Raw genomic sequence first — 230686 nt, 5'->3', positions numbered from 1 at the left:
GATGAAAAGAGGTATAGATAATTTAGAGCTATCTGTTTCAGCCACTACAAGAAGACCGCGTCAGGGTGAAATTGATGGCATAAATTATTATTTCAAAGAAAAAGAAGTTTTTGAAAAGATGATTGAAAGCGAAGATTTTTTAGAGTTTGCCCGTGTTTATGATAATTATTACGGTACTCCTAAAAAAAATGTTATGGATAAGATCAGCAATGGAAAAGATGTTATTTTGGAAATTGACATCCAAGGAGCTAAACGGGTTAAAAGAAACTATGAGGATGGCATATTTATATTTATAATGCCGCCTTCTTTTAAAGAGCTAAAGAACAGGATTGTCAAAAGAGGGACTGAGACTCAAAAAGATATGAATAAGAGAATGACTTGTGCTTTTGAAGAAGTCCAACAAGCAAAATACTATGATTATATTGTTGTTAATGACAATTTAAACAGCGCTGTAGAAAAGATTTATTGCATAATTAAAGCGGAAAAGTGCAGATTAAGTAGATATCATATTGATTTATCAGAGTTCAAGGAGGAATTATAATGATAAGTCCTACAATAAATACATTACTTCAGAAGGTTGACAGCAAATATACACTTGTTGTTGCAGTGGCTAAAAGGGCCAGGCAGCTGGTAGACGGCCAGCCGAGCCTGGTGGATATCAACTCCATAAAGCCGGTAACCATTGCCATACAGGAGATTGCAGAAGGCAAGCTTGAATGCATCAGTGGAAAACAAAATAAGCAATCAGGTGAGAGTAATGCTAGAGAATAAAAACATAGTTTTAGGTGTGACCGGCGGTATTGCTGCTTATAAGTCTTGTGATTTAGTAAGCCGTTTAGTCAAGGCAGGGGCCAATGTAGATGTGATAATGACTGAAAACGCTATTAATTTCATCAACCCGTTAACCTTTCAGGCACTATCTTCCAATCAAGTGATCGTCGATATGTTTAAAGAACCTAAATATTGGGAGATTCAACATATATCTCTGGCAAAAAAAGCTGACGCTGTTGTTATTGCGCCTGCTACAGCCAATATCATAGGGAAAATAGCAAATGGCATAGCTGATGATATGCTGACCACTGTAGCAATGGCAACGACAGCACCTTTGGTATTTGCACCTGCTATGAACAGCAACATGTATGAAAATAAAATCCTGCAATCCAATATTGACCGTTTGAAAGAGATTGGTTACCATTTCATAGAGCCGGGAGAAGGCAGGCTTGCTTGCGGTGATATCGGAAAAGGCAAGATGGCTGAACCTTATGATATAGAGCTTTGTATAAATGAAATATTGAACACAAAGAAGGATCTCCAGGATAAAACAATTATTATTACTGCGGGTCCGACAAGGGAACCTATAGATCCGGTGAGGTTTATTTCCAATCATTCTACAGGGAAGATGGGCTATGCTATTGCGGAAAAAGCTGCAGAAAGAGGAGCCAAGGTATATCTGATATCAGGGCCTACCGCATTAAAAACTCCCAAGGGCGTCCGCCTGATTTCTGTAAATTCCGCGAAGGACATGCAGAGAAGGATTATGGAGCATTTCGACGAGGCTCAGATAATAATAAAAAGCGCTGCAGTGGCGGATTATGCTCCTGCTATAGCCCATGATCAGAAAATCAAAAAAAAGGACGAAAATCTAACCATAGAGCTGGTAAAAAATCCGGATATATTATATGAACTGGGTAAAATAAAAGGGGATAAAATATTGGTTGGCTTTGCAATGGAAACACAGAATCTTATAGAGAATGCAAAGGAAAAGGTATTGAAAAAAAATCTTGATTTCATAGTGGCTAATGATCTGTTTACGGAAGGGGCCGGCTTTGCGACCGATACAAATATTGTAAAAATAATTGACAGAGGCGGAAATGTAGAGAGCATACCGAAGATGTCAAAGCATCAATTGGCAGATCTGATATTGGATAAGGTGATGCATTTGCAGCAATTGGGAGACGGAAACCATTGAAAGTTTGATAATAATTAACAAAAATCAATAAAAAAATAAAATAATAAAGGCTTCCATTGGAATTATTTTAACAATCGAGGAAGCCTTTTTCGTAATTAATTAGGTCAAATTTATATTGAGCTAAAATTATACTTTCCTAGGATTATAAAAAATCCTTTCGTGTTTTTTCTTGAAAAATTCAGTGCCTTTCGGTGGTTAAAAATCCTGAGTTTTTTTAAGGGGGAGGTAGGGAGATATTTTGAATGAGATGAAGATTGCACAAATCATAGTAGATAATAAATGCAAAGAAACGGATAGGGTTTATAGCTACTTAATTCCCCAGGGTCTAAAAATTAGAGTTGGGCACAGGGTGATAGTGCCATTTGGAAGAGGAAATAAAAAAATTGCAGGTTATGTAGTAGGCTTAAAAAGCAATACTGATTTGGAAATGAGCAAGCTTAAGGCTATAGCGGGATTGCCCAGCGATGATATATTTTTGTCCGCAGATATGCTTAAGCTCATAAAATGGATGCGGGAAAAATACCTGTGCTATTATATTGAAGCCATTCATGGAGCATTGCCTGCTAATATAAGGATTAAAAACACATATATATATGAGTTGAACCAGAACAGCAAAAATATAGATTTGCTGAAGGAAGGCAATCCTCAAACACTTATGGATATTTTGGATTTTATGGAGGAAAACGGAGGAGGGGCTACAAAAGAAGAATTAAGAGATAATTTTAATGATAATCTTTTGGAGAATGCAGTCAAAAAGCTCATAAAGCTTGGGGTACTCAAGAAACATCAAAAAGTAAAGAGCCAAGAGAATATAATGTATGAAAAATTTGTCTACCCCGATACTGAAACCGCAGAAATTCCAGCCAATGCAAAAAAACAAAGGCTGCTGATGGATACAGTTAGTTCTAAACCAGGTATCAGCATTAAAGCTTTGCAAAAAGATTATGCAATCGGTAAAGCTACTATTGATAACCTGCTTAGCAAGGGCTTTATCAGAATCGAGGAAAAAGAGACCTACAGATTGGTACAGGAGAGAATTCAAGCAGAGAGCAAGAAAATCCTTACTAAGGAGCAATGTAGAGCCTTGGGAGAAATAGAAGAATGCTTCAAAAAAGGAAATCATATACTCCTTCATGGTGTTACCGGCAGCGGAAAAACAGAAATATATCTGCAATTGATAGAAGCTGAATTGAAAAAGGGCAAACAAGGCATTGTTCTTGTTCCTGAGATATCTCTGACTCCCCAAATGATCAGACGCTTTGTAAGCAGGTTCGGCGATACTGTAGCAGTGCTGCACAGCGGCCTTTCGAACGGTGAGAAATATGATGAATGGAGAAGAATTGCTGAGGGGAAAGCCAAGGTGGCCATCGGCGCGAGATCCGCAATATTTGCTCCTTTTGAAAAGCTTGGAATAATAATAATCGACGAAGAACATGAAAATACATATAAATCAGAGAACAGGCCCAAATATGATGCCAGGGAAGTTGCAATGAAAAGATGTGATATAGAAGGGGCTCATTTATTACTTGGCTCTGCTACGCCTTCCATTGAAAGCTATTTTAAGGCAACAAATAAGTTGAATAATATGGCTCTGGTGTCTATTAATACCAGAGTTAACAACAAAGTCATGCCGAATATAAAAATAGTGGATATGAGAGAGGAGTTAAAGTCAGGGAATAAGAGTATTTTCAGCCATAGCCTGGCGGAAGAAATAAAAATCGCATTAGGGCAGAAGGATCAAATAATACTGTTTTTAAACAGGAGAGGCTATTCCACCTTTGTTTCCTGCAGAAGCTGCGGGTTTGTGGCTAAATGTCCGAACTGTAATATTTCTCTGACTTATCATGCTAAGGGTAATTATCTTACTTGCCATTATTGCGGATATTCCCGCCCAAACCCTAAGGAATGTCCAAGCTGCAAAAGCAGCTATATTAAGTATTTCGGCATTGGAACTCAAAGGGTCGAAAGAGAATTTCAAAATACATTTGATAATGTAGATGTTTTAAGGATGGATGCAGATACAACGACCAGGAAGAATTCTCATAAATTAATACTCGATAAATTCAGGAATAAAGAAGCTTCTGTGCTGATCGGGACCCAGATGATAGGAAAAGGCCATGATTTTTCGGATGTCACATTGGTGGGCATTATCACCTCGGATACATATTTGAACCTGCCTGATTTTAGGGCGGGAGAAAAGACCTTTCAAATGGTCACACAATCTGCAGGAAGGGCAGGCAGGGGTGACAAGCCGGGTACGGTTATAATCCAGACATACTCACCAGAGCATTACAGCTTATTATACGCTAAAAATCATGACTATGTCGGATTTTATAAGGATGAAATAAAGATGAGGAAGGAGATGAATTATCCTCCGTTTTCTCATTTGGGACATATAGTAATAAGCGGCATAGGGGAAGATGCAGTAGTAAAGGCTGCCAAAGAAGCCGGCAAATTGCTGAATAAATTACGTGGTGATGATTGCAATATTGAAATATGGGGGCCTTCACCTGCTCCCCTTTCAAGAATAAATAACAGGCATAGGTGGCAATTGGTTTTAAAAGCGGTCAAAGAAGAAGAAGTGCTTAAAATATTTAGGGATTTTAACAACTCAGCATTTTTAAATTTAGAAGAGGTAAGCGTTAGTATGGATATTAACCCGCTAAATATGCTATAGTATTGCTAAGGATATTTGTAGGAGGAATATGATGGCTATTAGAGAGATAAGAAAAGACTCAGATGAAATATTAAGAAAAATTTCAAAAAAAGTAGATAATATAGATGATAGGATTATTACTCTTCTGGATGACATGGTTGAAACTATGAAGGCAGCCGAGGGAGTGGGCTTGGCAGCCCCCCAGGTGGGGATTCTGAGAAGAGTGGTTGTCATTGATGTTGGGGACGGTTTGATAGAACTCATAAACCCCGTAGTAGTCTATGAAAAAGGTGAGCAGTGCAAAGAAGAAGGCTGTTTGAGCATTCCAGGTAAATCAGGTATGGTAAAAAGACCCGAGAAGGTGATTGTCAGGGCTCAGAACAGAAAGGGAGAGACCTTTGAGATTACCGGGGAAGACTTATTAGCCGTTGCTCTTTGCCATGAGATAGATCATCTGAATGGGATATTATTTACGGATAAAGCTATAACGATAAAAGAACAAGGAAGAGAATGATATGAGAATAGTATTTATGGGCACACCCGATTTTGCGGTGCCCAGTTTAAAAGCATTATATGATAAGGGATATGATATATGCTCTGTGGTGGCACAGCCTGACAGGCCCAAAGGAAGAGGAAATAAGCTTGCAGCCCCTCCGGTAAAGGCAGCCGCATTGGAAATGGGGCTGGAGGTGCATCAGCCGCAAAAAATAAAAAGTCCTGAATTTGTAAAATTCCTTACAGATATTAAGCCTGATATAATAATTGTAGTGGCTTTTGGGCAGTTATTATCCAAAGAAATTCTTGATATACCTGCTTTCGGCTGCATCAATGTCCACGCTTCATTATTGCCGAGGCTCAGGGGAGCAGCTCCTATAAACTGGAGCATAATAAATGGAGATGAAGTCACCGGCATAACGACGATGTATATGGATATAGGCCTTGATACGGGCGATATGCTTGCAAGAAAAGAAGTCAGGATTGGGAAAGATACAAATGCAAAAGAGCTGCATGATGAACTCTCCATAGCCGGTGCAGAAGTTTTGCTTAAGACCATAGAGGATATATTATCCGGGTGTTCTATAAGGACGAAGCAGAATAACGAAGAAGCCACATATGCGCCGATTCTTACAAAAGATATGGGCAAGATTGATTGGTCATGGGATTGCAAGAAAATTTATGACCTGATAAGGGGAACATATCCCTGGCCAGGCGCTTTTTCTTATTATAATGATAAAATGTTTAAAATATATACTTCAAAACCTGTTGATGCTGAAAGGCTTAATACTGATTGGGGCAAAATTATTGAAGTAAACACAGATAGCATAGTCATCAGCTGCGGCAAAGGCTTTTTATCCATCTCTGAAATTCAGTTTGAAAACCAGAAGAGGATGAAAGTTGAGGACTACTTGAGAGGCCACAGTATAGAAAATAACATCTTTATTGGTTAGGAGGAATGTTTAATGTTTTACGGATACGGATATTACGATCCTACGTTTATATTGCTAATTCCGGCTATGGCTTTTGCCTTTTATGCCCAAACAAAGATTTCATCAACATTCAATAAGTTTCTGAGGATCAGAAACAGCAATGGCTATACAGGCTATGAAATCGCAAGAAGGATCCTGGATGCAAATGGTCTTTACAATGTTCCCATTGAACAGACCAGAGGACATTTGACAGATCACTATGATCCAAGGACTAAAGTGCTCAGATTATCCCAGGAGGTTTATAATGGGGCTTCGCTGGCTTCGGCGGGAGTGGCTGCCCATGAATGCGGCCATGCAATACAGCATAGCGAAAGTTATATGCCTCTCACTTTGAGAAATACGATTGCCCCAATTGCCTCCATAGGCTCACAGGCATCCTGGTTCTTGATCATAATAGCACTGGCATTAGGGATGATGAATTTATTTACCCTGGGGATATATCTTTTCAGTGCAGTGGTATTATTTCAAATAGTGACTTTGCCTGTTGAATATAATGCCAGCAAAAGAGCAATAATTGCATTAGAGGACTATGGACTTGTTGGAAGCGGCGAAGTCTATGGTGCGAAGAAGGTTCTATCCGCTGCAGCACTTACTTATGTAGCTGCTACGCTTACTGCTGTACTGCAATTATTAAGACTTTTGCTTATAAGAGGGAGAAGGGACTGATAGCATTGCTATCAGTTTTTTAGAACCTGTTTAGTATCTGCAGGTGGCTGAGATTTTGAACAGATTTTTAGTCAGACAAGGCAAATTTTCGCAGTAATACCGGTGGTATTCTGAGAGAATTTAACGCAGTATGGCGGAAAAACTGCCAAAAGATAAGGTACAAGAAGATGTTGAACAGTGTCTTAGATAAGGAGTGCATCATATGGATAAAAGCTGGGCCCGGGAAGAAGCCTATTTGATTTTGAGCAAGGTTATCAGCAGAGGGGCTTATTCAAACATTGAGATAAGAAAAAAATTGAACAGCTCCGGCTTGGAAAAGCTAGATAAGGCCCTGGTAACGGAAATAGTAAACGGTACATTGAGAAATATGATATATATCGATTGGGTGCTGAGCAAGTTTTCAAATATTAAAGAAGAAAAAATATCTGCCAATATAAAAAATATTCTAAGGTGCGGAGTCTATCAAATAATGTTTTTAGATAAAATTCCTGACTCGGCAGTTTGCAATGAGAGCGTGGAGTTAGCCAAAAAATATGGGAATATGGGATCATCCAAGTTTGTAAATGGCTTGCTGAGAAATATTGTGAGGAATAAAGAGACGATTGGATATCCGGATAAAGGTAAATTGGCAGAATACTTATCTGTTAAATATTCTCACCCAGTCTGGCTGGTAGAAAAATGGCTAAAGGACTTTGAAGATAAATTCACCGAAGAATTGATGAAAAGCAATAATGATGTGCCTCCCCTAACAATAAGGATTAATAAGCTTAAGACAAATAAGCAGGAGGTCATTGATGATCTTGAAGGTCACGGCATTGCATGTTCTGAGGGTTTATACAACGAAGAGGCTGTAAGCGTGAGAGGAACATCCTCTATTGAAAGCTTAGAAATTTTTAATAAGGGTTTTTTTTCAGTCCAGGATGAGAGCTCCATGCTGGTAAGCAAGGTCATGAATCCCAAACCCGATTCACTGATAATAGATGTTTGCAGTGCGCCCGGAGGAAAAGCTGCCCATATGGCTGAGTTGATGGATAATAAAGGCTTAATAATCGCAAGGGATATACATCAGCACAAACTGGATTTGATAAATAAGGCTTGCAGCAGGTTAGGCATAAATATTGTTAAAACTCAGTTGTTTGATGCACTGAGCATAGACAAGGCTTATATAGGAGCTGCTGACGGCGTTTTGGTGGATGCTCCTTGCAGCGGGCTCGGCTTGCTCAGGAGAAAGCCTGATCTGAGATGGAAGAAAAAGCCCGATGACTTAGACAGTCTTTCAAATATTCAATATGAAATACTTAAAAATGCTTCCCTATATGTAAAAAAAGGAGGAGCTTTGATATACAGCACTTGTACTCTGAATAAAAATGAAAATATTGAAATAGTAAAAAAATTTCTAGCCGCCAATGACGGTTTTTATTTAGATAATATAGAAAACCTGATACCTCAAAATTTATATGCCCCTGATGCTAAGGAAGGTTATTTAGAACTCTTCCCGCATATTCATAATACGGATGGCTTTTTTATTGCGAGGTTGATAAAAAGATGATGGAGTGGGAAACAATGGATAAATGTGACATAAAAAACTTCACTGTTAAAGAACTGGAAGAAATGATGATAAAAAACGGATACCCGAGATTCAGGGGAGTACAGATATTTAAATGGATATACAAAGATGTGGCAAACTTTAAGGATATGAAAAATTTGCCCGGCGATATCATTGAGTTTTTGGAGGAGAATTTTTATATCGGAAGGGCGATATTGATTAATAAGCAGCAATCCAAGGACGGTACAATAAAATATTTGCTTGGGCTTCATGATAAAAATGCGGTAGAATGTGTCTTGATGGAATATAAGCATGGTTATTCCATTTGCATATCAAGCCAGGTTGGCTGCAGGATGCAATGCAGCTTCTGTGCCTCAACAGAAGGCGGCTTAGTGAGAAGCCTGAGTGCCGGTGAAATGGTTGAACAAGTCATGGCAACTGCGCGGGAAAGGGAAATTGTGATTTCCAATATTGTGATCATGGGTATAGGTGAACCTTTTGATAATTATGATGAATTGATGAAATTCTTAAATATTATTAACAGTAAAGACGGAATAAATATAGGAATGAGACATATAACCATATCTACTTCCGGTTTAGTACCGAGGGTATATGGCTTTGCAGATGAAAATCTGCAGTGCACCTTGGCTGTATCATTGCATAGCGCTATAGATGAGGTTAGGAACATGCTGATGCCTATAAACAGGAAGTACAATATATCTGAGCTGATAAAAGCTTGTGATTACTATATAAGCAAAACTAATAGAAGGATAACGTTTGAGTACGCGCTGATAAAAGATGTAAATGACGGTGTGAATGATGCTGATGCTCTCGTCAAGCTGCTAAGGGGAAAGCTTTGCCATATAAATCTGATACCGATAAATCCGGTGTCCGGGAAAGCACATATCAGGTCAGGGCATGAGAGAGTGGAAAAATTCAAAAAAATAATAGAAGACAATGGACTTCAGGTTACGTTAAGAAGGGAATTAGGAACAGATATTCAGGGCGCATGCGGTCAATTAAGAAAAAATTATATTGCCCGATAAAATATTGCTGAGATTAATATACTATTGAGGCTTTATGCCATCGTATAATGGTATTATAATAAAATTAAAGGGTTTTTGCATATTGTGTCGAAAATAAATGTTTTAAGCAAATTTGTTAATAATCCTATTCCAACCAGAAATAGAGGTGTTTTAATGAGGTCATTTGGTGCTACTCATGTTGGTTTGGTCAGAAAAATAAATGAAGATTCTTTTTACTGCCAAGAAAAATACGAGTACAGCAAACCATACATTTGTATGATAGCAGATGGTATGGGCGGACATAATGCAGGTGAAGTGGCCAGCACAATGGCGGTTACTGAAGTGAAGGGCTTTTTAAAAAAAGCCATAAAGAATTCTGTTGGCTATGGAATAGAGGACTATGAGAATTTAGTAAGAGAAGCCTTTTTATTTGCTAACAAGTGCATTTATAATAGCTCTATGAAGAATAAAGAACGTTTAGGCATGGGGACTACGCTGACACTTGCCCTGATTGTAGAAAACAATTTGATAATAGGGCATGTGGGAGACAGCAGGATGTATATAATAAAAAACGGGTGCCTGTCAAAGGTTACAGAGGATCATTCTTACGTAGCAGAGTTAATAAAAAATGGAACCATCAAACCGGAAGAGGCGAACCATCATCCCCAGAAAAATCTGATAACCAGAGCTCTGGGAACCTCCAGGACCATAGAGGTCGATGTAAAAAAGGTTGTTATAGAAAATGGGGATTTCATTCTAATGTGTACCGATGGTTTATCAAATATGCTATCAGATGATGAAATATTGAGCACAGCAACCTCCGAAAGGGAAATTCAATCTGTTTGCCATGAACTTGTCGACAAGGCTAATCTCAATGGAGGCCTTGATAATGTAACAGTGATTGTTATTGAAGTTGAGCTTGGAGGTGAAGATAATGATAGGTAAGGTCCTTGGAGGCAGATATGAAATATTGGAGAAAATTGGCGGCGGAGGCATGGCTCTCGTCTATAAAGCTAAATGCCGCTTGTTGAATAGATTCGTAGCAGTTAAGATATTGAGATCCGAGTTTACGGGAGATGAAGAATTTGTAAAAAAATTCAAAAGAGAATCCCAATCAGCGGCCAGCTTATCTCATCCTAATATTGTAGGGATTTATGATGTGGGGATGGAAGACGACATATACTATATAGTCATGGAATATATAAAAGGCCAGACTTTAAAGGAATTGATAAAGTCTAAAGGGGCTTTGGGTGTTGAATATGCTACAAATATAGCGCTTCAGATTGCTGCGGCTTTGGAACATGCTCATATGAATCATATCGTTCATAGAGATATAAAATCACATAATATAATGATAAAGGATGATAATACTGTAAAGGTTACTGACTTTGGAATTGCCAGGGCCGTATCCTCCTGCACCATAACCAATACAGGCAATATAATAGGATCTGTGCATTATTTTTCACCGGAGCAGGCCCGAGGAGGGTATACTGATGAGAAATCAGATATTTATTCCTTGGGAGTAGTGATGTATGAACTGGTAACAGGAAGGCTTCCCTTCGAAGGAGAAACACCGATATCAGTGGCCCTGAAGCATATTCAGGAGGAAGCAGTAAACCCAAGGGAAATAAATAATAGGATTCCCAAAAGTCTTGAAGACATAATCATGAAAGCAATGGAGAAGGATGTGTCTAAAAGATACAGCAATGTAGGAGAAATTATTGCCGATCTTAAACAATCCCTTATCATGCCTAACGGTGATTTCGTAAAAAAGAAAAAGGATATAGATGAAAATACAAAAGTTATTGAGCCTATTAAGCATATTGATGTTGAGGAGAAGCTGACTGTCGAAAGTAAACCGGAGGAGAAAAAGGTTCAACCCAGGAGCAGTAAAAAAATCACTGTGATTGCAATCTTGTCAGGTCTATTTCTTGCTTTGCTTATTTTTGGCGGCTATTTAATAGTGAACAGCATATTTAATGTTAAGATAGCAAATGTACCGAATGTTATCGGAGATAGTGAGGAAGAAGCACGAAAAGAGTTAGAAGCCTTAGGCTTTGTCATGGAAGTAGTCGAAGAGAGGGTCTTCAATAAAGATGTTCCTGAAGGGCATATAGTGAGGCAGGATCCAAAGCCTGAAACATCAAACAAGGTTACGAATCCGGTCAGAGTTGTTTTGAGCAAAGGACCGAAAAAGGTTCCGGTGCCCGCTCTCGTCGGAAAGAATTATGATGAGGTGGATATATTGTTAGAAAGCGTTGGACTGGAAGAAGGAGAGCCTTCACAGGAATACAGCCCATATCCTAGCGGAATAGTTATAAGACAAAGTATTCTTGAAGGTACCGAGGTTGATGAGGGTACGAAGATAGATTATGTCATAAGCGGTGGACCGGAGAAGTTTTTTATGACGAATTTCATAGGTTCAAATATTGAAGACGTTAAAAAGCAGTTAATCGTATTAGATTTAATTTTGGGAAATGAAACTCCTGAATTCAACGATGATGTTCCTAAGGGCGTTGTTATAAACCAAACCCCGAAGGCCGGTACGGAAGTGAGCAAAAAAAGCGTGGTGGATTTCGTGGTGAGCAAAGGGCCTGAAGAGAAACCTATAAAAAAGTATCTGAATGTCGAATTACCGAAAAATTTGGATAGGATGAAAGTGACCATATTTAAAATTGAAGGGGATAAGAGCACCTTGATCTATGAAAATACCCATTCGGCTTCTGACAGTCCTTTGAGGATAGAAATAAGCGGTAAAGGTGAAGTTAAATTTGAAGTGTATATAAATAACAGTTTTCATGATAGCGCAGTATATAACTTCTAATGGAGGATGTCTATGATATCAGGCATTATTACAAAAGGCATTGGCGGCTTTTATTATGTGGATGCAGACGAGCATATATTTGAATGCAGGGCTCGAGGCAGATTCAGAAAAGACCATATAGTCCCGATGGTAGGAGACTGGGTGGATATTGAAGTCGATGACAGGACGAAGCAGGGCTATGTTATTAATATCCATGAAAGAAAGAATCAACTGCAAAGGCCGATGGTCGCTAATATCGACCAGGTTATAATTGTATTCGCCGCAAAAAAGCCTGATATAAATATCAGCTTGCTGCAAAAATTTATGGTATATGGAGAATATGTGGGGCTGAAGATTGTTGTTTGTATAAATAAAATTGATCTGGATGAAGAGAATGAAACAGAACCTATAAAGGCTATGTTAAGAAGTATTCCCTATGATTTTATTTGCACCAGCGCTAAGCATGGAATCGGAATTTCTGAACTGAAAGAAAAGTTGAGGGGCAATATATCTGTTTTTGCAGGGCCTTCAGGTGCCGGAAAATCTTCGCTGCTAAACTCTATCAATCCAGGGTTGTATTTAAAAATCGGTGATTTGAGTCATAAAACCGAAAGGGGCACTCATACAACCAGACATGCAGAGTTGATCAAGCTTGCTTTTGGAGGTATGGTCGTTGATACACCCGGCTTTACTGCCTTTGATTTAGTAGATATTGATGAAGCTGAGCTTCAGTACCTGTTCCCAGAATTCCAAGAGTATTTAAATTGCCGATTTCCATCCTGCAGGCATTATAAAGAACCTGAATGTGGGGTAAAACAGGCTGTTGATGAAGGAAACATCAATTCCATAAGATATGAACATTATATACAAATTCTGTGTGAATTAATGAAAAATAGGAGGTATTAAATTGATAAAAGTTGCGCCATCCATACTGTCTGCCGATTTTGCCAATATGTCTTTGGATGTTAAAACTGTTGAAGAGGCTGGAGCCGATATGCTTCATATCGATGTTATGGATGGTCATTTTGTCCCTAACATAACTATAGGAGCACCCGTTGTTAAAAGTCTGCGAAAAGTGACTGATCTGGTTTTTGATGTGCATTTGATGATTGACAATCCGGAACAGTATATAAAAGATTTTGTATTGGCCGGAGCTGAGATAATAACCGTACATGCTGAAGCATCAAAGCATTTGCACAGGCTGCTCCAGATGATAAGAAATGAGGGAGTGAAGGCTGGCTTAGCTTTAAATCCTGCAACACCGATTTCAGTTCTTGAGCATCTTTTGGATGATCTGGACATGGTATTGATTATGTCGGTCAACCCAGGCTTTGGAGGGCAAAAGTTTATTCCGGCCATTTACGATAAAATTTCCTTGACAAGTGAATATCTTAGTGAAAAGAATAGATATATACCCATCCAAGTGGACGGAGGAATTGGACTGGACAATATTAAAAAAGTGTGCGATTGCGGAGCTGAAATTATAGTTTCGGGCTCAGCAATATTTAATTCGGATAGTATAAAAGAGACAATTTGGCTCATGAAAAAGGCAGATGAGGCTGAATAATGAAGACCGCAATAATCTGTAATGGACAGGTCACAGATTATAAATATAGCATGGATATTATTAAAGATACGGATTATATAATATGTGCCGACGGCGGCACAAGACACGCATATAAAATGGGCATATGCCCGGATCTGATCATTGGAGATTTTGACTCCACAAATGACTTTTATCTAGAGCATTACAAGAAAATGGGAGTTAAGATACAGGAATATCCTAGGGATAAAGATAAAACAGATAGCCATATATGTATTCTGAAAGCCCTTGATTTTTCCAGTGAGATTGTGCTGTTAGGCGTAACCGGCAGCAGGCTGGATCATACTCTGGCCAATATTTCCTTGCTAAAGCTGGGACTGGATAAGAATATAAAGATGTATATTGCAGATAAGCAGAACGAAATTTACTTGATAAATGACAAAATAACTATAAGAGGCAAGCCCGGAGATCTATTTTCCCTTCTTCCGCTAACACCGCGGGTAGAAGGTATAAAGGTTTGCGGGGCCAGGTATGAATTGGATGAAGCTGTTATGGAGATTGGTGATCCATATGGAACGAGCAATGTATTTGATCAAGAAAGAGTAGAAATAAAAATAGAAAAAGGCTATTTATTGGTTATAAAATCAAAAGATTGAGTAACAATCGGACCTCTATACGAGTATTATATAAGTATAGAGGTTATTTTTTGGGGGAGTCAATATGGGATATTCCTATAAGAAATTTGCAGGCGTCATGTGCATTGTATTAGCAGGAACGATTTTGATCAGGGTATTGCCTTCTTGGGCCTGGTATACGGTTATTACAGCACTCATTGCCTCAATATGTTACTTAGTATATAATTCTCTTTTCGGGTAGATGAGGAGGGACAATGTTTTGAGCTATAAGAAAAAGAAAGTGATAGGACTCTTGATTTTTTCTATAGGCCTTGGAGTTTTGCTGGCTGTAACAATGCCCCTTATAGGTTGGATAATGCTTTCTGCTATCGCATTGATTTATGTCGGGATTTATCTGTATAAAAATTAAGAAAGGCTGCCATCCGATGCTTTGAACTGATGAAGCCTTTCTTGAAATGCATAGGAAAGTGCATATTGAGGAAATCTAGACTTTTCTATGCATTTTAAAAAGCGCGATGCCGCGCTTTTGTGCTATATAGCTCTATTCACTTTACCGGATCTTAAGCATCTTGTACAAACTTGAATCCTCTTTGGAACACCGTTTACCAAAGCCCTTACAGTTCTAATGTTAGGAAGCCAAACTCTTCTGCTGTGTCTGTTTGAGTGGCTTATTTGATTACCTGACAGCATACCCTTTCCACAAACTTCACATTGTCTTGCCATATATGCACACCTCCTTCGGCAGATTAACTTTCAAATAAAACACTATTATTTTAACACATATGTTATACTAAAGGCAATAATATGAATAAAATATTTACTTTGAAAGCCAGTTATTTGTTATTATATATAACGTGAAAAAGTTTTTACAGCAATCGTTATCAGTCAGCATAGCAGCTATGGAGAATATTTAATGCGTTGTATATAGCATATTATTTGTTGAAGAATATAATTATATAATATAAAATATACTTAAAAAGTGGGAGGCGATATAATGCCAGGTAAAATGAAAACAGATTTTGGTGAAATAAATATATCTGACGATGTTTTGGCGTCCTTAGCAGGATTAGCTACTACTGAATGCTATGGAATAGTCGGTATGGCTTCGAAAAGTGCTAAAGACGGCATAGTAGAGCTGCTGAAAAGAGAAAATTTAAGCAAGGGAGTTAAGGTTTCTTCTGATGGAGAGGAAATAATTATAGATTTATATATTATTGTTGAATTTGGGACTAGAATATCGGTTGTGGCAGACAACATTATCAGCAAAGTAAAATATTCTCTGGAAAACCTAACTGGCTTAAAAGTAAAAAGAGTCAATATTAATGTGCAGGGAGTTAGAGTATAGCTCTATTAAGGAGGTTCGAATTTTGTCAGATATACATATAGATTTAATTCAAGGCTTGCATCTTAGAAATATGATAATATCAGGTGCTAATAACCTTGAAAACAATAAGAGCTTGGTAAATTCACTGAATGTTTTTCCCGTGCCGGATGGAGACACTGGTACCAATATGTCCTTAACAATGAACTCGGCGGTAAAAGAAGTCAATAAGTCCAAAGAATTGGATGTCGCTGCTATAGCCGATTCCGTTGCCAACGGGTCTTTGATGGGCGCCAGAGGCAATTCAGGAGTAATATTGTCTCAAATATTCAGAGGCTTTGCAAAAGCTTTAAAAAATGTCAATGAGATAGATGCGCCAGCTTTAGCTAATGCGCTTATGGAGGGCTCAAATACGGCTTATAAGGCAGTTATGAAACCGACAGAAGGGACTATACTGACGGTTATAAGAGAAAGCGCAGAATACGGAATAAAAATAGCGAAAAATACGGCCAATGCTACTGATTTTCTTGGGAAAGTAATAGAAAAGGCTGATGAAACCTTAAACCGCACTCCTGATATGCTTCCTATATTGAAGCAGGCAGGTGTCGTTGATGCAGGAGGAAAGGGATTAATATATATTTTAAAGGGTATGCATCAGTATCTTATTTCAGAAGATATTATTCAGCTTTCAGAAGCTGCGGAAGAAGAACCGGAGCAGGCTGCTAAGCCTGTGTATGAGGACATTGTATATGGTTATTGCACTGAGTTCTTTATAAAGGGCAAGGCTCTGGATCCGGAAGAATTCAAGAAGAAAATTACTGAGATCGGAGATTCGATAGTAGTCGTAGGAGATGAAAATCTGATCAAGGTTCATATTCATACAAACAATCCAGGAGTTATAATTGAGAAGGCACTTCAACTCGGCTTTTTGTCGAAAATAAAAATTGATAACATGCGGGAACAGCATGAGGAGCTATTGATAAGTGAAGAAGAGAGAGCGGAAAATCAGGAAGTAAAGAAATATGGGGTAGTTGCTGTAGCAATGGGTTCCGGCATCTCAAGTATTTTTAAAGATCTTGGGGCAAATGAAATAATTGAAGGCGGACAAACAATGAACCCCAGTACGGAAGACATATTGAAAAGCGTTGATAGGATAAAGGCAGAAAATATAATTATATTGCCTAATAACGGCAATATAATATTGGCTGCAAACCAAGCTAAATCACTGTCAAATAAAAATATAATAGTGGCACCGACAAAATCTATCCCTCAAGGGATAAGCGCCTTGATGACATTGGATCAGGAAAAATCTCCTGAGGATAATGAAAAAAAGATATCTAAGGCTATAGGGGATGTAAAGACAGGCCTTATTACTTATGCGGTCAGAGACTCAAATTTTGATGGGGTGGATATTGAAGAAGGCAATTTCCTGGGCATAATGGAAGGAAAGATAGGTGCCGTTGGTGAAGAACTCATTGAAGTGATATATAAAGTTATGGACGGTATGGTAGATGAAGATGCTTCTTTGATAACACTGTACTATGGAAATGATATTGGAGAAGAGGATGCATCAAAGCTGGAGCAGGAATTGATGCAGCGCTATCCCGATTGCGATGTGGAAATGCATTATGGGGGACAGCCATTGTATTATTATATTTTATCGGTGGAATAAATATTTGATTAAAAAATGCGTAAATTGAAGAAGATTTACGCATTTTATATGATCGAAGACATATGACGAGGTGTCGAAATGAATGTATTAAATGAGAGCGTTCAAGTACTAAAGGGAATAGGAAGCTCTAAAGCAAGGATGCTGTCACGGCTGGGAATAAATAGGATTCAGGATTTGATATACTATTTTCCTAAGGGATACAAAGATAAGAGCATAATTACCCGCATAAAGGATGCGGCTCCCGGAGGTTATTTCAATATAACAGGAGCAGTAGAATCAAAAGCCTCTGAATCCAGAAGCAAGCGGGGGCTTTTGATAACAAAATTCCTTGTTTCGGATGGTACAGGCTCCCTTGCGATGGTATTCTACAATAACCGATTTGCTAAAAATATGTTTAAGCAAGGGGATATAGCCGTCTTTTCAGGGAGAACGAGCTTAATAAATAACATGATATCAATGGAGTGTCCGGAGTATGAAAAGTCTGTTGGGAATAATATAAATACTCTCAGGATAGTGCCGGAATACGGCCTTACTGAGGGTTTGAGCCAAAAAGAAATCAGAAAAGCTATTTATGGAGCTTTGGAGTTGGTGGATAATAAGATGGAAGAAGTGTTTCCGGCAGAATTCAGAAAAAGATTCAAGCTGTCGGAGATAAACTTTTCAATAAGGAATATCCATTTTCCTGATTCATTAAAAAGCCTTGAAATGGCTCAGCACAGATTAAAATTTCAGGAAGTGTTCTTTTTCCAATCATACCTTCTAAGGATGAGGAACAGAACGGCTATTGGAGAGGAAGGCATTGAGTTTAAGGCTAAAGAAGATGCCAGGGCCTTTGAATCAAAGCTTCCTTATTCACTTACTTCAGCTCAAAGGAGGGTACTGGAAGAAGTGCTGGCGGACATGGAAAAACCTTTAGCCATGAATAGGCTGATCCAGGGGGACGTGGGATCTGGCAAGACGGTTATTGCCTTCTTAGCATTGCTTAATTGTGTTAAAAGCGGCTACCAAGGAGTTTTGATGGCACCTACAGAGATTCTGGCAGCGCAGCATTTTGAAACCATAAGAGACTATATCAACCTCGGGGGCGAAAATATAAAAATAGAGCTCATAACGGGCAGTATGAGATCAGCCTGTAAAAAAGAAGCTTTAGAGAATATGAGGGAAGGAAAGATAGATATAATAATCGGTACACATGCCGTATTAAGTGAAGGTGTGGCATTTAATAAGCTGGGCTTGGTTATAACCGATGAACAACATAGATTTGGGGTAAGACAAAGAGCTATACTGCAGTCAAAAGGTTTAAATCCTGATATGCTGGTCATGAGCGCCACTCCCATACCCAGAACTCTTTCCCTTGTCCTCTATGGAGATCTTGATATTTCTGTGATAGACGAGCTTCCTCCAAACAGAAAAAAGATAGAAACCTATTTTATAAGCTCGGATAAGAGAGACAGGCTTTATAATTTTATAAAAAAGCTTATTGGAGAAGGCCGCCAAGCATATATAGTATGCCCTTTGGTAGAAGAGTCGGAAAAGCTGGAATTAAATTCAGCAAAGGAGTATTGTGAGAATATTAAAAAGAGCTATTTTAAGGAGTACAACATAGGATTGGTCTATGGTAAAATGAAGAACGAAGAAAAGGATAAGGCAATGTTCAGCTTTAAAAATGGTGAAACGCAGATCATCGTTTCGACCACTGTTATTGAGGTTGGAATAAATGTGCCTAATGCCACAATAATGCTGATAGAAAATGCTGAAAGATTTGGACTTGCCCAGCTTCACCAGCTTCGGGGAAGAGTTGGCAGGGGAGAACATCAATCTTATTGCATATTGATATCAGATTCAAACAGCGAGGTTGTCAGAGAAAGACTTAGCTTTATGACTAAAACTAATGACGGTTTTTTGATCGCAAAAAAAGATCTGGAGACAAGAGGCAGCGGTGAAATTCTGGGTACCAGGCAGCATGGTTTAGAAGAGTTTCGCCTGGTAGATTTATCAAAAGATTATGATATTATAAAGAACTCAAAGGAAGCCATAGAATATTTATATAAGGATAATGGGATTAAAGAAGCTATATACCATAAGTTGGTCAAATATTTAAACGATGAGTTTGATAAAATAATTGAAAAGATTGCATTGAATTGACTTTAACTAGCGCAATTACTTCATTTACAAATCGCTAAAAATAACCTATTAAATAAAATACTGGTGATAAATCACCAGTATAGGGAGAGGAGAAATTGAAGGAAGAGCTCTATGGGGAAATATAGTGTTTTACTAATATCCCTAGCTATAGATTTTGCATTATAATAATTTTTATACAGATAATAAAATCATATTTTGTCTAAAAATAGGCTTTGTGTTAAAATATAATTGTCGTTTAGTTAGGAGGTTTATCATTGAGAATAATAGCTGGGGAGCTGAAAGGAAGAAAACTGGATAGGATAGACACCGGTTCCATAAGGCCTACTTCGGACAGGGTAAGGGAAGCGTTGTTCAGTATCTTAGGAGATATGGTCATTGATTCCAGCTTTTTAGATTTATTTTCCGGCAGCGGCGGCGTCGGTATAGAAGCTTACAGCAGAGGCGCAAAGGAAGTTGTTTTTGTTGATGTCGATTCCGAGAGCGTGAAAGTATTGAAAAATAACCTTAAAAAGACCGATATAATAGGAGAGACTGAAGTAATATACAATGATTATGCTTTGGCTATTGACAAGCTTTCAAGTCAAGGAAGAAAATTTGACATCATATTTATTGATCCCCCTTATAAAGCAGGCATAGCCTTGGAAGCAGTAAAAAAAATTCAGGCGAGGGATTTGCTTAAGAAGGATGGAATCATTGTTATTGAACATGAATATAAGGAATCCATGCCTGAGAAGGAAGGCATATTTAGCATGTTTAAGGGAAAAAAATATGGTAACGTTGGTTTGTCATTATATGTTGCAAAAAAGGAGAATGGAGAGTAATAAATATGAAGATAGGAGTGTATCCCGGAAGTTTTGACCCTGTTACAAATGGACACTTGGATATAATAGAGAGAGCCTCTAAACTGTTTGATAAACTAATAGTGGGTGTGGGTGTCAACAATAATAAAAAATCATTGTTTTCTGTGGAAAAGAGATTGGAATTTATTGAGGTTAGCTGCAAGAGCATCCCTAATGTAGAAGTAGATTCTTTCGGCGGGTTGTTGATAGAATTTATGAGAGAAAAGAATGCCAATACGATAGTAAAGGGCTTAAGAGCTATATCGGATTTTGAATATGAATTTCAGATGGCATTGATGAACAGAAAGCTTAATCCCGAGATAGAAACAATTTTTATGATGACGAGCAGCAAATACTCATATCTAAGCTCAAGTCTCATTAAGGAGGTTGCTGGATTTGGAGGCTGTGTGAGAGGTTTGATACCGGAGGTTGTAGAAAAGGAATTACATAAAAAATTGTAAGTAGGGGGTTGTATTATGGAGGTTTTACTTTTATTAGATGCTTTGGAGGACATAATTGAAAAGGCATCAAATTTGCCCTTATCCTCAAAAGCAATGATTAATAAAGAAGAGCTGCTGGAGATAATAAAAGATATAAGGATCAAGCTTCCTGATGAAATGAAGCAGGCTCAATGGATTAAAGAAGAAAGACAAAAAATATTGATAGAAGCCAAAAAAGAAGCGGAAGGCATTAGAAAAGAGTGCGACGAGAGGCTTCAGAAGATAAAGGAAGAAAGACAAAGAATTCTTGCAGAAGCAGAAAAAGAATCAGAGATTTTAAGACAGGAAGCTGATCGAAGGATAAAGAGCATGATAGATGAAAGCGAAGTAACAAAACGCGCAAACGAGCAGGCAAAAGACATCATAAACGCTGCGCAGCAGGATGCGAAGAAAATCAGATTGGGTGCAAGAGCCTATGCGGATGATATATTGTCGGAACTGTCGCTAAGGATTGAAAAGGTATTATCTACTATCAGTGCTAACAGAGAAGAATTGAAAAATTATAAAAGCTGATTAAAAAATAAGCTGTCAATTCAGCTTATTTTTTAATCTGCTGGAAAACCCAATCATATATATTGTAAATGAGAGCAGAGCCATAAACAGCGATAGCAAGGAGACTGCCTTGATAGATAAAATTATTATATTATACCAGTTCAATGAACGATAGCATGAGTATAATGAATACGTGTTAAATACAGGTAGATTGCCTAACTTATTCAGAAAAAGAGTATATATGGCGGCTAAAACTCCTTGAAGAATTTTCATTAAAAAATATATAAAAAAATTTATATCGGTATCCTGTATTATGCCTGAAACCTGAGCATTGACAGAAAGTCCTCCAAAGCCTATAAAGAAGCTGATCATAATAGCTTTGACCAGGTCAGGCATGTAGGCTTGTGCGCATTCCTTTATCCCGTTAGTCAATTCTAAAAGCCCTGAAATCACAACCGGTATATAGTGATTGCTATCTATACTGATCAAAGGGATTAGATCAATAAGCCCGGATATGAGGGTTAATATGCCTGTAACCTTTATTATTTTTGATATTACAGAAAAAATAATTATATAGCCGCCCACCAGCAAGATTAGGCTTACTCCGTTCTTGACAGAATCTCCCATCAACTGGCCTATGCTTCTTTTGTCTGTTTTTCTGTAATTTATCAACTCTTTAAAGGGATTTGTAATATAAAGATCCTTTTTAGACATTTCATTTCTTTTATAAAATCTCATGATAAATCCACAGCTTATTGCAGATAAATAATGTGCAATCAATAATATAGCAGCGGCTTGCGGCTTTTTAAGGATGCCTACGGATACAGCACCTATTATAAATAGAGGCCCTGAAGTGCTGCATAGGCTTATCATTCTTTGAGCTTCCGTTTTGCTGCACTGATCACTCATTCTCAGGCTGGCGATGATCTTTGCTCCTACCGGATACCCGGAAGCAATGCTCATCACAAATGCAAAGGCTCCTTCTCCGGGCACATTGAATGCAACGCTCATCAGAGGCTTAAATATGCTGCCAATGAAGCTGACCACTCCTAAACCTATCAATATCTCCACACATATAAAAAAGGGCAAGAGGGCAGGGCAAACTACATTAAGCCATAGATTAAGCCCTTCCAGTGACGCTTTGAAGCTTTCTTCAGGAAATATCATTATGCTGAATATGATGAAAAGAAATATCAAAGCATTTATAAAAGTGGATAAATATTTTTTGATCATAAACTCACCTAAAATATTATACAAGATAATATATTATATTAACGGAAAATATAACTATACTCATTATTTTATACAAATGTTCAGGAGTTGATTTTGAATGACTGCAAAACCTAAAATCGGCCTGGCATTGGGCTCAGGAGCATCAAGAGGTCTGGCTCATATAGGCGTATTGAAGACCTTGGACAGATATGGCATTAAGCCGGATTATATTGCAGGATGCAGCATAGGTGCCTTGGTAGGGGCCTTGTACCTCTGTGATATTGATTTGGATCTATTGATAAAGCTGGCTAAAAATATGAAAGCTGACATATGGATGGACCCTGCAGTCTCAAAAAAAGGAATATTAGCCGGTAAAAAAGCCGAAGAATTCATAAAAATCTTAACACGAAATAAGAATATTGAAGAATTGGGAAAACCCATATGCATTGTGGCGACGGACTTAACGAATTCTAAAAGGCATGTTTTTACTCAAGGCCCTTTATGGAGGGCTGTCAGAGCCAGCATATCCATACCGGGAATATTTTGCCCGGTTGAAATGGACGATATGATCCTTGTAGATGGCGGAGTGATAGAGAGAGTGCCTGCGGCCCTGGCAAAGGAAATGGGGGCAGACATAGTAATTGCTGTTGATGTGGGCAAAGGCCCGAGCAATATAAAGCCTAGGAATTTGTTTGAGATAATTATGCAGAGCATAGAGACGATGGAAAATACAATAGTAGAGAACAAATTGGAAGATGATTATATCATCATTAACCCAGTAATTAAAAATATTAACCCATTGGATTTTACAAGGGTTGACCTATGCATAGAAGAGGGAGAAAAATCTGCATCAGAAGCCATGCCCCGAATAAATGAAGCCATAGAAAAATATTATGACTCCTCAATATACAAAGGAGAAGTTTTATAATCTTCACCGGCCTCTTTGCAGCTTTTATTCTTATATGCCAGGCTATATATATCCGTTGCCATCATATCCAGGCTGAACATTCTTTCCAAATGCTGAGATTGGGGCATAAAATCCGCTGCTTTGATTATTATTGGATATATGGATATTTTTTTTATCTCTTTCAGCAGTTCTCTCCCCTTTTTATTGAAAGCCAGCACTCTGATATAGATTGGTGCTTCAGATAACTTTGCATAGCTTACATCTTCTTTTTTTATGGTTAAAAGCATATGGCAGAGGGTTCTTTGCAAAGAGGTCCTTGTATAGCGCTTTGTCTTCAAAGCCGAAATAATATTCTCGAAATCCATAGAGGATCTGCCTGCTTTTTTTAACCTATATTCAATGCCTTCCTTGATTTCAGGCAAGGTCTTAATATATTCAAGGTTTGATTTCCTTAACTCATACAATAAAATATTGGAAAAGTCCTCCCAGAATACAGGCCCTTTTCCATAGTCCAGATTTTGCTGCATTATATTATATGAATATTCTGGCGTTGATGAGCGTATTGGGTCCGTCAGACCGCTTGCTCTCAATTCTTCTCTAATGGCTGTAGCACTGGAGATGGTACCTGTAAAAGCCGTATCATTATAGTTATTTCTGATTCTTTTTACTGTGACGGGCTTTATTGAACTATTTAAACATATCAGAGATTTAATATATTCTATACCAAGCACATTGTTTGGGTAAGACAATAGATCTCCAAAAGCTGCTTTGTATGCTTCTCCCACAGCTTTTGAATAAGTCATACCCCTTGCCATGCTATCCTTTATTTTATGTCTTATTTCTTTCGGTTCATTCATTAATACAACCGCAATTTCAGACAGCTTTTCTACATCACCATTTTCACTTCCAAAGCATAAGCAGTCTATTATGCCCAGTGAATTTAAAATTTTTATTGCACCAAAAGCAAATATTTCCGCAGTTTGACATGAATATACAACAGGAAGTTCTATTACCAAATCAATACCGCCTAAAACCGCCATTTTTGCTCTGGACCATTTATCAAAAATAGCAGGCTCCCCTCTTTGAAGAAAATTTCCACTCATAACAGCCACAGCGTATTCTGCGCTGCATATTTTTTTTGACAAATCTAAATGGTATTTATGGCCATTATGAAAAGGATTATATTCTGAAACTATACCCACAACTTTCATAGTATCTCTCCCGGGATAAAAAATCTATATATGGTAAAATACATATACATATTATCACAAAAATTGTATATTTAAAAATTATTATTGTCTAAAAGAAGGATATTATTGTTTTATATAGAAAAGAATATAGGCTAAGCATAATAAGTAGGAGGTTTTAAAATGAAAATATTTGTTGTCAACTGTGGTAGCTCTTCGCTGAAATATCAGTTGATTAATATGAAAAATGAAGAAGTCGAAGCAAAAGGCCTTGTAGAAAGGATAGGTATACCCGGTTCGGTATTGAAGCACCAACCTGCAAATGGAGAAAAAGTTGTAATTGAAGAAGATATGCCGACTCATAAAGAGGCTTTAAAGCATGTAATAGATGCCCTTATGGATAAGAATTACGGCGTTATAAAGAATATGAATGAAATAAATGCTGTTGGCCATAGAGTAGTACATGCAGGCGAGAAATTTGCCTTTTCAGTGGTTATAAATGACGAGGTTGTTAATGCTCTTAAAGATTGTATAGATTTAGCACCTTTGCATAATCCTCCGAACATCATCGGTATAGAAGCGTGCCGACAACTGATGCCTGGAGTCCCAATGGTGGGAGTATTTGATACTGCATTCCATCAGACTATGCCAAAGGAGGCATTTATTTATGCATTGCCCTATGAGCTATATGAGAAATATGGTGTGAGAAGATATGGTTTCCATGGCACATCTCATAAATATGTAGCTCAGAGAGCGGCATCAATGTTGAATAAAAATATTGAAGATCTCAAGATAGTGACTTGCCACCTTGGAAACGGTGCCAGCGTTGCTGCTGTAAAGCAAGGCAAATCTGTTGATACAAGCATGGGCTTTACTCCGTTAGAGGGCTTGGCGATGGGAACCAGATGCGGTGACATTGACCCTGCTATTGTTAAATTTGTCATGGAAAAAGAGAATTTGGATTTAGCAGGCATAGACAATCTAATGAATAAAAAATCAGGAGTTTTAGGAATATCCGGTGTCAGCAGTGACTTCAGGGATATTGAAGAAGCGGCTGAAAAAGGAAATATGAGAGCAGATCTTGCCCTTAAGGTTTTCGCTTATAAGGTAAGAAAATATATCGGAGCTTATGCTGCAGCTATGGGCGGAATGGATGCTATCGTATTTACTGCCGGACTGGGAGAAAATTCAGCGTCCATGAGAGCTGCTGTCTGTGAAGGGTTGGAATTTTTAGGCGTTGAAATTGATAATGAGAAAAATAATGTAAGAGGAAAAGAGGCCGATGTATCAAAAGCAGATTCTAAAGTAAAGGTCCTGCTGATACCTACCAATGAAGAGCTTATGATTGCAAGGGATACAAAAAGTCTTATAACTGAATAAAAATTTGTCTTAGCAGTTAATTGCTTAAATATAGTAATAAAGGGTATATATACTTTTTTATAGTGCTAAAATAATGGCAGGGGAACCTGCCATTATTTAAATGCTGAGGAAGCCTGCTTCCTCATGGATAAAGATTCTCTGGTAAAAGCTTGTTTATATTTGTAAAGCGTTTTTTCTTGACAAAACATGCTTTGATTTGTATAATAAAATTTGTCAATTAAGCTGAGGTGGTTCAATGGAACTAAATATAATGGATATTTTAAAAAATGAAGGTGTAAAAAAACAGTTTTCTTTTTTTGAAACAATGCAAGGCAACAGCATTGAATTTTATGGAGAAAAAATAAACATCGTTAAACCTGTAAAAATTGAGGGTCATGCAATTAATTATGAAGGCAAGATTCGGCTGGATATTAACATAAGCACTGAGATAGAGAGAACTTGCTCCAGATGTCTTGCTTATTATTATGAAAAGATTGACTTTGATGCTGATTATGTTTTTGTTAAAAGCTTTGAGAATTCAAAAGAAGATGCATACCTGCTTAAAGGGGATACAATATCATTGGATGAAATAGTGCTTGATGAAATTGCTTCCCAGATGACCATGAAACCACTTTGTAAACCAAACTGCAAAGGCCTGTGCCCAAAGTGCGGTAAAAATAAAAATATTGATGAATGCGGTTGTGTACTTGATGAAATTGATCCCAGGCTGCAAATATTGAGCAGCTTTCTTGAGAAAAATTAAGGAGGTGCTGAGATTGGGTTTACCGAAAAGAAGACACTCTAAATCCAGAAGAGATAAAAGAAGAGCTAACTGGAAGCTTGATATACCAGGACTTGTTGCATGTCCTCAATGCCACGAGCCAAAATTACCCCATAGAGTATGCAAATCCTGCGGGTATTATAAAAATAGAACGGTTATAGAAGTAGGAGAACAATAAATATAACAGCGGAGTACCCGCTGTTATATTTTTTTTAAATTTATTATTGCTTTTATATAATAATATGATGTATACTTGATATTAGTATCAGGTACTATACATAGATAGTATAAGGAGGTACCATATGAAGAAAGGGCTGGGAAAAAAGGAAAGACAAAGAGCTCTTCTATCTATAATTCAAAAGGATCCCTTTTTAACTGATGAAGAGCTGTCGGAAAATTTTTGCGTGAGCATTCAAACCGTTAGATTGGATCGACTTGAATTGGGAATACCTGAACTGAGGGAGAGAATCAAAAATGTTGCAGAGAAAAACCATCTTAAAGTAAAGTCGATAGCTGACAAGGAAATAGTCGGAGAGCTATTGGATTTAAATCTGGGGAAGAATGGCATGTCTATTCTGGAAACAGATTACTCTATGGCCTTTGAAAAGACAAATGTAGTTAGAGGAAGCCATATTTTCGCTCAGGCAGAATCTCTTGCAATTGCTGTGATCGATGCTAATGTTGCTTTGATCGGTGTAGCCAATATAAAATACAAGAACCCTGTTTTTGCCGGAGATAAGCTGATTGCAAAAGCTGAAGTGATGAGGATGAGAGGCAATAAGTATTTTGTTTGGGTATTCATAAAGGTGAAAAGCGTTGAGGTGTTCAGAGGAAAATTTATATTAGTATCTTTTAATGGCAAGGAGGAGTAACTGATGATGAAAATAGCTATAGATGCTATGGGCGGCGATAACGCACCTAAGGCTGTAGTGGAAGGATGCATTGATGCGGCGAATGAATATGAGATAGAAATATATCTGATAGGCAAAAAGAATGAGATCGAAAGATATTTAGATGGCGTGACAACTAAAAAAGGGAAAATACATATCCTTCATGCGGAAGAAGCAATAACTAATGAAGATGCACCGGTTCAGGGAATAAAGCAAAAAAAAGATTCATCGATGGTTGTAGGTCTGAAAATGGTAAAGGATGAGCAGTGCCACGCATTTTTGTCTGCCGGAAATACCGGAGCTTTTTTAGCAGGGTCCCTGTTAAAGGTTGGAAGGATAAAAGGTATAGACAGGCCTGCTTTGGCACCTTTGCTTCCAACGGTGAGAGGAGGATGCATGCTGATAGATGCAGGAGCTAATATGGACTGCAAGCCCAAGAACTTGCTTCAATTTGCTATAATGGGTTCAATATATATGGAGAAGGTCGAAGGCATATCATCCCCAAAAGTGGGCTTGCTTAATGTAGGTGCAGAGGAGACTAAAGGAAATGAGCTGACAAAGCAAAGCTTTGAACTATTAAAAAAAAGTAATTTGAATTTTATTGGAAACATAGAGGCGAGAGATATATATTCCGGTATTTGTGATGTTTGCGTGTGTGACGGCTTTGCAGGCAATGTGGTGCTTAAAAATACGGAGGGCCTTGCATCAACTATGATGAATTTGCTGAAAGAAGAATTGATGAAAACTACAATATCTAAATTTGGAGCATTGCTTCTGAAAAACAGCTTTAGAAGCTTTAAAAAACGCTTTGATTATAAAGAGTATGGAGGAGCTCCTTTTTTGGGAATCAACGGCATCATGATAAAAGCGCATGGGAGCTCCGATGGAAGAGCAATAAAAAATGCCATACGGCAAGCTAAATTATTATATGATAACAATTGCATTGAGAGAATAATAACGGATTTGAAAGACACAGGAGTGAATGATATTGAATAATGGTTCATGGGCAGCAGGTATTATCGGGACAGGGAGTTATGTACCTGAAACAGTGCTGAAAAACAGTTACTTTGAAGAAAGGCTTGATACTGATGATGAATGGATAGTATCAAGAACCGGTATCAAAGAAAGAAGGAGGGTTAAGCCTGACATAGCTACTTCAGATATTGCCACATATGCAGCCTTAAAGGCTATAGAGGATGCCAAGCTGAAGCCTGCGGAACTGGATATGATCATTGTGGCTACTGTAACTCCTGATATGGCCTTTCCCTCTACGGCGTGCATAGTACAAAAAAATATTGGTGCGGAAAATGCTGCTGCATTGGATATAAGCGCAGCATGCTCAGGCTTTATCTATGGTCTTAGTATTGCGTCCCAATTTATTAGATCCGGCAGTATGAAAAAAATTTTATTGATTGGGGCGGAAACATTGTCAAAGATAACCGATTATAACGATAGAAATACATGTGTGCTGTTCGGGGACGGAGCTGGGGCTGCTGTTATTTCCAGTGTTGAGGAAGGCTTTGGAATACTGTCTACTTATATGGGTTCCGACGGCAGGGGAGGAGATCTGCTGAAACTTCCTGCAGGAGGCTCCAGGCTTCCTGCCTCTGAAGAAACCATAGCAAATTCACTGCACTTTATAAAAATGGACGGTTCAGAGGTATTCAAGTTTGCCATTAAGATCATGGGGCAAGCAGCAGAAAAGGCTCTGAGCCTTTGCGGGATGAGGAAAGAGAATATCGATTACTTGATACCCCATCAGGCAAACATAAGGATAATTGAGTCTGCTACTAAAAGGTTGAAAATTTCTAAAGATAAAGTATTTATAAATGTAGAAAAATATGGCAATATGTCTGCGGCTTCTGTTGCTGTAGCGCTGGATGAAGCAAACAGAACAAATAAGCTAAACAAAGGCGCCATTGTAGTTCTCGTAGGTTTTGGCGGCGGATTGACTTGGGGATCTGCAGTTATTAAATGGTCCTGATATTGGAGGAGTGATTATGATAAGAACAAAGATTTGCGACTTATTAGGGATAAACTATCCGATATTTCAAGGCGGAATGGCCTGGGTAGCAACGGCAGAGCTTGCAGCGGCAGTTTCAAATGCAGGAGGACTTGGCATAATAGGGTCCGGCAATGCTCCGGCTGCCGTAGTTGAAAAGGAGATCAATAAAATAAAAGCTTTGACTGACAAGCCTTATGGAGTAAATGTAATGCTCCTGTCTCCTTTCGCCGAAGAAATAATCGAATTGGTATATAGAGAAAAGGTTCCTGTGATAACAACAGGAGCAGGCAATCCCGGGAAGTATATACCAAGCTTAAAAGAGCAAGGGATGAAGGTTATACCCGTTGTTCCCTCCGTCGCTTTAGCAAAGAAAATGGAAGCCGTTGGAGCGGATGCTGTAATAGCAGAAGGGACCGAAGCCGGAGGGCATATAGGAGAATTAACTACCATGGTTTTGGTGCCTCAAGTAGCGGATGCTGTGAAAATACCTGTAATTGCTGCAGGCGGTATAGGGGACGGAAGGGGAGTCATATCTGCGCTGAGCTTGGGTGCACAAGGTGTGCAGCTTGGAACTATATTTGTATGTTCTAAAGAATGCGTGGTTCATGAAAATTACAAAAATGCAATAATTAAAGCCGGAGACAGAGGAACTGTGGTAACGGGAAGAAGCACCGGACATCCGGTGAGAATAATAAAGAACAAGCTTTACAGAGAGTTTGAAAAGCTTGAAAGATCGGGAGCATCAGCAGCAGAGCTTGAAAGACTGGGTACAGGCAAGCTTAAGCTTGCCTGTGTAGATGGAGATGCAGATATGGGTTCTGTAATGGCAGGCCAAATCAGCGGCTTGATAAAGGAAATAAAGCCAGTCAAAGAAATAATAGATAGCATGATCAAAGAATGTGATATGGTGCTGGCAGGTTTAAATAATTCGATCAGAGGTGAAATGCTTGATTAAGGTGGCATGCATATTTCCGGGGCAAGGTGCTCAATATATGGGGATGGGTAAAGAAATCGCAGAAAATTATGAAGCGGCTATGAATATTTTTGACAGAGCAAGTGAGAAACTAGGTATTGATATGAAAAAGCTGTGCTTTAAAGGCGATGAAGAAGAGCTGAAGAAGACTGAAAATACGCAGCCTTCAATATTGACTACAAGCATTGCTTTGTTGGAAGTTTTAAAATTGAAGGGCATCAAACCTGCCATTGCCGCCGGGCTTAGCCTGGGAGAGTATTCCGCATTGGTAGCTTCAAACGCCATATCCTTCGAAGATGCGGTTGCAGTCGTAAGAAAACGCGGCCAATTCATGCAGGAAGCAGTGCCGGCAGGAGAAGGAACTATGGCGGCGATTATGGGTATGGATAAAGGCGAAGTGGTTCAATGCCTGAAGATGGCATCCGGTTATGGGGTTGTGGAGCCTGCAAATTTTAACTGCCCCGGTCAGGTTGTGATCGCCGGACATACTAAAGCTATAGAAAAGGCCTGCGGCATACTGAAGGAAAGGGGTGCAAGGAAGGTTGCTATTCTGCCTGTCAGCGCTCCATTTCACTCAAGCCTGTTAAAGGCAGCGGGAGAGAAGCTGTCGGAAGAATTGAGCAAGGTTGTATTTAATGAAATGGATATACCTGTGGTATCAAATGTAAATGCGCAGGTCATCAAGGATAAATATGAGATAAAGAAGCTTCTCATAGAGCAGGTGAGCACCTCAGTCCTATGGGAGGATAGCATAAGGAATATGATAGGAAAAGGCGTTGATGCTTTCATTGAGGTAGGCCCCGGAAAATCCTTATCGGCTTTTGTTAAAAAAATAGACAAGAGTGTTTGCGTATATAATGTTGAAGATTTAGAGTCTTTAGATAAGACTATAGAAAGTATCAGGGAGAGATTAGAATGTGTCTAAGAGGAAAGAACGCTATTATTACCGGAGCTTCTCGAGGCATTGGGAAAACAATAGCCTTATCCTTTGCAAAAGCCGGTGCCAACGTTGTTATAAACTATTCCGGCAATGAGAAGGCGGCCTGGGAAGCTGCAAATGAAGCTATGAGCTTTGGCGTAAGAGCAGAAGCCATTAAAGCAGATGTATCAAATCTTGAAGAAGTAGAAAATTTAGTGAAAAAAGTATTAAATGATTTTGACAGCATAGATATATTAGTGAATAATGCCGGAATAACCAAAGACAGCCTGCTTCTCAGGATGTCTGAGGATGATTTTGATAAGGTTTTGAGCATAAATCTGAAAGGCGCTTTTAATTTCACTAAAGAAGTCAGCAAAGTCATGGTAAAGCAAAGGCATGGAAAGATCATCAACATATCTTCGGTTGTAGGTATAATAGGTAATTCGGGACAATCCAATTATGCTGCAGCAAAAGCAGGTATGATAGGCTTTACAAAATCTATTGCCAAAGAACTTGGATCTAGAGGCATTACTGTAAATGCAATAGCTCCGGGTTTTATAGAAACCGACATGACGGCAGTGCTTTCAGATAAAATAAAAGAACAATTTCTTGCTTCAATACCATTGAAGAGGGCAGGTAGAGCTGAAGATGTTGCCAGTGCGGCAGTATTTCTGGCATCTGAATATTCGAATTATATCACTGGCCAAGTAATAAATATTGACGGTGGAATGGTTATGTAATATTATCATAATATAATCTCTGAAGGGAGGTGAGACTTATGATTTTTGAGAAAGTACAAGAAAAGATTGCTGAACAGCTCAGCATAGATTCTGAGGATATAACAATGGAGTCTTCCTTCATTGAAGATTTAGGGGCTGATTCACTTGATATAGTTGAATTGCTTATGGCTCTTGAAGAAGAATTTGATATAGAGATACCTGATGAGGAAGCAGAAAAGCTTGTTACAGTAGGCGATGTAGTTGACTACATAAAGAACAACCAATAATAAAGTTTGTCCCGAAATTCGGGACTTCTTTTTTTTGATAAGGAGAGGAAAGCATTGAATAAGAAAAGAGTTGTAATAACAGGTATAGGAGTAATTTCTCCAATAGGTATCGGTAAAGATAATTTTTTTACGAGCTTAAAAGAAGGACAATCCGGTGTTGATATAATAACCAAATTTGATACCGAAGGATTATCGGCAAAAATTGCTGCAGAAGTTAAAGCCTTTGATCCTGTAGAGTTTATTGATAAAAAGGAAGCTAAAAGAATGGACCGATACACACAATTTGCAGTTGCTGCTTCGAAAATGGCTGTTGATGATGCTTCCTTAGATTTAAATGCAATAGATGAGGATAGATTTGGAGTATGCATAGGCTCGGGCATAGGCGGTTTAGAAACGCTGGAAAACCAGTATAAGGTTATGATGGAGAAAGGACCAGGCAGGGTCAGTCCCTTTTTTATTCCCATGATGATATCTAATATCGGCGCAGGATATATATCCATGACCTTTAACGCCAAGGGTCCGAATATGACTGTTGTTACCGCTTGCGCATCGGCAACCAATGCCATTGGTGAAGCCTTCAAGATCATTCAGCGAGATGATGCCGATATCATGATTACAGGGGGAACCGAGGCCTCCATAACCCCTATGGCCATTGCAGGTTTTTGTTCCATGAAAGCTTTGTCCGAGAGAAATGAGGAGCCAAAACGAGCTTCAAGGCCTTTTGATAAGGACAGAGACGGATTTGTTATGGGGGAAGGTGCGGGAATACTCATCCTGGAGGATCTAGAGCATGCATTAAGAAGGGGCGCCAGAATATATGGGGAAGTAGCAGGCTATGGCTCTACAGCAGATGCATATCATATAACCGCACCTGCACCGGAAGGGGAAGGTGCATATAAGGCTATGAAAAAGGCTGTGCAGGATGCAGGAATAAACCCTGATAAAATCGATTATATAAACGCTCATGGCACATCAACAGAATTAAATGATAAATTTGAAACCATGGCAATAAAAAGGCTTATGGGGGATAATGCATATAAAGTGCTTATCAGCTCAACAAAATCCATGACCGGCCATCTATTGGGCGCTGCCGGAGGTGTAGAGGCCATAGTATGCCTGATGGCGATAAACGAAGGAGTAATTCCTCCTACAATAAATTATGAAGCAAAAGATGAAAATTGTGATTTGAATTATGTGCCTAATAAAGCCGTAACGGCTGAAATAAATTATGCCATGTCGAACTCCCTTGGCTTTGGAGGGCATAATGCTTCGGTTATATTGAAAAAATATGAATAGGTGCTATACTATAATCGGATAAATTATAATAGGTTTTGAAAGGACACGGGCAAATATTATGGATGATAAACGTTTAAGATCTCTTTGTGAGTTTGAAGATATCATAAAGTATAAGTTTTCAGATATAAAGCTTTTAAATACCGCTCTCACACACAGTTCTTATGTACACAGCCACGACAGCAATTATCAGTATAATGAGAGATTGGAATTCCTGGGAGATTCGGTCCTCTCCATGATAATAAGCTTTTATCTTTTTAATAATTTAAAAGATATGTCAGAAGGCCAAATGACTAGAATAAGAGCAAATATCGTATGCGAGAAATCTCTTTTTATTACTGCAAGGAATATAAAGATAGGTGAATATATCTTTCTTAGCAAGGGAGAAGAGAATACCGGCGGCAGGAAAAGGGCTTCCATATTGGCTGATGCAGTAGAAGCTTTAATAGCAGCAATTTATTTGGATGGAGGCATACAAAGAGCTGAAGTATTTGTGCTATCCTTTATGAAAGATATTATAGAATCATCCATAAAAAATAGGATTTTCAATGACTATAAATCCTTTCTTCAAGAACATGTACAAAAGAATAATTTGGGGACAATCGAATATAGGCTGTTGTCTGAAAAAGGTCCGGATCACTCTAAAGAGTTTCAGATAGCTTTATACTTGGACGATAAGCCTGTAGGCCAAGGGGTAGGAAAGAGTAAGAAGGATGCTCAGCAGTCTGCAGCAAAGGCTGCGATGAGTTCTCTGGGTATAAAGAATGAGTAAGAAGCATTATATAATCCCTATCTTTATACCTCACCGCGGATGCCCCCATGATTGTATTTTCTGCAATCAGAAAAAGATTACCGGTCAATTAAATGATATGACAGATAAGGATGCAGAGATGATCATTGAAAAATACCTTAAAACAATAGACTCTGATAAAGCAATCATAGAAGTAGCTTTTTTTGGCGGCAGCTTTACCGCCATACCGAGAGACGATCAAGATAAATTCTTATCTTTGGCAAATAGATATCTCAACGAAGGCAAGATTCATTCAATAAGGCTTTCCACCAGACCTGACTATATTAATAAAGATATTCTTGATAATTTAAAAAAATATGGAGCGAATATAGTAGAGCTTGGCATTCAATCTATGGACAGTGAAGTTTTGAGTACGGCCAAAAGAGGCCATACTGCTGAAGATGCCATAAATGCTATAAAGTTATTGAAGAAAGAAGGCTTTGTTGTAGGCGCCCAATTGATGATTGGATTGCCGTATGACACTGAGTACAAGGCTATAGAGACTGCAAGAAAAATTGTGGAATTGAAACCCCATATAGCCAGAATTTATCCCGCTTTGGTTATAAAGGATACCTATATGGAAGAAATGTATAAGCATGGCTCGTATGAGCCTTTGACTTTAGAAGAAGCAATAAATATTTCAAAAAAAATGCTCATTTATCTTGAAAAATCAGGTATAAGGGTTATCAGAATAGGACTTCAGCCTACGGATGATTTGAAAATGGGAGATAATGTAGTCGCAGGCCCCTATCACCCTTCAATGCGACAGCTTGTAGAAGCGGAAATATTTAAAGATATGATTGTTCATCTATTAAATCACGTTAAAGCAGATACCATGGATCAGATACAGATTTTTTGTAATCCCAAAGACCTTTCAACAGTTATGGGTCAGAAAAGAGCAAACTATGAATATGTAAAAAAATTATATAGGCATAAAGCGGTGACCTTTAAAGAGGATACCGGTCTTGATATTGGTTCCATAATGACGATAAGTGGCGAAAAAACAGTAATATTGTCCAAAAATACTTTCTATCATGGGTTGAAATTTTGAAGGAATTATCAACCAAATATAGAATATATAATCAATCGCAATATTTTCAATGTTTATTTACAGGGGGTATCTGATTATGGAAGTACTAAAGGTATCTGCTCAATCACAACCTAAATCTGTTGCAGGCGCTTTGGCGGCAGTGCTCAGAGAAAGAGCTACAGCTGAGGTTCAAGCCGTTGGAGCAGGAGCTGTAAATCAAGCAGTTAAGGCAATTGCAATTACTAGAGGCTTTGTAGCACCAAACGGCATTGATCTGGTTGTAATACCTGCCTTTTCTGAGATACAAATTGACGGTGAAGATAGGACAGCAATAAAGTTTATTATAGAACCGAGATAACCTATGAGCTATAAAAGCTAAAGCCTGTTGCAAAATTGCAATAGGCTTTAGCTTTTCAACCATTAGAACATATGTTAGAATAAGGATATTAATTTTACTTGTTATGATAGCTGATAAAAGATTGCTTTGAGAAGGAGTTTACAAAGTCTTAGCTTCGGAGCTCTGTAATCGTTATCAGCTATCACAACAGATTAATTTTACTGCAACGGAGTGTTGATATGTATCTTAAAGAACTAGAGATCAATGGTTTTAAATCCTTCTCAGATAGAATTCAGCTGAATTTGACTGAAGGCATAAACGCTATTGTTGGGCCGAATGGAAGCGGTAAAAGCAATATTGCGGATGCTATCAGGTGGGTAATCGGTGAACAAAGCGTAAAGATTCTGAGGGGAAGCAAGATGGAAGATGTTATCTTTGCAGGCAGCGATAAAAAGAAGGCTTCGGGTTTTGCGGAAGTAACCCTTGTACTGGATAATTCCTGCAGAGAGATAGACATGGATTTCAATGATATCAGTATAACCAGAAGGATGTATCGTTCCGGGGAAAGTGAATATTATATTAATAAAACCCAATGCAGGCTTAAGGATATAGTTGAAATGCTTATGGATACAGGAATGGGAAAAGAGGGCTATTCCATTATAGGACAAGGAAGAATAGATGATATTTTGAGCAACAGATCTGATGGAAGAAGAATTATTTTTGAAGAAGCTGCGGGCATAACTAAATATAAGCACAGAAAGGCAGAATCAGAAAAGAAGCTTGAACAAACGGAAAAAAATATTGTCCGGCTGGAAGATATCATAAATGAAATAAACAATCAATTGGAGCCATTGGGCCAGCAGGCTGAGGTAGCCAAGAAGTATATTAAGCTTATGGAGGAGCTGAAGGCTCTGGAAATAAATTTAATAGTAAATAGCATAGAAAAAAATAAGGACAAGCAAAGAGACTATATTGTTGAATTAGAGCAATTGGGAAAATCACAAGATGACAAAGAGGCAGAGATAAGCAAGCATAATCAAGATAAGGATGCGCTTAAGCTGTTGATCAAGGAGGTTGAGTCTAAAATTCAAACCATAAATGAAGAGATATATGGTTTGATGAACCTCAAAGAAAAATACCAAGGTGAAGGAAGGCTGCTGTCAGAAAAGACATCATTTATTAATGTTACATTGAAAAAGCTTAATAGGGATACAGATAGCCTGGGAATTCAAAAAGAAAATACTATACTTGAATTAGAAAAAAATAAAGCTATGCTTGAATCCATAAAGAAACAAGCAGAAGAATTGAGACAAGAGATAAGTTCAAAGGAGGAAGAATATAAAGGTAAATATTCTTCAATAGATGATTCGGAAAATAAAATTGAGGAAGTCAAAGGCGTTCACATTAAGCTGATAAACAATTTTTCTGATAAAAAAAGCAGTGCAAATGGCCTGACGTCTATAAAAAACAGCATAGAAAGCAGATTAAATCAGCTGAGCATTGATAATGCATTGCTCGCTGGTCAATATGAGGATAAGCTTTCAGTCTTGGATAAAAACAATCTTGAGATATCCGAAATACAAAGCAATATAACAGCTGCCATTGAAAAAAGAAGAGAACTGGCGGATAAAAAAGAAAATAAGTTTCGTATGCTTAAAGAGCTTGAAGAAAATTATGCGGAGATCAGATCTAAAAAAGATAATACTGCATCCAGACTAAAGCTTTTGGAAGAAATGGAAAGGGATTATGGAGGATACAATAAAACTATAAAGACTATTTTGATGCAGCATGAGGATATTAAGAAGAGAGTATCCGGTTTTCGTGGAGTAATCGGTGAGATCATATCGGTAAATGCAGATTATTCAGTAGCTATTGAAATCGCACTAGGCTCATCGGTGCAAAATATTATCACTGAAAAGGAAGAAGATGCAAAGCTGCTCATCGAGTTTTTAAAAAAGAATAAGCTTGGGAGAGCTACTTTTTTGCCAATCAGCTCGATCAAGGGAAGAAGCTTTAATCAATTTGAAAAGAAAAAGCTGGAAATGCCGGGGGTTCTGGGCATCGCTGCCGATATGGTCAAATACGAAGAAGAATACAAAAATATAATATATCACCTTTTAGGCAGAATTGTTATAGTGGATGATATGAATACTGCAATAAAGCTGGCTAAAGCTTCTAATTATGAATTCAGGATTGTTACTTTGGAGGGTGAATTAATAAGCCCGGGAGGCGCTATTACAGGTGGCAGCGTAGGGTCTTATGCATCCAATATTCTGACGAGAAAAAGTCAAATCGTTGATCTTAAAGCAGACTACTCAAAAATTCTCCAGGAATTAGATGAAACCGGAAGAAAGGTTGAAAAGAACAAAGATGAGTTGACTGTATATGAAAATGAAATAAATCATCTTACAGAAAGCCTTCATAGCTTTGAACTGGAAATGAACAATAAGAAAAATAGGCTCACAATGCTGAACAATGATTTGGACATTATAAAAAGCAAGATTTCAATAAATGAAAAAGAGCTGGGCGAGCTGGAAGCAGAAAAGATAAAAGTATCAGAAGGCCAGAAAACTTTGGAACAGGAATTGGAGTGCATCAAAAATGAAATATCCGGCTTTGAGAAAGAAATAATAATATTACAGGAAGACTTAAAAATTAAAAAAGAGCAAAGCCAAGATTTTTATAGTTATATCACTTCTTTAAAAATCAAGGAAGCTGAGTTAAAACAACAAATATCTTCCTTTGAACAAAACATATATAGAAACAATAAGACTTTGGAGGAATACGATTTAAAAATCAAGGAAATATTTAATGAAATTGATAATGCAAAAAATGATTTGACAGCCTTGAGCACAAAGAGCGATGAGAACAGGCGGAACATTGAAGAAACTGCTGCAAAGCATATCAACAAGCAAAATGAACTGGAAGCTCTTGAAAAGGTTAAAAACAGCAAAGTTCAATACTTTGATGATATGGAAACAAATCTAAAGCAGCTGCAGCAAGATTTGAATAATGTTCAAAATAGTATGCATAGGATTGAGATGCAGAAAGTTAAAGTTGAGATGGACATAGAAGGCTTGGAGTTCAGACTGCTGGATGTGTATGAAATGAGCTATAGAAAAGCACTGGAGCTCAAAATAGATGGTATAAACCTTAGTAAAACTGCTAAAAAATGTGATGAGCTGAAGGAGGAAATACGAGCTCTCGGCACAATAAATGTAAACGCAGTTGAAGAATATGAAAGTTTAAGCGAAAGGCATGATTTTCTGAAAAAGCAATTGGAAGATTTGATAAGGGCGAAGGACTCTCTGATAAATGTAATAGATGATATAACACAGTACATGAAGAAGCAATTTCTCGAAGAATTCAATAAAATTAATATCAATTTTAATGAAGTGTTTATCAAATTGTTTGGCGGCGGTATGGCAGAGATAGTTTTGACAGATAGTGAGGATGTGTTGGGTTCAGACATTGAAATAGTTGCCAAGCCTCCAAATAAAAAGCTGCAAAATCTCATGCTTCTGTCTGGCGGAGAGAGAGCATTGACAGCAATTGCCCTGTTATTTGCAATACTTAAGATGAAGCCTGCTCCCTTCTGTGTGTTGGATGAAATAGACTCAGCATTGGATGATGCCAACGTAGACAGATATGCAGCATTTTTGAAGGAGTTTTCTACTCAGTTTATAATAATCACTCATAGAAAAGGCAGCATGGAAGCCGCGGATTGCCTATATGGAGTGACAATGGAAGATACAGGCACTTCCAAGCTCTTATCGGTGAAATTTGAGGATAAAGTTAGCTAGATATTATTTAGGAGGGATTCAGCATGGCAGATTTTTTTAAAAAGCTTTTTAAAAAAGATAAAGATACAAAGAATGACGGCATAAATGAAGCTGAAGTTGAAATATCGGAAGATGAGGAATACTTGAAAGATGAAAAAATTGAAAAAATGATTATTGAAGATATGGGAGAGGCTGAAGAAGAACCGGCCGAAAATAACCCTTCTTTTTTCAAAAAATTGAAGGACGGCTTATTTAAAACAAGAAAAAACATTACAGACAGGTTGAATTCTGTCGTAAACAGCTTTAAGACCATAGATGAGGATTTATTTGATGAGCTGGAGGAAATATTGATTACTTCTGATGTAGGGGTGGAAACCACCATGAAACTGCTGGATGGGATCAGAAAAAAGATAAAAGAGGAAAAAGTAAATGATCCTAAGGCAGTGATTGAATTGCTTAAGCAGGAGGTTCTTAAGCTTATGTCTGAGAATGCTGAGCCTTTAAGCAATGCGTATCCTCAGATAATAGTCGTTATAGGTGTAAACGGGGTTGGAAAGACTACTTCAGTAGGGAAAATTGCCAACAGGTATAAGAAGGCAGGCAAAAAAGTATTGATAGCAGCTGCAGACACATTTAGAGCAGCGGCTATAGAGCAGCTTGAAGTATGGAGCAACAGGGTAGGCGTTGATATTATAAAGCATCAGGAGGGTGCGGACCCTGCAGCAATAATATATGATGCTATAAGCGCTGCAAAGTCGAGGAAAACAGATGTGATAATATGCGATACTGCAGGCAGATTGCATAATAAAAAGAATCTTATGGAAGAACTAAAGAAGATATTCAGGATTATTGACAGGGAATATCCGGAAGCACATAGAGAAGTATACCTGGTGCTGGATGCTACAACAGGCCAAAATGCTATTGTACAGGCAAAAGTATTTAAAGAGGCCGCTGATATCACCGGAATTGTATTGACAAAGTTAGATGGAACTGCAAAGGGAGGCATAGTTATAGCGATTAAATCGGAACTCAATATCCCCGTAAGGCTTGTAGGCGTCGGAGAAAAAATTGACGATTTGCAGGACTTTGATCCGGTAGATTTCGCCAATGCCTTATTTTCCGAATAATTTTGTTGACACAGGGACTTATTTGATTTAAAATACCAATGTAAAGGCTTTAACCTTTACATTGGTATTTTGGGGTGTATAGAATGATAGAGGATATAGTACAAAAAACATTGCTGTTTGATTTTTATGGTCAATTATTGACGGATAAACAAAGAGATATTGTAGAGATGTACTATTCGGATGATCTTTCTTTAAGCGAGATATCAGAGCAAATAAGCATCAGCAGGCAGGGCGTGTATGATGCTTTAAAAAGGGCAGAGACAACTTTAGAGGAGTATGAAGCCAGATTAAGATTGGTGGAGAAATTCCTCCAGCAAAAATCCATATTGGCAAAAGTAAGCTTAATGCTGGACGAAATAGTAGATGCAGAGCAAGACGATATATCGAAAATAAAGGACAGAATAAAAAATATTAAAAGCTTTATTGAGAGGCTGGAATAAACTTCCGGGAGGCGATTGAATGGCTTTTGAAGGTTTGGCTAATAGACTGCAAGAAACACTGAAAAAACTTAGAGGCAGCGGTAAATTAAATGAAAAAGATGTAAAAGAAGCTATGCGAGAAGTTAAGATGGCTCTCTTGGAAGCCGATGTAAACTTTAAGGTTGTAAAGGACTTTGTTTCAAGAGTAACTGAGCGGGCTGTAGGCCATGAGGTAATGGAAAGCCTTACTCCCGGACAGCAGGTGATCAAAATTGTTAATGATGAGCTCACTCAGCTTATGGGGAGTACTCAAAGCAAAATAATTTTTTCCCCAAAGCCGCCTACCATCATCATGATGACAGGGCTGCAGGGAGCCGGTAAAACAACTACCTGCGGCAAGCTTGCTTTAAACATGAAAAAACAAGGTAAGAAACCCCTGCTTGTGGCATGCGATATTTACAGGCCGGCCGCAATAAAGCAGCTTCATGTAGTGGCAGGACAGGTGGAGGCAGATGTGTTTTCTCTTGGCGATAAAACAAAGCCGGTTGATATATGCAAAGCTGCCATAGAACACGCATCCAAATCGGGCAATGATGTGCTGATAATAGATACTGCGGGAAGGCTTCATATCAATGAAGAGCTCATGGATGAGCTGCTGGAGATAAAGAATAATATAAGACCAACGGAGATTATGCTTGTGGTCGACTCTATGACAGGCCAGGATGCGGTAAATGTGGCGGAAAGCTTTAATCAAAAACTTGGGTTGGATGGAATAATACTTACCAAGCTTGATGGAGACACTAGAGGTGGAGCCGCTTTATCCATAAAAGCCGTTACAGGCAAGCCCATAAAATATGCCGGAATGGGCGAAAAGATGTCTGATCTGGAACCTTTTCATCCGGACAGGATGGCATCCAGAATACTGGGCATGGGTGATGTGTTGAGCCTTATTGAAAAAGCCCAGTCAAATATAGATGAGAAGAAAGCCTTGGAACTGGAGAAGAAAATAAGAAGCCAGCAATTTAGCTTTGAGGATTTTTTGGATCAGCTGCAGCAGATGAAAAAGATGGGGCCGCTAAGCCAATTGGTAGACATGATACCGGGGATGAATGCAGGCAAGTTAAAGGGAATGGAAGTCGATGATAAAGAGCTTGTGAGAGTGGAAGCAATTATAAAATCTATGACCAGAAAAGAACGGCTTGAACCATCTATAATAAATGGCAGCAGAAGAAAGCGGATCGCCCTGGGAAGCGGCACCAACATCCAGGATGTAAACAAGGTGATCAAGAATTTTGAGCAAACGCGAAAGATGATGAAGCAGTTTGCTGACATGGAAAAAGATATTAAGAAGGGTAAAAAGAAACTTCCTTTCTTTAGATAAGAAATCTTAGCAATCGTTATCAGTTAATACAATACATACTTAAAAGGAGGTGAAAAAATGGCAGTAAAAATAAGACTTAGAAGAATGGGAGCCAAAAAGGCACCTTTTTACAGAGTTGTAGTTGCTGATTCAAGATCCCCAAGAGATGGCAAGTTTATTGAAGAAATAGGTTACTATAACCCAATAACAGAACCATCTGTGATAAAGATCGATGCTGAAAAAGCTAAAAAGTGGTTAGCAACCGGAGCACAGCCCTCAGACACTGTAAAGACACTGTTGAAGAAAACAGGAATAATAGAATAAAATCAATTGGGAGTGTTGAGCTTGAAAGATTTGATTGAAGTAATCGCAAAGGCCTTGGTCGATAAACCTGACGAAGTTAAGGTTAAAGAGATCGAAGGGGACAGATCAATCATTATAGAGTTGACAGTTGCTCCCGAAGATATGGGAAAAGTGATTGGAAAGCAAGGCAGAATAGCAAAGGCTATAAGGACTGTTGTAAAATCAGCAGCAGCCAAAACGGATAAAAAAGTGATAGTAGAAATATTATAATATGGGGGCTAATTGCAACCTCCATATTATAATCTATTACAGGTGAGATTATGTTAGAATATATAAGCATTGGTCAAATTGTAAACACCCATGGCCTCAGAGGTGAAGTGAAGGTTTATCCGCTGACGGATGACATCCGGAGGTTTGACAGGATAGATTCGGTATATATTGAAGAAAATAATGATTTAATAGCTCTTGATGTAACCGATGTAAAATATTTGAAGAACATGGTTATAATCAAGTTTGAAAATATCGATGATGCTGAATCTGCAGAAAAATTGAGGAACAGATATATTAAAGTTCATAGAAAAGATGCTGTGAAGCTGCCTGAGGATACGTTTTTGATTTGTGATTTAATCGGGCTTCAGGTATTTACAGCAACTGGTGTTTATCTTGGAAATGTAGCAGATATAATACAGACCGGCAGCAATGATGTGTTTGTTGTGAGATCTGAAGACAAAGAGGTTTTGATACCAGGCTTGAAAAGTATATTTAAAAACATAGACTTTGAAAGTAAAAAGATAATTGTTGAATTGCCGGAAGGTTTGGTATAGATGAGATTTGATGTGATCACCCTCTTTCCAGAAATGTTCGAAGCCGTTTTAGGAACCAGTATAATAGGCAGAGCTAGAAAGAATGGTGCGGTAGACTTAAATTTTCATAATTTAAGGGATTATTCTCAAGATAAGCATAAAAGGGTAGATGATTATCCTTATGGAGGCGGACTTGGGATGGTGATGCAATGCCAGCCCATATTTTCAGCAGTGGAGGAAATAAGCAAAATGCTGAAGGATAGGCCTCATATATTGCTTATGAGTCCGAAAGGAAGGACATTTTCCCAAAATAAGGCCAAAGAGCTTCTGCGGCATGATAACATAATCATCATATGCGGCCATTATGAAGGTATAGATGAAAGAGTTGTTCAAGGCTTGGTAGATGAAGAAATTTCTATAGGGGATTTCATATTAACGGGCGGAGAAATAGCAGCTATGGCCGTTGTAGATGCTGTCGCCAGATTGTTGCCGGGAGTATTAAAAGAAGAGGATTCATACAATATCGAGACCTTTAGCAATGGACTGCTGGAATATCCGCAATACACCAGGCCTGTAGAGTATAAAGAGATGAAGGTCCCTGATGTACTCCTTTCAGGGCATCATGAAAACATAGAAAAATGGAGAAAATATCAGTCACTAAAGGATACTTACATTAAAAGGCCAGACCTTTTAAATGTATCTGCTTTAACTAAAGAAGAAAAAAAGATGCTGGATCAGATCATTGAGGAAGAAAAATAAATCTTAATCTTGTTGCATATAACCTATCCATATGATATAATTTCAATGTTATAACGGGCGGTCCGCTATCTGAGCATATGAACGTCTATGAGGGAAGGAGGGACACCATGGATTTGATAAAATTGATTGAAAGCGAACAAATGAAACAAAATATACCTGACTTTAATGTTGGTGATACCGTTAAAGTTTTCGTTAAGGTTGTAGAGGGCTCACGTGAGAGATTGCAGGCTTTTGAAGGCTTTGTGCTTAAGAAACAGGGCGGAGGCTTGACAGAAAACTTCACAGTAAGAAGGGTTGCTTACGGAGTAGGCGTTGAAAGAACTTTCCCGATTCACTCGCCTAGAATTGATAGAATTGAAGTTGTAAGAAGAGGTAAAGTTAGAAGAGCCAAGCTTAATTATATGAGACAAAGAGTAGGTAAGGCAGCAAAAATTAAGGAAGTTTTGTAATAGAGGGGCTGATTGATATATCAGCCTTTATTTTTTGCTTTGGGAAATGGGGAACACTAAAAGGCACTAAATTTTTCACGAAAAATCACGGAAAGCCCTTTTATTTAGCATTCGTATATTACATATAAGCTTAATATTATCAACCCTTCAGTGATATTTTGTGAAGTTTTTGTGTCTTTCAGTAGTTTCCGTCTCCTAGAAAACTAATAATGTAGGTGATTAGCGTGAATATTCAATGGTACCCGGGTCATATGGCTAAAGCTCGAAGAAAGATTGCGGAAGAATTAAAATTGGTCGACATAGTCATTGAGCTTATAGATGCCAGAATACCTGTAAGCAGCAGAAATCCTGAAGTAGATAATATTGTAGGAAATAAAAAAAGAATAATCGTGCTTAATAAAAGCGACATGGCTGATCCTGAGCTTAATAACATGTGGAAGAAGCACTTTGCGCAAAGAGGAGTTACAGCAATATTGACAAATTCCAATAAGGGAACAGGACTTAAAGATATACTGAGCGAGAGTAAAAAACTTATGAAGGATGAGCATGAAAAGCTGAGGAAAAAAGGCTTGCTTCATAAAACTATCAGAGCGCTTGTCATAGGTATACCTAATGTAGGCAAATCTACCCTGATAAACAAATTAGCTAACAGAAGCATCGCTCAAACAGGTGACAAGCCGGGTATAACCAAAGCAAAGCAATGGATTAGGATCAATAATGATTTTGAGCTTTTGGATACCCCGGGCATATTATGGCCTAAATTTGACGATGAGACAGTCGGACTGCACCTTGCTCTCACAGGGGCTATTAAGGACGAAATACTGGATGTTGAAGGGCTGTCAAAGAAATTTATATTAAAGGCATTGAATGAATTTCCCGATAAATTGTATAAGAGGTATAATATAGAGCTTGATCAGGATGCCGATGTAGAATCGATCATGAATATTATTGGGAGGAAAAGAGGATGTATCCTGCCAGGCGATAAGGTTGATATAAACAGAACTGCTTCGTTAATCTTAGATGATTTCAGAAGCGGCAGAATCGGTTTAATAACCTTGGAGAAGCCAAAGGATACCTTCTAAAAGTAAAACATGACTGTTAAATTTAAATATGATGAAAAAGAAAAAGCCAGGTTGGAAAAAATGTGGGAGTATGAGCGGAGATGCTGCGATAACGGCTTTGAATTGATAGCAGGAATTGATGAAGCGGGCCGGGGCCCTTTGGCGGGGCCAGTAGTGGCTGCTGCCGTCATACTGGATAGAAATGTTGTGATACCTGGAATTAATGATTCAAAAAAGCTTTCTGAAGCCAAAAGAGAATATCTCTATGATGAGATAAAGGACAAGGCAGTATCGGTAGGCTTGGGCATAGTTGATGAGAAAACTATAGACAAAATAAATATTCTGCAGGCTACTCTAATGGCTATGAGAATTGCGATAGAAAATTTGAACATAAAGCCTGATTATCTCCTGATCGATGCAGAGCGGATAAATGATGTAAGAATACCCCAGCTTGCCATAGTCAAAGGCGATAGTCTAAGTATTTCGATCAGCGCGGCTTCAATAATCGCAAAAGTTGAAAGGGATAGAATTCTGATCGGCTACGATAAAGAATACCCTGAGTATGGCTTCGAAAGGCATAAAGGTTATGGGACAAAGCAGCATATGGATTGTATAAGGAAATTCGGGCTGCTGCCAATACATAGAAGAAGTTTTACAAAGAATTTTTAGTTGGTGATCAAATGCGTATTACATCTATATATAATGATATACAGTCTCAAAGCGGTGAACGATTCGCACGGTCGTTGAAAATAGGCGATGTAATAAAGGGAAGAGTTGTCGCAGCCGGTGAAGGCAGGATCATGTTAAAAATATCTGCAGAAGAGACTATTAACGCTGTAGTTTTGACAGACATGCCTATAGAAAAGGATGAAATAATTGAAATTATCATCAATAAAGTGACTGAGAATAAGATTTACGCACAAGTTATTGAACAAAGCTGCTGTGAAGAAGCATCAAAAAGCGAAGTGTTAAATATTTTAAAAAGGATTGGAGTTGCTGATACAGAGCTCAATGTCGATGTCTTTAAAGCCCTCATTGGCCATAGGCAGCCGGTCAATAAAGAAGTTATAGAATATGTTAATTTTATAATCAAAACCGCAGAGCTTTATAAAAGAAATGATATAAAAGATATTCTAAATCTAATATTTGCTGAAAAAGATATTTTGAATACCCCGGTTTATAAGCTGGCCGATTTGACTACTTCTCTGGATACGAGTTCCATGATCGCTGCTGATAATTTAGAAGGAAGTTTTACCCAGGGGGCTATGGAAGATATCATAAAGATAGTTTCGGAAAACGGTGAATTGGATGAAACCTCTCTCACAAAGCTTAAACAGCTTGCAAGCGGAGCGACGAAGGCTGCAGATTCGATTAAAAGGACAGATATAGGCTTGCTTGTATCTATGCTATCTAAAAATATCGAAATTACGGCAGAAAACTTATATATATATAATGAAATAAATTCAAATAGAGAAGTTATATCTGAATATATAGGTAAATTGCTAAAGCATCTTTTGGATTCTGAGAATCCAAAAGAACAACTGATTTTAACCAAGCTAAATGAAGTATTTTTAAAGCCGGAAGAATTGGATGATAATAATGTAAAGCTAGGGTTTAAAAAACTGCTGGAGCTACTGATACAATTAGAGTCTTCTATGGGTGACGATGATAAAAATAATTATGAGATAAGAGATGCTCTGATGAATTTGCGAAATTTCGTCAATATTATAAAATCAATAAATAGCAACATGAACTATATACATATTCCGATAATAGTCAATAACAAACAGACGGATGCCAAAATTTTTATTTATGAGCGGGGTAAAAGGAATAAAAAGATCGATGTTTCAAATACCAGCATTGCAATTTGCTTAAGCACTGATAATATAGGATATGTCGAAAGCTATATTGAGATAAGAGATAAGAATATCAATGTTATTTTCAAACTGGAGAACAAGGCGGCCACAGACACAATCAATGATCATAAAGAAGTATTGATAAATGCATTGAGAGCAAAAGGTTACAGCATAAGTATCCGTGCCGTTGAAAAAAAAGATGAACCCATTGGCCTTGCTCATGTGGAGGAAATATTAAATCCAAAAGAGGTTTCCAGATACAGTATTGATGTGAGGGTATGATATGAAAAAGAGTACGAAGCCTATTAAAAAGGCCGCAGCCTTGTCTTATAATAAAGGGGATATTGCTCCCAAAATTACTGCCGCAGGCAAAGGAATAATAGCTGAGAATATAATAAAAGCTGCTGAAAAAAATAAAGTACCAATATTCCAGGACAAAAATCTGGTAGATAGTCTTTTAGGCTTTGAGTTAGGAAGCAATATTCCTCCGGAGCTATACGTTGTTGTTGCTGAGATTTTAGCTTTCGTGTCATATATAGATAGAACAAGGGGAGACGAGAATGCTTAATAAGAAAACGCTGGGAGACATTGGCGAAATTGCAGCAGTCCAGTACTTAGAAAGCCAGGGCTATAATATAATAGATAAAAACTTTAGATGTAAATTGGGAGAAATAGATATAATAGCTGCAGATAACGATGTAATCGCATTTATAGAGGTTAAGACAAGAAGCTCTGAGTTGTTTGGTCAACCAGGAGAAGCTGTTAACTATTATAAGCAGAGAAAAATAGTAAAAACAGCCCTAGCTTTTATTAGCAATAAAAAGCTATATGACTGGATGTGCCGTTTTGATGTTGTGGAAATCATAGCAGATGATTTTGGAAATGTAATCAATATAAATTTAGTAAAAAATGCCTTTGAATATAGCGGAAAATATGGTTATTAATCTTCAGAAGGAGTAGGTATATGTTTTTTAAAAATGCTCTTGATATATCACATAGGATTATTGAAATGATCGTTGCAAAAGGAGATATTGTTGTTGATGCTACCGCAGGAAACGGCAATGATACACTTTTCCTTGCGAAGCTTGTAGGCCTTGAGGGAAAAGTATTTGCTTTTGATATACAGGATATGGCTTTAGAAAATACCAAAAAAAGGCTGGAAAACAATAGCGCGGACAAATCGGTAATTTTGATAAAAGACAGCCACGAGAACATGGATATGCATGTGCCAAAGGGAATCAAGGCAATTATGTTTAACCTGGGCTATCTGCCCGGAGGCGACCACTCTATCGGAACAAAAGCAGCCAGCACTATAAAAGCAATAGAGAAGTCTTTAGACTTGCTGAAACCGGGCGGGGTAATCATGATAGCGGTTTATTACGGCGGTGATAGCGGCTTCGATGAGAAGGAAGCCATTATGGAATACGTTAAATCAATAGACTATAAAAAAGCAATCGTTCTTGTTCATGAATTCGTAAATCAGATCAACTGCCCCCCGATTGCAATCTGCATAGAAAAATGCAGATAAGATGTCAAAGCATATATTTTTTATCCAGGCTTCTATGCTGTATAGCCTCGGCTATATGAACGGCATTAATGTTTTCAGATCCTTCCAAGTCTGCAATAGTTCTGGCTACTTTTAATATCCTGTTGAATGCTCTGGCACTCAAGTTAAATTTCTCAAAAGCATTTTTAAGTATCGCTTTTTCTTGCACTCCAATTTTGCAATATAAATTGATCTGTCTGGGCCTTAACTGGGAGTTGAAGTATATGCCGTCTTTAGAATATCTTTTCATCTGGATTTCCCTGGCTTTATTGATCCTTGCTTTTATAGATGAGGAGCTTTCACTTTTGATCTCGTCGCTCAAATCGTTAAATTTTACAGGTTTAACTTCAACGTGCAAGTCAATTCGGTCCAGGAGTGGTCCTGATATTTTTCCGATATAATTTTTGATTTGAGATGCGCTGCAGCTGCACCTGTTGCTTTCATCGCCGAAATATCCGCATGGACATGGGTTTACTGAGGCTATAAGCATAAATTTTGCAGGATAAGTGATAGTTCCGTTTACCCTGGATATAGTGACACATTCATCTTCTAAAGGCTGGCGTAGAACTTCCAGAACATGCTTAGGGAATTCGGGCATTTCATCAAGAAATAGAACGCCAAAATGAGATAAAGACACTTCGCCGGGCTTGGGAATTCGTCCCCCTCCCACCAATGAGGCGGCCGAGATGGTATGATGGGGAGAACGAAAGGGCCTTTTAAATATCATGCTCTCATTTTCCTTAAGAAGGCCTGCCACGCTATAAATTTTGGTAACTTCAAGACTTTCTTCAAAACTCATATCAGGCAATATGGATGGAAGCCTTCTGGCAAGCATAGTCTTGCCTGAACCGGGAGGCCCAATCATCAGGATGTTATGGGATCCGGCAGCTGCAATTTCCAATGCTCTTTTTACAGTATGCTGGCCTTTGACATCTTTGAAGTCCCAATCATCAAATTTAGTAAATAGCTGCTGTTCTAATGAGGATACAGTCGGCTCAATAAAAAGTGAGCTATTAAGAAAGCTTACCATTTCTATCAGGTTATTAACCCCAATAACATCTATACCACTTACTAATGCAGCCTCCTGAGAGCTTTCATTAGAGGTTATGATCCTTGTAAATCCTTGCTTTTTAGCTTCCATACACATAGGTAAAATTCCCTTTACGCCTTTTACTGTGCCATCCAGTGAAAGCTCACCCAGAAATACAGTGCTGTTTACCTCTGCCTCCGGAAAATACATGGAAGATACCAATAATCCTGCGGCAATAGCCAAATCAAATACAGATCCCTCTTTTTTAATGTTTGCAGGAGCAAGGTTGATAGTTATTCTTTTTTGAGGGAATTGCAGATCAGAATTTTTTATTGCTGCTCTTACCCTCTCTTTGGATTCTTTAACCGTAGCATCAGGCAATCCCACAATGTCAAAACCAGGAAGGCCATTTGACAAATCCACTTCTACTTCAACAATATAGCCATTAATACCATAAATTGAACAGGAATTAACTTTATGTATCATTAAATCGCTCCAATCTAATCTGTTGCTTCTTATATATTCCATAAAAGAATCAAATTACCTGCAAAATAATTGCTGCATAATGAAGAATATTTGGATATTTGCGAAATTTACAGTATTATTATATTATTGATAACTTTTTGTGATGAGGTATAATTTTCTCATAATCATTATTTATCACGGAGGTAGAGATGGAGGATAAAAAATATAGCCTTTGGTTATCGGGATTGCCGCAAATAGGATCAAGAAGGTATACTGCACTAATAGAATATTTTGGCAGTGCCAAAAGAGTTTTTGAAAGCAGCAGAAATGAATTGTTTGAATCCGGCATACTAAGCGGAAAATTAGTTGACTTGGTAATATCCAAAAGAGATATTGACAAAATCGATAGATATTTAAAAAAAGTGAAAGAAAATGATATAAAAGTCTATACTATAGACGAAGAAGGTTATCCGCAAAATTTAAAAAATATTTATGATCCACCTCCTGTGCTATATGTGAGAGGAAACATTGAAAGCAGCGATGAGTGTGCTATAGCTGTAGTGGGCTCAAGAAAAGCTTCGGATTATGGGCTCAAAACCGGAGAAAGATTAGGAATGGATCTTGCAGAAGCAGGAATAACTGTAATAAGCGGTATGGCCTTAGGAATCGATTCTGCAGCACATATGGGTGCATTAAGGTCCGGCGGCAGAACAATAGCGGTATTCGCATGCGGCTTGAATTATGTGTATCCCAAAAGCAACTATAATTTAGCTAAGAAAATAATTAAGCACGGAGCAATTATTTCCGAATATCCTCTTGGTATAGCGGCGGCTCCCCAGAACTTTCCGGCAAGAAACAGGATAATAAGCGGTATGTCAAGAGGCGTTGTGATAGTAGAAGCAAATGAAAAGAGCGGCTCTCTTATCACAGCAGATTTTGCCCTTGAACAAGGCAGGGATGTATTTGCCGTACCGGGCAATATAGGTGCTCCAAATAGCAGAGGTACCAATGAACTTATCAAAAGCGGAGCAAAACTGGTTTCCTGCGTTGATGATATATTGGAGGAGTATGGAATACAAGCAATTGACTTTAAAACTTCTGCAGGTATTGAAGCTTTTGATGAAATAGAAAAAAGCATATTAACTTTTATTAGCGGTTCGGGCAGAAGTATGGATGAAATCATTGAGCATCTAGGGCTGGAAACCGGATTGATATTATCCAAAACTGTTCAATTGGAGATAAAAGGAAGTATTAGAGAAATAGATGGAATTTATTATAGCTGTTAGTGTATAATTATGGAGGCTTTGATTATATATCTAAGTTCTGCTATAATCAATATTGATTTTTAAAATGGAGTGAAAAGTGTTGAAAACATCATTAGTTATTGTCGAATCACCAGCAAAAGTTAAAACTATAAAGAAATTTTTAAGCTCAGGCTACAAAGTTGAGGCTACTATGGGTCATATAAGAGATTTGCCCAAAAGTCAGCTTGGAATAGATATAGAAAAGGATTTCGAACCTAAATATATAACTATAAGAGGTAAAGGACAAACTCTTGACAGATTAAAGAAAGAAGCAAAGGGCTGCGATAAAATATATTTAGCTACTGACCCTGATAGAGAAGGAGAAGCAATATCATGGCATTTGTCTAAAATTTTGGATATTGACCCTAAGGATAATTGCAGGATAGAATTTAATGAAATTACAAAAACTGCCGTTCAAACTGCTATAAAAAAGCCTAGAAACATAAATATGGATTTGGTAGATGCTCAACAGGCCAGAAGGGTTCTGGATAGGCTAGTAGGATACAAAATCAGTCCTTTACTTTGGAAAAAGGTGAAAAAGGGCTTGAGCGCCGGCAGGGTTCAGTCGGTGGCAGTAAGATTAATATATGATCGAGAAGAAGAGATAAGAGCTTTTGTTTCAAAAGAGTATTGGGATTTAAATGCGAAGCTTCTTGATAACAAATCCAAAAAAACTATAGATGCGAAATTTTATGGTACTAATGAAAATAAAATAGAGATCGGCTCTGAAGCTGAAATGAAAGAGCTGCTGAAAAAATTAGAGGGAGAAGATTATATAGTATCCAAAATAAAAAAAGGAGAAAAGAGAAGAAATTCCCCTTTGCCGTTTACCACCAGCAGCTTGCAGCAGGAAGCCTATAGAAGATTAGGCTTTTCAACGAAAAAAACAATGATTGTTGCTCAGCAATTATATGAAGGCATTGATATTAAAGCTGAAGGTACAATTGGTTTAGTGAGCTATATAAGGACAGATTCTACAAGGCTGTCTGAAGAAGCCAAGAAGGATGCTAAGGACTTTATTCTGGACAGATATGGAGAAAAATACTATAAGAAATATAGCGTGCAAGCAAAAACGGATAAGAAAGTTCAGGATGCTCATGAAGGTATAAGGCCGACCTCTGCCTTCAGAGAACCAAATATTATCAAAGATTCCTTGGATAAGGATCAATTCAAGCTATATAATTTGATATGGAACAGATTTATTGCCAGTCAAATGGAGCCGGCGATATATGATACTGTGACAATAGATATAAGCTCAGGGGATTATTTGTTTAAGGCTGCAGGCAGCAATATAAGGTTTTTAGGCTTTATGCTGGTATATACCGAAGGTAAAGATGATAAGGAAGAAGATAAAGATATTATATTGCCTGAACTATCTGAAGGACAAATACTGAAGTTGAAAAAACTGGAACCTAAGCAGCATTTCACAGAGCCGCCTCAGAGATACACAGAGGCAACTCTCGTAAAGGTGTTAGAAGAGAAGGGCATTGGAAGGCCCAGCACTTATGCTCCTATAATATCTACTATATTAGCTAGAGGTTATGTAGTAAAGGATAAGAAATATCTTGTCACAACCGAATTAGGGGAAACGGTGACTAAGCTTTTAATTGACAACTTTAAGGATATCGTTAATATAGAATTCACGGCAAATATGGAAAAGGATCTGGACAATATTGCTGATGGAGATCAACAATGGGTCGAGGTCATAAAGAAGTTCTATATGCCCTTTAAAAAAGTATTGGAATTGGCAGAAGAAACCATAGGTAAAATAGATATTCCGGATGAAGTAAGCGATGAAATATGCGAGCTTTGCGGGAAAAATATGGTATACAAAATGGGGAGATATGGGAAGTTTCTTGCGTGCCCCGGATTCCCAGAGTGCAGGAATACAAAGCCTATTGTTGAAAACACAGGAGTCAGCTGCCCAAAATGTGACGGAGAATTGATCGCAAGAAAAACAAAAAAAGGCAGAAAATTTTATGGCTGCAGCAATTATCCGAACTGTGATTTCACTACCTGGGATGAACCCACAAAGGAAATTTGCCCAAAGTGCAAAAGTTATTTGGCAAAAAAACCAAATGGTAAACAGATAATGTACAAATGTATGAATCCAAACTGTGATTATGAGAACAAAATTGAAAAAAAGGTGTGACTATCTTGACAAAAGTTAAAGTTATAGGCGGAGGCCTGGCAGGCTGTGAAGCCGCATGGCAAATTGCAAATTCAGGCATTAAGGTGCAGTTGTATGAGATGCGGCCTAAGAAAATGACACCGGCTCATCACACAGGCATATTTGCGGAGTTGGTGTGCAGCAACTCGTTAAGATCAAATCAGTTGGAAAATGCTGTCGGCTTATTAAAAGAAGAGCTAAGGATGCTTAAATCTTTGATTATTGAAAGTGCTGATAAGAATATGGTTCCTGCAGGTGGGGCTCTTGCAGTTGATAGGGATAAATTTTCCATTTATATAAATGACAAAATAAAATCTCACCCTAATATTGAAATAATTAATGAGGAAGTAACGTTTATATCAGAGGATGAATATACTATAATCGCCACCGGTCCTTTGACCTCTGACAATTTATCAAAAAGTATAAGGGAATACCTGGGAGAGGATTACTTATATTTCTATGATGCTGCAGCCCCAATTGTTGCATATGATTCTATAGATATGGACATAGCATATAAGGCATCACGATATGGAAAGGGAGAAGATGATTATATAAATTGCCCTATGAATAAGACTGAATATGAAAACTTCTATAAAGAGCTGATTGATGCAGAAACCGCAGAACTGAAATACTTTGAAAAAGAAACTGTGTTTGAGGGCTGCATGCCTGTGGAGGTAATGGCTTTAAGAGGTCCTATGACCTTGCTTTTTGGACCTTTAAAACCTGTTGGATTGAGCAACCCAAGGACTGGGGAACAGCCTTATGCTGTAGTTCAATTAAGGCAAGACAATCAAGAAGGTACACTATATAATATGGTAGGCTTTCAAACTCATTTAAAATGGCCGGAACAAAAAAGAGTTTTCTCTTTGATTCCAGGCCTTGGAAATGCTGAATTTGTTCGATATGGGGTTATGCACAGAAATACTTTTATTAATTCTCCGAGAATACTGAAAAACACCTTGCAAACAATAAGGAATCCAAAGCTCATGTTTGCAGGTCAGATAACCGGGGTTGAGGGCTATGTAGAATCTACTTCTTCAGGCATGGTTGCCGGAATCAATATGAGCAGAATAATACAAGGCAAAGATGCTGTAGAATTTCCTAAAACTACGGCACATGGAAGCTTATCCAGATATATAACGGATAGGACAATTAAAAGCTTTCAACCTATGAATGTAAACTTTGGTATATTTGAGCCTTTAAAAATCAAGTATAGAAATAAGCAGGAAAAAAACCGGGAGTATTCCAAGATCGCATTGGAAGAACTGGATAATATAATAAAAAGTTTCTAAAAATGTTGATTATAGATACTTATTATGTTAGTATTTACTTTGAAAAAGTTTTAGACTTATAAGAATATTTTAAATATTTACTAAAAAGTCAATTGGAGGATTTCTATGTTTAACGGGACAACCATAGCTGGGGTTTTAAAAGATGGAAAATGCGCAATTGCCGGCGATGGCCAAGTGACCTTCGGACAAAATACTATTATAAAATCTACTGCAAGAAAGATACGCAGACTATATAATGGGAAAGTTTTAGTTGGCTTTGCCGGATCCGTATCGGATGCGTTTACGCTATCAGAAAAATTTGATGAAAAACTGGAACAGTATGGAGGCAATCTAAAACGAGCTGCTGTTGAATTGGCTAAAGAATGGAGAAAAGACAAGGTGCTTAGAAATCTTGAAGCTATGCTGATAGCCGGAGATAATGAAACCCTTCTGGTTGTGTCTGGCAGCGGAGAGGTAATTGAACCTGATGAAGGCGTCATAGCTATAGGATCCGGAGGAAACTATGCATTAGCTGCAGCTAAAGCATTATATCATAATACAAATTTGAATGCGGAAGAAATAGTCCGGAAATCTCTTGAGATAGCTGCATCTATATGTGTCTATACTAATAATAATATAATTGTTGAAGTCATCTAGGAGGTTTTTTATGGTTGAACTAACTCCAAAGCAGATTGTAGAAGAATTAGATAAGTATGTAATCGGCCAGGAAGGCGCAAAAAGATCTGTTGCAGTAGCACTTAGAAACAGATTCAGGAGAAATTTACTTCCGGATGAAATAAAGAATGAAATCACTCCCAAAAACATTTTGATGATAGGTCCTACAGGAGTTGGGAAGACTGAGATAGCCCGGAGGCTTGCAAAACTTGTTAATGCTCCTTTTATCAAGGTTGAAGCGACTAAGTTTACTGAAGTAGGATATGTAGGGCGTGATGTAGATTCTATAGTACGAGATATAATTGAAACTTCAATCCGGATTGTGAAAGCAGAGAGAAGTCAGGAGGTTCAAGAAAAGGCTTATGAGCTTGCTTTAGAGCAAATCGGAAAAGTTCTGCTTCCTTCGCCGGGAAAAAACAAAAAGGATAATAATCCTTTTGAAGCATTATTTAATTATTCATCAAGGGAAGCTGAAGCAGTAATCCCTGAAGAGGATGAAAACATAACGATGAACAGATTTTATATTAAAGAAAAAATAAGAAGAGGAGAATTAAACGATCAAATCGTTGAGATAGAGGTGGAGGATAATTCATCTTCAACAATAGATATGTTTTCCGGAATTGGCATTGAGCAGATGAGCATAAACTTTCAGGATATGCTTGGAAGCATATTTCCTCCAAAGCTAAAGAAAAAAAAGATGTTTGTAAAAGATGCAATAAAAATATTAACTCAGCAGGAAGCTCAAAAGCTTATCGATATGGATAGTGTTATTGATGAGGCTATTATGAGAGCGGAGGAAAGAGGCATCATATTTATTGATGAGATTGATAAGATAGCAGGCAAGGGATATTCTACCGGCCCTGATGTTTCAAGGGAAGGGGTTCAAAGGGATATATTGCCTATCGTGGAAGGCAGTACGGTAATGACCAAATATGGTCCTGTAAAAACTGATTATATGCTGTTTATTGGAGCCGGGGCTTTCCATGTTTCAAAGGTATCTGATTTAATTCCGGAACTGCAGGGAAGATTTCCTGTTAGGGTTGAATTGACCAGCTTGACTAAAGAAAATTTCCGAGAAATATTGACCAAGCCGAATAATGCTTTAATAAAGCAGTACAAAGCATTATTGCATACAGAGGGACTGGAAGTAGATTTTGAAGAGGAGGCAGTAAATGAGATCGCAGAAATAGCAGCTATTATGAATGAAGAATCAGAAGATATTGGAGCCAGACGACTTTACACTGTTATGGAAAAACTGTTTGAAGATTTGTCTTATAATGCTTCAGAAATGACAGAGAAGAGATTTACTATAACCAAAGAATATGTAGAGAGAATATTATCAAGTAACATCAAAGAAAAAGATACAAGCAGATACATCATATAAAGTAGGAGGAATCTATAGCATGACACTATTGGAAAAAGTAAGAAAAGTAAACAAAGTACTGCAGATGACAGGTCATCAACCAGTGCCTTTTAACGAACTATGCAGCATTATAAGCGAGGTTCTTAATGCAAATGTATATATTATAAGCAGAAAAGGCCGGGTTTTGGGCTATGGTCTATGCAGACTTATGGAATGCACTGTGATCAGCCAAGAAGTATTGGTGGATAAAAGGTTTCCAGAGGATTATAATAGCTCCCTGTTAAACATTACAGAGACTCAGGCTAATATTCTAAAAAATGATAATCTTTGTGTAGTGGACAGCAGTAAAACTTGTACCATGGACTTTAAGTATTCTACTATCGTACCTGTTTATGGAAGCGGAGAGAGACTGGGGACAATGATGCTGGGCAAATTTGAAGATGAATTCAAAGAGGAAGACTTAGTTTTATTAGAGTATTCGGCTACTGTAGTCGGCATGGAGATACTTCGCTCGAAACAAGAGGAAATAGAAGAGGAAGCAAGAAAAAAAGCTGTTGTTCAGATGGCAATCGGTACCTTATCATACTCTGAACTCGAAGCTGTAGAACATATATTTAAAGAGCTTGATGGAAATGAAGGGCTCCTGGTGGCCAGCAAGATAGCCGATAAGGTTGGAATAACCAGATCGGTGATTGTTAATGCACTAAGAAAGTTTGAAAGTGCGGGAGTAATCGAATCCAGGTCGCTTGGAATGAAAGGGACACATATAAAGATTTTAAATGATAAGCTTATTGATGAGCTTAAAAAGCTAGGATAAAATTGATAGAGGTAAAAAGGTAGGAAAGTGAAAAAACTTTCTTACTTTTTTTATGGCTCATGGAAAACACAACTTTATATTAGAATAGGACAAAAATCTTCCTTATTTTTAAATAATGCTTTAATGGAAGTTTTTTTATTTTATTGTCAGAATTGAAAAATATGTGAATTTTGTATAATAAATAGAACTTTGTATCCATTTACTGTATGCATAAAAAAACTTATAATTATTTTTAGGTTGAAATTTATCAAAAAATGGGTTATTTTATCATCATGCTAATATTGTCTTAACACAGAAATAACATAAGAAATATGTCAATATACTTTTAAAATAAAAGGAATTACATATTTAGTGTCGAAATAGCTATTTTAGGAAATAAGAGGAGAAGATGTTTTATGATAGATAGAATAAACAAACAGACCGGTTTAATGGAAAGGGCTCTTGATGCATACTGGATCAGAAATGAAGTTATTTCCAGTAATATTGCAAACTTTGAAACCCCGGGATATAAAAAGTTCAGAGTTAATTTTGAAACCTTGCTTAATGAAGAACGAGAGAAGTTTTCTATTTCTTCCATTGACAAAAATCCAAAATTTCTTCCTATAGGAAAAGATAGGCCATTGCTAAAAGAGATAACAATAACAAGAGATTATAGCACCTCAATGCGAAAAGACGGAAACAATGTTGACATTGATGAAGAAAATGCTGAGCTCACAAAGAATTCTATAAAATACAATGTTGTATCAAACCAACTTGCTAAAGAACTGAGCTTGTTAAAACAAGCGATTAACGGAGGGAGGTAAATAACTTGGGTTTTTTAGACTCAATTAATATTAGTGCTTCAGGATTGACTGCAGAAAGACTTAGAATGGACATTATTTCAAAAAACATTGCTAACGCTAATACTACAAGAACTTCTAATGGCACTCCATACAGAAGACAACTGGTCATATTTGAAGAAGCCGGCATAGGTCAGCCTTTTAGCAGCTTTTTAACAAAAGCTCAGAACAAGTTTGAAAAGTCTGGTGTAAAGGTCAGTTCCATTGTAGAAGATGAATCTGAATTTAAGTTGGTTTACAGCCCAGGCCACCCTGATGCAGATGAGAAGGGATACATAAAGATGCCTAACGTAGATGTTATGGTAGAGATGGTAAACATGATCTCCGCTACAAGAGCATATGAAGCAAATGTTACATCTATAAATTCTACTAAAAATATGGTGATGAAGGCTCTTGACATAGGGAAGATATAGTAGGAGGAGAAAACATTGAAGATAGACTTTTCAAACATCAATAATTTGAGAACACCAGATGCCTTTAATCGGAATAATAAAGAGAATGATATATCTTTTAGCAAGATTTTAGAAGATAATATTGAGAAGGTTAATCAGTTACAATTGGAATACCAAAATTTAAATAACCAGTTGGTCACAGGAGAAATAGACAATGTTCATCAGGTTATAGCCGTGTCACAAAAAGCCGAGTTAGCCCTTCAATTTACTATACAAATACGCAATAAAATTTTAGACGCATATAACGAAATTATGCGGATGCCTATTTAATTGAGGGGTGATTGGCTAAATGGGTGAAGCAATCAAGAAAATTCGAGATAACCTGAATGAATTTTGGCAGGGACTTGATAAAGGTCAGAAAATAAGGATCGCAGTCATATCAGCATTATCAGTTATACTTATGGTAAGTATAGGGGTACTTTCAGCCATACCCAGGTATCAGGTATTGTATCCGAATCTTGATGCTAAGGATGCAGGAGAGATAAGAGAAAAACTTAAAGAAATGAAAATACCTGTTAAAATTGACGGAACGACCATACTGGTGCCTAAAGATAAAGTTGATGAGGCTAGGATTACTCTTGCTATGGGTGGTTTGCCTAAAAATGATTTCATATTCCCAGAAATATTAAAATCTTCTTTTAATGATACTTCAGAAGATAAAAAACAGAAATATGTTATTTATATGCAAAATCTTATTGCTAATGGAATTAAATCATTGGATGGTGTTGAGTGGGCGCAAGTAAATATATTTATACCTGAAGATAATGTGTTCGTTTTAGAAAGCAATAGATTGGATTCCAGTGCCAGTGTCATAGTTAAAATGAAGCCGGGCTTTCAAAGCCTGGATCAAGTTCAGGTGAATGGAATTGTTCAATACATATCAAAAAGCGTTAAAGGTTTAAAGGAAGATAACATATCCATTATTGATGAAACAGGCAGAGCATTGAAGTCTGAGGGAGAAAGCTTCAACGCTCAGGTAAATACGCAGATGGAAATGCAGGAAGCCACAAGGCTCAGCATCCAAAATAGCGTAAAGAAATTTCTAGAATCAGTTTTTGGAATAAACAATGTGAATGTGATGACTACTGTAAAGCTGAACTTCAATAATGAGGTAGAAAATAAGAAAATATTTGAACCTGTTAATAAAGAGAATAACACGGGAATTGTCAGAAACATGGAAGATATTAAAAAGGAATGGGTTAACGGAGGGGCCGGGGGTGTACCGGGTACCGACAGCAATATAGAAATCAATACTTACCCTCAGGTTGATGATTCCAAATCAAACTATAGCGAAGCAAGCAATATTGTAAATTATGAAATCAATGAAACTCAAAAACAAATTGTTAAAGAGCAAGGAAACATTGAAACTTTTTCAATATCTGTTTTGATCAATAAAGGCACTCTTAAGGGCGATTCACTAGCTAATCTTGATGAGCTAAAAAATGAAGTAAAAGATTTGGTAAAGTTTGCGACTCAGGGGCTAAGTATGCAGGTCTCACCTATTGATGAGAATATACATATTCAGATAATGGATTTTGATACAACATTAAAAGATCAAGTTGAGAACGCTATGATGGAAGAGGCAAAACAAAAGAGAAATCAAATGCTTATTATGCTCGGTTCTGCTGTGGCAGCTTTACTCATATTTGCTTCTGCTTTGATTGTTTTGCTAAAAAGACGCAAGGATGCTAAAAGAGAAGAAGATATTGGAATCGCTCTTAGCAAAATAGAAGAAGCATCGGAAATCAGCGATATTGAAATAGAGGATAAGAATGAATTAAAGAAAAAAGTTGAGAAATTTGTTATGCAGAAGCCAGAACAAGTAGCACAGTTGTTGAAGACCTGGCTAAATGAAGAGTAGGAGTGATAGCATGAGCAGGACAAGCAAAGGACAATATAATGGTTTACAAAAAGCCGCTATTTTGCTCATAGCAATAGGTCCGGATAAATCTGCCCAAGTGTTTAAGCATTTAAAAGAAGAAGATATAGAGCAGCTGACTCTTGAAATTGCTAATATGAGAACTGTCGCTCCTGATGATAAAGAGGCTGTTTTAGAAGAGTTTTATCAAATATGCTTAGCTCAGGAATATATATCAGAGGGCGGAATATCTTATGCAAAAGAAATATTGGAAAGAGCATTGGGAAATCAGAAAGCCTTGGATGTTATAAACAGATTGACTGCTTCTTTGCAGGTAAGGCCTTTTGATTTTGTAAGAAAGGCAGATCCGGCTCAACTTCTGAATTTTATACAAGGTGAGCACCCGCAGACTATTGCATTGATTTTATCTTATTTAAAACCGCAGCAAGCATCTGCAATATTATCTGCCCTTCCACAGGAAAAACAAGCCGATGTGACCAGAAGGATTGCTATGATGGATAGAACTTCTCCTGAAATAATAAAAGAGATAGAAATGGTTTTGGAGAAAAAATTATCTTCTATGATAAGCCAGGATTACACCGTAGCTGGAGGAATACAGTCTGTTGTTGACATACTGAATTCAGTGGATAGAGGGACAGAAAAGAATATTATGGAAACACTGGAGCTTCAGGATGTAGATTTAGCTGAGCAAATCAAAAAGAGAATGTTTGTATTTGAAGATATCATCACCTTGGATAACAGATCAATTCAAAGGGTTATCAGGGAAGTTGAGAATGGAGATTGGGCTCTTGCATTAAAGAGTTCCAGCGAAGAAGTATCGAGGACAGTTTTCTCAAATATGTCAAAACGATTGGCAGAGATGATAAAGGAAGACATGGAATTTATGGGCCCTGTTAGGTTGAGAGATGTAGAGGAGGCACAACAAAAGATTGTAAATATTATCAGAAAGCTTGAGGACACAGGAGAAATTGTAATATCAAGAGGCGGAGGCGATGAAATAATTGTATAGGATATACAAATCTGAAAAAGTCAGCATCGGCACGCCAAAGCCGCTGGTAAACAAGAGTGATGATATATATATCAACCCTATTAAGGAAAATATGATTACCAATGATACAAATCCAAGTGATGAGTACGATAATATTATAAGGAACGCCCGGCAAATGTACGCAAGCATAATTGAAGATGCAAATAACGAAGCAAAAAAAATTGTTGAACAAGGCTATGCTGAGATAGAAGAACTTAAAAAAGAAGCATTAGAAGACGCATACGGGCAAGGTTTTGATAAAGGCTATAAAGAAGCGAAAGAGGAAACTCAGGCTGTTATTGAAGAAGCAAAAATTATAAGGGATTATCTTGATGAGAGAAAAGGCTATATATATAGAGAAGCAGAGCAAGAAGTCGTTCAAATAATATTGGACTTATCAAGAAAGATAATTGGCGATGAAATACAGCAAAATAAGGATTTGATCATATCTCAAATTAGGCTGGCATTAGAAAAATGCACATATAAAAACAAGGCCACAATCAAGGTAAGCAGTGAAGATTACCCAAATGTACTTGTAAATAAAGGCGTTATTGAATCATTAGTTGAGGGTGTTTCAGAGGTAGAAATTATTGAAGATAAGTTTTTAAAGAAAGGTGATTGCTTAGTAGATACGCCGTCTGGAGAAGTTAATTCCAGCATAGATCTACAGCTTGAACAATTAAAAAAAGCCTTTGAATTTGCGCTGAGGAATGAGTGGTAGATTTGACCAAGCTTGATTTATCAAAATACAAAAAAATTATTGAAACAAAAGACTTTGTAAGATATAGCGGAAGAGTATCCCAGGTCATAGGACTTACCATTGAGTCAATAGGACCTGCCGTAAATTTAAATGAACTTTGTGAAATAATCAATATAAAAGATAACTGCCCTGTTTTGGCGGAGGTTGTAGGTTTTAAAGGAAATATTGTAAGTTTGATGCCTTTGGGATCCTTAGATGGAATAGGACCCGGAAGCCAGGTTGTAGCAACAGGGAAAAGCATGCATGTTCCTGTCGGCAATGGTTTATTAGGACGGGTTCTTGATGGATTAGGGCAACCCATAGATGGGAAAGGCACTATTGGAACCAGTACATTATACCCCATATACAATGATCCGCCGGATCCCCTGCAAAGGAAAATGATTAAAACTCCTTTGGCTTCCGGTATAAAAGCAATAGATGGATTATTAACTATTGGAAGAGGGCAAAGGGTAGGGATATTTGCCGGAAGCGGTGTAGGAAAAAGCACTCTCATTGGTATGCTTGCAAGAAATACGACTGCCGACATTAATGTCATTTGCTTGATCGGTGAAAGGGGCAGAGAAGTCAATGAATTCATTGAAAACGATCTGCAAAAAGACGGACTGCAAAGATCCGTAGTTGTTGTTGCTACTTCCGATCAGCCTGCCTTAATAAGATTGAAAGCAGCCTATGTTGCAACTACTATAGCTGAATATTTCAGAAATCAAGGCAAAGATGTTATGCTTATGATGGACTCCTTGACAAGGTTTGCTATGGCTCAAAGGGAAGTCGGTCTATCTATAGGAGAACCTCCCGTATCCAGGGGCTTTACTCCATCTGTATTTTCAGTGCTTCCTAAGCTTTTGGAGAGGACAGGAACTTCAAGTAAAGGCTCGATTACGGCTTTTTATAGCGTATTAGTTGACGGAGATGACATGAATGAACCAATAACAGACACAGTACGCGGAATATTAGATGGGCATATTGTGCTGTCCAGGGCTCTTGCAAGTAAAAATCATTATCCTTCTATTGATGTATTAGGAAGCATCAGCAGATTGATGCCAAATATAATATCAGATCGCCATAAAGAATTAGCAAGTGAAATTAAAAGGATACTATCTATATATAAAGATTCGGAAGACTTAATAAATATAGGGGCATATCAGAGGGGGAGCAATAAAAAAATTGATCACGCCATAGAAAAAATTGATGGTATAAACCAGTTCTTGACTCAGCCTACACAAGAAAATGTAGGATTTGAAACTTCTATTGATATGTTGGAGAGTATTATATGTTAGGTGATGATATAGTCTATGTATAAATTTAAGTTTCAGAAGGTTTTGGAGTATCGTAAAAGTATAGAAGATCAAAAGAAAAATACATTGAGTCTTTATAATAAGAGATATTTAAATGCCAAAGAAGATCTAGACAACTTAAATCACAGCTTGCAGTACAGCAATGATATGCTGGAGCAGCATGTAAACAGCGGTGTAAGCATTAATGAATTGAGAAGCATGCATGAGGAACAGAAATATTATAGAGAAGGCATAAGGAATAAAACAAAAGTGCTCATCAAAGCAGAGGAAGATATAAAACAAGGCAGATACGAATTGATGAAAGCTATGCAGAATAAGAAGACTATGGAGAGATTAAAAGAAATATATTACGATGAGTATCAATACGATGAGCAGCGTAAATTTGAAAAGCATATAGAAGAAATCATATCCTTTAAAGAATGTGATAAATAACGGAGGTAAGGAAATGCAGCAGGCTGAGACAAAAAAGAATCTGAAGAGTACAAGCAAAAATTCGAGGCTGCAAAACTTCTTTCTTATATTAATAATAATTTTTCTGACTGCGGTAATCGTTATCGGAGGGATATTATTTTTTGATATCGGGGGCGCAAAACCCATGTTATTGAGGAAGCTTTCGGCATTGCCTTTGCTTGGAAATGTAATAAAGCCCATTGCTGAAAATAAAACTCCGCAAGAGATTGAGTTGGAGCTATTGGAGGCCAAGAAAAATGATATAGATATCAGGGTTAAACAGCTCGATGAGAAGGGAAAAGCCCTTGAAGAAAGAGAAAAAGCCATAGAAACCAAAGAAGAGCTGCTGGCTGAAAAAGAAGCTCAATTAAATGATAGACTGGATAAATTAAATACCAGTTTGAGCAGCATCATGGAACAGGTTGAATATTTAGAAAAAATGGAATCATCAAAGGCTATGCAGATATTATCCAACATGGAGAGCAGAAGTAAAGTAGTCCAGATACTAAGAAATATGAAGAAAGAAAAGAGCAGCTCTATATTGATGCTGATGGACCCTCTGCAAGCGGCTCAAATATTAGAAGAAATAGCTAAACCCGAGACCTCTGACATATTGAATGATTGATTTATATAATGCGAAAGGAGGTGATAATATTGAATTACGTGGAATTGATGAGTTTTACTAAGGGCGGGCTCAATGGTTTTAAAGCAGATTTAAAGCCTAATTCAACCTCTGGCAGCTCTGGCTACGGTCGAATCATGGAGAAAGCCATCATGCGGAGAGAGAATAAAGAAGTGCTTAAAGACATGGATAAACCTAAAAGCCAGCTTGATTTCAAATCAATGAGCAAAGAAACTGTGGTGAACCAGCGGACGGTCGATGAGGAAGGCATCAAGCCTGAAAACTTGAAAGATGCAGTACCGTTAGAAAGCTTGCTGGAAGATGGAAATGAGGATGTAGAAAAAAGTGAAGCAGAATCTCTATTAGCAATGCTTTCAGGGATGTTAAACCTTAGTACGCAGGATATAGAAAATATTGGACATATTCTGAGAGATTCATTAAGCGGTGCTGAAAGCGGTAAAACCTTTAAGGCTTCAGCGATAGACGACATTCGTAATCTTCTTCAAGAAAATACTATGCTGAGCAAAGACGAAATAGAAAATGCAATTGGACAGCTGGAAATCGGGAAGCATAAGTTTATTGCAGCCCAAAATGCGATGGAAGAATCAGACCCGGACAAGCCCCAATTAAAAAAGATTGATGGATTGACCGAGGGCAAAGAGATACATAAGTTAACATCGACTGATTCGCCAGTCCGGGCTTCTAAAGTTCCGGCATCTGCAAAAGCAGAAGCAAAAGAGCCCTTGCTGGCTACCGAGGTGACGGATAATGGCGGTGCAAGTGATAAAGTTGATAATCATGAGCAAAAAGATAGGAGCAGCCATGAGGAGCCAAAAATTATTGCGGACCGAGTGATAAAAAGGCCTGAATTTGTAGAAATACTCAGTTCGAAAAACAAAACAAATGCAGCTTTGGGTATTGAATATATTGGGGCTGATGAGAAAAATCATAAGATCGCAGATGATATAAAGCCTGCTGCGAAGAACCTTGAATATCTGGGAAGGCCGCAAAGCATAAGTAAAGAAGAGCTCTTAAGTCAAATTGCTGAAAAATATAAAGTGGTTCATACTCAAGATGCATCAGAAATAAGAATCCAATTGAAGCCTGATTCCTTAGGAAAGCTGACCATCCGTTTAATAATGGAAAAAGGAGAAATGACAGCAAAGTTTATTGCAGACAATCACAGTGTAAAGGAAGTTATTGAGTCTAATTTCTCTGAACTGAGGGATGCTCTGAGTCAAAAAGGCATCAATATTCAAAACCTCAGTGTATCAGTAGGACAGCAGGGTAAATGGCAGTATGAAAATCAGAATTTTAAAGCATGGAAAAATAATATAAAAAGAAGCCAATACATTGAAAGCAGTGACTTGGAGGCGGCAGCAAGCGTTTTAGACTATGACAATCCTTATAACGTAAGCGACGGACTTGTAGATATAAAGGTTTAGGAGGTGGAACAAATGGGAGTAAACGGTGTAACCAATATAGCGGGGACAGCTAATAGCAAAGTAAAAGAATTTAATGATTCATTGAATAAAGATGCCTTCTTAAATTTGCTGGTTACCCAGCTGAGATACCAAAACCCGTTGGAGCCGATGGATGATAAGGAATTTATATCACAAATGGCCCAATTTTCAAGCCTTGAGCAGGCTCAGAACACAAACAAAATTACAAAATTAAATTCAGCCTATAATATGGTTGGAAAAATTATTACTGCAACTATAAGTGATGAGACGGGAAATTTGAAAGATATTGCGGGGATTGTTGATAGCGTGAGAGTCAAGGGCAACGAGGCTTATTTGGTAGTAGATTCAAAAGAAGTTCCTTATGAATCTGTCAATGAGGTCACAGATGTCATTACCTCTGTCGAACAAAATCAGCTGATGCTCCAAAATATTCGCTTTAGTATGGCTTATAGCATGCTTGGAAAAAATATTAAAGCCAAGCAGGACAAAGTTGAAATTGAAGGCAAAGTAGAAGGCCTAAAGAGCGTAAACGGAAGCATTAAACTGATCGTCGGCGAATATGAGCTATCTTTGGAAGAAATATATGAGGTCAGATAAAAACCTGCTGAGGTGATACTATGAACGATTTTAAGGTAAATATAAACCAGAATATTATAGCCATTCCAAAGGCCAATAGGATCAATATTCTGGACAAGCCAAGGGCTCACGGAAACAGCAGCTTTGAAACAATACTTGAAGGACAGATCAAGCAACAAGAACGTATTAAATTTTCAAAACATGCTCAGGAGAGATTGATTGCACGAAATGTGGAATTAACTGAGGAAGACATAGCAAATATAGATAAGGCAGTAGAGAAAGCTGCAAGAAAAGGTATAAAGGATACCTTGATACTCCTTGGCAATACCGCATTGATAGCCAATGTGCGGAGCAAGACAATAATAACGGCAGCAACTGAGGATACTTTAAAGGATAACATATTTACCAATATTGATGGAGCTATAATCATATAAGCCGGACCTTTTAAAGGAGGCTTATCCCTTCTGAATGACAGATGAAGGGGAAGAAAGCATAAATAGGAGGTCGATTATACTATGATGAGATCAATGTTTTCAGGTGTATCGGGTCTTAGAGCCCATCAGCTGAAAATGGACGTTATAGGCAATAACATTGCCAATGTCAATACTGTTGGCTATAAGGGCCAGAGGGCTACTTTCCAGGAGGTATTCAGCCAGACCATCAAAGGCGCAAGCTCTCCCCAGCTGGGAAGGGGCGGTACAAATCCGCAGCAAGTAGGTTTGGGTATTTCTCTTTCATCCATTGATACCTTCCATATCAGAGGATCTGCTATGAGAACGGATAACCCAAGCGATCTGGCTATTAATGGAGATGGATTCTTTATATTGTCAAACAGCAGTGACTTTTTAAGCAGGACCTATACCAGAGCAGGCAATTTTACTCTGGATGAGGACGGTAATTTGGTTGCTTCAAATGGCTATAGAGTATTGGGCTATATGGAGGATGAAGGCAAAAACCCTGCCCCCGACGGCTCTACGGTATTGAAGGGAGTTATGGAAGGCCTGGTGATATCCAAGTCCAAGTCCTTCCCTGCTAAGTCAACAGATAGGGCAACCATGGCAGGCAATCTGGATAATAACCTGAAAAGGGTGCCAAAAGATAAACCCGATCCTGCAGACCCTACAGATCCTACAAAGAATATTAAACTCAGCCCTGCCGAGTTTATAGACATTGCAGCTGATCAAACGTTGGAATTTAGCGGTGGTGTTAAATTCAGAGAGACTACCTCTGTATTTTATGACAGCTTAGGCGGGGAGCATAAGGTTAAGTTTACTTTTGTACGCGGAGTTAATAAAGAGACTGCTGGTACCGCTAAAGGATCTGCACCGGCAAATGCTGCCGGAGACCATGAATGGGTTGTTATAGTACAGAACCTTGAGGATAAAACTTATTGGAACGAGACTACTAAAAGTTGGGAAGCCGTTTCTCCGACTACGCCATTAGCCAATATAATGGTTCCAATTGAATTTGATTCTAAAGGGGAAATAACTACGAATCCGGCTAAGAGCACAGTGGATAAGCTGAGCTTTACGATGCAGGGCAAGAATGGTGCAGGATCTTTTGATGTAGATGTAAATTTTGAAGGCTTGACCCAGTTTGCCAATGAATCAACCGCTTCAATAACCAACAAAAGCGGATATAAGCAAGGCTATCTTGATACCTTCAGCATCGGGCCATCAGGCGAAATAACTGGAATTTTTACAAACGGACAAAGCAGGATAATAGGACAAGTTGCTCTTGCGGGGTTCAAAAACCCTGCCGGCTTAGAAAAAATCGCGGAAAATATGTATCAGGTTTCCTCCAACTCCGGCGAAGCCATATACGGGCTCCCCGGCAGCGGCGGCTTAGGGGCTTTGAACCCGGGCACCTTGGAAATGTCTAATGTTGATATATCCAGGGAATTCACGGAAATGATCAGTACGCAAAGAGGCTTCCAGGCCAATTCACGAATTATTACTACCTCCGATGAAATGCTCCAGGAGCTAGTAAATATGAAGAGATGATGCGGTATAGTCCCTGGGCTTTGCCCAGGGACTATATAAAAGGATGTGAATGAATGATTAAAGTGACAAGATTGAATGGAAAAGAGTACTATATAAATTTTGATCTTATTGAAACTATCGAAGAAACGCCAGATACGGTAATAACTTTGAGAGACGGGAAAAAATATGTGGTCCTGGAAAATGTAGAAGAGATCATACAAAGAATTATTGATTTCAAAAGAAAAGTATTTACAAATGAAAATATATTAATAAAAGATTAAGCTTGAAAAGAGGTGCAGATTATTGGACATAGCATCCTTTGCCGGTTTGGGTCTCGGACTATTTTGTATAGTGTTTACAATAATGGGCAGTGGAAATCTAATGGGGTACATAGATTTTTATTCTGTAATAGTAACCTTTGGCGGTACATTAGCCACTGTGGTTTTTGCCTTTCCCTTCGATAGCCTTAAGGAAGCCATGAAATCGGTAAAGTACGTTTTTATTTATAAGCAAAAAGATTCGGATGACATAATAAAATCTATAATCGATTTAGCAAATATAGCAAGAAAAGAGGGCTTGCTTGCTTTGGAGGAAGCTGCTATGCAGCTGAAGGATGAATTCTTGCAAAAAGGCATTATGCTGATTGTAGATGGTACAGATCCCGAATTGGTAAGGAACATCCTAGAGACCGAATTAGCTTTTATTGAGGACAGGCATAAAGGAAATCAAAGTGTTTTTGAAACCATGGGAGCTTTGGGACCGGGCTTCGGAATGATAGGAACATTGATAGGCTTGATCAATATGCTGGCAAATCTCAAGGATCCTTCTTCAGTCGGACCTAATATGGCAGTAGCGATTGTTACCACTTTTTATGGATCTATGATAGCTAATTTATTTTGCACTCCGGTAACAAATAAATTAAAAATTCGAAGCTCACAAGAAATTCTCATAAAAGAAGTCATGCTTGAAGGCATGCTTTCTATTCAGGCCGGTGAGAATCCAAGGATAATAGAAGAAAAACTGAAGGCCTTTTTATCTCCGAGAATAAGAAAGAATCTGAAGGATACGAAAGAGCAAAATGAAGGAGTAGAATAAAATATGGCAAGAAGAAAAACAGAGGATATTAAAAAAGGTGCTCCGGAATGGATGTCCACGTATGGAGATCTGGTAACTTTACTGCTATGTTTTTTTGTTCTGCTATTTTCTTTTTCAACCATTGATAATAACAAGTTTAAAGCTATTATACAGTCTATGCAAGGCTCATTGGGAGTTTTGGATTCCGGTACTGTTGTCAAAATGGAGCCTTTAATCAACACCTTTCCTGGAGACACAGATGCTGAGGAAGAAGAGTTTAAAAAAATAAATGAACAGGTGAATGATTTTATCAGAGAAAACAATTTAGAAAAAAGTGTTACTCTTATACTTGATGAAAGGGGCCTTCTGATAAGATTATTGGATGCTACACTATTTGATTCCGGTAGAGCCGAGATCAAGAATGAAGCAAAATATATCATAGAAAAGATATCGGATGTGATAAAGGAAAGCGGTAAAAGTATTAGGATCGAGGGACATACGGATAATGTCCCTATCAATACCGGTAAATATCCTTCAAATTGGGAGCTTTCTACAGCGAGAGCCGTCAATGTGCTTAAATACCTGATAGAATTGAAGGATATAGAGCCTTGGAGGCTATCGGCCGTAGGATACGGAGAGTACCATCCCATCGATACAAATGATGCAGCAGACGGCAGACAAAAAAATAGAAGAGTAGATATTATGATATTAAAAACAGAAACGAATGGCATAGGACCTGACCAATAACAGAATGGAGGGTTGACGTTGGAAAACAAAAAAACGCTGCTCATAATAGTTATAGCATTATTGATATTTATTATTATTGCTTCTGGGTTCGGGTTATATTTTATCATTAATGGTAACGCAGAAAAAGAAGATATGCTGAAAGTTGATAAAAAAATTATAATGTATTCTTTTGAAGATTCATTTATAAGCAATGTAAAGGATAGTAAAAGAATATTGAAAATCACCATAAAGGTAGAGCTTGCAAATTCAAAAATAGAAGATATTATTACGGCTAGAAACCCGGAGATAAGAAATGAAATAAATTTGATACTGCGGGAGAAAACCGAAGAAGCTTTGAGCGGATCGGAAGGCCAGCTCAAGCTTCAGACGGAAATATTAGAAGCTTTAAGAAAGCTGCTTAAAACAGAGAAAATATTGAATGTATATTTTGATGAATTCATAATTAATTAGCAGGAGGTGACAGCATTTGACTGAGGTATTGTCTCAAGGTGAAATTGATGCTCTGCTAAATGCATTAAAAACCGGAGAACTAGACGTAATGGAGATTTCAGACGAGAAGGAAGAAAAAAAAGTAAGAACATATGATTTTAAGATACCTAATAAATTTGCCAAGGATCAGTTTAGAACCTTACAGATGATACATGACAATTTTTCCAGACTTTTACAGACATATTTATCCGGTTATTTAAGATCTTTAGTCCAGATAGAGGTTGTATCAGTAGATCAGCTTACTTATTATGAGTTTAGTAATTCTATGCCGAATCCTTCTACGCTGGGTATAGTTGATTTCCTTCCCCTGAGCGGTTCGATATTGATGGAGATTAGTCCGAGTGTGACTTTTGCTATGATAGAAAGGATACTTGGAGGAACCGGGCAGGCCTATGAGAAAAATCGAGTTTTTACAGAAATAGAGCTTACTCTTATGGAAAAGATTATAAATCAGATTTTAAATTTGTATAAGGAGCCATGGAAGAATGTATCTGAGATAAAGCCTAAGCTAAAAAAAATCGAGACCAATACACAATTCGCCCAGGTAATGTCGCCAAATGAAACAATAGCTTTAATAACATTAAATGTAAAAATCGGGGCAGTTGAAGGAGCTATGCATATATGCATACCGCATATTGTAATAGAGCCTATAATCGAAAAGTTAAGTACAAAATTTTGGTTTTCAGGAGTGACAAAGGATATTTCAGTCAATGAAATACATAATTTGGAACGAAGGATTGAAAATACATTTTTGCCGCTGAATGTCGTGCTTGGGAAGTCTTTTTTGAATGTTAAGGATGTTTTAAATCTGCAAATTGGGGATGTCATTCTGCTGGATAAATCTTCAAATGAGGAACTGGAAGTTTTTGTTGGCAACAGATTGAAATATTATTGTTATCCGGGTTTGAAAAAGAATAAAGTTGCGGTAAAGATTACAAGAATTGAAAAAAAGGGGGATGAGGCAGATGAGTGATATGCTTTCACAAGAAGAAATAGATGCGTTATTAAAAGGAAACAACGAAGATAATTCCCCTCTTACACCGGAGGAAATTGATGCTTTAGGGGAAATCGGCAATATTAGTATGGGCACTTCGGCAACAACTTTATTCACTCTATTAAATAACAAAGTTACTATTACTACTCCCAAGGTAAGCGTGATGACCTGGGATGAATTAGTGAGGCAATATCCGCTCCCTTACGTAGGAGTAGAGGTTAAGTACACTGAAGGCTTCAGGGGTACTAATCTGCTGATATTGAAAGAAGATGATGTTAAAACCATTACTGATCTTATGATGGGCGGCGATGGACATAATATAGCCGGAGATATCAGCGATCTGCACTTGAGCGCCATTGGTGAGGCTATGAATCAGATGATAGGTTCATCATCAACCTCATTATCCAGCATGTTCAATATGAGCATTAATATTTCTCCTCCAAAAGCATTTTCAATGAGCTTTAAAGATTCAAAGCCGATGAATTTCAGCTTTAATGATTCCATTGTAAGAGTGGCTTTTAAAATGGAAGTGGAAGGTATTCTGAATAGCGAGATAATGCAATTGATTCCTGTCGATTTTGCAAAGCAGATGGTGAAAGAGCTGCTGCATCCGTCGTCCAATGAATCACAGGGAAAAAAGACTAAAAAGAAGGAAATACCAGATGAAAGTCGAATAGTAGATAGAAGTATTCCCCAAGATGTGACGCATGAGGTGATTGGGAATAAACCCGATAAAAATTCAATAAATGTTCAGCCTGTTCAATTTGAAGCTTTTGATCAAGATAACAATATTGGTGATAAAGAAAATATTGATTTAATAATGGATGTTCCTCTTGAAATTACTGTCGAATTAGGCCGAACAAAAAGGCTGATAAAGGATATCTTAGAGTTTGGTCCGGGAACAGTTGTTGAGCTTGACAGGCTAGCTGGAGAACCGGTAGATGTTATTGTGAATGGAAAGTTTATTGCAAAAGCAGAAGTAGTAGTTATCGATGAAAGCTTTGGAGTACGAATAACCGACATTATCAGTCCTAATAAAAGGCTGAAGAAATCATAAAAACTATATTAGCATTAACTAGGAGGATTTAAAATGGCAAATGGGATATTAATTGTAGATGATGCTGCATTTATGAGAATGATGATAAAGGATGTTTTGTCTAAGAATGGTTTTTTAATAGCCGGGGAGGCTGAAAATGGTGCCAAGGCTGTAGAGAAATATAAGGAGTGCAATCCGGAACTGGTGATTATGGATATTACAATGCCGGAGGTAGACGGGATTCAAGCTGTGAAAGAGATAAAAAATATAAATCCCTCAGCAAAAATTATAATGTGTTCAGCTATGGGCCAGCAGGCTATGGTCATAGAGGCCATTCAAGCCGGTGCAAAGGATTTCATTGTTAAGCCTTTCCAGGCGGAAAGAATAATTGAAGCGGTGAAGAAGGTATTGGGTTAGAATTATGAATGCCTATAATGAAACAAGTGTGTTTATGGGTTTTTTTAAGCTAATTTTTATTTTAATAATTTTCTTGATGATTTTGGGTTTAAGCTATTACTTTACCAAATTTATTGGGAAAAAGTTTACTGGCAAGAATAGGCTGATGAAGCATATTGAGACACTCCCCTTTGGAAATGATAAAAACCTGCACATTGTACAGATTTGCGGCGAATTTTATTTAATATCAAGCTCTCAGCGGGGCGTATGCTTATTGGAGAAATTATCAAGTGATTTATTGTCATCTTTTGATATGGACCGGAATTCTGAGTCTATTGATTTTGACAATTGTTTAGATGATAGCTATGAGAATATTGACGTATACAAAAATAGGTATAGTATTAAGCAAAACCTTGAGAAGCTTAAAAACATTGCTAAAAGGAATAAAACTGATGAATAGAAAAAATTTTAAGAAAATAATATTTTTGATAGTAATTTTATTGCTTATAAGCAGCAGCATACATGCCGAACCTACATTTCCTATACCTAACATTGATTTCAATGTAAAGGCAGCGGAATCACCCCAAGAAGTAGCTTTAAGCTTGCAAATATTATTCATTCTTACAGTTTTATCATTGGCCCCTTCTCTGTTGATAATGGTGACTTCGTTTACCAGGATAATCATTGTATTATCCTTTACAAGAAGTGCAATAGGGACTCAGCAAATGCCGCCTAACCAGGTATTGATAGGACTTGCGCTATTCCTTACACTTTTTATTATGTCTCCGGTTGTTACAGAGATCAATGAAACTGCGATAAAGCCATTTACAGAGGAGAAGATCAGCCAAGAGGTTGCAATTAAAAATGCTATAGAGCCTGTAAGGGATTTTATGTTTAAGTATACTAGAGAAAAAGATCTGGCTTTATTTTTAAAGCTTGGGCAAATGGACAGTTTAATGAAGCTGGAGGATATACCTACTAAAGTATTAATTCCTTCTTTCATTATAAGTGAATTAAAGACAGCTTTCCAGATCGGCTTTTTCCTGTATATACCTTTTTTAATTATCGATATGGTTGTTGCCAGTACACTTATGTCAATGGGTATGATGATGTTGCCCCCTGTTATGATTTCTATGCCGTTTAAAATATTGCTGTTTATTATGGTAGACGGATGGAATTTGATAGTAAAATCTTTGTTATTAGGTTTTTAGCTAAAGAGGTGTTTTTATGGAACAAAGCATCGTAATGGATGTAGCACAAAGAGCTATTACTGTGGCAATAATGATATCTGCACCAATTTTAGGTTTAGGTTTAATAGTGGGACTGCTGATCAGTATTATACAAGCTACAACACAAATACAAGAACCGACGTTATCCTTTATACCAAAGCTAGTTACTATTTTTATCGCACTCATTATATTTGGCCCCTGGATGGGAAATATGATAACAGAATTTACCATAAGCCTATTTGAAAATATCCATACTTTTATAAGGTAGAAATATGAACGAAATAACAGATTTATTTATAAATAAATTTCTTATATATCTTTTAGTGTTTGTGAGGATGACTTCATTATTTGTAATAAGTCCAGTATTCGGAAGGCAGAACATGCCTTCTTATTTAAAAGTCGGACTGGCTGTATTTTCTACTTTTACGATTGCTCCCCTATTTGGAAACATTGTAATAGAATATACCAACCTTATTGATTTCAGCATCATTGTTTTTAAAGAGTTTCTTGTGGGGATTATTATTGGATTTGTCAGCTATATGGTATTTGCAGCTATGTTTGTTGCAGGACAAATGATTGATGCGCAAATTGGATTTGGAATGGTCAACGTGCTGGACCCCCAAAGCAATATTCAAGTCCCTCTTGTAGGAAATTTCTTATATATATTTGCCATCTTAATTTTTTTACTTGTTGACGGACATCATATTTTATTTTCTGCTCTGGTTAAAAGTTATAATGTTGTGCCAATAAACGGTTTTTTATTTACCGAAAGCCTTATAAATAATCTTGTTGCAGTGTTTGTTGAAACGTTTTCCATTGCTTTAAAGATTGGGTTTCCAATTATTGCAGCTGTTTTGATATCTGAGGTTGCTCTGGGTATATTATCTAGAACTGTTCCTCAAATGAATGTATTCATAGTCGGTTTGCCTATGAAAATTGCTTTGGGACTTTTGGCATTATTGCTTATTATGCCAGGCTTTTCAAACACTTTAGATTATTTGTTTGAGCATATGTTTGCTTACATTAGCATTATTATTCAGAGCATGACTAAAGGATGATTGATTTGCGCAGATTCGTTATAAATCTTACTCTTTTCTCGGAGGAAAAAACTGAGAAGGCCACGCCTAAAAGGAGGAGAGAGGCACGGGAAAAAGGGCAAGTAGCTAAAAGCAGGGAAGTAGTTTCGGCTGTTTTGTTATTGTTAATGTTCTGGTGTATTAAAAAACTATCAGGATTTATATATGATAATTTAGCTTTTATCATGAACAAATTCCTAACTATATTCAGCAATGTCAATGGGCTGTATGAAGCAAAAAATTTGCATAATATTTTTATTCAATCGGTATGGGCTTTTATGATAATCATCTTTCCTATATTAGGAGTAGCTGCATTGGCATCGCTTATAGCAAATTATTTACAGGTTGGTTTTATTTTTTCTTTTAAACCGCTGACACCAAATTTTAATAAGCTTAATCCTTTAGAAGGAATTAAGAGAGTGTTTTCTAAAAACTCTCTGGTAGAATTGATTAAAGCATCTTTGAAAATATTGTTGATCGGTTATTTCATATATGATTTTTTAAGAGATAATTATTTGATGATTTCTAAATTGATATATATGGATATAAATTCTTCCGTAAGCTTTATAGGAAATGCGATAATTACAATAGGGATGAGAGCATCCGCAGTGTTGCTGGTTTTAGCAGTATTTGATTATTGTTATCAATTATGGGATTTTGAGAAGAACCTTAAAATGTCGAAACAAGAAATTAAGGAAGAATACAAGCAGGTTGAAGGTAATCCTCAAATCAAATCAAAGATAAAAGAAAAGCAACGGCAATTATCCCTAAGAAGAATGATGGCAGAGATACCTAAAGCGGATGTGATAATCACAAATCCCACTCATTATGCAATAGCAATAAGATATGATTCAGAAATTTCTGATGCTCCTATTGTTATAGCTAAGGGAAAAGATTTAATTGCGCATAGAATAAAGGATGCGGCTAAGCAGTCCAATGTGCCTGTTGTTGAAAATAAGCCTTTAGCTCAAGCATTATATAAGACAACAGAGATTGGCCAGCAAATACCTGTTGAGATGTACCAGGCCGTTGCTGAGCTATTGGCATTTGTATATAGTTTAAAAAATAAGTAGGAGGAAAACAGCTTTGTTTAAATTTGGAGATATAATAGTTGCCATAGCGGTGATTGCGATTGTATTATTGATTATCGTTCCCATACCTACTTTTTTGATGGATTTATTGCTGACAATAAATATTTCCTTGTCTCTTATTATTTTAATAATAGCGATGTATATAAAGGAACCTCTGCAATTTTCTATTTTCCCTTCATTGCTCTTAATAACAACCTTATTTAGATTGTCATTAAATATTTCTTCAACCAGATTGATTCTGGGAAGCGCTGATGCAGGGAACGTTATTGAAGCTTTTGGTAATTTTGTTATAGGAAGCAACTCTATAGTTGGCATAATAATATACCTTATTATTGTAGTTATTCAGTTTATGGTAATAACAAAGGGTGCTGAAAGGGTTGCCGAGGTATCAGCCAGATTTACCCTGGATGCTATGCCCGGAAAACAGATGGCAATAGATGCGGATCTAAATTCCGGTTTGATCAGTGAGGGTGAAGCTAAAGATAGAAGAAAGAAGGTTCAAAGAGAAGCTGATTTCTATGGCGCCATGGATGGAGCGAGCAAATTTGTAAAGGGAGACGCAATAGCAGGTATAATCATTACTATAATCAATATTTCTGCCGGCTTTGCAATCGGCATGCTTCAAAAAGGCATGGAAATGACAGAGGCGGCAGCAATCTATACCAACCTTACTGTTGGTGATGGTTTAGTCAGTCAGATACCTGCTCTTTTGATCTCTACAGCTACAGGTATAATCGTTACAAGAGCCGCATCAGAGTCAAACCTTGGAAATGAGATGATCAAGCAGTTGTTTTCCCAACCGAGGGCGCTCTATATTGCCAGCGGAGTATTGATTTTATTAGCTTTTACAGGGTTGCCCCCTTTACCTAATATAATGCTTTCCGGATTGTTGTCCTTTATGGCTTACACCCTGCAGAAAACTATAAAAGAAGCTGAGCTTGAACAGGAGATAAAAGATCAGGGCAATGAAGCAGATGAAATCAGAAAACCTGAAAATGTAATGTCATTATTGCAGGTGGATCCGATTGAATTGGAATTTGGATATGGTATATTGCCTCTTGTCGATGCAAACCAAGGCGGCGATTTGCTTGATAGACTTGTCATGATAAGAAGGCAATGTGCTTTAGACCTGGGAATAGTAGTTCCAATCATAAGGCTTAGAGATAATATTCAATTGAAGCCAAATGAATATGTAATAAAAATAAAGGGTACAGACGTAGCAAATGGAGAAATAATGTTTGATAACTATCTGGCTATGAATCCCGGTACCGCTGAAGGCGATTTAGATGGCATAAAGACAGTAGAGCCTGCCTTTGGCTTGCCGGCTGTATGGATTAATGAAAGCCAAAGGGAAAAAGCGGAAATGATGGGTTATACCGTTGTGGATCCCCCATCGATTATTGCTACCCATTTAACAGAGGTGATTAAAGCTCATTCGGCAGAATTGTTAGGTAGACAGGATGTACAAAAGCTTTTAGATAATATAAAAGAATCTTATCCGGCTTTGGTAGATGAAGTATTGCCTAAGATACTAAGCCTTGGAGAAATTCATAAAGTACTGACCAATTTACTGAAGGAGAATATATCAATAAGAGATTTGGTCACTATAATGGAGGCTTTGGCAGATTACGGAGTTCTGACAAAAGATACAGATATGCTAACGGAATATGTAAGACAATCTATGAGCAGGGCAATAACAAAAAGGTTTATAAATAACAAAAAAGTAAAAGTTATAACTCTGGCTCAGGAACTGGAACAGACTATTATCGATTCTGTTCAGCAGACGGATTATGGTTCATATATATCTATTGATCCTCAAGCAACGCAAAGCATCGCAGCAAGTCTAATGAAAGAAATACAAAAATTTATGTCCATAGGAGAGCAGCCATTGATATTGACGTCGCCAATGGTGAGAATGTATTTTAAAAGGATAGCCGAAGGAGTTGCTCCAGGCCTTATAGTATTATCTTATAATGAAATAGATCCTTCAATTGAAGTTCAATCTATTGGGATGGTGAGTATTTAATGAAAGTTAAAAGGTATATTGGAGATACAGCACAAGAAGCTTTGCAAAAAGTTAGAACTGAATTAGGCAAAGATGCTGTTATTATCAACACCAGGAAAATAAAAAAAAGAGGAATTAAAGGCCTATTCTCCAAACCTATTATTGAAGTAGTTGCAGCTGTTGATGATTATGAAAGAAGCAGCCCGAACGAAAGAAAGGATATTAAGGAATACAGCTCAAGCCTTAAAAGTGAGAGCTTAGTGAACAGGCCGGGATCTTTTAAAGAAAGCATGGACAGTGCGAAGGGCTCATATCTAAGCAATAGCACTGAAGCAAAAACCATGGAGCAAGAATTTAATGAAATAAAGAGCATGTTGAACAAGGTATATAAAGTAATAAAGCTGGATGAAGACAGTATATCAGACATTGCCAAGCAATATATCCTGAGATTAAGGAATGCAGAAGTCGATGAAGAAATTATAGAAAAACTTAAGGATAAAATTGAAAAATTGACAATGGATTTACAAAGCGATGAAGACTTTATAAGGAATTTTATCTATAATACATTATTGGACCTTATCGCCTTAGAAAATGAAGGTGCTGACACAGAACCTAAAAAGGTTGCTGTCTTCATAGGGCCTACCGGTGTAGGAAAAACCACGACAATGGCAAAGCTGGCGGCGCTATATACATTAACGAAAAAGAAAAGGGTAGGCTTTATTACTTCTGATACATATAGGATTGCCGCAGTTGAGCAGCTAAGAACTTATAGCGATATAATAGGGATTCCATTGACTGTTGTATATTCACCCCAGGAATTTGCATCTGCAGTTGAAAATTATAAGGATGAAGATATCATAATGGTAGATACTGCTGGAAGAAGCCATAAGGATAAGTACCAGTTAATGGAACTAAAGCATCTTTTGGATTCTGATATAGAAAGCCAGGTATATTTAGTGATCAGCGCCGGCACAAAAATGTCGGATTGCCGGGATATACTGAATAGTTACAGCTTCCTTGAAGATTATAAATTGCTCTTTACAAAGCTTGATGAAACATCCAGTTATGGAGCAATAATAAATCTCTCTTATATAACAAAAAAGCCTTTATCATATTTGACATACGGTCAAAGCGTTCCAGATGATATAGAAGTTGCAGATAAAAGCAAGATAATTAATTCTTTGTTAGGTGATAAATTATATGAAGGATCAAGCAGGTAAATTACGGGATATTGTTGAAAAGCTTAATAGCAAGGGAGGTCTTAACAGCCCTTTTGATGAATCTGATATATCAAAGGATTTTATAGACAAAGCTAAAAAAAATGCCAGGGTGATAACTATTACCAGCGGTAAGGGCGGAGTAGGGAAAACCAATATAACAATAAACCTTGCGATAAAATTATCTCAGTTGGGGCTTAGCGTAATAATAATTGATGCGGATTTGGGCCTGTCAAATGTTGATGTTGCTTTAGGGATTATCCCTAAATATAACCTTTCAGATGTTATAAATTATAGAAAAGGCATTTATGATATTTTAGAGGAAGGCCCTAATGGTATAAGATTTATTTCTGGCGGTTCGGGCTTACAGGATCTGATAAAAATTACGAATGAGCAATTGGCCCATCTCCTTGTTGAACTCGGGAAGCTGGATGAAGAGGCAGATATAATTTTTATTGATACCGGTGCCGGCATATCTGATCAAGTGCTGAGTTTTATTTATGCGGCTAAAGAAGTTATAGTAGTGACGACTTCAGAGCCTACTTCCATCACAGATGCTTATGCTTTGATAAAAATTATATCTCAAAAGGATAAAACCAAAGATTTAAAGCTGTTATTGAACAGAGCAGAAAATTCCAGGGAGGCAGCTAATATTTTAGATAATTTATGCGATGTATGTTCAAGGTTTTTAGGACTATCAGTTAAAAAATTGGGATATGTGTCCAATGATGCCAATATACCAAAAGCAGTAAAAATGCAGCAGCCTTTTGTTATAACATTTGAGGGATCTGAAGCTTCTATTGATATTTCTTTAATTGCAGAAGCTCTAATAGATATTAAAACTAATAAACATGATAAAGGATACGGCATCAGATTATTTGTAAATAAGCTAAAGTGGTTTTTTAGCTGATAAAAGGGGTGGTGGTTCTTACGGTATCATTGAATAAATTCTTTAACGTAGGAGATAAGGTGCAAGTAAAAACAATAGATAAGGGAAATTCTTATTCATACGCAAGCCAGGTAGCAAATATCGAAAATGATGATATCATAGAAATACTTTTTCCTATGTATAAAAGGCATACCATATATATTTTGAACGGAGAAAGAATAGCGCTGATAATAAATAAGCAGGATGCAGTTCTTGAGTTCTCAGCGATTGTTATTGATAAAAATTATGAAAGCATACCGGTTTTAAAGCTCAAGATAACATCTGAGCCTAAAAGAGTTCAAAGAAGAAATTTTTATAGGCTAAAAATAGTAAAACCTATTAAATATAGAGTTATTTCTCAAATAGATAGCAATGAAGAAATCCCTGAATACGATGAAGGAATTCTAACAGATATAAGTGAAGGCGGCATTATGTTCTATGCGAGAAAAGAGATGGATATAAATAATTTGCTGGAATTGGAGATCAATTTTGAAGCTGATACCACGATGAAGCTCAGAGCCGTAATAGTGCGGAAGCAATACAATATAGAAAAATCTCACTTATATGAATATGGAGCAAGATTTAAGGATTTAGGAAAAGCAGATGGTAAGGTGCTTACAAAGTTTATTTTTCAGGAACAGAGGAAGCTGCTAAAGAAAGGATTGATATAATCCGTGTTATTCAATTAAATTGCCTGGTAACACAAAACTTACTATATATGGAGGTATGACAAATGGATATTAATCAGTATCTGGAAATTTTCATAGAAGAAGCTCAAGAGCACTTGCAAAACCTAAATCAAAATCTTTTAGGCCTTGAGAATAGCCCGAATGATAATGATGTTCTAAATGAAATATTCAGATCAGCTCATACTTTGAAGGGTATGGCAGGTACAATGGGATTTAATGCTATAATGAATCTTACCCATGAAATGGAGAATATACTGGATGAAGTTAGAAATGGAAGATTGACTATCAATTCGGGAATACTGGATGTCCTGTTTGAGTGCTTAGACTTTTTAGAAGGATCTGTCAACCACATATCAGAAACCGGCAAAGAGATGGATAAAAATATTGATGCTTTGAAGAATAAGTTGATCAATATTATTTATAATAAGGAGTTGCCGGCCCATGAAAAGCAGGATGCCGAGAATAGCAGTGCTATATCTAATTTCACGTTTAATCAGTATGATGAAAATGTAATCGTACAAGCCTTGGCTCAGGGAATGAAGGTATTCAAAATTGAGGTTATTTTATCAAAAGATTGCATGCTTAAATCCGCTAGAGCTTTTCTTGTATTTAAAAGCCTGGAAAAGTATGCTGAAGTATTTAAGTCCTTCCCGTCAGTAGAAGATATAGAAGATGAAAAGTTTGATAACAATTTTAAGCTGGCAGTGATCACCAGTGAAGGCAAAGACAAAGTTAAGGATGATCTCATGTCTATATCTGAGATAGATGAAATTATAATTGAGGAATTGAAGGAAGTGACGAAAGCTTTCGAAACTTTCTCAGAAGAGATTGCAGTTACAGAGGTTGAGCATGCTGAAGAGGATAAGGAAGATTCAGAAGAGGCTCATGCAAAGAAAAATAAAATAGGCAAAACAGTCAGAGTAGATATTAATAGATTGGACAATCTTATGAATCTGGTGAGCGAACTGATAATCATCAAAACCAGGCTGGAAGGCGTTGATTCCGATACGAGAGATCAAAATATGACTGAGGCTGTTGAATATTTGGAAAGAATTACAACAAACCTTCATGATGCTGTAATGAAGGTAAGAATGGTGCCCATTGAAAGGGTGTTTAACAGATTTCCGAGGATGGTAAGGGATTTATCAAGAGAACTTGGAAAAGAGGTTAACCTGCATATCAGCGGGGAAGAAACTGAATTAGACAGGACGGTCATAGACGAGATTGGAGATCCTCTTATACATTTAATAAGGAATGCCATTGACCATGGTATTGAAGATAAGCAGGAAAGAATAAACAATAAAAAAGCTCAGGCGGGAAGTGTTGCGTTAAGAGCATTTCAAGATGGCAATAGTGTAGTTATTGAAGTTGAAGACGATGGTAAAGGTATTAATGTCAGCAGAGTTAAGAAGAAAGCTGTTGAGAATAAGCTGATCAGCCAGGTGGAAGCCGATGCATTAAATGAAAAGGAAGCGGTTGATTTGCTTTTCCAGCCAGGCTTCAGCACTGCCGATGTGGTATCAGATGTTTCCGGCCGAGGTGTGGGACTGGATGTAGTGAAAACAAAAATAGAATCATTAGGAGGAACTGTCGAGGTAGAAACTTCAGCCAATGCAGGCAGCAAATTTATAATAAGACTGCCTTTGACCTTAGCTATAATTCAAGCGCTTTTGGTAACCATAGGAAGCGAGAAATATGCTATACCTTTAAATTCAATAAAAGAGATCACTTCAATTGAAAAAAATAACATAAGAATTGTACAAGGACAAGAAGTGATACTGTATAGAAATGGAGTTCTCCCAATTGTAAGGCTATCCCATGTTCTTGATGTAAAAAATGATGAGAAAGATTCAAGCGAATTGACTGTAGTAATAGTAAAAAAGGGAGAGAAAAGCTCCGGGTTTATAGTGGACAGCTTGATCGGCCAGCAAGAAATAGTGATCAAATCTTTAGGCAAGTATTTAGCAGGTATCAGGAATATTGCAGGTGCAACAATATTAGGAGATGGACAAGTAGCACTTATTATTGATTCAAACTCGATGATTTAAGGGGGGAGCCATATGAATTATACCGATAAAAACAATCAGTTTGTTGTATTTGAATTAGACAATGAAGAGTATGGAATAGATATACTGCGAGTGAAGACTATAGAAAAAATGAGCAATATAACAAGGGTGCCTAAAACTGCATTATATATTAAAGGTGTGATAAATTTAAGAGGCGAGATAGTCCCAATCATTGATTTGCGTGAGAAATTTAATTTGGATAAAAAAGAAGAAAGCGAAAATACAAGAATTATCATCGTATATGTTGACGATATAAATGTGGGATTAATCGTTGATTCGGCTTCAAAGGTCATCGAAATAAGCAATGATATGATCGAATTGCCTCCGGAATCTTTAGGAAATACTGAGCAAAACAACATATATGGTATAGGAAAAGTGGATGATAAAATAATCACTTTGTTAGATGTAAAAAAATTGCTTAATGTTTAGATTATTGGTTTGGGGGATGAGCTTATGTCAATTAGTATTGCCGATTTGAACAGTCAGCAGATTGATGTATTAAAAGAAATTGGTAATATAGGTGCCGGCAATGCAGTTACAGCACTGTCGAAGATGGTATCTAAACGCATAGACATGAAAGTTCCGATAGTGAATATAGTTGAATTTAAGGAAGTAGCAGACTTGGTAGGCGGACCGGAAATGCTGGTTTCAGGTATTTATTTTAAAGTTAGCGGTGATATCACAGGCAGCATTATGTTCCTGATCGATAATGATTCTTCCCGCACTTTAATCAATTGGCTCATGGGCAAAAACGAAACCAATGCAGAATTGGATGAAATTGAACTTTCTGCATTAAAAGAAGTAGGCAACATATTAGCAGGCTCATATCTATCATCTCTATCCACCTTGACGGGGCTTTCTATGACAGTTTCGATCCCTTCACTTGCCATAGACATGGCGGGAGCAATAATGAGCGTACCTGTTATTCTATTTGGACAGGTAGGCGACCACGTTCTTTTAATTGAGACTGATTTTATCGAAGGAATTAATCAGGTAAAGGGTAATTTTTTTCTAATACCGGATGAACAATCTTTTGAAATTTTGCTTAAGAGCCTAGGAGTAATATGATATGGCAGAAGTTATTAAAGTTGGAATGGCCGATTTGAATTGTGTCTATCCTCCGGATGCTCTTATCACCCTTGGGTTAGGCTCATGCGTAGGCATTTGTCTTCATGACAGGGAAACCAAGATATCGGGTATGGTTCATATAATGCTTCCCTATAGCCATCAAATAAAAAATAATAGCAATTTGGCTAAATTCGCTGATACAGGTATTGCTAAACTGTTAGATGATATGCTGAAAATGGGGGCAAAAAGATCCAAGGTTGTGAGTAAGGTAGCAGGCGGAGCACAAATGTTCAACTTCAATGATACCAGCGACATAATGAGAATCGGTGCAAGAAATGTAGTGGCGGTAAAAGAAACCCTGAAAAATTTGAATATACCTATATTAGCTGAAGATACAGGAGGGAGTTATGGAAGGACTATAGAATTCTCTTCTGATACAGGACTCCTGTTGGTCAAGACAATTGGACACGGAATAAAACAGATATGATTGGAGTTAAATATGAATATTGTTGAAATACTCCCTATTATACTTGTAATTATAGGCCTGCTTATAAATATTATATTCGGTCTGGTATATAAAACTGACTTTATTATTCTGATGATCAAAAGCATAGTCTTGATAATCGGCCTGTCAGCTTGCGGTATTTCTGTATCTAATGTAATAAAAGAAAATAGTAATAAACGCAGAAAAGATGAAAATGTTAAGAAGCAGTCTTTCGTATTTGAAGCCCATATTCCTTCAATTACTCAGGCTGAATATAAAAGCCTGAATGATGATGAAGAAGAATTTCAGGAAATAAATCCTGCTGCTTTATATAAGAAAAATACTGTATAAATAAACTTCCTTGCGGAGGTATGAGATGGAGATAAATGTCTTATGGGAAAAGTATTCAAAAAATAAAGATCAGGCAATAAGAGAAGAACTTATATTGCATTATGTATATTTGGTTAAATATATAGCCGGAAGGCTTTATACCAGCTACAACAATGCTGTTGAATATGATGACTTGGTTAGCTACGGTATGTTTGGCCTGATTGATGCAATAGATAAGTTCGAATTGAGTCGTGGCGTTAAATTTGATACATATGCTCACCTAAGAATAAGAGGTGCAATTATTGATTATTTGAGAGAAATTGATTGGATTCCGCGTTCTGTAAGACAGAGGGTAAAGGAACTCGAAAAGGCTTATTCTGAAGTAGAAATGGAAAAAGGCAGCAATGCTACCGATAAAGATATAGCCCAGAAGCTAGGAATATCTGAGGCCGAACTGCAAAAAAGAATGCAAAGCCTGGCATCTTATAGCGTTGTATCTCTTGATGAATACCTGGATCAATATAGGGAAGAGCTTGCAGATACTGACAAGGATAACGGCAGCAGCCCCACCGATAGACTTGAGGCCGAAGAATTTAGAAAGAGTTTGGCGGGAATAATCAATGCTTTGCCTGAGAAAGAAAAGAAAATAATAACGCTTTATTATTTTGAGGAGCTTACATATAAAGAAATAGGAAGAATACTTCAGATTTCCGAATCGAGAGTGTCTCAATTACATACAAAAGCGATATTTAAATTAAAAGTAAAGCTTGAGTCATATTTTTCTCAAATTTAATTAAATGCCTAGAAAATCTTATTAGAGCTTGTTGTAGATTAATTTTAGTAAGGAGTTGATATTGTGACTGACAATTCAGTAGTTCTAGAAGGTAAAAACCTGACAAAGCTTATATCAGAAGCAGAAGAGCATTTTAATGTTGATAAGGATTTTATAAAGGTTGAGATTATGGAAGAAAAAAAATCTCTTTTCGGCAGTTACTACAAAATCAAAGCATCATATGAGCATAATACTGAATTGAAAGACTTGGAAAGGCTAATAAGCAATATAGAAGAAAAACTAATGAATTCTAATGCCGATGCTATCTCTGCAGATTCCGAAGGTGAAGGCGCATTTATTGAAGAAAACGAAAAGGAAGCTGATTGTGAGTATGAAATTTCAGTTTCCTCAGATGCTATGGAGGCGCATATAAAGATATACCCTCCGTTTGGAGGGGGAAAAGAGCCTGATAAGGAAAGCATTTATAAAGCATTGGAAGCAAGCAATATTAAAAGCGGAATATTACATAATGAAGTAGAAAACCTTGCTGACCATAAAATATATAATAATGCAATCACGATTGCTAAAGGAAAACCTTCTATACCAGGCAAGGATGCAAGCTTAGAATATCATTTTGATATTTCAAAAGATAAAAAGATGCTTATAACAGATGACGGAAGAATAGATTATAAGGAATTATCCTTAATAAAAAATGTAAATGAAGGCGACCTTCTTGTTACAATGACACCTGCTTCAAAAGGCATAAGCGGTGAAGATGTATATGGCAATGAAGTTAAGGCAATAGACGGAAAAACAATAAATATGCCTAAAGGGAAAAATGTGACTTTGAGTGAAGATGGATTAAAGCTCATCTCTATGATTAACGGAGAGGTTAAGATTGTAGAAGGAAAAGTAAATGTTTTTCAAGTGTATACAGTAGACGGAAACGTTGATAATTCCACAGGAAATATTAGATTTTTAGGCAAAGTGATCGTAAAGGGAAATGTGATAACCGGGTTTACTATAGAAGCGGATGAAGATATTGAAGTGTTCGGGGTAGTAGAGGGTGCCAAGATAAGTTCCAAAGGCAATATAGTTTTGCATAGAGGTATCCAAGGCATGAATAAAGGAGAGCTTGTATGTGAAGGGGATCTGATTGCCAAGTTTATTGAGAACAGTAAAGTATATGCAAAGGGAAATATTCAGACAGATGCAATAATGCATAGCATTGTTTATTGCGGTAAAAAGCTTGAAGTTAAAGGCAAAAAAGGCCTTCTTGTAGGCGGAGAAATAAGGGTATCCGATGAAATTAAGGCGAAAATTATAGGCTCTCCTATGGCAACCGTTACGGAAGTAGAGGTCGGCATGAACCCTGATGTAAGAAAGAAATATGATAGCTTAAAAGCTGAGTATGCTAAGAATGCTGAGAATTATACAAAGCTCTGCCAAGTCGTTGATTTGCTTACAAAGATGAGCAAAAAAGGGGAGCTGGACGATGACAAAAGAACCATGATGAATAAGTCAATCGTTCTTAAATTACAAACGCAAAATGCGATGGAAGGGTTTAAAAAAGAAATACAGGAAGTAGAAACCTATATTGAGGATATTTCAAACGGAAGAATTAAAGTGGAGAACATAGTATATCCGGGCACAAAGATTACGATTGGCAGTAATTCCATGTTTGTCAGGGACCAGATACAGCATGTGACTTTTTATAGATCAGCTGGAGAAATAAAAATAGGCTCTTTTGAGCCATAAGGTGGTAATATTATGTCAATAAGATCCGTAGACTTTCAGATTCTTATACCAAAGGCTCCGGAGATTCAGAAAATGAGGCATGTAGAAAATGAGAATCAAAGGGTCAATCAACATATTAATATCATTGAGGACTCAAACAAAAAAACCAAGGAATTAAAGCAGATCAACAAAGCAGATAAGGCATACAAAGCCAGGATAGATAAAGATGGGAAAAACGGCAGATCCAAAAGCGGTGATAAAGATAGTGATAAAGAAGATAAAAAGGATAAAAGAAGTAAAAGTTCCACAGGGTCAAGAATTGACATTTTAATATAAATGGTGTGTGATATGATGAATTATATTAATTATTTATTAACAATTGTTGGAATAGGCATGATAATCATATCCTTGTTCCTAATAGCTTCTGACAAAATCAGAGGAGAAAGAATTTACTATGATTTATATATGAAGGAACAGGAAATAAAAAAGGCTATAGCAGATGCTGAAGAAATAGTCGGTGAATTGGTATATACTTCTGAGGTTGTTATTAGTGACATTGAAGAGCATATCAGCAGCATGAAACAATCTTATAATAGCAATGAAAAAGAGATAGGCAAGCTGGCTGCTGATATAGATGAGAACAGAAAGCCGAATAAGGATGTTCCCGTTCCGCCAAAGACAAAAAAAGAGAAAGATATATTAGATTTATTCAGCAAAGGCATGAATGTCGATGACATAGCTAAAAATCTTCAGATAGGCAAGGGAGAAGTGTCATTAACATTGTCTTTAAACAGTGGGGTTAAGAATAATGAAATCATATGATATAAAAGGCATAATTTTAGGTATTGGAATAGGGCTGGTGCTGTCATCGATTATAAATATAAATATTAACAGCAGGGCTTTGACTGATGACTTTATAAAAACTGAGGCTTCTAAAAAAGGCTTCATAATAGTCAACCCTAAAGATTTAATCGACAAGGGCGAGACAAGTGAAAAAAACAGCACATATGAGGGCGAGAAAATAAATGAAGACTCAGATGAAATGGAAGAAATCGGAGAAGTAGAAATTAAGGTTTCTAAGGGGTACGATTCTTACAAAACAGCAGATGTTCTCGCAGAACATGGATTGATCGACGATAAAAACGGATTTATGGATAGATTATATAAAAGAGGAAAAGATGATAAGATCCAATATGGGAGCTTCATATTAAAAAAAGGCATGAGCTATGATGATATAATTGATGTTATCACTAAGCCTAAAAAGCAATAGACCTATTGAATATGAATAAAATGTTTTAAAATGGCAAACCTAAAAAAGGCTTCTACGTGATATGCATTAAAAAAGAAGATATTTGGCATAATAATTTTATTGCCAATAAAGGCTATATATGCTATACTACAATATGTGAAAAATCACACATAGCTTGATTGACTAAAGGGTGCAGAAATGCTTTTAGGCAAGAGGACGGCTATGGAGGAAAAAACCGCAGGAGGTGACATATAATGTCAGTAATTTCTATGAAACAATTATTAGAGGCTGGTGTTCATTTCGGGCATCAGACAAGACGATGGAACCCTAAAATGGCTGAGTTTATCTTTACTGAAAGAAATGGCATTTATATCATAGACCTTCAGAAAACCGTTAAAAAAGTTGAAGAAGCCTATGAATTTATTAAAGAGGTTGCCGCTTCAGGAAAGAGTATACTTTTTGTTGGGACTAAGAAACAAGCTCAGGAGTCAATTGAATCCGAAGCAATAAGAAGTAGCATGTACTATGTAAACCAGAGATGGTTAGGCGGTATGTTGACCAACTTCAAAACAATCAAAAAGAGAATCGAAAGATTGAATGAGCTTGACAGGATGGAAAATGACGGCACTTTTGAAGTTTTACCGAAGAAAGAAGTAATCAAGCTTAGAGCAGAAAAAGAAAAGCTGGAAAAAAATCTTAACGGTATAAAAAGCATGGATGAATTGCCGGGAGCAATATTTATCGTTGACCCAAGGAAAGAAAAAATAGCCATTCAGGAAGCCCACATATTAGGAATTCCGGTTGTTGCAATTGTTGATACAAACTGCGACCCAGAAGAAGTTGATTATCCTATACCGGGTAATGATGACGCAATAAGAGCAGTCAAGCTTTTAACTTCCAAGATTGCAGATGCTGTAATAGAAGCAAGACAAGGCGAACAGCTAGCAGAATAATGATAATGCGGTAAGGGCCGGAGTTCTAGTTTTTCTATCTCCAGCCCTTACCTTTAATAATGTTTAGGAGGAGATTAATATGGTTGATGCTTCAACGGTGAAAGAACTTAGAGAAAGAACCGGAGCAGGGATGATGGATTGCAAAAAAGCTCTGGTTCAGACTGATGGCGATATGGAAAAGGCAATAGAGCTTTTAAGAGAAAAAGGTTTGGCTGCTGCAGCAAAAAAGGCAGGCAGAATAGCAGCAGAAGGCTTGGTTGGTACATATATCAACGCTGAAAATAAAATAGGTGCAATTGTTGAAGTCAATTGCGAGACAGATTTTGTTGCCAAGAACCAAGATTTTATTGATTTCGTAAACTCCATGGCTAAAATTGTTGTAGATAAAGAATTGAGCAGCCTGGAGGAATTAAGTGAATCAGATTATAACGGAATGAAAGTCAGCGAAGCGCTCAGCTCTTTGATTGCAAAAATTGGTGAGAATATGGCAATAAGAAGGTTTGAGAAGTTTTCTGCAGGCAACGGTGCTGTTGTATCCTATATACATGGCGGCGGAAGAATAGGAACATTAGTTCAATTAGATAGTTTAGTAGTTAATGATACATTGATAGAATTAGGGAAAGATATTGCAATGCAAGTTGCGGCAATGAACCCCTTATATATTAGCGAATCCGACGTACCCGGCGACTATATAGAAAAAGAAAAAGAAATTTTAAAGGTTCAAGCAATAAATGAGGGTAAAAATCCTGCAGTAGTTGAAAAAATGATTGAGGGAAGACTCAAAAAGCAGTTAAAAGAAATTTGCTTATTGGATCAATTATTTGTAAAAGATGGAGAAAAAACTGTTGCAAAGCTTTTAACTGATAAATCAAAGGAAATTGGCGCTGATATTTCAATTTCCAGATTTGTTAGATTCGAAAAAGGCGAAGGCATACAAAAAAGAGAAGACAATTTTGCAGAAGAAGTAATGAGTCAGATGAAAAATAAATAAACTACAATTGAAAATAGAGAACACTCTGTGTTCTCTTTTTTTCTAAAACCAGAAGGATTTTTATGCTTAGTGTAGAAATTTTAGCTTAATCGGAGGTATAATCGTATGCAATCAACAAAATATAAAAGAATAATTTTGAAGTTGAGTGGTGAAGCCCTCGCCGGTGAAAAAGATTTTGGACTGGATCAAAGCACCATTGAAAGCATAGCTGAAAAAGTTAAAGAATTAGTTGCTTTAGGAGTTGAAGTTGCCATAGTAGTAGGAGGAGGCAATTTTTGGAGAGGCAGAAGCGGAAAAGGCATGGACAGAACAACTGCAGACAATATGGGAATGCTTGCAACTGTAATCAATGCTCTGGCTTTGCAGGATGCAATGGAAAGAATAAATATTGCTACCAGAGTGCAAACTGCTATAGAAATGAGACAAATTGCTGAACCTTATATCAGACGAAAGGCTATAAGGCATTTAGAAAAAGGACGAGTGGTAATCTTTGCATCAGGCATTGGGAACCCATATTTTTCAACTGATACAACTGCTGCATTAAGGGCTGCAGAAATCGAGGCAGAAGTAATTCTTCTGGCCAAGAAAGTCGATGGGGTGTATGATTGCGACCCGGTAGAAAACAAGGATGCTAAAAAATATGAAGTTCTTTCATATATAGATGTTATAAATAAGGGTTTGGGGGTCATGGATTCAACGGCTGCTTCCCTTTGCATGGATAATAAGATACCTATTATAGTATTTAATTTAAATAACCCGGATAACATTATTAAGGTTATAAAAGGTGAAACAATTGGTACAATAGTAAAGGAGGATTAATTCATGATTAAGGAGATTCAAAAAACAGCGGAAGAAAAGATGTCTAAAACTATAGCTATTTTAAAAAAAGATTTGGCTTCTTTGAAAGCAGGACGCGCTAACCCAGCTATGCTGGATAGAATCACTGTAGAGTACTATGGTGTAGAGACACCACTGACTCAGCTTGCAAACATAGCTGCCCCGGAACCAAGAGTCATGACTATACAAGCTTGGGACTCTAAGTCGGTTCCCTTGATCGAAAAAGCAATATTAAAATCAGATCTTGGGATTAATCCATCAAATGATGGGAAAATTATCAGGCTCGTAGTTCCGCAATTGACGGAGGAGCGAAGAAAAGACTTAGTAAAAGTAGTTAAGAAAATGGGTGAAGAATCAAAGATTGCAGTAAGAAATACAAGAAGAGATGCAATCGAAAGTTTGAAAAAATTAAAAAAAGATGTTAAAATAACTGAAGATGAACTGAAAAAAGCTGAAGAGGAAGTACAGAAATCTACGGATAAAGCAATAAAAGATATAGATAAAGTCCTTGAAGCTAAAGAGAAGGAAATTATGGAGGTTTAATCAATATTGCCCGAAGGTGTTTTACTTATTGGTCACAAACTGGATGAGGCATTGCTAAGGCTGCCTCATAACAAAGAAATAATTGTTGAAGTAACAAAAGCTCCATCAAAAGAGGGTTGTAATGATTCTGTTTACTCAAATCCTGTTGTTGTAAAACACAATGAAAGTGAAAAAAGGGTTGTTTTAACTGTAAGTTGTTTTAGATAAAAATACCCCTCATTTTGAGGGGTTTTTTTTAGACCTATATTTGTGTAAAATATAGGTAAGTATATTTTTCGGAGGCATATGGATATGAATACGCAAAAGGTAAAAAATCTGCCTGAGCACATTGCCCTTATAATGGACGGAAATGGAAGATGGGCAAAGCAAAGAGGCTTACCCAGGTCCCTCGGACATAAAGCCGGTGTAGAAGCATTAAGGGAAATCGTGACATATTGCAGTGACATAGGAATCAAAATATTGACTGTCTTTGCCTTTTCTACTGAGAACTGGGCCAGGCCGGCGGAAGAGGTAGATTATTTAATAAATATTTTATTGGTTGAGTTTATGAAGAAAGAAATTAATGAATTGAACAGAAATAATGTTAGAATTAAAATACTAGGTGATATCGAGGAGCTGCCTTCTTCTACAAAAAAACAGATATATGAGTCGACTGAAATAACAAAACATAACACCGGCCTGCAGTTTAATATCGCATTGAATTATGGGGGAAGAAATGAAATAATTGATGCAGTAAAGAAGATTGTCAGGATGACGTTATCCGGTGAGATTGACCAGAGTAATATAGATGAAGATCTGCTTTCAAGTTATCTTTATACTTCAGGCGATAAAGACCCTGATTTGATCATACGGACCAGCGGAGAAAAGAGGATTAGCAATTTTTTGCTGTGGCAGGGAGCTTATAGCGAGCTGTATTTCTCAGAAGTTTTGTGGCCGGATTTTAAAAAAGAAAATCTTATTGAAGCTATTGATGAATATGAAAAAAGAGACAGGCGCTTTGGCGGAGTAAAGTGATGGGGGATGTTTATGCTTAAGACAAGGATTATCAGTGCAGTTATCGGTTTACCGCTCATGATAAGCACTTTAATAATTGGCGGCAAATTTTTTTATCTATTTGTTTTTTTGCTTTCCGCAGTAGGATTATACGAATACTACAGAGCATTCTCTAATACGGATTATAAACCAACACCATGGATTGGATATTCAGTAACAATAATCTATTATTTTTTAATCTCAATCAGCTATAATTCCTTCATTACTCTTTCAATATTAATTTTTATAGCTTTACTATTAACTTTTTTGGATACTATAAAAAAGGGATATAATATATTAAATGTCGCTGTTACTGTCTTGGGAGTAATTTATGTATCATATTTATTCAGCAACCTTATATTCATATATAATAAAACAAGCGGCAATATCCTCGTTTGGCTGCCGTTTTTAACAGCCTGGTTTTCTGATACCGGTGCATATTTTATAGGCAGTTGCTTTGGCAAGAATAAGCTTTGCCCTTCAGTGAGCCCAAAAAAAACTATTGAAGGTGCTGTAGGAGGTATAATAGGCAGTGCCGCAATAAGCACTTTAGCAGGTTTTATATTTATCAGGATGGGATATCAAATAAATATTATTCATTATTTGTTTATCGGATTGTTATGCGGCATTACCTCGATACTTGGGGACTTATCAGCATCCTCAATCAAGAGATTCTGCAAGATTAAGGATTTTGGAAACATTATACCAGGTCATGGAGGAGTGCTTGATAGATTTGACAGCATATTATTTACCGCACCGACTGTATATACATATATAACTATAATGAAAGAATTATTATAAGGAGAAGAGATGAAGAACATATCAATACTGGGCTCCACAGGTTCTATAGGATGCCAAACCTTGGATGTGATCAGAAATAATAGGGATGAATTTAATGTATGTGCATTAACTGCGAATTCCAACATAGATATTTTATATAAGCAAGTGCTGGAGTTTGATCCTGATATAGTAGTAGTGGCAGATTATGAGAAATATAAGGAATTTAAGTCTGACGTCGCCTCTTATAATAAACATATAGAAGTACTTCATGGGGAAGACGGTCTGAACTGCGCCGCGACCTATGAGAAAGCAGATATAGTAATGTCAGCGATAGTAGGCATAGCAGGGTTGAAGCCTACCTATAGCGCAGTAGAAAAAGGGAAAACAGTTGCATTGGCAAATAAAGAGACTCTTGTGACCGCAGGCAGGATAATAACAAATATGGCAAAGGGAAAAAATGCTTTTATCATACCGGTTGATAGTGAGCACTCAGCAATCTTTCAATGCATTGATAGAAACAGAGAATTTGTATCAAAAATTATACTTACAGCATCCGGGGGACCTTTTAGAAAAAAAACTGCCGAAGAGCTTAAAAATGTCACATTATCAGATGCACTGCAGCACCCCAACTGGAATATGGGCAAAAAGGTTACAATAGACTCTGCAACTTTGATGAATAAAGGATTAGAAGTTATAGAGGCCAGATGGCTGTTTGATATAGCAGCGCAGAATATACAAGCCTATATACATCCGGAAAGCATCATACATTCTATGGTAGAATTTATTGATGGAGCAGTTCTGGCCCAGTTGGGAGTGCCGGATATGAAGATACCTATACAATATTCGCTGACTTATCCTGAAAGAACCGTTGCGTCAGACAGCAAATTAGATTTTTCAAAGCATAATTCTCTCAGCTTTGAAAAGCCGGATACTGGTAGATTTCCGTGCCTTAAGCTTGCTTACGATGCCTTGCTGGATGGTGACAGCAGCTGTATAGCACTGAACGGGGCTAATGAAGTTGCAGTCAGCTTGTTTTTGCAAGGGAAAATCGGATTTACGGAAATCTATGATATGGTTGCAAAAGTTTTGGAAGGGCATTCAAGAATAAATATCAATAGTTTGGATGATGTATTTCAAGTTGATAATTGGTCAAGGAATGTTGCACTGGAATTGTATAAGAAGAGGTGAACTATATGACTTTTGGTAATTTTATATTAGCTATGCTTGTTTTTGTTGCCATAGTAGTTGTACATGAGTTTGGTCATTTTATTATAGCTAAATTATCAGGGATAAGGGTCGAAGAATTTGCTATAGGTATGGGGCCTAAAATATTAGGCAGGCAAAAAGGTGAAACTCTTTATTCCTTAAGAGCTATACCTTTAGGCGGTTTTTGCAAGCTTACAGGTGAAGATGAAGCATCTTTAGATGCTAAGGCTTTTAATAATAAGCCGCTTATTGCGAGAATGGGAGTAATATTTTTTGGTCCATTGATGAATTTCTTATTGGCTATATTGATCTTTTCATTAGTCGTTACACAAACACCGGTAATCAATGAAGTCATTGCAGGGAAGCCTGCATACAATGCAGGTTTAATAAAAGGAGACAGGATTGTTGAAATAAACGGCAAAAAAATAGAAAATTGGGATAATATAAAGAAGAATATTTCAGAAAGCAATGGTATTCCCCTTAATATAACCATACAAAGGAAAAGTCAGGAAAAGAGTATCGTAGTCACGCCGGTTATTGAAAACGAAGCGGAGGGAGCCATTATAGGAATAACTCCTTCGCTTAAGATAAGCGGTTTGTCAATTAAAGAGGGTTTTGCTACTGCCATTGAAGTATCAAGATCAATGCTGGAATTTCTATTGAAGCTTTTTACTGGTAAGGCATCATCGGATGAAGTGTCAGGCCCTGTCGGGATTATAATCTTTATTAATGAGGCTGCAAAGGTGGGCTTCTTGTATTTACTGAATCTAACCGCTTTCCTTAGCTTAAACCTATGTATAATAAACTTGCTCCCAATACCTGCTTTAGATGGCGGACGTTTAATGTTTCTATTTATAGAAATGATCAGGCGCAAACCGATAGAAGCAGAAAAAGAAGGCTTTATTAATTTTATTGGTTTTGTGGCGCTTATGATACTGGCAGTTGTGATTGCATACAAAGATTTGATCAAATTTAATTTATTGAATTTTTTCAGGTAGAGATGACAGGAGAAAAAGATGAGGATCATCTTTTTAAAGAAATTAAAGAAGCTTTATAATTAACAATAGGAGGAATAAATATGTCTGTTGCAGCAATTATTCCTGCATATAATGAGGAAAAAACCATAGGGGACGTTTTAAATATAGTATGCGAAGTTTCAATAATAGATGAGGTCATTGTGATAAGCGACGGCTCCAGTGATGGAACAGTCAATTTAGCAAAGAGCTATGGAGTGAAGGTAATAGAGCTAAAAGATAATATCGGTAAGGGTGGAGCAATAAAAGCGGGATTAAAAGAGTGTAATTCAGAGAATGTTTTATTGTTGGATGCAGATCTGATAGGACTGAGAAAGAAGCATTTGCATGATTTGATTTATCCTGTGATTTTAGATAAAGCAGATATGACTGTAGGCATATTTAAGCATGGAAGAGCTGTTACTGATATTGCACAAAAAATTGCCCCCAATCTTTCAGGACAAAGGGTTATTAAAAAATATATTATAGATGAAATCGAAGACCTGGATTTTGTAAGATATGGGATAGAGGTTGCGCTGACAATCCATACGAGTAAAAATTCATATAGAGTTAAAGAAGTAGACTTGGAGGATATAACTCATCTGACCAAGGAAGAAAAGCTGGGCTTTATTCCTGGTTTTACTTCAAGATTAAAAATGTATAAGGATATTTTAAAGGTTTTGGGCAGATCCGTTAAACATTAAGCGGAAATATTTAGAAGTACCTGGTGATAAAATGCAAAATAAAACAAAATTAGAAAATAATTATATCGATGTATATAAACATATTTTTGATATTCAAAAAATAAGGGTATATCCTAACAAAAGATCCTGGGAATTATATATAAGGACAAAGAAAGCTATTGAAATAAAGGAATTAGAAGCTATTGAAGCAAAGCTTGCCGAAAAATACGGTTTGTCGCATGTAAGGCTTATTTCAGATAAACTAAGTGCCGACAAGGATATTAAAAAATATAAAGATGATATGATCAACAAGGTTTTTGCAGAAAATCCCGGATTTGTAGGTTTTTTAAAAGACAGCAATATAGAATGCCGTGATACGAATATCATGGAAATTACATTAAATTCAAAGATTTCTTGGGATTTAGTAAAGCAAAAAAAATTAGATGACATAATAGAAAATATTGCTTTAAATTTATACGGGATCCAGATAAATGTAAATTTGAAATACAAAGAAGAAAGCATCGATGAAGAAAGATACATAGATTTATTAGTAAAAGAAGAGGAAAGAATAATTACTGAAACATTAAAACAACATGAAAGCAAAAGTGCAGAAAAAAATGTTCAGGATATTAAAAAAGACCAAGTTATTTTTGGCAGATCAATTTCCGGGGCGGAGACGATAGTATCCATTGATGATCTAAATGAGGAATCGGGAAGGGTTCTTATCAAAGGTGATATATTTTATCAAGAAAGTAAAACATTGAATAATGGAAAGAAAATTCTAAGTTTCTATGTAACTGATTATAAGAACTCTATAACCTGTAAGTTGTTTTTAAAGGAAGATCAGGATTTAGGAGACATGGAAAATAAATTAAAAATAGGATCTAATGTGAAGATAAAGGGTGATGTCCAGTTAGATCCTTATTCTAAGGAAATTGTACTATATCCAATAAGTATTGTGAGCGCAGAAAACAATAAGAGGACAGACTCTTTTCCTAACAAAAGGGTAGAGCTTCATGCACATACCTCTATGAGTTCTATGGACGGCTTATCTTCCGCGACATCACTGATAAAAAGAGCCAAGGAATGGGGTCATAAGGCAATAGCCATAACAGATCATGGAGTAGTACAAGCCTTTCCCGAAGCCTATGAGGCTTCGAAAAAATATGGTATAAAGGTATTGTATGGTGTTGAAGGATATTTGGCCAACGATGGAACTCCTGTAGTTTATAATGAGATCGTTTACGGATTTGATGATGAATATATAGTATTTGACATTGAAACAACAGGGCTATCTAGCTCCAATGATAAAATAACCGAAATAGGAGCCGTTTTGATAAAAAATAGAAAAGTGGTATCCAAATTCAATTCTTTGGTGAACCCAGAAATACCAATACCTGAAAAGATACAGTCTTTGACAGGTATAACAGATGCTATGGTTGCGAATGCTCCAAAAATAGAAAAAGTGCTGCCTGAATTTTTGAGCTTCGCAGGGAATAGGCCTTTAGTAGCTCATAACGCCATGTTCGATGTTGGGTTTATAAAAAATAAAGCCTTGGCGCTAGGTATCAAGATCGCTAATCCTATTTTGGATACATTGCAGTTGTCAAGGAATCTTTTATCGATTAAAAAACATAAGCTTAATAATTTATGTGATCATTTCGGCATTAAGCTTGATAATCATCATAGAGCCTCTGATGATGCAGAAGCGGCTGCTTTAATACTGATTGAATTGTTTAAAATCCTTGAGGATAGAAATATTCATTGCCTGTCTGATATCAATAACATGACCAAAGGCTCTGCAAATATAAAATCTGCAGAATCTTTCCATATTATTATTTTGGTCAAGAATTTTACAGGCTTGATAAACCTATATAAGTTGATTTCAATTTCTCATCTTGATCATTTCTATAAGAAACCGAGAATATTAAAAAGCATTCTGTTGAATTATAGAGATGGATTGATCATAGGTTCTGCTTGTGAGGCCGGAGAGATATACAGGGCCATTATGAATAATGTTGATGAGAGCATTTTATTGGAAAAGGCAAAGCTGTATGATTATCTTGAAATACAGCCTCTGGCTAATAATCAATTTCTTATAAATAATGGAATGCTTGATAAAAATAGACTGATTGAAATAAATAAAAAAATATATGCTCTGGGCCGAAAGCTTAACAAACCTGTTGTAGCAACTGGTGATGTACATTTCATGGATCCTGAGGATGAAGTTTTCAGAAGGATATTGATGGCAGGCCAAGGCTACAGTGATGCCGATGAGCAAGCTCCCCTGTATTTTAAGACAACAGAGGAAATGCTTGAGGATTTTAATTACTTTAATAAGGAATCTGCTAATGAAATTGTCATTGAGAATCCGAAGAAAATTGCAGATATGATCGAGGATATCATACCAATACCGGAAGAAACCTTTCCTCCGAAAATAGATGGTGCGGAAGAACAAATCAAAGATATGACATTGCGCAAAGCGCATAGCATTTACGGCGATGAATTGCCTCAAATAGTAAAGGATAGATTGGATAAAGAACTGAATTCTATAATAAATAATGGATATGCCGTAATGTACGTAATTGCTCAAAAATTAGTAAGCAAATCACTGCAAGACGGCTATCTGGTCGGCTCAAGAGGTTCCGTCGGATCCTCTCTTGTGGCTACAATGTGCGATATAACCGAGGTTAATCCTCTTCTTCCTCATTACATATGTCCAGACTGCAAATACTCTTATTTCTTTACCGATGGGAGTATCGGTTCAGGTGCGGATTTGCCTGATAAGGATTGCCCGGAATGCGGCCAATGCTTGATTAAAGAAGGCCATGATATTCCCTTTGAGATTTTTCTCGGCTTTGAAGGGGACAAGGAACCGGATATAGATTTAAACTTTGCAGGAGAATATCAGCCTGTCGCTCATAAATATACCGAAGAGCTCTTTGGAAAAGGCCATGTTTTTAGAGCAGGAACCATCGGTACTATTGCTGAAAAGACAGCTTATGGCTTTGTTAAAAAATATTATGAATATAAAAACAAAAAATTGAATAATGCGGAAGCGAAGCGCCTCATTGCCGGATGTACAGGAATAAAAAGAACAACGGGCCAGCATCCCGGCGGTGTAATGATAGTGCCGTCTGATAAGGAGATTTATGAATTTACTCCAATACAGCATCCTGCGGATGACACGGATTCCTCTATTATAACTACTCATTTCGACTACCACTCAATAAGCGGGAGATTGTTGAAATTAGATATCCTGGGGCACGACGTGCCTACAATTATACGAATGCTGGAGGATATAACCGGTTTCTCTGCACAGAACATAAAATTTGATGATAAGAATACCATGAGCTTATTTACTTCTCCTGAAGCGCTGAATATCAGCCTGGAGGAGATCGATTGTCAAGTCGGCAGCCTGGGAATTCCGGAATTTGGAACCAAATTTGTGCGTCAGATGCTAATGGATACCAAGCCAAGCACCTTTGCCGAATTGGTTAGAATAGCGGGTCTATCCCACGGCACAGATGTTTGGCTCAATAACGCTCAAGATATCATAAAAAGCGGTACAGCCACCCTAAAGGATGTTATATCGACAAGAGATGATATAATGCTGTATCTTATTCATAAGGGTGTGAAGCCTAAGACAGCTTTTAAGATTGCAGAGAGCGTCCGAAAGGGAAAAGGGTTAAATGAGGAGTTTGAAAATGCCATGCGAGAAAAAGATGTGCCGGATTGGTATATAAATTCCTGCAAAACTATTAATTATCTTTTCCCAAAGGCTCATGCAGCTGCTTACGTAATGATGTCTTTCAGAATCGCATACTATAAGATCTATTATCCGGAAGCTTTTTATGCTACATATTTTACTGTGAGATTAGATGATTTCGATGCTGATATATTTACCAGCGGGAAAAATTTGGTTAAGGCAAAATGGATTGAATTAGACAAATTAGGGAATAATGCAACTACAAAAGAAAAAAATCTTATGACGCTGGTAGAAGTGGTATACGAAATGTATTGCAGAGATATCAAGCTATTGCCTGTGGATTTATACAAGTCGGAGGCGGATAGATTTGTAATCACCGAAGAAGGTATAAGACCGCCGCTAAGGACTTTACAGGGATTGGGAGCCAATGCTGCTTTAAGTATAATTAAAGAAAGGGAGAAATGTCCTTTCATTTCCGCTCAGGACTTACGTGAAAGAACAAAGATATCTAAGACCGTTATTGAAATAATGAGAAGTCACGGATGTTTAGAGGGCTTGCCTGAAAATAATCAATTGAGCTTATTTTAAACTTGCATGAACATATAAACAATGTTATAATCATTCTGGACATAAACTTATTATTTTCAATTAGAGTGGGGCTTTCCCACTCTTTCCTATTATAAACAGATGTTATAGGGCTTTTTTTTCAGCGGAATCTAATTGAACTAACTATAGGGAGGAATTGCCTTGAAGAGAAAAGTAGAAGACATATTATATGATCTGAGCATGCCCATTTTAAACAAATACAAATTTGAGTTTGTTGACATTGAGTATAAGAAGGAAGGTGGACAGTGGTACTTAAGGCTATTCATAGACAAAGACGGAGGAATCACTGTAGATGACTGTCAGCTGGTAAGCGAAGCTCTAAGTGACATGCTGGATGAAATTGACCCCATTGATCATGCTTACATATTCGAGGTGTCTTCTCCAGGCATTGAAAGGCCTCTTAAAACAGAAAGGGATTATAAGCGGAGTTTAAATAAGGAATTAGAAATAAAATTTTACGAACCCTATGAAGGGAAAAAAGTGATCGAAGCAGTATTGGTAGATTTTGATGAAAAAAAAGTTATTCTTGATTATAATGGGGAAAATATTGAAATTAAAAAAGACATTATAGCGATTATGAAGCCTTTGATTAAGTTTTAAGGAGGGTAATAAATGAATGGGGAATTTCTCCAGGCGATTGAGCAAATTGCAAGGGAAAAGGGTATAAAACAAGAGATACTGTTTGAAGCCATTGATGCGGCTTTAGTAACTGCGTATAAGAAAAACTATGGGACATCCCAGAACGTAAAGGTGTCTATAAGCCGTGAAACCGGTGATGTAGAAGTATATGCTAAAAAAACCGTGGTGGAAGTCCTGGAAGATGAGCTTTTAGAGATCAGTATAGAAGATGCAAAAAGTATAAACAGGAATTATGATATTGATGATATTGTTGATATTAAAGTTACTCCTAAAAATTTCGGGAGGATAGCTGCTCAGACTGCCAAGCAAGTGGTTGTACAAAGGATAAGAGAGGCTGAGCGAAGCAATGTTTATGAAGAATTCATCAATAAAGAAGACGAGATTGTCAATGGATTGGTCCAAAGAAAAGAAAAGAACAATGTTTTTATTGACTTAGGGAAAACTGAGGCCGTATTGGGACCAAATGAGCAAACACCTGGTGAAGCATATAACTTAGGTGACAGATTAAAAACTTATGTGGTCGAAGTAAAAAAGACCACCAAGGGGCCGCAGGTTATGCTTTCCAGGACCCATCCAGGATTGGTAAAGCGACTGTTTGAATTGGAGGTTCCGGAAATAAAGGATGGTATAGTAGAGATAAAAAGTATATCGAGAGAAGCTGGATCGAGAACTAAGATGGCAGTATTTTCTCATGATGAAAACATTGATGCTGTCGGAGCTTGTGTGGGTCAAAGGGGTCAGCGTGTACAAGTGATAGTGGATGAGCTTAGAGGAGAAAAGATAGACATAATTGAATGGAGCAATGATTTAACCATTTTTGTAGCCAGCGCATTAAGCCCTGCTAAGGTTATAAAAGTAAGCATTAATAAAGAAGAGAATACAGCTAATGTTGTTGTAAGCGATTCACAGCTTTCTTTGGCCATTGGCAAAGAGGGGCAAAATGCAAGGCTGGCGGCAAAGCTTACCGGCTGCAAGATTGATATTAAAAGTGAATCACAAGCCTTATTAATTGAATAAGAGGTGGTTTAATGCTGAAAAAGAAAATTCCTATGAGAAAATGCTTAGGCTGCAACGAGATGAAGCCTAAGAAAGAAATGATTCGTATAGTTAGAAGCCCAGAAGGAAATATAAATATGGATCTGAAGGGGAAAGCATCAGGACGGGGCTGCTATATATGCCCTAACACAGAATGCTTGGACAGTGCAATAAAAACAAAACGGATAGAAAGTGCATTGGAGACAAAGATGACTGACGAATTAATTTATGTTCTGAGGGAGCAGATACAGGAGAATGGAAAACCGTAAAAAAGTACAATCGATGATAGGGATGGCATATAAAGCCGGCAGAGTTATTTCTGGCGAAGATCCGGTGAGATTCGCCTTAAAAAAGAATAATATCAAGCTCCTGATAATAGCGGAGGATGCTTCCGAGAATACAAAAAAGAGGTTTATTAATTCTGCAGTTTATTATCATATTCCATATTTTATTTATATGACCAAAGAGGAACTAAGCATAAGTTTAGGTCAGAAAATCAGATCTATAGCCGGTATAACAGACGAGGGATTTTCAGATTACTTAATTAGCCTGCTGAATAAGTATTAGTAATAATATCGCTGGGGGTGAACCGTTTGAGTAAGAAAAGATTGTACGAATTAGCCAAGGAATTGGGATTATCCAGTAAGGAACTAATAAACAAAGCAAGAGAAGCAAATATTAATATTATCAATCATATGAGTAATATAGAAAGCGATGAGGAAAAAGCTATTAGAGAATTATTTATTAAGAAAACCGACAAAAAAACTGATAGCAAAGTGAATGTGACGGTTGAGAACAAACAAAAAACAGCATTGAATACATCTTCTTCAATATCCAAGGATCAGAACAAGGATACTGCTATTGAAGATTACGATGGTGATTTCAGTAAAAAAGAAGAATCAAAAAAGATTAAAAAACCAGTGCCTGCTAAAAAACCTGATAAACCAGTGAAAAAAGGCAATTTTAGAAATGATAGAAAAAGGGGAAGGCCAATACCATCCCAACCTGTTAAAGAAGAGCCTTCAGGGCCTAAAAAACCCATAAAGGTAGGAAACAGTATATCCGTTAAAGATTTAAGCGAAAAAACGGGTAAAACTGTTGCTGAGATAATTAAAAAATTATTGCTTCTTGGAACTGTAGCCACAATAAATCAAGAATTAGATTACGATACGGCTGCTCTTATAGCCGGTGAATTTGGAATCGGCATAGAAAAGACCATAGATAAAGATGATGAAGAACTGCTTTTAAATGATACTGAAGATAAAGAAGAAGACTTAAAGCCCAGACCGCCTGTTGTGACTATAATGGGTCATGTAGATCATGGTAAAACCTCTTTATTGGATGCCGTAAGACAGACCAATGTAATAGCTACCGAGGCAGGGGGCATCACACAGCATATCGGTGCCTATACTGTAAATATCGAAGGTAAAAAGATAGCTTTCCTGGATACACCAGGCCATGAAGCTTTTACAGCTATGAGAGCCAGAGGAGCTAAGGTCACGGATATTGCTATATTAGTAGTTGCAGCCGATGATGGGGTCATGCCCCAAACAATCGAAGCTATAAACCATGCTAAGGCCGCCAACGTAACAATTATAGTGGCCATAAATAAAATCGATAAACCAGGAGCAAACCCGGACAGAGTGAAACAGGAGCTTACTGAACACGGTCTGCTGTCAGAAGACTGGGGCGGAGATACAATCTGTGTTCCTGTTTCGGCAAAAAAGAAGATTGGGATAGAAAATCTTTTAGAGATGGTTTTATTGGTTGCAGAGATGCAAGAGCTAAAAGCTAACCCCAATAGAAAAGCAAAGGGAACAGTTATAGAGGCAAAGCTGGATAAAAGCAGAGGCCCCATTGCTACAGTCCTTGTACAAAATGGTACTTTAAATGTCGGTGACTTCTTCATAGTAGGCACCACTTACGGTAAAGTAAGAACTATGACCGATGATAAGGGTAAGGCAGTAAAAAAGGCCGGACCGTCAACACCTGTGGAAATAACCGGCTTATCGGAAGTGCCCGATGCAGGTGACATATTTATGATAGTTGCTGATGAGAAAGTATCAAGGCAGATATCAGATAAAAGAAAAGAAAAATATAGACAGGAGCATTTGCAAAGCAACCAAAGGATCTCTTTGGATGACTTATTCAGCCAAATACAGGCTGGTAAGGTTAAAGAGCTTAATCTAATAGTAAAGGCAGATGTTCAAGGTTCTGTCGAAGCTTTGAAACAATCTTTGGAAAGATTGAGCAATGACGAAGTCAAAATAAAAGCTATACATGGTGGCGTTGGAGCCATTACGGAGACAGATGTAATGTTTGCTTCCGCTTCTAATGCAATAATTATCGGCTTCAATGTAAGACCGCAGGCCGCAGCAGTTACCTTATCTGAAAAGGATAAGGTTGATATGAGGCTTTACAGGGTTATATACGATGCTATCGAAGATATAGAATCCGCTATGAAAGGAATGCTAGAGCCTGAGTACAAGGAAGTTGTTCTGGGACACGCCGAAGTCAGGGCAATTTTTAAGGCATCAAGCATAGGAACCATAGCAGGCTGCTATGTAACTGACGGCAAAATAAACAGGAATAATGAAGTCAGGGTAGTAAGGGATGGAGTAGTGACCCACGAAGGTAAAATTTCTTCATTAAAAAGATTTAAAGATGATGCCAAGGAAGTAAACACTGGATTCGAGTGTGGAATAAGCTTGGAGAAGTTTAATGACGTAAAAGAAGGCGATGTCATAGAAAGCTTTACAATGGAAGCTGTGCCAAGAAAATAGATAAAGCAGGTGATTCATATATGTCTGTGCAAAGATTAAATCGAATTTCTGAGGAATTAAAAAAAGAAATCAGCCTTATTATTATGAATGAGCTTAAGGATCCTAGGGTTTCGGCTATGTGCAGTATTGTTTCCGTGGAAACCACTCCTGATTTAAAGTACGCTAAAGTATATGTAAGCATATTTGGAAATAATGAGGAGAAGGAAAATACACTTAAGGGATTGAAAAATGCAAGCGGCTTTATAAGAAAGAAATTGGGTGATGCAATAAAGATAAGATATTTGCCTGAGATACATTTTGCTTTGGATGAATCTATAGAGCATGGTGCCAGAATAGCTCAAATTCTTAATGAGATTAATAAGAAGGAAGAAGGAGAGTAGAGTTGATAAATCCTGCAGTAGTAAAGCTTATTGGGGATAGCGAAAATATTGCGATACTATCCCACATAATGCCGGATGGAGACAATATAGGCTCTTCCCTTGCATTATACAATGCCCTTAGTAAAATAGGCAAAAATGTGGTGTTCATATTGGATGATGATGTGCCCGAAGTTTATAAATTTCTTAAAGGCTCTCAAAAAACCGAAAAGCCCGATAATGATCATAAATTTGATCTGGTTATTGTCTTAGATTGCGGTGATGTGGGAAGACTTGGCAGAAGTTCAAGATATCTGGAAGGTGCAAAGGTAATCAATATAGATCATCATTTGAGCAACTCGAATTTCGGTCTTTATAACATTGTTGATATAAGTGCGGCTGCAACCGGTGAAATAATATATAGGCTCATCAACCGGCTTGAAATTGCTTTGGACAAGGACATATGTGAATGTATATATACAGGTATTGTTACTGATACGGGTCAATTTCAATATAGCAATACTACCGATTTAACACATGAAATAGCGGCGGATCTGGTAAGACACGGTGCTGAACCTTGGAAGCTGTACAGAGCCATATATCAAAACAATTCAAAATCTAAAATGAAGCTCATAGGTGAAGCAATCAATAGCTTAGAATTTCACTTTCAAAGCAAGATTGCCTCAATGATCATCAGAAAAGAAGTTTTTGAAACGGTTGGAGCAAAAGATGAAGATGCAGATGGGATCATAAATTTTGCAAGGGATATAAATGGAGTAGAAGTAGCTTTATTATTCAAAGAAACTGAGGATGGCAAGGTGAAAATCGGTTTTAGATCAAAGGATTTCGTAAATGTAAGCGACATCGCTCAGGAATTTGGCGGCGGGGGACATAAAAGAGCAGCAGGCGCTACAGTTGCCGGAGCGGTGGAAAACATAAAGGAAAGAGTTATAGAATCAGTGATAAAAGCCTTTTCGGTGGTGTAGTATGAATGGCATTATTAATGTTCTTAAACCCCCAGGAATGACCTCGCATGATGTAGTTTATTTTATTAGAAGAGCAACAGGGATTAAAAAAGTTGGACATACAGGGACTTTGGATCCGGAGGCAGCAGGAGTTCTACCTATTTGCATCGGTAAATCCACAAAAGCTGTTCAATACCTTGCCGAAAAAAATAAGAAATACCGGGCAAGTATAAAATTTGGCGTTACTACAGAAACCCAAGACAAGTATGGCAAAATAATTAAGCTAATATCTGTACCTGATATAGATGTGATGGCTTTAAAGAAATTGATTGACGGCTTTAAGGGCAAAATTATGCAAACCCCCCCTATGTATTCTGCTATTAAATATAAAGGCAAAAAACTGTACCAATATGCTTTAGAAGGCGAGACGGTAGAGGTAAAAAGCAGGCAAATAGAAATATTCGATATCAGTATTGTTGATAAAATAGACAGGGATGAGTTTATACTAGACGTGTTCTGTTCAAAAGGAACCTATATTAGAACCTTGTGCAATGATATTGGAGAAAAATCAGGTTATGGAGCCCATATGGCACAATTGATAAGATTAGAATCATCGCCATTTTGTATAGAAGATTCCGTCACCCTTGAAGACATTCAGCTTGCTGCGGAGAATAATGACTTTCAGGATTTGTTGTACGCACCTGACTTTCTTTTTTCTGATTTAAATAAAATTACTATCAAGAAGTCCGCGGAGAAATCTGCGATAAATGGCAACCCAATATTCTCTGCAGGAGTAGAAGATGACATTGATCTATACAAAACAGAAACTATGGTCAGGTTATATATAGAAGATAAATTTATTGCTCTGGGTACAATAGCTCATGATGACACTAATGATAGAAATTTTATTAAAATCAAAACCTTATTTACCTAACTAAGAGGAGATATGCATGTTAGTTTATACAGATTATAAAAAAGCAAAAGAAAATGCCCCATATTGTATAGCTCTCGGCAGCTTCGATGGAGTACACCTAGGACACCAAAAACTGATTGAAACCGTAGCAGATAAAAGCAGGGAATTAGGTTGCAAAAGCATGGTTTATACCTTTATTGAGCATCCAAAAAAAATACTAGTACCAGATTACTCTCCTGAAATTATTACTGAAAATGGTCGAAGAGTTGAGGTAATGGAGAGCTTAGGTCTTGACGCTGTTTATTTCGAAAGATTTCAAAATGTAATGAAAATGGATGCAGAAGCATTTATAAAAAATATTCTGATATCTGAATTTCGTGTCAAATGCGCTATTGCCGGGTATAACTTCAGCTTTGGCCAAAAAAAGTACGGAAATGCAGACAGTTTGAGAGAGTATGGGAAACGCTATGATTTTGAGGTATTTATAGTAGATGCTGTAACTGTAAAAGGAGATGCAGTTTCCAGCAGCCTCATCAGAGATCGGATAAAAAACGGCATGGTGGATGATGTAAAAGATTATCTTGGCCGCCATTTCAGTATAGACGGCGATGTAATACACGGCAGAAAGAATGGGGGAAAGATGGGCATCAAAACAGCAAACCTAGAGGTCGATCATGATATGGTGCTTCCTAAATCAGGTGTATACTTGACTGATACCATTGCTGATAATAGGACATATAAGAGTGTAACCAATATTGGATCCAACCCTACCTTTAACGGCAAAGGCGTAAACATAGAAACACATATTATTGATTTCTGGGGAGATTTATATGGAAGTAAAATAGAAGTAGTATTCTTAAAAAGGCAGAGAGAAGAAAGGGCTTTTAGCAGTCCAACAGAGTTAAAGGCTCAAATTATGGAGGACATAAAGAACAGGCTTGAGCTGGAATAATGAAATTGTCTTTACATACAGCGATAGCTGTGATAAAATTTATGTGTTAAAGATTAGACCGTTTGCCAGGTATTCCGATTCACCAACGGTGTGCTTAGCAAATGGCGTAAAATATAGGAGGTGAAAAAATGGCATTATCAAAAGAGCTTAAAGATGAGATAATAAAGAAGTATCAGCTAAAAGATGGAGATACAGGATCTCCGGAGGTTCAGATCGCTTTGCTTACCGAAAGAATAAATACGCTAAATGAGCATTTAAAGGTAAACAAAAAGGATCACCACTCAAGAAGAGGACTTCTAAAGATGGTAGGTCAAAGAAGGGGCTTGCTCAATTATTTAATGTCTAAGGATATTGAGAGGTACAGGACTATAATCGGTAAGCTTGATATAAGAAGATAGCACTTGTTAGTTTTTAAATAATGAGCGGTAAATCCGCTCATTATTTGTGTTTTTAAAATCTAAAGAAGGAAATAATACATTACATATAGAAGTATTCATTTCATCACTGAACTAATCCGTCCTAATGCAATTGCATAAAGGCGGCTAAGTCCAGTATGGACTTGACTAACATTCAGTGGGGATAGAATCCCTCACTAAATGAAGTCTCGTTCAAGAAAGGAGGTAATAAATTGGAAACATTCAATATGGAGCTGGGAGGCAGAAATCTGTCCATAGAAATTGGCAGAGTTGCCCAGCTGGCTGACGGAGCGGTGGTTGTAAGATATGGCGATACTATGGTGCTTGTAACTGCATGCGCCTCTGATAAGCCAAAAGAAGGAATTGATTTTTTCCCTTTAAGTGTAGACTATGAAGAAAGACTATATGCCGTAGGCAAAATACCTGGAGGATTCATAAAGAGAGAGGGCAAACCTACAGAAAAAGCAGTTTTATCCTCAAGATTGATTGACAGGCCGATCAGACCTCTATTTCCCAAGGGTTATAGAAATGATGTTCAGGTAATAGCAACTGTTTTATCCGTAGACCAGGATAATTTGCCGGAAATTGCAGCCATGATAGGTTCATCCGCTGCATTATCAATATCTACCATCCCCTTTATGGGACCTACGGGTTCGGTATTAGTTGGGCTGATAGACGGCAAATTTATTTTGAACCCTACTGCAGAGCAGAGGGAAAAGAGTGATATGCATCTGGTCGTTTCCGGAACCAAAGAAGCAGTTATGATGGTGGAAGCAGGCTGTAATGAAGTCCCTGAAGATGTTATGCTGGAAGCTATTATGTTCGCTCATGACAATATTAAAAAAATAGTAGCGTTTATTGAAGAGATTGCCGCTAAGGTAGGAAAAGAAAAGAAAGAGGTAATTCTCGCAACTATTGATGAAGAACTAGAAAAGGAAGTAAGGGAATTCGCTGAAGAAAAAATGCTGGATGCTATCAGGACCGTCGATAAACAGGAGAGACAAACAAATATGGATAAGGTGAACGAAGATACTATTTTATATTTTGCCGAGAAATATGAGGAAAACATAAAAGATGTTGAAGCTGTTCTATACAATATAACCAAAGAGCAGGTACGAAACCTTATCGTAAATCACAAAGTACGGCCTGATGACAGAAAATTGGATGAAATCAGACCTATATCCGCAGAGGTAGGAATATTGCCCAGAGTTCATGGCTCAGGTCTTTTTACAAGAGGTCAGACTCAGGTATTAACAGTTGCTACCTTAGGAGCTTTAGGAGATGTACAGGTTTTAGACGGTCTCGGTGATGAAGAATCTAAAAGATACATGCACCATTATAATTTTCCTCCTTATAGTGTTGGTGAAACCAGGTTTTTGAGGGGTCCGGGAAGGAGAGAGATAGGCCACGGTGCTTTAGCTGAAAGAGCATTGGAACCAATGATTCCATCTATAGATGACTTCCCCTATACCATAAGGCTGGTATCTGAAGTATTGAGCTCAAACGGTTCGACCTCCCAAGCAAGCGTATGCGGAAGCACTTTGGCGCTTTTGGATGCAGGAGTGCCCATTAAGAAGCCTGTTGCAGGCGTAGCCATGGGTTTGATAAAAGAAGATGAGGAAGTATCAATTTTGACTGATATTCAAGGCTTGGAAGATTTTCTCGGAGATATGGACTTTAAAGTTGCCGGAACAAAGGATGGCATCACTGCCATACAAATGGATATAAAAATTGCGGGCATAGATAGGTCTATCCTGGAAAAAGCACTTGAACAGGCCAGATTAGGAAGGCTGTTTATATTAGGCAAAATGATTAGTGTGATCAGCACACCAAGATCCGAATTGTCACCCTATGCGCCTAAAATAATCATCACCAGAGTCGATCCTGATAAGATCAGAGATATAATTGGACCTGGAGGAAAGACGATCAACAAAATCATTGCTGAAACAAATGTCAAAATAGACATTGAAGATGATGGCAAGGTCTATATATCCGCAATCGACGCCAAGGATGGCCAGATGGCGTTGAAGATAATTGAAGGCTTAACAAAAGAAGTCACAGAAGGTGAAATATATTTAGGCAAAGTCGTAAGAATAATGACATTCGGAGCTTTTGTTGAAATACTTCCGGGCAAGGAAGGATTAGTTCATATCTCTAAGCTGGATAAAAAGCGGGTAGAAAAGGTAGAGGATGTTGTAAGCGTAGGTGACGAAATACTTGTAAAGGTCACTGAAATAGATAAGCAAGGCAGAATAAACCTTTCACGCAAAGATGCGATAACTGATGATGAAGAAAAAAGCCCCACTTCTGAAAGTAAGTAGAAGAAACATAAACCATGGTTTATGTTTCTTTTTTTGTATTTTATACCTCTCTATAGAATATTAATAATTAAAGATATTCTAGGAGGGTTTTTATGAGGATAATAATGCTTAAAAGGAAAACCATAATGATAGTGGGGATTATTATTATTTTACTGTGTTTTTTACTTGTTTATATGAGTCGGATAAGTGTTAATACATTTAAGCTCTTTGAGCCTATATACAAAGGAAATGAAAGCGAAAGAAAAGTAGCTTTTGCATGCAATGTGGTTTGGGGAAATGAATATTTGCCGGATATGCTCAGTGAATTTAAAAAGAATAATATTAAAATTTCATTCTTCATCGGCGGAGATTGGGCCGATAAAAACAAGGAATTGCTTATGAGAATTTATGAGGATAACCATGAGATAGGAAATCATGGTTATAACCATTTAAAGCATACACAGATAAGTGAGGAAAAAAATAAAGAAGAAATAATAAAAACTGAAGAAGTTATCAATAATATAACCGGAGCGAAAACAAAGCTGTTTGCTCCCCCTTACGGGGATTTAAACAAGAAGGTTGCACAAATAGCAGAGGGCCTTGATTACAAGGTCGTGATGTGGAGCGTGGACACCATTGATTGGAATACCAAGGACTACACCCAAGTGCTGGACAGAGTAGATAAGAAAGTCCATAATGGGGCTATAATACTGATGCACCCCACTGAATCTACGGTTAAAGCTCTCCCGATAATGATAAATAATCTAAAAAATAGGAATTATGAAATTGTAACCGTAAGTGAAGTATTAACTAATGCCAATTGAAAATTTATGAGATATCCTTTATAATGCATAGGAAAGTATAAACTTTCTTAATATTGACTGATAAATTTATTGATACAATGCTCGTTAAAATGAATTATTTGCACAGGAGGTAAAAAATGTACATAAGGCACAATTTGAATAATGGCGTTAGAATTGTAGCAGAGGAAATCAAATATGTTAATTCTGTTTCTCTAGGAATCTGGGTTAAAACCGGCTCAAGGAATGAGACTACCAGCAACAATGGTGTATCGCACTTTATTGAGCATATGCTGTTCAAGGGTACAAAGACCAGGAACGCGAAAGAAATAGCCAGTGCAATAGATAAGATAGGCGGCCAGTTGAATGCTTTTACCGCTAAAGAATGCACTTGTTTCTATGCTAAAGTTTTGGATACTCATTTTGATATAGCCTTGGATATACTCTCAGATATGTTTTTTAATTCGGCTTTTTCAGAAAAAGAAATTGAAAAAGAAAAAGGCGTGGTTTTAGAAGAAATAAGCATGTATGAGGACTCTCCTGAAGATTTAGTACATGATATATTTACTCAATCTGTCTGGAGTGATAATCCTTTAGGGATGCCTATACTTGGAACCGAGGATACTTTGAAGGGACTCGGAAGGAATGACATAATCAATTATTTTGACAAAAATTATACACCTGAAAATCTGGTTATTTCGGTTGTGGGCAATTTCCAAGAAAAGTATGTGATACAACAGATAGAAAGAGTTTTTTCGGGCTATAACCCCGCAAGGGCAGCCAGGGAGAATGCCCCAAAACCGATATTTGCACCTAAGCATAATCATAAAAAAAAGGATACGGAGCAAGCACATCTTTGCATGGGATTTAATGGTATAGAACTGGGAAATAAATATACATATCCTCTGCTGGTTATGAACAATATTTTTGGGGGAGCGATGAGTTCAAGACTTTTTCAAAAAATCCGTGAGGAAAAGGGCCTGGCTTATTCGGTATTTTCTTATCCTTCATCCTATACGGATTGCGGGATATTATCCATATATGCCGGCATGAAGCCTAATCAGCTGGATTATGTTATAGAACTCATCCAGGAAGAAATTAAAGAAATCAAAAGGAACGGCATTACCGAAGATGAGTTATATGATTCAAAAGAGCAAATAAAAGGAAGCTATATTCTCGGACTTGAAAGCACAAGCGGCAGGATGATTTCTATCGGAAAATCCGAACTGCTCCTTGATAAAATATATTCTCCAAAGGAGATTACAGATTTTATTGATGCTGTGACAATGGATGATATTAACCATGTTATAGACCTTATTTTCAATACTGATGAAATGGGTGTTGCAATTATCGGACCGAATAAGAACAACACGGTGAGGCAGGGCAGATAATGATATGGATATAGAGATAAAAATCAAAAGAATAGAAAAAGACTTTGCTTGGGATTTTATTTTGCCCGATTATGCTACAACCGGTTCAGCTGGCATGGATTTGCGCGCCTGTATTAAGGAGCCTGTTGTAATTGAATCAAATAGCATAAAAAGCATTCCTACAGGAATAGCCATACATATAGCCGATAAAAGCGTAGGAGGCTTTGTTTTTCCGAGGAGCGGTTTAGCTGCAAAGCATGGTATCTCCTTGATCAACTCTGTTGGTGTTATTGACTCTGATTACACTGGAGAGATAATATGCCCCATTATTAATCATGGTTCAAAGGATTATATAGTAAACCCCGGTGACAGGATTGCACAGATCGTTTTGATGCCGATTTATACCGCCCACTTTGTAATGGCTGATGCATTGGAAGATACTATGAGAGGAACAGGCGGATTTGGCTCTACCGGCAAATAATAGGAATATATTGCTGCACAATACTCATATAATAATAAAGACAAGCAAACTGAGATTAATAATGTGTAGAGGTGGAGTATAATGAGGTTAAGCAAGCTATACGGGAAAGAAATTGTTACACTTCCGGATTGCGAAAGACTTGGTTATTTAGGAGATTGTGATATGCTGATAGATAGTGAGACGGGCAAGATTAAATCATTGATAATCCCGGAAAGCAAAGGTTTTTTTTCGTTTTTTATAGACAAGAGATATCTGGAAATTCCATGGGAAAGGATAAAAAAAGTAGGAAGTGATATGATAATAATAGATTTAGCGGATATATTAAATTGATCTGTTGCTTTAACTGATAACACAAGTTAAATTGATTTGTGTTCAATAAAATTTGAAACTAATGCGGGATTACATAGAATCCCGCATTAGTTTTTTCTTCACATATGTAAGTCAGAAGACATAATATATAATAGTTGATTTTACTGCAATAGCTTTAATTCATTCTCTTGTCCTGACTGATATAAGAGTGCATTAATGGACTAAGTAGCCCTAAGACCCAAAAGGAATACATTCACCTTGAGCTCAAGTTCTGAGCTCTGAGTTCTTTTAATGGAGGGAGCGGCGTGATTATTGAGAAAACCGATAAAATAATGATCCTTGGCGGCGATGAAAGGATTGAAGAATTAATAAAATTATATCAGAGAGAAGGCTATAGAATATCGACATATGGCCATGAAAATTTGCAATTAGAAGGCGTAAAAGAGTACGAAACCATAAAAGAAGGAATACAAGAAAACAACACTATAATAGGCCCTATTCCATTTAACTGGGGAGATAAAATAAATATGAAGCTTTCTGGGAAAGCAGCCTTTACAGAAAGCTTCATAAATCTCTTAGATCCAGATAAGAAACTCATATTAGGCGCTCCGGATTCATATTTTATCGATCTTGCACAGAAGAAAAAATTGGCTTATTTAGACTATAATAAGGATGAATGCTTTCAAATATTCAACGCCGCAGCAACTGCTGAAGGCGCTATATCGGTAATAATAAATGAAAGAAATACAACGATTTATAAAAGCAGCATCTTAGTAATAGGCTATGGACGCATTGGGAAAGTGTTGGCCGGTCATTTAAAGGCATTTAATCCTGAACTGTATGTAGCTGCCAGAAAGAATACAGACGTGGCCTGGATTGATCTGAACGGATACAAAGGCTTAAAGACTGATGAGATAGATAAAATTATAGGTGATATGGACATCATTATAAATACAGTGCCTGCATTGATCATACCTAATATGCTGGTTGATGCAGTGAAAGAAGATGCATTAATTATTGATCTAGCTTCGAAACCAGGTGGCTTAGATCATAGCTATGCTATTGGAAAAGGGATTAAAATCATCCATGCTTTAGGCTTGCCGGGCAAAATATCTCCCAAGTCAGCTGCTAAAATTATATTTGATACCATATTTATTTTGCACTGAAAGCAGGTTTAATTTATAATATAGAGGAGGTCACTCATGAAAGTCGAGGGTTTGAATATTGGCTTTGGGATCACAGGCTCGTTTTGTACATTTAGCAAAATAACAGATGAGATACAGAAGATGATAGATGAAAAGGCAAATGTAATTCCAATTTTTTCACTGAATGCCTCTACTATGGATACCAGATTTGGAAAAGCAGAAGATTGGATTGACAAAATTGAAAAGATTACGGGCAATAAAAGCATTTTGACAATACAAGACGCAGAACCTATAGGCCCGAATAGCCTTTTGGATGTACTTGTTATAGCTCCCTGCACAGGTAATACTATTGCTAAGCTGGCAAATGCCATAACTGATACGCCTCTATTGATGGCTGCCAAGGCTCATCTAAGAGGGATGAAGCCTGTTATAATTGGAATATCTACAAATGATGGACTAGGGATGAATGCAAAAAATTTAGGGATTTTATTAAATACCAAGTATTATTATTTTGTTCCATTTGGACAAGACAGTCCCTATGTAAAATGCAATTCTTTGATTGCCAGAATGGATATGATACTTCCAACTGTTGAAATGGCGATAGAAGGAAAGCAAATTCAGCCCCTAATAATCCAAAACATATTTTAGTTAAAGGTGAGAGGATATTATGAGACTTATCGTACAAAAATTCGGCGGAACCTCAGTTGCAGATCAAGAGAGAAGAAATATGGTTGTAAATAAGATCGAATTTGCAAAGAAAAAAGACTATTACCCAGTGGTAGTGGTCTCAGCCATAGGACGAAGCGGAGATCCATATGCAACTGACACCCTGATCAATTTAGCAAAATCCGTAGGAATAGAGCCTAACCCCAGAGAAATGGATTTGCTTATGTCCTGCGGAGAAGTAATATCTTGTGTTGTTTTAGCCAATACATTAAAAAAGATGGGCTATGAATGCAAAGTTTTAACCGGAGGCCAAGCAGGAATAATAACTGATGAAAACTATGGAGATGCAGAGGTCTTAAAAGTAGAACCGTCAAATATTTTAGATTGCATCGAAAAAAATATTATACCTATTATTGCCGGATTTCAAGGCATGACAGAAGAAGGTAATATTACAACCTTGGGAAGAGGCGGAAGTGATGTAACAGCCTCAATAATTGGAGAAGCTATCAATGCGGAAATAATTGAGATATATACTGATGTGGATGGAGTTATGACAGCTGACCCTGCTATTGTGCCAGATGCCCAGGTAATGAGCACTATATTTTACAATGAAATCTTTCAAATGGCTGAGTATGGAGCTAAGGTTATACATCCCAGAGCTGTGGAGATAGCTATGAGGAGCAATATTCCACTTCTTATAAAAAGCACATTGACAGAAAATACAGGGACTTTGATAACTAACTATGATAAATCCAGAAGGTATAGATACGATAAAAACGATCAGCTCATCACAGCAATAGCTCAAATTGGAAATAGAACTCAATTTAGAATTAGCTTTGATGGCTCCGCTGATCAATATGAAAAGGATACTTTATTGTTTAATATAATCGCAGCTGAAAATATAAGCATAGATATGATAAATATATATTCAGACTTGAAGATCTTTATTGTAGACAGCATAAATGGATCTAAATTAGAGAATATATTGAAATCTCAAGGATATAACTTTACAGCCATACCAAATTGCACTAAGGTCACAATAATAGGCAACAAGATGAGAGGCATGCCGGGCGTTATGGCCAAAATGATAGAGGGATTAAGTGAAAGCAATATTGATATACTTCAAACATCGGATTCACATACAACCATATCCTGCCTTATAAAGAGTGAAAATACCAACGCAGCTGTAAACGCTCTTCACAAGAAATTTGAATTGGGTAAAACCAAATGATTATGAGCAAAAGTCTTGCTGTATTGACTGAGCAGCAAGACTTTTGATTTTGTATACTAAAAGCTTAAATGGCAAAAATATATTAAACATCAAATTTAGGAGTGAAGAGCATTGTATAACGGATATCTTAATGGGCAGAACTCCGAAGAGGAAGAAAAGAAGGATGAAAATAAGCCGGTTGAAACATTAAAAGAGCTGGGAGAAGTAAAAGTACCTGAATTCAAAAGCAATATCTATGCTATGACCATAATAGGCCAGATAGAAGGACACATAATGCTGCCTCCTCAGAACAAAGCCACAAAATATGAGCATATCATACCCCAAATAGTTGCAGTTGAAGAAAGCAATGAGATAGAAGGATTGCTTCTTATACTTAATACGGTTGGGGGTGATGTAGAAGCAGGCTTAGCGATTGCAGAGCTAATAAACACCATGAGCAAGCCTACTGTTTCAATAGTGCTGGGCGGAGGGCACAGCATAGGAGTGCCTTTAGCAGTATCAACGGATTATTCTTACATAGCTCCTACGGCAACTATGACCATACATCCAATAAGGATGAACGGCTTGATTATCGGAGTCCCGCAAACCTATGATTATTTCAATAAAATGCAAGAAAGGATAATAAGCTTTGTAACACATCATAGCAATATAAAAAAGGCTACTCTAAAGAAGCTTATGTTTACAACAAGTGAATTGGCCAATGATGTAGGGACGGTATTGGTAGGCATGGAAGCGGTGGAATATGGGTTGATCGATGAAATCGGCGGATTGAAGGACGCTTTGGAAAAGCTGAGGAGTATAATAAAAGATAAATAAAGATTAAATGCAATTATAAAACATTTTATAATTGCATTTAATCTTTAAACTAAAGGATTTTTACTATTTATGTAGAATTAAATTTTGGGGTGATATTATTGGCAAAAAACAAAAAAACAACAAGATTAAAATTTGATATAGCAGGAGTTCTTTCTATACTTGCAGCAGTTTATATCTATATATGCATATTTGATAGAAATTCCGGCTTGGCAGGGGGATATATCAAAAAAATATTATTTGGAACATTTGGTATAGGCTCATATTTTTTTCCTCTTTTGATACTCATCTTTGGTGTTGCGGCTTTCTATCTTAAGGACAAGATGAAATTGAATATAAAATTTTATTCATTTTGTCTGGCATTTATTACTCTCTTGATGCTTTTATATTTGATCAATATAAAGATATTCCAAGAAGCTGCTCTTGATTATATAGAAAGCATTATAGCAGCTTACGAATTAGGTACCCAAAGCATAGGCGGGGGAATAATCGGAACTGCTCTGGGCTATATTATGGTTAAGGTTTTCGGCACTACCGGAACTTCTATTGTGATCACGGGCCTGTTCATCATATCATTAATAATGTTTACCGGCATTACAGCCGCTTCATCATTAGATTTTATGAAATCCTTTATTATAAAAGTATTTTCATCGCTGAACCCAAAGAAAATACTCAACAAAAAGCCTGTGCAGGTTGTTGGAAAAGATAAGGCAGCAATAGAGACAGCTGTGGATTCTGCCGGTAGAGAAGAGGCTATTGATACCAAAAAGGTAAAGATCATAGATTTCAGCAAAGAATTTGATAATAATTTTCAGCCTAAACCTAAGGAAGCGGAGGTTAAATCCCATTCGGATTGTACAAAGGAAAAATTGACACCAAACAATCTTCAGCATTTTCCTCATTACAACCTTCCGAGCACTACCTTATTGTTCCCTCCCCAAGAAAGTAAGGGGGGAAATATGAAAAAGGAGATAATGAATAATATTAAAACCTTGGATGAAACACTAAAGAACTTTAATGTAGACGCGACAGTTTCACAAGTCAGTGTAGGGCCTTCCATTACCAGATATGAGCTTCAGCTTAGTCCCGGGGTGAAGGTCAGCAAAATTGTCAACCTGTCAGATGATATTTCGTTAAGCATGGCCTCCCAAGGCATAAGGATTGAAGCCCCTATTCCGGGAAAGGCAGCTGTTGGAATTGAAGTCCCGAACAAGGAGATAACTACAGTATATATTAGAGAGGTAATAGAATCCGAAGAATTCAGGAACAACAAATCCAATATCGCTTTTGCACTGGGAAGGGATGTGGCTGGAACAAATATTGTGGCCGATATAACAAAGATGCCTCATCTCCTGATAGCAGGAGCTACAGGCGCAGGCAAGAGTGTCTGCATCAATACTATCATCGCAAGCATATTATTCAAAGCTGCACCGGATAAGGTCAAGATGCTTTTGATCGACCCTAAGGTAGTGGAATTAAGCGTATATAACGGCGTACCGCATCTTCTGGTGCCTGTTGTTACTGATCCTAAAAAAGCTGCAGGAGCGCTAAACTGGGCGGTTTCCGAAATGACTGAAAGATATAAGAGCTTTGCATCTAAAAATGTGCGGGATATAAATGGCTATAACAGATTATTTCAGGAAGAAGCCGATAAGCTGCCTCAGATTGTTATCATAATAGACGAGCTGTCTGATCTTATGATGGTGGCTCCCGGCGATGTAGAAGATGCTATATGCAGGCTTGCGCAAATGGCCAGAGCGGCGGGCATACATCTTGTTGTAGCTACTCAAAGACCTTCGGTAGATGTAATAACAGGACTTATCAAGGCTAATATCCCATCAAGGATATCATTTGCAGTGTCTTCCCAGATAGACTCAAGAACCATACTTGACATGGGGGGAGCAGAGAAGCTGCTGGGTAAGGGCGACATGCTGTATTATCCTGTTGGAGAATCAAAGCCCATAAGAGTACAAGGTGCATTTATCTCGGATAAAGAAGTGGAATCAATAGTTGACTATATCAAGGGACAAGTTGCTCCGGCTTACGTTGAGGGCATAATAAATGACTTTGATGATGATAAAGAAGAAGAGGAGGACGGAGATGCGGATGAGCTTCTTAAAGATGCAATAAGCATGGTGGTCGAAAGCGGCCAGGCATCCATACTCATGCTTCAGCGGCGCTTAAAAATCGGATACAGCAGAGCAGCAAGGATAATAGATCAGATGGAGGAACGTCGAATAGTAGGAGGGTATGAAGGAAGCAAGCCAAGAAAAGTACTTATAAGCAAAGAGCAGTGGCGAGATATGCAGTAACAATCAGTCGATATTTGGCGTAATGGAGACCATTTAAGAGAAATATGCCGTTAATTATATTAAATAGATGTATATGCCCTAATTTGCATCAAAATCATTACCCGGGAAATTTTTAAAACAAATTTGATTCCACCGCAATAACTGTTGTATTGACTGATATAAGAGTGCAGCACTGAATGTTAGTCTCGTTCAATGTGAAGGGGCTTAGTTACAAAGCCTTAGTCCCGGAGCTCTGCAATCGTTATCAATCAATACGGCAGAACTGATGTAAATGAGTTTTTGCAGCAAATTATATTTTGACTAACAATCATTGCTGTATTATACTTTACATAGTTGAATTAAGGAGAGATGTTTATAAATGTATGTTGCGATGGTGTCATTAGGCTGTGCAAAAAATCTGATAGATTCTGAAGTGATGATAAATATTTTAAAGAAGGATAAATATGAGGTTATTGTTGACCCTGATTTAGCTGATGTAATAATCATTAATACATGCGGTTTTATTGAAAAAGCTAAACAAGAGTCTATAGATACAATAATACAGATGGGCCGATATAAAGAATATGGTAAATGCAAGGTGCTGATTGCAGCAGGCTGCCTATCTGAAAGATACAAGGATGAATTATTGGACGAGATGCCTGAGCTTGATGCTATTATAGGAACCGGAGATTATAAATCTATATCGGAAGTGATTGAGCAAACATTGAAAGGCAAAAAAATATCCATGCATGGCAATCAAGAAAAAGTTGACATAGATACACTGGATAGATATGTTTCTACAGAAAAGCATACTGCATATCTAAAGATAGCGGAAGGATGCGACAATAGATGTACTTACTGCATCATACCGTCACTCAGGGGCAAATATAGGAGCAGGAAGCTTGAAGAAATTATAAAGGAAGCTGAAGCACTTGCTTTAAACGGAACCAAGGAATTAATAATAATAGCCCAGGATACATCCGTTTATGGAAAAGATCTATATGGAAAGCTTATGCTGCCGATACTCTTGAAGGAGCTTGCAAAAATTAAAGGGGTGGAATGGATACGGTTGATGTATGCATATCCCGATGAATTTAACGATGAGCTTATTGAGGTCATGGCCCAAGAAAAAAAAATATGCAGATATATCGACATACCAATTCAGCATGGGAGCAACAAAATACTTAAGCTGATGGGAAGGCACACAACCAAAGAGAAAGTTCTTGAGCTCATATCTAAATTAAGGAAAGCGATGCCGGATATAACTATACGTACAACTTTTATTGTAGGCTTTCCGGGAGAAGACGAAGAAAGCTTTGAAGAATTAGCTGATTTTATAAAAAGTACAGAATTCGATAAAATGGGAGTTTTCACTTACTCAAGGGAAGAGGATACTCCCGCTTACAATTTGCCCTATCAAGTTGAGGAAGATATAAAGCAAAAAAGGCAGGATATCCTTATGTCTTTGCAAATGGATATTTCGCTGAAGAAGAATAGAGGCTGTGTAGGAAAGACACTTAAAGTCCTGGTAGAAGGCTTTGAAGATGGCCGATATATAGGCAGGTCATATAGGGATGCGCCGGAGATTGATGGCTTGGTGTTTTTTACATCGAATAATGATATCAAAATGGGTAGCTTTGCTGATGTATTAATAACCGATGCCGCTGACTATGATTTATTAGGGGAGAACGCAGATGAACATAGCAAATAAAATAACAGTTTTAAGGATAATATTGATACCGGTTTTTATGCTGTTTATGCTGATCGATATTCCATATAACATGGAGATAGCCCTTGTCATTTTTTTAATAGCGTCGCTTACAGACAAACTGGACGGGTATTACGCAAGAAAATATAACTTGATAACTGATTTAGGAAAGTTTCTAGATCCATTAGCCGATAAGCTCCTTGTTTCGGGTGCTTTTCTTATATTCATTGAATTGGGCAGAATAGAAGCATGGATTGTTTTTATAATATTAGCAAGAGAATTTGCTGTTACCGGTCTTCGAGGCATAGCTGCCAATAAAAATATTGTAATAGCCGCCAGTAATTTAGGCAAATTTAAAACTGTAATACAAATTATTACTATTGTAATGCTATTTTTGAACAATTATCCTTTTAGTCTTATAAATATCCCTATGGATATAGTCTTTATATATCTTTCTCTATTTATTACTGTTGCATCGGGAGCAGACTATTTTGCAAAGCATATAAAAGCCATGGAACATAATGTGTGAGAGGTAGTAAAAATGAAATGTGAAATAATTGCAGTAGGCACTGAACTGCTGTTAGGCGATATTGTTAATACCAATGCCCAATATATATCGCAAAGGTTATCAGCTTTAGGAATAGACGTATATTACCAAGTTGTTGTCGGAGATAATTTAGGAAGATTGATAGAAGCAATAAAACTGGCAGGAAGCAGGTCTGATATCATAATCACCACAGGCGGCTTAGGGCCTACGGATGATGATATCACAAAATTAGGCTTATCAAAAGCTTTAGGCGTAGAAATGAGATTGGATAAACCATCACTTGAAAGGATCAGGGATCAGTTTAAAAGATATAAAACCTCTATGCCCATAATAAATGAAAGACAGGCATATGTGCCGGATGGAAGCAAAGCAATAAAAAACAACAATGGCACTGCTCCGGGAACCATAGGGGAATATGACAATAAAATTTATATTGCACTTCCCGGACCTCCTAAAGAGATGATCCCCATGTTTGAAGAAAAGGTAGTACCGTTTTTAAAGAACAAATCGGATCATATCATTAAATCTCATACTTTGAAAGTAATAGGAATAGGCGAACCGGCTATTCAGGAATGCCTCGGAAAAATAATAACAGAACAAACAAACCCGACAGTCGCACTCTATGCAAAAGACGGAGAGGTTCAAATAAGGATAACTGCAAAAACACAGGATCCTTATTTAGCAGATAAAAAAATAGAAGACATCGAAGGTCAGATACGTAATATCCTGGGTGCAGATATTTATGGACGCGATGAAGATACTCTTGAATCAACAGTCAATCGATTGCTTCGAGACAGGAAAAAAACGATAGCTTTTGCCGAGTCTTGCACAGGAGGCTTGATTTCCAGCAGATTTACCGACATACCTGATTCATCGGTTAGTTTCCTTAACGGAATAGTGTCTTATAGCAATGAAGCTAAAATTAATATGCTCGGTGTAAATAGGGAGACCATAAATAAGTATGGTGCCGTTAGCATGGAGACGGCAATGGAGATGGCATCAGGAATTAAAAAAATTTCCAATACGGATATCGGTATGTCTATAACAGGAATAGCAGGACCGGCAGGCGGCAGCGAAACAAAACCTGTAGGCTTGTGCTTTATTGGAATAGCTCTTGACAGCGGGGTGAAAAGCTATTCTTATATTTTTAGCGGAAACAGATTTAAAATCAAATGGCAGGCCAGCACAAAGGCTCTGGATATTCTCCGCAGAACGATATTAGGCATTGAGATTAAATAAACATAGTCAAATGACCCTAGGTTGCGACCCACGTACCTAAAAAAATGCTTCGCATTTTTTATAATTGACTTAGATTAGAAATTAATATATAATTATATAAGAACAAATGTTCGTATAGAAGGAGGTGCAGCAGGCTAGCCTGCGATCGCTTATGAATGATAAGAAGAAGGCTCTGGAAGCTGCTATTAGTCAAGTTGAAAAACAATTTGGCAAAGGTTCAATCATGAAATTAGGAGAAAATACTAAGCTGAATCTGGAGTGCATATCTACAGGCTCCTTAGACTTAGATATTGCCCTTGGGATTGGTGGAGTGCCAAGGGGGAGAGTCGTAGAAATATTTGGGCCGGAATCTTCGGGAAAAACTACCGTGGCTTTGCATATTATAGCTGAAGCCCAAAAGAATGGCGGTGATGCGGCCTTTATTGATGCGGAACACGCACTGGATCCTATTTATGCAAAAAAACTTGGTGTGGATATAGATAATCTGATAGTATCACAGCCTGATACAGGTGAGCAAGCTTTAGAAATTTGCGAAACTTTGGTTAGAAGCGGTGCTATCGATGTAATAGTGATAGATTCGGTTGCCGCGTTGGTACCTAAAGCTGAAATTGATGGTGATATGGGTGATGCACATGTAGGTCTGCAGGCCAGGTTGATGTCACAGGCTTTAAGAAAATTAGCCGGTGCTATTAACAAATCTAACACAACGGCAATTTTTATTAACCAGCTTAGAGAAAAGGTTGGAGTAATGTTTGGAAATCCGGAAACTACACCCGGCGGAAAAGCCCTAAAATTTTATGCCTCTGTCAGGATGGACGTGAGAAGGGTTGAAACGATCAAACAGGGTAATGACATGGTAGGCAGCAGAACCCGGGTAAAGGTGGTAAAGAATAAGGTTGCACCTCCCTTTAGACAAGCAGAATTCGATATCATGTATGGAGAAGGAATTTCAAAGGAAGGCAGCATTTTGGATGTGGCAGTTAACAATGATATAATTCAGAAAAGCGGTGCTTGGTACTCTTACGGTGACATCAGACTCGGTCAAGGCAGGGAAAACGCTAGGCAATATCTGAAAGATAATCCGGAAGTTACCGGAGAAATCGAAGCAAAAGTCAGAGAGGCCAATAACTTGGGATTGACAAAGATTAAAGTATCTTCAGAAGATGAACCTGCAACAACAGAAGATTAAACAAATATTATATTAGCGCATAGGGATAAGCCAATGCGCTAATATAATATTTTTGCGGAGGAATATCATGGACTTTAACAAAGCCTATAATTACTGTATCAGACTCCTATCAATCGGAGATAGGACTTCATATCAAATAGTGCAAAAATTAAAACAAAAAAATTATTCAGATGATGTAATCGATGAAACCATAAGTAAGTTAAAAGATTATGGATATATTAATGATGTGAAATATGCAGAAAGATGGATTGAAGACAAGTCAAGCCAACCCGGTATGAGCAAGAAATCCATGTACTATAAATTGATACAAAAAGGATTGGATAAAGAGCTTTTGAATAATATATTTAACGAGATATCTATAAATGATTATGATACCGCTTTGGCTTCTGCACAAAAAAAGCTTAAATCATTAAAAGGTGACTCAAAAACAAATAAAGTTAAACTTTTTTCATATCTTGCAGGCAAGGGATATAGTGCAGATACTTGTAATAAGGTGATCGTTGAACTGTTATATGAAGACTAAATTTCCAGCAACTTGACAAAAAAAACTAAAAGATATAGAATTATTTTGATATGGTGTATCAAAGGAATTATACAAAATAATAATGGTCTTAGATAATTTCATATTGAAAGACTAAGGAGGTGAAAATACTATAACTACAATAAATACTGTTATAAGTATAGCAGTTGGGTTAGTTTGCCTTGTTGCTGGGTATTTTATTAGGAGATTTATTGCTGAGTCAAAGATTAAAAATGCAGAGGAAGCAGCAAAAAAGATAGTAGATGATGCCCAAAAGGATGCGGAGACAAGAAAGAAAGAAATTTTGCTGGAAGCAAAAGAAGAGATTCATAAATCAAGATCTGAATTAGATAGAGAGATTAAGGATAGAAGAAATGAAATTCAGAGAATAGAGAGAAGACTTCTGCAAAGAGAAGAGCTTTTTGATAAAAAGGTTGAGGCTGTTGAGCAGAGAGAAGAGATAATAAGCAAAAAGCAAAAAGAAATTCAGAAAGTTCATGATGAGGTTCAGGAGTTATATAATAAACAGCTAAAGGAACTGGAACATATATCAAACTTGTCATCCGAAGAAGCCAGGCAATTGCTTCTGAATGATATTGAGAAGCAAATCAGACATGAAGCTGCTATAATGATTAAAGACATTGAAACGAAAGCGAAAGAAGAAGCAGATAGAAAGTCAAAGGAAATAATAGCATATGCTATTCAAAAAAATGCAGCCGATCACGTAGCAGAAACAACTGTTTCTGTAGTATCATTGCCAAATGATGAGATGAAAGGCAGAATAATTGGAAGAGAAGGAAGAAACATTAGGACATTAGAGACTCTTACAGGAGTTGACTTAATCATTGATGATACACCGGAAGCCGTTATTTTGTCCGGTTTTGACCCGATAAGAAGGGAAATTGCCCGCGTAGCTTTAGAAAAGCTGATAATTGACGGCAGAATACATCCAGCCAGAATTGAAGAAATGGTTGAAAAGTCAAAAAAAGAAGTTGAGAATTATATCCGAGAACAAGGAGAGCAGGCTACCTTCGATACAGGAGTACATGGCTTGCATCCCGAGCTCATAAAATTACTTGGCAGGCTTAGATTCAGAACAAGCTATGGACAAAGCGTGCTGAATCATTCCATCGAAGTATCCCATTTAGCTGCAGCTATGGCCGCTGAATTAGGAGCTGATGTAAATCTTGCGAAAAGAGCAGGTTTGCTGCATGATATAGGTAAGGCAGTAGACCATGAAGTTGAAGGTCCACATGTACAAATTGGCGCTGATTTGGCAAAGAAATATAAGGAGTCTCCAGAAGTCATACATGCTATATTAGCCCATCATGGTGATGTGGAAACAAATACTGTGGAAGCAGTGCTGGTTCAGGCCGCAGATGCGATTTCTGCAGCAAGGCCCGGTGCCAGGAGAGAGACATTAGAGTCCTATATAAAGAGACTTGAAAAACTCGAGGAAATAGCAAATTCCTTTGATGGAGTAGAAAAATCTTTTGCAATTCAAGCCGGTAGAGAAATAAGAATTATGGTAAAACCTGAGGATATAAGTGATTCTGAGATAGTTTATATCGCCAGGGACATAGTTAAAAGGATAGAGGATGAACTTGAATATCCCGGTCAAATAAAAATAAATGTGATCAGAGAAACAAGGGCAATTGAATATGCAAAATGAAAAAAGAACGGTCTTAACCGTTCTTTTTAAAATATGCCTTATATATAATTATTACATAATGGTATAATACTTATTACATAAGCAGCGACAATATTCTTGAGGAGGACAGTAAAATGGTCGTATTATTTATTGGCGACATATTCGGAAGAACAGGAAGAAATTTAATAAAAGAGAATCTGTCAAGAATTAAAGAGGAGAATTCCGTTGATTTGATCATTGCCAATGGAGAAAACAGCGCCGGCGGCGTAGGCATAACAAAGGAAATATATGAAGATTTGCTCAGCTATGGAATAGATGTTATCACTTTAGGAAATCATGCATGGGCACAAAAAAAGATTTTTGACTTTATTGATGATGCAGACCGGCTGGTAAGGCCTGCAAATTATCCGCTGGGAACCCCCGGCAAGCCTTATGTAATTGTAGAAGTAAATGGCCGCAAAGCAGCAATCATCAATATGTGCGGAAGGGTATTTATGGATTGCATTGAATGCCCATTCAAAACGATTGACAGTCTCCTCTCTGAGATAGGAGATAATGTGGAAATAAAAATACTGGATTTTCATGCAGAAGCCACTTCAGAAAAAATTGCCATGGGCTGGTTTCTTGATGGCCGTATTACAGCTGTATTAGGCACTCACACTCATGTGCAAACCGCTGATGAACGCATACTGCCAAAAGGCACAGGCTACATAACTGATGTAGGGATGACAGGGCCTTTGAATTCTGTGCTCGGGGTAAAAAAGGATATAATAATTAAAAAATTTATATCAAGTCTTCCGGGAAGATTTGAAGCTGAGGAAGATTCGGGACAAATAAATGCAGTTTTGCTAAGAATTGATGAAAATAATCATGTAAGCCACATAAAACGACTAAATTTAGTATAAATAGCTATTAAAAAAAGGATTTTCACATTATATGTAGAATATTTTGGATGTATTACTAAATATATGTGGTTTTAAGGGGGCATTATAAATGGAAGTATTAAAAGTATCTTCAAAATCTAATCCCAATTCAGTTGCCGGAGCTCTTGCTGGGGTATTAAGGGAAAATGGCGGAGCAGAAATTCAGGCTATTGGTGCCGGGGCTCTTAATCAAGCAATAAAGGCAGTAGCGATAGCAAGAGGCTTTGTAGCACCAAGCGGCATGGATTTGGTATGTGTGCCTGCATTTACTGATATAGACATTGAAGGAGAAGAAAGAACAGCTATAAAGCTGATAATAAACTCCAGATAAACAAAAATATACTTGAAATAGCAAGAGCACTTTTAAGGTGCTTTTGTTTTTGAATCAAATTATTTTATATTAATTCTTTCATAATTAGGGTATAATGCTGTAATAGAGGTGTCTTATATGGAATATGCTGATTTACACATACATACTGATGCATCGGATGGACTTTTGAGCCCTTCAGAAGTAGTTGATTGGGCCTTTAAAAAAAGGTTGCGTGCGATAGGCATAACTGATCATGATACGGTATCGGGCATAGATAATGCAATTAAAAGCAATAGTGCGCCTGATAAATTAGAAATTGTTCCGGGGATTGAGCTCAATACCGAATTAGATGGAAAAGAAATTCATATGCTTGGTTATTACATAGATTACAATAATCCTTGGTTTTTAGAAAATCTGAAAAGAATGCAGAAAGCAAGGTATAATCGGGCGGTTACAATGATTGAAAAATTAAATCATTTAGGGATCAATATAAATCTAAAGCAGGTAGAGGAAATATCAAAGGGCAGCAGTATAGGACGCCCTCATATAGCTCGGGCTATGGTGGAGAAAGAGTATGTAAACAGTATGGCAGGTGCCTTTGAAAGATATATCGGAATAGGCGGCCCTGCCTATGTTGAAAGATTCAGACTCACAACGGAAGATGGAATAAATATGATTAAAGAAGTCGGCGGAATTCCAGTTTTAGCTCACCCGGGCCTTATTGCAGACAGAAAAGCCATAGTAAAAGTTTTGAATTTAGGTGTAAAAGGCATTGAGGTATATCATCCAAAGCATGATCCGGATATTGTAAAATACTTATTTTATATGGCCAAGGAAAGAAAGCTGCTGATGACCGGGGGAACAGACTGCCATGGAATAAAACAAAACGGGCAGCCCATTATGGGAAGCATAACAATTGATTATACTAAAGTTCTGGATCTAAAAAGAGCTGCAGATCTGGCAAAAAAGTAAAAATTTATTCACAGCTGGAGGTTTTAAAATGCAATTAAAAATTTCTGATAAAGCAGATAAGATTAATCCATCGTTAACATTAGCCATTGATTCGAAGCTGAAACAGATGATTTCTGAAGGTATAAAGGTTTATGGCTTCGGTGCCGGAGAACCCGATTTTGATACTCCCGAATACATCAGAAAGTCTGCAATAGAAGCAATTAACACTGGTTTTACCAGATACACTGCTGCTCAGGGAACTTTAGATTTAAGAAAAGCCATATGTGCTAAATTGGAAAGAGAAAACAGGATAAAGTATAACCCCAATGAAATAGTGGTATCCAGCGGTGCCAAGCATTCTCTGTCAAATGCATTTGCGGCAATCTTAAACCCGGGAGATGAAGTAGTCGTTCCTGTCCCTTATTGGGTCAGCTATACTGAGATCATCAAGCTGAACGGCGGTATCCCTGTTCTGGTTAATACAAGGGCGGAAAACGGCTTTAAAATGACAAAGGAAGAATTGGAAGGCGCCATAACGGGTAAAACAAAAGCTGTGCTGTTAAACACCCCGAATAACCCTACAGGCTCAGTGTATGGAAGAGAAGAGCTTCGGTCCCTGGCAGAGGCCGCCCTAAAGAATAATATATACATAGTATCTGATGAAATCTATGAAAGATTGACCTATGACAATACAGAACATATCAGCATTGCTTCTTTTTCTGAGGATATAAGAAACATAACGATACTCATCAATGGCATGTCAAAGGCTTATGCGATGACAGGGTGGAGATTGGGATATGCAGCATCAAACGAAAGAGTAATTAAGGCTATGTCCAGCATCCAGAGCCATGCTGTGTCACATCCCTGCTCGATTACTCAATATGCTTCAACAGCAGCATTAAATGGTCCTCAAGACGAGGTCAAAGCTATGGCATTGGAATTTGAGAAGAGAAGAGATTATATGTATCAAAAAATTAATTCTATCAGGTATTTGAACTGTCAAAAACCTCAAGGAGCATTTTATGTTTATGTAAACATATCTGAACTTATGAATAGAGAATTATCTGGGGTAAAAATCCATTCTTCAATAGATTTAGCATGGGTGCTGTTAGAGAAGGCCAATGTTGCTGTAATTCCCGGAGCTGCTTTTGGTACTGACAGTTACATCAGGTTATCTTATGCCACTTCAATGGATACTATTGTAAAGGGCTTGGATACTTTAGAGAATTTTTTAAATGATAATCTAATATAAAAAAGAGAGGCAAAGAGTAGGAAAATTTTTGAGCGAAATAAAAAAAGGCTCCGTACTAACTTAGTACTGCCTTTATTTAATAAAATATTTCTGTTTGGTTTTTGTAAGGCTTTTGATTTGTAAAATGGCAGGGGCAGCAGGACTTGAACCCGCAACCAACGGTTTTGGAGACCGCTACTCTACCAATTGAGCTATACCCCTAAAGACAATATCAATTATATAAAAAAAGTGAGAGTATGTCAATAGCTGTACGCAAGAAGATTCAATATAGTTATGATTGTTAGCCAAGTCTGGTGATAAAGGGCAATCAAAGATATTTGACCTATTTAAATGGATTTTAAGGGGCTTTTATTTGCATGGTAATATATTTGCTCTATGATAACGGAATTTGTCATTAAAATGGAAATTTGGGCCTGTAGCAATAAAACGCCCCAAAATATGCTTGAGAATAGCTTAGAGAAAATTATACAAGATATTTTTATATTTTTAAATCAGCTAAGGAAATTTTTATTTTTCTGTGGATTATAAGAAAGCATTATAAGAAATTCAATGGTTTATAAAAAATTATGATAGAACAAGAAAATATGCAGGAAAACCCTCTCTTTTCGTCGAATATCTAATTGCGCTAAATATACATTTCGCGCAATTAGATAAAAAGAGAGGTAGAAATATGAGTGATCTTCCTATTTTAGCCAAAGATTTTTTAGAATACATGGAAACCATTCGAGGTAAGTCCAAAAAAACTATTCAAGGCTATTCTTATGACCTTACACTGTTTTTTAAATACATGAAGATAAAAAGGAATATCGTTACCGGTGATATGGATTTTGAAGAGATAGTCATAAATGATATCGATAGCTATTTCATGAGAACTATTGGATTAAGCGATCTGTATTCTTTTATATCCTATGCTGCCAATGAAAGAAATAATTTAAATTATGCCAGGGCCAGAAAAGTAGCATGCCTCCGTTCCTTCTTTAAATTTCTGCACACAAAGGCCAAGATTATTGATGATAATCCGGCTTTAGAGCTTGAGCCTCCAAAGATAAACAGCCGGCAGCCTGTGTACTTGTCTTTAGAGGAAAGCAAGGTTCTGTTAAAAGCCGTAGAAGGGCCATATAAAGAAAGAGATTATGCTATTTTAATGCTGTTTCTAAATTGTGGTCTAAGATTGTCGGAACTTGTAGGTATTGACTTGGATAAAATCAGCGGTGATACGCTGAGAGTTATCGGCAAAGGCAATAAGGAACGTACAGTTTATTTAAATGATGCATGCATAAAGGCTCTGGAAGCTTATATGAAGATTAGAATTGCTGAAGAAGTGAAGGAAAAAGATAAAAAAGCTCTTTTTATCAGCAGGCTTAAATCAAGAATCAGCCCAAGGACCATCCAGGAAATTGTTAAGAAATATATAAAAAATGCAGGACTTGACGATAATAAGTATTCTCCCCATAAGCTCAGACATACCGCTGCCACTCTTATGTACAAATACGGAAATGTAGATATTAGAGCATTGCAGCAAATACTTGGTCATGAGAGTGTAGCTACCACCCAGATTTATACTCATATCGATGACGACAGGTTAAGGCAGGCAGCCAGGTCTAATCCTTTGTCTAAGGAACAGCAGGAAACCGAATGATTTACATAATATATATTATGTAAATCATTCGGCTCATTTAGTCATTTTTTATTGATATCTACACTGTAAGGCTCATTATATTTCCATTGATTTTCTAAATCTTCCGGCTGGTATTCTTCAGCCTCTTTCCAGTCTTCTTCCATTATTATGTCATCTATATCAATTCCGGTATAATCTGCATCATCTTCTATGCATTTGCAGCAATTATCACATATTTTATTTTTATCCAGATCACAGATATTGCATTCTCCGCATTCTATGCAATATCTATCATAAAGCACACATTCTTTATTGAAGGCAGCCAATAGTAAACGCTCCTTTATTAAAATATTATATGAATTAATATATCATAAAGCATTTGAATAGTAAACCACTCTACTGCCATTAAAATACTATTTATTGTATATCGGCATATATATAAGCTGGCCAGGTTTTATATTTATTGATTGCAGGTTGTTATATTCTATCACTTCATCTATGTATTCTCTTATATCCATTCTATTGCTGACATATTTTTTAGACAATGACCATAATGTATCGCCGCTGCTTACGTAGACAGCATCTGTTTTTACTTCGGATGCTCTCCCGGCATCTACTTTAAAGGAATAAAAAACTATAAACGCAAGCACCAATATAGTTGTTAAAAATAAGTAAAATCTTTTTTTGCTAACTATTCTATACTTTTTGTGTTTCAAGCTTTCCATGACTGATTCCTCCTCCAAAAGAACATATGTTCTATTTATATAATAATCGAACATATGTACGATGTCAATATATTTACGAACATTTGTTTGATTTTTATATTATATTTTGTTATAATCAGAATATAAATTACATAATTATTTTAAAGGTTGTGAATATCTATGAATATAGATGATCTTAGCAGCAAACAAATTGAAGTTTTAGATTTTATAAAAAAAGAACTGGCCTCTAAGGGTTATCCTCCCTCTGTAAGGGAAATATGCGAGGCTGTAAATTTGAAATCTACCTCAACTGTTCATGGTCATTTAGAAAGACTCGAAAAAAAGGGGTTCATCAGGCGTGATGCAACCAAGCCAAGAGCTATAGAAGTATTGGATTCAAACAGCTTTATGTTCCCTCGGAAGGAAATGGTTGAATTGCCTATAGTGGGTAAAGTCACGGCAGGTCAGCCTATATTGGCTCAAGAAAATATTGAAGATACTTTTCCTATACCCATGGAATTTGTAGGAAATGATGTATCATTTATATTGGTTATAAAAGGTGATAGCATGATCAATGCAGGCATTCTGGATGGAGACTATGTAATAGTCCTAAAGCAATCTCATGCCAATAATGGAGATATCGTAGTCGCACTTATTGATGATGAAGCCACTGTTAAGCGCTTTTATAAAGAAAAAGGGCATTTTAGATTACAGCCCGAGAATCCTGTTTATGATCCTATTATTACAGATAACCTATCAATAATAGGTAAAGTCACAGGAGTGCTGAGAAAAATAAAGTGAGATGATAAATAAGAAAGGCTTCTATTAAAAATATTTCCAATAGAAGCCTTTCTTATTTTAATCTATATCTATCAAATTTTTCTTATATAAGTTATATTCATTCTTTAGTTCACTGATTTTATTACTCAACTCAAGTTGAAGCAAAGAAAGTTTTTCTATATTATTGTTTGTCGCTGCATCTTTTACTCTTGTAATAAGAGATTTTTCACCTATGGTATCCTTCACGAGATAATGGCGCAATTCGTTTATCTTATACCAATGGCGAATATCCATATCAGCAGCTTCGTGCACCTTATGAATTTGCTTGCAGGATCTTACAAAATCGATATTTTCCGGTATGTGCCTGTTTAGTATTTCTGTAATCCATCTTGTAAGCGATGCTTCTACAAAGCTGTCTATTATTGGCTGACTCATTACATCATTATGCAAGAGAACTTTGGATTTTTCCGGATATTTTTTAAAGCTTATCATATTTTCGTATACTGTTACAGGGTGAACGCCAAAAAGCTTTTCTCTTTCTGCATCTGAATATTCATCATAAATGTTTTTTTCGCTAATGTATTCCCTATCCTTGTTTAAATAAAATTTATCCTCACCCTTTGTTTTTTTCAAATTGCTATACATCTGGTTTAAAGAATAACCTCCGCCGGCTGCCGCTTTAATTCCATCTATCATGGATTGATATGCTGCCGCAATTGATAAATAAGAATTTGTCATAGGGTTTGGAGAACGTATTTCGAACCTTGTCGCAAGAGGATTATCCATATCGCGTATTAAACCGATCAGGACAGTCCTGTTTCTAGAAGGTGTATCCACATGGTGCCCTAATGACGCTACTATGCATACAGGAGCCTCAAAGCCGGGTTTTAGCCTATTCAATGAATCTATGGTGGGAGATATAAATGGGTTTATAACTTCATAATTATTCAGCAGGCCCATTAGGGCACCATATCCTATTTTATTTAAGAAGCTTTCCTTTATATCTTTCGGGGAGAATAAATTAACTGTACTGCCATCATTGAGTCTTGCTGCAACCCCTATGTGGGTATGCTTGCCGCTTCCTGCCACTCCTTCTATGGGCTTAGCCTGAAAGGTGACTTCAAGGCCATTTTTTCTGAAAACCTCTTTTATTATAGTCCTGACAACCAGGTCGTTGTCGGCGGCTTGCAATGAGGTAGAGTATTTCCAGTCTATTTCAAGCTGCTCCATTATATGCGTCAGGTTTCCCGAGTCATCCAGCTTGGCCTTTATTCCTCCGACTTCTTTATGGCCCATTTCAGGATGAAGTCCATATCTGTCCATGAGCAATAAGGATTGCTCCATTGATGTTCTGACAGATCCCTTAGTCCTTTTCCAGTATTGCTCATGCAAAACCTGGGATGCAGATAATGCTTCTATATCAGCTTTATCATTAGGTGTTTTTACCCAGAATTCTAATTCGGTAGCTGACGTAAGAATTATTTCATTTATATCCTCTGATTTTATTGTCGTTCCTTCCAACAAATCTGGATTTTCTTTTATGATTGCCAATAATGAATCTGAGAAATTGATGATGGCTCTTTTCAAAATAGAGCGGGAATCCACTGCAATCCCACTATGATATAAAAAAGAAGGTATTCGCAATGTACCTACAGGTTTATCGATATTGCCATCTATATGTTCAAAATTATAATCTACATACCAATTTGAATTCAGATCTGCTACAATATCAACCTTACCGTTATTGAGTGTAGCTATGCCAGGCATAACAACGCTGGAGCCGTCAGTTTGAACTGCCCCGCTTAAAAATTCATCAGTGTTGCTTAAAAAGTTTTTAATAGGTATCTTCTCATCTGTATCATTTCCGGACAAATCTATACCCATGAGAGATATAAATTTTACTTCTGGATGACCCTTTATCAATTGAACAAGCTCATCTTTGGTCATTGTGTATGGTTTAATTAAAAAGAGAAGAGCTTCTTCCAATACTTTAGACAGACAGTTCAAAATATGCACCTCCGATATTATATTTTGATTTACAAGAACCGTTGCTTTAAATTCTTCAATAAAACCTTTTTATTATAACACCACTTAAAATCAATGTAAATAAAAAAATATGCATATCACTGCATATTTTTTATTATAATAGGATGTTTATTCTAAATTAATAAGGTTTTCTTTCAGCAGCTCCTGTATGGCAAATAGTATGCCTATTTTGGCATGATCGTAAGTTATGCCTCCCTGCAAATATGCTATAAATGGTGGTCTAACAGGCGCATCAGCGCTTAATTCAATAGAGGAGCCCTGAACAAACCCTCCTGCAGCCATTATCACCTCATCATTATATCCGGGCATACTCCAAGGCTCAGGCGTTACAAAGGAATCGACGGGAGAGCCGGATTGAATTCCCCTGCAAAAAGATATGAGGGTTTTTCTATCATTGAACTTTATGGCTTGAATAATATCGCTTCTGTCTGAATCAAAGCCCGGATTTACCTCATATCCAAGATCTGAAAAAATTTTAGAACAAAATACTGCCCCTTTAACAGCTTCCGATACTATATGGGGAGCTAAAAATAATCCTTGAAATAATAATCTGGTAATGCCTAGAGTTGCTCCGCATTCCTTGCCAATGCCCGGAGCTATCAATCTGTCTGCTGCCATTTCTACATACTTTGCTTTTCCGGCCACATAACCTCCTGTAGGCGCAATGCTGCCTCCGGGATTCTTTATGAGCGAGCCTGCTATTATATCTGCGCCCTTTTGTGTTGGTTCGTAGAAATCCAGGAATTCGCCATAGCAATTATCAACCATGCAGCAGATTTGCGGGTTTAAGGATTTAACAAAGCTTATCCCTTCTTCAATATCTTTTAAGCTCAGTGATTTTCTCCATCCATAGCCTGTAGATCTTTGTATCAATACTAACCTGGTTTTTTTATTTACACTTTCCCTTATTGCTTCAAAGTCAAAGCTTCCGTCATCCAGTAAATCCACTTGCCTGTATGATATATTGTGGTCCCTCAAGCTTCCCCTCATAGGACTGTCAATACCGATAATGTTATCTAAGGTATCATAAGGCTTTCCGGTGATTGCAAGCAATTCATCCCCTGGTCTCAAAATACCAAAAAGGCAAAGTGACAAGGCGTGAGTGCCCGAAACTATGTTAGGCCTTACCAATGCATCTTCACAATGGAATACATCTGAATATATGATATCTAATGCATCTCTTCCTGTATCTCCATATCCATATCCTGTAGAATAATTGAAATGAGTGTCGCTCAATCTATTTTTTCGCATGCTGTCCAGAACTTTATATTGATTATATTCTCTAATCTCCTCAATGATAGAGAATTGATCCTTTATTTCCTTTTCACACTTATCTGCAAGACCGATAATCCTATTGTCAATCTTGAGTGTATTCTTTAAATAATCCTTAGTAATACTGTGCATTCTTTCACCATGCGATCATTTGCTGATATTCTCAGCAGATCTATCAGTAAAAGTAAAATTTACAGGCTTTTGAGGTATTAAAGTTGATACTGCATGCTTGTAAACCAATTGTTGTTTTCCATCTCCGTCTAAGATAATTGTATAATTATCAAAACCCTTGACTGTCCCTTTTAACTGAAAGCCATTTACAAGATAAATAATAATGGGTGTATGTTCTTTTCTTACTTGATTAAGAAAAACATCTTGCAAATTTATTACTACTTTATTCATCTTAACCCCTCCAATAGTAAAATAATTTAATTATCCTATATATATGAAAAGAAATTTTTTCCTCTGCCATATATATTATTATAATAATAACTGATATTTATTCTATATCAAACTAATTTTTCCTGCAGTATACCTTATTATATTTTCCAATATATAATCTAAAGAAAAATGATTATCCATATCTATCCAAAATACTCTTTCATCATTTCTAAACCATGTAAGCTGTCTTTTTGCAAAGTGCCTGGTGTCTCGCTTCAATTTATCTACAGCTTCATCCAAACCGTATACACCTTCCAAATAGTCTATAATTTCCTTATATCCTAAGGCCTGAAGAGCTGTATGATTTTTGCCGTAGCCCATTTCAAGCAATTTCTTGACTTCTTCTACCAAACCGTCTTGAATCATCTGATCTACCCTGCTGTTTATTCTATCATATAACCTGCTTCTTTTCATATTTAAGCATATATAGGCATATTCATACTTGCAGGGCTGCTGTTTTGACAGCATCTGAAAATATGAAATAGGCTTACCCGTATGCTTATAAACTTCCAGAGCTCTGATAACTCTCTTGAGGTCATTCGGATGAAGCTTATTATATGATGCCTCGTCTGCGTCCTTCAACAGGCTATGGACATACTCATTGCCCTTTTCAGCAGCAACTCCCTTCATTTTATTCCTATAATCTTCATCAACTATGGAATCTGTAAAATCTAAATTATCAAGGAGCGAATTTATATATAGCCCTGTTCCTCCTACAACTATAGGCAGATTCCCCCTCAAATTTATATCATCAATATATCCTTCTGCTTTCTCTTTGAATAATGCTGCGCTGAAGCCCTCATCAGGGTATAATTCATCTATCATGTAATGTTTTATGCCTTCCATTTCGTCATTGCTTATCTTAGCGGTGCCAATATCCATATACTTATAAACCTGAGCAGAGTCTGCGGATATTATTTCACCGGATAACTTTTTTGCGATCCGCAAAGCAATGCTGCTTTTTCCCACGGCAGTAGGCCCGGCTATTATACATAATTTCTGCTTCAAATCAATCACCTTATACTATTCTCTTAAATTTCTTTTCTATCTCGGTTTTATTCATTGTTATTATTGTGGGACGTCCATGAGGACAAGTATAGGGCTGCTTTGTATTAAACAGCTTGACGATCAGTTCTTCGATCTCTTTGGCCGTCAGGTTATTACCTGCTTTTACCGCAGTTTTGCAGGCAATCTGTATTATAGTTTTTTCATATATAATAGAAAAATCATTTTTATAATCATCGATCGTGTCCAGCAGCTCAGATATCACGAAGCCGGAGCAGGGCTGGCCCAGTATTATAGGCACTTGCCTGACAGCCAAAGAATTTTCTCCAAAAAACTCTATATCAAAACCCAGGTGATTCAGCACTTCAAGCCCTGCTTCTGCCAGATTCTTCTCTTTTGGAGTAAGTTCTATTATCACAGGCATTAACAGCGGCTGCTGATCAATATTTCTAAGCTTTGCCTTGTTCATCAGCTCTTCATAGACTATTCGCTCATGAGCTGCATGCTGATCTATCATCATGAAACTGTCATCTTTTTGATATATTATATAAGTGTTAAACAACTGCCCAATCACCTGGCCCGTTGATAAAAGCTCCTTGTCTTTCATTGCTATAGGCTGGGACTTCAGATCAGGCTTAGAGTCCCATATATAGCTGCTTGTATGTTTATTGGGAATTTGATTTATTTCAAAGCTTTTTTCCGGGGAATCCGTGGGAGCTGATGTATAAGGCCTATAATCCTTAATATCATCCAGCATGCTCGCTTCTTTTATGCTAAAGCTTTGACTATCCTTAAAGCTTTCTGTATATACTGTCTCATTGCTGCTCAATGTCTGATTTAAAGAATAATAAACTAAATTGAAAATACTCCTATCATCGGAGAACTTTACCTCTGCCTTGGCAGGGTGGACATTTACATCTATTCTATCCGGTTCGATGTCGATATTCAATATTGAAACTGGAAACCTGTTATTCATCAAAAAAGATTTATATGCTGTTTTAACAGCTTCTTTAAGCATGTTGTTCTTAATAATTCTTTTATTGATCGAAAATATCATATAGGTCGAATTGCCCTTAGAAAATTCAGGCTTAGATATATATCCGTTGATGGACAGCAGCTCATTGGAGTAACTCACCGGCAGCATCATTTTGGCTGCCTTCGTGCCGAATATGCATTGTATGACTGAAAGCAGATCCCCGTTTCCCGGCGTATGAAATATAATATCATCATTCACTATATACTTTATTGCCACATGAGTATTGGAAAAAGCAATTTTCTCTACTGTATCAGAAATATAATTAAGCTCGGTTTTATCGCTTTTTAAAAATTTAAAGCGGGCCGGCGTATTATAAAATAAGTTTTTCACCTTAATGCTAGTGCCAATAGAAGTGCTTATTTCCCTGTTTTCAATTATTTTACCGGATTTAATCACTATTCTGCTGCCCAACGTATCTTTTTCCGACTGACTTTCCAGCTCGATATTTGCTACGGAAGCAATACTGGACATCGCTTCACCCCTAAAGCCAAGGGTTCTCACCGTCATTAAATCATCAATATCTTTTATTTTGCTGGTCGCATGCCTTTCAAATACATGCGGCAGGTCATCATGCATGATACCGGTTCCATTATCAATAATGGAGATTAACGACTTCCCTGCATCTTTTATATCGATAGTAACTGATGTAGCCTCAGCATCAATTGAATTCTCCACTAATTCCTTAACCACAGAGGCAGGTCTTTCAATTACTTCACCTGCAGCTATTTTATTTATAGTATTTTCATCTAGTAAAATTATTCTACCCATGTTTTCCTCCATAGCTTAATTAATTATACAAGTGCTTCGCCTTATCTTTAAGCATATTGATCTTATTCAAGGCCTCGATCGGTGTCAGGTTGTCTAGATCAATATTTTTGATCTCCTCAGCCAGCTGATAAATGCTGTAGTTAAAAAGGTTGATCTCTTCCTCTTCCTTTGCCCTTTTTACTTTTTTGTTTTTCTGCTTTCCGACAACCGTTATCTTAGTGTTTTCCTCAGACTTATCCAGAACCTCTAGGATATCATAAGCCCTTTCCAGTATTTCTTCAGGAACACCGGCCAGCCTTGCCACATGTATGCCGTAACTTCCACTGATGCTTCCTCTTTTTATCTTGCGCAGGAAAATAATATCTTTCCCCTTTTCCTCAACGGCTATATAATAATTTTTGATTCCGGGCAATTTGCTTTCCAATTCCGTCAATTCATGGTAATGTGTAGCGAACAAGGTTTTACATCCCAGTTTGGTCTTGTCTGAAATATATTCCACAGTAGACCAAGCAAGGCTTAAACCGTCAAAAGTGCTTGTACCTCTTCCGATCTCATCTAAAACAACTAAGCTCTTATCTGTTGCGCTATTGATTATGTTAGCAAGCTCTGTCATTTCCACCATAAATGTGCTTTGGCCGGAGGCAAGATCATCAGAAGCCCCAACCCTGGTAAAAATTCTGTCTACAACACCTATTTTAGCATAAGATGCAGGCACAAAGCAGCCTATTTGAGCCATCAAAACGATGAGGGCAATTTGCCTCATATATGTAGATTTTCCGGCCATATTGGGGCCTGTTATTACTAACAGCCTGTTATCATCGCAATCCAATAATGTATCATTAGGTACAAAGCCGCCTTTAATGTTCTGAGCCTCCACCACGGGATGACGCCCATCTTTGATTTCTATCTCTCCATGGCCTCCTATCACTGGTTTTATATATCCGTTTTTTTGCGATACCTCAGCATATGAGCATAAGCAATCAAGCGTTGCAAGCAGTTGAGCGGTTTCTTGTATTCTGCCTATATGATTTCCAATCTCTTCTCTTATCTTTACAAATATTTCATATTCCAGTTCAATCAGCTTTTCATCTGCATGCAGGACCGTTTCTTCCAGTTCTTTCAGTTCAGGGGTTATATATCTCTCTGCATTTGATAAGGTCTGCTTTCTGATATAATCCTCAGGGATATTTTCAATATTAGATTTTGTAACTTCAATAAAATAACCGAAGACTTTGTTATAGCCTACCTTTAAGGATTTTATTCCCGATCTCTGCTTTTCCCTTTGCTCTAATTCAATGATCCACTGCTTGCCGTTTGAAGATGCTTTTTTGTATTTATCGATCTCCTCCATATAGTTATCCTTTATAAGATTACCCTCCTTAAGGCTGAAGGGAGGATCTTCATTTATAGAAAGGTCAATGATTTCATATAAGTCTTTTAAGTCGTCAAAGGCCCTGCATATTTCATCAAGCATAGAGTTCTTAAAATTTGAAATAATGGCTTTTATGTATGGCAGATTAGTCAAAGAATTCTTAAAGGCAATCAAATCCTTAGCGTTTGCTGTTCCTAAAGCTATTCTGCTTCCCAAGCGTTCTATATCATATATTGAATTTAAATATTCTTTTAATTCCTCCCGCAATAGAAAATTGTCCAATAGCTCGGAAACAGCATCCAGTCTTTCATTTATTTTTTCAACAAACAAAAGCGGCTTTTCCACCCATTGTCTAAGCATCCTGGCTCCCATAGAAGTATTTGTCCTGTCCAGAACAGACAGGAGCGAGCCTTTTTTGCTTCTCTCCCTTATAGTTTCACAAAGCTCCAGGTTTCTTCTGGTGTTCTGATCTAAAACCATATAATTTGAAATGTTATAAGGCTTGATTTTATTTATGTTATACAGAGAATTTTTTTGTACTTCATCCAAGTACAATAAAATAGAGCCTGCAGATTTTATTGATGCTTCGCTTTCCAGCCCAATGCCCTCAAGCGCCTCTATATTAAATTGTCTTTTCAGTCTTCCGGTGCATTCATCTAACTCATAATACCTCTTATCTAAAATCGTTGCAGTTTTATATAACTCTTGAAGCTTTTCATTCTCGATGTTTAACAGCATTTCTGACGGGTTTATCCTATTTATTTCATCAATTGCCATGCTCCATAGCTTTTCTTCCGTAACAGTAGCAAAGAACTCCCCTGTAGATAAATCAATATATGACAATGCAATATGATGGCTTGAAACATAAACGGACATCAAATAGTTGTTCACTTTATCATCGAGCATGAGACTGCTGGTTATCGTTCCCGGAGTAATAACTTTAATAACTTCGCGTTTAACTATACCCTTAGCTAGTGCGGGATCTTCTACCTGCTCACAAATGGCTATCTTGTAATTATTCTCTATAAGCTTTCTAATATACGCATCCGCTGCATGATAAGGTATGCCGCACATAGGAGCTCTTTCTTCCATGCCGCAATCTCTTCCTGTGAGAGTAATTTCTAAAACTCTGGATGCTGTTATAGCATCTTCAAAAAACATCTCATAGAAATCTCCAAGCCTAAAAAAGAGAATTTTATCCTTATGTTGATTTTTAATCTCCATATATTGCTGCATCATTGGTGTCAATTGTGACATGTCCCCACCTCTTTCCTAATATATCAATTATATCAAAAAAACAGACATATAAAAGCTCTATTATAAAAACAACCAGAGATTAACTCCGGTTGTTTTTGGTTTCTATCAGCTCGCCGTTTAATGACCAAGAAAATATATCAGTAATTTTTACATAAACCAAATCGCCTATTTGTGCTTTATCCCCTTTAAAATTGACGATTTTGCCGGTTCTGGTCCTCCCTGTCATTATATCTTTATTGGTTTTGCTGGGGCCATCCACAAGAACCTCATAAACATTATCCTTATAGTCACCATTTATCTCTCGGGAAATTTTATTTTGTACTTCTACCAGCTTATCAAAATTTATATGCTTTCTCTCTTCACTGATCTGGTTTGCCAGTTTTGCCGCAGGAGTACCTTCTCTTTTTGAGTATATAAAGGTAAATGCTTGATCAAATCTGACCTTTCTAACCACATCAAGGGTTTCTTCAAAGTCTTCATCGGTCTCTCCGGGGAAACCAACGATGATATCTGTCGTCAATGCTATGCCGGGAATTGCTTTTTTAACTTTGGCAACTTTTTCAAGATATTCTTCTTTACTATATACCCTGTTCATAGATTTCAATACTCTGTCGCTTCCAGCCTGGAAAGGCAGATGCAAATGCTCGCATACCTTATCACATTCTTTCATTGCCGTTATCAGCTTATCTGATATATCCTTGGGATGGGAGGTCATAAATCTGATCCGCTCTATGCCTTTGATCTCGTTAACTTTATATAAAAGATCCGCAAAATCAAAGTTTATATCAAGATCTTTTCCATAAGAGTTTACATTTTGACCTAATAGCATTACTTCTTTACATCCATCATAAGAAAGCCTAGATAGCTCATCTATTATATCTTCCGGATTGCGGCTTCTCTCCCTTCCCCTTACGTATGGAACTATACAATAGGAGCAGAAATTGTTACAGCCATACATAATGGTAATCCAAGCTTTATGCTTTTCATCCCTCTCTATAGGAAGATTTTCCACTATGACTCCGTCAGAGTCCATTATATCTATAAGGGTATATTTTTCATGCAGAGCTTTTTCAAATAACTCAGGAAATTTATATATATTATGAGTTCCGAATATCAAGTCTACATGTTTATATTTTCGCTTTATCATATCCACAGCGTGTTTTTGCTGCATCATACAACCACATATGCCGATTACCATTCCCGGCTTTGATGCTTTTAAATTTTTTAAGGCACCAATATTTCCATATAGCTTAAACTCTGCATTTTCTCTCACGCAGCAAGTGTTAAACAGAATAACATCTGCCTTTTCATTATTATCAGTATGTGAATAGCCCATGCTTTTTAATATACCCTTTAATTTTTCAGAATCCGAATTATTTTGCTGACAACCATAGGTAATAATTCGGGCATATTTTATCTTCCCTGTATTATTATATTCGTTAGCATTATTTGCTTTTATTCTTTGAGCAATATCATTTTGTCTCATCAACTCTTCAGTTGAAATATGAGTGTTTTCTTTTTTTATCATAAAATATCTACCTCTGTTTAATTAGCAACATTCTCACCCAGGTAGGCCTTCCTTATTTCATCATTATTGAGGAGAGCCTGGCCTTCGCCTTTTAGTTTTATTTGCCCTGTTTCTATTACATATCCAATATCCGCTGCATGAAGTGCAGCATTTGCATTTTGTTCGACCAGGAGTATCGTAACACCCTGATTATGGATTTCTTTAATTATACTAAATATATCTTTTACAATCAATGGTGCTAAGCCAAGGGACGGTTCATCCATCATCATAAGCTTAGGTTTTGACATCAGGGCTCTGCCTACAGCCAGCATTTGCTGTTCTCCACCTGACAGGGTGCCGGCCATCTGCCAATACCTTTCCTTTAACCTTGGAAATAGGCTGTAAACCCAATCCAGATCATTATTTGTATTATTGACATCTTTTCTGAAAAAAGCACCTAATTTTAGGTTTTCCAGCACTGTAAGGTTTGGAAATATTCTTCTTCCCTCAGGCACTAATGTTATTCCCATCTTTACTATATCCTGAGTTTTCATATTCAGCAAATTGATGCCATTATATGTTATAGAGCCGCTCTTTGGCTTTACAAGCCCGGTTATTGTCCTCAAAGCAGTACTTTTTCCAGCACCGTTGGCACCAACCAATGTGACAATTTTTCCTTCTTCAACTTCAAGGCTTATGCCCTTTAATGCCTCAATACCCCCATATGCGACGACCAAGTTTTCAACCTTAAGCATTGTCTTCCACCCCCAAATAGGCCTCAATGACTCTTTGATTATTCTGTATTTCCTTTGGGCTGCCGTGAGCGATAGTAATTCCATAATCAAAAACATATATTCTTTCGGATATTCCCATTACCACTTGCATATGATGCTCTATCATGAAGATTGTAAGCTTAAAGTCATCTCTTATCGTCTTGATAAATCTTGTAAGGTCTTCTGTTTCTTTAGGATTCATGCCGGCTGCCGGCTCATCCAACAGCAATAGCTCAGGTTTTGTGGCTAATGCCCTGGCGATTTCAAGCCTGCGTTGTTTTCCATATGGCAAAGAGCTGGATTTCTCGTTCTTCTCATCTGATAAGCCCACGATTTCCAATAGCTCCAGAGATTTATTGATCATCCTTCTGTTTTCATTCTTATATTTTGGCAATCTTAGCAGTGCCTCAAATACATTGGATTTTATATGAAGATGATTGGCAATCAATACATTATCCAGCACGCTCAAATCTTTAAAAAGCCTGATGTTTTGGAATGTCCTGGCTATCCCTGATTTAGTTATCTGATGAGGGGACAGCTGAGTTATATCATTGCCTTTATAAAATATTTTTCCTTTTGTAGGCTTATATACGCCTGTTATCATATTGAATGCAGTCGTTTTTCCTGCTCCGTTGGGACCGATTAACGCAACAATTTCCCCTTTGTTTAGTGTCAGGTTAAAATCTTTAACAGCGGTCAAGCCGCCAAATTGCATTGTAATATTATTGGTTTTGAGAATTTCCATCATTCTTTACCTCCTTTTAACAGAGGTTTTTTAAAAGATATAAAATTTAAAAACTTATCCCAGCTAAACTCATTGGTTCCCATGAGTCCGTGCCTATAAAATAGCACTACCAGCATCAGCAGTATGGAGAACACTACCATTCTCATGCCTGCAACTCCTGGTATTACAATAAAGCCGAAATCCATGGACTGGTCAAGGAAACGCAGAGCTTCTTGGGAGATAGTCACTACAAATGCTGATATCACTGTTCCTGTAATGCTCCCGATGCCTCCTAATACTATAATCAATAAAATATTAAATGTCAAAGTAAATCTAAACATCAAAGGATCTATAGTACCTAAAAGATTTCCCAAGAGCCCTCCGCCGATTCCTGCAAAAAAAGCTCCAATAGTAAAAGCTAACACCTTATGCTTAAATAAATCTACTCCCATGCTTTCTGCAGCGATCTCATCTTCTCTGATCGCTTTGAAAGCCCTCCCATAACTGCTGTTGATCAACAATATCATTATGAAAATTGTAAAAACGGCAGTACCAAAACTCCACCACAAATTTGTATATGCAGGTATGCCTTTTAAACCTAACGCACCATTTGTAATAGTTTGAGTATTGGTGAAGATGACCCTTATGATCTCTGCAAAGCCCAGCGTAGCAATAGCCAGGTAATCTCCTTTCAATCTGAGAGCAGGAGCCCCGATCAGGAACCCTACCATTGCTGTTAAAGCTCCTCCCAACAAAAGAGAAGGGAAAAACGGCCAAACAACATTGCTTAGCGGAGCTGCTATCGGCTTTAGAAAAAAGTTTTGAATTTTGGCATTAACTGAAAGAGTAAGTATGGCAGTTACATAAGCACCAACAGCCATAAAACCTGCGTGGCCTAACGAGAAAAGTCCGGTAAATCCATTGATCAAGTTCATGCTAAGACCTAAAACAGTATAGATGGCACATAGATTAAGGATCCTTACTATATAAGCGTCAAAATTTTTATCTGCATAATATATAAACACTATCAGCAAGATCAATGATATGCTTGTAAGAAAATAATTTCTTTTTTTCATAATCTACACCTTCTCCGAAATTTTTTCTCCCATTATGCCAGTTGGCTTAAAGAGGAGTATGACTATAAGGAGTATAAATGCAAAAGCATCTCTATATCCGGTTAAGCTTTGAAAAAAGGCAACCAACATAATCTCACCGATACCTAGAATAAATCCGCCGGCAACAGCGCCTGAAATGCTTCCAATTCCGCCAATAACTGCAGCTATAAAGCATTTCAGGCCTGGCATTACACCCATCAAAGGTTGTATTTGGGGAAACTTTAATCCCCACATTATTCCTCCTATGGCAGCTAACGCAGATCCTATACCAAAAGTGACTGAAATTGTTCTATCTACATTAACTCCCATAAGCCTGGCCGTTTCATGGTCTTTTGAAACCGCTCTCATAGCCATTCCTGTTTTAGTTTTATTGATCAAATATGATAGGGCCAAAAGCAATACTACCGTAACGATCGGTATCATAAACGTCAATCTTTGAACAGAAATATTGCCCATTTGCACTACAGACGTAAGAATTGGAGGAGTCGGGAAAGCTTTTGGCCTTCCGCCAAAAATAACTATTGCAAGATTTTCGATAAGAAAAGATGCGCCTATAGCAGATATCAAAATTGAAATTTTAGGGGCATCCCTTAGACTCCTGTAGGCTAATACCTCAACTAGCATGCCCAGTAAAGCGGTAAGTATAATTGTGACTGGAAAAGCAAAATACCATTTCATGCCAAACAGCACGCCGAAAAAAGCAAAATATGTAGCCATCATAAAAATATCGCCATGTGCAAAATTTATTAACCTTAAAATTCCATAAACCATAGTATAACCTATGGCAATAAGTGCATAAAGGCTACCTAAGGATATACCATTGGCTAAATGTTGCATGAACATGTCCAATGTCATATTAATCATATATTCACCACCTGTTTTTTTATTGATTTATTTAAATAAGCTTCCATATTTCAGGAAGCTTATTATCATAATGCATAGGAAAGTATTGCTTTCATCGATTTACACTTTCCGTTATATGCAATCGTAAAGGCTTCATTTATTCTAATTGTTTAATTGAAGCCTTTTATATAAAGCATCAGTCAAACATGGAGAATCTGATTTATATTTATGAAAGCATAGATTGTGTATTTTCAAATGTACATTGCGTTGATTTGTACGCAATAAGGGGACGCGTGTCTGCCGTTGACTTATCATTTAGTTAATTATACTATAGAATTTTTATACATACAACAGAAAACACATACATTTATATACTAATGGCTCACATTATTACATCTCTATTATTTTCATCTTTCCTTTTTGCAAGAATGCTTATTATAGCCTTTGCTTCTTTTTTCGTCAAATCCTTAGTATATTCTTTGCCCGTTGTGCTTATGATCAATTCTTTTAAATCTTCGTTAGATATGTTCGCACTTCTTGCAAATGCAAAAATGTCCGTAAGCTGTGTTTTTGAAGCTGTTTCCTTTTCATCGCTTTCATTTTGGCTTTCCACCTCTTCAAAGCCAGTGTATTCGACGCCGTATCCGGCAAATCTTAAAGCCCTGGCTATGGCTCTCGTTTCAGCTAATTCCAAAATTGCATTTGATAAGACTCTGTCTCTCTTGACAGAAGCATTGCCCAAGCCGTTGAATATCCCTTTTTCTGTTTTAACCATGGCATGAATTATTGCTACCTCAGTATCATATGAAATGACTTTTGTTTCTATGCTGAGATTGGCATTATCCTCATGAGCAAGTCTTAGCCTGCCTCCCACAACTGGAAACAGCCTACCCTGAACTTTTACCAGTTCTTCATTTTTGAAATTGTTAAGCATTTGATCACCTTCAATAATATTTCTTTATCATTATTTTTCTCAAATGCTTTAATAATATTAGTCGATGGTAAAATGCATCGCAATCAGCTTTTCATAACATTGTCTATATCTTCAAGACCGGATAATATATTTTCTATTTTTTTAGTCAATATTATGGCCTTGCTTCGATCAGCAAGCTTCTCATCGCCAGTAGTCGCTTCTTTTAATGCATACATCATGGTTCTGATGTCATCCAATAGCATTTCCAGCCTATTATCTTCTGCATAATATTTTTCAGGCATATTGACTATAGAGTCAGTTGAAGATTCTATTTCAATAGTTTCACCCATATGAGCGATCTCTGCTTTAGAATCAAATTTATCCTGCAATATTTGAGAAAGTTCCTTCAAGGAATCTTCTTCACCATGAGTCAAAAATATTTTTGCAGGCTTTTTTGTAAAAGATGAGAACCAATCTATAAGCCCATTTTTATCGGCATGCCCTGATAGACCATTTAAATTATAAATTTTACAATTTACGTAGATATCTTCTCCGAATATTTTTATCTTTTTTTGACCTTCCAAGATTTTTCTGCCGAGGGTCCCCTTAGCTTGATATCCTACAAAGACCACACTTGAATTTCCTCTCCAGAGGTTATGCTTGAGATGATGCTTTATCCTGCCTGCGTCACACATGCCGCTGGCAGAAACTATTATGCAGCTCCCTTCATGAAAATTTATGGCCTTTGATTCTTCTGCTGTTTTAGTAAAAACAAGGTTTGGAAATTCAAAAGGATTATCTCCCACTTTTATCAAAGACTTAGTATCATCGTCAAATAAATCCTGATTATTTAGAAATACATTGGTAGCATTGATCGCCAATGGGCTATCCACATATACAGGTATGCTTTTTATTTTAGAAAATTCGCTTTCCTTCATCATATTTAACATATATAAAATTTCTTGTGTTCTCCCTACGGCAAAGGAAGGTATAACTATGTTGCCGCCATTTTCGATTGTATTTATGATTATATCAAGAAGAAACAATATATTGTTCCTTGCATTATCATGAGCTTTGTTGCCGTATGTTGCCTCCATGATTAAATAATCCGCTTCATCGATTAATGACGGATTTTTCATTATAGGCATATCTTTATTGCCTAAGTCTCCTGAAAATACGAGCTTTACTGTTTCGCCTTTTTCCTTTACCCATAATTCGATTATAGCCGAACCAAGTATATGCCCGGCATCCTTATATCTGATTTTAATTTCCTCAGTTATTTCGATTATTTCATCATAGTTAATCGCCCTAAAGTATTTTAAGGAGTCCTCAGCATCAGCGGCGGTGTAAAGGGGTTCAATCAAAGGTCTGCCGGCTCTCAGTCTTTTTCTATTGGTCCATTCCGTTTCCATCTCTTGGATATATCCGCTGTCAGGCAGCATTATAGTGCATAATTCCTTAGTAGCCTTTGTAGCTAAAATCTCTCCGTTAAAGCCTTTTTTTGCTAGCAGCGGTATTCTTCCGCTGTGATCTATGTGAGCATGAGTCAATAAAAGAAAATCAATTTTTGATGGCTCAAAATCAAACATATTTCTATTTAGATCCTCTGAATCAGCATCACCTTGAAACATGCCGCAATCAATAAGTATTTTATGCTTGTCGGTATCTAATAGATAGCATGATCCTGTTACCATCTCAGCAGCGCCATAAAAACTAAGCTTCATAAATAAACCTCCAAATATGTATTAATGCGGGCAGCATATTTAATATTAATTTTTATATTCTTCTAAATAATCTAATATCCTTCTTTTTATAATTATTTCATAATTTGCGATTATGGTATTGACTTTAACTCTTTTTGAGTATATTATAAAAAAGGCTTCATAAATTGGAGACTTGAATAATAAGTGCTCACATAACACACAGAATCGGGGCATGGCGCAGCTTGGTAGCGCGCTTGGTTCGGGACCAAGAGGCCGCAGGTTCAAATCCTGTTGCCCCGACCATTAAAGCTTGATATCATAATATTCAATATAGGATTCTATAAATCTTTCTTTCTGTTCTTTATATTCTAATATTCTATTTAGTTTTCTTAAAAATCGTTCATTTTTCCACTTTTTCTTTTTTAAATATTTTTTTCTGCCCAATTTATAAAATTTATAAGGAAAAACAAGCATAGATAATATTATCTTATATTCTTTTTCATCCAATTTCCTTACATTTCTGTACTCAAATAGCATGCTTCTGCATAAATCAAAATCCCATAAATATTTTTTATTTGCCATGATTCTCCTTAGAAATTTACCCAAATCAACTAGTGGCAAATCATACAGACAACTTTCCAGATCTATCAAATAGTAGTTGTTTTGTTCATCCTTTAGGATATTTTGATAATAGAAGCTATCATGACATATATATAGTTCATTTTTATTTTTTTCGCATAGCCTGTCATAATCCGAGTTTTTTAAAATGTTTGCCGCGAGCTGAGCCTGATGAATGTAATAATCCATATTTTCATGGTATAGAATATCAAAGCTGTTCTTATCTGATTTCCTATCAAGGCTTTCCTTTATGTTGTTAAGAAAATATGTTTTTTCATTGTACAATTTGGGCAGCTTTCCTATGTTACTTTCAAGCTTAATTATCTTTGTTTGAAAGCCCTTAGCCTTATTATGAAACTCGGCCAATAGGCGTACGCTCTCCATAATGTCTCCAATATTATCAAAGTCTACTTCTGCTGCATCAATCCAATCTGCTAAATAATAGGAGGAGGATTTTCTCTTAACAAGCACCTCTCCTGAAGAACAATATAATGGATTTGTAACCTTGTTAAAGCCTTGGGCTTTAAGATGGTTCATGATGCTTATGCTCTTTATGGCCCTTTTTTCTCCGTTTCCTATTTTTTTTAGGCAATAAAAGCCTTCCTCCGCAGCTACCATGTAAATGCTCCTTATTTTTTCAACGTCAATGATATTTAAATCATAATTTTTCAATATCTTATTGACTTCCATTTGTTCTAAAAAGACCATATTTGATGATTCATATATGTGTTTTAATGCAAGATTCAAATATATCAGCTCCTATACTTATTATTGAACAAGATTTCGCCGCTCTTTGGCGCTCGCCTTAGAGCGGGTTAGCTCAGTGCTCATTACATTATATTTCGTGTTGCGGAAAGATATAATCATTAAAGCCTTATATCAAAAAATTTTAAGATAATAATATTGACATAGGGCAAAATTTATAGTAAAATCAGAACTGTCGTTTCAAAGGGCCTTTAGCTCAGTTGGTTAGAGCAACCGGCTCATAACCGGTTGGTCCGGGGTTCGAGTCCCTGAAGGCCCACCATAAATGCCTTGGTAGCTCAGTCGGTAGAGCAGAGGACTGAAAATCCTCGTGTCGGTGGTTCGATTCCGCCCCAAGGCACCATATAAAAGCAAAAAACAGAGCTATCTCTGTTTTTTTATTTATTTTGATATGTGATTGACTTCTATATCAGCTTATAAAAAAAATTTTTCAATGGCTCCATATTATATCTTTGAGCCATAATGATCTGCTCTGTGCTTCCTACAAATAGTATTCCGTTTGAGCTTAGTGCTTTGCTGAACCGGGTGTATATATTGTTTTTAGCTTCTTCAGTAAAATATATCAGCACATTCCTGCATATGATCAGATCACAGTTTTCGGGGTACTTGTCCATCAACAGATTATGTTTTCTATATTCTACGCATTTTTTAATTTCGTCTTTTATTTTATAAGTGTTTAAATTTTTTATGAAAAACTTGCTGACAAATCCATCTGGCAGATTTGCCAGGCTTTTTTCATTATAAACCCCCATTTTTGCTTTATTTATAGCATCATCGTCAATATCTGTAGCATAAATACTGATATTTTCAAGCTTCATAAATTTTGTCATCAGCATGACCAAAGAATAAGGCTCTTCTCCTGTAGAGCATGCTGCACTCCATATCTTTAAGGTCTTCCTATTTTCTAATAGCCGTGGAATTATTTCTTTCTCCAAAACCTCCCATTGGGCAGGATTTCTATAAAATTCTGATACATTAATGGTCAAATAATTGATAAATTCATTGAACAAATGGGAGTCCTGCAAAAGTGCATTATAGTATGTATCATAATCATTAAAGCTGTTTCTGGAAATCAGGGAATCAATTCTTCTTTTCATCTGTCTTTCCTTATAGCACGATAAATCTATACCGGTAAGCTTAAATATCTTCTCTTTGAATTTTTCATATCCTGTAAGCATCTATATACTCCTTATCAAATATTATAGTCATTGAACCAATTCTAACATAAAAATAACATAAAAAAAAGTCGTGATATGTTACATATCACGAAAACAGAATGTAAAGGGGGTCTCAATGTATTTTGTGAGGTCATTAACTATTATCTGCATAATCTTAAAAAAAATACATGAAATTTTTATTTTTCCAAAAAAATAATGCCAATCTGTATGAAATACAGATTGGCATGTCTTTACTCTTCTATTTCCTTTAAACTCAGGCTAAGCTTTCTTTCCGGGATATTAATATCTACAATTTTAGCCTTTACCACTTGATTTATAGTTAACACGTCCGAAGGCTTGCCTATTCTTTTGTCAGATATCTGGGATATGTGTATAAGTCCGTCAATCCCCGGTTCGACCTCGGCAAAAGCTCCAAAGGCTGCAAATCTTAATATCCTGACATTAACAATATCTCCTGTGTTATATTTGCCTTCCACTGTAGTCCACGGCTCCGGCTTTGTCTGCTTAAGACCTAAAGAGATTTTATTTTTATTGCTGTCTAAAGACAGTATCACAACTTCTACTTTATCGCCAGGTTTAACAACTTCAGAAGGATGTTCTATTCTCGACCAGGATAATTCAGAGATATGGATCAACCCATCGACGCCGCCTATGTCTACAAAGGCACCAAAATCTGTCACTCTTTTTACTTCACCTATAATTTTTTGGTCAACCTCTGCATGAGCCCAGAACTCTTTTTCCTTTGCTTCTTTTTGCTCTAATAGATGACCCTTTCTTGAAACAAGAACTTTCCTATTATCTTTATCAAACTCTATGATTTTGACGTCAACTTTGCTATTTTTATATGACTCCAAATCATTAACATATCTCAAATCAAATAAGGAAGCGGGCATAAACGTTCTTATGCCGAATATCTCAACAATTCCTCCGCCTTTTACTATTTCTTTGACAATACCGGGCACGGAACTATTTTCATTATATGCATATTCTAGCTTATACCAATTTTTATCTGCATCTACTAATTTTTTTGATAGTACGACATTGCCTTCTCCATCATTTATGCTGACTACCTTAACTTCTATCTCGTCTCCTACTTTTACCAGTTCAGATATTTTTAAATCCATGTCCCAAAATAAGTCTTCTTTCTTAACAATTCCATCAGCTTTGTAGCCTATATTAACAATCACCTCTTCATCGTTTAAGGATAAAACAATGCCTTTTACTGTTTCTCCAGGATGAAGGGATTTAAAACTTTTCTCATATTCCTCCATAATATTTTCATTACTAAAATCTTGCATTTTTTCTATAACCTCCTTAATTATCCAATCAGGCGTAGAAGCACCTGCTGCAATTCCTATAGTTTCCGCCTTCATGATATTTTCTTTCAGTAAATCCTCAGCAGTTTCAATATGATAAGTTTCCGGGCAAACATTTTTGGAGATTTCATACAGTTTAAGAGTATTGGAACTATTAAACCCGCCAATTATTATCATGGCATCAACCTTTTCTGCTAAATCCGCCACAGATTTCTGTCTGTTTTCTGTAGCACTGCAGACGGTATCAAAAATTTCAGTATTTTTAAATTTATCTTTAACCCTTTCCTTAATTCTATGCCAAAGATTTTTTGAAATAGTTGTTTGTGCAACTAAACATATTTTATCATAATAAGTGAGTTTGTCCACCATTTTTTCATCATCCAATATAATAGCCTCATTATTGCACCATCCGTTTATTCCAATAACTTCAGGGTGGTCCTTGTCACCAGCGATCATAATTTTATAGCCGTCATTATATTTTTCCTCCACAATTCTGTGGATTCTGGATACGAATGGACAGGTGCAGTTTACATATTTTAAGCCTTTAGAAGCTATACCTTCAAAAATTTTCTTCGGTGCTCCATGAGATCTTATTACAACCAATGAGTCTGGCCCCATATCTTCAGCAAGATTTTCAATTTCAATAACTCCCTTTTTTCTTAATTCTTCTGTAACTTGCTTATTATGGATCAAGGGGCCGTATGTATATACCTTTTTTTGCTTATTTTCTTCTATGGTTTTCAAAGTTTCAGCTACGGCGTTTTTTACCCCGAAACAGAAACCTGCATTCCTATCTAAAATTATTTTCATATGCTCACCTATAGTTTTTTTATTTTTTTCATTATCTCTAGGCTTATATCCTTATAATCTTCATTTTTTAGCTTTGTATCGAAATGTTCGCTCAAATTTATAGCTTTGCCGATCACAATATCAGTTCTATGGAATATTTTATAATCAGTCTTTATGGCCACGGGAACAATCGGCCTCTTAGATTTAATAGCAAGCATAGCAATGCCTGGTTCAGCCTTTAGCTCCCCTGTGGTATTTCTGGTCCCCTCCGGGAATATGCCAATATTTTGTTGAGTTTGGAGCAGCTTCAAAGAGGTTTTTATGCTTTTCAAATCCGCCTCCCCCCTTTTAACAGGAAAAGCTCCAAGCCCTTTTAAAACAAAAGCCACCAACTTATTTTTAAACAGCTCGTTTTTGGCCATAAAATATATTTTCTTAGGCATATTTACCCCTAGAAGAATAGGATCTATGACTCTAGCATGATTCCCGCATACAATGTATCCATTTTCTTCAGGCAAATTATCCAAGCCTTCGACCCTGACAACATAAAATATATTAAATAACGGCTTAAGCAAAAGTTTTATTATTTGGTAAAACACCTCATACATCCCCCTTAATAGAAATATGATATAACATTTCTGCTATGACCTCATCTATGTTTTTTCCTGTTGTGTCGATCAATATAGCGTCTTCAGCCTGCCTTAAGGGGGAAGCCTCCCTATGAGCATCTATATAATCTCTTTCTATTATTTGATTCTTTACTTCTTCGAGAGTGTATTTATTCTTATCGCAAAGTTCATTATATCTCCTTTTGGCTCTTTCTTCTACAGAAGCGGTCAGAAAAAATTTAATATATGCTCGAGGAAAAACTGTTGTTCCTATATCTCTTCCATCAACAACAACATTTTTGTTTTTAGCTATCTTTCGCTGTATACTTACAATAATTTCTCTTATCTCCGGAATCATAGCAATATAAGAAACTTTTGAGCTCACAAAGGCCTCTCTTATCTCTGAGCTTACATCCTCACCATCTAGATATATACTATTATTTATAAAATCCAAAGAAGAGTTCTTAGCATAGTATAGAATATTCTTCACATCGTCCGCTTCTATTCCGCATTTGAGGACCTTTAAAGTAACGGCTCTAAATAATGCGCCTGAATCTATATAAGTATAGCTGATTCTTTCAGACAGTCTTCTTGCTACAGTGCTCTTACCCGCTCCTGCAGGTCCGTCTATAGCAATAACCTTATTGTTCAAAGCAATAACCCCCTATTTAAGCTTGACCCTCCCTAAAACAACAATATTGCCTTCTATTCTGTATCTCATTCCTTTTTTAGGGAAAATGATATTTTCTGAGGTGTTTTCAATGTTTATATTGATATACTTCTCGCTGTCTATCCCATCAATTTCTATGATATCATTATTCCTAACATTAAGTTCTATATAGGCATTATCCCCCCCTTCCTTCATTTCCCCATTGATGAACACTCTTAAGAAAGCAATATCAGCTTTGCTGTCAGCAGTTATTTTTATCTGGCCTTTTGATTCATAGTGATAATTCTCAACCACTGATTTGCCTTCCAATTCCATTGTAATGTTTTGGGGCAATATATCAATATCAATGGCTATAACAGACTGAACCGCTATAGTTAATAAAGATAAGATCAGAAGCATTTTCGTTAAGCTATTGCCCAGTCTTTCCCACGTTATTATATATTGATATTTTTTTTTATCCAGTCTTGAGTTCATAACAGAGCCTCCTGAAGGAATCATACTGCTAACTATTATAATGCTCAAAAATGTCAATTTATAGTCAACAATTTAAACCGGCAGTATATCCTGTTGAGAAAGCAATCTGCAAATTATAGCCTCCTGTAAATGCGTCTACATCCAGCACTTCGCCGGCGAAATATAATCCTTCAGCCAGCTTCGATTCCATTGTCCTGGGATTGACCTCTTTGATATTTATACCTCCTGAAGTTATTATGGCCTCTGAAATAGGCCTGGTACCTAGAATTTCAAATTTCATATTTTTAAGTAAATCAATCAATGCTCTTCTTTCTTCTTTCGATATCTGATTCACCGGTTTATTTTCGGGTATACCTGATAATTTAATGATTACAGGTATAATTTTTTTTGGCAGGAGATCATCCAATGAGTTTTTAAATTGCTTATTTATGTTCATATCAAAATCTCTTAATATCCTTTTATCTAATTCATCATCAGTCAAGCCGGGTTTAAGATCGATGCATATAAAAGTCCTATGGTTTTTAAATACTCTTTCTGAAATGTAGAAGCTTGCAGACAAAATCAAAGGACCTGATAAACCATAATGGGTGAATAACATTTCTCCTATTTCTTCAAATAATATTTTACCATCGCAAACAGCTCTTACAGCTACATTTTTTAATGATAAACCTTGAATTTCTTTTATGTATTCTTCTTTGACGACCAAAGGGACTAAAGAAGGTTTCAGATTAGTAATTTCATGCCCTGCACTTTTTGCAAATTTATAGCCGTCACCCGTGGATCCTGTCAGTGGATAAGAAAGGCCTCCTGTTGCTATTATAACAGCAGAGCTTTTGATCCTTTCTCCGCTTTCAAGCACCACTCCTTCGGCTACGCCGTCTTGGATATCAATGGATTTAACCGAGGTATTTAATTTGATAGATACATTATTTAATTGCATATGCTTTTCAAGGGCCTTAATAACATCGCTGGATTTATCTGACACAGGAAATACCCTTCCGCCTCTTTCAACCTTAGTCCTTAAGCCTAATTCAGAAAAAAAATTTATAAGGTCATCATTGAACAAATTGTTAAAGCAGCTGTATAGGAATTTAGGATTTCTGGTTATATGCATAATAAAATCATCTTTTTCAGCAGAGTTGGTTATATTGCAGCGTCCTTTTCCTGTAATATATAATTTCTTGCCTAATCTATCGTTCTTTTCTATTAATAAGGTATTCCTGCCTCTTGAGCCTGCAATTCCCGATGCCATCATGCCTGAGGGCCCGCCGCCGATAACAATAACATCAAATGCCATAAAACAACCCCATTCCGAAAAATAAATCTATAATATTATATCATATTATTGAAAAACTAAACTTGAAGTCATAAAAAAAACCTGTTATAAAAACAGGTTTTTTTATGACCATAAGAGATTTAGTACCATCCTCTAACTTTCATTGCAGCCGCAACTTTCTTTACAGAGTGCATATAGGCTGCAGTTCTCATAGGTACATTATATTCTTCTTTGATCTTATAAATAGCATTGAATGCGTCAACCATTGCTCTTTCTTCTTTTTCTTCAACTTCTTCTTCTGTCCAATAATAGCCGTATAGGTTTTGTACCCATTCAAAATATGATACGGTAACGCCGCCAGCATTTGTGAGTATATCAGGCGTCAACAGTATACCTCTTCTGTTTAAAACTTCATCTCCATCAGGAGTGGTAGGCCCATTGGCTGCTTCGCATACGAACTTAGCTTGAATTGTCTCTGCAACGTCTGCAGTTATCTCATTTTCAAGAGCGGCAGGAACCAAAATGTCTACAGGCAATGCAAAGAACTCAGATTTCGTGATCTCCTTAGACCCTGGGAAACCAACAATAGTCTTATTCTTTCTCATATAATCAACTAAAGCATGCATATCAAATCCGTCTTCCTTGTAAACTGTTCCATTCCATTCACAAACAGCCACAACTTTTCCGCCGAGCTTTTCCATATTGTATCCGGTATGGCTTCCAACATTTCCTATGCCTTGCAATGCAATAGTCGCACCATTAAAGTTTATTCCCAATCTCTTAGCAGCTTCTCTGGCAGTTACTGCAACACCAAAGCCTGTAGCTGCAGTTCTTCCCTTTGATCCACCAAATTCTACCGGTTTTCCGGTAATAACACCTAAAGCGCTTCTGCCTACTAATTTGTTATATTGATCAACCATCCAAGCCATAATCTGGCCATTGGTATTTACATCAGGAGCCGGAACGTCTACTTGTTCTCCCAATAATTTATAAGTAGCATCTATGTAGCCTCTAGATAATCTCTCTAATTCGCCTTGTGATAAGGTTTTAGGATCGACTATTATACCACCCTTGCCACCGCCATATGGAATACCGGTAACACAACATTTAAATGTCATCCATATAGATAGTGCCATTACTTCATCTCTGCTCACATTAGGATGGAACCTGATACCGCCTTTTGTAGGACCAACAGCGTCATTATGCTGAGCTCTGTAGCCAGTAAATACCTTAACGCTACCGTCATCCATCTTTACAGGGATAGCAACTTCCAGAACTTTTAAAGGCTGCTTTAATATTTCGTATACATCTGCTTCTAAACCTAATCTGTCACATGCTTCTTTTACCTGTTTCTGAGCGTTTAAGAATGGATTTAAATTATCTTGGTGTGCCATATTTTAATAGACCTCCTAATAACATAATATATAATCTAAAGCAGTCTGCCTGCTCTAAATATCATGAAGCAACTTTGGCCATTCACCTTAACATATTCTATATGGTTAGCTGAAATCCTCCTGATTATTAAAATAATTTAATATATTGGCTATTTACCGCTTTTTTCCTTATTCGAATATACATTGTATTGTTCCCAAATATCTTCAAGTTTGGCAAAGGAAGATGCAACTTTATTTTTTTCTTTAATACCAACTGCTACTATTAACGCATTAAGCAAGCTTAGGGGAGCAACCAAGGAATCTACAAAGGATTCCATGTTGCTCTTTGCAGTAAGAGTAAAATCTGAGTTTGCCGCCAAAGGTGATAAAATACTGTCAGTTATCGCAAGAACCTTTGCACCTTGTGACTTTGCGTAATGGAGAGCTTCAATGGTTTTTGATGAATACCTGGGAAATCCTATACCAATAACCAAATCATCCTTATCTACTCTGAATAGCATTTCAAAAGTATCTGAAATAGATCTGCTTGTAATGTATACATTATCCCTGATCAAATTGAGATAAAAGCCTAAAAAATCAGCTAAAGTAGTAGAACTTCTCAATGCCACAATATAAATATGCTTTGCTTCAGTGATAGACTTTACTGAAGCTTCAAAAACCTTGTAGTCAATGCTGTCCATTGTTATTCTTAAATTGTCTATATCTGCTTTTAGCACCTTTTTTAAAGTGTTTTCCTCACTAGAATAGTCTGCCGACATTTCTATTCTTTGTACGGTAGTCAAACGGGTCCTTATCATTTCCTGAAGTTCACTCTGCAATTGCGGATAGCCTTCAAAATCAAGAACATTTGCAAATCTTACTACTGTAGATTCACTAACGCCTACTTTTTCTCCCAACTTTGCGGCAGTCATAAAAGCAGCCTTATCATAATTGTCCATAATATACTGAGCAATCATCTTCTGCCCTTTACTTAACCTTTGAAAGCTCAATTGTATTTTCTTCATTAAATCTTGATTTTCACTCATTTAACCTACCCCATTACTTTTTAGCATTTTCCCCCATTGCATATCCCATTTCCAGTGCTTTTTTATTCAGCTCTTCCGTGCCCTTTGGAACACGATCCAATACTGCTTCTTCCAATGCTTCCTTAGATACTATCTGAGTAAGAGCAACCAAAACGCCCAGAGCTACGATGTTAACAACCATTGGCTTGCCTATTACATTTACAGCAGTATCGATTATAGGTACCGAATATATTTTATTATTAGCACTTTGTGAATTCACTATGTGATCTACGATTATTATGCCGTCTTCTTTTATTCCTTTACCGTATTGATCAAAAGACTTCTGAGTCAGAGACAAAAATATATCGCAATTTCTTACCTTAGGAAAATCTATTTTTTCTGTAGAAATGATTACTTCAGCCTTACTGGCTCCGCCTCTTGCTTCCGGTCCGTAGGATTGAGTTTGAACAGCATTTTTGCCGTCGATTATAGCAGCTTCCGCCAAAATAATCCCTGCAAGAATAAGTCCCTGTCCACCTGAACCGCTCAATCTTATTTCATGCTTATCCATTCAATATCACTCCTTTATAAACCTATCGATGATCTTTTGGTATTCACTTGTATACTCAGGCTCCGGACTATTTTTGAATTCTCCTATAAGGAATTTTCCTTCCAATGCTTCCGGAGTCATCTTAGAAGCAGCAGATATATTAACTGCATGATCTTTCTGCCATTCCAACATATCAACGGCCGATCCCTTTTTGTTCTTTCTTCCATAGTAAGTTGGGCATGAGCTAACAGCTTCAATCAAAGAGAATCCATCATTTTTCAAACCGTTTTCAATCAAAGAAATAAGAAGGTTTGTATGATAAGCTGTTGATCTGCCGACATAAGTTGCTCCTGCAGCAGCAGCCAAAGTTGGTATGTCAAAAGCCTTATCGATATTTCCATAAGGTGCGGTAGTTCCTTTGTCAAATTTAGGAGTAGTAGGTGAATACTGCCCGCCTGTCATACCGTATATATTATTGTTAAAAACAATAGTTGTAATTCCTATATTTCTTCTGCATGCGTGGATAAAATGGTTGCCGCCTATAGCAGAAGCGTCGCCATCTCCGGTAATAACGATGACTTTCATCTCCGGATTTGCCAGCTTAACCCCCGTTGCAAAAGCCAAAGCCCTTCCGTGAGTTGTATGAAGCGTATCAAAGTCCAAATATCCTGTGGCCCTGGAAGAGCAGCCTATACCGGATACTACACAAATCTTATCTCTATCAAACCCCAGCTTGTCTATCGCAACTGTTATCGCTCTGGTAATAATGCCGTGACCGCATCCGGGGCACCAAATCTGCGGCAATTTATTGGTTCTAAAATATTCGTTAACTATAGCACTTGGCATATTAGAGCACCTCCTCAATTACTGCTGTTATTTCTTCAGGATATACTGCTTCTCCATTGACCTTATTCACTCTCTTGATTTCAGCTTTATCCTTTATTATTCTTTCAACCTCTAAAACCATTTGACCGAGGTTCATTTCTGCCACAACAAAGGTTTTTACCCTTTCTGCCAGCTCTTGAAGTCTCTTTTCGGGGAAAGGCCATACCGTAATAGGTCTGAATGTCCCCACTTTAAGTCCTTTAGCTCTTAACATTTTCATTGCAGTATCTGAAGCTCTGGATACACCGCCTATAGAAACAATAACAATATCTGCATCCTCAGTATTTTGTTCTTCCCATTGAATAATATCGTCTTTATGGGTTTCTATTTTATCCATTAATCTTCTGACAAGCTTGTCAGCTACAGAAGAGCTATTGCTCGGGAATCCGGTTTCGTCATGAACAAGTCCTGTTACATGATACCTGTATCCTTCTCCAAAGTTAGCCATAGGCGGTATTAAATCCTCATCCGCTTTATAGGGCTTATAGGCATCTTTGCTTACACCCGGTCTTTTTCTGTTTGCTATCTCTAATTCTGAAATTTCTGGGAGCTCTACCCTTTCCCTCATATGTCCTATGACTTCATCCATAAGCAGTATTACAGGCATTCTATATTTTTCTGCAAGATTGAATGCTCTTATAGTCAGCTCGAAAGTTTCTTTTACTGAAGAAGGAGTTAACGCTATAACCGGATGATCACCATGAGTTCCCCAACGTGCTTGCATAATCTCACCCTGAGCCGGTGAAGTCGGCAATCCTGTGCTTGGGCCTCCTCTTTGAACATTCACTACTACACATGGAACTTCTGATATAGATGCATAACCTAGATTCTCCTGTTTAAGTGAAAAGCCTGGACCGCTGGTTGCAGTCATGCTTTTTAAGCCAGTCAAGGAAGCTCCTATAATTGCTGCCATACTTGCTATTTCATCTTCCATTTGAATAAACTTTCCTCCAACACAAGGAAGCTTCTCTGCTGAGATTTCTGCTATTTCTGTAGAAGGAGTTATGGGATATCCGGCGAAAAACCTCATTCCTGCAGCAATAGCGCCTTCTACACATGCTTCGTTACCTTGCATCAATTGAGCCTTACGTTTCATTTTACTTCCCCCTTACGTATATTGCATAATCAGGGCATCTTAGTTCACATTGCCCACACTGTATACATTTATCAATATCTACAATTTTTACCTTATCGTGTTCTAATCCCAATACTTTTTTAGGGCAAAACTTAACACAGATACCGCATCCCTTGCACCAGTTTTCATTGATGGTTAGTTTCTCAGTTACGGTTTCATTGCTATTCATACTTCTTTCCTCCTTAAAACATAAAATTGCAATTTATATTTCATTTTTTTTATAAATATTAAAAAAATGCAATTTTGCCTTCATTTTTAGTATATAATATTATATTTTTTATTGCAATAATTAATCTATTTTTTTGATAAAAATTAAAAAGATTCGGTATAGAAGTTATACCAAATCTTTATGATAATTATTTTATGATTAAATCCCAATTTTCATTTTTCATCTTCTCCAAGGTCTCCGTGCTTGTTAAGTCAATTTTAATAGGTGTTATAGATATATAATTGTCTTTTACAGCATTTATGTCGGTATCTCCGTTGTTTTCCGTTTCAGCCAGTTCGCCTGCAAGCCAATAATAGCTCTTTCCTCTTGGATCTTTTCTTTCCTCAAAACAATTTTTATATTTCCTCACTCCCAGCCTGGTTATCTTCACCCCATTGATGAGCCCCCGCGGAATATGAGGAATGTTCACATTCATAACAATATCTTTTTCAATTCCAGTGTCATATAGCTCTTTGCATATAGCAACAGCCAGCTCAGCAGCAAGTTCAAAATCACAGTTTTCGTAACAGCAGAGGGATAAGGCAATAGACGGCTTGCCATGCATCGCTCCTTCAATAGCGGCCGATACAGTTCCGGAATATAGTACATCTGTTCCCATATTTGAACCTCTGTTGATTCCGGACACTACCAGATCAATCTCTTCTTTTAATAATACATCCAGAGCAAACTTGACACAATCTGAGGGTGTCCCGTTTATACTCCATGCATCTATGCCATTGCCATATAGATCAATACGATTGCTTCTTAAAGGCTTATGCATCGTAATGGAATGACCGCTGGCGCTTCTTTCTGATTCGGGTGAGACCACATTGACCTTGCCTAGCTTTGTTAAAGCTTTTGCCAGTTGATATATGCCGGCTGCATTAATTCCATCATCATTAGATACTAATATTCTCAATATAGCGCCTCCTCGTATAATATGTTTAAAAAAGTATTTACTTCATACAATATATTATCTGAATTTTGAATTGCAGGTGAAAAAATGATACAAATCGATGATGCAGGCAGCGGAAGCCTTATCGGAGGTACTTGCATAGGAGCTCTTCGCTGCGAAACAGGAGAGTATTATTATGAAATTATTCCTCCAATTTTATATGATAAAACCAACTTCAAGAATAAATCATACCTATATTATACTACACAAATAGTAAAAAATGCTTTAGAAATATTACAAGTAAATGAAAATGAGGAAATAGAAGTCTGTCAAGGATATATGTTTGATGACGCAAGAAAATACCTGAAGAATAAGAATTATAAATATAAAGGTACTAAGATTTGCGATCCTCTCCAATCTTTGATTGAAAAAACATTCGAAGAATACTCTATTTCATTGGGATTGCCAAGAGACTTCATAATGTATACAAAATATCCTTTCCACCTAAAAAGGCTATTGAAATGGGTTTATGCAGATTATGGTAACCGAGTTAAATATTGCAAGACCGGTTGGAAAAGCTGGGTAAAATATAGTTCTCTTCCTATCAATATATATCATGATACAATATATAAAAGCAATTTTGTCTGCTTGAAATGCGGAAAAAGAATAAAAAATAATTCAAAGGTTAAAGTAGTCAAAATTTGCAATGGAGAAAATATAAAGATATTTCTTCATGACAAATGCTAAGCCCCTGCAGGCAGGGGCTTATTGTTATACGGGATGAGTCATATCTTGTTTGTTGACAAGGGTTTCGTCGATCCTGTATTTCTCAGCTTTTCTTAGGCTGAAGAATTTTAATGCAACTTGAGGGAATAGAGCATATGTTAGGACATCTTCTTCCTGCTCATAAAATTCTTTGATTTCTTCTTTATAATTCTCCAATTGAGGAGGCAGCAAGTCAGCCGGCCTCACCGTGATTACTTCCTCATCGCCTATGATTTTATTTTTGATTTCTTCGGAGATCGGAACTACAGGCTTGCCATACTGGCCTTTTACATAAGCCTTTATCTCTGACGGTATCATCTTATATCTTTCTCCAAGAACCACATTAAATACAGCTTGGGTTCCTACCATTTGGCTGGTAGGTGTTACTAGCGGAGGATATCCCAAATCTTCTCTTACACGAGGCAATTCAACCAATACATCTTCAAATTTATTGCTTGCGTTTTGAGATGCGAGCTGGGACAGCAAATTGCTCATCATGCCACCTGGTATCTGATAAGACAGCACTCTTGTATCTACATTGAATACATTAGGATTTAAGATCCCATCAGCTATATATTTTTCTTTGATCGTCTTAAAATATTCTGCTATTTCACTCAGCTTTCCAAGGTCTAATCCTGTATCAAATTCTGTGTTTTTCAATGCCGCCACTATAGGCTCGGTAGCAGGCTGAGAGGTTCCTAAACCAAAGGGTGAGATAGCAGTATCAATTATATCTGCGCCCGCCTCTATAGCCTTCATATATGCCATAGAAGCCATACCGCTTGTATAATGGCTATGCAGCTGGATAGGAATATCTATATGCCGTTTGAGCTCCTTGACCAAATCATAGGAAACATATGGAGTCAGTATGCCTGACATATCTTTAATGCACAGTGAATCCGCTCCCATATCCTGAATTTTTCTTGCAAGTGAAATATACAAATCAATGTTATGCACCGGACTTATTGTATAAACCACAGTACCTTGCGCATGTCCACCATATTTTTTGGTTGTCTCAATAGCCTTTTCAATATTCCGCAAATCATTCAATGCGTCAAATACTCTTATGATATCTATTCCGTTTCCTAGAGATCGCTTTATAAACTCAACTAAAACATCATCAGGATAGTTTTTGTATCCTAAAATGTTTTGGCCTCTTAAAAGCATTTGAAGTTTGGTATTGCTTAATTTAGCTTTTATTTTCCTCAATCTTTCCCAGGGGTCTTCATTCAAAAACCTCAGACAAGCATCAAAAGTTGCGCCTCCCCACATCTCCAGAGAATGGTAACCTACATTATCCATTACTTCTAAAATAGGCAGCATTTCATCAGTTCTCATTCTTGTAGCAATCAGCGATTGATGTCCATCCCTTAATACAGTTTCAGTAATTTTTATTTTTGCCATTAATAATATTACCCCCTATACGTATATACTTATCAATATTATTAGTTAAATGGTAAAACTTTTCAAGTTAATTATTAAACATGTTCAAATTTATCCGCAGCCTTTAAAATAGCCTTCCAGGGATACAAAATATAATGACTTGATATTTCCTTGGTCATGTAGCATGTCTCGGACAGAAACCGGAAGCTCATCTGCTGCCGTGGAACGAAAGCCGAGGCTTTCGCAAAAACCATTGCACCGTCTCCAGCATAGAGCATACTTTGCACCATTGCATTCATATGAATTCAATATAGTTTTGGCTATAGCTGTGCCAACTTTGCTTCTTCTAAACCTTTCAGCAACTATAATATTGTTTATAAAGCAATAATCACCCTTTGCAAAAGATATACCGCAGCCCAGCAGCATGTCATTGTCATAATAGACAAAGCAATCATCATTATTATCTATATCCTTATCCTCAGAATCATTGTCCTGCAGGAATATAAGTATATTTTCCATATCGCCTGACAAAGCCTTTCTTATCCTTATCAAAAATCCAGCCCCCTTTGTTTCATTTAAACCCTTTCAAAATCTTTTTAACATTATAGAGTATGCTTGTTGATTCAATGTTTTCTTTGTATATCAGGTCAGTTTTACCTATACAAAAATCACCGATATAAGCTTCCAGAGTTCCTGCCTTTTTATTTTCGTATATAGGAGCCTTGACCATATTGTCAAGATTTTCTTTTATTACTATTTCTTCCTCGTTTCCACTTATCTTGATCGGACCATACAAATCCTCAGCCGGATAAACCTTGGCAGAATTCTTCTTACCTTTGATCACCGGTATTTCTTTAAAGGCCTCATCTTTATCTATTGCTTTGATCTTTTTATAATTGCTAAAGCCGTATTCCAGCAGCTGAGAAGATGCATTCCACATATCTCCGCAATTCAATACCACGGATACCAGCTGCCAATCCTCCCGTGTTGCAGAAGATACCAGGCATTTGCCTGCCTTTTTAGTATAGCCGGTTTTGACACCGTCTCCCCCATCAAATTGCCACAGCATTTTATTTTTATTTGTCAGAACTCTATCCCAGTTCTCTCCTTCTGGGCCCGGGATTGTCTTCCTTTTTGTCTTTACTATCTGAGCAAACATATCATTCCGCAAAGCATAACATGTTATCAATCCCAAATCATAGGCAGTGGTATAGTGATCATCGTCAGGCAGCCCATGAGGATTCTTGAAATTTGTATTATTGGCACCAATTTGTCTGGCTTTCTCAGTCATTAATTCTGCAAACTTTTCAGCGGTACCGCAAAGATGTTCAGCCACCGCTACAGACGCGTCATTGCCCGAGCGAAGCATTATTGCATAAAGCAGGTCTTCAAGCTTGATCTTTTCCCCTTCCTTTAAATAGATGGAGGAACCTTCCTGAATGGAGGCTTCCCTGCTTATTGTAACCATTTCGTCCAGCCTTTCGCTCTCAATAGCCAAAATAACAGTCATTATTTTTGTTGTGCTGGCCATCGGAAGCTTGACTGAGCTATTATAGCTGTACAGAACCCTATTTGTTTTCACATCCATGAGCATATATGCTAATGCATCTATATCAGATGCATTAGCAACAAATATATTTGTAAACAATAATATCAACGCAAATAAAAATAAGAATATAGAAATTCTTTTTACCATGCAATCACCCCGTTATCTTTTTATTTATTATTAACAGAATGATGCATATAATACTTTGGAGTATGATGTTAATCTTTAACTCCTAATTATTTTACATCCAAATTCCTTGGCAATTTTCTCCGCTTCCTTTATATCATCATCACCCCAAATGGACCATCCGCCCTTTAAAATTCCATTAACAAAAATCTCTACCTTATCATTCTTAAAAATCATAACATTTCCTACTCTTTTTTTCATCTGTTCCACTTGATGAATAACAGCTTCATCCAGATCTACATCAAATACTTTAAGAGCAATAAACAAGCATGACAACGCATCCTCCAGTTCTCTTTTGGCTCTGTCAGAATCACCTTTTAGCAAAGCCTTTAAAGACTCGGCCACCTCTTCATTTAAATGGCTCATTATTTCCTTTGGATCATCCGTTGAATACTTCCTGTTCTCCCAGATTAAATCCATCGCTTCCTTTAACTCCATAAAGACCTCCTATTATTCAATGCATGGCATATTATGCCATGATACATTTCATTATAACATAAATAAGAGAGGATTTTAACTCCTCTCTTCCAGATTTAGCTGCTTGCTTATTTAAACTTTATCGCTTCGTTTTTCAATTTTATCAATAAATCTTGGAATCAGATCAATCAGCCTATCTACAGCGGTATTGAAATTTACCGGAACCATCCTGAGCTGCCCTTGATTTATGGATAGGAAACCTACCGGATGGACAGATACTCCTGCGCCGCTGCCCCCGGTGAAAGACTTTGAGGGATCAGTATCATCGCTCTTTACATCTCCTCCGCCAGATATAAAAGCGAACCCAACTTTAGATATAGGAATGATCACTGTACCGTCTGGGGTCTCTACAGGATCTCCTATAACTGTGTTTACATCAATCATTTCCTTAATATTTTCCATAGTTGTTTTCATAAGTCCTTGAATAGGTTGTTCCATCTATCTCACTTCCTCTTGAAGTTTTTATAAACATTCTCAATGCAGTAATAATATGTCCTATCTTTATATCAATTATGCAATTCAACATAATATGAAAAACTTCTTTGTTAAAAACCGGTTTTAGATCAATTGCCTTGATATACAGATCAATATGCGCTTTTATAAATGCAAGGAAATTTACAATGACGGTATATAAAATGCCATACATAACACCTGTGATATAAGCATCATCAAACCCGAAAGCAGAATATACGCAAAAATCTCTGATTTGTGCCTTTTTTGCCAGATATTTTATAGCCTTTTTATTTAAACGATAGTAAGACATCATATCATCCAGGCTGCTCAGTAATTCATCTAGTGACTCAATCCTTTTAAATCTTATCTCATCCTGGATTTCTTTGCCGGATTTTAATCTTAATCTAAATCGCACCGCAAAATTGTCCATTTTTTTTACAAAATCTAAAAATGGCAGTTCGGCTTTATATTTTATAATTCCAAAAAAGGCAGATGCAGCAAGTGTAATGATATCATTATTTTCTATCCTCTTATATGATATTTTTAATTTTAGATGAGAATGAAATAAAGCTAAAGCTACAATAGAAAATGCTGTGATAGCTAATAACAAATACAAAGCTATTCCTCCAGGCATAATTATATGTTCTTGAAGTATTTTCCCAAAAAATTAAAGAATAATACGTTGTTCGAGTATTATTCTTTAATCCATATCGTTAAGAGGCGGAAGCTCTCCGATGCTTTTCAATCCGAATAACCTCAGAAAAGTATCGGTTGTTCCGTATAATATAGGCCTTCCGGGCCCCTCCATCCTCCCGATCTCCTTTATCATGTCCTTTTCCACCAGCCTTGTTATGCAGGCATCTGATTTAACTCCCCGCACCGAATCTATACTGGATTTTGTAATAGGCTGTTTATATGCAATAATCGATAAGGTCTCAAGGGAAGCCTGGGACAAACCTGTTTTTGCTTTTGGTTTCAATAGCTTTTCCACATATTCATAGAGCTCAGATCTTGAGCATAGCTGATAACTGCCGTTTATTTCTACAATCTTTATTCCTCTGGCTTCATCATCAAAGTCATCTGTAAGCTGATTGATTATTTTCTTCAGGGTAGCCTGATCCACCTCTAAAGCTGAGGAAAGCTCTTTTAAAGATACAGGATCACCGGAAACAAACAAAAGGCATTCCACAGCAGCTTTAATTTTCTTTATATCCATATCTATTACCTTCTCTTTATAACAATTTTGTCAAAATTCCTTGATTGCTCTACATGTATGGCCCTGCGCTTGATAAGCTCCAGAACTGCAAGAAAAGTAACTACGGCTTCAAGCTTATCAATGCAATCTATGATGAGATCATCAAAGTAAAGCAGTCTTTTTTTTGACATGTACTTAAGAACATAAGATATTTTTTCTTCTACTGTGACATTATCTCTGAAAATCCTTCTAAAGCTTTGATTTTTTTCCTGATGCTTCTTCGTCATTATAGCCTGGAATTTTTTAAATAAAATCTCCGCTGAAAGCCTGTCAGGAAGCGTAAAAGAATCTATTATCTCATCTGCCAAACAAGAATCCTTGCATAAAGCTTTCTCATTTACTAAAAGTCTTTCCTTCAACATCAAGGATAGCTCCTTATAAGCCTTGTATTCAAGCAGCTTTTTCACCAGATCATCCCTTGGATCCTCAACTTCTGTTTCATCTGCTTTAGACGGCTTAGGCAATAGCATCTTAGATTTTATTTCAAGAAGGGTTGCGGCCATGACCAGAAATTCACTGGCTAAGTCTATATCAAGACTCTGCATCATGTTCAAATAGCTGATATATTGATCCGCAATATCAGCTATAGGAATATCATAAATATCCACCTGGGCTTTTTCGATTAAATGAAAAAGCAATTCAAAAGGCCCTTCAAATATTTCAAGTTTTATGCTTATTGACATAATAATTACCACACCATTTTTAAATTTTAAAAGAAAAGCCCGACAATATATGAAATGCCCATTTCTGCATAAAAAAACATAGGGCCTAAGATTGTATCGATTGCATCTGTGAATATCAAAAGCAACAGCAACAAATAGGAGTAACGTTCATAACTGTAAAATTTGTATTCAAACCTAGACGGCAGAAAACCTGCCAGAATCTTTGAGCCGTCTAGAGGCGGAAGCGGTATTAAATTAAATACGCCTAATCCAATATTTATTAAATAAATATTGATCAATATATTGTCAACAATCTCATTGATAAATCCAAATTTACTATAAAGTATGGCATAAATAAACAATGCAGCTAAGGCAATGATAAAATTCATCATCGGTCCTGCCAAAGAAACCAATATCATACCTTTTTTTCTATTTTTAAAGTTGAGCGGGTTTATCGGAACAGGCTTGGCCCAACCGAATCGGAATACAGCCAACATGATTATACCTAAAGGATCAATGTGAACCAATGGATCGAGAGTCAACCGGCCGCTTAATCTTGCAGTATCATCTCCCATAGCATCGGCTGCTAAAGCATGTGCAAATTCATGAAATGAAAAGCCAATGAACACAGCAGGCAGTCTATAGAGCAAATCCATGAAATCAATACCCGGCAAAAATATCATCCTTTCATTTATCTATCTGTTAATATTGGGTATTATAACATAAAAAATCATATAAAAAAAGTAATGCGATCGCATTACTTTTTTTATATGATTATGATCAGTCGCTTAGCCAATATCTTATAGCCTTATTTATATTATTAAAAAATCCTGCTCTTCCGATATCTTCATCTATAACTACAGGTATGCTCACAAGGCTTTCGCCATTTTTTAAAATAATTATTTCCCCCAGCTTATCTCCTTTGGATAAAGGCGCTGCTACTTTATCAGGTATGATTATTTTTTTTTCAATAAGCTTTTCTTCACCTTTTTTTATGAGAACACTGGCGTTTTTTTCAAGAACTGCATTTGCATTTATCTTATTTCCTTTTGAAATTTCTATTTTTTTAATAGCCTCGCCTTTTTTGCCTACAACATATGTAGAGTAATTTGCGAAACCATAATCCAGCAGCTTCCTTGCATCATTATTTCTTGATCCCGTACTTGGAGCTCCCATTATGACACTTATAAATCTAAGATCATTTCTTTTAGCTGTGGCAGATATGCAATACATAGCATTATCCGTAAATCCGGTTTTTATACCGTCTACATCATCATAAAACTTTACCATTTTGTTTTTATTCGCCAATTCCCTTATAACATTATTCTTCTTTCCTACCGTCACTTTTGTCATATAAATTGAAATATAGTCAAAAATTTTCTCATGTTGTATCAATTCTCTTGACATTATAGCTATATCGTGGGCTGAGGCAACATGTCCTTCAGCGTGAAGGCCATGGGAGTTTACAAAATTCGTATCAGCCATTCCCAGCTCCGCAGCTCTCTTATTCATCAGCTTTACAAACTCTTCTTCACTGCCTGAAAGATATTCAGCTATTGCTACGCTGGCATCATTCGCTGATTCTACAGCAATTCCGGTAATCAAATCTTTGACAGCCCTTACTTCACCTTCCTCTAAAAGCAAACAGGTTCCGATCATCTTACTGGCTTTTTGACTTATGACCACTTTATCCTCAAGAGTTATTTTACCTGAATCCAATGCTTCCATAACAATCAGCATGGTCATTATCTTTGTCACGCTTGCAGGCTCCAGCTTATCATGGGCATTCTTCTCATATATTATTGTCCCGGTCGAAGCTTCCATAAGCAGTGCAGATTTACAATTCAGGGACATTTCAATATCTGATTTTGCCATAATCGGTTGATTAAGCATCATTGCAGCTAATATTAAAATAAAAATGGATAGATTTCTAATTTGCTTAGCCATAAAAACCCTCCTATAATTGTTTTATTGTTATATTTCCCTATAGGAGGATTGTTATTCGCAATATGTCTTATTAAAATCTGCTATACTTATTGTATGACGTCATATATATATTTTGAAGGCTTATTTGCAATCTCCCTTATTTTAAACGCATTTTGAGCAGCAACCCGTGCTTCGTCCCAATTTTCTAGATTTGTATGCAATATGCAAATTGTATCATAATGATTTACTCTTTCTCCTACTTTTTTCTTAATAGTGATACCTGCAGAGTGATCTATTGAATCATTCTTTTTTCTCCTGCCTGCTCCGAGCAGCATAGCTGCGACTCCTATGCTCTCCGCATCTATAGAATAAATAAAGCCTTCTTGGGAAGATTTTATCTCTATATGGTGCTTGGCTTGGGGAAGCAGCTCAGGATTATCTATCACGCTTGGATTTCCGCCTTGTATTGATATAAGCTGTTTAAATTTATCCAATGCTTTTCCCGATCCAATAATCCCTTTCAAATATCCATAGGCTTCATTAAATTCACTAAACGCTCCTCCTAAAACAGTCATATATGAAGCAATAGTTAATGCTACCACAGTCTCATCCTCAGAACCGTTTCCGCGCAATACCTCTATTGCTTCTTTAACCTCATTGGCATTTCCTACTTCATGGCCCAAGGGCTGACTCATATCAGATACAACTGCTATTGTTTTTTTGTTTAATGATTTGCCTATCTCAACCATTGTTTCTGCAAGTAAAACAGCCTCATCAATGGATTTCATGAATGCTCCGGAGCCCACTTTTACATCCAGCACTATGCAATCTGCACCGGAGGCTATTTTTTTACTCATTATAGAACTTGCTATCAATGGTATGCTATCCACTGTAGCCGTTACATCTCTCAATGCATATAGTTTTTTATCCGCAGGCGTAAGATTGGCTGTTTGCCCTGCAATAGACATCTTATATTTGTTCACATTATCAAAAAAAGTCTCCTTGCTCAATTCAGTATTAAACCCTGATATTGCTTCCAGCTTGTCTACGGTTCCGCCCGTATGCCCAAGGCCTCTGCCTGAAATTTTTGCGACAGGTACACCTGCCGCTGCTGCCAAGGGTATTACGATCAAGCTTATTTTATCTCCTACACCTCCTGTAGAGTGCTTATCAACCTTTATACCGGCAATACCGGACAAATCCAACATATCTCCCGAATTTACCATAGCCATGGTTAACTGGGCTATTTCCCTCTTATTCAAGCCTTTGAAATATATTGCCATGAGTAATGCAGAAGCCTGATAATCAGGAATGCTCCCATCCATAATTCCATTTATAAAAAATTTTATTTCTTCATCGCTCAATTCATGCCCATTTCTTTTTTTGAGAATGATATCATAAACCCTCACTGAACTTCACCTCTTTAATAAATTCCCTAACAAGCTTAACAAAACGCGGTTTTGTCAGTTCAGCTACTCTTACCACATCTTCATGGGAAGGCGGAACCAAGGAATCGGGCAAAGCCATATCTGTTATGCATGAAAGCCCTATGGTTTTGATTCCGCAGTGTCTTGCTGCGATAGCTTCCGGGACTGTGGACATGCCTACCGTATCAGAGCCCAAAGTTATAAGCATCCTAAGCTCGGCCTTTGAAAGATAATATGGGCCGCTTATAGCAGTATAAACTCCCCTATGTACTTTTATATCTAATCGTTCGGCTACTTCACTGCATATTCTGATAAGCTCGGCATCATAAGCCTGGGACATATCAGGAAATCTTGGCCCAAAAGCGGATAGATTCGCCCCTATCAACGGGTTATCACCTATTAAGTTGATATGATCATTTATGATCATAATATCTCCTGCAGAAAATGCTTTGTTCAGACCGCCGCAAGCATTGCTGAGCAGCAGAATATCAATGCCAAGCTTTTTCATGACTCTGACAGGCAAGGTTACTTCCTTCATTGTGTAGCCTTCATAATAATGAAAACGCCCTTGCATGGCCAAAACCTTTTTGCCCTCTAAATCTCCGAATATTAAACGGCCTGCATGTCCCTCGACTGTAGAAACAGGGAATTCCGGAATATCTTTATAATCAATAATTATTTTATTTTCGATATAGTCGGCTAAAGTTCCCAGACCTGTACCAAGAACAATTCCGATCTGAGGTTTCTGGCATATGATGTTTTTTATATAGTCATATGCTTTATCGATTTTCTCCATATAACTCATCAATAATCCTCCTCTACATCTCCCTGATGATACCCATTATAAGCTTTATAAATTTATCCTTTACTTCATTTGCCGTCTCTATTACCTCGTCATGGTTTAAAGGCCTATCCAAAACACCGGCAGCCATATTTGTTATGCAGGAAATGCCTATTACTTCCATTCCGGAATGATTAGCTGCGATTACCTCGGGTACTGTTGACATTCCTACTGCGTCGGCCCCAATAACCCTTGCCATCCTTATTTCGGCAGGTGTTTCATAAGCGGGGCCCGTCATTGATGCATAAACGCCTTCTTTGATAGGTATGTTTAAGCTATTGGAAATTTTTTTAACCATATCTCTCATTCCCATAGGATATGCATTTGACATATCTGGAAATCTTGTTCCATAGATGTCAAAATTCGGCCCTATCAAAGGGTTGCTACCCATAAGATTGATATGGTCCTTTATAAGCATCAAGTCACCGGCCGAGTAGCTGGTATTTACACCGCCAGCCGCATTGGTCACAATCAATTTTTTTATTCCCAGCGCTCTCATAACCCATACAGGAAAAGCGACCTCTTTCATTGTGTATCCTTCATAATAATGAAACCGCCCTTGCATGACCGCTACTTTACGGCCTGCAATTTCTCCAAAAATGAATCTTCCTTTGTGTCCTTCAATAGTAGAAACGGGAAAGTTCGGTATATCGTAATAATCTATTATATTTTTTTTCTCTGCTTCGTCTCCCAGAACTCCTAATCCTGAGCCTAATATGAGGCCTATTTCAGGGTTTTCATCTAAACGGCCTGCAATATAATCTTTTGCTTCCAAAATCATTTCATATAAATCTTTCATTAAAATCACTCCCAAACAATAATGATTTAAAGGATGAACCTTCAATCTGACCTTTTATATTTAGAATATCCAATATTGTAGCTCCAATATCGCAGAAACATTCCCGTGTTCCTATGTTTATCTTGTTTTTAATGCTCTTTCCATATATCAATATAGGTATATACTCTCGTGAATGATCGGTGCTTGGGGTTGTAGGGTCGCATCCATGATCAGCAGTTATTATAAGAATATCTTCATCCTTCATTGCCTCCATTATATCAGGCAATCGTCCATCAAACTCCATTATGGCATTTGCATATCCATTTATATCATTCCTATGCCCATAGAGCATATCAAAGTCAACCAGATTGGTAAATATTAATCCCTTGTTGCCGCCACGCATGTATTCAATAGTTTTATCTACACCTTCCATATTGTCTTTGATATGAACCGACATAGTTATTCCTTGGGAAGCAAAAATATCCTCTATTTTCCCTACAGCCATAACCTCCATGCCTTTTTCTTTGATATAATCCAGCATGGTTTTGCCTGAGGGCTTCAACGAAAAATCCCTACGGTTTTTGGTACGCATGTATTGACCGGCTGCACCGATAAATGGCCTTGCAATTATTCTTCCCACACCATAAGCGCCTTTCATGATATCTCGAACTATGCCGCATATCTCATATTGTCTCTTTAAGCATATCACTTCTTCATGTGCTGCTATCTGTAATACGCTATCAGCTGATGTATATACTATAGGCATGCCGGTTTTAACATGAATATCACCAAGCCGATTGATTATCTCTGTTCCTGACGCAACTTCGTTTCCAATAGTTTTTATGCCTATTGCTTCTTCAATAGACATTATCAGCTCATTAGGAAACCCGTTTGGAAATATTGGAAATGGATCTGACAGCTTTAGACCGGCAATCTCCCAATGTCCTGTTGTTGTATCCTTACCCTTTGATGCCTCTGCTGCTCTTCCATAGGCCCCCTTTGGGCTGTCCGTTTTTCCTATAAAGGAGCTTATACCTTCAATATTGCCGATTCCAAGCTTAGTTAAATTTTCAATTTTAAAATTTCTATAGCTTTTAGCTATATTGCCTAATGTATCGCTGCCTTCATCGCCATACTCATATGCATCGGGCAAATAGCCAATGCCCATGCTGTCCAGTACTATCAATATCACCCTGTTTACCACACGAACTCCTCCTGCTAATAATTAAACACTGAACTAATCCGCCCTAAGTCAAGAACCTCGAAAGGAGGTGTATGACAAAGGGCGGATTGGTCTCGTTCAAGAGCTCTAAGCCCTTGGATGTGTCCTGTTGTATACTTCTCTGATTCTTGTGTTATTTATTTTGCTGTATATTTGAGTGGTTGAAATATCTGAATGGCCTAACATTTCCTGTATAGATTGCAGATCCGCACCATTTTCAATTAAATGTACTGCAAAAGAATGCCTTAAGGTATGGGGAGTGATGGTTTTGCTGATGTCTGCTTTTTTGGTATAATATTTTACTATCTTCCAGAAGCCTTGCCGCGTCATTCTTTCACCGTGAAAATTAAGAAAGAGAGCCTTTTCATCAGCTGAGGGGCCAAGTTTATCCCTATAATCGTTTAAAAAGATCTTTATATATTTTAAGCAATAATTCCCTATAGGAATCGTTCTAAACTTCCCATTGCTGTTTTTGCACAGCAGCAATCCTTCTTCTAATTGAACATCATCAATATCTAAGGATATCAATTCTGTTACCCTGATACCTGTAGCATACAAAAGCTCCAGCATAGTTTTATCTCTCAAGCCCTTGGCATCTGCAGCATCCGGCTGCTCCAGCAGTTTTTCCACTTCTTTTTTAGTTAATATGTAAGGCAATTTTTTTTCAACTTTCGGGGACTCTAAATTAACAGTCGGGTCGTGCTCTATATATCTGCTATTTACAAGAAAATGAAAGAAGCATCTTAAAGACGCAAGATGTCTTGATATAGTAGATGTTGTTTTGCCGTCCTTTTGCAGGTAAATGAGATATGTTATTATATTAGTCTTTGAAACAGAATCTATCTTTTGATCATTATTCTGTAAATATATGCAGAATGCTCTAACATCCCGAATATATGATTCAAATGTATTTTTACTAAGTTTTCTTTCATTTTGTAAATAATCAGCAAAAGCTTCCATATATGCCATGTTTTTATCCCCTTTTTCTAATCATCGTTTTACATATTCAACATAAAGCAAAAAAATCCTCCATGGCATGAAAAAATTACTATAATAGGTAAATAGATTTATATAATAAAAACTGAAAGGCTCCTTATAAAAACCGGTGTTATATAAGACTCAATTATACTGGATAATACCACTGCAGCCAATCCAAAAGCAAATGGAACAATATAGCCCCCAAAGCTTTGTCTCTTAGTATCGTATCTTTTATCATTCCTGGATTTTAATAAAAATAAACTATATTGAAATGATATTGTACATAAAAAAATGGTTCCCGGAATCAAAACTATGCTATGGGGCAATAAGGATATCAATGAAAAAATTAGCCCTTTTCTTCCAAAGCTTTCAACGAGAAAGGCCACAGAGAAGCCAAAGCAAAAGCCTTTAAAGGTTATATACAACGGAGAGACAACGGCTCCTAAATATGTAAACCCAGATATAAAGAGCATAACAGTCCATATCATATTGTTGATAAATGATATTTTGAACGTACCTCCATTGTATATTCTATCCCCTGGTATAAGATTAAAAAATCCTTCAACATATCTTATCAGCAGATCCTTTGAATCTATTGAAAGCTTGCTTACCCAAAAAGCACCGAAGCTTATTCCAAGAGAAAATAAAATAAAAAAACACAAATACCAAATACCATTTTCTCTGATATGTTTAGCTGCCGCATAATTTAATCGGCCGAACAAGTTGCCACCCCCTTATATTTTGTCCACTTTTCTATAAAATATATGCCTGGGGCAGCCATAATATGCTCTATAGTTTAAAGGCCGTCATTAAAGCCACAATAGTTTTAGCATCTGTAATTTCACGTTTGTTTATCATTTCAAAAACGTCCATCATACCACCTCTAAAATGAATTATTTTAAACTAAACACATATAATATTTTAGCATTTAAGAGGGAGGTAATAAACATATGCTTAGTATTTTAACAAATAAAAGCTTTTATTTTGTCGGCAAATTTTCAGATCTCATTTATATACTGAACAACATTCAAAATCAAAACATCACACTTAAAAAATATCTCATCGAAAACAATGATTGACCAAATTAATACTGTTGGCTCATTTCCATACTATCCTTATCGCGATTTTAATCATATAATATTATTAGGATAGGATGGTGGGTGCTATGAGCAAGCAAATAGAACTAGCTATTTCATTATTTATATTGATAAACATCATAATAACAGTTTTGGTAGTCATTCTGGAAAGAAAGAGGCCGGAAAAAACCATAGCCTGGCTGCTAATTATCGTACTTCTGCCCCCTTTAGGAGTACTATTCTATATGTTTTTAGGGCGGAATTGGAAAAGGCATAAATTAAATGATGAGATAAGTCCGATAATTAAAAAATTGATAAACCATGCATTGTGTAAAATTGAAAGTTCAGAGTATATATCATTGATTGAACTGCTAGGCAAAAATAGCGATTCTCCCATATTCATCAATAATGATATAAGCATATTTAAAAATGGTGAGGAAAAATTTGAAGTGCTCAAGCGGGAATTATTGAAAGCCAGAAATCACATACATATGGAATATTACATAGTAAAAAATGATTTGATAGGCAATGAAATCAAAAACATTTTGATTGAAAAGTCACATGAAGGCATTAAAGTAAAGCTCATCCTGGACCGTGTCGGTTCTATAAAACTGGGAAAGAAATATATATCCGAGCTTAGGAATGCAGGTGTTGAGGTAATCCAGTATTCATACTTCTTAGCTCCTCTCCTGAGAAGCATAAACACGCAAATCAACTATAGAAATCATAGAAAAATAGTGATCATTGATGGCGTAATAGGCTTTATAGGAGGAATAAATATAGGCGATGAATACCTTGGCAAGAGCAAGTTAGGATATTGGCGAGATACACATCTTATGGTAAGGGGAGATTTTGTACTCGGTTTGCAGGCTGTTTTTCTTGATGACTATATCACTATAAAAAAAGCTTTAAAAGAACATATTTTCGATGATGACGACTTTGAAGCGTATTTTCCGGTTCCAAATAAATATTCGGACAAGGTGCTTCAATTAGTAAAAAGCGGCCCAGACTCAAGCTATCCGGCAATAATGCAAGGAATATTAAAAATGATAAGTATGGCGAAGCATCATATATATATTACTACGCCATATTTTGTGCCCAGTGAAAGCATAATGGAAGCATTAAAGATTGCAGCTCTGTCAGGCATTGAAGTAAAAATACTGTTTCCGGGCCAATATGATCATTTTTTGGTCTATCATGCATCGAGAACTTTTCTCTTTGAGCTCATAAAATGCGGTGCAAAAGTATTCTTTTACGATAAGGAAGGCTTTGTGCATGCCAAAACCATCACCGTAGACGGTAGAATAGCATCAGTAGGCACTGCTAATATGGATATGAGAAGCTATGAGCTAAATTATGAAATAAATGCTATAATTTATGATGAAGAAAAAAGTCTAGAGTTGGAAAGCATGTTTTGTGATGATCTAAACAGAAGTACAGAGATGACTATAGAATATTATGAAGGACTTCCAAGAACAGTGAAATTTATCGATGCTTTGGCAAGGACATTTTCTTCTCTTCTTTAGAACACAAATCAATACAGCGGTGGACTTCCACCGCTGCATTATGTGCTTGATCCCGATATAAGGCTTATTAAGTATTATTTATTAATGCATATTAGCTTATCTTCATTTCCAGTCTGAGTTTGTCTGCAACCATAGCAATAAATTCTGAGTTTGTAGGCTTTCCTTTGTCATTATGTATTGTATAACCGAATAAATTATTTATGACTTCCAGTCTTCCACGACCCCATGCAACCTCTATAGCATGTCTTATTGCTCTCTCCACTCTGCTTGACGTAGTATTGAATTTCCTTGCTATGGATGGATACAGTTCTTTTGTTACCGCACTGAGCAGTTCCATGTTATTGACCACCATAGTTATTGCTTCTCTCAAGTATATGTACCCCTTTATATGTGCAGGGACACCGATCTCATGTATGATTCCTGTTATCGCAGACTCTAAATCTTGGCTGGGAACATTAGCGGACACACTGATAGAAGGCGATTGAAACAATATCTTTTTTTCTGAGCCTGCTGACATAATGCCCATTGATTCCCTGATCCTTTTTGCGAATATATCCATGTCAAATGGTTTTACAACATAATATTCAGCGCCTAATGCCAATGCTTTTTGCGTAATTTTGTCTTGACCTACAGCAGAAAGAATTATAACCTTAGGAATTTTCTCCAATTTCATGCTGTTCAATTTTTCTAATACACCTAATCCATCAAGATGGGGCATTATAATATCTAATATTACAATATCCGGCAGCTTGGATATGATCAGGTCTAGAGTTTCAAGGCCATCCTTAGCGGTGCCGACAATCTCAAAGTCATCTTGCATCTCTAGATACTCGCTCAAAATACCACAAAAATCCTTATTATCATCAGCAATAACTATTTTAATTTTACTCAAATCCATAAAATCTCCCCCTTTTTAGTAGTCTAAATAGTAATTCGACACAGTAAATTCATTTCCTGCTATATAATGCCAAGTATCGTTCATAAAATTCAAACAAATTGAGACAATAAAATACTTAAAAAAAACTACAAATTTTGCAAAATTAAATGCCAGTAGGTCAAACGGTCCCAAACTGCGTTTGACCTACTTTATTCACTGACCTACTACAGATTTATAGCTGCAGGCAGGGCTGATATTTGTTTCTTTTATCATCCATTCGGCAAATATGCCATATCCTCTGAGCGGATCATTGATTAAAACATGGGTTACAGCGCCCACCAGTCTTCCATTTTGTATAATGGGGCTGCCTGACATGCCCTGCACTATTCCACCTGTTTTTTCTATTAATCTTTCATCTGTTATTCTTATGATCATACTTTTTGAATCTGCATTGTTCTGTCTAAATATTTTTTGGATTTCAATGTCAAACTCTTGAACCTTGTTATCTTCAATAGTAGTCAGTATCTTAGCCGGCCCTTCTTTTACCTGGCTGCTCAAAGCTATAGGCATAGAAGCAGATCTTCTATTTATGCTGTTCCTTTCTAAAACTCCATAAATTCCGAAAACAGTATTTTTATTGATAACGCCGTAAACCCCGCCGCTATCTGTAAAAAGACCTATAATTTCACCTGGAGCAGCCTTCTTGGCCCTCTGAATGCTTATTACCTTAGACTTCATTATTTTCCCTCTGTCTATATCGATCAAAACACCCGAATCTATATCAGTGATTCCATGGCCAAGTGCACCGAATTCACCGGAGTTAGGCTCATAAAACGTCATAGTTCCAACGCCTGCAATATTATCTCTAACCCACAAGCCCATCTTAAAAAGCTTATCTTCGTTGCTTTGCACAGGCTTTATTGTCAATTCCAGAGGCTTGCCTTTTCTTTCAATGGATACCTTTATCTTTTTACCTTTGTTCTCTCCATCATTGATTATTTCGATTATATCTTTTTCATTTTCTATGTTTTCACCATTTATTTTTAGGATCTTATCGCCACTAGCAAAGCCTCCATCTGCAGCGGGGCACACTTTTTTCCCGCTTATATCTGTTATTGTCGATAATCCAACGATTAAAACCCCTTTTGATTCAATCTTAACTCCAATAGATTCGCCTGATGGAATCACTTGTATATCAGGCACAATACTGACTGTATTATTTTTTTTAGATAGCAAACTAAAGATTTTTACTTCACCTTGAGGCAGATAATTTTTTTCAGATAAATTAGATATCTGTGATAATCCTGTCAAAATGAGACATAAAATAAAAAAGGATATTATACTCCTCCAACCATTGTTTTTCTTAAATATTGCCAAAAGCTTCACTCTCCTGTTTCCCCAGAAGAATTCAACCTTCAAATTTCTTTCTCTATAATTTAATTTTCCTATTTCATAGTCCCATTATTCTATTAAATAATTGTCATAATTTTAAGATAAGAAGGCTTCATCAAGTATTTTACTTCCTTGAAAAAATTCTATGAAAAGCTAATATTAAGGGAATTTATACTTTTTAAGAATTAAAAAAGGCTTTGCTCAAGCCTTTTTACCTTCTAATAACTCTTTTGCCATACTTAGTGAAAAGTCATAATCATCACCAAGTGCTATCATTTTTGCAATTTCAGAAATCCTTTCCTCCTCAGTTAAATTTTTAATTTCTGAAAAAGTTTTATTGCTTTCAATATGCTTGCTGACACTTATATGATTATCAGAATAACAAGCAATCTGGGGCAAGTGAGTTATACATATAGTCTGAATATATCTGGAAATATTATATAACTTTTGGCCCACTATGTTAGCCGTATGTCCTCCAATCCCTGCATCAATTTCATCAAATACCATACAATCATGCTTTCTAAAACGAGATAGCACAGATTTTATGGCCAGCATTACTCTGGATACTTCTCCGCCGGATGCAACTTTTATCAGTGGTTTTTCAGCTTCTCCAGGGTTTGCGGATAACATAAATTCTACCTTATCAATGCCTTCTTTATCAATATGCGCTTCTCTTTTTTCTATATTAACAATAAATCTTGCTCCTGTCATATTTAAATCTCTTAGTTCTTTTTCGACCATCTCTTCCAATGCCAATGACAGCTTTTCTCGCATATGGGACAAAACAAAAGCATTTTCAAAATACTTTTCTTTTAGGCGGTGAATTTCTTGCTCATATTCACTTATTACAGCTTGACTGTTTTTAAGGCCCTCATACTCTGAAATAGCTCCTTCTCTGTAATGCAATATATTTTCTATTGTATTACCATATTTTCTCGCGAGTTTATTGATAATTTCAAGTCTTTCTTCAATCACTTCAATTTCTCCGCTGTCAAATTCAATATTATCCCTATATTTTCTTATTGGGTTTTTCAAATCTTCCAGCTTATAAAAGCAGTCTGCTATAGTATCTTTGAAATCATTTAAATTTTCATCTATTTCATTTATGTTTTCGATGGACTCAAGAGAACTTCCTATATTATCTAAAACGCTTTTCCCCTTTTCATCGCCTTGAAATAATTCACGATATATTGATGAAATCGCGTTGAAGAGCTTTTCACTATTATTTAAGAGCTTTTTGCGGTTTATTAGCTTCTCATATTCTCCTAAGGATAAATTGGCGTTATCGATCTCATCAATCTGATACTTCAGCAAGTCAAGCTTTCTTTCCCTTTCTTGACTCGTTCCATAAAGTTGCTGAAGCTTTTCGGTTAAGGAATTTATGCCATCAACCAAAGCAGCTACTTCCTTCATTATTTCAAAAAACTCTTTTGAGCCGAAGCCATCTAAAAATCTGATATGCATAGAGGGCTTAAACAAAAGCTGATGTTCATTTTGTGCCACTATATCGATCAAATAAGGGCTGATATTTTTTAGCATAGTCAATGTGACTGCCTGTCCATTTATTCGGCATAAGCTTTTTCCTGCCATGCTGACTTCCCTCTGTATAAGCAGGGAACCATCTTCTTCCATGGTTATTCCGTAGCTTTCCAGTATCTCTTCAATTTTCTTTAGAGAGCCCGAAAGAATAAAAAGTCCCTGAACAAAAGCCTTGCCAGCACCGCTCCTTATATCATCCTTGCTGAATTTTCCCCCGCAAAGGGCTCCAATCGCATCTATTATAACCGATTTGCCCGAGCCGGTTTCCCCGGTTATCACATTAAATCCATCAGTAAAGCTTACCCTCTCCTCATGAAAAATTATAAAGTTTTTAATATATAATTCATGAAGCATAGATTTCACCTATTTCATAAGTTTTTTAAACCTTTCAATAACAGGTATAACATTCTCTTGATTCCTGACCAAAACAAAAATCGTGTTATCTCCTGCTACTGTACCTACTATTTCTTTTAAATCAAAGGCATCCAGGGCTTCTGCTGCCGCATTGGCAGCACCGGAAAATGTCTTGATTACAATAAAGTTGTCTGCATAGTCTACACTTAAAACCGTTTCGGCAAATACCTTATAAAGCCGCTCATTCAGCATATTATCCTGTTCTTTCATAGCCGCATATTTATATCTCCCATCCTCAGTGAGGACCTTGATTAACCTTAATTCCTTAATATCCCTGGATACGGTGGCCTGAGTAACATTAATACCATTCTTTTTCAACATCTCAGCTAATTCTTCCTGGGTTTCGATTATGTAGTCTTCAATAATCTCAAGTATTTTGGCGTGCCTGGAAATTTTCATTTTGTTCCCTCCATTTTTTAAAATTTACGGTTTGAGTCCCATTTCTCTGATATTTTTTTTCTAAGCACTTGAAAAAAACTTCTGTCCTTTAGCTTAACCAGACTGGTGTGGCATTGAGCTTGTCTTACAGTGACAACATCTCCTGCCTTTAACTTATAGCCTTGTTGTCCATCAACAGTAAGCATGACCTCCGTATTGTTCTGGCAAACCTCAATTTTAACGACATCTTCATTTGAAACTACGATAGATCTTGAATGAAGGATATGGGGGCATATAGGAGTTATTATCATGACCTTCACATCAGGGCTTACTATAGGACCGCCTGCGGATAAAGAATAGGCAGTTGATCCCGTTGGGCTTGATATCACAACTCCATCAGCAGAATATAAATCTACGAAATCATCATTGATATAAATACCTAACCTGATGATCCTTGCAAAAGGGCCTTTAGTTATTCCTATATCATTCAGCGCCACCGATTTTTCAAGCTGAATGTTATCAGTTTCAACAGTAGCCTCCAGCATCATCCTTTTTTCTATTTCATATTCTCCGGCAATTAATTTTTCCAGAGCGGGGAACATTTCCTCAGCTTCAACCTCAGTGAGAAAGCCCAAATGACCTAAATTTATTCCAAAAAGGGGTACGTTATAATATGCTGATTGTCTGGCAATATTCAAAAGTGTTCCGTCTCCACCTAAGACTATTAACAAATCACTATTCATAAAAATATCTTCATTTTTTAAACCCAACTCAGGCTTTCCAATTCTGGAAGCAATGCTATTGCCTAACAAAACCTCCTGTTCATTGTCTAACAACCATTTTGCAATACTTTCAGTCAAATGCAAATCGTTGTCCTTGCTTAAGTTTGGTATAATACCTATTCTCGACAAATAATAACACCATCCAGTATATATTATAATTGTTTATTTTATGTTCATCAAATATCCATATATAATTTTACATTAAATATGAAAATATATCCATATGTTTTGCCAAACTATTTAAAATATTCATTGGCTTCATCAACAATATCAATGATTTTATCATCAAATACCTTATTTTTTTCAGGATTCAATGTTTTTTTCAAAAAAATCAAATATTCTATGTTGCCCTCGGGTCCTCTGATAGGAGAATAAGTAAGGCCATTTAACTCAATATTCATAGAAGCTTGACAAAAATTACATATTTCCGCTATGACCTCAATATGAACATTTTTATCTCTGATCACACCTTTTTTCCCTACTTTTTCTCTACCGGCTTCAAATTGCGGTTTTATGAGGCAAACCAAAAAAGCTTCGTCCTTTAAAATAGAAATTACAGCCGGCAAAACTTTTTTCAGAGAGATAAAGGATACGTCAATAGATGCAAAATCTAATTTCTCTTGCATCATATCGGACGTGACATATCTAATATTTGTCCTTTCCATTACAACAACACGCTCATCGCTTCTCAGCTTCCATGCCAGCTGCCCGTATCCCACATCAATAGCGTATACCTTTGCGGCCCCGTTTTGCAGCATGCAATCTGTAAAACCTCCCGTTGAGGCACCTATGTCAGCTGCAATGACGCCCTTCAAATCAATATGAAAAAAATCTATGGCTTTGGCAAGCTTCAAACCCCCTCTGCTGACATAAGGCAAGGTCGACCCTTTTATCTGAATATTAGAGTCAGCCGAAATTTTTGTGCCCGGTTTATCCACCTTGGTTTCGTCGGCATAAACAATCCCGGACATGATAATTGCCCGGGCTTTTTCTCTGCTTTCAGCCAGTCCTTTTTCTGTCAGCAGTACATCTAATCTTATTTTATCTTTCTCCATTTTTTTTCACCCGAATATTCGATATTATTGCCTCACATATGCTATCATCATCAAGCTTTTCAAGCTTCATAAGTTCGCTGGTCTCACCATGGGTTATGATTCCATCTTTGTGAGCAAAAATTTTCAAATCTACCTTTTTATCCTTTGAGCAATAATATTCTAATATACTGCTGCCAAGGCCTCCCTCAAATATATTATCTTCAAGAGTATAAATAGGAATAGCTTTTGATGCCATTTCGTCCAGCAGATGTTCATCCAGCGGTTTAATGAATCGTATGTTTACCAAAGTCATCTTTATATTTCTCTTATTTAAAGCTTCGCATACTTTGACTGCTTTCTTAACCATGGTTCCTTCAGCAATAATAATTCCATCATCCCCATTGAGCAATATCTCACCTTTTCCATAATCAACAGGCTTTTCTCCAAAGCCATATTCAGCTGCCTCACCTCTGGAGTATCTTATAGCAACGGGACCTTCAAGCTTTAAAGCATATTCCAGCATATTCTCCAATTCCCTGCCTGATTTAGGGCTCATCATTGTTATATTTGGCAAGCTCCTAAGGTAAGATATATCGAATATACCCTGATGAGTCTCACCGTCCTGTCCCACTATACCCGCTCTATCAATGGCAAATATGACGGAAAGATTTTGCAGGCATATATCGTGAAGCACTTGATCGTAAGCTCTTTGAAGAAAAGTAGAATATACGGCAAAGATAGGCTTGAAGCCGCCTTTTGCCAAACCTGCGGAAAAAGTTACAGCATGCTGTTCCGCAATTCCTACATCAAAAAACCTATCCTTAAATTTCTCGGCGAATTTGCCTAAACCTGTGCCTTCCGGCATAGCAGCCGTAATCGCTACTATTTTTTCATCCGTCTTTGCAAGCTCTGTTATTTTATCGCCAAAAACTGAGGAATAGGATCTACCGTTGCTTTTAGTCAGTGATTCACCGGTTTCAACAAGGAAAGGGCTAACGCTATGATACTTTTCGGGTTTATCTTCAGCTGCCTTATAACCATTTCCTTTTTTTGTAACAACATGGATCAATACAGGATGCTTCTTATAGCTCTTTGCATTAGATAATATTCTTTCCATGGTCTTGATATTGTGCCCATCTATGGGGCCCAGATATTTAAATCCCAATTCTTCAAACATGATACCCTTTACCACTAAGTATTTGAACCAATCGCGGCATTTATACGCTGCTTTATAAAGGCTTTTTCCTACAACAGGTATTTTATTAAAAATAAACTCCATCTCTCTTTTAAATTTAAAGTATATCTTGCCTGTTCTAAGTCTTCCAAGATAAGTGCTCAAGCCGCCTACGTTTTTGGAAATAGACATCTCATTGTCATTTAGAATCAATATTATATTAGTGTTTAGATTCGCAGCATTGTTCAAAGCCTCCAATGCTAATCCTCCGCCTAAGGATCCGTCTCCTATAACAGCCACTATAGAGTGATCTTCACCCTTTAAATCTCTTGCTTTTGCCATTCCTAAAGCGGCAGATATGGAGGTACTGCTATGCCCTGTATCAAATACATCATGAGGGCTTTCCGATGCCTTTGGAAAACCGCTGATGCCACCTAAAGTTCTTAATGTCTTAAAGCTCTCCTTGCGGTCGGTAATTATCTTGTGGACATAGGATTGATGGCCTACATCCCAAATTATTTTATCCTTTGGCGAATTAAAAACCCTGTGTAAAGCCAAAGTTAACTCAACAACACCAAGATTAGAAGCAAGATGTCCGCCATTTTTTGATACTACATCTATTATATAATCTCTGATATCCTGGCTGAGATGATCAAGCTCATCATAATTAAGGTTTTTTAAATCCTCCGGATTGCTTATTTTTTCTAAGAATTTGTACATCGTTAAACCTGCCTTTTTAGTATTATGATAGTAAATTAGCAATTATTATTCCTAATACCGCTCCTGCAAGAACTTCTTTTGGAGTATGCCCAATGAGCTCTTTTAGCTTTTCTTCTCCCAAAGGTTTATGCTGAGACAAATCATCAATGATTATATTTAGAACCTTTGCTTGATTGCCTGCGGCCCTTCTTACACCGGCAGCATCATACATCACCACTAATGCAAAGCAGAGGGTAATAGCAAAGGAGGTGGAATCCCAACCGTTTATTTTTCCCACAGAAGTAGCTAAAGCAGTTACAAAAGATGTATGTGAGCTGGGCATACCGCCGGAGCCCACAAATCGTGTCAGATCCAGCTTCTTATCTTTATATAGAGTAAGGCATATTTTCATGAATTGAGCTATAAACCATGCTGTAAAGCTCGATAATAGCACTTTGTTTTCGGAAATCTTTATAAAAAAATTCAAAAACAGTCCTCCTTTATTATGCATCCCTGCATGCTATAAAATCTGCAAGCTCCATTAGAAGTTTAGCCCTGCTGCCATATGCCCGAAGCGCTTGCTTAGCATCATAAACGGTTTCTGTAAGCAGCTTCTCAGATTTTGCGAGGCCATAATAAGTAACATAAGTAGATTTATTTTCCTTGGCATCTTTTCCTATAGTCTTCCCCATCTTCTCCTTTGTTCCTACTACATCCAGAATGTCATCAGATATCTGGTAAGCTCTTCCAAGCTTTTCTCCGTATAATCTGATCCTTTCCATATCTTCTTCTGCTGCTTGAGAAATAACAGCGCCTACCTCCAGAGAAGCCTTTATTAAAGCTCCGGTTTTTTTGCTGTGCATTTCATTCAGCCTATCTATGTCAATTTTCTTGTTTTCATAATAGAGATCTATTGCCTGTCCGCCAATCATCCCATAAATTCCTGCTGCCTTGCTGATAATGGAAGCAGCCTTAATCCTGGATTCTGTCGGATTGCTGATTATGCAATCAAGCAATATTTCATAGGCATTATTTAACAGACCATCCCCGGCCAAAAGTGCAAAGCCTTCGCCATAAACCTTGTGGTTCGACAATCTGCCCCTCCGGTAATCATCATTATCCATGGACGGCAGATCATCATGTATCAATGAATAGGTATGTATAAGCTCTATGCAACAAGCATATGGCACAACCTCATCCATTGGCCCGTCAAATAATTGGCATGACATAATTGCCAGAAGCGGGCGCAATCTCTTACCTCCACCCAGCAGGCTGTACTTCATTGCCTCTTCTATAACCGGCAAGCCCGAATCTGCCGGATATAACAAGTTCAAATGCTTCTCTATAACCCCTGAATATTTCTCTATAAATTGACTAATATCCATAAACTACTCCTTCAATTCATTATATATATCAGTTTCTTTATAAACATCATTATCATTTATTATTTTAACGATTTTTCCTTCAGCTTCTTCTAATTTTTTATTGCAATAAAAAGATAGCTTTATCCCTTCATTATAAGCTTCCAAAGCTTCATCTAAAGTAAGATTCCCATTCTCAAGGCAATTAACAATTTCCTCAAGCCTTTTCATGGCCTTTTCAAAACTCAATCCATTACTCATATTCAATCCCCTTCACAAATTGTTCTAACTGTGACGGATACATATCCATCCTTTAGATAAATATTTAATGCATCACCGTTATGTATCATTTTTATCGTTTTTACCAATTCTCCGGTTTTTTCTTTTTTTACATAGGCATAGCCTCTGTTCAAATAAGAAGCCGGATTCAATATGTTAAGCTTTTCATTATGTAAATATAAATTATTCCGATGGACTTCAAGAAGATCTCTCATAGCTATATCAAGACCTTCCTTCATGTTTTGCAGCGACTGCCTCAAATTGAGGATCTTAGTCTCCGTGTATCGAATAGAGCTCGTACTTGTCAATTTATTCAAAAGTATCTTCTTGTCTCTGATATAGGAAAGCATAGAGGCATAAATATGGCTTTGCAGCTTATTGATATAAGAATATAACTGCTGCTTGTCGGGAAAAACCAGCTCTGCAGCCGCTGAAGGCGTAGCAGCCCTTACATCAGCAGCAAAATCCGCTATAGTAAAATCAGTTTCATGACCGACTGCCGAGACTACGGGTATATCCGATTCATATATGGCTCTCGCTATAATTTCCTCATTAAAGCACCATAGCTCTTCGATTGATCCACCGCCCCTGCCTACTATTATAACATCTACTTTATTAAATCTATTAAAGTAATTTATTCCTTCACATATTTCTTCCGATGCCTTCTCCCCTTGAACCAAAGCCGGATATAAGTAAATATCTATATTGGGATTCCTTCTCCTGCCTATTGATATCATATCTCTTAGTGCGGCGCCTGTAGCAGAAGTCACTATGCCAACCTTTCCAGGCAGCAAAGGAAGAGGCTTCTTATGCTCCTTATCGAAGAGGCCTTCAATTTCCAATCTATTCTTTAACTGCTCATATGCTTTGTATAACTCGCCTGCACCCTCTGCAATCATACCTTCAGCATATAATTGATATTGGCCGTCTCTCTCAAATATTGACAAATATCCCCTAACAATAACCTGCATGCCTTCTTCAGGCAAAAATTTCAACCTGCTGAAGCTGCTCTTGAACATCACACATTTAATTCTGGATTCTCTATCCTTTAATGAAAAATAAACATGTCCTGAAGAATGTATTTTCAGGTTTGATATCTCTCCCTTTACATAAATATGAGACAGCAAAAGATCTCTTTCTAACAGCTGTCTAAGGTATAAATTTACCTCGGTGACAGTAAAAGCTTTAATATTCTCCATTTAGCCCTCCAGCTTCTCTCTCAGATTCTTTTTTGCATAAACTGCACAGCCCAGAGCATTATCGGTGGCACACCTTTTATGGGAAAAAACAGGCTTTATATTATATGCCTTTAGTCTGGGGCTATTCGATAAATACTCAATAATTGTGCTGTTTGATGAAACCCCTCCGATGAAAAGAACATCCTCCCACCCTATTAAGCTCTTTGAATTGACGAGAGTTTCTTCAACCGACTTTGCAATACATAAAAATACAGCTTTTGAAAGCTTAGCCTTATCATATTGCTTTGATTTAATGATTTTTTGCGCAAAGGTTTCTGGCCCTGAAAAACTAGCATAGCTATCTTTAACTGAAAAAGGGATAGATATATCCACTTCTTTTTCTGATTCAGACAGCATGTCCATCTCTTTTCCGCAAGGAAAATCAAGTCCCATTGCTACTCCTAGCCTATCTATAAATTGTCCTGCCTTTAAATCGGAAGAACCTCCTATAACCTTTACTGCCATTTTCTCATATCCCTCCACTAAAAGCAGCTCTGTGGTTCCGCCGGACATATGATATGCCAAAAATGGCTTATCCGGAACAAGCTGCTGAGACCACAAGCCAGAGAGAATATGATTTTCCTGATGAGACAGTAAAAACAACGGTGCTTTTAAACATAGGCCCATTACTTTGCCTATATGTAAACCACTATTAAAAACAGGCATATAGGAATCAGGATTATTTCTCGGCTTGGAGCTTACCCCTATAGCTTTTATGTGAGATGCATCAAAGCTGCCAAATAAATCTTCCAATAGTACGTCCAAATTCTCAATATGCTGATAAATCGCATCCGATTGGCGTATGCCTCTTTCCCCTGCTTTTACCTTGATCATTATCCTCTCATCCATGACCAAATGCTCTTCGTTATCTATCAAAGCAACAGAAGTAGTATAACAGCTGGTGTCAATACCCATATAATACAAAATCATTCACCTGACTTATTAATTTCTCTTTGTACTTTCCCCAATACTCCATTAATGAAGCTGCCGGAATCATCGGTTCCAAATACTTTACCGAGCTCTATTGCTTCATTGATCGCAACACTATCAGGAATATCTTGGGAATATAATAGCTCATAAATCGCCATCCGTAAAATAGTAAGATCAACTTTCGCAATTCTATCCATGGTCCACGATTTAAGATTGCTCTTGATCATATAATCTATTTTCTCTACATTTTCAAGAGTGCCTCTTACTAAATCATAGAAAAACTTTTTATCCCTTTCGTTCAGCTCATTAAAAGGTATATGTTCATCTTCTTCTTGAATCAGAAAAATATTAGGCTCTTCAGATATGTCTTTAAATATTTCTTCTATATCATCATCATTGAAATGAAAGCTGAAGATTATCTTAAAAGCACTCTGCCTTAGTAAACGTCTGCTCATAAGCACATTGTATCCTCCTTATTTTTTACCATATGAATTGAGCAATCTTTCAATAAATTGCACTATATCTTCTTTATTATCTATTTTCTTACCAAAATAATAACCCATAGCTATACAAATTGACAAAAGGAGCGTTTTAAAAAAGCCTAGGGTCAGCAAAAAGATACCTACCAGGAAACCGATCAATGCGCCAATTATCTTTCCTTGGTGAGAAATAATAATAGCCGCCAATTTATCCTTATTCATATCTAGCCTACCCTTCTCTTGCCGGAATTATTTGTATTATCAACAAATACAACCACTTCTTTTACATTTATTTCTGCAGTTCTTTCAATGGCTTCCTTAATGTTTCCCTGTATTTCTTTCGAAACCTCGGGTATGAGAGCATCTATAGCAAAACTAGCAGTGATATCAATAGATACTTCGCCGCCTTCGTTGCTTACCTGGATCTTTGCTTCTTTAATGCTGCCAATATTTCTTATGCTTGAAAGTGCAATAGTCTTAATAGTATTAAAAGATATCCTTATTTCACCCATTTCTGTTTCCTTCGAAATATAATCATAGGAATTGGTGCTTGATGAAGTAATTTTAAAGATAAATCTCAAAGATAACAACAATAGAACCATTGATATGAGAGTCATACCATTGCTCTCAAAAATAAAACGGCGCAACATTTCACTATATTGGGAGGACAAAAATGGCAAAGGCATAAATATAAACAAGAAAGAGAAAATTGCAACGATCATAGATAAAACTAATAACAAAAGCCTGTCTAGTATATTCATATGTATCTCCTTTCATGGAAATATTTAAACTAACCCCCTGAATAATTCAGAGGGTTAGTTTTTAATGCTATTTTACTCTTAATGTTCCATCTTCTTCTTTGATTTCTCTTTCTATATTTACACCCTGTATATGAATATTTACTTCAACAACATTAAGCCCCGTCATAGTTTCAACAGCCTTTTTAACATTTTCCTGAACCTGCCATGCAATATCAGGTATCCTGACCCCATATTCAACTATAACATATAAATCTATAGCGGTTTCCTTCTCACCAACTTCAACTTTGATCCCTTTTGAAGGGCTTTTTTTCCCAAGCATTTCGGTTATACTATCGGCTATCCCGCCGCTCATTCCAACAATACCTTTTATCTCTTTAGCGGCTATTTCTGCAATTATCGCAACCACATCATCCGCAATCCTGACAGCCCCAAAATCATTTATATTGTTATCACTTTGCAAATTATGCACCCCCAGTTTATTCGCATTTTTTCCTAATATGTATTATAGCAGAATAATATTTAATTTACAAATATAACTAATCCTTCAGCATAATTTTAATATTGCTCGCCGGTATCTTCGTGTTTGTCATAACTATATCTTGTATTTTTGCCACACTTGCCGGAGTTAACTCTTTAGCTTCCACTACTACTGTAGCACTATCATCTGTCAAAAAAACCAAAGCATCCTTGAAGCCGCGAGCCAAAATCAAGTTTTCAATTATCATCTCTTTTTCCGTCAAAGCAACAATCTTTACAATTTCCTCTTGAGCAAGGGTCTTAAAAGTCGGCTCAGCTTTATCACTGTCTATAATATTCTGCCACATATCATATTCCTTTGTCCTGTTCTTATCTCTTTCAAGCTTGTATTCGGTGAAAAATGAAGAAACCTCTTGATCATCCTCTCCTTTGCTCTCTACTACTGTCACGCTGCCCTCCTTGTTATTGCCTGCAACTTCGGCAGCATCATTATAGGCAGGAAATTCGGATAAGTCATTTTCATCGATATCAAATCCCAATGGTTCATATTTTGTGCTCATGAACGCATTATATGCATATCCGATTACAAATAGCATTAAAACAAGGGAACAAATAGCAATTGTTTTTCTGCTCAGTTTAAATTTCATACATTATACCCCCTATTTATTTGTTTCAAGTACAGTTACTCTGTAAGCAGGAACATCAAGAACAGTTTGAACTGCTTCACTGATTTTTAGCTTAACTTTAGAATTCCTGGCACCTTCCGCTACTACGATTACCCCCTTGATTTCAGGATTTATTTCTTTTACTACTATAGGCTGAGAACTGCCTCCCTGTTGGTTTACCATTACTGTTTTATCATCAATGCTGGATTCGTTTATAACCCTTGTGCCTCCATTTGTATCTTTTTCATCCGTTATTTTATCTACGCGTGAATTATCTTTTTGTGTTACCAATTCTTTTCCGCTCTTATAGGTTATCATAACCGATACCTTGCCTGCCCCTGATATTTTACTGAGTATGGAAGAAAGCTGTTTTTCGATTTCTGAGCCATAGTTACCTTCCCTATTCATGTAATCAGTATTCATCTCCTTATCCTTGCTGTCAAAGCTCTCAAATTCAGAACCCTTGCTGTCTTTAGCCATATCATTATAGAAGTTTGCAACTATTACTAAAGCAACTCCCATGCAAAGCAAAATCACAATATTGGTGTATAGCTTTTTGTTATTGTCTATCATAAATTTTTCTTTAAGCCATTCAAGTATTTTCATATAAGAACCCCCTACTCTTTTTCGACGGCAAGTTTTACTTGTATTTTGTTTTTATCTATGCCAAGCATTTTGCTCAACATTTCGCATATCTCATCTGACGATGTCTTTTCATTCAAATTATATTCCTTCTCCTCCTTATAAATTACCTTTTCATCATTTCCTATCTTTACTTTTTTTATTTTTTCAATTTGGCTCATTTCTTCACCTGGACAGATTATAACTTGAACATCGTTCAGCAAGCCAAATTCACTGCTTTTCTTATCTTTATTTATATTTAATATCACTTCTATATTTTTTTTATCAATGGACTTTTTATATGAAACTGCTGTTATTATCTGCTCAATAAGCTTTGATTTATAAAGCTCCAAGGCTTTATCTTTCTGATATGTGCTCAGAACTTCTTTCTCATTTATGTGACTTTTATTGTCTAATTTTATGCTGGTTTCCAGATAGCTTTTTTCGAAATCAAACCTGATATTTTTTATGTTTATTAAGGGCTGTATGATGGCCAGCAGCACAAAAATTCCTATGATGACCCTTACATACTGCTTTATGCTCCCCTCCGGCAGGATTATATCAGTTATGATAACAAATATTGTAATTACAACGATGTTTATAACCCATGGCCTCAAAAGCTCAATCAATAACAATCACCTACCTCATCATGACAGTCATATTTCCTATTCCCATGATCACCGTTATTGAAATAAAAAATAATATGCCTACCGAAACTACACAGCATAGCATAATAAATATGGAAGTGCTGATGTCATTAATGCATTGTACCAATTCATTATCCACAATGGGTTGTATTAATGCACCTGAAACCTTATATATAGCAAAAATAGAGAAAATTTTTATCAATGGGAAAAGACATATCATTAATATTATAAAAAGCCCTGCAATGCTTATGCCGTTTTTAATTATCAGGGAACAGCTCATGACCGTGTCAAATGCTTCCGATAAAAAATCTCCAATAATAGGCACAAAGCTGTCAACCGCAAATTTTGCTGTCTTTGCAGCCAAACCATCCAATGATGATGCGGCTAATCCCTGCACCGAAATAATTCCTGTAAATATTGTGAGCATTATGCCCAGCATGCCTACAGCTACACCTCTTACTAATGATGCAAGCTTGGATATTTTTATCTTCTCTGAAATATTGCTTACAATGGACAGAACAGCAGAAAACATAACCATAGGTATCACTGTCATCTTTATAATGGTCGCAATTAAAGTTAAAGAAGTATAAACGATAGGTTGAAACAAGGATGATGAAGTTATGCCTCCCACAGACAAAAGCAATGTTATCAATGTAGGCAATAAAGATTGCATGAAGCTCACCATCTTATCTATGGTGCTTATGCATAATTTGCTAACTATGCTGAAGCTGCCTATAGCAAGAATGATGATGAGCACGTAACACACGCTGTATGCTATCTTGCCGACAGATTCATCATTGAATCCGGCATGAAGATTTTGAAGGATTGCACAAAAAACGGACAATATCATTATCTTCCCGAGGAGATCAAGGTTCTGTGCCAACTCTCTCCATAAAAACAGCCATAGCTTGCTGAATATTGCTTTAAGACTTAAAGAACCTGAATCTATATATACAGATTTTATTATTTCTTTGATGCTTATTTCAGTAATCATACCTTCCGAATTGAGCACAATATCATCAGCAAATCTCTGTATTTCATCCACATTCAGTTGATTCAGCTGCTCATCCAGAAGGTTTTCCATTCCATCTGCATGTACGCTGCCTAAAGTTAAGAATATTAAAAGGCATATTAAAAATAATCTTCTTCTCATGTCTTATCACCTTCATGGCATAATCTTTATTATGATATCAAACAAGGCAGCATATATCGGTACTGCAATTGCCATGATTAAAACCTTCCCTGCGAATTCAATCTTTGAAGCAATGGAGCCTTCCCCCGAATCCCTGCATACCTGAGCACCGAACTCAGTAATGTAAGCTATTCCGATCACTTTTAATATTATTGAAAAATATAATATATCTACTTCTGCCTTAACCGCATAGCTTTTTAGCACCTCTAAAACCTGCGTAAACTTGCTCAGCATTGAAATGAATATGATCAAACCTGCTGCAATGCTTACTTGCATAGCCAGTTCAGGCCTGTATTCTTTCAAAACAATGGCTAAAATTGCAGCAACAATACCCAGGGCAACAATTTGCATTATATTCATACCATCACCTACAGCTGGAACATGGTTCTAACAGTATCAAAGAGGCGGCTGATAAGGCTTATCACCATCATTAAAACGACCACAATCCCTGTCAGAGTAGTCATCATTGCCATTTCTTCCCTGCCGGAACGGATAAGCACATTATTTAATACGGCAATCACTATTCCAATAGCTGCAATCTTGAAAATTAAATTTACATCCATTTGTAACCCTCCATTAAACCAATATAATCAGTATGGCCGCGCCCAATAAAAAGCCCATACTTTTATACATTTTCTCATTATTTCGTCTCTCATCCTCAGCTGCTTTTTCATGATGCTCCAATTGGGTATAAAAAAGCTTGAAAAGTTTTTTCTGATCATCAATGTCTGATTTCCCAATAACTCTGCCAAAGCTTTCTAAGAGCTCCTTATCCATTTTATTCATATATGAATTGGATAAACTGTCATGCATAGCTTGATTCCACGCTTCCTCCATGCTAAAAAACCTTCTTTTTAAAAGGTTCTCAGAGACAGCAAGAAAAAAATTATTCCAGGGTGCGTCGCTTTTGCATCCTACATTATAGCAAGCATAAGGAATAGGAGTAGCACCATATACGATTTCTGTTTCAAGCATTTGCATAGAAAACCTTAGCTTTCTTAACTCTTTGGGCCTTATGCTATACTTCCTCGACATAATAATTCCCAATAAACCGCTTGAAAGGATTATCAGCAAGGAACCTATTATTTTTATCATTGACTGCCTACCCCCTGCTTAGTATTTAAATAAAGCACTCTTCCCTCCCTGTCATAAATTTTTTCAATAGTTCCTACTCCTTGGCTTCTCCCTAAAATTACTATCCTTTCAAAGAAGTTGCAGTGTATTTTTTGCAGTTCTATCTTTTTCTCAAGGTCGTCTATGCCATTTCCATGCATTGTAGCAATAATCTTTACCCCTGCATTAGCACCTTCCAAAAGAGCATCAGCATCCTCTTTTTTGCCGATTTCATCCGTTGCAATAATATCAGGCGACATTGATCTTATCATCATGATTATGCCTTGGGATTTGGGGCAAGCATCTAAAACATCTGTTCTGATCCCTACATCATTTCGCGGCTCTCCCATAAAGCATGCCGCAATCTCCGATCTTTCATCTATCAAACCGACCTTGAAGCCGGTCACATTTATTGAATTAATACCATTGCTCAGCTGCCTGATTATATCCCTTAGCAAAGTAGTTTTCCCGCATTGGGGAGGCGACATGATCAAGGTGTTATATATGCTTGACGGAGAAGCAACAATATGAGGCATCACCTCATTCCCTGCCCCCAGGATTTCCTTAGCTATCCTATAATTAATAAAGGAAATGTCCTTGATAGTTTTAACATTTCCATTCTCTATAACTACCCTGCCGGAAATTCCTATCCTATGGCCGCCTGGAATTGTAATATAACCGTTTTTTAATTCCTCACCAAAAGAATAGACAGAAAAGCCTTGAATAATCTCTGATGCCTTTTTAACATCCTCCATTGTCACTACATAGGCTCTGCCGGCTTCATTTGTTAACTCCCCATAGCTATCCATAAATCGACTCCAATAGCCTCCCGATACTATCAGAGGTTTATTTAATCTCAATCTTATTTCCTCTGCATACGCCATTTGCTCAGATGTGCATTCTTTTATCATCTGTTGTATCTTAGGAGGCAGAAAGTTCATAACTTCATCCATCGGTCTTTTATGCTGCAAGTTTGTCCTCTCCTCAAATTATTATTTGATTTGTACTAATAATATGACAGGTATTCTTAAAAAATTACGCTTTAAAGATAAAAAAACTTCCGAGAAAACAATTCTCGGAAGTTTTAAATATTATATATTATTCATCACAACAGCAATCGTGATGGCAGCAATCCACATCTATTTCAATGGGTTCATGGCAATTTGGGCAAAAAACTTCTTCTCCCTTATCTAGAACTTCTTCATCCAAATATACATATTCATTGCAATGAGGGCATTCAACTTCAATGAAGCCATAGTCATCATCGTCATAATCATCTTCGTCTTCATCAAAAAGCTCATCTTCAACATTGGATAGATCTTCATCTATAGCTTCTACATATTCATCCAATTCTTCCTGGGATTCATTCAATTCATTTATAGCATCGGCAAAATCACTGAGTACATCAATGATGTTTGTGATTACTTTTCCTTCCTTAGTGCTGTTTTCGATGCCTAAACCTTCAACTAAACCTCTGAGGTAAGCAACTCTTTCATATAGGTATTCCATCGAGTTCATCTCCTTCTTTTCTTTTTTTTATAAGCCAAAGGAAAGTCTAATTTTTGTTAAATATAAGCTTTCCGTTATGGTTTTCTTCAAACGATTCTCAATGCTTTAATAGGACCCTATCTTATTATTCCACTAAAGCCTTTCCATATACTCCCCTGTTCTTGTATCTACCCTTACCCTATCCCCCGTATTAATAAACAAAGGAACATTTACTACAATACCAGTTTCTAATGTGGCAGGCTTGGTAGCTCCCGTTGCGGTATCGCCTTTGAATCCGGGTTCGGTGTGTGTGACCTCCAGCTCTACAAAATTCTCTGCTTCAACTGAGAAAGCCTCTCCTTTGTAGAATTTTATAATGGCAATATCATTGGGTTTTATATACATTATTGCATCCTCAACCTGCTCTTTATTCAATGGCATTTGTTCATAGGTTTCATTATCCATGAAATAGTATAAACCGCCATCTTCATATAGATATTGCATTTCTTTTCTCTCAATATGAGCTTTAGGATATTTATCTGTTGGGTTAAAAGATTTTTCTACAACTCCGCCATTCATAATATTTTTGATTTTTGTCCTGACGAATGCTGCTCCTTTGCCTGGCTTCACATGTTGAAAATCAATAACCATATATACCTGGCCATCCATTTCAAAAGTCAAACCTTTCCTAAATTCACTTGCTGATACCATAAAATGTATCCCTCCTAATTAACCATATAAATATATTATTACCTCTAAGGGCTTAAAAATTACAACTCTATAAGCTCTTTAGGCGACATGCTGTAAACAACGGGGCCATCTTCTCCTACTACAACCAGATCCTCAATGCGGACTCCTCCGAATCCGGGAATGTATATGCCCGGTTCGTCTGTAACCACCATGTTTTTCTCAAGAACTCTATTGCCTGATATCGATAACCTTGGCTCTTCATGCACAGCCAGACCTACACCATGGCCCAGGCCATGTCCGAAATTGTCTCCATAACCTGCATCGCAGATTATATCTCTGGCAATCTTGTCAACATCCTTGCCCAATACCCCGGCTTTTATATGCAGCAAGGCTTCCATCTGCGCTTTCAACACTATATCATAGATCTTTTTTTGTTCATCATTGGCTTTACCAACCACAATAGTCCTTGTCATATCTGAACAATATCCATTATATACACATCCGAAGTCTAAGGTCAATAAGTCTCCATTATTTATTTCTTTATCTGAAGCAACTCCATGAGGCATAGAAGATCTAAGTCCCGATGCAACTATAGATTCAAAGGAATTACCGGAAGCTCCGCTTTTCTTCATGAAATACTCTAGCTCCAAAGCTACTTCATTTTCAGTAATGCCCGGCTTTATAAAGCTTAAAATATGTGTGAAAGCAGAGTCGGCAATCTCAGCAGCTTTTTTTATATTGCTCAATTCCTCTTCGTCTTTTATGATGCGTATTTCTCCGTCAGCTTCCTTAAGAGGTACCATTTCTACTCCGCTAAGCTTATCTCTCAACTGCTCATAAAAAGCAACAGTCATATAAGCATCTTCATATGCCAGTCTGCTTATACCATATTTTTTTATCGTATCAGCTATATACTCAGATACAGGGCTTTCATTTTTAATTACTTCAAAGCCTTTGCACTGGTGATTTGCCTGCTCGGTATACCTGAAATCCGTGACGAAGCCCGCGTTTTTGTCACTGATGATCGCATAGCCGGTAGAGCCGGTAAAACCGCTTAGGTATCTTCTATTCTCAGGTGAATATGCGATAATACCATCTGCATTGATAGATTTCAAAATTTCTCTGATTCGATTTATTCTCTTTAACAAGTCTATTACCCCCTCAAAAACTCTCTTTTAATATTATCATAATTTTTCCTATTAGAACAGAAAATATTTATATGATAATTTGCTATAATTCATTATCCTGATGCCTATTATTATTGCCGACAATCAATGCGGCTTTGACTATTTCAGTTTGAACATCTACCTCGAACTGAAACTCCAATTCCTTCAGCTTCGAATATAGGCCGCCTCTTTCCGTAACTATATAGCGCGGCGGCAGATGATTCAAGGCAATAGCCATCATGTCCATCTTGCATTTTTCACACTTGCAAATATTCATTGGACTGATAACAGCATCAATCTTCGAACTTACTGCTTCCTCCATATAATTCTTCAAATAAAACATAATTATCCTCCTCATTTATTTATATCCGTTATAAACTTGATTTTTCAATATAATCCTTCCTGTCCCAGGCACGACAGTTACCTCGCAATACTTTTTATCCTTATTATTCACCAATGTAGCAGTTCCTCCGCTAGTTGAAGGCCCCCCATTGAAGGAAAAAGCTATTTGACCGTCTTTAAAATTCTGATATAATGAAAAGTCACTTTCAAGCGTTACTTCCTTTACAACTTTAGTGCCTTGGAGCAAATGATATTTCTTTCTTTGAAAGAGAATCCGCAGATTTTGTCCTTCGGTCATTTTCATATATCTTACATATCTTATATCATCTCTTAAGGTCTTTGAAGCAGCAAGTAACCTGTATGTACCGGTATCCAACCTGGGTAAGACAATAGACAAAACTAAGGATAAGATACCTATTACAACAACCAATTCAACTATTGTGAGTCCCTTTTTATCTTGAAGCTGGACCAATATCAGACCCTCCCGCCGACATTTCTATAATAAAATGAGCTTTCAAAGGATGAAGCATATCCATCCAATAAGAAATTAATCCTCAAAAATATGCCGTCTGCTTCATTGAAATTTTTGTCTGCGGGTATAGGCTCAGCCTCCATGCTTTCAATATAGTTGCCGACCTCATCTGATGCCCCACCCATCACTCCAACACCATATTTAAGATTAAAATGATTACATTCCGGATCCTTGCTTAATAAAAAAATGTATCCATTATCCTGCCTATGGGGATAATCCCTCCCTACCGGTAAATTCTTGAATATGATCTTTTTTAAACACACCCTGTCCTTTGTATTGTGTTTTTGAAATCCTTTCATATCCTCTAAATAAATAACACCGGTTGACCCAATTATCTTCTCTTCCATAAAGCTGAATATAAATTGAGCCTGCTGCTGAAGTTCAACATCTTTATCTATATTGTTTATAGTACGCATATTTGAAGAAGTAACGGAAAAAATCAGTATGATTATCATTCCAAACAAAGGCAAGGAAATAAGAAGTTCCATTATTGTAAAACCTTTGTTTCTCATATTATAGTTCTACCTTTCCAATTTCCATTCAATAATGCAAATTAAATCTTCTGGACTTATCTCACCAGGTGAAACATCATATCCAGGTATCATTATTCGGCAAATAAGCTTCAGTTTTTTCTCGATTTTGCCATCAGTGCAGCATGATACCACTTCCAGCTGCATACAGTCGCTTTTATTAAAAAGCTCAGCATCTATTTCCATATTGCTTTCTTTATATATTAAATAATTGCTCTTATCTTTCAATGATTTGACCAAGCTATTATCTGATCCTAATTCTTCGCAATTTCCCGTTATAAAATTTAAATATGCATCTCTGAAATTTTCCTTATCACAGGCATATTCCAATGCAGACTCAACAAAATTGAATGCAATGATATATGCCTCATCCAAAACCCCTTCTGCAGAGTAAAAGGTTCTCTTTACTCTGCTATTCAGTCTTTTCATCTTGTAATTCATTATAGATGTAGATAATAATGCCGTGCCGGCAGCTATGACTACGGAACTCATAAGCAAAACTAATGCCATTATTGCCCCTTTATTATTCTGCTTAGACAATTCACAACTCCACCTCTACTGTACCATTATTTTTAATCCTTCTATGATTTCAAGAATCTCTTCATTTCTCGAGACTTTGATTATCACCTTGTACACTCTGCCATTATATTCTTCAACAGCCTGAATTTCCTCTGATATTTTGTATTCATTGCAGTCATAACTCTTTAACCCGGTCTCTACGGTTTTTGAGGCTTTTATTTCTTCAAAGCGCTTCTGAGCTAAGGCTGTAGCCTGATATTGATACTTTGCACTCTGGGAGACCTTTAATGTTGTAAGCATTAGAGAGGAAACGGCGGTGAATAAAATAGCAAATACAGCCAGAGAAAATATTATTTCAATAATGGTAAAACCTAAATTAAGCCTTGTCTTCATGCTCATATTACACACCATTTACAGTATTTTCTGCAATTCTCTTAATATATTCACTACAAGTTGCATAATTCCTCTATTTTTTCATGAAATTTGAAAAAAATTATATGGGTTATGGCAAAAAAAATATAAGGGATGCCGCATATGCCATAATATCGCTTACATGCGGCATCCCTGCTTTAAATTATTATTCTGTCATATAATAAAGCATATAGAGAGCCTCTGCCCTGGTTATATGATCATCCATAGAGCCGTAACTCGCAGATCGCTTATCCTTGTTCTTCATGATTTTTTCTGCCACTTTAGCCCAGGAAAAATTTTTATCCTCCATTGCCAATTTCATCATGGCTTCTGCTTCCTTGTAGCTCACTTGACTGTTTATTTTAATGGTATTATCCTGGCTTATTTTAAGATAACCCTTATTTAAACAATAAGACACCAATTCCTTATATGGTTCGACTTCCTTATGGTCAGCCACTTTTTGCAGTGCTTCAACATCTTCCTCAGCAGATTTAATATTCCATTTAAAAACCTTACTCATGCAAGAGAGCAGCTGGGCCCTTGTTATAGAGCTATCAGGCCTGAAGGTGTTATCTTCAAATGCTCCTGCAGTTCCACGCCTCAGATAGGTCACAATCTCATCCTTAGCCCAATGTCCTCTCAGATCGTCAGGGTTCCATGCTTCAGCATCTATAAATACAGCATAGGTTCCGCTGCTGTTAGCCATGGATTCAGGGTTTATGAAAGTAGTAATGCTATTGGCGTCAATCTTGCTTGGCATGTAATACCAATTGTCATTTAAATATTTATATATACCGCCGCTTTGAGGACCGTAATATTCAAAGCTCAACTTTATAAGCTTATCACGGTTCAGACCGTCATAGGGGCTTGCCACTCTGATGTTATAAAGCTCTGATGACTTAATATATCTATCCTTAGAAGGCATTTTTATATTTATATTTGTTCCCGTGAACCTATCTATGGAAACTGCAACATCATTATAAAATATGCCCTTGTCAATACTAAGGGACATCTTATTATCTCCGGATGATACTTGGGCACCGTTTATAGATACTACCTGCGTTTCTGCCTTGCTCATAAAATTTTCAAAGTTTGAACTCTGATATATAACCATATATCCATTTTTAGTTCCTTCTCTGAAACCGCTTATAAATCCTTCTCTATACTTCTCGTCTTCATTAAACAGTTTATATTCATTGATTATATTATTATCGCTGAAATTATGCCTGTTCTCATCATTGCTTCTGCCCATAAGCAGGTCAATCCTGGCCAGGCTCTCGCCTTTTACAATCCCAATACCCTTTCCATGAGCATAACCCTTCTCAAAAGCAAGCAAATTATAATTCACATTGGCAGTTCTATAGGCTTCCTCATACTTGATTCTATAGCCTTCCTTGAAGGCAGATAAGAAAGCCTTAGAATAATCATCCAGATCATTATCCAATAAGAAAACTGATTTAAGCTCATCATCAGATGGCAAATCTCTATCCCATTGATTGATGCTGCTTCTATAGTAATCTAATCTGCCCCAATTAGCACCCAGTATTTCTCCAAATTTGGTCCCATCCGCTGCACCTCTTTCTATAGCAGCTTTAAAAGGCTCGTATTTGGCTTTTCTATAGGCAGTTTCGTAGCCTTCTTGAAACTTAGCTTTAAAATTGGTGACAAAACTATTCTTATAGGCATTAGGCTCGTTAGTAAGCTGGAACATTTCTATCAATTTTGTCGTGCTTGGAACTGCATTTGTCCACTTATTGCTTTTGCCTGCATAATAATCATTATAGCCGCTGACTTGCCCCATTTGATAACCAAGAGCTTCATCGTAATTTGTAGGCTTAGCCTCAACTTTTGGGTTATCATAAGTTGTATTGTAGCCTTCTCTAAAGCCATCCTTAAAGCCTCTTATAAAATATGTTTTATAGGTTGAAGTTTCTTTATCCAAATCATAATTTGATATGATGTCCGCATCCTTGGGCATAGCTTTATAATAATTTTTTGACTTCACATCCTCCAGATCGCTGTAAGCAGCGTCTATGCCCTCCCACAATCCATTGCTGTAGCCGGCCTTATAAGCTTCATTATCATTGGCTGCAGCAAACACAGCTAGTGAAGGGAAAAGCATGAGGATGTAGAATAAACAAGTTATCATAGAAATTAATCTGATATTTCTTTTCAAAATCATCACCCCTTCCCTTTATTTTTGTATTACTAATACCTTTCCAGCCTCAAGTATTGAATTCTCAGCCAGTCCATTATCCTTCGCCAATCTCTTATATTGAGTTTTGGATCCATAAAAGCTTTCGCTTATGCTAGTCAAAGTATCTCCCGGCTTTACTACATAAAAAACATAGCTGGGCATTCCTTCTTTTTCACTATCCTCCGACGGATAACTGGCCTCGATTCTGTCAAACAATAAAACTCCATAGTCATCTCTGTTTGATCCTAATTCTATATATACTCTATCCAGCTTTAAAGGATATACATTTATATCCTGTGGAGGAGAAGCAGAAATATACTTCCAGCCTGTCCAATTCACTCCTTTTTCCAACTCCACATCAATCTTCCTGCCATCCATGTCCTGGAACCTCAATCCTACTGTAACCGGTGAATAACCGTAAGAAAATGCCCATATTCCTATCGATGGAGGCGGATATTTGATATTGATATCCTGGTCATCCAAAACCACATAAGCCCTTTCAGGCTGATAGTCTGTAGATATAAAATACTCTGCTCTGATCGAAGTCTTGCCATATTTAGCTGTGCCGAATCTACTGACCTTGCCGGTGACTCCTGATCCTGTTCCCATATAATATATATGATCATCTTCCAAATCAGCTAACAATGCCCTTTTTTCTTCTGTTTCACCATCTGAAGAATCTCCCGAATAAACGGGCACCTCCACATAACCGTCAAAAGCAGTAAAAGGGCTGGGCTTGTTTGGGCTATTATAGGCATTGGTATAAAAATATCCATCTTCCTTAGCCTTGGCACCTCCATAAGCATAGGCATTAAACGAAAGCTGTCCATTTAAACTGTCCGAGCTGTCCTTTGTTATTGACAGCTGGTCAATCAAAAGCCTCTTAGGGCTGTTCCTAAGCTGAGACAAAAATACTTCCAGATCAGTAAAGCTGCCTCTGAAAGGAAGTGATACCCCCAGATAATCAGCCTGCAACCCCTCCAGCTCCAAAGCCTCTGTTTCTCTGAAGCTCATGCTTGGCACCTCCAGCTGACCACTGTCTATTATACCGTTTAACATATGCATTAAGTCAGACTGGTTCATTTCTTGATAATACTTTTCAGATACTCTAATGAATTCAGTGTTTAAGTTCTCCCATTCTCTTTTTATCCCATTTTCTCTTGCAAGGATTTCTTGAATTTTTATTAAATCATTTTCATAGTTTAGCTTATCCGTTTTAAGCTTTTCAATGGCTTTTCCTTGTGGTATCAACACAAATTTATAAGAAAACCAAAATAGTATTGCAACTAACAAAATCAGGAGAAGATTTTTTTCTTTTTTGCTGATATTAATACTTCTCTTTGGCTTATTATTTTGCAGCTTAAGCTCCATCAGCGTTCTCCTCCTTCAATCTAATATCTAAATAAAAACTATAATGTCCATTATCATCTGTTACTTGGGATATGAAAACCCGTTCAAAGCTTTCCATGCTTCTGAGATTATGCTCAAATTGAGCTATTGACTCTTTATCCTTGGATTTGCCTTCTATTCTTATGCCATCCGGATTTACAGACATAGAGCTTATAAACAGTAAAGACGGAATGTTATTTCGTATATCCTCCAGCAAAAGCTCATTTACAACATCCCTGTCCTGAACATACTTGTCCAGGGCTTTTAGCTTAGCCATATCTTCCTTTATCACCTTTATTTGCTGCTCCTTGTCCAATATTTCTTTTATTTTAGTATTCTTAAGATTAGCCTCTAATTCCAAGTTTATGGTTGCAACATCATTGCTAAGCTTTTTAATAGCTATAAAATTAGATAAACCATAAATAAGAATTCCCATTATAACCAGAATCAAAATCCCATACAAAACAATTGATTTATCAAAGCTTTTTTTATTACTTTTCTTACTATAGGATGAGAAAAAGTTTAAATCCTTCATAACAATTACACCTCATCATCCCTAATTAGTGCACCTACACAATTAATATATCTATAAAAATCGTCATTTAAATTTACTTTCCTTGCATTATTAAGTACTTGTGCAGGAATTCCAAAATAGTTTGAAAATAGCTTGTCTACTCCTTTAATCTTTGAAAGTCCTCCATATAATAGCAGTGTCTCTATTTCATTGTCTGCTTCCTTGGATATATAATACTTAAATACCCTGTCAATCCTGTCCATTATTCCTTCCATGCTGGTCTTAACAATGTTTACATACCTGTTATGCTCAGAAAATCCTTCCTCTACCATGCTCACATCTTCAATTTCGGACTTCTTTAAATTTAATTCATCGCTGTTAACGGCTATAAGACTTGTTACATTATTGTCCATGCTCTGCCCACCCAGATCTATAACTCTGCTTGTTTGTATAGTCCCATTATCTACTATGGTTATATTGGTGCTGTCATAACCTAAATCAATAGCTGCAATAGTTTTTTGTGAAGGAACTATGCTTCCGTTAATATTATCTGTAAATTTAAAAAGCTTCCAGATACCGTTGGATTGATAGTCTAATACAACAGGCTTCAGTCCTAATTCCCTTACAAAATTATAATGCATGTCCACCATATCCTTAGGTATAGCTACTACCAGTACATTGAGCTTTTCTGTTTCCTGATTTGCAATCCTGCCTATAGGCTTATGCTGAATAACATATTTTCCGTAATCCATAGGCAGATATTCAGGCAGTTGATATTTCAGCAAGCCCTCTATTTCTTTATCCTCCAAAGCAGGGAAAGGTATCTCTCTGGTTATGATATCACTGCTCTTGATGCTAAGATAACAAGTAGCGAATGAAACCTTATTTTTTTTCAACTCCTCCTTCACAGTATCAATGAGTATATATTGGTTTTTAATATTGCCATTTTCATAAGAAAAGGCCGGAGTATTAAAGGAAAAAGCTTTATCAATCATTATTTCTTCTTTGCTTAGGTTGCCTTGGATAACCTTTGTTTCATAAGAACCCAAATCAATGGAAATAGCATTTTTGTTTAATAGTGAAAATAGTTTCAAATACAGACCTCCCTTCTTAATCCTTTAGTTTAATTCTATGCTTCTCAGCTAAATAACTCCTTACCTTATTTATATCATCATCAGACAATGCAGTATTATATATTATTATTTCATAAATGTTTTCTTGGGATGATGTGCCTCCTATAGTTAGAGCTACTGAGCTATTGTTTACATTGTATGAAGGAAATATTTCATATCCTTCTTCCTTATTATCATTTCTGTCCAATATAAGCTTCATATTTGGGCTCGACATTCTTGCGCTTATAATGTATTTTTTAGACGCTTCCGTATCAGTACTCTGTACAATGCTCTTGGTTTGAGTCCCTGATTGGTTTACTTTGAATTCCAATCTATTGTTATTAAGCTTTATCTCCCAACCATTATTGGCTGTGCTGTTTCTTTTGATAATATTCTGGCTTGCGGCTGCAGTATATGTGTTTTTATAAACTGCAAATATTGTAAAATTATTAGCATCTGTAGGATTATAGCTTATTTTTGCTTCGGAATCATTTAATACGATGGTTTTGCCGTCGTCATGTATATAGTTAATCCGCATTTTATTAGCATCAGTATATACAGGTGTAAACGTTACAGGTGTTGATATTGAATAATCCTTCCAATTCGGAATAGGTGAGCCATCAGAATAAAATACTTCACTATTATTTCTAAATGTATATGGATCAAAATGAAATTTGATATTATCCAATATAGGCGGCCCCATTACGTAGATTTCCTTACTATTAGCTTCAGCTCCGTATTTGCCCGTTTTAGCTACAGGTATTACAGTGAATACAACATGCTTGCCTATATATGGGCTCAAATCCATCAATTGATCCTTATCATTGTTATTTATGGTTTCATAGTCATTAGGCCAGGATGGATATCTTGTCCCCCAATAAGATTCATTGATTCCTGAGGCTGGAATGAATCCGTCAAATCCGGGCTTTGACACATACCATCGCTTAAGGCTCATAAAATAGTTAGCCGTATCTTTAATCTTGTGGCTGCCGGTAAGATTATTGTTCTTCCAGTATATCGGAATATCCTTGCTATTTTTGTCAAAGAGCTTTATCCATTCTACCTCCGGCAGATTTTCATTTATAATGGGTTCATCGGCAACGAATACATAAATATCACCACGATTAACTGTCCCATCTTTGCTCAAAACGGATTGCTTAATAGGTACACCGGAAATTGTTTTCCCAAAAGCATTGATGCTTTTAGTCATCGGGTTAGGCTTAGAAGGATCTTTTCGATATTCATATATATCATCTCTTGCTTTTTCCATTGATAACTCAACTTTTTGCTGCGCTGCAAAGGTATCAACAGTAATTTCTTTTGCTTTTTCCATCATTTTATAGCTCGACCATGTTGAAGGCAGAAAGACAATAGTTAAAAGCCCTAGTAAAAATAAGGCAATTATAACTTCTATGAGAGTCATTCCTTTGTTATTCATAAGCATATCACCTAACCTTATTCCTTAGGTCCTGTTATGTGCCACAAATCGTCAAGTATAATTTGGTTTATACCCGTGAAAACAGTTTCCAGGCCTTCTGCATCCGTTACTTCATAGGCTGTAACTTCCTTTGTATATTTAGCCAGTTCACCTTTTATGAAATCCAATTCAGCCCTTTCCTCAGACACATTAGAAAAGCCGATAACATAAACCTTCAGATTTTTTTCACCTTTGCTATTTTTTATATCTCCCAGTTTCTTAGCCATTTCAGTAATATAACCTTTACTTATATAATCATCACTGGCATTACCACGGCCTGCATATCTGCCGTCCGGCTTTCTGCTTCCATCATAGGAATACTCGCTTTCTGAGATTTCAATATCACTTGTAACAAACTCAATATTATAATAACGCAAATAATAGTAAGTATAACCCAAAAACCAAAAACGTCCATCATAATAATAGTTTTCACCATTATGTATTCTGATATCCCCAACATAATTTGAAAATCCAGGCCTATCCCTTGAAGCCTTATGAACGCTTCCGAATGTAGGTACCCCATCCATCAATAATATCATATATTTGTTTGCATCCTGCTTGCCATACCCATTAAATCTATAATAGGCTCTTCTTATGCCATCCCCTACATTGGTGCCATTTGTTGATACGAGCTTGCCTATAAGATCATTTAATTCCCCATTATCATTTTTAGCATTTTTCCATGCTTTTGGATCCTTTGTAACTCCATTATATTTGTAATTTTTCCAAACATTCGGCAGATTGCTGCTATTGCTAAAAGGAATCAAGCTAACATTTATGTTCTCCAATGATGACATTTTATCTACTAGGTCGCCGGCTTTTTGTCTTAGTATTGATATACGGCTTGCGTTTGGAGCATTTGGATTGTTGCTTCCGCCTGAATTACCACCCATATCATCCCCCATACTCCCTGATATATCCAAGACCATTGCTACAGCGGCTTCTGCATCAACGCCCATCGGTCTTTCTTCGGTTCTATAAAACAAAGCCGTTGCTCTTTTTGTATAATCTCCCTTATCAACTACCTGCAAGGTGCTTAAGGCTTCTACTTCCGATTTTATATTTATTGGTTCGCTTCCGGAAGCTCCGCCGGACAATTTTCCTGTTAGAGAGTATTCCAATAAATTATCCTCCATATAAGGATTCTTCTTTTTATACTGGATTTCATATACTATGTCCGAAGTGCCTATGGATTGCTTTTCCAAAATTCTTTGCAAGGTGTAGTACCCCTTGCCGGTGGCTGGATTCTTATGATAAACAAATTCTCTCAGTTCTCTACCGCCAGAACCCAATGCAATAAAGCTCCAGCCCTTATACTTATCCATCGCTGCTATTAGCTCAGTTTTTTTAGGACTATTGTTGACAAAGGTCTCGTCAATAAGGATTAGTTCATTAGAGCCGCCCGACTCCGGGAAAATATCCTGAGCAAATATGGGTTCAACATCTTTATAAGCAAATATGGCAGTTGACTTTTTGATTAAAGAGGTCAATTTCTGAGATGCCAGCCTTACATTGGATTGCAATACATACTCACGGGTGACTATGGCATGAGGCTTACTGCTCATGCTAAATAGAGAATAAACAATAAACATAAGCATGCTTAATATCGCAACTGTAAGCACTACTTCAATCAGCGTAAAAGCCTTATTATTATTTGTTTTCATAGGAATTCCTCCTTAAAACATCTATTCCCATTTTTTCAAGGATGGAAAATCAACAGGAAAATACATAGTTAAAGTAACAGACTTTCCGCTTGCTTTATGAAGACCTGTAGATATTATTGTAACTTTCTTCTTATCGTTTGAAGATTTTATAGCAATGTCAATTTCGTCCAAGTTGCCTTCGCCATAATAAACTTTTTCAGTCTTTGTATGATTAGCGTTATTTTTAAACTCGCTAAATAATTCACTATTGTTCATTAGTGCAGAAAATCCTATTTCTACACCCGAATAAGCCAAATAATAAGCCTGATAATATTCCTTTTGAGAAACTACTTGTCTGGTATTGGTCATATTAATATATATGGCAGAAGCGGTAAGTATTGATAAGACTAACAAGGTTATCAACACAATTATTAATGCAGCTCCATTATTTGATTTTAAAATTTCCCTAAGCTTTGGCATATAAGACACCTCGCATTTTTGTGTTGATTGCTATTTTGTTTAAAGCATCATCAATTTAATATACCATAGAATTATCCTGTCTCCCCAAAAAGCAGAAATCAGAAAGCTAATATTTATAAAGGGTCCGAAGGGTATGGCATCCTTTCTCCCCTTCTTCCCCGATAAGAGAAGGAATACAGAGATTACCGCCCCTATAAGGAAGGATAATAATGTATTTAAAATCGTTTTTTTCAATCCTAATATAAAGCCCAATACAGCAATGAGCTTTATGTCTCCTCCGCCCATGCCTCCGTTGGACACCAAGGCAATTATAATAAACAATATGCCTGCTCCAATGAAGCTGGAAATGCTATCAGAAAATGATAGCGGCATTTTATAAACAAAATATATAAGAGCTTTATATATAATAGAGGAACTCAAAATAATTAAAATTAAGCCATCCGGTATTATCTGGTGATAATAGTCTATAAAACTTATTACTATTAAAATGCTTACTAAAAAGCTGTAGAACACAAAATCAATTGATAAGCCAAAATGATAAAAAGCCAATAAATATATAATTCCATTCAATAATTCTACTATGGGATATTGGGGAGAGATTATCCCCCCACAGTATCTGCATCTTCCCCTAAGGGATAAGAAACTGAATATCGGTACCAGGTCATGCCACTTCAATGGATGGCTGCAATAGGTGCAGTGAGAAGATGGATATGCTAGGGACTCTTCCCGCGGAATTCTGTATATGCATACATTCAGGAAGGATCCTATAATAATGCCGAGTATGAAAATTAGTATGTACATTTGCAGCCTCCTTTGACCTTATCAGATCAGTAATGCGGTTTAGTTATTTAGGTTTAAGAAGCAAAATTTCTTATTTTACTTTGTTGATACCGTAATGACCCCAGTATCTTTTGCTATTTTAACTTCATATACGGTATGCCCAGATGTTATATCTGTATTGTCAGGGTTTTTTGTAGCACCTGCAGGTATAATTGGGCCTGTTTTATCCGTAATATAATTTGTAGCTTCATGTTTAGTACCGACATTACCAGCAGTAGCTATAGCTGCGTTAGAACTAGTGGTCCATGTTACTTCAGCGGTTGGAATTCCATCATTTGCAACCGCAATAGTTGCAGCACTTTCTAATGTTTTAATGTTAGCTTGATGAGCTCTATTTGCTGCATTAGCCTGAGTACCAGCAAACTTTGGTACAGCAATTGCAGCTAGAACACCTAAAATCGCAATAACTACGATTAACTCTACAAGTGTAAATCCTTTTCTATTGTTGATCTTTTTTACAAACCAGTTAAACATTATAAAATCTCCTCCTTAAATTTTTTAATATAATACCAATAAAATTAGTGAGCTTGTCCCCTATTTTTGCATCACCCCCTAAATAATATAGATATAGGTATTCTTTGTTCTAAATAGTATTTACCATATCAAACATAGGCAAGGCTATGGATATGACTATAAAGCCTACGATGAGGGCCATGATGACTACCATCAGCGGCTGCATCATTTCCGTCATCTTCTGGAGGGCTACTTCTACCTCCTCATCATAGAAGTCGGCGCTTTTATTCAGTATGCCATCTAAGTCTCCGGATTCCTCTCCAATTTTTATCATGGAGTCCACCATGGGTGGGAATACCCCTGCATCTTTTATAGTCCTGGAAAGAGGGACGCCTTTTCGAACCTCTTCTTTTGCGCTATCTAATTTTCTTGATATATATTTATTGCCTACTACCCTGGCTACTATGTCTATGCCCTGCATGAGAGGTATGCCGCTGGATAATAGGGTAGACAGAGTCCGGGTAAAACGAGAGGTAGCCAGCTTAATATTAGTATTTTTAAATATGGGTACTCGAAGCTTCATTGTGTCAAAGACCATGCCTCCGGTTTCAGTTCTGCCATAGTATTTCATAGCAAGTACGAAAGCACCAATTCCAATTATGTACATATACCAGAGGTTTCTTATGGAGTGGCTTATGGCCAGCAGTGCTTTTGTGGGACCGGGCAGCTCCACTCCGCTGCTTTCAAACATGCCCACAAATGTAGGCATTACGGCAACCATCAAAAATACTACTACAGCAGTTGCTACTATGGCCAGTACTATGGGATAGACCATGGCTCCCTTAACTTTATTTTCAATTTTGAATTCCTTTTCATAATGTACTGCCATTCTCTCCATTATGGTATCCAAGCTGCCGCTTGATTCTCCGGCTTCTACCATATTTATCAAAATGGGAGGGTATATTTTGGAATTATTCTTCATAGCTTCGGAGAGGGTCATACCTTTTTGCACATTATCAAATACATCTGCTATAGCCTTTTTCATTTGTTTGTTTTCTGTTTGCTTTTCCAATATATCGAGACATTTTACTATGCTTACGCCCGAGTTCAACATGGTATAGAACTGCCTGCAAAATACCGCTAAATCCTTCTTCTTTATCTTCACAAAGCTAAGGGTAGTGCTTGCTCCGCTGTTTATGGTCTGCTCAATGGATATGGGCATATAATTGCTTCCTTTGAGCATGGAAATTACTTCTCTTTCATCCTGAGCATCATGAATCCCCTCAATTATCTGGCCAGCTTCCGTTACTGCCCTGTATTTGAATTGCATGTGAAAATCACCTGCCTATATTAAGTATTTTTTCATTATATCCGGATTGCTTGCCTGAATCAGAAATACCTCCTGGCTTATAAGTCCTCTTCTGTAAAGGCTTAATAAAGAGTTGTCCAATGTCTGCATTCCTACCTTAGAGCCTGTTTGTATTGCTGTATCTATCTGATGAGTCTTTTCTTCTCTTATAAGATTGCTTATGGCACTTGTGGCTATCATCACCTCAAAAGCCGCTGTCCTTGATTTGCCGTCTATAGTTGGCAAAAGCTGCTGTGATATTATGGCTTCTACCACAGTTGATAATTGTATTCTTATTTGCTGCTGTTGATGTGGCGGGAATACATCTATTATTCTGTCAATTGTTTTGGCAGCTCCCAGAGTGTGCAATGTAGACAGTACAAGATGCCCTGTCTCTGCTGCTGTCAAAGCAATGCTTATGGTTTCCAGGTCTCTCATCTCACCAACCAAAATTACATCAGGATCCTGACGCAGAGCTGCCCTCAGCGCATTTGCAAAGCTTAGTGAATCATTTCCAATCTCTCTTTGGTTTATTATGCTTTTATTGTGTTTATGTAGATATTCAATAGGGTCTTCCAAAGTTATAATATGATATTTTTTCTCACGGTTCATCTGGTCTATCATATAGGCCAGAGTGGTAGACTTGCCGCTGCCTGTGGGGCCGGTAACGAGTATGAGGCCCCTGGGGAGCCTTGCCAGATCCTGTACTATAGCAGGAAGCCCCAATTCTTCGAGAGTAGGTATTTTTAGGGGTATTATCCTTATGGCAATCCCATAGCTTCCCCTCTGCCTGTATATGTTTATTCTGAAACGCCCTACTCCCGGTGAGGAGTAGGATATATCAATTTCACCTTTTTGCTCCAATTCATGGAATTGTTTTTCATTTAGCATCATTTTGGCAATCTTTTCTGTATCCTGAGGTGTCATATCTGCATCGCCCATTTTTATCAGTTCTCCGTTTATTCTGAAAACAATAGGAAGACCAACTGTTATATGTATGTCAGAGGCTTTTTTTTCTATGCCCGCTTGAACCAATTTAAAGAAATCCATTTCCTCACTCCTAATCTGTCGTATATCCTATTCTAAGCACTTCCTCCATAGAGGTAATACCTTGCAAGGCCAATTTTGATGCACTATAAAGAAGGGTGGTCATACCATTTTTTATAGCTTCATCTTTTATGGTATCTGTAGTAGCTCGGCCATCTATCAATTTTCTTATATGTTGATCCAGATACATTACTTCATGAACCGGTATTCTTCCTCTGTAGCCTTTGATGCATTTATTGCAGCCATGCGGCTTATATAAAGTCAGAGCCTCATCAGTGGCATTAAGCATTTTTCTTTCTTTTTCATTCGCAATATATGGGGTCTTGCAGCTGCTGCATAATTTTTTCACCAATCTTTGAGATATTATGCCTATTACTGATGTAGATACAAGGTAAGGTTCGATTCCCATATCTATTAGCCTGGCAATTGTTGAAGCAGTATCATTGGTGTGGAGTGTAGAAAGGACTAAGTGGCCTGTTATAGAAGCTCTTACGGCGATTTCTGCCGTCTCCGAATCCCTTATTTCACCTACCATTATTATATCCGGATCCTGTCTTAATATGGAGCGTAGTCCGCTGGCGAAAGTCAACCCGGCTTTATTGTTTACCTGTACCTGATTTATTCCCTTAAGCTTATATTCCACCGGATCTTCTACAGTTATTATATTTTGCTCTTCTTTATTCAAATCTTTTAATATCGTATATAAGGTAGTAGTTTTACCGCTGCCGGTAGGACCAGTAACTAATATTATTCCATAGGGCTGACGTATAATCTTATTAAATATCTTAATATCATTATCGGAAAAGCCTAAATCCTCTTTGGAGAAGCTGAAGCCATCCCTGTCCAAGAGTCTTATAACTATTTTTTCGCCATGCACTGTAGGTAAAGAAGATATCCTCATGTCAATATTTTTCCCTTCCAATTCCATCTCTATCCTGCCGTCTTGAGGGATTCTTCTTTCTGCTATATCCATTCTTCCCATTATTTTTATCCTTGTAACTATTGCCATGTGGCTTTTCTTAGAAAAGCTCATTATCTCTTGCAAGTCACCATCTAGCCTAAGCCTCACTCTTATATTGTTTTCATAGGGTTCAATATGTATGTCGCTGGCCTTCATCCTTATGGCCTGTCCGATAATAGTATTGACCAGCTTTACAACCGGAGCGCTGTTAACATCTGATAATTCACTTTCATCCAAATCATCTAGGCTGCTGGGCACAAATTTTTCTTCGAACTCCTCTATTACTTTCTTAGTTCCTTCTTGGGTATAGTATTTATTTATGGTTCTTGTAATTACAGACTTGGCAGATAGGGCTATCTTCACCTTCATACCGGTTAACAGCTTGATATCATCTATAGCAAATATATTAAGAGGATCATTCATAGCTACCAGCAGTTCATCTTCAACAATATCTACGGGAATCAGGTCATATTTCCGAGCAATGTTCTCAGGTATCAAGGCTGTGACCTTTGAGTCAATCATATAATAAGCCAAGTCTATAACAGGAATTCCCAGCTGTTCTTCCAGAACCTCCAAAATATCTTCTTCCTTTACATATCCAAGGTCTACCAGCACTTCACCCAGTCTCTTGGTTTTTATGCTTCTTTGTTTTTTCATCGCTTCTTCCAGTTGTTCTTGGTTGAGTTTGCCCGTGCTTATCAACATATCTCCTAAACGTAAATTCTTTTTCATGTTGTTCACCTTCTTGTTGTTTAATAAGCTAAGATATATCCATACTCTGAAAGCAGATACTTTCTTTCCACAGTATGCCTCTAAATATATAAAACCGACTAATATTAGATTAGCCGGTTGCGCCACAACGTCTCTATGGCATAAGCGCCCAAGTATAACCATAGATCATACGTCCTAATTCGGTGATTAAATTGTACTACTTATTTTAGATAATTATATTCTATAAAATTTTGCAAAATCCTTCAGAGATAGAAAATTTATTCAATATTTTTACACGGTTTTCCATATATAAGCCTTTACATTCTTTCTTTTACTATTTTTTTCAGTACAAATCTTTCTATTTTTCGCATGAACCTTGTCCATATGAATTCCTTGGGGCTTATAGGAGTAACAAGTATAGTGAACAGACCGATACGGTTACCGCCAAGTATATCGGTAAACAGCTGATCGCCTATTACTGCGGTATTTTTCTGATTGGTTTGAAGAAGCTTCATAGCTTTTAAGAATGGAGAGATTTTCGGTTTGCCCGCTTTATGTATAGCCGGAAGGGCCAGTATTTCATTGAATTTTTCTACCCTCTTTTTAGTGTTATTGGAAATCATACATATTTTAAAGTTTTCTTCTTGCAGGCTTTTAATAAAATTCAGTGCTTTTTCATCTGCTTCTTTTGTATCCCAAGCCACCAATGTGTTATCAATATCAATTATTATACCCTCAATACCATTTTGCTTTAATATTTCAATATCTATCGAAAAGACAGATTCATAATGCATATCAGGAATCAGTAGTTTTTTCATAATATCCCTCAACTCTCAATGTACAGTTCTTTATATAGCTTTTTGATAGCTCTTTTCTCTATTCTTGATACGTAAGACCTTGATATCCCAAGCATATCTGCGATTTCCCTCTGAGTCTTGCACACGCCGTTTACCAGCCCATAGCGAAGTTCTAATATTTGCTTTTCTCTTTGCTTCAGTATAGATTCCATTTTCTGATAAAGCTTTTTTATTTGAATCTTTAGTTCCACTTCATCCAGTATTAAATCAGAATCACTGCCCAATATGTCTATGAGAGAAATTTCATTGCCTTCTTTGTCTATGCCTATAGGTTCATTTATTGATACCTCGGACTTTATCTTCTTAGATGCACGTATTGTCATCAATATTTCATTTGCTACCCTGACACTATGGAAACATATGGCTGCTAAATAGGATTATATCAAGTTTTTCACCATCCCACAATATTTTATCTATGATTGCCTTGATGAAGCTTCTCTTATCAGCTGCCCCCATATGATTCCATTGATCGCCTCTCATAAAATTAATATTCAATTTATCCATAAGCTTTTTTAAGGCATCAAGAACTTGTATATCAGCCCTGTTGCCATTTATATTATAGCTTTGGCATTGAGCTTTTTTGCTCTTTTCTTTCTTTTCGCAAATATAATAAAAGATCTGCTCAGCATTCGAATTCCACCGCTTCATGGTTTTGGGACGCATGAAGCTCCCACAGTTTTTACACTTCAGAACGCCGGAAAGAAGTGATTGAGAGCTTTTTACTCTTCTGTAAGCTTTAGATTTATTCTGCTCCAATAATCTTTGAGCCTTTATCCAATCCTTCCCCGATATAACTCCATCATGTTTGCCTATGGCAATTATCCATTTGCTGACCTCTCGATATTTTGGGTTTGCACCTTCTCCTTTTTGCCGCGTTTTATTATATCCTATTATGCCATTGATACCGTTAAATTCATGAAGCTCTGAGCATAGACAGTATCCTTCACTTTGAAAGTACTCAAATAGTTCCTTATCACTCCTTGCATATACAGGGTTTTTCAAAATCATCTTAATAGAGTGACGGTTAAATTCAAGCCCATTTTTTGTTTTAATATAGTTTTGCATCAGAAACTGTTCTACTCCCGTCAATGATTTGTTCTCAAGAAATTTATCGTAAATTTTTTTTACTAATGTAATTTCGTTATCTATTGGTGCCAGTTTGTACTCCTTCTTTTCCTTTCCGTCTGAGCCCTTGTTGATCACTGCTTCTGATCTGAAACCGGTAGGCGTATTACCGCCAAGCCATCGGCCCGATTTCGCAAGCTGCATCATATTATCCTTTATTCTTTCTGCTATAGTCTCTCTCTCAAGTTGTGAAAATACAGAAGCGATATACATCATAGCCCTTCCTATAGGAGTTGTTGTATCAAATTGTTCTCTTATTGAAACAAAGCCTATATTATCTTTATTTAGCACCTCTATGAGATTTAAGAAATCCAATACATTTCGGCTTATTCTATCGAGCCTATAGCATATTATTATATCTATATTTTTTTTCTTTACATCCCTTAGCATCTTCTGGAATTGAGGCCTGTTGGTATTGCTGCCGGAAAAGCCTTCATCCTCATATATAACAAAGTCTCTTGCATTTATATCAAGGTTCTTTATACCGTATTCCTTGCAAAGCTGTATTTGATTTTCAACGCTTTCTCCCTTTCCCGTGAACTTGCTCTTCCTGGAGTAAATTGCAGCCCTCATAGTATATCCTTCTCCTTATGCGCAGCGGTGTTCAGCTTGGCACTGGATTTTTTTCTCCCTTCTTCATGCTTCGATAAGAAATCAAGGCTTTTCCTGGATAAGTTATTATAGGTCTCTTCGATTCTTTTTCTTAAGTTTTGTTTCTCTTCTTCGGTTTCAGGAAAGCAAATATTTATTTCATACATTTTTGCTTTTCTTGACATAAAAAAACCCCCTCTTCCTCATATTTAATATATATGTGAGATGAAGGAGATTATGTAGATCTTATGTTAATATTGCATTTTCAATGCACCTGGCAGCATAAGTAGCAAGCCTGGTGCCCTTTTCGCCTTTGAAAGTAACAATTGCTTTTATAAGGCCTATTGTTCCGATGGATATGAGATCGTCGCTTTCCTTGCCGCTTCCAAATTTTTTTACTATATGGGCAACCAGTCTAAGATTCCTTTCAATCAATATATTTTTTGCGTCTTCATCACCTTTTTGATATAGATCAAGATAGTACTGCTCTTCTTCCGGAGTTAAAGGCTGTGGAAAGGAGTTAGCGCTTTGAACATAGCCAAAAAGCAAGATAACATCCTTAAAAGTCTCTGCAATCAAGGAGCATATCAATAGCAGCATTATTAAAACCTCCTATTTTAGTGTCACTTTTAATTATATGATTTTGAGAATACTATTGTGACTGTCCTATCTTTTAATATTTGTGAGAATATTTTCTCCTACCTGCTTAAAAATAGGTGCTGCCGAACTCCCGCCTGAACGACCATTGTTTATAAATACCGTTATTGCATATCGAGGTTCATTCGATGGTATAAAACCGGTAAACCATCCATGGATAATTTTTCCATTTCCCATTCCTGTTTCTGCTGTACCGGTCTTGCCGCTGCTTCCGCCGAGGCCTTCAATATTTGCTTGCTTTCCTGTTCCAAAGACTGTTACATCTCTCAGCATCCTTTTTAGCCTATATGCCGTTGTGGGGGAGAGAACTATTCTAGGATTGCCTTTATCTATTTTTTTTACTGTTCCTCCATCTTCGTTTATAAGCTCATCTATCAATCTTGCGTCATATCTTATCCCATTATTGGCTATAGAAGCCATCATAGCAGTGACTTGAAGAGGGGTTACCTGTATCTTTCCCTGACCAATGGATATGTTCCCTATTCCCTCCTCCTGAGAATTCGGAATATATCCTGCCTTTTCTTCAAGGATTTCATAGCATTGTTTCTCTCCAAGGCCAAGCTTTTTTGCCATATTTAATATAGGATCTGCTCCCAACTCCAACCCTATTTTCACAAAGGTAGTATTGCAGGACAAAGCGAAGGCTTCATCAATTGTAATTTCTCTATTTTCATGGCTTTTATGAGTAGAACAGTTTATTACACTGTTTCCTACTGTTATGCTTCCTTCACAAATATATTTTTGATCAAGATCTATTTTTCCGCTTTCGATAGCTGCCGCTGCAACGACTATCTTAAATACAGATCCGAGATCGTATGGCCATATTGCTTTATTTATAAGCTCTTCTCCATTACTGTTTATATATTTTTGTATATTATCCTGCTCATAATCGGGGTGGCTTGCCATAGCCAATATATCGCCTGTTTTAATGTCCATTACAACAATAGCTCCATTGACATCGTTTTTATCCATAATCTCTTCCACAATATTTTGAATATGATAGTCCATAGTAAGCTTTATCCCGTAGTTTATGCCTTGGCTGCTAGCTTCAACCTTTCTAAAGCCCAATCCCGGTATTATATTTTTACTGCTGTCCACCACGGCTATAATACTTTTGCCCGTCACCGCAGACAAATAGTTATTCATACTTTTCTCTATTCCCATTTCGCCCTTTCTATCCGATTTGCTTATATAGCCTATCACATGCCTGCCGATGGATCCTGCAGAGTATCTTTGACTTTTTTCTATGGCAATCACGCCTTTAAGCTTGCCTGATTCAATAAAGCTGAGCAATTCATCATCCCTGTTTTCATATAAAAACTCCAAAGCATCGGCATTTGAATTTATTTTTTTTGCAGCGGCATCGCGGGATAGACCGCTCAATTTAGAAATTATTGATATGGTCGTATTCCTATCTTGAATATAAGCAGGATACACTATTATGTACTTATGTATTTCCCGGCCTGTAAAAGGAATAAAATTTCTGTCATAAATATTTCCTCTGTCCGCACCTAAGGATATACTCATCAGTCTTTGCTGTACAGCCTTCTTACTATATTCTTTATTTTTAATTATTTGAATGAAAAACAGTCTTGCAAGCAGCGCCATACATAGAATAATAAATAATATCCCTATAAGCAGAATTCTTTTTTTGCTCGCAAGCGATACTTCATGATCCGGCACAAATATAACCTCCAGGCTAGTGAATTGGAAAACTCCGCTTTTACTATTATGGCAGGTTATTTTGCAAATTATACCATTATGCTTGATGGCATTTACTATTGTACAAATTATTATAATTTCATATAGATTTCATAAGATGTTATCAGGAGGCATAAGCTGCGGTCAATTACCGGATAAAATCCCCGTTTGTATTTAGAATGCTGTTGACTTTGGCTACGATTATGTCTATGGCTACTCTATTGTAGCCTCCCTCTGGAATTATTATATCTGCATACCGTTTAGTAGGCTCTATAAACTCATAATGCATAGGCTTTACAACTTCCATGTATTGTTTTATTACCGAATCCAGGGATCTTCCCCTTTCCTTCATGTCTCTCAATATTCTTCTTATGATTCTCACATCTGCATCAGTATCTACAAATATTTTTATATCCAGTAATTCGCGTATCTCAGGTGAATCCAGTATCAATATGCCTTCAAGAATTATTATCTCCTTGGCTTCTATCCTTACGGTCTCTTTTTTCCTGTTGTGAACAGTAAAATCATATAAAGGCTTTTCGACAGGCTTATTATTAAGAAGATCCTTTAAATGAGAAACCAGCAGATCCGTATCAAAAGCAAACGGATGATCGTAGTTGGTCTTTATTCTTTCTTCACTTGATAAGTGGCTTTGATCCTTATAATAGCTGTCCTGCTCAATGATAGAAATGTTGCTCTTCGGGAGGCTTTCATATATAGCTCTGGCAACCGTGCTTTTTCCTGAACCGGTGCCCCCTGTGATGCCGATTAATAAGGGTTTACTCATCTGCTCCTCTCTCCCTTCTGATAATATCATACTTTTCCACTGCTTTTTTCATTCTCATTTTAAATATCTGTTGGGGGTGAGGAGCCGATGAAATCTCTTGTCCATCCGCATCCCACATGGCTTCAATTTTTTGAGTGAACATCTTTTTATGCGGTCCGATAATTTCAATTTCTTCACCTAATGACATCTTATTTCTTTGTTCTATGGCAGCAATACCGGCAGCAGCATCATAATCCTGAACTATCCCGACAAAGGCATAGTCTCTGACGTATGAGCTCGTTTCATATATTTGGCCTTTGCTGTCGGGCTTTCCAAAATAAAAGCCTGTTGAGAATTCTCTATGACTTGCTTTATGAACCTCATCCAGCCATTCTTTATCCACTATATAATTTTCCGGGCTTTCAAAATATTCATCTATAGCTTTTCTATAAGCCCTTATCACTGTGGCAACATAGTAGGAGCTCTTCATCCGCCCCTCAATCTTAAAACTTTTTATACCTGAGTTCACCAACTCAGGTATATGATCTATCATGCATAAGTCTCTGGAGTTGAATATATAAGTGCCTCTTTCATCTTCTTCTATTGGCATATATTGTCCAGGCCTTTTTTCTTCCATCAAGTAGTATTTATAACGGCAAGGATGGGCACATTCCCCTCTGTTTGCATCTCTGCCCACCATGTAATTGCTAAGAAGACATCTGCCAGAGTAGGATATGCACATGGCGCCATGAACAAAAGACTCAAATTCCAGGCCTTTGGGAGCCTTCTCCACAATGTCTTTTATTTCATTAAAGCTCAATTCCCTGGCAAGGACTACTCTTCTAACACCTTGCTTATACCAGAACTCCGCACTTTTATAGTTGGTATTGTTGGCCTGGGTGCTTAAATGTATTTCCATGTCCGGTGCAACTTCCTTAATCGTCAAAAATACACCGGGATCTGATAATATCAAAGCATCCACGCTAAGCTTTTCCAGCTCTTTTATATAATCGCTCAGCCCTTCCAGATCTTCATTATGAGGTATTATATTGACTGTTATATATACTTTCTTCCCCAGTTCGTGTGCAATTTTTATTCCTTCTTTGATATCCTCCAGGGTAAAGTTGCCCGCTTGTGCTCTCAGGCCAAACCTCTCTCCTCCTAAGTATACTGCGTCGGCACCATAAATAAGCGCCATTTTCAGTTTTTCCAGATTTCCTGCGGGCGCAAGCAATTCGGGTTTAATCATTAATTATTGCCTCCTTTTGCTTAATGCTGATTGAAACTCCATCACCAATAGGAATAACTACTGTCTGAAGCGCTTCGTGATCCGATATGAAGCTTAAAAATTTTTTCAGTCTCTTAACTATGGTTATTTTTCTTCTTATCAGCAGGCTTCTTTCTGCTACCATTCCTCTAAAAAGTACATTATCGCAAATAAATAGTCCACCCACTTTCAGTTTATCAAAAGAAAGCTTTAAAAAATCCATATATTGACCTTTTGCCGCATCTACAAATATAATATCATATATTCCATTCAAGGATTCCAGTATTTCTGACGCATCACCTGCTATTACAGTAATATTTTTTTCATAGCCCGATTTCTTTATATTTTCCCTCGCCAGCTCCGCCAAATCTTCTCTTTTTTCAAGTGTAGTAATTTTAAAGTTTTGACCCATAGCGTTTCCCATCAGAATTGAAGAATAACCTATTGCGGTACCGATCTCAAGTATATTTTTTGCATTTGCAGATTTTATCAATATAGATAAAAGAGAAGCAACATCGGCCGTGATGATCGGAATATGGTTTTCCTCTGCATATTTCTCCAATTTTTCAAGTATCCCCTCGTTTTTAGGCAGAAGACCGTTTATGTAATTTTGAATGTAATCGTAGTTTATATTGCTCATTGAATCGCCTTTCTCTCATTTTAATAGGCAATACACAGCACCTCTATGTATTGCCTACCAAGCTTATTTTTTTATCCGATTCCTTCTATCGTTAGTATTCCATGAAAGCCTTACTTATATTTATTCTGAGCTTGAATATGCTCTTTAAAAGTTTTGGAGAAAACATGAGAACCATCATCCAGCGCAAAAAAGTACAAGTAATCCGTATCATCGGGATATAATGCTGCCTCTATAGATTTTAAACCCGGCGATGCAATGGGTCCTGGAGGCAAGCCTTGATTCTTATAGGTATTGTAAGGTGATTTTACTTCCAAATCCTTGTATAGCAATACTTCCTTTCTCTCTTTCAGAATATATTGTATCGTTGCACAGGATTGCAGAAGCATTTTATTTTTCAATCGATTATGGAACACTGAGGATATTATTTTCCTGTCCTTCTCTAATTTTGCTTCTCTTTCTATGATAGAAGAAAGGGTTATGACCTCATCAATGGACATATTGAGCTCTTCGGCTCTTTTTTTATATTCATCATTAAATATCGCATCAAAGCGGCTCAGCATTTTTTTAATTATTTCTTTCTCATCGGAGCCTTTATATACTTCATATGTGTCGGGAAAAAGATAGCCTTCCAGCTTCCCTTCCTCCCTTTTTATTTCTTTTACAAAGCTATAATCAAAATCAGCGTTCTTCATCAAATCTTCATACTTTGTACGTTCACCTAATCCCAGTTCAACCAACTTGTCGATTATCATTCTTACTTCATAGCCTTCAGGTATTGTAAACTTAATTGTTTCTGCAAAACCTTTTCCATTGCGGAGTATTTCAGATATAGCTTTTACATCCATAGAGCTGCTAATATCATAGGTTCCAGCTTTGTATTTATTGTCCAGGCCATTTATTTTGCTATACAATTTAAACATAGTCTTGTTTCTGATCAGGTGATTTTCTTCTAATATGGCACCAATTTTATTTGAATTAGCTCCACTTGGTATGGTTACTGTTATTATGTTACCAGCTTCAGCTTTGACGGGCTTCAGCGAAAGGTTATAGTATATAAAACCTGCAGCAGCAATAATAATCACTATAAATGAAAAGAATATAGTTAGCTTCTTATACATAAAGTCGCCGCCTTTCATAATTCTTTTTCATTATATAACGCGCTACATTTTTTGACAAGACTCTAACTCTTTCTCATTTTTGCCCTCAGGCTTCCATCCAATACTTTTTTTCTAAGCCTGATTGATTTTGGCGTTATTTCTACCAATTCGTCTCCCGCAATGAACTCCAGGCATTCCTCAAGGCTCATTTCTATATGAGGGCTTAGCTTTAATGCTTCATCAGAGCCTGATGCCCTCATATTGCTGACATGTTTTTTCTTGCATACATTTACATCCAGATCATCACTTTTTGCACTTTCTCCGACTATCATGCCTTCATATACTTCAACGCCTGCTCCTACAAAAAGCTCTCCTCTGTCTTGAACATTATAGAGTCCATAGGTTGTGGTTTCTCCTGCTTCAAAGGCTACAAGGGCTCCCCTGTTTCTTTCAGGCACTTCTCCTTTATGAGGTTCGAAGCCCATGAAAAGATGGTGCATTATACCGTTGCCTTTTGTGTCGGTTAAGAACTGGGATCTATAACCTATAAGGCCTCTTGTGGGTATTTTAAACTCAACCTTCAAATAGCTGTCGTTTGTAGTATGCATATTCAGCATTTCTGCTCTTCTTGCGCCCAGCTTTTCCATTACTACACCCAAATAATCCTGTGGTACTTCTACAAATAAATTCTCTATGGGTTCGCAAATTTCTCCATTTATCTCCTTCAATATTACGGTAGGCTTGGATACCTGAAATTCATAGCCTTCTCTTCTCATTGTCTCTATCAAAATTGAAAGGTGGAGCTCTCCTCTTCCATAGACTTCAAAAGCATCCGGCGAGTCTGTTTCCAACACTCTTAAAGCCACATTGGTTTCAAGCTCCTTCATAAGCCTTGCCCTTAAATGCCTTGAAGTAACATAATCTCCTTCTCTTCCTGCAAAGGGGCTGTTGTTCACCATGAAGGTCATGGATATAGTAGGCTCCTCAACTTCTATTAATGGAAGCGGATCAGGATTTTGGACATCGCATAATGTCTCTCCTATATTAATATCATCTATTCCCGGAATGGCTATTATGTCTCCGATAGATGCTTCGCTGATTTCTATCCTTTTCAATCCGATAAAGCCGTAAAATCTTCCTATTTTCACGTTTTGGAGGCTTCCGTCTCTCTTGCACAAAACAGCACTCTGGCCGTATCTTATGCTGCCCCTAAAAATCTTTCCCACTGCAACTCTGCCGATATATTCATCATATTCAATGGT

The 230686-nt window shown here is 37.0% G+C and carries 244 protein-coding genes, 4 tRNA genes and 2 pseudogenes (2 of these 250 running past the window's edge); 145 read left to right on the top strand and 105 right to left on the bottom strand.

Annotated features, from left to right (window positions below; all coding sequences use genetic code 11):
• From gmk to AC4HCY_RS13565, 15 genes are all read left to right on the top strand, one after another.
• On the top strand, positions 1-541 hold the 3' portion of the coding sequence (gene gmk, locus AC4HCY_RS13635) for a guanylate kinase (RefSeq protein WP_491094413.1). Its footprint begins 77 nt before the window's first position; 541 of the gene's 618 nt are visible here — the last part of the coding sequence; the start codon falls outside the window, past its left edge; it ends in the stop codon at positions 539-541.
• Positions 541-771 carry a DNA-directed RNA polymerase subunit omega gene (gene rpoZ, locus AC4HCY_RS13630; RefSeq protein WP_323430305.1) on the top strand — a complete coding sequence of 77 codons (231 nt, stop codon included), beginning with the start codon at positions 541-543 and terminating at the stop codon, positions 769-771. Before gmk ends, rpoZ begins: the two co-directional genes overlap by 1 nt.
• Complete coding sequence (coaBC, locus tag AC4HCY_RS13625; protein ID WP_491094412.1) at positions 758-1969, top strand: bifunctional phosphopantothenoylcysteine decarboxylase/phosphopantothenate--cysteine ligase CoaBC; 1212 nt, start codon at positions 758-760, stop codon at positions 1967-1969. The genes rpoZ and coaBC overlap by 14 nt, the downstream gene beginning before the upstream one ends.
• 247 nt (positions 1970-2216) lie before the next feature.
• Positions 2217-4646, top strand: coding sequence for a primosomal protein N' (gene priA, locus AC4HCY_RS13620; protein WP_491096124.1), 2430 nt, complete (start codon positions 2217-2219; stop codon positions 4644-4646).
• A gap of 31 nt (positions 4647-4677) precedes the next feature.
• On the top strand, positions 4678-5139 hold the full coding sequence (def, locus tag AC4HCY_RS13615; RefSeq protein ID WP_491096123.1) for a peptide deformylase: 462 nt from the start codon (positions 4678-4680) through the stop codon (positions 5137-5139).
• Position 5140: 1 nt separating this feature from the next.
• Positions 5141-6073: a methionyl-tRNA formyltransferase gene (gene fmt, locus AC4HCY_RS13610; protein ID WP_323430302.1), complete on the top strand. Its 933-nt coding sequence runs from the start codon at positions 5141-5143 to the stop codon at positions 6071-6073.
• A gap of 12 nt (positions 6074-6085) precedes the next feature.
• Entirely contained in the window at positions 6086-6778 is a 693-nt protein-coding gene (locus AC4HCY_RS13605) for a zinc metallopeptidase (RefSeq protein ID WP_323430301.1), read from the top strand.
• A gap of 202 nt (positions 6779-6980) precedes the next feature.
• Positions 6981-8327 (top strand): 16S rRNA (cytosine(967)-C(5))-methyltransferase RsmB, encoded by a 1347-nt coding sequence (gene rsmB, locus AC4HCY_RS13600; RefSeq protein ID WP_323430300.1) that lies wholly within the window; start codon positions 6981-6983, stop codon positions 8325-8327.
• 14 nt (positions 8328-8341) lie between these two features.
• Positions 8342-9370 carry a dual-specificity RNA methyltransferase RlmN gene (gene rlmN, locus AC4HCY_RS13595; RefSeq protein WP_323430299.1) on the top strand — a complete coding sequence of 343 codons (1029 nt, stop codon included), beginning with the start codon at positions 8342-8344 and terminating at the stop codon, positions 9368-9370.
• A gap of 153 nt (positions 9371-9523) precedes the next feature.
• Complete coding sequence (locus AC4HCY_RS13590) at positions 9524-10294, top strand: Stp1/IreP family PP2C-type Ser/Thr phosphatase (RefSeq protein WP_491094411.1); 771 nt, start codon at positions 9524-9526, stop codon at positions 10292-10294.
• Complete coding sequence (pknB, locus tag AC4HCY_RS13585) at positions 10284-12173, top strand: Stk1 family PASTA domain-containing Ser/Thr kinase (RefSeq protein WP_491094410.1); 1890 nt, start codon at positions 10284-10286, stop codon at positions 12171-12173. Before AC4HCY_RS13590 ends, pknB begins: the two co-directional genes overlap by 11 nt.
• Before the next feature lie 15 nt (positions 12174-12188).
• Positions 12189-13058, top strand: a complete 870-nt coding sequence (gene rsgA, locus AC4HCY_RS13580; protein ID WP_323430313.1) for a ribosome small subunit-dependent GTPase A — start codon at positions 12189-12191, stop codon at positions 13056-13058.
• 1 nt (position 13059) lies between these two features.
• The gene (gene rpe / locus AC4HCY_RS13575) at positions 13060-13719 is read left to right on the top strand and encodes a ribulose-phosphate 3-epimerase (RefSeq protein WP_323430296.1); all 660 of its coding nucleotides are present in this window, start codon (positions 13060-13062) and stop codon (positions 13717-13719) included.
• On the top strand, positions 13719-14351 hold the full coding sequence (locus AC4HCY_RS13570; RefSeq protein WP_323430295.1) for a thiamine diphosphokinase: 633 nt from the start codon (positions 13719-13721) through the stop codon (positions 14349-14351). Before rpe ends, AC4HCY_RS13570 begins: the two co-directional genes overlap by 1 nt.
• Positions 14352-14589: 238 nt before the next feature.
• Positions 14590-14739: a hypothetical protein gene (locus AC4HCY_RS13565; RefSeq protein ID WP_255225564.1), complete on the top strand. Its 150-nt coding sequence runs from the start codon at positions 14590-14592 to the stop codon at positions 14737-14739.
• A gap of 122 nt (positions 14740-14861) precedes the next feature.
• Here AC4HCY_RS13565 and rpmB read toward each other — a convergent pair whose 3' ends face one another.
• Positions 14862-15053: a 50S ribosomal protein L28 gene (gene rpmB, locus AC4HCY_RS13560; RefSeq protein WP_255225563.1), complete on the bottom strand. Its 192-nt coding sequence runs from the start codon at positions 15051-15053 to the stop codon at positions 14862-14864.
• Positions 15054-15324: 271 nt separating this feature from the next.
• Between rpmB and AC4HCY_RS13555 the strand changes: the two genes are divergently transcribed.
• The 6 genes from AC4HCY_RS13555 to AC4HCY_RS13530 all read left to right on the top strand — a co-directional run bounded on the left by AC4HCY_RS13555 (position 15325) and on the right by AC4HCY_RS13530 (position 21320).
• Positions 15325-15675 carry an Asp23/Gls24 family envelope stress response protein gene (locus tag AC4HCY_RS13555; RefSeq protein ID WP_255225562.1) on the top strand — a complete coding sequence of 117 codons (351 nt, stop codon included), beginning with the start codon at positions 15325-15327 and terminating at the stop codon, positions 15673-15675.
• Positions 15676-15745: 70 nt separating this feature from the next.
• Positions 15746-17323, top strand: a complete 1578-nt coding sequence (locus AC4HCY_RS13550) for a DAK2 domain-containing protein (protein WP_323430312.1) — start codon at positions 15746-15748, stop codon at positions 17321-17323.
• A 78-nt stretch (positions 17324-17401) separates the two neighbouring features.
• On the top strand, positions 17402-19468 hold the full coding sequence (gene recG / locus AC4HCY_RS13545) for an ATP-dependent DNA helicase RecG (RefSeq protein ID WP_323430294.1): 2067 nt from the start codon (positions 17402-17404) through the stop codon (positions 19466-19468).
• A 254-nt stretch (positions 19469-19722) separates the two neighbouring features.
• Positions 19723-20289: a 16S rRNA (guanine(966)-N(2))-methyltransferase RsmD gene (gene rsmD / locus AC4HCY_RS13540; protein WP_323430293.1), complete on the top strand. Its 567-nt coding sequence runs from the start codon at positions 19723-19725 to the stop codon at positions 20287-20289.
• 5 nt (positions 20290-20294) lie between these two features.
• Positions 20295-20768 (top strand): pantetheine-phosphate adenylyltransferase, encoded by a 474-nt coding sequence (gene coaD, locus AC4HCY_RS13535; protein WP_491094409.1) that lies wholly within the window; start codon positions 20295-20297, stop codon positions 20766-20768.
• A gap of 15 nt (positions 20769-20783) precedes the next feature.
• The gene (locus AC4HCY_RS13530; protein ID WP_323430291.1) at positions 20784-21320 is read left to right on the top strand and encodes an SPFH domain-containing protein; all 537 of its coding nucleotides are present in this window, start codon (positions 20784-20786) and stop codon (positions 21318-21320) included.
• A 15-nt stretch (positions 21321-21335) separates the two neighbouring features.
• Here the strand turns inward: AC4HCY_RS13530 and ylbJ are convergent, their stop codons facing one another.
• Entirely contained in the window at positions 21336-22532 is a 1197-nt protein-coding gene (gene ylbJ / locus AC4HCY_RS13525; protein ID WP_323430290.1) for a sporulation integral membrane protein YlbJ, read from the bottom strand.
• A 97-nt stretch (positions 22533-22629) separates the two neighbouring features.
• Here ylbJ and AC4HCY_RS13520 point away from each other — a divergent pair, with 97 nt between their 5' ends.
• Positions 22630-23439, top strand: coding sequence for a patatin-like phospholipase family protein (locus AC4HCY_RS13520; RefSeq protein ID WP_323430289.1), 810 nt, complete (start codon positions 22630-22632; stop codon positions 23437-23439).
• Here AC4HCY_RS13520 and AC4HCY_RS13515 read toward each other — a convergent pair.
• A complete protein-coding gene (locus tag AC4HCY_RS13515; RefSeq protein ID WP_491094407.1) occupies positions 23403-24629 on the bottom strand; it encodes a nucleotidyltransferase in 1227 nt (408 codons plus the stop codon). The two genes, AC4HCY_RS13520 and AC4HCY_RS13515, sit on opposite strands and share 37 nt — an antisense overlap.
• Before the next feature lie 159 nt (positions 24630-24788).
• On the opposite strand from AC4HCY_RS13515, the gene AC4HCY_RS13510 reads away from it, so the two are divergent.
• The 29 genes from AC4HCY_RS13510 (at position 24789) to mnmM (ending at position 49435) form a co-directional block, all read left to right on the top strand.
• Complete coding sequence (locus AC4HCY_RS13510) at positions 24789-25985, top strand: acetate kinase (protein ID WP_491094406.1); 1197 nt, start codon at positions 24789-24791, stop codon at positions 25983-25985.
• Between the two features lie 235 nt (positions 25986-26220).
• Complete coding sequence (locus AC4HCY_RS13505; RefSeq protein ID WP_323430286.1) at positions 26221-26727, top strand: YceD family protein; 507 nt, start codon at positions 26221-26223, stop codon at positions 26725-26727.
• A 13-nt stretch (positions 26728-26740) separates the two neighbouring features.
• The gene (rpmF, locus tag AC4HCY_RS13500; RefSeq protein WP_323430285.1) at positions 26741-26923 is read left to right on the top strand and encodes a 50S ribosomal protein L32; all 183 of its coding nucleotides are present in this window, start codon (positions 26741-26743) and stop codon (positions 26921-26923) included.
• 124 nt (positions 26924-27047) lie between these two features.
• The gene (gene fapR, locus AC4HCY_RS13495) at positions 27048-27617 is read left to right on the top strand and encodes a transcription factor FapR (protein ID WP_323430284.1); all 570 of its coding nucleotides are present in this window, start codon (positions 27048-27050) and stop codon (positions 27615-27617) included.
• Between the two features lie 6 nt (positions 27618-27623).
• A complete protein-coding gene (plsX, locus tag AC4HCY_RS13490; protein WP_323430311.1) occupies positions 27624-28631 on the top strand; it encodes a phosphate acyltransferase PlsX in 1008 nt (335 codons plus the stop codon).
• The gene (locus tag AC4HCY_RS13485; RefSeq protein WP_442916617.1) at positions 28618-29619 is read left to right on the top strand and encodes a beta-ketoacyl-ACP synthase III; all 1002 of its coding nucleotides are present in this window, start codon (positions 28618-28620) and stop codon (positions 29617-29619) included. The genes plsX and AC4HCY_RS13485 overlap by 14 nt, the downstream gene beginning before the upstream one ends.
• 16 nt (positions 29620-29635) lie before the next feature.
• Positions 29636-30595, top strand: coding sequence for an enoyl-[acyl-carrier-protein] reductase FabK (fabK, locus tag AC4HCY_RS13480; RefSeq protein ID WP_323430282.1), 960 nt, complete (start codon positions 29636-29638; stop codon positions 30593-30595).
• Between the two features lie 37 nt (positions 30596-30632).
• A complete protein-coding gene (gene fabD, locus AC4HCY_RS13475) occupies positions 30633-31538 on the top strand; it encodes an ACP S-malonyltransferase (protein ID WP_491094405.1) in 906 nt (301 codons plus the stop codon).
• Complete coding sequence (gene fabG, locus AC4HCY_RS13470) at positions 31529-32272, top strand: 3-oxoacyl-[acyl-carrier-protein] reductase (RefSeq protein WP_491094404.1); 744 nt, start codon at positions 31529-31531, stop codon at positions 32270-32272. The genes fabD and fabG overlap by 10 nt, the downstream gene beginning before the upstream one ends.
• Positions 32273-32310: 38 nt before the next feature.
• A complete protein-coding gene (acpP, locus tag AC4HCY_RS13465; protein WP_323430279.1) occupies positions 32311-32538 on the top strand; it encodes an acyl carrier protein in 228 nt (75 codons plus the stop codon).
• A gap of 54 nt (positions 32539-32592) precedes the next feature.
• Complete coding sequence (gene fabF / locus AC4HCY_RS13460) at positions 32593-33834, top strand: beta-ketoacyl-ACP synthase II (protein WP_323430278.1); 1242 nt, start codon at positions 32593-32595, stop codon at positions 33832-33834.
• A gap of 58 nt (positions 33835-33892) precedes the next feature.
• Entirely contained in the window at positions 33893-34603 is a 711-nt protein-coding gene (gene rnc, locus AC4HCY_RS13455; RefSeq protein ID WP_323430277.1) for a ribonuclease III, read from the top strand.
• Positions 34596-35672 (top strand): elongator complex protein 3, encoded by a 1077-nt coding sequence (locus AC4HCY_RS13450; RefSeq protein WP_323430276.1) that lies wholly within the window; start codon positions 34596-34598, stop codon positions 35670-35672. The genes rnc and AC4HCY_RS13450 overlap by 8 nt, the downstream gene beginning before the upstream one ends.
• Before the next feature lie 76 nt (positions 35673-35748).
• Positions 35749-36009: a stage V sporulation protein S gene (locus AC4HCY_RS13445; RefSeq protein ID WP_073026275.1), complete on the top strand. Its 261-nt coding sequence runs from the start codon at positions 35749-35751 to the stop codon at positions 36007-36009.
• 218 nt (positions 36010-36227) lie between these two features.
• Positions 36228-39791 carry a chromosome segregation protein SMC gene (smc, locus tag AC4HCY_RS13440; protein WP_491094403.1) on the top strand — a complete coding sequence of 1188 codons (3564 nt, stop codon included), beginning with the start codon at positions 36228-36230 and terminating at the stop codon, positions 39789-39791.
• Positions 39792-39937: 146 nt separating this feature from the next.
• Positions 39938-40897, top strand: a complete 960-nt coding sequence (gene ftsY / locus AC4HCY_RS13435; protein WP_442916618.1) for a signal recognition particle-docking protein FtsY — start codon at positions 39938-39940, stop codon at positions 40895-40897.
• 83 nt (positions 40898-40980) lie between these two features.
• Positions 40981-41337, top strand: a complete 357-nt coding sequence (gene ylxM / locus AC4HCY_RS13430; protein WP_491094402.1) for a YlxM family DNA-binding protein — start codon at positions 40981-40983, stop codon at positions 41335-41337.
• 19 nt (positions 41338-41356) lie between these two features.
• Positions 41357-42697: a signal recognition particle protein gene (gene ffh / locus AC4HCY_RS13425; protein WP_323430273.1), complete on the top strand. Its 1341-nt coding sequence runs from the start codon at positions 41357-41359 to the stop codon at positions 42695-42697.
• Positions 42698-42754: 57 nt separating this feature from the next.
• A complete protein-coding gene (rpsP, locus tag AC4HCY_RS13420) occupies positions 42755-43000 on the top strand; it encodes a 30S ribosomal protein S16 (protein WP_255225537.1) in 246 nt (81 codons plus the stop codon).
• A 21-nt stretch (positions 43001-43021) separates the two neighbouring features.
• Complete coding sequence (locus AC4HCY_RS13415) at positions 43022-43249, top strand: KH domain-containing protein (RefSeq protein WP_323430272.1); 228 nt, start codon at positions 43022-43024, stop codon at positions 43247-43249.
• 50 nt (positions 43250-43299) lie between these two features.
• Positions 43300-43803 carry a ribosome maturation factor RimM gene (gene rimM, locus AC4HCY_RS13410; protein WP_323430271.1) on the top strand — a complete coding sequence of 168 codons (504 nt, stop codon included), beginning with the start codon at positions 43300-43302 and terminating at the stop codon, positions 43801-43803.
• On the top strand, positions 43804-44541 hold the full coding sequence (gene trmD, locus AC4HCY_RS13405) for a tRNA (guanosine(37)-N1)-methyltransferase TrmD (RefSeq protein ID WP_323430270.1): 738 nt from the start codon (positions 43804-43806) through the stop codon (positions 44539-44541). It abuts the gene before it with no gap.
• A gap of 107 nt (positions 44542-44648) precedes the next feature.
• Complete coding sequence (gene rplS, locus AC4HCY_RS13400) at positions 44649-44990, top strand: 50S ribosomal protein L19 (protein ID WP_323430269.1); 342 nt, start codon at positions 44649-44651, stop codon at positions 44988-44990.
• 224 nt (positions 44991-45214) lie between these two features.
• Positions 45215-46072 (top strand): ribosome biogenesis GTPase YlqF, encoded by an 858-nt coding sequence (gene ylqF / locus AC4HCY_RS13395; RefSeq protein WP_491094401.1) that lies wholly within the window; start codon positions 45215-45217, stop codon positions 46070-46072.
• Between the two features lie 9 nt (positions 46073-46081).
• Entirely contained in the window at positions 46082-46720 is a 639-nt protein-coding gene (gene rnhB / locus AC4HCY_RS13390) for a ribonuclease HII (RefSeq protein WP_323430267.1), read from the top strand.
• A gap of 11 nt (positions 46721-46731) precedes the next feature.
• Positions 46732-48189, top strand: a complete 1458-nt coding sequence (locus tag AC4HCY_RS13385) for a hypothetical protein (RefSeq protein ID WP_323430266.1) — start codon at positions 46732-46734, stop codon at positions 48187-48189.
• A 1-nt stretch (position 48190) separates the two neighbouring features.
• On the top strand, positions 48191-48475 hold the full coding sequence (locus AC4HCY_RS13380; RefSeq protein ID WP_323430265.1) for an EscU/YscU/HrcU family type III secretion system export apparatus switch protein: 285 nt from the start codon (positions 48191-48193) through the stop codon (positions 48473-48475).
• Positions 48468-48851 carry a YraN family protein gene (locus AC4HCY_RS13375; RefSeq protein ID WP_323430264.1) on the top strand — a complete coding sequence of 128 codons (384 nt, stop codon included), beginning with the start codon at positions 48468-48470 and terminating at the stop codon, positions 48849-48851. Before AC4HCY_RS13380 ends, AC4HCY_RS13375 begins: the two co-directional genes overlap by 8 nt.
• Positions 48852-48871: 20 nt before the next feature.
• A complete protein-coding gene (gene mnmM, locus AC4HCY_RS13370) occupies positions 48872-49435 on the top strand; it encodes a tRNA 5-(aminomethyl)-2-thiouridylate-methyltransferase MnmM (RefSeq protein WP_491094400.1) in 564 nt (187 codons plus the stop codon).
• Between the two features lie 4 nt (positions 49436-49439).
• Here the strand turns inward: mnmM and AC4HCY_RS13365 are convergent, their stop codons facing one another.
• Complete coding sequence (locus tag AC4HCY_RS13365; RefSeq protein ID WP_491094399.1) at positions 49440-50969, bottom strand: YifB family Mg chelatase-like AAA ATPase; 1530 nt, start codon at positions 50967-50969, stop codon at positions 49440-49442.
• A 188-nt stretch (positions 50970-51157) separates the two neighbouring features.
• Between AC4HCY_RS13365 and dprA the strand changes: the two genes are divergently transcribed.
• The 86 genes from dprA to AC4HCY_RS12935 all read left to right on the top strand — a co-directional run bounded on the left by dprA (position 51158) and on the right by AC4HCY_RS12935 (position 132678).
• Positions 51158-52234, top strand: coding sequence for a DNA-processing protein DprA (dprA, locus tag AC4HCY_RS13360; RefSeq protein WP_323430766.1), 1077 nt, complete (start codon positions 51158-51160; stop codon positions 52232-52234).
• A 79-nt stretch (positions 52235-52313) separates the two neighbouring features.
• A complete protein-coding gene (gene topA / locus AC4HCY_RS13355) occupies positions 52314-54404 on the top strand; it encodes a type I DNA topoisomerase (protein WP_491094398.1) in 2091 nt (696 codons plus the stop codon).
• Positions 54405-54406: 2 nt separating this feature from the next.
• Positions 54407-55714, top strand: coding sequence for a methylenetetrahydrofolate--tRNA-(uracil(54)-C(5))-methyltransferase (FADH(2)-oxidizing) TrmFO (trmFO, locus tag AC4HCY_RS13350; protein ID WP_323430775.1), 1308 nt, complete (start codon positions 54407-54409; stop codon positions 55712-55714).
• A 105-nt stretch (positions 55715-55819) separates the two neighbouring features.
• The gene (gene hslV, locus AC4HCY_RS13345; protein ID WP_323430768.1) at positions 55820-56350 is read left to right on the top strand and encodes an ATP-dependent protease subunit HslV; all 531 of its coding nucleotides are present in this window, start codon (positions 55820-55822) and stop codon (positions 56348-56350) included.
• Between the two features lie 10 nt (positions 56351-56360).
• Positions 56361-57752 (top strand): ATP-dependent protease ATPase subunit HslU, encoded by a 1392-nt coding sequence (hslU, locus tag AC4HCY_RS13340; protein WP_323430769.1) that lies wholly within the window; start codon positions 56361-56363, stop codon positions 57750-57752.
• A gap of 19 nt (positions 57753-57771) precedes the next feature.
• The gene (codY, locus tag AC4HCY_RS13335) at positions 57772-58548 is read left to right on the top strand and encodes a GTP-sensing pleiotropic transcriptional regulator CodY (protein ID WP_323430770.1); all 777 of its coding nucleotides are present in this window, start codon (positions 57772-57774) and stop codon (positions 58546-58548) included.
• A 395-nt stretch (positions 58549-58943) separates the two neighbouring features.
• Positions 58944-59351, top strand: coding sequence for a flagellar basal body rod protein FlgB (gene flgB / locus AC4HCY_RS13330; RefSeq protein WP_323430771.1), 408 nt, complete (start codon positions 58944-58946; stop codon positions 59349-59351).
• A gap of 5 nt (positions 59352-59356) precedes the next feature.
• Complete coding sequence (gene flgC / locus AC4HCY_RS13325) at positions 59357-59800, top strand: flagellar basal body rod protein FlgC (RefSeq protein ID WP_255225520.1); 444 nt, start codon at positions 59357-59359, stop codon at positions 59798-59800.
• Positions 59801-59815: 15 nt separating this feature from the next.
• A complete protein-coding gene (gene fliE / locus AC4HCY_RS13320) occupies positions 59816-60109 on the top strand; it encodes a flagellar hook-basal body complex protein FliE (RefSeq protein WP_323430772.1) in 294 nt (97 codons plus the stop codon).
• A 19-nt stretch (positions 60110-60128) separates the two neighbouring features.
• Entirely contained in the window at positions 60129-61700 is a 1572-nt protein-coding gene (gene fliF / locus AC4HCY_RS13315) for a flagellar basal-body MS-ring/collar protein FliF (RefSeq protein ID WP_323430773.1), read from the top strand.
• Between the two features lie 10 nt (positions 61701-61710).
• Positions 61711-62727 carry a flagellar motor switch protein FliG gene (fliG, locus tag AC4HCY_RS13310; RefSeq protein ID WP_255225517.1) on the top strand — a complete coding sequence of 339 codons (1017 nt, stop codon included), beginning with the start codon at positions 61711-61713 and terminating at the stop codon, positions 62725-62727.
• Positions 62720-63466, top strand: a complete 747-nt coding sequence (locus AC4HCY_RS13305) for a FliH/SctL family protein (RefSeq protein WP_255225516.1) — start codon at positions 62720-62722, stop codon at positions 63464-63466. The genes fliG and AC4HCY_RS13305 overlap by 8 nt, the downstream gene beginning before the upstream one ends.
• 2 nt (positions 63467-63468) lie before the next feature.
• Positions 63469-64782, top strand: coding sequence for a flagellar protein export ATPase FliI (fliI, locus tag AC4HCY_RS13300; RefSeq protein ID WP_323430776.1), 1314 nt, complete (start codon positions 63469-63471; stop codon positions 64780-64782).
• Between the two features lie 15 nt (positions 64783-64797).
• Positions 64798-65232 (top strand): flagellar FliJ family protein, encoded by a 435-nt coding sequence (locus AC4HCY_RS13295; RefSeq protein WP_255225515.1) that lies wholly within the window; start codon positions 64798-64800, stop codon positions 65230-65232.
• 13 nt (positions 65233-65245) lie between these two features.
• Entirely contained in the window at positions 65246-65875 is a 630-nt protein-coding gene (locus AC4HCY_RS13290) for a MotE family protein (RefSeq protein WP_323430774.1), read from the top strand.
• Between the two features lie 38 nt (positions 65876-65913).
• The gene (locus tag AC4HCY_RS13285) at positions 65914-67317 is read left to right on the top strand and encodes a flagellar hook-length control protein FliK (RefSeq protein ID WP_491096122.1); all 1404 of its coding nucleotides are present in this window, start codon (positions 65914-65916) and stop codon (positions 67315-67317) included.
• Between the two features lie 12 nt (positions 67318-67329).
• The gene (locus AC4HCY_RS13280; protein ID WP_323432788.1) at positions 67330-67932 is read left to right on the top strand and encodes a flagellar hook capping FlgD N-terminal domain-containing protein; all 603 of its coding nucleotides are present in this window, start codon (positions 67330-67332) and stop codon (positions 67930-67932) included.
• A 20-nt stretch (positions 67933-67952) separates the two neighbouring features.
• Positions 67953-68345, top strand: coding sequence for a TIGR02530 family flagellar biosynthesis protein (locus AC4HCY_RS13275; protein WP_323432787.1), 393 nt, complete (start codon positions 67953-67955; stop codon positions 68343-68345).
• A gap of 81 nt (positions 68346-68426) precedes the next feature.
• Positions 68427-69914: a flagellar hook protein FlgE gene (locus AC4HCY_RS13270; RefSeq protein ID WP_323432786.1), complete on the top strand. Its 1488-nt coding sequence runs from the start codon at positions 68427-68429 to the stop codon at positions 69912-69914.
• 53 nt (positions 69915-69967) lie between these two features.
• Entirely contained in the window at positions 69968-70174 is a 207-nt protein-coding gene (locus tag AC4HCY_RS13265) for a flagellar FlbD family protein (RefSeq protein WP_323432785.1), read from the top strand.
• A 22-nt stretch (positions 70175-70196) separates the two neighbouring features.
• Positions 70197-70988, top strand: coding sequence for a motility protein A (locus tag AC4HCY_RS13260; protein ID WP_323432784.1), 792 nt, complete (start codon positions 70197-70199; stop codon positions 70986-70988).
• Positions 70989-70991: 3 nt separating this feature from the next.
• Complete coding sequence (locus AC4HCY_RS13255; protein ID WP_323432783.1) at positions 70992-71714, top strand: OmpA family protein; 723 nt, start codon at positions 70992-70994, stop codon at positions 71712-71714.
• Positions 71715-71732: 18 nt separating this feature from the next.
• Positions 71733-72164, top strand: a complete 432-nt coding sequence (locus AC4HCY_RS13250; RefSeq protein WP_323432782.1) for a flagellar basal body-associated FliL family protein — start codon at positions 71733-71735, stop codon at positions 72162-72164.
• Positions 72165-72180: 16 nt separating this feature from the next.
• On the top strand, positions 72181-73176 hold the full coding sequence (gene fliM / locus AC4HCY_RS13245; RefSeq protein WP_323432781.1) for a flagellar motor switch protein FliM: 996 nt from the start codon (positions 72181-72183) through the stop codon (positions 73174-73176).
• Positions 73169-74254 (top strand): flagellar motor switch phosphatase FliY, encoded by a 1086-nt coding sequence (fliY, locus tag AC4HCY_RS13240; protein ID WP_323432780.1) that lies wholly within the window; start codon positions 73169-73171, stop codon positions 74252-74254. The genes fliM and fliY overlap by 8 nt, the downstream gene beginning before the upstream one ends.
• 33 nt (positions 74255-74287) lie before the next feature.
• The gene (locus AC4HCY_RS13235) at positions 74288-74650 is read left to right on the top strand and encodes a response regulator (RefSeq protein ID WP_323432779.1); all 363 of its coding nucleotides are present in this window, start codon (positions 74288-74290) and stop codon (positions 74648-74650) included.
• A 4-nt stretch (positions 74651-74654) separates the two neighbouring features.
• A complete protein-coding gene (locus tag AC4HCY_RS13230; RefSeq protein WP_323432778.1) occupies positions 74655-75089 on the top strand; it encodes a flagellar biosynthetic protein FliO in 435 nt (144 codons plus the stop codon).
• Complete coding sequence (gene fliP / locus AC4HCY_RS13225) at positions 75082-75840, top strand: flagellar type III secretion system pore protein FliP (RefSeq protein ID WP_323432777.1); 759 nt, start codon at positions 75082-75084, stop codon at positions 75838-75840. Before AC4HCY_RS13230 ends, fliP begins: the two co-directional genes overlap by 8 nt.
• Before the next feature lie 16 nt (positions 75841-75856).
• Positions 75857-76126 carry a flagellar biosynthesis protein FliQ gene (gene fliQ / locus AC4HCY_RS13220; RefSeq protein WP_323432776.1) on the top strand — a complete coding sequence of 90 codons (270 nt, stop codon included), beginning with the start codon at positions 75857-75859 and terminating at the stop codon, positions 76124-76126.
• A gap of 4 nt (positions 76127-76130) precedes the next feature.
• Positions 76131-76916: a flagellar biosynthetic protein FliR gene (gene fliR, locus AC4HCY_RS13215; protein ID WP_323432775.1), complete on the top strand. Its 786-nt coding sequence runs from the start codon at positions 76131-76133 to the stop codon at positions 76914-76916.
• 5 nt (positions 76917-76921) lie between these two features.
• Positions 76922-78007, top strand: coding sequence for a flagellar biosynthesis protein FlhB (gene flhB / locus AC4HCY_RS13210; protein ID WP_323432774.1), 1086 nt, complete (start codon positions 76922-76924; stop codon positions 78005-78007).
• A gap of 13 nt (positions 78008-78020) precedes the next feature.
• A complete protein-coding gene (gene flhA, locus AC4HCY_RS13205) occupies positions 78021-80051 on the top strand; it encodes a flagellar biosynthesis protein FlhA (protein ID WP_323432773.1) in 2031 nt (676 codons plus the stop codon).
• Complete coding sequence (gene flhF, locus AC4HCY_RS13200) at positions 80051-81250, top strand: flagellar biosynthesis GTPase FlhF (protein ID WP_323432772.1); 1200 nt, start codon at positions 80051-80053, stop codon at positions 81248-81250. The genes flhA and flhF overlap by 1 nt, the downstream gene beginning before the upstream one ends.
• The gene (locus tag AC4HCY_RS13195; RefSeq protein WP_323432771.1) at positions 81231-82157 is read left to right on the top strand and encodes a MinD/ParA family protein; all 927 of its coding nucleotides are present in this window, start codon (positions 81231-81233) and stop codon (positions 82155-82157) included. The genes flhF and AC4HCY_RS13195 overlap by 20 nt, the downstream gene beginning before the upstream one ends.
• A gap of 29 nt (positions 82158-82186) precedes the next feature.
• Positions 82187-82846, top strand: coding sequence for a flagellar brake protein (locus tag AC4HCY_RS13190; RefSeq protein ID WP_323432770.1), 660 nt, complete (start codon positions 82187-82189; stop codon positions 82844-82846).
• 62 nt (positions 82847-82908) lie between these two features.
• Positions 82909-84912 (top strand): chemotaxis protein CheW, encoded by a 2004-nt coding sequence (locus tag AC4HCY_RS13185; protein ID WP_491094397.1) that lies wholly within the window; start codon positions 82909-82911, stop codon positions 84910-84912.
• Positions 84913-84924: 12 nt separating this feature from the next.
• On the top strand, positions 84925-85359 hold the full coding sequence (locus AC4HCY_RS13180; protein ID WP_323432768.1) for a chemotaxis protein CheW: 435 nt from the start codon (positions 84925-84927) through the stop codon (positions 85357-85359).
• A 24-nt stretch (positions 85360-85383) separates the two neighbouring features.
• Positions 85384-85998 carry a chemotaxis protein CheC gene (locus tag AC4HCY_RS13175; RefSeq protein ID WP_323432767.1) on the top strand — a complete coding sequence of 205 codons (615 nt, stop codon included), beginning with the start codon at positions 85384-85386 and terminating at the stop codon, positions 85996-85998.
• 1 nt (position 85999) lies between these two features.
• Positions 86000-86485, top strand: a complete 486-nt coding sequence (locus tag AC4HCY_RS13170) for a chemotaxis protein CheD (protein ID WP_323432766.1) — start codon at positions 86000-86002, stop codon at positions 86483-86485.
• 12 nt (positions 86486-86497) lie between these two features.
• The gene (locus AC4HCY_RS13165) at positions 86498-86833 is read left to right on the top strand and encodes a hypothetical protein (protein WP_323432765.1); all 336 of its coding nucleotides are present in this window, start codon (positions 86498-86500) and stop codon (positions 86831-86833) included.
• A 25-nt stretch (positions 86834-86858) separates the two neighbouring features.
• Entirely contained in the window at positions 86859-87605 is a 747-nt protein-coding gene (locus AC4HCY_RS13160; protein ID WP_491094396.1) for a sigma-70 family RNA polymerase sigma factor, read from the top strand.
• A 63-nt stretch (positions 87606-87668) separates the two neighbouring features.
• Positions 87669-89342 carry a flagellar assembly protein A gene (locus tag AC4HCY_RS13155; protein ID WP_491094395.1) on the top strand — a complete coding sequence of 558 codons (1674 nt, stop codon included), beginning with the start codon at positions 87669-87671 and terminating at the stop codon, positions 89340-89342.
• A 12-nt stretch (positions 89343-89354) separates the two neighbouring features.
• On the top strand, positions 89355-89657 hold the full coding sequence (locus AC4HCY_RS13150; RefSeq protein WP_323432762.1) for a hypothetical protein: 303 nt from the start codon (positions 89355-89357) through the stop codon (positions 89655-89657).
• Positions 89658-89669: 12 nt separating this feature from the next.
• Complete coding sequence (locus AC4HCY_RS13145) at positions 89670-90143, top strand: DUF6115 domain-containing protein (RefSeq protein ID WP_491094394.1); 474 nt, start codon at positions 89670-89672, stop codon at positions 90141-90143.
• Positions 90130-90591: a hypothetical protein gene (locus tag AC4HCY_RS13140; RefSeq protein ID WP_323432760.1), complete on the top strand. Its 462-nt coding sequence runs from the start codon at positions 90130-90132 to the stop codon at positions 90589-90591. The genes AC4HCY_RS13145 and AC4HCY_RS13140 overlap by 14 nt, the downstream gene beginning before the upstream one ends.
• 233 nt (positions 90592-90824) lie before the next feature.
• Positions 90825-91523, top strand: coding sequence for a 30S ribosomal protein S2 (gene rpsB / locus AC4HCY_RS13135; protein WP_323432759.1), 699 nt, complete (start codon positions 90825-90827; stop codon positions 91521-91523).
• A gap of 79 nt (positions 91524-91602) precedes the next feature.
• Entirely contained in the window at positions 91603-92514 is a 912-nt protein-coding gene (gene tsf, locus AC4HCY_RS13130) for a translation elongation factor Ts (protein WP_323432758.1), read from the top strand.
• A gap of 105 nt (positions 92515-92619) precedes the next feature.
• Positions 92620-93333 (top strand): UMP kinase, encoded by a 714-nt coding sequence (pyrH, locus tag AC4HCY_RS13125; RefSeq protein ID WP_323432757.1) that lies wholly within the window; start codon positions 92620-92622, stop codon positions 93331-93333.
• A 3-nt stretch (positions 93334-93336) separates the two neighbouring features.
• Positions 93337-93894, top strand: a complete 558-nt coding sequence (frr, locus tag AC4HCY_RS13120) for a ribosome recycling factor (protein WP_323432756.1) — start codon at positions 93337-93339, stop codon at positions 93892-93894.
• 6 nt (positions 93895-93900) lie between these two features.
• Positions 93901-94101 (top strand): hypothetical protein, encoded by a 201-nt coding sequence (locus tag AC4HCY_RS13115; RefSeq protein ID WP_323432755.1) that lies wholly within the window; start codon positions 93901-93903, stop codon positions 94099-94101.
• Between the two features lie 78 nt (positions 94102-94179).
• A complete protein-coding gene (gene uppS, locus AC4HCY_RS13110; protein WP_442916728.1) occupies positions 94180-94908 on the top strand; it encodes an undecaprenyl pyrophosphate synthase in 729 nt (242 codons plus the stop codon).
• Positions 94909-94920: 12 nt separating this feature from the next.
• Positions 94921-95727: a phosphatidate cytidylyltransferase gene (locus tag AC4HCY_RS13105; protein ID WP_323432753.1), complete on the top strand. Its 807-nt coding sequence runs from the start codon at positions 94921-94923 to the stop codon at positions 95725-95727.
• Positions 95728-95736: 9 nt separating this feature from the next.
• Positions 95737-96894 (top strand): 1-deoxy-D-xylulose-5-phosphate reductoisomerase, encoded by a 1158-nt coding sequence (locus tag AC4HCY_RS13100; protein WP_323432752.1) that lies wholly within the window; start codon positions 95737-95739, stop codon positions 96892-96894.
• A gap of 5 nt (positions 96895-96899) precedes the next feature.
• Positions 96900-97910: an RIP metalloprotease RseP gene (gene rseP / locus AC4HCY_RS13095; RefSeq protein ID WP_323432751.1), complete on the top strand. Its 1011-nt coding sequence runs from the start codon at positions 96900-96902 to the stop codon at positions 97908-97910.
• Between the two features lie 80 nt (positions 97911-97990).
• On the top strand, positions 97991-98629 hold the full coding sequence (locus tag AC4HCY_RS13090) for a glycosyltransferase family 2 protein (RefSeq protein ID WP_491094393.1): 639 nt from the start codon (positions 97991-97993) through the stop codon (positions 98627-98629).
• Between the two features lie 31 nt (positions 98630-98660).
• On the top strand, positions 98661-102905 hold the full coding sequence (locus AC4HCY_RS13085; RefSeq protein ID WP_491094392.1) for a PolC-type DNA polymerase III: 4245 nt from the start codon (positions 98661-98663) through the stop codon (positions 102903-102905).
• Positions 102906-103103: 198 nt separating this feature from the next.
• Positions 103104-103523 carry a ribosome maturation factor RimP gene (rimP, locus tag AC4HCY_RS13080; RefSeq protein ID WP_442916730.1) on the top strand — a complete coding sequence of 140 codons (420 nt, stop codon included), beginning with the start codon at positions 103104-103106 and terminating at the stop codon, positions 103521-103523.
• A 12-nt stretch (positions 103524-103535) separates the two neighbouring features.
• Positions 103536-104579 (top strand): transcription termination factor NusA, encoded by a 1044-nt coding sequence (gene nusA, locus AC4HCY_RS13075; protein ID WP_323432747.1) that lies wholly within the window; start codon positions 103536-103538, stop codon positions 104577-104579.
• A gap of 11 nt (positions 104580-104590) precedes the next feature.
• Entirely contained in the window at positions 104591-104866 is a 276-nt protein-coding gene (rnpM, locus tag AC4HCY_RS13070; RefSeq protein ID WP_323432746.1) for an RNase P modulator RnpM, read from the top strand.
• Positions 104853-105164 carry a L7Ae/L30e/S12e/Gadd45 family ribosomal protein gene (locus tag AC4HCY_RS13065; protein WP_323432745.1) on the top strand — a complete coding sequence of 104 codons (312 nt, stop codon included), beginning with the start codon at positions 104853-104855 and terminating at the stop codon, positions 105162-105164. The genes rnpM and AC4HCY_RS13065 overlap by 14 nt, the downstream gene beginning before the upstream one ends.
• Positions 105165-105190: 26 nt before the next feature.
• Positions 105191-107380, top strand: a complete 2190-nt coding sequence (gene infB / locus AC4HCY_RS13060; protein ID WP_323432744.1) for a translation initiation factor IF-2 — start codon at positions 105191-105193, stop codon at positions 107378-107380.
• Positions 107381-107406: 26 nt separating this feature from the next.
• A complete protein-coding gene (gene rbfA, locus AC4HCY_RS13055) occupies positions 107407-107760 on the top strand; it encodes a 30S ribosome-binding factor RbfA (RefSeq protein ID WP_323432790.1) in 354 nt (117 codons plus the stop codon).
• 2 nt (positions 107761-107762) lie between these two features.
• Positions 107763-108722: a DHH family phosphoesterase gene (locus AC4HCY_RS13050; RefSeq protein WP_323432743.1), complete on the top strand. Its 960-nt coding sequence runs from the start codon at positions 107763-107765 to the stop codon at positions 108720-108722.
• Between the two features lies 1 nt (position 108723).
• A complete protein-coding gene (truB, locus tag AC4HCY_RS13045; protein WP_323432742.1) occupies positions 108724-109635 on the top strand; it encodes a tRNA pseudouridine(55) synthase TruB in 912 nt (303 codons plus the stop codon).
• A gap of 16 nt (positions 109636-109651) precedes the next feature.
• The gene (locus tag AC4HCY_RS13040; RefSeq protein ID WP_491094391.1) at positions 109652-110566 is read left to right on the top strand and encodes a bifunctional riboflavin kinase/FAD synthetase; all 915 of its coding nucleotides are present in this window, start codon (positions 109652-109654) and stop codon (positions 110564-110566) included.
• 128 nt (positions 110567-110694) lie between these two features.
• A complete protein-coding gene (rpsO, locus tag AC4HCY_RS13035) occupies positions 110695-110964 on the top strand; it encodes a 30S ribosomal protein S15 (protein WP_323432740.1) in 270 nt (89 codons plus the stop codon).
• A 245-nt stretch (positions 110965-111209) separates the two neighbouring features.
• Positions 111210-113303, top strand: coding sequence for a polyribonucleotide nucleotidyltransferase (locus tag AC4HCY_RS13030; protein WP_323430980.1), 2094 nt, complete (start codon positions 111210-111212; stop codon positions 113301-113303).
• Positions 113304-113395: 92 nt separating this feature from the next.
• Complete coding sequence (locus AC4HCY_RS13025; protein ID WP_323430960.1) at positions 113396-114106, top strand: polysaccharide deacetylase family protein; 711 nt, start codon at positions 113396-113398, stop codon at positions 114104-114106.
• A gap of 116 nt (positions 114107-114222) precedes the next feature.
• Positions 114223-115473: a M16 family metallopeptidase gene (locus AC4HCY_RS13020; protein WP_323430961.1), complete on the top strand. Its 1251-nt coding sequence runs from the start codon at positions 114223-114225 to the stop codon at positions 115471-115473.
• A 4-nt stretch (positions 115474-115477) separates the two neighbouring features.
• Positions 115478-115933 carry a dUTP diphosphatase gene (dut, locus tag AC4HCY_RS13015; RefSeq protein ID WP_323430962.1) on the top strand — a complete coding sequence of 152 codons (456 nt, stop codon included), beginning with the start codon at positions 115478-115480 and terminating at the stop codon, positions 115931-115933.
• 81 nt (positions 115934-116014) lie between these two features.
• Entirely contained in the window at positions 116015-116263 is a 249-nt protein-coding gene (locus AC4HCY_RS13010; RefSeq protein WP_255225460.1) for a YlmC/YmxH family sporulation protein, read from the top strand.
• 284 nt (positions 116264-116547) lie between these two features.
• A complete protein-coding gene (locus tag AC4HCY_RS13005; RefSeq protein WP_323430963.1) occupies positions 116548-117408 on the top strand; it encodes a dipicolinate synthase subunit DpsA in 861 nt (286 codons plus the stop codon).
• A gap of 36 nt (positions 117409-117444) precedes the next feature.
• Entirely contained in the window at positions 117445-118035 is a 591-nt protein-coding gene (locus AC4HCY_RS13000; RefSeq protein WP_323430964.1) for a dipicolinate synthase subunit B, read from the top strand.
• A gap of 19 nt (positions 118036-118054) precedes the next feature.
• Complete coding sequence (dapG, locus tag AC4HCY_RS12995; RefSeq protein WP_323430965.1) at positions 118055-119284, top strand: aspartate kinase; 1230 nt, start codon at positions 118055-118057, stop codon at positions 119282-119284.
• Between the two features lie 111 nt (positions 119285-119395).
• The gene (locus AC4HCY_RS12990; RefSeq protein WP_323430966.1) at positions 119396-120100 is read left to right on the top strand and encodes a ClpP family protease; all 705 of its coding nucleotides are present in this window, start codon (positions 119396-119398) and stop codon (positions 120098-120100) included.
• Positions 120101-120198: 98 nt separating this feature from the next.
• Positions 120199-122409, top strand: coding sequence for an FtsK/SpoIIIE family DNA translocase (locus tag AC4HCY_RS12985; protein WP_323430967.1), 2211 nt, complete (start codon positions 120199-120201; stop codon positions 122407-122409).
• Positions 122410-122767: 358 nt separating this feature from the next.
• Positions 122768-124099 (top strand): 30S ribosomal protein S12 methylthiotransferase RimO, encoded by a 1332-nt coding sequence (gene rimO / locus AC4HCY_RS12980; protein ID WP_491094390.1) that lies wholly within the window; start codon positions 122768-122770, stop codon positions 124097-124099.
• A complete protein-coding gene (gene pgsA / locus AC4HCY_RS12975; protein ID WP_491094389.1) occupies positions 124083-124625 on the top strand; it encodes a CDP-diacylglycerol--glycerol-3-phosphate 3-phosphatidyltransferase in 543 nt (180 codons plus the stop codon). Before rimO ends, pgsA begins: the two co-directional genes overlap by 17 nt.
• A 12-nt stretch (positions 124626-124637) precedes the next feature.
• Positions 124638-125882 (top strand): competence/damage-inducible protein A, encoded by a 1245-nt coding sequence (locus AC4HCY_RS12970; protein WP_491094388.1) that lies wholly within the window; start codon positions 124638-124640, stop codon positions 125880-125882.
• Between the two features lie 151 nt (positions 125883-126033).
• Positions 126034-127071: a recombinase RecA gene (gene recA, locus AC4HCY_RS12965; RefSeq protein WP_323430971.1), complete on the top strand. Its 1038-nt coding sequence runs from the start codon at positions 126034-126036 to the stop codon at positions 127069-127071.
• A gap of 67 nt (positions 127072-127138) precedes the next feature.
• Entirely contained in the window at positions 127139-127594 is a 456-nt protein-coding gene (locus tag AC4HCY_RS12960) for a regulatory protein RecX (protein WP_323430972.1), read from the top strand.
• 130 nt (positions 127595-127724) lie between these two features.
• Positions 127725-129263, top strand: a complete 1539-nt coding sequence (gene rny, locus AC4HCY_RS12955; protein ID WP_491096121.1) for a ribonuclease Y — start codon at positions 127725-127727, stop codon at positions 129261-129263.
• A 113-nt stretch (positions 129264-129376) separates the two neighbouring features.
• Positions 129377-130147 carry a TIGR00282 family metallophosphoesterase gene (locus tag AC4HCY_RS12950; protein WP_491094387.1) on the top strand — a complete coding sequence of 257 codons (771 nt, stop codon included), beginning with the start codon at positions 129377-129379 and terminating at the stop codon, positions 130145-130147.
• A gap of 88 nt (positions 130148-130235) precedes the next feature.
• Complete coding sequence (locus tag AC4HCY_RS12945) at positions 130236-130496, top strand: stage V sporulation protein S (RefSeq protein WP_255227408.1); 261 nt, start codon at positions 130236-130238, stop codon at positions 130494-130496.
• A 117-nt stretch (positions 130497-130613) separates the two neighbouring features.
• A complete protein-coding gene (locus tag AC4HCY_RS12940) occupies positions 130614-131447 on the top strand; it encodes a PHP domain-containing protein (protein WP_323430974.1) in 834 nt (277 codons plus the stop codon).
• A 28-nt stretch (positions 131448-131475) separates the two neighbouring features.
• Complete coding sequence (locus AC4HCY_RS12935) at positions 131476-132678, top strand: pyridoxal phosphate-dependent aminotransferase (protein ID WP_491094386.1); 1203 nt, start codon at positions 131476-131478, stop codon at positions 132676-132678.
• Between the two features lie 125 nt (positions 132679-132803).
• Here AC4HCY_RS12935 and AC4HCY_RS12930 read toward each other — a convergent pair.
• Positions 132804-132879: transfer RNA gene (locus tag AC4HCY_RS12930), tRNA-Trp, on the bottom strand.
• A gap of 469 nt (positions 132880-133348) precedes the next feature.
• Between AC4HCY_RS12930 and AC4HCY_RS12925 the strand changes: the two genes are divergently transcribed.
• Positions 133349-134317, top strand: a complete 969-nt coding sequence (locus tag AC4HCY_RS12925; protein ID WP_323430975.1) for a tyrosine recombinase XerC — start codon at positions 133349-133351, stop codon at positions 134315-134317.
• 41 nt (positions 134318-134358) lie between these two features.
• Here the strand turns inward: AC4HCY_RS12925 and AC4HCY_RS12920 are convergent, their stop codons facing one another.
• Positions 134359-134622 (bottom strand): hypothetical protein, encoded by a 264-nt coding sequence (locus AC4HCY_RS12920; protein WP_323430976.1) that lies wholly within the window; start codon positions 134620-134622, stop codon positions 134359-134361.
• An 87-nt stretch (positions 134623-134709) separates the two neighbouring features.
• Positions 134710-135021, bottom strand: a complete 312-nt coding sequence (yneA, locus tag AC4HCY_RS12915) for a cell division suppressor protein YneA (RefSeq protein ID WP_323430977.1) — start codon at positions 135019-135021, stop codon at positions 134710-134712.
• A 159-nt stretch (positions 135022-135180) separates the two neighbouring features.
• Between yneA and lexA the strand changes: the two genes are divergently transcribed.
• Positions 135181-135801, top strand: a complete 621-nt coding sequence (gene lexA, locus AC4HCY_RS12910; RefSeq protein WP_323430978.1) for a transcriptional repressor LexA — start codon at positions 135181-135183, stop codon at positions 135799-135801.
• Positions 135802-135858: 57 nt separating this feature from the next.
• On the opposite strand, the gene AC4HCY_RS12905 is transcribed toward lexA, so the two are convergent.
• The 13 genes from AC4HCY_RS12905 to AC4HCY_RS12845 form a co-directional block, all read right to left on the bottom strand.
• Positions 135859-137766, bottom strand: coding sequence for a type I glutamate--ammonia ligase (locus tag AC4HCY_RS12905; protein WP_491096119.1), 1908 nt, complete (start codon positions 137764-137766; stop codon positions 135859-135861).
• A 168-nt stretch (positions 137767-137934) separates the two neighbouring features.
• Positions 137935-139230 (bottom strand): methionine gamma-lyase family protein, encoded by a 1296-nt coding sequence (locus AC4HCY_RS12900; protein ID WP_323430787.1) that lies wholly within the window; start codon positions 139228-139230, stop codon positions 137935-137937.
• Positions 139231-139245: 15 nt separating this feature from the next.
• Positions 139246-139500 (bottom strand): RNA chaperone Hfq, encoded by a 255-nt coding sequence (gene hfq / locus AC4HCY_RS12895; protein ID WP_255227400.1) that lies wholly within the window; start codon positions 139498-139500, stop codon positions 139246-139248.
• Positions 139501-139602: 102 nt separating this feature from the next.
• Entirely contained in the window at positions 139603-140547 is a 945-nt protein-coding gene (miaA, locus tag AC4HCY_RS12890; RefSeq protein ID WP_323430788.1) for a tRNA (adenosine(37)-N6)-dimethylallyltransferase MiaA, read from the bottom strand.
• A gap of 10 nt (positions 140548-140557) precedes the next feature.
• Positions 140558-142348, bottom strand: a complete 1791-nt coding sequence (mutL, locus tag AC4HCY_RS12885; RefSeq protein ID WP_323430789.1) for a DNA mismatch repair endonuclease MutL — start codon at positions 142346-142348, stop codon at positions 140558-140560.
• Between the two features lie 19 nt (positions 142349-142367).
• Positions 142368-144977 carry a DNA mismatch repair protein MutS gene (gene mutS, locus AC4HCY_RS12880; RefSeq protein WP_323430790.1) on the bottom strand — a complete coding sequence of 870 codons (2610 nt, stop codon included), beginning with the start codon at positions 144975-144977 and terminating at the stop codon, positions 142368-142370.
• Positions 144978-145056: 79 nt separating this feature from the next.
• A complete protein-coding gene (miaB, locus tag AC4HCY_RS12875; protein WP_491094385.1) occupies positions 145057-146505 on the bottom strand; it encodes a tRNA (N6-isopentenyl adenosine(37)-C2)-methylthiotransferase MiaB in 1449 nt (482 codons plus the stop codon).
• A 17-nt stretch (positions 146506-146522) separates the two neighbouring features.
• The gene (locus AC4HCY_RS12870) at positions 146523-147239 is read right to left on the bottom strand and encodes an ABC transporter ATP-binding protein (protein ID WP_491094384.1); all 717 of its coding nucleotides are present in this window, start codon (positions 147237-147239) and stop codon (positions 146523-146525) included.
• Positions 147232-148002 (bottom strand): ABC transporter ATP-binding protein, encoded by a 771-nt coding sequence (locus AC4HCY_RS12865; protein ID WP_491096118.1) that lies wholly within the window; start codon positions 148000-148002, stop codon positions 147232-147234. The genes AC4HCY_RS12870 and AC4HCY_RS12865 overlap by 8 nt, the downstream gene beginning before the upstream one ends.
• Positions 148002-149057: a branched-chain amino acid ABC transporter permease gene (locus AC4HCY_RS12860; RefSeq protein ID WP_323430793.1), complete on the bottom strand. Its 1056-nt coding sequence runs from the start codon at positions 149055-149057 to the stop codon at positions 148002-148004. The genes AC4HCY_RS12865 and AC4HCY_RS12860 overlap by 1 nt, the downstream gene beginning before the upstream one ends.
• Before the next feature lie 3 nt (positions 149058-149060).
• The gene (locus AC4HCY_RS12855) at positions 149061-149951 is read right to left on the bottom strand and encodes a branched-chain amino acid ABC transporter permease (RefSeq protein ID WP_323430800.1); all 891 of its coding nucleotides are present in this window, start codon (positions 149949-149951) and stop codon (positions 149061-149063) included.
• A gap of 370 nt (positions 149952-150321) precedes the next feature.
• On the bottom strand, positions 150322-150873 hold the full coding sequence (locus tag AC4HCY_RS12850) for a hypothetical protein (protein WP_323430794.1): 552 nt from the start codon (positions 150871-150873) through the stop codon (positions 150322-150324).
• Positions 150874-150956: 83 nt separating this feature from the next.
• Positions 150957-152576 (bottom strand): MBL fold metallo-hydrolase, encoded by a 1620-nt coding sequence (locus AC4HCY_RS12845; protein ID WP_323430795.1) that lies wholly within the window; start codon positions 152574-152576, stop codon positions 150957-150959.
• A gap of 205 nt (positions 152577-152781) precedes the next feature.
• Here AC4HCY_RS12845 and AC4HCY_RS12840 point away from each other — a divergent pair.
• Positions 152782-152858 (top strand) — tRNA-Pro (locus tag AC4HCY_RS12840).
• Here the strand turns inward: AC4HCY_RS12840 and AC4HCY_RS12835 are convergent.
• Positions 152859-153920, bottom strand: coding sequence for a CotS family spore coat protein (locus AC4HCY_RS12835; protein WP_323430796.1), 1062 nt, complete (start codon positions 153918-153920; stop codon positions 152859-152861). It lies immediately after the preceding tRNA gene.
• Between the two features lie 203 nt (positions 153921-154123).
• Between AC4HCY_RS12835 and AC4HCY_RS12830 the strand changes: the two genes are divergently transcribed.
• Both AC4HCY_RS12830 and AC4HCY_RS12825 read left to right on the top strand, forming a co-directional pair.
• Positions 154124-154200 (top strand) — tRNA-Ile (locus tag AC4HCY_RS12830).
• A 5-nt stretch (positions 154201-154205) separates the two neighbouring features.
• Positions 154206-154281: transfer RNA gene (locus AC4HCY_RS12825), tRNA-Phe, on the top strand.
• A 61-nt stretch (positions 154282-154342) separates the two neighbouring features.
• On the opposite strand, the gene AC4HCY_RS12820 is transcribed toward AC4HCY_RS12825, so the two are convergent.
• The 13 genes from AC4HCY_RS12820 to surE form a co-directional block, all read right to left on the bottom strand.
• Positions 154343-155116, bottom strand: coding sequence for a CheR family methyltransferase (locus AC4HCY_RS12820; RefSeq protein ID WP_323430797.1), 774 nt, complete (start codon positions 155114-155116; stop codon positions 154343-154345).
• 230 nt (positions 155117-155346) lie between these two features.
• On the bottom strand, positions 155347-157242 hold the full coding sequence (locus AC4HCY_RS12815) for a bifunctional 4-hydroxy-3-methylbut-2-enyl diphosphate reductase/30S ribosomal protein S1 (RefSeq protein WP_491094383.1): 1896 nt from the start codon (positions 157240-157242) through the stop codon (positions 155347-155349).
• Positions 157243-157250: 8 nt separating this feature from the next.
• Complete coding sequence (locus AC4HCY_RS12810; RefSeq protein WP_323433910.1) at positions 157251-157820, bottom strand: lysophospholipid acyltransferase family protein; 570 nt, start codon at positions 157818-157820, stop codon at positions 157251-157253.
• Between the two features lies 1 nt (position 157821).
• On the bottom strand, positions 157822-158481 hold the full coding sequence (cmk, locus tag AC4HCY_RS12805) for a (d)CMP kinase (protein ID WP_323433911.1): 660 nt from the start codon (positions 158479-158481) through the stop codon (positions 157822-157824).
• A gap of 12 nt (positions 158482-158493) precedes the next feature.
• Complete coding sequence (locus tag AC4HCY_RS12800) at positions 158494-158973, bottom strand: hypothetical protein (protein ID WP_323433912.1); 480 nt, start codon at positions 158971-158973, stop codon at positions 158494-158496.
• A gap of 64 nt (positions 158974-159037) precedes the next feature.
• Complete coding sequence (locus AC4HCY_RS12795) at positions 159038-160270, bottom strand: BaiN/RdsA family NAD(P)/FAD-dependent oxidoreductase (protein WP_491094382.1); 1233 nt, start codon at positions 160268-160270, stop codon at positions 159038-159040.
• A gap of 119 nt (positions 160271-160389) precedes the next feature.
• Positions 160390-161643 carry a Glu/Leu/Phe/Val family dehydrogenase gene (locus AC4HCY_RS12790; RefSeq protein ID WP_323433914.1) on the bottom strand — a complete coding sequence of 418 codons (1254 nt, stop codon included), beginning with the start codon at positions 161641-161643 and terminating at the stop codon, positions 160390-160392.
• 149 nt (positions 161644-161792) lie between these two features.
• Positions 161793-162668: a MurR/RpiR family transcriptional regulator gene (locus AC4HCY_RS12785; protein WP_323433915.1), complete on the bottom strand. Its 876-nt coding sequence runs from the start codon at positions 162666-162668 to the stop codon at positions 161793-161795.
• 13 nt (positions 162669-162681) lie between these two features.
• Positions 162682-163218: a 2-oxoacid:acceptor oxidoreductase family protein gene (locus AC4HCY_RS12780; protein WP_323433916.1), complete on the bottom strand. Its 537-nt coding sequence runs from the start codon at positions 163216-163218 to the stop codon at positions 162682-162684.
• Positions 163219-163224: 6 nt separating this feature from the next.
• Positions 163225-164043 carry a 2-oxoacid:ferredoxin oxidoreductase subunit beta gene (locus AC4HCY_RS12775; RefSeq protein ID WP_323433917.1) on the bottom strand — a complete coding sequence of 273 codons (819 nt, stop codon included), beginning with the start codon at positions 164041-164043 and terminating at the stop codon, positions 163225-163227.
• A 1-nt stretch (position 164044) separates the two neighbouring features.
• Positions 164045-165178: a 2-oxoacid:acceptor oxidoreductase subunit alpha gene (locus AC4HCY_RS12770; protein WP_323433918.1), complete on the bottom strand. Its 1134-nt coding sequence runs from the start codon at positions 165176-165178 to the stop codon at positions 164045-164047.
• 1 nt (position 165179) lies between these two features.
• Positions 165180-165386 (bottom strand): 4Fe-4S binding protein, encoded by a 207-nt coding sequence (locus AC4HCY_RS12765; RefSeq protein ID WP_323433919.1) that lies wholly within the window; start codon positions 165384-165386, stop codon positions 165180-165182.
• A gap of 187 nt (positions 165387-165573) precedes the next feature.
• A complete protein-coding gene (gene surE, locus AC4HCY_RS12760; protein WP_491094381.1) occupies positions 165574-166344 on the bottom strand; it encodes a 5'/3'-nucleotidase SurE in 771 nt (256 codons plus the stop codon).
• 84 nt (positions 166345-166428) lie between these two features.
• Here surE and AC4HCY_RS12755 point away from each other — a divergent pair, with 84 nt between their 5' ends.
• Positions 166429-167067: a hypothetical protein gene (locus AC4HCY_RS12755; protein WP_323433921.1), complete on the top strand. Its 639-nt coding sequence runs from the start codon at positions 166429-166431 to the stop codon at positions 167065-167067.
• A gap of 24 nt (positions 167068-167091) precedes the next feature.
• Here AC4HCY_RS12755 and AC4HCY_RS12750 read toward each other — a convergent pair whose 3' ends face one another.
• The 16 genes from AC4HCY_RS12750 to spoIIM form a co-directional block, all read right to left on the bottom strand.
• On the bottom strand, positions 167092-168489 hold the full coding sequence (locus AC4HCY_RS12750; RefSeq protein WP_491094380.1) for an oxaloacetate decarboxylase subunit alpha: 1398 nt from the start codon (positions 168487-168489) through the stop codon (positions 167092-167094).
• Positions 168490-168579: 90 nt separating this feature from the next.
• A complete protein-coding gene (locus tag AC4HCY_RS12745) occupies positions 168580-169020 on the bottom strand; it encodes a GNAT family N-acetyltransferase (protein WP_323433882.1) in 441 nt (146 codons plus the stop codon).
• 19 nt (positions 169021-169039) lie between these two features.
• Positions 169040-170164, bottom strand: a complete 1125-nt coding sequence (locus AC4HCY_RS12740; protein ID WP_491094379.1) for a D-alanyl-D-alanine carboxypeptidase family protein — start codon at positions 170162-170164, stop codon at positions 169040-169042.
• A gap of 75 nt (positions 170165-170239) precedes the next feature.
• Positions 170240-170638: a nucleoside triphosphate pyrophosphohydrolase family protein gene (locus AC4HCY_RS12735; RefSeq protein ID WP_323433880.1), complete on the bottom strand. Its 399-nt coding sequence runs from the start codon at positions 170636-170638 to the stop codon at positions 170240-170242.
• A 111-nt stretch (positions 170639-170749) separates the two neighbouring features.
• Complete coding sequence (gene ytfJ, locus AC4HCY_RS12730) at positions 170750-171115, bottom strand: GerW family sporulation protein (protein WP_323433879.1); 366 nt, start codon at positions 171113-171115, stop codon at positions 170750-170752.
• Positions 171066-171746 carry a DUF2953 domain-containing protein gene (locus AC4HCY_RS12725; RefSeq protein WP_323433878.1) on the bottom strand — a complete coding sequence of 227 codons (681 nt, stop codon included), beginning with the start codon at positions 171744-171746 and terminating at the stop codon, positions 171066-171068. The genes ytfJ and AC4HCY_RS12725 overlap by 50 nt, the downstream gene beginning before the upstream one ends.
• A gap of 84 nt (positions 171747-171830) precedes the next feature.
• Positions 171831-172346: an SMC-Scp complex subunit ScpB gene (gene scpB / locus AC4HCY_RS12720; protein WP_323433877.1), complete on the bottom strand. Its 516-nt coding sequence runs from the start codon at positions 172344-172346 to the stop codon at positions 171831-171833.
• A 5-nt stretch (positions 172347-172351) separates the two neighbouring features.
• Complete coding sequence (locus tag AC4HCY_RS12715) at positions 172352-173068, bottom strand: segregation and condensation protein A (protein WP_323433876.1); 717 nt, start codon at positions 173066-173068, stop codon at positions 172352-172354.
• A 26-nt stretch (positions 173069-173094) separates the two neighbouring features.
• The gene (locus AC4HCY_RS12710) at positions 173095-173730 is read right to left on the bottom strand and encodes a site-2 protease family protein (RefSeq protein ID WP_442916761.1); all 636 of its coding nucleotides are present in this window, start codon (positions 173728-173730) and stop codon (positions 173095-173097) included.
• A gap of 97 nt (positions 173731-173827) precedes the next feature.
• A complete protein-coding gene (locus tag AC4HCY_RS12705) occupies positions 173828-174994 on the bottom strand; it encodes a D-alanyl-D-alanine carboxypeptidase family protein (RefSeq protein ID WP_491094378.1) in 1167 nt (388 codons plus the stop codon).
• A gap of 86 nt (positions 174995-175080) precedes the next feature.
• The gene (locus tag AC4HCY_RS12700; protein ID WP_323433873.1) at positions 175081-176382 is read right to left on the bottom strand and encodes a pyrimidine-nucleoside phosphorylase; all 1302 of its coding nucleotides are present in this window, start codon (positions 176380-176382) and stop codon (positions 175081-175083) included.
• Positions 176369-177205, bottom strand: coding sequence for a purine-nucleoside phosphorylase (locus tag AC4HCY_RS12695; protein ID WP_323433872.1), 837 nt, complete (start codon positions 177203-177205; stop codon positions 176369-176371). The genes AC4HCY_RS12700 and AC4HCY_RS12695 overlap by 14 nt, the downstream gene beginning before the upstream one ends.
• A gap of 13 nt (positions 177206-177218) precedes the next feature.
• Complete coding sequence (locus AC4HCY_RS12690) at positions 177219-178040, bottom strand: purine-nucleoside phosphorylase (RefSeq protein WP_333783373.1); 822 nt, start codon at positions 178038-178040, stop codon at positions 177219-177221.
• Positions 178024-179187, bottom strand: a complete 1164-nt coding sequence (locus AC4HCY_RS12685; protein ID WP_491096117.1) for a phosphopentomutase — start codon at positions 179185-179187, stop codon at positions 178024-178026. Before AC4HCY_RS12685 ends, AC4HCY_RS12690 begins: the two co-directional genes overlap by 17 nt.
• A 141-nt stretch (positions 179188-179328) precedes the next feature.
• Positions 179329-180210 carry a site-specific tyrosine recombinase XerD gene (gene xerD, locus AC4HCY_RS12680; protein ID WP_323433870.1) on the bottom strand — a complete coding sequence of 294 codons (882 nt, stop codon included), beginning with the start codon at positions 180208-180210 and terminating at the stop codon, positions 179329-179331.
• Between the two features lie 98 nt (positions 180211-180308).
• Complete coding sequence (gene spoIIM, locus AC4HCY_RS12675) at positions 180309-180941, bottom strand: stage II sporulation protein M (protein ID WP_323433869.1); 633 nt, start codon at positions 180939-180941, stop codon at positions 180309-180311.
• Between the two features lie 228 nt (positions 180942-181169).
• On the opposite strand from spoIIM, the gene AC4HCY_RS12670 reads away from it, so the two are divergent.
• Positions 181170-181298: a hypothetical protein gene (locus AC4HCY_RS12670; protein WP_323433868.1), complete on the top strand. Its 129-nt coding sequence runs from the start codon at positions 181170-181172 to the stop codon at positions 181296-181298.
• A gap of 86 nt (positions 181299-181384) precedes the next feature.
• Positions 181385-182821, top strand: a complete 1437-nt coding sequence (gene cls / locus AC4HCY_RS12665) for a cardiolipin synthase (protein ID WP_491094376.1) — start codon at positions 181385-181387, stop codon at positions 182819-182821.
• A 91-nt stretch (positions 182822-182912) separates the two neighbouring features.
• Here the strand turns inward: cls and spo0A are convergent, their stop codons facing one another.
• The 55 genes and pseudogenes from spo0A to typA all read right to left on the bottom strand — a co-directional run.
• Positions 182913-183719 carry a sporulation transcription factor Spo0A gene (gene spo0A, locus AC4HCY_RS12660; protein WP_491094375.1) on the bottom strand — a complete coding sequence of 269 codons (807 nt, stop codon included), beginning with the start codon at positions 183717-183719 and terminating at the stop codon, positions 182913-182915.
• 192 nt (positions 183720-183911) lie between these two features.
• Positions 183912-185075 (bottom strand): SpoIVB peptidase, encoded by a 1164-nt coding sequence (gene spoIVB / locus AC4HCY_RS12655; protein ID WP_491094374.1) that lies wholly within the window; start codon positions 185073-185075, stop codon positions 183912-183914.
• A 216-nt stretch (positions 185076-185291) separates the two neighbouring features.
• A complete protein-coding gene (gene recN, locus AC4HCY_RS12650; protein WP_491094373.1) occupies positions 185292-186983 on the bottom strand; it encodes a DNA repair protein RecN in 1692 nt (563 codons plus the stop codon).
• A 9-nt stretch (positions 186984-186992) separates the two neighbouring features.
• Positions 186993-187442, bottom strand: a complete 450-nt coding sequence (locus AC4HCY_RS12645; RefSeq protein ID WP_323433863.1) for an arginine repressor — start codon at positions 187440-187442, stop codon at positions 186993-186995.
• 17 nt (positions 187443-187459) lie between these two features.
• On the bottom strand, positions 187460-188332 hold the full coding sequence (locus tag AC4HCY_RS12640; RefSeq protein ID WP_323433862.1) for an NAD(+)/NADH kinase: 873 nt from the start codon (positions 188330-188332) through the stop codon (positions 187460-187462).
• A gap of 107 nt (positions 188333-188439) precedes the next feature.
• The gene (locus tag AC4HCY_RS12635) at positions 188440-189258 is read right to left on the bottom strand and encodes a TlyA family RNA methyltransferase (protein WP_491094372.1); all 819 of its coding nucleotides are present in this window, start codon (positions 189256-189258) and stop codon (positions 188440-188442) included.
• Positions 189245-191131 (bottom strand): 1-deoxy-D-xylulose-5-phosphate synthase, encoded by a 1887-nt coding sequence (dxs, locus tag AC4HCY_RS12630; protein ID WP_491094371.1) that lies wholly within the window; start codon positions 191129-191131, stop codon positions 189245-189247. Before dxs ends, AC4HCY_RS12635 begins: the two co-directional genes overlap by 14 nt.
• 22 nt (positions 191132-191153) lie before the next feature.
• The gene (locus AC4HCY_RS12625; protein WP_323433859.1) at positions 191154-191597 is read right to left on the bottom strand and encodes a divergent PAP2 family protein; all 444 of its coding nucleotides are present in this window, start codon (positions 191595-191597) and stop codon (positions 191154-191156) included.
• A 16-nt stretch (positions 191598-191613) separates the two neighbouring features.
• Positions 191614-192495, bottom strand: coding sequence for a polyprenyl synthetase family protein (locus AC4HCY_RS12620; protein ID WP_323433858.1), 882 nt, complete (start codon positions 192493-192495; stop codon positions 191614-191616).
• Between the two features lie 3 nt (positions 192496-192498).
• Positions 192499-192732: an exodeoxyribonuclease VII small subunit gene (xseB, locus tag AC4HCY_RS12615; protein ID WP_323433857.1), complete on the bottom strand. Its 234-nt coding sequence runs from the start codon at positions 192730-192732 to the stop codon at positions 192499-192501.
• Between the two features lie 2 nt (positions 192733-192734).
• A complete protein-coding gene (gene xseA, locus AC4HCY_RS12610) occupies positions 192735-193949 on the bottom strand; it encodes an exodeoxyribonuclease VII large subunit (RefSeq protein ID WP_491094370.1) in 1215 nt (404 codons plus the stop codon).
• The gene (locus AC4HCY_RS12605; RefSeq protein ID WP_491096116.1) at positions 193950-194903 is read right to left on the bottom strand and encodes a tRNA (adenosine(37)-N6)-threonylcarbamoyltransferase complex transferase subunit TsaD; all 954 of its coding nucleotides are present in this window, start codon (positions 194901-194903) and stop codon (positions 193950-193952) included.
• 11 nt (positions 194904-194914) lie between these two features.
• Positions 194915-195373, bottom strand: coding sequence for a transcription antitermination factor NusB (nusB, locus tag AC4HCY_RS12600; protein ID WP_323433855.1), 459 nt, complete (start codon positions 195371-195373; stop codon positions 194915-194917).
• Between the two features lie 18 nt (positions 195374-195391).
• Complete coding sequence (locus AC4HCY_RS12595; protein ID WP_323433854.1) at positions 195392-195619, bottom strand: DUF2273 domain-containing protein; 228 nt, start codon at positions 195617-195619, stop codon at positions 195392-195394.
• Positions 195620-195621: 2 nt separating this feature from the next.
• Entirely contained in the window at positions 195622-196158 is a 537-nt protein-coding gene (gene amaP, locus AC4HCY_RS12590; protein WP_323433853.1) for an alkaline shock response membrane anchor protein AmaP, read from the bottom strand.
• A 67-nt stretch (positions 196159-196225) separates the two neighbouring features.
• Complete coding sequence (locus AC4HCY_RS12585) at positions 196226-196618, bottom strand: Asp23/Gls24 family envelope stress response protein (RefSeq protein ID WP_323433852.1); 393 nt, start codon at positions 196616-196618, stop codon at positions 196226-196228.
• A gap of 76 nt (positions 196619-196694) precedes the next feature.
• The gene (locus tag AC4HCY_RS12580) at positions 196695-197282 is read right to left on the bottom strand and encodes a SpoIIIAH-like family protein (protein ID WP_323433851.1); all 588 of its coding nucleotides are present in this window, start codon (positions 197280-197282) and stop codon (positions 196695-196697) included.
• A gap of 12 nt (positions 197283-197294) precedes the next feature.
• A complete protein-coding gene (gene spoIIIAG, locus AC4HCY_RS12575; protein ID WP_323433850.1) occupies positions 197295-197906 on the bottom strand; it encodes a stage III sporulation protein AG in 612 nt (203 codons plus the stop codon).
• An 11-nt stretch (positions 197907-197917) separates the two neighbouring features.
• The gene (gene spoIIIAF, locus AC4HCY_RS12570; protein ID WP_323433849.1) at positions 197918-198556 is read right to left on the bottom strand and encodes a stage III sporulation protein AF; all 639 of its coding nucleotides are present in this window, start codon (positions 198554-198556) and stop codon (positions 197918-197920) included.
• A 4-nt stretch (positions 198557-198560) separates the two neighbouring features.
• Entirely contained in the window at positions 198561-199721 is a 1161-nt protein-coding gene (gene spoIIIAE, locus AC4HCY_RS12565) for a stage III sporulation protein AE (RefSeq protein ID WP_323433848.1), read from the bottom strand.
• A 12-nt stretch (positions 199722-199733) separates the two neighbouring features.
• Positions 199734-200120 (bottom strand): stage III sporulation protein AD, encoded by a 387-nt coding sequence (gene spoIIIAD, locus AC4HCY_RS12560; protein WP_255227340.1) that lies wholly within the window; start codon positions 200118-200120, stop codon positions 199734-199736.
• 8 nt (positions 200121-200128) lie between these two features.
• On the bottom strand, positions 200129-200323 hold the full coding sequence (gene spoIIIAC / locus AC4HCY_RS12555) for a stage III sporulation protein AC (RefSeq protein WP_255227339.1): 195 nt from the start codon (positions 200321-200323) through the stop codon (positions 200129-200131).
• A gap of 13 nt (positions 200324-200336) precedes the next feature.
• On the bottom strand, positions 200337-200855 hold the full coding sequence (gene spoIIIAB, locus AC4HCY_RS12550; RefSeq protein ID WP_323433847.1) for a stage III sporulation protein SpoIIIAB: 519 nt from the start codon (positions 200853-200855) through the stop codon (positions 200337-200339).
• The gene (gene spoIIIAA / locus AC4HCY_RS12545; protein WP_323433846.1) at positions 200852-201844 is read right to left on the bottom strand and encodes a stage III sporulation protein AA; all 993 of its coding nucleotides are present in this window, start codon (positions 201842-201844) and stop codon (positions 200852-200854) included. The genes spoIIIAB and spoIIIAA overlap by 4 nt, the downstream gene beginning before the upstream one ends.
• Before the next feature lie 127 nt (positions 201845-201971).
• Positions 201972-202382, bottom strand: coding sequence for a CD1247 N-terminal domain-containing protein (locus AC4HCY_RS12540; RefSeq protein WP_323433845.1), 411 nt, complete (start codon positions 202380-202382; stop codon positions 201972-201974).
• Between the two features lie 132 nt (positions 202383-202514).
• Positions 202515-203072, bottom strand: a complete 558-nt coding sequence (efp, locus tag AC4HCY_RS12535; RefSeq protein ID WP_323433844.1) for an elongation factor P — start codon at positions 203070-203072, stop codon at positions 202515-202517.
• A 59-nt stretch (positions 203073-203131) separates the two neighbouring features.
• Positions 203132-204199, bottom strand: coding sequence for a M24 family metallopeptidase (locus AC4HCY_RS12530; RefSeq protein ID WP_323433843.1), 1068 nt, complete (start codon positions 204197-204199; stop codon positions 203132-203134).
• An 82-nt stretch (positions 204200-204281) separates the two neighbouring features.
• Complete coding sequence (locus AC4HCY_RS12525; protein WP_323433842.1) at positions 204282-204560, bottom strand: late competence development ComFB family protein; 279 nt, start codon at positions 204558-204560, stop codon at positions 204282-204284.
• A gap of 15 nt (positions 204561-204575) precedes the next feature.
• On the bottom strand, positions 204576-205031 hold the full coding sequence (locus AC4HCY_RS12520) for a pilus assembly FimT family protein (RefSeq protein ID WP_491094369.1): 456 nt from the start codon (positions 205029-205031) through the stop codon (positions 204576-204578).
• A gap of 2 nt (positions 205032-205033) precedes the next feature.
• Positions 205034-205603, bottom strand: coding sequence for a PulJ/GspJ family protein (locus AC4HCY_RS12515; protein ID WP_323433840.1), 570 nt, complete (start codon positions 205601-205603; stop codon positions 205034-205036).
• 9 nt (positions 205604-205612) lie between these two features.
• A complete protein-coding gene (locus tag AC4HCY_RS12510; protein WP_491094368.1) occupies positions 205613-206161 on the bottom strand; it encodes a hypothetical protein in 549 nt (182 codons plus the stop codon).
• 15 nt (positions 206162-206176) lie between these two features.
• Positions 206177-206539 carry a type IV pilus modification PilV family protein gene (locus tag AC4HCY_RS12505; RefSeq protein ID WP_491094367.1) on the bottom strand — a complete coding sequence of 121 codons (363 nt, stop codon included), beginning with the start codon at positions 206537-206539 and terminating at the stop codon, positions 206177-206179.
• Positions 206540-206717: 178 nt separating this feature from the next.
• Positions 206718-208727: an S-layer homology domain-containing protein gene (locus tag AC4HCY_RS12500; protein WP_491094366.1), complete on the bottom strand. Its 2010-nt coding sequence runs from the start codon at positions 208725-208727 to the stop codon at positions 206718-206720.
• A gap of 18 nt (positions 208728-208745) precedes the next feature.
• Positions 208746-210119, bottom strand: coding sequence for a LysM peptidoglycan-binding domain-containing protein (locus AC4HCY_RS12495; RefSeq protein WP_323433836.1), 1374 nt, complete (start codon positions 210117-210119; stop codon positions 208746-208748).
• On the bottom strand, positions 210109-210672 hold the full coding sequence (locus AC4HCY_RS12490; protein WP_491094365.1) for a PilN domain-containing protein: 564 nt from the start codon (positions 210670-210672) through the stop codon (positions 210109-210111). The genes AC4HCY_RS12495 and AC4HCY_RS12490 overlap by 11 nt, the downstream gene beginning before the upstream one ends.
• Positions 210673-210677: 5 nt before the next feature.
• Entirely contained in the window at positions 210678-211745 is a 1068-nt protein-coding gene (gene pilM / locus AC4HCY_RS12485) for a pilus assembly protein PilM (RefSeq protein WP_491094364.1), read from the bottom strand.
• Between the two features lie 16 nt (positions 211746-211761).
• The gene (locus AC4HCY_RS12480; RefSeq protein WP_323433833.1) at positions 211762-213201 is read right to left on the bottom strand and encodes a botulinum neurotoxin N-terminal receptor binding domain-containing protein; all 1440 of its coding nucleotides are present in this window, start codon (positions 213199-213201) and stop codon (positions 211762-211764) included.
• A 17-nt stretch (positions 213202-213218) separates the two neighbouring features.
• Positions 213219-214904 carry a prepilin-type N-terminal cleavage/methylation domain-containing protein gene (locus tag AC4HCY_RS12475; RefSeq protein WP_491094363.1) on the bottom strand — a complete coding sequence of 562 codons (1686 nt, stop codon included), beginning with the start codon at positions 214902-214904 and terminating at the stop codon, positions 213219-213221.
• Between the two features lie 21 nt (positions 214905-214925).
• Positions 214926-215363, bottom strand: coding sequence for a PilX N-terminal domain-containing pilus assembly protein (locus AC4HCY_RS12470; protein ID WP_491094362.1), 438 nt, complete (start codon positions 215361-215363; stop codon positions 214926-214928).
• 39 nt (positions 215364-215402) lie between these two features.
• Positions 215403-216164, bottom strand: coding sequence for a prepilin peptidase (locus AC4HCY_RS12465; RefSeq protein ID WP_323433830.1), 762 nt, complete (start codon positions 216162-216164; stop codon positions 215403-215405).
• Between the two features lie 75 nt (positions 216165-216239).
• Positions 216240-216677 (bottom strand): type II secretion system protein, encoded by a 438-nt coding sequence (locus tag AC4HCY_RS12460; protein ID WP_491094361.1) that lies wholly within the window; start codon positions 216675-216677, stop codon positions 216240-216242.
• A gap of 109 nt (positions 216678-216786) precedes the next feature.
• Entirely contained in the window at positions 216787-217986 is a 1200-nt protein-coding gene (locus AC4HCY_RS12455; RefSeq protein ID WP_491094360.1) for a type II secretion system F family protein, read from the bottom strand.
• Between the two features lie 15 nt (positions 217987-218001).
• Entirely contained in the window at positions 218002-219054 is a 1053-nt protein-coding gene (locus tag AC4HCY_RS12450; protein WP_323431764.1) for a type IV pilus twitching motility protein PilT, read from the bottom strand.
• 10 nt (positions 219055-219064) lie between these two features.
• Positions 219065-220744, bottom strand: coding sequence for a GspE/PulE family protein (locus tag AC4HCY_RS12445; protein ID WP_491094359.1), 1680 nt, complete (start codon positions 220742-220744; stop codon positions 219065-219067).
• Between the two features lie 296 nt (positions 220745-221040).
• Complete coding sequence (locus tag AC4HCY_RS12440; RefSeq protein ID WP_491094358.1) at positions 221041-221541, bottom strand: YqeG family HAD IIIA-type phosphatase; 501 nt, start codon at positions 221539-221541, stop codon at positions 221041-221043.
• An 8-nt stretch (positions 221542-221549) separates the two neighbouring features.
• Positions 221550-221921 (bottom strand): annotated as a pseudogene (locus AC4HCY_RS12435) (sigma-70 family RNA polymerase sigma factor); the annotation flags it as partial.
• Between the two features lie 7 nt (positions 221922-221928).
• Positions 221929-223278 carry a recombinase family protein gene (locus tag AC4HCY_RS12430; protein ID WP_491094357.1) on the bottom strand — a complete coding sequence of 450 codons (1350 nt, stop codon included), beginning with the start codon at positions 223276-223278 and terminating at the stop codon, positions 221929-221931.
• Positions 223275-223481, bottom strand: a complete 207-nt coding sequence (locus tag AC4HCY_RS12425) for a hypothetical protein (RefSeq protein WP_323431760.1) — start codon at positions 223479-223481, stop codon at positions 223275-223277. The genes AC4HCY_RS12430 and AC4HCY_RS12425 overlap by 4 nt, the downstream gene beginning before the upstream one ends.
• Positions 223482-223548: 67 nt before the next feature.
• A pseudogene (locus tag AC4HCY_RS12420) lies at positions 223549-223896 on the bottom strand (sigma factor); the annotation flags it as partial.
• A gap of 66 nt (positions 223897-223962) precedes the next feature.
• Positions 223963-225636, bottom strand: coding sequence for a peptidoglycan D,D-transpeptidase FtsI family protein (locus tag AC4HCY_RS12415; protein WP_491094356.1), 1674 nt, complete (start codon positions 225634-225636; stop codon positions 223963-223965).
• A 166-nt stretch (positions 225637-225802) separates the two neighbouring features.
• A complete protein-coding gene (gene udk / locus AC4HCY_RS12410; protein ID WP_323431757.1) occupies positions 225803-226441 on the bottom strand; it encodes a uridine kinase in 639 nt (212 codons plus the stop codon).
• The gene (locus AC4HCY_RS12405) at positions 226434-227669 is read right to left on the bottom strand and encodes a peptidase U32 family protein (protein ID WP_323431756.1); all 1236 of its coding nucleotides are present in this window, start codon (positions 227667-227669) and stop codon (positions 226434-226436) included. Before AC4HCY_RS12405 ends, udk begins: the two co-directional genes overlap by 8 nt.
• Positions 227662-228327 carry an O-methyltransferase gene (locus tag AC4HCY_RS12400; protein WP_323431755.1) on the bottom strand — a complete coding sequence of 222 codons (666 nt, stop codon included), beginning with the start codon at positions 228325-228327 and terminating at the stop codon, positions 227662-227664. The genes AC4HCY_RS12405 and AC4HCY_RS12400 overlap by 8 nt, the downstream gene beginning before the upstream one ends.
• Before the next feature lie 110 nt (positions 228328-228437).
• Positions 228438-229445 (bottom strand): endolytic transglycosylase MltG, encoded by a 1008-nt coding sequence (gene mltG / locus AC4HCY_RS12395; RefSeq protein WP_491094355.1) that lies wholly within the window; start codon positions 229443-229445, stop codon positions 228438-228440.
• 62 nt (positions 229446-229507) lie between these two features.
• Positions 229508-230686, bottom strand: the 3' portion of a protein-coding gene (gene typA, locus AC4HCY_RS12390; RefSeq protein ID WP_491094354.1) for a translational GTPase TypA. It continues 642 nt past the right edge of the window; 1179 of the gene's 1821 nt are visible here — the last part of the coding sequence; its start codon lies off the right edge, out of view; the stop codon is at positions 229508-229510.

Source organism: Lutispora sp. QWL-02, from assembly GCF_058315355.1.
This window is presented reverse-complemented; position numbering and strand designations above follow the sequence as displayed.

What these genes read in the sequence shown, in the direction of transcription:
- rpoZ (WP_323430305.1), top strand. Translation starts at nt 541, where the DNA reads ATGATAAGTCCTACAATAAATACATTACTTCAGAAGGTTGACAGCAAA.
- coaBC (WP_491094412.1), top strand. Translation starts at nt 758, where the DNA reads ATGCTAGAGAATAAAAACATAGTTTTAGGTGTGACCGGCGGTATTGCT.
- priA (WP_491096124.1), top strand. Translation starts at nt 2,217, where the DNA reads ATGAAGATTGCACAAATCATAGTAGATAATAAATGCAAAGAAACGGAT.
- def (WP_491096123.1), top strand. Translation starts at nt 4,678, where the DNA reads ATGGCTATTAGAGAGATAAGAAAAGACTCAGATGAAATATTAAGAAAA.
- fmt (WP_323430302.1), top strand. Translation starts at nt 5,141, where the DNA reads ATGAGAATAGTATTTATGGGCACACCCGATTTTGCGGTGCCCAGTTTA.
- AC4HCY_RS13605 (WP_323430301.1), top strand. Translation starts at nt 6,086, where the DNA reads ATGTTTTACGGATACGGATATTACGATCCTACGTTTATATTGCTAATT.
- rsmB (WP_323430300.1), top strand. Translation starts at nt 6,981, where the DNA reads ATGGATAAAAGCTGGGCCCGGGAAGAAGCCTATTTGATTTTGAGCAAG.
- rlmN (WP_323430299.1), top strand. Translation starts at nt 8,342, where the DNA reads ATGGATAAATGTGACATAAAAAACTTCACTGTTAAAGAACTGGAAGAA.
- AC4HCY_RS13590 (WP_491094411.1), top strand. Translation starts at nt 9,524, where the DNA reads ATGAGGTCATTTGGTGCTACTCATGTTGGTTTGGTCAGAAAAATAAAT.
- pknB (WP_491094410.1), top strand. Translation starts at nt 10,284, where the DNA reads ATGATAGGTAAGGTCCTTGGAGGCAGATATGAAATATTGGAGAAAATT.
- AC4HCY_RS13570 (WP_323430295.1), top strand. Translation starts at nt 13,719, where the DNA reads ATGAAGACCGCAATAATCTGTAATGGACAGGTCACAGATTATAAATAT.
- rpmB (WP_255225563.1), bottom strand. Translation starts at nt 15,053, where the DNA reads ATGGCAAGACAATGTGAAGTTTGTGGAAAGGGTATGCTGTCAGGTAAT.
- AC4HCY_RS13555 (WP_255225562.1), top strand. Translation starts at nt 15,325, where the DNA reads ATGCCAGGTAAAATGAAAACAGATTTTGGTGAAATAAATATATCTGAC.
- AC4HCY_RS13550 (WP_323430312.1), top strand. Translation starts at nt 15,746, where the DNA reads ATGATAATATCAGGTGCTAATAACCTTGAAAACAATAAGAGCTTGGTA.
- recG (WP_323430294.1), top strand. Translation starts at nt 17,402, where the DNA reads ATGAATGTATTAAATGAGAGCGTTCAAGTACTAAAGGGAATAGGAAGC.
- coaD (WP_491094409.1), top strand. Translation starts at nt 20,295, where the DNA reads ATGAAGATAGGAGTGTATCCCGGAAGTTTTGACCCTGTTACAAATGGA.
- AC4HCY_RS13530 (WP_323430291.1), top strand. Translation starts at nt 20,784, where the DNA reads ATGGAGGTTTTACTTTTATTAGATGCTTTGGAGGACATAATTGAAAAG.
- ylbJ (WP_323430290.1), bottom strand. Translation starts at nt 22,532, where the DNA reads ATGATCAAAAAATATTTATCCACTTTTATAAATGCTTTGATATTTCTT.
- AC4HCY_RS13520 (WP_323430289.1), top strand. Translation starts at nt 22,630, where the DNA reads ATGACTGCAAAACCTAAAATCGGCCTGGCATTGGGCTCAGGAGCATCA.
- AC4HCY_RS13515 (WP_491094407.1), bottom strand. Translation starts at nt 24,629, where the DNA reads ATGAAAGTTGTGGGTATAGTTTCAGAATATAATCCTTTTCATAATGGC.
- AC4HCY_RS13510 (WP_491094406.1), top strand. Translation starts at nt 24,789, where the DNA reads ATGAAAATATTTGTTGTCAACTGTGGTAGCTCTTCGCTGAAATATCAG.
- AC4HCY_RS13505 (WP_323430286.1), top strand. Translation starts at nt 26,221, where the DNA reads ATGGAACTAAATATAATGGATATTTTAAAAAATGAAGGTGTAAAAAAA.
- fapR (WP_323430284.1), top strand. Translation starts at nt 27,048, where the DNA reads ATGAAGAAAGGGCTGGGAAAAAAGGAAAGACAAAGAGCTCTTCTATCT.
- plsX (WP_323430311.1), top strand. Translation starts at nt 27,624, where the DNA reads ATGAAAATAGCTATAGATGCTATGGGCGGCGATAACGCACCTAAGGCT.
- AC4HCY_RS13485 (WP_442916617.1), top strand. Translation starts at nt 28,618, where the DNA reads ATGATATTGAATAATGGTTCATGGGCAGCAGGTATTATCGGGACAGGG.
- fabK (WP_323430282.1), top strand. Translation starts at nt 29,636, where the DNA reads ATGATAAGAACAAAGATTTGCGACTTATTAGGGATAAACTATCCGATA.
- fabD (WP_491094405.1), top strand. Translation starts at nt 30,633, where the DNA reads ATGGGGATGGGTAAAGAAATCGCAGAAAATTATGAAGCGGCTATGAAT.
- fabG (WP_491094404.1), top strand. Translation starts at nt 31,529, where the DNA reads ATGTGTCTAAGAGGAAAGAACGCTATTATTACCGGAGCTTCTCGAGGC.
- acpP (WP_323430279.1), top strand. Translation starts at nt 32,311, where the DNA reads ATGATTTTTGAGAAAGTACAAGAAAAGATTGCTGAACAGCTCAGCATA.
- rnc (WP_323430277.1), top strand. Translation starts at nt 33,893, where the DNA reads ATGGATGATAAACGTTTAAGATCTCTTTGTGAGTTTGAAGATATCATA.
- AC4HCY_RS13450 (WP_323430276.1), top strand. Translation starts at nt 34,596, where the DNA reads ATGAGTAAGAAGCATTATATAATCCCTATCTTTATACCTCACCGCGGA.
- AC4HCY_RS13445 (WP_073026275.1), top strand. Translation starts at nt 35,749, where the DNA reads ATGGAAGTACTAAAGGTATCTGCTCAATCACAACCTAAATCTGTTGCA.
- smc (WP_491094403.1), top strand. Translation starts at nt 36,228, where the DNA reads ATGTATCTTAAAGAACTAGAGATCAATGGTTTTAAATCCTTCTCAGAT.
- ftsY (WP_442916618.1), top strand. Translation starts at nt 39,938, where the DNA reads ATGATTATTGAAGATATGGGAGAGGCTGAAGAAGAACCGGCCGAAAAT.
- ylxM (WP_491094402.1), top strand. Translation starts at nt 40,981, where the DNA reads ATGATAGAGGATATAGTACAAAAAACATTGCTGTTTGATTTTTATGGT.
- ffh (WP_323430273.1), top strand. Translation starts at nt 41,357, where the DNA reads ATGGCTTTTGAAGGTTTGGCTAATAGACTGCAAGAAACACTGAAAAAA.
- rpsP (WP_255225537.1), top strand. Translation starts at nt 42,755, where the DNA reads ATGGCAGTAAAAATAAGACTTAGAAGAATGGGAGCCAAAAAGGCACCT.
- rimM (WP_323430271.1), top strand. Translation starts at nt 43,300, where the DNA reads ATGTTAGAATATATAAGCATTGGTCAAATTGTAAACACCCATGGCCTC.
- trmD (WP_323430270.1), top strand. Translation starts at nt 43,804, where the DNA reads ATGAGATTTGATGTGATCACCCTCTTTCCAGAAATGTTCGAAGCCGTT.
- rplS (WP_323430269.1), top strand. Translation starts at nt 44,649, where the DNA reads ATGGATTTGATAAAATTGATTGAAAGCGAACAAATGAAACAAAATATA.
- rnhB (WP_323430267.1), top strand. Translation starts at nt 46,082, where the DNA reads ATGACTGTTAAATTTAAATATGATGAAAAAGAAAAAGCCAGGTTGGAA.
- AC4HCY_RS13385 (WP_323430266.1), top strand. Translation starts at nt 46,732, where the DNA reads ATGCGTATTACATCTATATATAATGATATACAGTCTCAAAGCGGTGAA.
- AC4HCY_RS13380 (WP_323430265.1), top strand. Translation starts at nt 48,191, where the DNA reads ATGAAAAAGAGTACGAAGCCTATTAAAAAGGCCGCAGCCTTGTCTTAT.
- AC4HCY_RS13375 (WP_323430264.1), top strand. Translation starts at nt 48,468, where the DNA reads ATGCTTAATAAGAAAACGCTGGGAGACATTGGCGAAATTGCAGCAGTC.
- mnmM (WP_491094400.1), top strand. Translation starts at nt 48,872, where the DNA reads ATGTTTTTTAAAAATGCTCTTGATATATCACATAGGATTATTGAAATG.
- AC4HCY_RS13365 (WP_491094399.1), bottom strand. Translation starts at nt 50,969, where the DNA reads ATGATACATAAAGTTAATTCCTGTTCAATTTATGGTATTAATGGCTAT.
- dprA (WP_323430766.1), top strand. Translation starts at nt 51,158, where the DNA reads ATGGAGGATAAAAAATATAGCCTTTGGTTATCGGGATTGCCGCAAATA.
- hslV (WP_323430768.1), top strand. Translation starts at nt 55,820, where the DNA reads ATGTTTAACGGGACAACCATAGCTGGGGTTTTAAAAGATGGAAAATGC.
- hslU (WP_323430769.1), top strand. Translation starts at nt 56,361, where the DNA reads ATGGTTGAACTAACTCCAAAGCAGATTGTAGAAGAATTAGATAAGTAT.
- codY (WP_323430770.1), top strand. Translation starts at nt 57,772, where the DNA reads ATGACACTATTGGAAAAAGTAAGAAAAGTAAACAAAGTACTGCAGATG.
- flgB (WP_323430771.1), top strand. Translation starts at nt 58,944, where the DNA reads ATGATAGATAGAATAAACAAACAGACCGGTTTAATGGAAAGGGCTCTT.
- fliF (WP_323430773.1), top strand. Translation starts at nt 60,129, where the DNA reads ATGGGTGAAGCAATCAAGAAAATTCGAGATAACCTGAATGAATTTTGG.
- fliG (WP_255225517.1), top strand. Translation starts at nt 61,711, where the DNA reads ATGAGCAGGACAAGCAAAGGACAATATAATGGTTTACAAAAAGCCGCT.
- AC4HCY_RS13295 (WP_255225515.1), top strand. Translation starts at nt 64,798, where the DNA reads ATGTATAAATTTAAGTTTCAGAAGGTTTTGGAGTATCGTAAAAGTATA.
- AC4HCY_RS13290 (WP_323430774.1), top strand. Translation starts at nt 65,246, where the DNA reads ATGCAGCAGGCTGAGACAAAAAAGAATCTGAAGAGTACAAGCAAAAAT.
- AC4HCY_RS13280 (WP_323432788.1), top strand. Translation starts at nt 67,330, where the DNA reads ATGGGAGTAAACGGTGTAACCAATATAGCGGGGACAGCTAATAGCAAA.
- AC4HCY_RS13275 (WP_323432787.1), top strand. Translation starts at nt 67,953, where the DNA reads ATGAACGATTTTAAGGTAAATATAAACCAGAATATTATAGCCATTCCA.
- AC4HCY_RS13270 (WP_323432786.1), top strand. Translation starts at nt 68,427, where the DNA reads ATGATGAGATCAATGTTTTCAGGTGTATCGGGTCTTAGAGCCCATCAG.
- AC4HCY_RS13265 (WP_323432785.1), top strand. Translation starts at nt 69,968, where the DNA reads ATGATTAAAGTGACAAGATTGAATGGAAAAGAGTACTATATAAATTTT.
- AC4HCY_RS13255 (WP_323432783.1), top strand. Translation starts at nt 70,992, where the DNA reads ATGGCAAGAAGAAAAACAGAGGATATTAAAAAAGGTGCTCCGGAATGG.
- fliY (WP_323432780.1), top strand. Translation starts at nt 73,169, where the DNA reads ATGAGTGATATGCTTTCACAAGAAGAAATAGATGCGTTATTAAAAGGA.
- AC4HCY_RS13235 (WP_323432779.1), top strand. Translation starts at nt 74,288, where the DNA reads ATGGCAAATGGGATATTAATTGTAGATGATGCTGCATTTATGAGAATG.
- AC4HCY_RS13230 (WP_323432778.1), top strand. Translation starts at nt 74,655, where the DNA reads ATGAATGCCTATAATGAAACAAGTGTGTTTATGGGTTTTTTTAAGCTA.
- fliP (WP_323432777.1), top strand. Translation starts at nt 75,082, where the DNA reads ATGAATAGAAAAAATTTTAAGAAAATAATATTTTTGATAGTAATTTTA.
- fliQ (WP_323432776.1), top strand. Translation starts at nt 75,857, where the DNA reads ATGGAACAAAGCATCGTAATGGATGTAGCACAAAGAGCTATTACTGTG.
- fliR (WP_323432775.1), top strand. Translation starts at nt 76,131, where the DNA reads ATGAACGAAATAACAGATTTATTTATAAATAAATTTCTTATATATCTT.
- flhF (WP_323432772.1), top strand. Translation starts at nt 80,051, where the DNA reads ATGAAAGTTAAAAGGTATATTGGAGATACAGCACAAGAAGCTTTGCAA.
- AC4HCY_RS13195 (WP_323432771.1), top strand. Translation starts at nt 81,231, where the DNA reads ATGAAGGATCAAGCAGGTAAATTACGGGATATTGTTGAAAAGCTTAAT.
- AC4HCY_RS13185 (WP_491094397.1), top strand. Translation starts at nt 82,909, where the DNA reads ATGGATATTAATCAGTATCTGGAAATTTTCATAGAAGAAGCTCAAGAG.
- AC4HCY_RS13180 (WP_323432768.1), top strand. Translation starts at nt 84,925, where the DNA reads ATGAATTATACCGATAAAAACAATCAGTTTGTTGTATTTGAATTAGAC.
- AC4HCY_RS13175 (WP_323432767.1), top strand. Translation starts at nt 85,384, where the DNA reads ATGTCAATTAGTATTGCCGATTTGAACAGTCAGCAGATTGATGTATTA.
- AC4HCY_RS13170 (WP_323432766.1), top strand. Translation starts at nt 86,000, where the DNA reads ATGGCAGAAGTTATTAAAGTTGGAATGGCCGATTTGAATTGTGTCTAT.
- AC4HCY_RS13165 (WP_323432765.1), top strand. Translation starts at nt 86,498, where the DNA reads ATGAATATTGTTGAAATACTCCCTATTATACTTGTAATTATAGGCCTG.
- AC4HCY_RS13160 (WP_491094396.1), top strand. Translation starts at nt 86,859, where the DNA reads ATGGAGATAAATGTCTTATGGGAAAAGTATTCAAAAAATAAAGATCAG.
- AC4HCY_RS13150 (WP_323432762.1), top strand. Translation starts at nt 89,355, where the DNA reads ATGTCAATAAGATCCGTAGACTTTCAGATTCTTATACCAAAGGCTCCG.
- AC4HCY_RS13145 (WP_491094394.1), top strand. Translation starts at nt 89,670, where the DNA reads ATGATGAATTATATTAATTATTTATTAACAATTGTTGGAATAGGCATG.
- AC4HCY_RS13140 (WP_323432760.1), top strand. Translation starts at nt 90,130, where the DNA reads ATGAAATCATATGATATAAAAGGCATAATTTTAGGTATTGGAATAGGG.
- rpsB (WP_323432759.1), top strand. Translation starts at nt 90,825, where the DNA reads ATGTCAGTAATTTCTATGAAACAATTATTAGAGGCTGGTGTTCATTTC.
- tsf (WP_323432758.1), top strand. Translation starts at nt 91,603, where the DNA reads ATGGTTGATGCTTCAACGGTGAAAGAACTTAGAGAAAGAACCGGAGCA.
- pyrH (WP_323432757.1), top strand. Translation starts at nt 92,620, where the DNA reads ATGCAATCAACAAAATATAAAAGAATAATTTTGAAGTTGAGTGGTGAA.
- frr (WP_323432756.1), top strand. Translation starts at nt 93,337, where the DNA reads ATGATTAAGGAGATTCAAAAAACAGCGGAAGAAAAGATGTCTAAAACT.
- uppS (WP_442916728.1), top strand. Translation starts at nt 94,180, where the DNA reads ATGGATATGAATACGCAAAAGGTAAAAAATCTGCCTGAGCACATTGCC.
- AC4HCY_RS13105 (WP_323432753.1), top strand. Translation starts at nt 94,921, where the DNA reads ATGCTTAAGACAAGGATTATCAGTGCAGTTATCGGTTTACCGCTCATG.
- AC4HCY_RS13100 (WP_323432752.1), top strand. Translation starts at nt 95,737, where the DNA reads ATGAAGAACATATCAATACTGGGCTCCACAGGTTCTATAGGATGCCAA.
- rseP (WP_323432751.1), top strand. Translation starts at nt 96,900, where the DNA reads ATGACTTTTGGTAATTTTATATTAGCTATGCTTGTTTTTGTTGCCATA.
- AC4HCY_RS13090 (WP_491094393.1), top strand. Translation starts at nt 97,991, where the DNA reads ATGTCTGTTGCAGCAATTATTCCTGCATATAATGAGGAAAAAACCATA.
- AC4HCY_RS13085 (WP_491094392.1), top strand. Translation starts at nt 98,661, where the DNA reads ATGCAAAATAAAACAAAATTAGAAAATAATTATATCGATGTATATAAA.
- rimP (WP_442916730.1), top strand. Translation starts at nt 103,104, where the DNA reads ATGCCCATTTTAAACAAATACAAATTTGAGTTTGTTGACATTGAGTAT.
- nusA (WP_323432747.1), top strand. Translation starts at nt 103,536, where the DNA reads ATGAATGGGGAATTTCTCCAGGCGATTGAGCAAATTGCAAGGGAAAAG.
- rnpM (WP_323432746.1), top strand. Translation starts at nt 104,591, where the DNA reads ATGCTGAAAAAGAAAATTCCTATGAGAAAATGCTTAGGCTGCAACGAG.
- AC4HCY_RS13065 (WP_323432745.1), top strand. Translation starts at nt 104,853, where the DNA reads ATGGAAAACCGTAAAAAAGTACAATCGATGATAGGGATGGCATATAAA.
- truB (WP_323432742.1), top strand. Translation starts at nt 108,724, where the DNA reads ATGAATGGCATTATTAATGTTCTTAAACCCCCAGGAATGACCTCGCAT.
- AC4HCY_RS13040 (WP_491094391.1), top strand. Translation starts at nt 109,652, where the DNA reads ATGTTAGTTTATACAGATTATAAAAAAGCAAAAGAAAATGCCCCATAT.
- rpsO (WP_323432740.1), top strand. Translation starts at nt 110,695, where the DNA reads ATGGCATTATCAAAAGAGCTTAAAGATGAGATAATAAAGAAGTATCAG.
- AC4HCY_RS13030 (WP_323430980.1), top strand. Translation starts at nt 111,210, where the DNA reads ATGGAGCTGGGAGGCAGAAATCTGTCCATAGAAATTGGCAGAGTTGCC.
- AC4HCY_RS13025 (WP_323430960.1), top strand. Translation starts at nt 113,396, where the DNA reads ATGAGGATAATAATGCTTAAAAGGAAAACCATAATGATAGTGGGGATT.
- AC4HCY_RS13020 (WP_323430961.1), top strand. Translation starts at nt 114,223, where the DNA reads ATGTACATAAGGCACAATTTGAATAATGGCGTTAGAATTGTAGCAGAG.
- dut (WP_323430962.1), top strand. Translation starts at nt 115,478, where the DNA reads ATGGATATAGAGATAAAAATCAAAAGAATAGAAAAAGACTTTGCTTGG.
- AC4HCY_RS13010 (WP_255225460.1), top strand. Translation starts at nt 116,015, where the DNA reads ATGAGGTTAAGCAAGCTATACGGGAAAGAAATTGTTACACTTCCGGAT.
- AC4HCY_RS13000 (WP_323430964.1), top strand. Translation starts at nt 117,445, where the DNA reads ATGAAAGTCGAGGGTTTGAATATTGGCTTTGGGATCACAGGCTCGTTT.
- dapG (WP_323430965.1), top strand. Translation starts at nt 118,055, where the DNA reads ATGAGACTTATCGTACAAAAATTCGGCGGAACCTCAGTTGCAGATCAA.
- rimO (WP_491094390.1), top strand. Translation starts at nt 122,768, where the DNA reads ATGTATGTTGCGATGGTGTCATTAGGCTGTGCAAAAAATCTGATAGAT.
- pgsA (WP_491094389.1), top strand. Translation starts at nt 124,083, where the DNA reads ATGAACATAGCAAATAAAATAACAGTTTTAAGGATAATATTGATACCG.
- AC4HCY_RS12970 (WP_491094388.1), top strand. Translation starts at nt 124,638, where the DNA reads ATGAAATGTGAAATAATTGCAGTAGGCACTGAACTGCTGTTAGGCGAT.
- recA (WP_323430971.1), top strand. Translation starts at nt 126,034, where the DNA reads ATGAATGATAAGAAGAAGGCTCTGGAAGCTGCTATTAGTCAAGTTGAA.
- AC4HCY_RS12960 (WP_323430972.1), top strand. Translation starts at nt 127,139, where the DNA reads ATGGACTTTAACAAAGCCTATAATTACTGTATCAGACTCCTATCAATC.
- AC4HCY_RS12950 (WP_491094387.1), top strand. Translation starts at nt 129,377, where the DNA reads ATGGTCGTATTATTTATTGGCGACATATTCGGAAGAACAGGAAGAAAT.
- AC4HCY_RS12945 (WP_255227408.1), top strand. Translation starts at nt 130,236, where the DNA reads ATGGAAGTATTAAAAGTATCTTCAAAATCTAATCCCAATTCAGTTGCC.
- AC4HCY_RS12940 (WP_323430974.1), top strand. Translation starts at nt 130,614, where the DNA reads ATGGAATATGCTGATTTACACATACATACTGATGCATCGGATGGACTT.
- AC4HCY_RS12935 (WP_491094386.1), top strand. Translation starts at nt 131,476, where the DNA reads ATGCAATTAAAAATTTCTGATAAAGCAGATAAGATTAATCCATCGTTA.
- AC4HCY_RS12925 (WP_323430975.1), top strand. Translation starts at nt 133,349, where the DNA reads ATGAGTGATCTTCCTATTTTAGCCAAAGATTTTTTAGAATACATGGAA.
- yneA (WP_323430977.1), bottom strand. Translation starts at nt 135,021, where the DNA reads ATGGAAAGCTTGAAACACAAAAAGTATAGAATAGTTAGCAAAAAAAGA.
- lexA (WP_323430978.1), top strand. Translation starts at nt 135,181, where the DNA reads ATGAATATAGATGATCTTAGCAGCAAACAAATTGAAGTTTTAGATTTT.
- AC4HCY_RS12900 (WP_323430787.1), bottom strand. Translation starts at nt 139,230, where the DNA reads ATGCACAGTATTACTAAGGATTATTTAAAGAATACACTCAAGATTGAC.
- hfq (WP_255227400.1), bottom strand. Translation starts at nt 139,500, where the DNA reads ATGAATAAAGTAGTAATAAATTTGCAAGATGTTTTTCTTAATCAAGTA.
- mutL (WP_323430789.1), bottom strand. Translation starts at nt 142,348, where the DNA reads ATGGGTAGAATAATTTTACTAGATGAAAATACTATAAATAAAATAGCT.
- mutS (WP_323430790.1), bottom strand. Translation starts at nt 144,977, where the DNA reads ATGTCACAATTGACACCAATGATGCAGCAATATATGGAGATTAAAAAT.
- miaB (WP_491094385.1), bottom strand. Translation starts at nt 146,505, where the DNA reads ATGATAAAAAAAGAAAACACTCATATTTCAACTGAAGAGTTGATGAGA.
- AC4HCY_RS12870 (WP_491094384.1), bottom strand. Translation starts at nt 147,239, where the DNA reads ATGCTTAAGGTTGAAAACTTGGTCGTCGCATATGGGGGTATTGAGGCA.
- AC4HCY_RS12865 (WP_491096118.1), bottom strand. Translation starts at nt 148,002, where the DNA reads ATGGAAATTCTCAAAACCAATAATATTACAATGCAATTTGGCGGCTTG.
- AC4HCY_RS12860 (WP_323430793.1), bottom strand. Translation starts at nt 149,057, where the DNA reads ATGAAAAAAAGAAATTATTTTCTTACAAGCATATCATTGATCTTGCTG.
- AC4HCY_RS12855 (WP_323430800.1), bottom strand. Translation starts at nt 149,951, where the DNA reads ATGACATTGGACATGTTCATGCAACATTTAGCCAATGGTATATCCTTA.
- AC4HCY_RS12850 (WP_323430794.1), bottom strand. Translation starts at nt 150,873, where the DNA reads ATGCTTAACAATTTCAAAAATGAAGAACTGGTAAAAGTTCAGGGTAGG.
- AC4HCY_RS12845 (WP_323430795.1), bottom strand. Translation starts at nt 152,576, where the DNA reads ATGAAGCTTAGTTTTTATGGCGCTGCTGAGATGGTAACAGGATCATGC.
- AC4HCY_RS12820 (WP_323430797.1), bottom strand. Translation starts at nt 155,116, where the DNA reads ATGCTTACAGGATATGAAAAATTCAAAGAGAAGATATTTAAGCTTACC.
- AC4HCY_RS12815 (WP_491094383.1), bottom strand. Translation starts at nt 157,242, where the DNA reads ATGAAAATAATTTTAGATAGGAATGCAGGTTTCTGTTTCGGGGTAAAA.
- AC4HCY_RS12800 (WP_323433912.1), bottom strand. Translation starts at nt 158,973, where the DNA reads ATGAACTCAAGACTGGATAAAAAAAAATATCAATATATAATAACGTGG.
- AC4HCY_RS12795 (WP_491094382.1), bottom strand. Translation starts at nt 160,270, where the DNA reads ATGGCATTTGATGTTATTGTTATCGGCGGCGGGCCCTCAGGCATGATG.
- AC4HCY_RS12790 (WP_323433914.1), bottom strand. Translation starts at nt 161,643, where the DNA reads ATGGCACACCAAGATAATTTAAATCCATTCTTAAACGCTCAGAAACAG.
- AC4HCY_RS12785 (WP_323433915.1), bottom strand. Translation starts at nt 162,668, where the DNA reads ATGAGTGAAAATCAAGATTTAATGAAGAAAATACAATTGAGCTTTCAA.
- AC4HCY_RS12780 (WP_323433916.1), bottom strand. Translation starts at nt 163,218, where the DNA reads ATGGATAAGCATGAAATAAGATTGAGCGGTTCAGGTGGACAGGGACTT.
- AC4HCY_RS12775 (WP_323433917.1), bottom strand. Translation starts at nt 164,043, where the DNA reads ATGCCAAGTGCTATAGTTAACGAATATTTTAGAACCAATAAATTGCCG.
- AC4HCY_RS12770 (WP_323433918.1), bottom strand. Translation starts at nt 165,178, where the DNA reads ATGAAACGTAAGGCTCAATTGATGCAAGGTAACGAAGCATGTGTAGAA.
- AC4HCY_RS12765 (WP_323433919.1), bottom strand. Translation starts at nt 165,386, where the DNA reads ATGAATAGCAATGAAACCGTAACTGAGAAACTAACCATCAATGAAAAC.
- AC4HCY_RS12755 (WP_323433921.1), top strand. Translation starts at nt 166,429, where the DNA reads ATGATACAAATCGATGATGCAGGCAGCGGAAGCCTTATCGGAGGTACT.
- AC4HCY_RS12750 (WP_491094380.1), bottom strand. Translation starts at nt 168,489, where the DNA reads ATGGCAAAAATAAAAATTACTGAAACTGTATTAAGGGATGGACATCAA.
- AC4HCY_RS12740 (WP_491094379.1), bottom strand. Translation starts at nt 170,164, where the DNA reads ATGGTAAAAAGAATTTCTATATTCTTATTTTTATTTGCGTTGATATTA.
- AC4HCY_RS12735 (WP_323433880.1), bottom strand. Translation starts at nt 170,638, where the DNA reads ATGGAGTTAAAGGAAGCGATGGATTTAATCTGGGAGAACAGGAAGTAT.
- ytfJ (WP_323433879.1), bottom strand. Translation starts at nt 171,115, where the DNA reads ATGGAACAACCTATTCAAGGACTTATGAAAACAACTATGGAAAATATT.
- scpB (WP_323433877.1), bottom strand. Translation starts at nt 172,346, where the DNA reads ATGGATATAAAGAAAATTAAAGCTGCTGTGGAATGCCTTTTGTTTGTT.
- AC4HCY_RS12715 (WP_323433876.1), bottom strand. Translation starts at nt 173,068, where the DNA reads ATGTCAATAAGCATAAAACTTGAAATATTTGAAGGGCCTTTTGAATTG.
- AC4HCY_RS12710 (WP_442916761.1), bottom strand. Translation starts at nt 173,730, where the DNA reads ATGATATTTTTGCCGGGTATTGATTTCATGGATTTGCTCTATAGACTG.
- AC4HCY_RS12705 (WP_491094378.1), bottom strand. Translation starts at nt 174,994, where the DNA reads ATGGCTAAGCAAATTAGAAATCTATCCATTTTTATTTTAATATTAGCT.
- AC4HCY_RS12695 (WP_323433872.1), bottom strand. Translation starts at nt 177,205, where the DNA reads ATGAGTTATATGGAGAAAATCGATAAAGCATATGACTATATAAAAAAC.
- AC4HCY_RS12690 (WP_333783373.1), bottom strand. Translation starts at nt 178,040, where the DNA reads ATGAAAGATTTATATGAAATGATTTTGGAAGCAAAAGATTATATTGCA.
- AC4HCY_RS12685 (WP_491096117.1), bottom strand. Translation starts at nt 179,187, where the DNA reads ATGGGCATTGGCTATTTGCCCGATGCATATGAGTATGGCGATGAAGGC.
- xerD (WP_323433870.1), bottom strand. Translation starts at nt 180,210, where the DNA reads ATGGCATATATGGAAGCTTTTGCTGATTATTTACAAAATGAAAGAAAA.
- AC4HCY_RS12670 (WP_323433868.1), top strand. Translation starts at nt 181,170, where the DNA reads ATGCTTAGTATTTTAACAAATAAAAGCTTTTATTTTGTCGGCAAATTT.
- cls (WP_491094376.1), top strand. Translation starts at nt 181,385, where the DNA reads ATGAGCAAGCAAATAGAACTAGCTATTTCATTATTTATATTGATAAAC.
- spo0A (WP_491094375.1), bottom strand. Translation starts at nt 183,719, where the DNA reads ATGGATTTGAGTAAAATTAAAATAGTTATTGCTGATGATAATAAGGAT.
- recN (WP_491094373.1), bottom strand. Translation starts at nt 186,983, where the DNA reads ATGCTTCATGAATTATATATTAAAAACTTTATAATTTTTCATGAGGAG.
- AC4HCY_RS12645 (WP_323433863.1), bottom strand. Translation starts at nt 187,442, where the DNA reads ATGAAAATTTCCAGGCACGCCAAAATACTTGAGATTATTGAAGACTAC.
- AC4HCY_RS12635 (WP_491094372.1), bottom strand. Translation starts at nt 189,258, where the DNA reads ATGGAGAAAGATAAAATAAGATTAGATGTACTGCTGACAGAAAAAGGA.
- dxs (WP_491094371.1), bottom strand. Translation starts at nt 191,131, where the DNA reads ATGTACAAATTCTTAGAAAAAATAAGCAATCCGGAGGATTTAAAAAAC.
- AC4HCY_RS12620 (WP_323433858.1), bottom strand. Translation starts at nt 192,495, where the DNA reads ATGGATATTAGTCAATTTATAGAGAAATATTCAGGGGTTATAGAGAAG.
- xseB (WP_323433857.1), bottom strand. Translation starts at nt 192,732, where the DNA reads ATGAGTAATGGATTGAGTTTTGAAAAGGCCATGAAAAGGCTTGAGGAA.
- xseA (WP_491094370.1), bottom strand. Translation starts at nt 193,949, where the DNA reads ATGGAGAATATTAAAGCTTTTACTGTCACCGAGGTAAATTTATACCTT.
- AC4HCY_RS12605 (WP_491096116.1), bottom strand. Translation starts at nt 194,903, where the DNA reads ATGGGTATTGACACCAGCTGTTATACTACTTCTGTTGCTTTGATAGAT.
- nusB (WP_323433855.1), bottom strand. Translation starts at nt 195,373, where the DNA reads ATGAGCAGACGTTTACTAAGGCAGAGTGCTTTTAAGATAATCTTCAGC.
- AC4HCY_RS12595 (WP_323433854.1), bottom strand. Translation starts at nt 195,619, where the DNA reads ATGAATAAGGATAAATTGGCGGCTATTATTATTTCTCACCAAGGAAAG.
- amaP (WP_323433853.1), bottom strand. Translation starts at nt 196,158, where the DNA reads ATGAATATACTAGACAGGCTTTTGTTATTAGTTTTATCTATGATCGTT.
- AC4HCY_RS12580 (WP_323433851.1), bottom strand. Translation starts at nt 197,282, where the DNA reads ATGAAATTTAAACTGAGCAGAAAAACAATTGCTATTTGTTCCCTTGTT.
- spoIIIAG (WP_323433850.1), bottom strand. Translation starts at nt 197,906, where the DNA reads ATGAAAATACTTGAATGGCTTAAAGAAAAATTTATGATAGACAATAAC.
- spoIIIAE (WP_323433848.1), bottom strand. Translation starts at nt 199,721, where the DNA reads ATGAGAAGAAGATTATTTTTAATATGCCTTTTAATATTCTTAACTTTA.
- spoIIIAD (WP_255227340.1), bottom strand. Translation starts at nt 200,120, where the DNA reads ATGAATATAATGCAAATTGTTGCCCTGGGTATTGTTGCTGCAATTTTA.
- spoIIIAC (WP_255227339.1), bottom strand. Translation starts at nt 200,323, where the DNA reads ATGGATGTAAATTTAATTTTCAAGATTGCAGCTATTGGAATAGTGATT.
- spoIIIAB (WP_323433847.1), bottom strand. Translation starts at nt 200,855, where the DNA reads ATGATAAAAATAATAGGTTCCTTGCTGATAATCCTTTCAAGCGGTTTA.
- AC4HCY_RS12540 (WP_323433845.1), bottom strand. Translation starts at nt 202,382, where the DNA reads ATGGAATACCTATATGAAAGAGTTGCTTACCTCAGAGGTTTAGTTGAA.
- efp (WP_323433844.1), bottom strand. Translation starts at nt 203,072, where the DNA reads ATGGTATCAGCAAGTGAATTTAGGAAAGGTTTGACTTTTGAAATGGAT.
- AC4HCY_RS12525 (WP_323433842.1), bottom strand. Translation starts at nt 204,560, where the DNA reads ATGTTTTATTTGAAGAATTATATGGAGGAAGCAGTAAGTTCGAAGATT.
- AC4HCY_RS12515 (WP_323433840.1), bottom strand. Translation starts at nt 205,603, where the DNA reads ATGAGAAACAAAGGTTTTACAATAATGGAACTTCTTATTTCCTTGCCT.
- AC4HCY_RS12505 (WP_491094367.1), bottom strand. Translation starts at nt 206,539, where the DNA reads ATGAGCATGAAGACAAGGCTTAATTTAGGTTTTACCATTATTGAAATA.
- AC4HCY_RS12495 (WP_323433836.1), bottom strand. Translation starts at nt 210,119, where the DNA reads ATGGAGCTTAAGCTGCAAAATAATAAGCCAAAGAGAAGTATTAATATC.
- AC4HCY_RS12490 (WP_491094365.1), bottom strand. Translation starts at nt 210,672, where the DNA reads ATGAAGGATTTAAACTTTTTCTCATCCTATAGTAAGAAAAGTAATAAA.
- AC4HCY_RS12480 (WP_323433833.1), bottom strand. Translation starts at nt 213,201, where the DNA reads ATGAATAACAAAGGAATGACTCTCATAGAAGTTATAATTGCCTTATTT.
- AC4HCY_RS12475 (WP_491094363.1), bottom strand. Translation starts at nt 214,904, where the DNA reads ATGAAAACAAATAATAATAAGGCTTTTACGCTGATTGAAGTAGTGCTT.
- AC4HCY_RS12470 (WP_491094362.1), bottom strand. Translation starts at nt 215,363, where the DNA reads ATGCCAAAGCTTAGGGAAATTTTAAAATCAAATAATGGAGCTGCATTA.
- AC4HCY_RS12465 (WP_323433830.1), bottom strand. Translation starts at nt 216,164, where the DNA reads ATGTACATACTAATTTTCATACTCGGCATTATTATAGGATCCTTCCTG.
- AC4HCY_RS12460 (WP_491094361.1), bottom strand. Translation starts at nt 216,677, where the DNA reads ATGTTTAACTGGTTTGTAAAAAAGATCAACAATAGAAAAGGATTTACA.
- AC4HCY_RS12455 (WP_491094360.1), bottom strand. Translation starts at nt 217,986, where the DNA reads ATGCAATTCAAATACAGGGCAGTAACGGAAGCTGGCCAGATAATTGAG.
- AC4HCY_RS12450 (WP_323431764.1), bottom strand. Translation starts at nt 219,054, where the DNA reads ATGGATTTCTTTAAATTGGTTCAAGCGGGCATAGAAAAAAAAGCCTCT.
- AC4HCY_RS12445 (WP_491094359.1), bottom strand. Translation starts at nt 220,744, where the DNA reads ATGAAAAAGAATTTACGTTTAGGAGATATGTTGATAAGCACGGGCAAA.
- AC4HCY_RS12440 (WP_491094358.1), bottom strand. Translation starts at nt 221,541, where the DNA reads ATGAAAAAACTACTGATTCCTGATATGCATTATGAATCTGTCTTTTCG.
- AC4HCY_RS12430 (WP_491094357.1), bottom strand. Translation starts at nt 223,278, where the DNA reads ATGAGGGCTGCAATTTACTCCAGGAAGAGCAAGTTCACGGGAAAGGGA.
- AC4HCY_RS12425 (WP_323431760.1), bottom strand. Translation starts at nt 223,481, where the DNA reads ATGTCAAGAAAAGCAAAAATGTATGAAATAAATATTTGCTTTCCTGAA.
- udk (WP_323431757.1), bottom strand. Translation starts at nt 226,441, where the DNA reads ATGAGTAAACCCTTATTAATCGGCATCACAGGGGGCACCGGTTCAGGA.
- AC4HCY_RS12405 (WP_323431756.1), bottom strand. Translation starts at nt 227,669, where the DNA reads ATGATTAAACCCGAATTGCTTGCGCCCGCAGGAAATCTGGAAAAACTG.
- AC4HCY_RS12400 (WP_323431755.1), bottom strand. Translation starts at nt 228,327, where the DNA reads ATGAGCAATATAAACTACGATTACATTCAAAATTACATAAACGGTCTT.
- mltG (WP_491094355.1), bottom strand. Translation starts at nt 229,445, where the DNA reads ATGTATAAGAAGCTAACTATATTCTTTTCATTTATAGTGATTATTATT.